This window comes from Pectinatus frisingensis, from assembly GCF_014076555.1.
Taxonomy (GTDB): domain Bacteria; phylum Bacillota; class Negativicutes; order Selenomonadales; family Selenomonadaceae; genus Pectinatus; species Pectinatus frisingensis.
Window position 1 is genome coordinate 1,425,244 of sequence record NZ_CP045424.1, and the last position, 230,686, is coordinate 1,655,929.

Annotated in this window: 234 protein-coding genes, 1 tRNA gene, 1 other RNA gene, 1 pseudogene and 2 riboswitches (2 of these 239 running past the window's edge); of the genes and pseudogenes, 131 read left to right on the top strand and 106 right to left on the bottom strand. The window is 37.2% G+C overall.

Going from position 1 to position 230,686, the window contains the following annotated elements:
- Together anfD and nifH are read right to left on the bottom strand one after the other, a co-directional pair.
- A protein-coding gene (anfD, locus tag F8M42_RS06625) for a nitrogenase iron-iron protein, alpha chain (protein WP_182188542.1) crosses the window boundary here: on the bottom strand, positions 1-752 show its beginning. 811 nt of this gene lie to the left of the window's left edge; the window shows 752 of its 1,563 coding nt (coding positions 1-752); it begins with the start codon at positions 750-752; its stop codon lies beyond the left edge, outside the window.
- A gap of 35 nt (positions 753-787) precedes the next feature.
- A complete protein-coding gene (nifH, locus tag F8M42_RS06630) occupies positions 788-1,612 on the bottom strand; it encodes a nitrogenase iron protein (protein ID WP_182188543.1) in 825 nt (274 codons plus the stop codon).
- A 566-nt stretch (positions 1,613-2,178) separates the two neighbouring features.
- On the opposite strand from nifH, the gene F8M42_RS06635 reads away from it, so the two are divergent.
- The 9 genes from F8M42_RS06635 (at position 2,179) to F8M42_RS06675 (ending at position 9,706) form a co-directional block, all read left to right on the top strand.
- A complete protein-coding gene (locus F8M42_RS06635) occupies positions 2,179-2,859 on the top strand; it encodes a flavodoxin family protein (protein WP_182188544.1) in 681 nt (226 codons plus the stop codon).
- Between the two features lie 349 nt (positions 2,860-3,208).
- Positions 3,209-4,486 (top strand): IS110 family RNA-guided transposase, encoded by a 1,278-nt coding sequence (locus F8M42_RS06640; RefSeq protein WP_182187977.1) that lies wholly within the window; start codon positions 3,209-3,211, stop codon positions 4,484-4,486.
- A gap of 411 nt (positions 4,487-4,897) precedes the next feature.
- Positions 4,898-5,467, top strand: a complete 570-nt coding sequence (locus F8M42_RS06645) for a lipid-binding SYLF domain-containing protein (protein WP_182188545.1) — start codon at positions 4,898-4,900, stop codon at positions 5,465-5,467.
- Positions 5,468-5,562: 95 nt separating this feature from the next.
- On the top strand, positions 5,563-5,901 hold the full coding sequence (locus F8M42_RS06650) for a YbjQ family protein (protein WP_182188546.1): 339 nt from the start codon (positions 5,563-5,565) through the stop codon (positions 5,899-5,901).
- A gap of 109 nt (positions 5,902-6,010) precedes the next feature.
- A complete protein-coding gene (locus F8M42_RS13840; protein ID WP_229711537.1) occupies positions 6,011-6,139 on the top strand; it encodes a YoaP domain-containing protein in 129 nt (42 codons plus the stop codon).
- 400 nt (positions 6,140-6,539) lie between these two features.
- Complete coding sequence (locus F8M42_RS06660; RefSeq protein ID WP_182188547.1) at positions 6,540-7,070, top strand: hypothetical protein; 531 nt, start codon at positions 6,540-6,542, stop codon at positions 7,068-7,070.
- A 560-nt stretch (positions 7,071-7,630) separates the two neighbouring features.
- Positions 7,631-8,557: an MFS transporter gene (locus F8M42_RS06665; RefSeq protein ID WP_182188548.1), complete on the top strand. Its 927-nt coding sequence runs from the start codon at positions 7,631-7,633 to the stop codon at positions 8,555-8,557.
- Between the two features lie 53 nt (positions 8,558-8,610).
- Complete coding sequence (locus F8M42_RS06670) at positions 8,611-8,949, top strand: transposase (RefSeq protein WP_182185465.1); 339 nt, start codon at positions 8,611-8,613, stop codon at positions 8,947-8,949.
- Positions 8,933-9,706: an IS3 family transposase gene (locus F8M42_RS06675; RefSeq protein WP_182188549.1), complete on the top strand. Its 774-nt coding sequence runs from the start codon at positions 8,933-8,935 to the stop codon at positions 9,704-9,706. The genes F8M42_RS06670 and F8M42_RS06675 overlap by 17 nt, the downstream gene beginning before the upstream one ends.
- Before the next feature lie 840 nt (positions 9,707-10,546).
- Here F8M42_RS06675 and F8M42_RS06680 read toward each other — a convergent pair.
- Positions 10,547-11,110 (bottom strand): phosphatase PAP2 family protein, encoded by a 564-nt coding sequence (locus F8M42_RS06680; RefSeq protein ID WP_229711507.1) that lies wholly within the window; start codon positions 11,108-11,110, stop codon positions 10,547-10,549.
- Positions 11,111-11,402: 292 nt separating this feature from the next.
- Here F8M42_RS06680 and F8M42_RS06685 point away from each other — a divergent pair, with 292 nt between their 5' ends.
- The 4 genes from F8M42_RS06685 to F8M42_RS06700 all read left to right on the top strand — a co-directional run bounded on the left by F8M42_RS06685 (position 11,403) and on the right by F8M42_RS06700 (position 13,333).
- Entirely contained in the window at positions 11,403-11,804 is a 402-nt protein-coding gene (locus F8M42_RS06685) for a DJ-1/PfpI family protein (RefSeq protein ID WP_182188551.1), read from the top strand.
- An 81-nt stretch (positions 11,805-11,885) separates the two neighbouring features.
- The gene (locus F8M42_RS06690; protein WP_182185465.1) at positions 11,886-12,224 is read left to right on the top strand and encodes a transposase; all 339 of its coding nucleotides are present in this window, start codon (positions 11,886-11,888) and stop codon (positions 12,222-12,224) included.
- Positions 12,208-13,035 carry an IS3 family transposase gene (locus tag F8M42_RS06695; RefSeq protein ID WP_182185463.1) on the top strand — a complete coding sequence of 276 codons (828 nt, stop codon included), beginning with the start codon at positions 12,208-12,210 and terminating at the stop codon, positions 13,033-13,035. The genes F8M42_RS06690 and F8M42_RS06695 overlap by 17 nt, the downstream gene beginning before the upstream one ends.
- The gene (locus F8M42_RS06700; RefSeq protein WP_182188552.1) at positions 13,004-13,333 is read left to right on the top strand and encodes a type 1 glutamine amidotransferase family protein; all 330 of its coding nucleotides are present in this window, start codon (positions 13,004-13,006) and stop codon (positions 13,331-13,333) included. The genes F8M42_RS06695 and F8M42_RS06700 overlap by 32 nt, the downstream gene beginning before the upstream one ends.
- Positions 13,334-13,604: 271 nt before the next feature.
- Here the strand turns inward: F8M42_RS06700 and F8M42_RS06705 are convergent, their stop codons facing one another.
- Positions 13,605-14,594: a Gfo/Idh/MocA family protein gene (locus F8M42_RS06705; protein WP_182188553.1), complete on the bottom strand. Its 990-nt coding sequence runs from the start codon at positions 14,592-14,594 to the stop codon at positions 13,605-13,607.
- Between the two features lie 412 nt (positions 14,595-15,006).
- Between F8M42_RS06705 and F8M42_RS06710 the strand changes: the two genes are divergently transcribed.
- From F8M42_RS06710 to F8M42_RS06720, 3 genes are all read left to right on the top strand, one after another.
- Entirely contained in the window at positions 15,007-15,603 is a 597-nt protein-coding gene (locus F8M42_RS06710) for a TetR/AcrR family transcriptional regulator (protein ID WP_182188554.1), read from the top strand.
- 67 nt (positions 15,604-15,670) lie between these two features.
- Positions 15,671-16,729 carry an HlyD family secretion protein gene (locus F8M42_RS06715; protein ID WP_182185434.1) on the top strand — a complete coding sequence of 353 codons (1,059 nt, stop codon included), beginning with the start codon at positions 15,671-15,673 and terminating at the stop codon, positions 16,727-16,729.
- Between the two features lie 14 nt (positions 16,730-16,743).
- Positions 16,744-18,279 (top strand): DHA2 family efflux MFS transporter permease subunit, encoded by a 1,536-nt coding sequence (locus F8M42_RS06720; protein ID WP_182185436.1) that lies wholly within the window; start codon positions 16,744-16,746, stop codon positions 18,277-18,279.
- A 171-nt stretch (positions 18,280-18,450) separates the two neighbouring features.
- On the opposite strand, the gene F8M42_RS13735 is transcribed toward F8M42_RS06720, so the two are convergent.
- Positions 18,451-18,579, bottom strand: coding sequence for a transposase (locus tag F8M42_RS13735; protein ID WP_196590514.1), 129 nt, complete (start codon positions 18,577-18,579; stop codon positions 18,451-18,453).
- Positions 18,580-19,055: 476 nt separating this feature from the next.
- On the opposite strand from F8M42_RS13735, the gene F8M42_RS06730 reads away from it, so the two are divergent.
- Complete coding sequence (locus F8M42_RS06730) at positions 19,056-19,448, top strand: MerR family transcriptional regulator (RefSeq protein WP_182185438.1); 393 nt, start codon at positions 19,056-19,058, stop codon at positions 19,446-19,448.
- A 411-nt stretch (positions 19,449-19,859) separates the two neighbouring features.
- Here the strand turns inward: F8M42_RS06730 and F8M42_RS06735 are convergent, their stop codons facing one another.
- From F8M42_RS06735 to F8M42_RS06745, 3 genes are all read right to left on the bottom strand, one after another.
- Complete coding sequence (locus F8M42_RS06735; protein WP_182185439.1) at positions 19,860-20,780, bottom strand: MBL fold metallo-hydrolase; 921 nt, start codon at positions 20,778-20,780, stop codon at positions 19,860-19,862.
- A 121-nt stretch (positions 20,781-20,901) separates the two neighbouring features.
- Positions 20,902-21,306, bottom strand: coding sequence for a cupin domain-containing protein (locus tag F8M42_RS06740; protein ID WP_182185441.1), 405 nt, complete (start codon positions 21,304-21,306; stop codon positions 20,902-20,904).
- 106 nt (positions 21,307-21,412) lie between these two features.
- On the bottom strand, positions 21,413-21,916 hold the full coding sequence (locus tag F8M42_RS06745; RefSeq protein WP_182185443.1) for a flavodoxin family protein: 504 nt from the start codon (positions 21,914-21,916) through the stop codon (positions 21,413-21,415).
- 337 nt (positions 21,917-22,253) lie between these two features.
- Between F8M42_RS06745 and F8M42_RS06750 the strand changes: the two genes are divergently transcribed.
- Both F8M42_RS06750 and F8M42_RS06755 read left to right on the top strand, forming a co-directional pair.
- Positions 22,254-22,487 carry a hypothetical protein gene (locus tag F8M42_RS06750; RefSeq protein WP_182185444.1) on the top strand — a complete coding sequence of 78 codons (234 nt, stop codon included), beginning with the start codon at positions 22,254-22,256 and terminating at the stop codon, positions 22,485-22,487.
- A gap of 280 nt (positions 22,488-22,767) precedes the next feature.
- Positions 22,768-23,301 carry a hypothetical protein gene (locus F8M42_RS06755; protein WP_182185446.1) on the top strand — a complete coding sequence of 178 codons (534 nt, stop codon included), beginning with the start codon at positions 22,768-22,770 and terminating at the stop codon, positions 23,299-23,301.
- Positions 23,302-23,536: 235 nt separating this feature from the next.
- Here the strand turns inward: F8M42_RS06755 and F8M42_RS06760 are convergent, their stop codons facing one another.
- Entirely contained in the window at positions 23,537-24,304 is a 768-nt protein-coding gene (locus tag F8M42_RS06760) for a GNAT family N-acetyltransferase (protein ID WP_182185447.1), read from the bottom strand.
- A gap of 232 nt (positions 24,305-24,536) precedes the next feature.
- Here F8M42_RS06760 and F8M42_RS06765 point away from each other — a divergent pair, with 232 nt between their 5' ends.
- Positions 24,537-25,037, top strand: coding sequence for a hypothetical protein (locus F8M42_RS06765; protein WP_182185449.1), 501 nt, complete (start codon positions 24,537-24,539; stop codon positions 25,035-25,037).
- Between the two features lie 687 nt (positions 25,038-25,724).
- Here F8M42_RS06765 and F8M42_RS06770 read toward each other — a convergent pair.
- On the bottom strand, positions 25,725-26,183 hold the full coding sequence (locus tag F8M42_RS06770) for a hypothetical protein (RefSeq protein ID WP_182185451.1): 459 nt from the start codon (positions 26,181-26,183) through the stop codon (positions 25,725-25,727).
- Between the two features lie 924 nt (positions 26,184-27,107).
- On the opposite strand from F8M42_RS06770, the gene F8M42_RS06775 reads away from it, so the two are divergent.
- A complete protein-coding gene (locus F8M42_RS06775) occupies positions 27,108-27,638 on the top strand; it encodes a hypothetical protein (protein WP_182185452.1) in 531 nt (176 codons plus the stop codon).
- Positions 27,639-27,741: 103 nt separating this feature from the next.
- Here the strand turns inward: F8M42_RS06775 and F8M42_RS06780 are convergent, their stop codons facing one another.
- The 5 genes from F8M42_RS06780 to F8M42_RS06800 all read right to left on the bottom strand — a co-directional run bounded on the left by F8M42_RS06780 (position 27,742) and on the right by F8M42_RS06800 (position 32,314).
- Complete coding sequence (locus tag F8M42_RS06780) at positions 27,742-29,034, bottom strand: purple acid phosphatase family protein (protein WP_182185454.1); 1,293 nt, start codon at positions 29,032-29,034, stop codon at positions 27,742-27,744.
- 390 nt (positions 29,035-29,424) lie between these two features.
- On the bottom strand, positions 29,425-30,171 hold the full coding sequence (gene larB, locus F8M42_RS06785) for a nickel pincer cofactor biosynthesis protein LarB (protein WP_182185460.1): 747 nt from the start codon (positions 30,169-30,171) through the stop codon (positions 29,425-29,427).
- 596 nt (positions 30,172-30,767) lie between these two features.
- A complete protein-coding gene (locus tag F8M42_RS06790; protein WP_182185462.1) occupies positions 30,768-31,196 on the bottom strand; it encodes an MFS transporter in 429 nt (142 codons plus the stop codon).
- Positions 31,165-31,992, bottom strand: coding sequence for an IS3 family transposase (locus F8M42_RS06795; RefSeq protein ID WP_182185463.1), 828 nt, complete (start codon positions 31,990-31,992; stop codon positions 31,165-31,167). The genes F8M42_RS06790 and F8M42_RS06795 overlap by 32 nt, the downstream gene beginning before the upstream one ends.
- The gene (locus F8M42_RS06800; protein WP_182185465.1) at positions 31,976-32,314 is read right to left on the bottom strand and encodes a transposase; all 339 of its coding nucleotides are present in this window, start codon (positions 32,312-32,314) and stop codon (positions 31,976-31,978) included. The genes F8M42_RS06795 and F8M42_RS06800 overlap by 17 nt, the downstream gene beginning before the upstream one ends.
- A 266-nt stretch (positions 32,315-32,580) precedes the next feature.
- On the opposite strand from F8M42_RS06800, the gene F8M42_RS06805 reads away from it, so the two are divergent.
- The 12 genes from F8M42_RS06805 (at position 32,581) to F8M42_RS06860 (ending at position 40,604) form a co-directional block, all read left to right on the top strand.
- Positions 32,581-32,805: a helix-turn-helix domain-containing protein gene (locus F8M42_RS06805; RefSeq protein ID WP_182185467.1), complete on the top strand. Its 225-nt coding sequence runs from the start codon at positions 32,581-32,583 to the stop codon at positions 32,803-32,805.
- A 166-nt stretch (positions 32,806-32,971) separates the two neighbouring features.
- Positions 32,972-33,325 (top strand): hypothetical protein, encoded by a 354-nt coding sequence (locus F8M42_RS06810; protein ID WP_182185469.1) that lies wholly within the window; start codon positions 32,972-32,974, stop codon positions 33,323-33,325.
- 98 nt (positions 33,326-33,423) lie between these two features.
- Complete coding sequence (locus F8M42_RS06815; protein WP_182185471.1) at positions 33,424-34,941, top strand: hypothetical protein; 1,518 nt, start codon at positions 33,424-33,426, stop codon at positions 34,939-34,941.
- A gap of 26 nt (positions 34,942-34,967) precedes the next feature.
- Positions 34,968-35,453: a hypothetical protein gene (locus F8M42_RS06820; protein ID WP_182185472.1), complete on the top strand. Its 486-nt coding sequence runs from the start codon at positions 34,968-34,970 to the stop codon at positions 35,451-35,453.
- Positions 35,454-35,481: 28 nt separating this feature from the next.
- Positions 35,482-35,910: a hypothetical protein gene (locus tag F8M42_RS06825; RefSeq protein ID WP_196601169.1), complete on the top strand. Its 429-nt coding sequence runs from the start codon at positions 35,482-35,484 to the stop codon at positions 35,908-35,910.
- Between the two features lie 98 nt (positions 35,911-36,008).
- Positions 36,009-37,130 (top strand): DUF932 domain-containing protein, encoded by a 1,122-nt coding sequence (locus tag F8M42_RS06830; protein WP_182185474.1) that lies wholly within the window; start codon positions 36,009-36,011, stop codon positions 37,128-37,130.
- 20 nt (positions 37,131-37,150) lie between these two features.
- Complete coding sequence (gene radC, locus F8M42_RS06835; RefSeq protein WP_182185475.1) at positions 37,151-37,765, top strand: RadC family protein; 615 nt, start codon at positions 37,151-37,153, stop codon at positions 37,763-37,765.
- Positions 37,766-37,954: 189 nt separating this feature from the next.
- Entirely contained in the window at positions 37,955-38,191 is a 237-nt protein-coding gene (locus tag F8M42_RS06840) for a hypothetical protein (protein ID WP_182185477.1), read from the top strand.
- A 90-nt stretch (positions 38,192-38,281) separates the two neighbouring features.
- Positions 38,282-38,566 carry a type II toxin-antitoxin system RelB/DinJ family antitoxin gene (locus F8M42_RS06845; RefSeq protein WP_229711287.1) on the top strand — a complete coding sequence of 95 codons (285 nt, stop codon included), beginning with the start codon at positions 38,282-38,284 and terminating at the stop codon, positions 38,564-38,566.
- The gene (locus tag F8M42_RS06850) at positions 38,559-38,822 is read left to right on the top strand and encodes a Txe/YoeB family addiction module toxin (protein WP_182185479.1); all 264 of its coding nucleotides are present in this window, start codon (positions 38,559-38,561) and stop codon (positions 38,820-38,822) included. The genes F8M42_RS06845 and F8M42_RS06850 overlap by 8 nt, the downstream gene beginning before the upstream one ends.
- Before the next feature lie 66 nt (positions 38,823-38,888).
- Positions 38,889-39,782, top strand: a complete 894-nt coding sequence (locus F8M42_RS06855) for a hypothetical protein (RefSeq protein ID WP_182185480.1) — start codon at positions 38,889-38,891, stop codon at positions 39,780-39,782.
- Positions 39,783-40,004: 222 nt separating this feature from the next.
- Entirely contained in the window at positions 40,005-40,604 is a 600-nt protein-coding gene (locus tag F8M42_RS06860) for an ERF family protein (protein ID WP_182185482.1), read from the top strand.
- A 3-nt stretch (positions 40,605-40,607) separates the two neighbouring features.
- On the opposite strand, the gene F8M42_RS06865 is transcribed toward F8M42_RS06860, so the two are convergent.
- Positions 40,608-42,002, bottom strand: a complete 1,395-nt coding sequence (locus F8M42_RS06865) for a hypothetical protein (RefSeq protein WP_182185484.1) — start codon at positions 42,000-42,002, stop codon at positions 40,608-40,610.
- A gap of 237 nt (positions 42,003-42,239) precedes the next feature.
- Here F8M42_RS06865 and F8M42_RS06870 point away from each other — a divergent pair, with 237 nt between their 5' ends.
- The 5 genes from F8M42_RS06870 (at position 42,240) to F8M42_RS06890 (ending at position 46,295) form a co-directional block, all read left to right on the top strand.
- Positions 42,240-44,168, top strand: a complete 1,929-nt coding sequence (locus tag F8M42_RS06870) for a hypothetical protein (RefSeq protein WP_182185485.1) — start codon at positions 42,240-42,242, stop codon at positions 44,166-44,168.
- Between the two features lie 106 nt (positions 44,169-44,274).
- Positions 44,275-44,499, top strand: a complete 225-nt coding sequence (locus tag F8M42_RS06875) for a hypothetical protein (RefSeq protein ID WP_182185487.1) — start codon at positions 44,275-44,277, stop codon at positions 44,497-44,499.
- Positions 44,492-44,773, top strand: a complete 282-nt coding sequence (locus tag F8M42_RS06880; protein ID WP_182185489.1) for a hypothetical protein — start codon at positions 44,492-44,494, stop codon at positions 44,771-44,773. Before F8M42_RS06875 ends, F8M42_RS06880 begins: the two co-directional genes overlap by 8 nt.
- A 29-nt stretch (positions 44,774-44,802) precedes the next feature.
- Positions 44,803-45,057, top strand: a complete 255-nt coding sequence (locus F8M42_RS06885) for a hypothetical protein (protein WP_182185490.1) — start codon at positions 44,803-44,805, stop codon at positions 45,055-45,057.
- Positions 45,058-45,179: 122 nt separating this feature from the next.
- Positions 45,180-46,295 carry a tyrosine-type recombinase/integrase gene (locus F8M42_RS06890; RefSeq protein ID WP_182185492.1) on the top strand — a complete coding sequence of 372 codons (1,116 nt, stop codon included), beginning with the start codon at positions 45,180-45,182 and terminating at the stop codon, positions 46,293-46,295.
- Positions 46,296-46,581: 286 nt separating this feature from the next.
- Here F8M42_RS06890 and F8M42_RS06895 read toward each other — a convergent pair whose 3' ends face one another.
- The 8 genes from F8M42_RS06895 to F8M42_RS06930 form a co-directional block, all read right to left on the bottom strand.
- Positions 46,582-47,697, bottom strand: a complete 1,116-nt coding sequence (locus F8M42_RS06895) for a tyrosine-type recombinase/integrase (protein ID WP_182185494.1) — start codon at positions 47,695-47,697, stop codon at positions 46,582-46,584.
- A 42-nt stretch (positions 47,698-47,739) separates the two neighbouring features.
- Complete coding sequence (dinD, locus tag F8M42_RS06900; protein ID WP_182185495.1) at positions 47,740-48,576, bottom strand: DNA damage-inducible protein D; 837 nt, start codon at positions 48,574-48,576, stop codon at positions 47,740-47,742.
- Between the two features lie 61 nt (positions 48,577-48,637).
- On the bottom strand, positions 48,638-49,045 hold the full coding sequence (locus F8M42_RS06905; protein ID WP_182185497.1) for a very short patch repair endonuclease: 408 nt from the start codon (positions 49,043-49,045) through the stop codon (positions 48,638-48,640).
- Between the two features lie 2 nt (positions 49,046-49,047).
- On the bottom strand, positions 49,048-49,458 hold the full coding sequence (locus tag F8M42_RS06910; protein ID WP_182185499.1) for a hypothetical protein: 411 nt from the start codon (positions 49,456-49,458) through the stop codon (positions 49,048-49,050).
- Between the two features lie 56 nt (positions 49,459-49,514).
- Positions 49,515-51,371: a Z1 domain-containing protein gene (locus F8M42_RS06915; RefSeq protein WP_229711288.1), complete on the bottom strand. Its 1,857-nt coding sequence runs from the start codon at positions 51,369-51,371 to the stop codon at positions 49,515-49,517.
- Positions 51,368-52,522 carry a restriction endonuclease PLD domain-containing protein gene (locus F8M42_RS06920; RefSeq protein WP_182185501.1) on the bottom strand — a complete coding sequence of 385 codons (1,155 nt, stop codon included), beginning with the start codon at positions 52,520-52,522 and terminating at the stop codon, positions 51,368-51,370. The genes F8M42_RS06915 and F8M42_RS06920 overlap by 4 nt, the downstream gene beginning before the upstream one ends.
- Positions 52,523-52,663: 141 nt before the next feature.
- Entirely contained in the window at positions 52,664-53,788 is a 1,125-nt protein-coding gene (locus F8M42_RS06925; protein ID WP_182185503.1) for a DNA cytosine methyltransferase, read from the bottom strand.
- A 215-nt stretch (positions 53,789-54,003) separates the two neighbouring features.
- Entirely contained in the window at positions 54,004-54,417 is a 414-nt protein-coding gene (locus tag F8M42_RS06930; RefSeq protein WP_182185505.1) for a DUF805 domain-containing protein, read from the bottom strand.
- A 656-nt stretch (positions 54,418-55,073) separates the two neighbouring features.
- On the opposite strand from F8M42_RS06930, the gene F8M42_RS06935 reads away from it, so the two are divergent.
- The 3 genes from F8M42_RS06935 (at position 55,074) to F8M42_RS06945 (ending at position 58,398) form a co-directional block, all read left to right on the top strand.
- Positions 55,074-55,721 carry a hypothetical protein gene (locus tag F8M42_RS06935; RefSeq protein ID WP_182185506.1) on the top strand — a complete coding sequence of 216 codons (648 nt, stop codon included), beginning with the start codon at positions 55,074-55,076 and terminating at the stop codon, positions 55,719-55,721.
- A gap of 16 nt (positions 55,722-55,737) precedes the next feature.
- Entirely contained in the window at positions 55,738-56,865 is a 1,128-nt protein-coding gene (locus F8M42_RS06940; protein WP_182185508.1) for a helix-turn-helix domain-containing protein, read from the top strand.
- A gap of 288 nt (positions 56,866-57,153) precedes the next feature.
- Positions 57,154-58,398, top strand: a complete 1,245-nt coding sequence (locus tag F8M42_RS06945) for an IS256 family transposase (protein WP_182185510.1) — start codon at positions 57,154-57,156, stop codon at positions 58,396-58,398.
- Between the two features lie 6 nt (positions 58,399-58,404).
- On the opposite strand, the gene F8M42_RS06950 is transcribed toward F8M42_RS06945, so the two are convergent.
- The 4 genes from F8M42_RS06950 to F8M42_RS06965 form a co-directional block, all read right to left on the bottom strand.
- The gene (locus F8M42_RS06950) at positions 58,405-59,298 is read right to left on the bottom strand and encodes a hypothetical protein (protein ID WP_182185511.1); all 894 of its coding nucleotides are present in this window, start codon (positions 59,296-59,298) and stop codon (positions 58,405-58,407) included.
- Positions 59,299-59,484: 186 nt separating this feature from the next.
- Positions 59,485-59,814, bottom strand: a complete 330-nt coding sequence (locus F8M42_RS06955; protein WP_182185513.1) for a hypothetical protein — start codon at positions 59,812-59,814, stop codon at positions 59,485-59,487.
- A gap of 1,052 nt (positions 59,815-60,866) precedes the next feature.
- Positions 60,867-61,292: an ImmA/IrrE family metallo-endopeptidase gene (locus F8M42_RS06960; protein WP_182185515.1), complete on the bottom strand. Its 426-nt coding sequence runs from the start codon at positions 61,290-61,292 to the stop codon at positions 60,867-60,869.
- Positions 61,293-61,303: 11 nt separating this feature from the next.
- Positions 61,304-61,723 (bottom strand): helix-turn-helix domain-containing protein, encoded by a 420-nt coding sequence (locus tag F8M42_RS06965; RefSeq protein WP_182185517.1) that lies wholly within the window; start codon positions 61,721-61,723, stop codon positions 61,304-61,306.
- A gap of 154 nt (positions 61,724-61,877) precedes the next feature.
- Between F8M42_RS06965 and F8M42_RS06970 the strand changes: the two genes are divergently transcribed.
- The gene (locus F8M42_RS06970) at positions 61,878-62,105 is read left to right on the top strand and encodes a helix-turn-helix transcriptional regulator (RefSeq protein WP_182185519.1); all 228 of its coding nucleotides are present in this window, start codon (positions 61,878-61,880) and stop codon (positions 62,103-62,105) included.
- Between the two features lie 9 nt (positions 62,106-62,114).
- Entirely contained in the window at positions 62,115-62,303 is a 189-nt protein-coding gene (locus F8M42_RS06975) for a hypothetical protein (RefSeq protein ID WP_182185521.1), read from the top strand.
- Positions 62,304-62,308: 5 nt separating this feature from the next.
- Here F8M42_RS06975 and F8M42_RS06980 read toward each other — a convergent pair whose 3' ends face one another.
- Together F8M42_RS06980 and F8M42_RS06985 are read right to left on the bottom strand one after the other, a co-directional pair.
- Entirely contained in the window at positions 62,309-63,193 is an 885-nt protein-coding gene (locus tag F8M42_RS06980; protein ID WP_182185523.1) for a hypothetical protein, read from the bottom strand.
- 4 nt (positions 63,194-63,197) lie between these two features.
- A complete protein-coding gene (locus F8M42_RS06985) occupies positions 63,198-63,374 on the bottom strand; it encodes an Arc family DNA-binding protein (RefSeq protein WP_182185524.1) in 177 nt (58 codons plus the stop codon).
- 126 nt (positions 63,375-63,500) lie between these two features.
- Between F8M42_RS06985 and F8M42_RS06990 the strand changes: the two genes are divergently transcribed.
- The 4 genes from F8M42_RS06990 to F8M42_RS07005 all read left to right on the top strand — a co-directional run bounded on the left by F8M42_RS06990 (position 63,501) and on the right by F8M42_RS07005 (position 64,568).
- Positions 63,501-63,656, top strand: coding sequence for a hypothetical protein (locus tag F8M42_RS06990; RefSeq protein WP_182185525.1), 156 nt, complete (start codon positions 63,501-63,503; stop codon positions 63,654-63,656).
- Positions 63,657-63,697: 41 nt separating this feature from the next.
- Complete coding sequence (locus F8M42_RS13845; protein WP_407672871.1) at positions 63,698-63,874, top strand: helix-turn-helix domain-containing protein; 177 nt, start codon at positions 63,698-63,700, stop codon at positions 63,872-63,874.
- Between the two features lie 21 nt (positions 63,875-63,895).
- Complete coding sequence (locus F8M42_RS07000; protein ID WP_182185527.1) at positions 63,896-64,192, top strand: hypothetical protein; 297 nt, start codon at positions 63,896-63,898, stop codon at positions 64,190-64,192.
- A gap of 220 nt (positions 64,193-64,412) precedes the next feature.
- On the top strand, positions 64,413-64,568 hold the full coding sequence (locus tag F8M42_RS07005) for a hypothetical protein (protein WP_182185528.1): 156 nt from the start codon (positions 64,413-64,415) through the stop codon (positions 64,566-64,568).
- A gap of 2 nt (positions 64,569-64,570) precedes the next feature.
- On the opposite strand, the gene F8M42_RS07010 is transcribed toward F8M42_RS07005, so the two are convergent.
- Positions 64,571-64,888, bottom strand: a complete 318-nt coding sequence (locus F8M42_RS07010) for a YjcQ family protein (RefSeq protein ID WP_182185529.1) — start codon at positions 64,886-64,888, stop codon at positions 64,571-64,573.
- Between the two features lie 61 nt (positions 64,889-64,949).
- Here F8M42_RS07010 and F8M42_RS07015 point away from each other — a divergent pair, with 61 nt between their 5' ends.
- From F8M42_RS07015 to F8M42_RS07195, 38 genes are all read left to right on the top strand, one after another.
- Complete coding sequence (locus F8M42_RS07015; protein ID WP_182185530.1) at positions 64,950-65,114, top strand: hypothetical protein; 165 nt, start codon at positions 64,950-64,952, stop codon at positions 65,112-65,114.
- A 47-nt stretch (positions 65,115-65,161) separates the two neighbouring features.
- A complete protein-coding gene (locus F8M42_RS07020) occupies positions 65,162-65,650 on the top strand; it encodes a helix-turn-helix transcriptional regulator (RefSeq protein WP_182185532.1) in 489 nt (162 codons plus the stop codon).
- 47 nt (positions 65,651-65,697) lie between these two features.
- Entirely contained in the window at positions 65,698-65,973 is a 276-nt protein-coding gene (locus F8M42_RS07025) for a hypothetical protein (protein ID WP_182185534.1), read from the top strand.
- Positions 65,974-66,187: 214 nt separating this feature from the next.
- Positions 66,188-66,319 (top strand): hypothetical protein, encoded by a 132-nt coding sequence (locus tag F8M42_RS13740; protein WP_268233937.1) that lies wholly within the window; start codon positions 66,188-66,190, stop codon positions 66,317-66,319.
- Positions 66,320-66,407: 88 nt separating this feature from the next.
- Complete coding sequence (locus tag F8M42_RS07030) at positions 66,408-67,346, top strand: YqaJ viral recombinase family nuclease (RefSeq protein ID WP_182185535.1); 939 nt, start codon at positions 66,408-66,410, stop codon at positions 67,344-67,346.
- A 14-nt stretch (positions 67,347-67,360) separates the two neighbouring features.
- Positions 67,361-68,221: a recombinase RecT gene (locus F8M42_RS07035; protein WP_182185537.1), complete on the top strand. Its 861-nt coding sequence runs from the start codon at positions 67,361-67,363 to the stop codon at positions 68,219-68,221.
- Between the two features lie 145 nt (positions 68,222-68,366).
- Positions 68,367-69,224, top strand: a complete 858-nt coding sequence (locus F8M42_RS07040; protein ID WP_182185539.1) for a Lin1244/Lin1753 domain-containing protein — start codon at positions 68,367-68,369, stop codon at positions 69,222-69,224.
- Positions 69,157-69,750, top strand: coding sequence for a hypothetical protein (locus F8M42_RS07045; RefSeq protein WP_182185541.1), 594 nt, complete (start codon positions 69,157-69,159; stop codon positions 69,748-69,750). The genes F8M42_RS07040 and F8M42_RS07045 overlap by 68 nt, the downstream gene beginning before the upstream one ends.
- A 130-nt stretch (positions 69,751-69,880) precedes the next feature.
- Positions 69,881-70,363 carry a RusA family crossover junction endodeoxyribonuclease gene (locus tag F8M42_RS07050; protein ID WP_229711289.1) on the top strand — a complete coding sequence of 161 codons (483 nt, stop codon included), beginning with the start codon at positions 69,881-69,883 and terminating at the stop codon, positions 70,361-70,363.
- Positions 70,364-70,625: 262 nt separating this feature from the next.
- Positions 70,626-71,138, top strand: a complete 513-nt coding sequence (locus tag F8M42_RS07055) for a hypothetical protein (RefSeq protein ID WP_182185543.1) — start codon at positions 70,626-70,628, stop codon at positions 71,136-71,138.
- A gap of 484 nt (positions 71,139-71,622) precedes the next feature.
- Positions 71,623-72,396, top strand: coding sequence for a phage terminase small subunit (terS, locus tag F8M42_RS07060; RefSeq protein WP_182185544.1), 774 nt, complete (start codon positions 71,623-71,625; stop codon positions 72,394-72,396).
- A 5-nt stretch (positions 72,397-72,401) separates the two neighbouring features.
- Positions 72,402-73,646, top strand: coding sequence for a PBSX family phage terminase large subunit (locus F8M42_RS07065; RefSeq protein WP_182185546.1), 1,245 nt, complete (start codon positions 72,402-72,404; stop codon positions 73,644-73,646).
- A 12-nt stretch (positions 73,647-73,658) separates the two neighbouring features.
- Positions 73,659-75,053, top strand: a complete 1,395-nt coding sequence (locus F8M42_RS07070; protein WP_182185548.1) for a phage portal protein — start codon at positions 73,659-73,661, stop codon at positions 75,051-75,053.
- Positions 75,040-76,638, top strand: coding sequence for a minor capsid protein (locus tag F8M42_RS07075; protein WP_182185550.1), 1,599 nt, complete (start codon positions 75,040-75,042; stop codon positions 76,636-76,638). The genes F8M42_RS07070 and F8M42_RS07075 overlap by 14 nt, the downstream gene beginning before the upstream one ends.
- On the top strand, positions 76,628-76,768 hold the full coding sequence (locus F8M42_RS07080) for a hypothetical protein (RefSeq protein WP_182185551.1): 141 nt from the start codon (positions 76,628-76,630) through the stop codon (positions 76,766-76,768). The genes F8M42_RS07075 and F8M42_RS07080 overlap by 11 nt, the downstream gene beginning before the upstream one ends.
- Before the next feature lie 68 nt (positions 76,769-76,836).
- Positions 76,837-77,451, top strand: a complete 615-nt coding sequence (locus F8M42_RS07085; protein ID WP_182185553.1) for a phage scaffolding protein — start codon at positions 76,837-76,839, stop codon at positions 77,449-77,451.
- 14 nt (positions 77,452-77,465) lie between these two features.
- Positions 77,466-78,464: a major capsid protein gene (locus F8M42_RS07090; RefSeq protein ID WP_182185554.1), complete on the top strand. Its 999-nt coding sequence runs from the start codon at positions 77,466-77,468 to the stop codon at positions 78,462-78,464.
- Between the two features lie 20 nt (positions 78,465-78,484).
- Positions 78,485-78,829 (top strand): phage head-tail connector protein, encoded by a 345-nt coding sequence (locus tag F8M42_RS07095; RefSeq protein ID WP_182185556.1) that lies wholly within the window; start codon positions 78,485-78,487, stop codon positions 78,827-78,829.
- Complete coding sequence (locus F8M42_RS07100) at positions 78,829-79,209, top strand: hypothetical protein (RefSeq protein WP_229711290.1); 381 nt, start codon at positions 78,829-78,831, stop codon at positions 79,207-79,209. Before F8M42_RS07095 ends, F8M42_RS07100 begins: the two co-directional genes overlap by 1 nt.
- Complete coding sequence (locus F8M42_RS07105) at positions 79,209-79,811, top strand: HK97 gp10 family phage protein (protein ID WP_182185560.1); 603 nt, start codon at positions 79,209-79,211, stop codon at positions 79,809-79,811. The genes F8M42_RS07100 and F8M42_RS07105 overlap by 1 nt, the downstream gene beginning before the upstream one ends.
- Positions 79,801-80,229, top strand: a complete 429-nt coding sequence (locus tag F8M42_RS07110; protein ID WP_182185561.1) for a phage tail terminator family protein — start codon at positions 79,801-79,803, stop codon at positions 80,227-80,229. Before F8M42_RS07105 ends, F8M42_RS07110 begins: the two co-directional genes overlap by 11 nt.
- Before the next feature lie 8 nt (positions 80,230-80,237).
- Positions 80,238-80,459 (top strand): hypothetical protein, encoded by a 222-nt coding sequence (locus tag F8M42_RS07115; protein WP_182185563.1) that lies wholly within the window; start codon positions 80,238-80,240, stop codon positions 80,457-80,459.
- Between the two features lie 6 nt (positions 80,460-80,465).
- Positions 80,466-81,821 (top strand): phage tail sheath family protein, encoded by a 1,356-nt coding sequence (locus F8M42_RS07120; protein WP_182185565.1) that lies wholly within the window; start codon positions 80,466-80,468, stop codon positions 81,819-81,821.
- 27 nt (positions 81,822-81,848) lie between these two features.
- Positions 81,849-82,334 carry a phage tail tube protein gene (locus tag F8M42_RS07125; RefSeq protein WP_182185567.1) on the top strand — a complete coding sequence of 162 codons (486 nt, stop codon included), beginning with the start codon at positions 81,849-81,851 and terminating at the stop codon, positions 82,332-82,334.
- Between the two features lie 17 nt (positions 82,335-82,351).
- Complete coding sequence (locus F8M42_RS07130) at positions 82,352-82,783, top strand: phage tail assembly chaperone (RefSeq protein WP_182185568.1); 432 nt, start codon at positions 82,352-82,354, stop codon at positions 82,781-82,783.
- Positions 82,784-82,959: 176 nt separating this feature from the next.
- Positions 82,960-85,044: a tape measure protein gene (locus tag F8M42_RS07135; protein ID WP_182185570.1), complete on the top strand. Its 2,085-nt coding sequence runs from the start codon at positions 82,960-82,962 to the stop codon at positions 85,042-85,044.
- The gene (locus tag F8M42_RS07140) at positions 85,041-85,748 is read left to right on the top strand and encodes a hypothetical protein (protein WP_182185572.1); all 708 of its coding nucleotides are present in this window, start codon (positions 85,041-85,043) and stop codon (positions 85,746-85,748) included. Before F8M42_RS07135 ends, F8M42_RS07140 begins: the two co-directional genes overlap by 4 nt.
- Position 85,749: 1 nt before the next feature.
- Positions 85,750-86,715 carry an XkdQ/YqbQ family protein gene (locus F8M42_RS07145; protein WP_229711541.1) on the top strand — a complete coding sequence of 322 codons (966 nt, stop codon included), beginning with the start codon at positions 85,750-85,752 and terminating at the stop codon, positions 86,713-86,715.
- Entirely contained in the window at positions 86,712-87,119 is a 408-nt protein-coding gene (locus F8M42_RS07150) for a DUF2577 domain-containing protein (protein WP_182185574.1), read from the top strand. The genes F8M42_RS07145 and F8M42_RS07150 overlap by 4 nt, the downstream gene beginning before the upstream one ends.
- A 5-nt stretch (positions 87,120-87,124) precedes the next feature.
- Positions 87,125-87,544 carry a DUF2634 domain-containing protein gene (locus tag F8M42_RS07155; protein ID WP_182185575.1) on the top strand — a complete coding sequence of 140 codons (420 nt, stop codon included), beginning with the start codon at positions 87,125-87,127 and terminating at the stop codon, positions 87,542-87,544.
- Positions 87,544-88,641 carry a baseplate J/gp47 family protein gene (locus tag F8M42_RS07160; protein ID WP_182185576.1) on the top strand — a complete coding sequence of 366 codons (1,098 nt, stop codon included), beginning with the start codon at positions 87,544-87,546 and terminating at the stop codon, positions 88,639-88,641. Before F8M42_RS07155 ends, F8M42_RS07160 begins: the two co-directional genes overlap by 1 nt.
- Positions 88,631-89,263, top strand: a complete 633-nt coding sequence (locus tag F8M42_RS07165; protein WP_182185577.1) for a putative phage tail protein — start codon at positions 88,631-88,633, stop codon at positions 89,261-89,263. Before F8M42_RS07160 ends, F8M42_RS07165 begins: the two co-directional genes overlap by 11 nt.
- A gap of 2 nt (positions 89,264-89,265) precedes the next feature.
- Complete coding sequence (locus F8M42_RS07170) at positions 89,266-90,300, top strand: phage tail protein (protein ID WP_182185578.1); 1,035 nt, start codon at positions 89,266-89,268, stop codon at positions 90,298-90,300.
- On the top strand, positions 90,301-90,690 hold the full coding sequence (locus F8M42_RS07175; protein WP_182185579.1) for a hypothetical protein: 390 nt from the start codon (positions 90,301-90,303) through the stop codon (positions 90,688-90,690).
- Positions 90,691-90,841: 151 nt separating this feature from the next.
- A complete protein-coding gene (locus F8M42_RS07180; RefSeq protein WP_229711291.1) occupies positions 90,842-91,294 on the top strand; it encodes a phage holin family protein in 453 nt (150 codons plus the stop codon).
- Positions 91,295-91,789 carry a peptidoglycan recognition protein family protein gene (locus F8M42_RS07185; protein ID WP_182185581.1) on the top strand — a complete coding sequence of 165 codons (495 nt, stop codon included), beginning with the start codon at positions 91,295-91,297 and terminating at the stop codon, positions 91,787-91,789.
- Positions 91,790-91,842: 53 nt separating this feature from the next.
- On the top strand, positions 91,843-92,040 hold the full coding sequence (locus F8M42_RS07190; RefSeq protein ID WP_182185583.1) for a hypothetical protein: 198 nt from the start codon (positions 91,843-91,845) through the stop codon (positions 92,038-92,040).
- A gap of 21 nt (positions 92,041-92,061) precedes the next feature.
- Positions 92,062-92,358, top strand: coding sequence for a hypothetical protein (locus tag F8M42_RS07195; RefSeq protein WP_182185585.1), 297 nt, complete (start codon positions 92,062-92,064; stop codon positions 92,356-92,358).
- Between the two features lie 258 nt (positions 92,359-92,616).
- Here the strand turns inward: F8M42_RS07195 and F8M42_RS07200 are convergent.
- From F8M42_RS07200 to clpB, 4 genes are all read right to left on the bottom strand, one after another.
- Positions 92,617-92,693 (bottom strand) — tRNA-Arg (locus F8M42_RS07200).
- A 46-nt stretch (positions 92,694-92,739) separates the two neighbouring features.
- Entirely contained in the window at positions 92,740-94,101 is a 1,362-nt protein-coding gene (locus F8M42_RS07205; RefSeq protein ID WP_182185587.1) for a PFL family protein, read from the bottom strand.
- Positions 94,102-94,130: 29 nt separating this feature from the next.
- Complete coding sequence (locus tag F8M42_RS07210; RefSeq protein ID WP_182185589.1) at positions 94,131-94,400, bottom strand: ACT domain-containing protein; 270 nt, start codon at positions 94,398-94,400, stop codon at positions 94,131-94,133.
- A gap of 153 nt (positions 94,401-94,553) precedes the next feature.
- Positions 94,554-97,130: an ATP-dependent chaperone ClpB gene (gene clpB / locus F8M42_RS07215; RefSeq protein ID WP_182185590.1), complete on the bottom strand. Its 2,577-nt coding sequence runs from the start codon at positions 97,128-97,130 to the stop codon at positions 94,554-94,556.
- 262 nt (positions 97,131-97,392) lie between these two features.
- On the opposite strand from clpB, the gene F8M42_RS07220 reads away from it, so the two are divergent.
- Positions 97,393-99,063, top strand: coding sequence for a 2-oxoacid:acceptor oxidoreductase subunit alpha (locus F8M42_RS07220; protein ID WP_182185592.1), 1,671 nt, complete (start codon positions 97,393-97,395; stop codon positions 99,061-99,063).
- Positions 99,060-99,908, top strand: coding sequence for a thiamine pyrophosphate-dependent enzyme (locus tag F8M42_RS07225; protein ID WP_182185594.1), 849 nt, complete (start codon positions 99,060-99,062; stop codon positions 99,906-99,908). The genes F8M42_RS07220 and F8M42_RS07225 overlap by 4 nt, the downstream gene beginning before the upstream one ends.
- A 297-nt stretch (positions 99,909-100,205) precedes the next feature.
- Here the strand turns inward: F8M42_RS07225 and F8M42_RS07230 are convergent, their stop codons facing one another.
- Positions 100,206-100,631: a hypothetical protein gene (locus F8M42_RS07230; RefSeq protein WP_182185596.1), complete on the bottom strand. Its 426-nt coding sequence runs from the start codon at positions 100,629-100,631 to the stop codon at positions 100,206-100,208.
- A 186-nt stretch (positions 100,632-100,817) separates the two neighbouring features.
- Positions 100,818-102,161: an anaerobic C4-dicarboxylate transporter gene (locus F8M42_RS07235; protein WP_182185598.1), complete on the bottom strand. Its 1,344-nt coding sequence runs from the start codon at positions 102,159-102,161 to the stop codon at positions 100,818-100,820.
- A 327-nt stretch (positions 102,162-102,488) separates the two neighbouring features.
- Between F8M42_RS07235 and typA the strand changes: the two genes are divergently transcribed.
- Positions 102,489-104,303, top strand: a complete 1,815-nt coding sequence (gene typA / locus F8M42_RS07240; protein WP_182185599.1) for a translational GTPase TypA — start codon at positions 102,489-102,491, stop codon at positions 104,301-104,303.
- Between the two features lie 102 nt (positions 104,304-104,405).
- Positions 104,406-104,906: a cell division protein SepF gene (locus F8M42_RS07245; RefSeq protein WP_182185601.1), complete on the top strand. Its 501-nt coding sequence runs from the start codon at positions 104,406-104,408 to the stop codon at positions 104,904-104,906.
- 134 nt (positions 104,907-105,040) lie between these two features.
- Here the strand turns inward: F8M42_RS07245 and F8M42_RS07250 are convergent, their stop codons facing one another.
- The 9 genes from F8M42_RS07250 to F8M42_RS07290 all read right to left on the bottom strand — a co-directional run bounded on the left by F8M42_RS07250 (position 105,041) and on the right by F8M42_RS07290 (position 115,425).
- Complete coding sequence (locus tag F8M42_RS07250; RefSeq protein ID WP_182185603.1) at positions 105,041-105,916, bottom strand: VIT1/CCC1 transporter family protein; 876 nt, start codon at positions 105,914-105,916, stop codon at positions 105,041-105,043.
- A gap of 1 nt (position 105,917) precedes the next feature.
- Positions 105,918-106,382, bottom strand: coding sequence for a thioredoxin-dependent thiol peroxidase (gene bcp / locus F8M42_RS07255; protein ID WP_182185605.1), 465 nt, complete (start codon positions 106,380-106,382; stop codon positions 105,918-105,920).
- Complete coding sequence (gene yaaA, locus F8M42_RS07260; protein ID WP_182185606.1) at positions 106,376-107,134, bottom strand: peroxide stress protein YaaA; 759 nt, start codon at positions 107,132-107,134, stop codon at positions 106,376-106,378. Before yaaA ends, bcp begins: the two co-directional genes overlap by 7 nt.
- A 267-nt stretch (positions 107,135-107,401) precedes the next feature.
- Positions 107,402-109,573, bottom strand: coding sequence for an L-lactate dehydrogenase (quinone) large subunit LdhH (gene ldhH, locus F8M42_RS07265; protein WP_182185608.1), 2,172 nt, complete (start codon positions 109,571-109,573; stop codon positions 107,402-107,404).
- 5 nt (positions 109,574-109,578) lie between these two features.
- Positions 109,579-110,178 carry a LutC/YkgG family protein gene (locus F8M42_RS07270; RefSeq protein ID WP_182185610.1) on the bottom strand — a complete coding sequence of 200 codons (600 nt, stop codon included), beginning with the start codon at positions 110,176-110,178 and terminating at the stop codon, positions 109,579-109,581.
- Positions 110,179-110,230: 52 nt separating this feature from the next.
- Complete coding sequence (locus F8M42_RS07275; RefSeq protein WP_182185611.1) at positions 110,231-111,634, bottom strand: FAD-binding oxidoreductase; 1,404 nt, start codon at positions 111,632-111,634, stop codon at positions 110,231-110,233.
- Positions 111,631-112,827 carry an electron transfer flavoprotein subunit alpha gene (locus tag F8M42_RS07280; protein WP_182185613.1) on the bottom strand — a complete coding sequence of 399 codons (1,197 nt, stop codon included), beginning with the start codon at positions 112,825-112,827 and terminating at the stop codon, positions 111,631-111,633. Before F8M42_RS07280 ends, F8M42_RS07275 begins: the two co-directional genes overlap by 4 nt.
- 16 nt (positions 112,828-112,843) lie before the next feature.
- On the bottom strand, positions 112,844-113,635 hold the full coding sequence (locus tag F8M42_RS07285) for an electron transfer flavoprotein subunit beta/FixA family protein (RefSeq protein WP_182185615.1): 792 nt from the start codon (positions 113,633-113,635) through the stop codon (positions 112,844-112,846).
- A gap of 26 nt (positions 113,636-113,661) precedes the next feature.
- A complete protein-coding gene (locus F8M42_RS07290) occupies positions 113,662-115,425 on the bottom strand; it encodes an L-lactate permease (protein WP_182185616.1) in 1,764 nt (587 codons plus the stop codon).
- Positions 115,426-116,112: 687 nt separating this feature from the next.
- Here F8M42_RS07290 and F8M42_RS07295 point away from each other — a divergent pair.
- Entirely contained in the window at positions 116,113-117,636 is a 1,524-nt protein-coding gene (locus tag F8M42_RS07295; RefSeq protein WP_182185618.1) for a helix-turn-helix domain-containing protein, read from the top strand.
- A 25-nt stretch (positions 117,637-117,661) separates the two neighbouring features.
- Here the strand turns inward: F8M42_RS07295 and F8M42_RS07300 are convergent, their stop codons facing one another.
- The 6 genes from F8M42_RS07300 to F8M42_RS07325 all read right to left on the bottom strand — a co-directional run bounded on the left by F8M42_RS07300 (position 117,662) and on the right by F8M42_RS07325 (position 124,080).
- Positions 117,662-118,246, bottom strand: a complete 585-nt coding sequence (locus tag F8M42_RS07300) for a GerMN domain-containing protein (protein ID WP_182185620.1) — start codon at positions 118,244-118,246, stop codon at positions 117,662-117,664.
- Positions 118,247-118,262: 16 nt separating this feature from the next.
- The gene (locus F8M42_RS07305) at positions 118,263-119,300 is read right to left on the bottom strand and encodes an N-acetylmuramoyl-L-alanine amidase family protein (RefSeq protein WP_229711292.1); all 1,038 of its coding nucleotides are present in this window, start codon (positions 119,298-119,300) and stop codon (positions 118,263-118,265) included.
- 126 nt (positions 119,301-119,426) lie between these two features.
- Positions 119,427-119,804, bottom strand: coding sequence for a type II toxin-antitoxin system PemK/MazF family toxin (locus F8M42_RS07310; RefSeq protein WP_182185622.1), 378 nt, complete (start codon positions 119,802-119,804; stop codon positions 119,427-119,429).
- Positions 119,782-120,036: a CopG family transcriptional regulator gene (locus tag F8M42_RS07315; protein WP_182185624.1), complete on the bottom strand. Its 255-nt coding sequence runs from the start codon at positions 120,034-120,036 to the stop codon at positions 119,782-119,784. Before F8M42_RS07315 ends, F8M42_RS07310 begins: the two co-directional genes overlap by 23 nt.
- 207 nt (positions 120,037-120,243) lie before the next feature.
- Positions 120,244-121,128, bottom strand: coding sequence for a 4-hydroxy-tetrahydrodipicolinate synthase (dapA, locus tag F8M42_RS07320; protein WP_182185626.1), 885 nt, complete (start codon positions 121,126-121,128; stop codon positions 120,244-120,246).
- 24 nt (positions 121,129-121,152) lie between these two features.
- On the bottom strand, positions 121,153-124,080 hold the full coding sequence (locus tag F8M42_RS07325) for an insulinase family protein (protein WP_182185627.1): 2,928 nt from the start codon (positions 124,078-124,080) through the stop codon (positions 121,153-121,155).
- 265 nt (positions 124,081-124,345) lie between these two features.
- Here F8M42_RS07325 and F8M42_RS07330 point away from each other — a divergent pair, with 265 nt between their 5' ends.
- The 6 genes from F8M42_RS07330 (at position 124,346) to F8M42_RS07355 (ending at position 133,293) form a co-directional block, all read left to right on the top strand.
- A complete protein-coding gene (locus F8M42_RS07330) occupies positions 124,346-125,449 on the top strand; it encodes a M48 family metallopeptidase (protein ID WP_182185629.1) in 1,104 nt (367 codons plus the stop codon).
- A gap of 19 nt (positions 125,450-125,468) precedes the next feature.
- Positions 125,469-126,203 carry a hypothetical protein gene (locus F8M42_RS07335; protein ID WP_182185631.1) on the top strand — a complete coding sequence of 245 codons (735 nt, stop codon included), beginning with the start codon at positions 125,469-125,471 and terminating at the stop codon, positions 126,201-126,203.
- 475 nt (positions 126,204-126,678) lie between these two features.
- Positions 126,679-128,007 carry a tRNA (N6-isopentenyl adenosine(37)-C2)-methylthiotransferase MiaB gene (miaB, locus tag F8M42_RS07340; protein ID WP_229711293.1) on the top strand — a complete coding sequence of 443 codons (1,329 nt, stop codon included), beginning with the start codon at positions 126,679-126,681 and terminating at the stop codon, positions 128,005-128,007.
- The gene (mutS, locus tag F8M42_RS07345) at positions 127,997-130,609 is read left to right on the top strand and encodes a DNA mismatch repair protein MutS (RefSeq protein ID WP_229711294.1); all 2,613 of its coding nucleotides are present in this window, start codon (positions 127,997-127,999) and stop codon (positions 130,607-130,609) included. Before miaB ends, mutS begins: the two co-directional genes overlap by 11 nt.
- Positions 130,606-132,489: a DNA mismatch repair endonuclease MutL gene (gene mutL / locus F8M42_RS07350; RefSeq protein WP_182185635.1), complete on the top strand. Its 1,884-nt coding sequence runs from the start codon at positions 130,606-130,608 to the stop codon at positions 132,487-132,489. The genes mutS and mutL overlap by 4 nt, the downstream gene beginning before the upstream one ends.
- Before the next feature lie 24 nt (positions 132,490-132,513).
- Entirely contained in the window at positions 132,514-133,293 is a 780-nt protein-coding gene (locus F8M42_RS07355) for a class I SAM-dependent methyltransferase (RefSeq protein WP_182185637.1), read from the top strand.
- Between the two features lie 130 nt (positions 133,294-133,423).
- Here F8M42_RS07355 and F8M42_RS07360 read toward each other — a convergent pair whose 3' ends face one another.
- From F8M42_RS07360 to F8M42_RS13780, 6 genes are all read right to left on the bottom strand, one after another.
- Positions 133,424-133,690, bottom strand: a complete 267-nt coding sequence (locus F8M42_RS07360) for a pro-sigmaK processing inhibitor BofA family protein (protein WP_182185639.1) — start codon at positions 133,688-133,690, stop codon at positions 133,424-133,426.
- Positions 133,691-133,825: 135 nt separating this feature from the next.
- A complete protein-coding gene (gene recR, locus F8M42_RS07365) occupies positions 133,826-134,422 on the bottom strand; it encodes a recombination mediator RecR (protein WP_182185641.1) in 597 nt (198 codons plus the stop codon).
- Positions 134,422-134,754, bottom strand: a complete 333-nt coding sequence (locus F8M42_RS07370; RefSeq protein WP_182185643.1) for a YbaB/EbfC family nucleoid-associated protein — start codon at positions 134,752-134,754, stop codon at positions 134,422-134,424. The genes recR and F8M42_RS07370 overlap by 1 nt, the downstream gene beginning before the upstream one ends.
- A 208-nt stretch (positions 134,755-134,962) precedes the next feature.
- Positions 134,963-135,358, bottom strand: coding sequence for a bacteriohemerythrin (locus F8M42_RS07375; RefSeq protein WP_182185645.1), 396 nt, complete (start codon positions 135,356-135,358; stop codon positions 134,963-134,965).
- Between the two features lie 129 nt (positions 135,359-135,487).
- Complete coding sequence (locus F8M42_RS07380) at positions 135,488-135,943, bottom strand: CBS domain-containing protein (RefSeq protein ID WP_182185646.1); 456 nt, start codon at positions 135,941-135,943, stop codon at positions 135,488-135,490.
- 495 nt (positions 135,944-136,438) lie between these two features.
- Positions 136,439-137,227 (bottom strand): alpha-galactosidase, encoded by a 789-nt coding sequence (locus tag F8M42_RS13780; protein ID WP_326832808.1) that lies wholly within the window; start codon positions 137,225-137,227, stop codon positions 136,439-136,441.
- Between the two features lie 379 nt (positions 137,228-137,606).
- Here F8M42_RS13780 and F8M42_RS07390 point away from each other — a divergent pair, with 379 nt between their 5' ends.
- Both F8M42_RS07390 and F8M42_RS07395 read left to right on the top strand, forming a co-directional pair.
- A complete protein-coding gene (locus F8M42_RS07390) occupies positions 137,607-138,437 on the top strand; it encodes an alpha/beta fold hydrolase (protein WP_182185648.1) in 831 nt (276 codons plus the stop codon).
- A gap of 233 nt (positions 138,438-138,670) precedes the next feature.
- Positions 138,671-139,651 (top strand): alpha/beta hydrolase, encoded by a 981-nt coding sequence (locus tag F8M42_RS07395; protein ID WP_229711295.1) that lies wholly within the window; start codon positions 138,671-138,673, stop codon positions 139,649-139,651.
- Between the two features lie 239 nt (positions 139,652-139,890).
- Here the strand turns inward: F8M42_RS07395 and F8M42_RS07400 are convergent, their stop codons facing one another.
- Positions 139,891-140,151, bottom strand: coding sequence for a glycine zipper domain-containing protein (locus F8M42_RS07400; protein ID WP_182185650.1), 261 nt, complete (start codon positions 140,149-140,151; stop codon positions 139,891-139,893).
- A gap of 237 nt (positions 140,152-140,388) precedes the next feature.
- On the opposite strand from F8M42_RS07400, the gene F8M42_RS07405 reads away from it, so the two are divergent.
- The 3 genes from F8M42_RS07405 to F8M42_RS07415 all read left to right on the top strand — a co-directional run bounded on the left by F8M42_RS07405 (position 140,389) and on the right by F8M42_RS07415 (position 142,102).
- Entirely contained in the window at positions 140,389-140,790 is a 402-nt protein-coding gene (locus F8M42_RS07405) for a DUF805 domain-containing protein (protein ID WP_182185652.1), read from the top strand.
- 29 nt (positions 140,791-140,819) lie between these two features.
- Positions 140,820-141,836, top strand: a complete 1,017-nt coding sequence (locus F8M42_RS07410) for a DUF1848 domain-containing protein (RefSeq protein ID WP_182185654.1) — start codon at positions 140,820-140,822, stop codon at positions 141,834-141,836.
- Positions 141,837-141,955: 119 nt separating this feature from the next.
- Positions 141,956-142,102 (top strand): sugar phosphate isomerase family, encoded by a 147-nt coding sequence (locus F8M42_RS07415; RefSeq protein ID WP_196595508.1) that lies wholly within the window; start codon positions 141,956-141,958, stop codon positions 142,100-142,102.
- Between the two features lie 112 nt (positions 142,103-142,214).
- Here the strand turns inward: F8M42_RS07415 and F8M42_RS07420 are convergent, their stop codons facing one another.
- Complete coding sequence (locus tag F8M42_RS07420; protein ID WP_182185656.1) at positions 142,215-143,456, bottom strand: IS256 family transposase; 1,242 nt, start codon at positions 143,454-143,456, stop codon at positions 142,215-142,217.
- Positions 143,457-143,521: 65 nt separating this feature from the next.
- Positions 143,522-143,728: a hypothetical protein gene (locus F8M42_RS07425; protein ID WP_182185658.1), complete on the bottom strand. Its 207-nt coding sequence runs from the start codon at positions 143,726-143,728 to the stop codon at positions 143,522-143,524.
- A 360-nt stretch (positions 143,729-144,088) separates the two neighbouring features.
- Here F8M42_RS07425 and F8M42_RS07430 point away from each other — a divergent pair, with 360 nt between their 5' ends.
- A complete protein-coding gene (locus F8M42_RS07430) occupies positions 144,089-144,319 on the top strand; it encodes a hypothetical protein (RefSeq protein ID WP_182185660.1) in 231 nt (76 codons plus the stop codon).
- A 409-nt stretch (positions 144,320-144,728) separates the two neighbouring features.
- Positions 144,729-145,883, top strand: a complete 1,155-nt coding sequence (locus tag F8M42_RS07435; RefSeq protein ID WP_182185662.1) for a DUF362 domain-containing protein — start codon at positions 144,729-144,731, stop codon at positions 145,881-145,883.
- Between the two features lie 389 nt (positions 145,884-146,272).
- Here the strand turns inward: F8M42_RS07435 and F8M42_RS07440 are convergent, their stop codons facing one another.
- The 14 genes from F8M42_RS07440 to fba all read right to left on the bottom strand — a co-directional run bounded on the left by F8M42_RS07440 (position 146,273) and on the right by fba (position 170,284).
- Positions 146,273-148,330: an alpha-glucoside-specific PTS transporter subunit IIBC gene (locus tag F8M42_RS07440; RefSeq protein ID WP_182185664.1), complete on the bottom strand. Its 2,058-nt coding sequence runs from the start codon at positions 148,328-148,330 to the stop codon at positions 146,273-146,275.
- Positions 148,331-148,506: 176 nt separating this feature from the next.
- Positions 148,507-149,841: a 6-phospho-alpha-glucosidase gene (locus tag F8M42_RS07445; protein ID WP_182185666.1), complete on the bottom strand. Its 1,335-nt coding sequence runs from the start codon at positions 149,839-149,841 to the stop codon at positions 148,507-148,509.
- A gap of 227 nt (positions 149,842-150,068) precedes the next feature.
- The gene (locus F8M42_RS07450) at positions 150,069-150,839 is read right to left on the bottom strand and encodes a MurR/RpiR family transcriptional regulator (protein ID WP_182185668.1); all 771 of its coding nucleotides are present in this window, start codon (positions 150,837-150,839) and stop codon (positions 150,069-150,071) included.
- A gap of 509 nt (positions 150,840-151,348) precedes the next feature.
- Positions 151,349-152,938 (bottom strand): type I restriction-modification system subunit M, encoded by a 1,590-nt coding sequence (locus F8M42_RS07455; protein WP_182185669.1) that lies wholly within the window; start codon positions 152,936-152,938, stop codon positions 151,349-151,351.
- Entirely contained in the window at positions 152,931-153,560 is a 630-nt protein-coding gene (fic, locus tag F8M42_RS07460; protein ID WP_182185671.1) for a protein adenylyltransferase Fic, read from the bottom strand. Before fic ends, F8M42_RS07455 begins: the two co-directional genes overlap by 8 nt.
- A gap of 22 nt (positions 153,561-153,582) precedes the next feature.
- Positions 153,583-154,830 carry a restriction endonuclease subunit S gene (locus F8M42_RS07465; RefSeq protein ID WP_182185673.1) on the bottom strand — a complete coding sequence of 416 codons (1,248 nt, stop codon included), beginning with the start codon at positions 154,828-154,830 and terminating at the stop codon, positions 153,583-153,585.
- Positions 154,831-154,858: 28 nt separating this feature from the next.
- On the bottom strand, positions 154,859-158,077 hold the full coding sequence (locus F8M42_RS07470) for a type I restriction endonuclease subunit R, EcoR124 family (RefSeq protein WP_182185674.1): 3,219 nt from the start codon (positions 158,075-158,077) through the stop codon (positions 154,859-154,861).
- Positions 158,077-158,487 carry a restriction endonuclease subunit S domain-containing protein gene (locus F8M42_RS07475; RefSeq protein ID WP_182185676.1) on the bottom strand — a complete coding sequence of 137 codons (411 nt, stop codon included), beginning with the start codon at positions 158,485-158,487 and terminating at the stop codon, positions 158,077-158,079. The genes F8M42_RS07470 and F8M42_RS07475 overlap by 1 nt, the downstream gene beginning before the upstream one ends.
- A gap of 230 nt (positions 158,488-158,717) precedes the next feature.
- Positions 158,718-159,995: a TIGR02679 family protein gene (locus tag F8M42_RS07480; RefSeq protein WP_182185678.1), complete on the bottom strand. Its 1,278-nt coding sequence runs from the start codon at positions 159,993-159,995 to the stop codon at positions 158,718-158,720.
- Positions 159,985-164,163 carry a TIGR02680 family protein gene (locus tag F8M42_RS07485; RefSeq protein ID WP_182185679.1) on the bottom strand — a complete coding sequence of 1,393 codons (4,179 nt, stop codon included), beginning with the start codon at positions 164,161-164,163 and terminating at the stop codon, positions 159,985-159,987. The genes F8M42_RS07480 and F8M42_RS07485 overlap by 11 nt, the downstream gene beginning before the upstream one ends.
- Positions 164,150-165,355, bottom strand: coding sequence for a TIGR02678 family protein (locus tag F8M42_RS07490; RefSeq protein WP_182185681.1), 1,206 nt, complete (start codon positions 165,353-165,355; stop codon positions 164,150-164,152). The genes F8M42_RS07485 and F8M42_RS07490 overlap by 14 nt, the downstream gene beginning before the upstream one ends.
- A gap of 4 nt (positions 165,356-165,359) precedes the next feature.
- Positions 165,360-166,856, bottom strand: a complete 1,497-nt coding sequence (locus F8M42_RS07495; protein ID WP_229711296.1) for a TIGR02677 family protein — start codon at positions 166,854-166,856, stop codon at positions 165,360-165,362.
- 782 nt (positions 166,857-167,638) lie between these two features.
- Entirely contained in the window at positions 167,639-169,180 is a 1,542-nt protein-coding gene (gene guaA, locus F8M42_RS07500; protein ID WP_407672872.1) for a glutamine-hydrolyzing GMP synthase, read from the bottom strand.
- A gap of 138 nt (positions 169,181-169,318) precedes the next feature.
- The gene (gene fba / locus F8M42_RS07505; RefSeq protein ID WP_182185684.1) at positions 169,319-170,284 is read right to left on the bottom strand and encodes a class II fructose-1,6-bisphosphate aldolase; all 966 of its coding nucleotides are present in this window, start codon (positions 170,282-170,284) and stop codon (positions 169,319-169,321) included.
- 312 nt (positions 170,285-170,596) lie between these two features.
- Here fba and F8M42_RS07510 point away from each other — a divergent pair, with 312 nt between their 5' ends.
- Positions 170,597-170,839, top strand: coding sequence for a DUF3781 domain-containing protein (locus tag F8M42_RS07510; RefSeq protein ID WP_182185686.1), 243 nt, complete (start codon positions 170,597-170,599; stop codon positions 170,837-170,839).
- Between the two features lie 86 nt (positions 170,840-170,925).
- Positions 170,926-171,278, top strand: a transfer-messenger RNA (tmRNA) gene (gene ssrA / locus F8M42_RS07515).
- A 614-nt stretch (positions 171,279-171,892) separates the two neighbouring features.
- On the opposite strand, the gene F8M42_RS07520 is transcribed toward ssrA, so the two are convergent.
- Complete coding sequence (locus F8M42_RS07520; protein WP_182185687.1) at positions 171,893-172,048, bottom strand: hypothetical protein; 156 nt, start codon at positions 172,046-172,048, stop codon at positions 171,893-171,895.
- 196 nt (positions 172,049-172,244) lie between these two features.
- Entirely contained in the window at positions 172,245-172,589 is a 345-nt protein-coding gene (locus F8M42_RS07525) for an ArsR/SmtB family transcription factor (RefSeq protein WP_182185689.1), read from the bottom strand.
- A 126-nt stretch (positions 172,590-172,715) separates the two neighbouring features.
- Here F8M42_RS07525 and F8M42_RS13635 point away from each other — a divergent pair, with 126 nt between their 5' ends.
- The 3 genes from F8M42_RS13635 to F8M42_RS13855 all read left to right on the top strand — a co-directional run bounded on the left by F8M42_RS13635 (position 172,716) and on the right by F8M42_RS13855 (position 174,473).
- Complete coding sequence (locus tag F8M42_RS13635; RefSeq protein ID WP_229711297.1) at positions 172,716-173,393, top strand: MFS transporter; 678 nt, start codon at positions 172,716-172,718, stop codon at positions 173,391-173,393.
- 180 nt (positions 173,394-173,573) lie between these two features.
- Complete coding sequence (locus tag F8M42_RS13850) at positions 173,574-173,891, top strand: MFS transporter (RefSeq protein WP_407672873.1); 318 nt, start codon at positions 173,574-173,576, stop codon at positions 173,889-173,891.
- 525 nt (positions 173,892-174,416) lie between these two features.
- The gene (locus tag F8M42_RS13855) at positions 174,417-174,473 is read left to right on the top strand and encodes a hypothetical protein (protein WP_407672874.1); all 57 of its coding nucleotides are present in this window, start codon (positions 174,417-174,419) and stop codon (positions 174,471-174,473) included.
- 276 nt (positions 174,474-174,749) lie between these two features.
- Here the strand turns inward: F8M42_RS13855 and F8M42_RS07535 are convergent, their stop codons facing one another.
- From F8M42_RS07535 to F8M42_RS07550, 4 genes are all read right to left on the bottom strand, one after another.
- Entirely contained in the window at positions 174,750-175,916 is a 1,167-nt protein-coding gene (locus F8M42_RS07535; protein WP_182185690.1) for a hypothetical protein, read from the bottom strand.
- A gap of 54 nt (positions 175,917-175,970) precedes the next feature.
- Positions 175,971-176,522, bottom strand: a complete 552-nt coding sequence (locus tag F8M42_RS07540) for a hypothetical protein (RefSeq protein ID WP_182185691.1) — start codon at positions 176,520-176,522, stop codon at positions 175,971-175,973.
- A gap of 29 nt (positions 176,523-176,551) precedes the next feature.
- Entirely contained in the window at positions 176,552-176,992 is a 441-nt protein-coding gene (locus F8M42_RS07545) for a MarR family winged helix-turn-helix transcriptional regulator (protein WP_182185693.1), read from the bottom strand.
- Positions 176,993-177,125: 133 nt separating this feature from the next.
- The gene (locus tag F8M42_RS07550; protein WP_182185695.1) at positions 177,126-178,349 is read right to left on the bottom strand and encodes a PucR family transcriptional regulator; all 1,224 of its coding nucleotides are present in this window, start codon (positions 178,347-178,349) and stop codon (positions 177,126-177,128) included.
- Between the two features lie 204 nt (positions 178,350-178,553).
- On the opposite strand from F8M42_RS07550, the gene codA reads away from it, so the two are divergent.
- Positions 178,554-179,789, top strand: a complete 1,236-nt coding sequence (codA, locus tag F8M42_RS07555; protein WP_182185697.1) for a cytosine deaminase — start codon at positions 178,554-178,556, stop codon at positions 179,787-179,789.
- Positions 179,790-179,848: 59 nt separating this feature from the next.
- Positions 179,849-181,234 (top strand): purine-cytosine permease family protein, encoded by a 1,386-nt coding sequence (locus tag F8M42_RS07560; protein WP_182185699.1) that lies wholly within the window; start codon positions 179,849-179,851, stop codon positions 181,232-181,234.
- Between the two features lie 418 nt (positions 181,235-181,652).
- On the opposite strand, the gene scpB is transcribed toward F8M42_RS07560, so the two are convergent.
- The 3 genes from scpB to F8M42_RS07575 all read right to left on the bottom strand — a co-directional run bounded on the left by scpB (position 181,653) and on the right by F8M42_RS07575 (position 184,205).
- Positions 181,653-182,432: a methylmalonyl-CoA decarboxylase gene (gene scpB / locus F8M42_RS07565; RefSeq protein WP_182185700.1), complete on the bottom strand. Its 780-nt coding sequence runs from the start codon at positions 182,430-182,432 to the stop codon at positions 181,653-181,655.
- Positions 182,433-183,235: 803 nt separating this feature from the next.
- Positions 183,236-183,589 carry a DDE-type integrase/transposase/recombinase gene (locus tag F8M42_RS13640; protein WP_229711298.1) on the bottom strand — a complete coding sequence of 118 codons (354 nt, stop codon included), beginning with the start codon at positions 183,587-183,589 and terminating at the stop codon, positions 183,236-183,238.
- A gap of 271 nt (positions 183,590-183,860) precedes the next feature.
- Complete coding sequence (locus F8M42_RS07575) at positions 183,861-184,205, bottom strand: transposase (RefSeq protein WP_196595541.1); 345 nt, start codon at positions 184,203-184,205, stop codon at positions 183,861-183,863.
- 121 nt (positions 184,206-184,326) lie between these two features.
- On the opposite strand from F8M42_RS07575, the gene F8M42_RS07580 reads away from it, so the two are divergent.
- The 8 genes and pseudogenes from F8M42_RS07580 (at position 184,327) to srlE (ending at position 191,939) form a co-directional block, all read left to right on the top strand.
- On the top strand, positions 184,327-184,803 hold the full coding sequence (locus tag F8M42_RS07580; RefSeq protein ID WP_182185702.1) for a MarR family winged helix-turn-helix transcriptional regulator: 477 nt from the start codon (positions 184,327-184,329) through the stop codon (positions 184,801-184,803).
- A 69-nt stretch (positions 184,804-184,872) separates the two neighbouring features.
- Positions 184,873-186,279: an FAD-dependent oxidoreductase gene (locus tag F8M42_RS07585; protein WP_229711299.1), complete on the top strand. Its 1,407-nt coding sequence runs from the start codon at positions 184,873-184,875 to the stop codon at positions 186,277-186,279.
- A gap of 232 nt (positions 186,280-186,511) precedes the next feature.
- Positions 186,512-186,897 (top strand): annotated as a pseudogene (locus tag F8M42_RS13885) (transposase); the annotation flags it as partial.
- Positions 186,898-187,077: 180 nt separating this feature from the next.
- Entirely contained in the window at positions 187,078-187,644 is a 567-nt protein-coding gene (locus F8M42_RS07595) for a glycerol-3-phosphate responsive antiterminator (RefSeq protein ID WP_182185704.1), read from the top strand.
- Positions 187,645-187,899: 255 nt separating this feature from the next.
- Positions 187,900-188,760 carry a class II fructose-bisphosphate aldolase gene (locus F8M42_RS07600; protein WP_182185706.1) on the top strand — a complete coding sequence of 287 codons (861 nt, stop codon included), beginning with the start codon at positions 187,900-187,902 and terminating at the stop codon, positions 188,758-188,760.
- 103 nt (positions 188,761-188,863) lie between these two features.
- Positions 188,864-190,132: a zinc-binding dehydrogenase gene (locus F8M42_RS07605; RefSeq protein ID WP_182185708.1), complete on the top strand. Its 1,269-nt coding sequence runs from the start codon at positions 188,864-188,866 to the stop codon at positions 190,130-190,132.
- A gap of 266 nt (positions 190,133-190,398) precedes the next feature.
- Positions 190,399-190,926 (top strand): PTS glucitol/sorbitol transporter subunit IIC, encoded by a 528-nt coding sequence (gene srlA, locus F8M42_RS07610; protein ID WP_182188679.1) that lies wholly within the window; start codon positions 190,399-190,401, stop codon positions 190,924-190,926.
- Positions 190,927-190,952: 26 nt separating this feature from the next.
- Positions 190,953-191,939 (top strand): PTS glucitol/sorbitol transporter subunit IIB, encoded by a 987-nt coding sequence (gene srlE / locus F8M42_RS07615; protein WP_182185709.1) that lies wholly within the window; start codon positions 190,953-190,955, stop codon positions 191,937-191,939.
- A 122-nt stretch (positions 191,940-192,061) separates the two neighbouring features.
- On the opposite strand, the gene F8M42_RS07620 is transcribed toward srlE, so the two are convergent.
- From F8M42_RS07620 to ileS, 14 genes are all read right to left on the bottom strand, one after another.
- Complete coding sequence (locus tag F8M42_RS07620; protein WP_182185711.1) at positions 192,062-192,577, bottom strand: folate family ECF transporter S component; 516 nt, start codon at positions 192,575-192,577, stop codon at positions 192,062-192,064.
- A 57-nt stretch (positions 192,578-192,634) separates the two neighbouring features.
- Positions 192,635-192,735: riboswitch (THF riboswitch) on the bottom strand.
- A 28-nt stretch (positions 192,736-192,763) separates the two neighbouring features.
- A complete protein-coding gene (locus tag F8M42_RS07625; RefSeq protein WP_182185713.1) occupies positions 192,764-193,249 on the bottom strand; it encodes a Mini-ribonuclease 3 in 486 nt (161 codons plus the stop codon).
- Positions 193,249-194,679, bottom strand: coding sequence for a cysteine--tRNA ligase (gene cysS, locus F8M42_RS07630; RefSeq protein WP_182185714.1), 1,431 nt, complete (start codon positions 194,677-194,679; stop codon positions 193,249-193,251). The genes F8M42_RS07625 and cysS overlap by 1 nt, the downstream gene beginning before the upstream one ends.
- Positions 194,663-195,412: a serine O-acetyltransferase gene (gene cysE / locus F8M42_RS07635; protein ID WP_407672845.1), complete on the bottom strand. Its 750-nt coding sequence runs from the start codon at positions 195,410-195,412 to the stop codon at positions 194,663-194,665. Before cysE ends, cysS begins: the two co-directional genes overlap by 17 nt.
- 51 nt (positions 195,413-195,463) lie before the next feature.
- On the bottom strand, positions 195,464-196,936 hold the full coding sequence (gltX, locus tag F8M42_RS07640; protein WP_182185716.1) for a glutamate--tRNA ligase: 1,473 nt from the start codon (positions 196,934-196,936) through the stop codon (positions 195,464-195,466).
- Positions 196,937-196,993: 57 nt separating this feature from the next.
- Positions 196,994-197,482, bottom strand: a complete 489-nt coding sequence (gene ispF, locus F8M42_RS07645; RefSeq protein ID WP_182185717.1) for a 2-C-methyl-D-erythritol 2,4-cyclodiphosphate synthase — start codon at positions 197,480-197,482, stop codon at positions 196,994-196,996.
- A 1-nt stretch (position 197,483) separates the two neighbouring features.
- Positions 197,484-198,251: a 2-C-methyl-D-erythritol 4-phosphate cytidylyltransferase gene (gene ispD, locus F8M42_RS07650; RefSeq protein ID WP_182185719.1), complete on the bottom strand. Its 768-nt coding sequence runs from the start codon at positions 198,249-198,251 to the stop codon at positions 197,484-197,486.
- 94 nt (positions 198,252-198,345) lie between these two features.
- Positions 198,346-199,455 (bottom strand): PIN/TRAM domain-containing protein, encoded by a 1,110-nt coding sequence (locus F8M42_RS07655; RefSeq protein WP_182185721.1) that lies wholly within the window; start codon positions 199,453-199,455, stop codon positions 198,346-198,348.
- A gap of 173 nt (positions 199,456-199,628) precedes the next feature.
- Positions 199,629-200,987 carry a DNA repair protein RadA gene (radA, locus tag F8M42_RS07660; protein ID WP_182185722.1) on the bottom strand — a complete coding sequence of 453 codons (1,359 nt, stop codon included), beginning with the start codon at positions 200,985-200,987 and terminating at the stop codon, positions 199,629-199,631.
- 151 nt (positions 200,988-201,138) lie between these two features.
- Entirely contained in the window at positions 201,139-203,682 is a 2,544-nt protein-coding gene (locus F8M42_RS07665; RefSeq protein ID WP_182185724.1) for an ATP-dependent Clp protease ATP-binding subunit, read from the bottom strand.
- A gap of 4 nt (positions 203,683-203,686) precedes the next feature.
- Complete coding sequence (locus tag F8M42_RS07670) at positions 203,687-204,757, bottom strand: protein arginine kinase (protein ID WP_182185726.1); 1,071 nt, start codon at positions 204,755-204,757, stop codon at positions 203,687-203,689.
- 12 nt (positions 204,758-204,769) lie between these two features.
- Positions 204,770-205,315: a UvrB/UvrC motif-containing protein gene (locus tag F8M42_RS07675; protein WP_182185727.1), complete on the bottom strand. Its 546-nt coding sequence runs from the start codon at positions 205,313-205,315 to the stop codon at positions 204,770-204,772.
- 2 nt (positions 205,316-205,317) lie between these two features.
- Complete coding sequence (locus F8M42_RS07680) at positions 205,318-205,773, bottom strand: CtsR family transcriptional regulator (RefSeq protein WP_182185728.1); 456 nt, start codon at positions 205,771-205,773, stop codon at positions 205,318-205,320.
- Positions 205,774-205,923: 150 nt separating this feature from the next.
- Entirely contained in the window at positions 205,924-209,034 is a 3,111-nt protein-coding gene (gene ileS / locus F8M42_RS07685) for an isoleucine--tRNA ligase (RefSeq protein WP_182185729.1), read from the bottom strand.
- Positions 209,035-209,487: 453 nt separating this feature from the next.
- Positions 209,488-209,617, top strand: a riboswitch (cyclic di-AMP (ydaO/yuaA leader).
- 11 nt (positions 209,618-209,628) lie between these two features.
- On the opposite strand from ileS, the gene F8M42_RS07690 reads away from it, so the two are divergent.
- From F8M42_RS07690 to F8M42_RS07705, 4 genes are all read left to right on the top strand, one after another.
- Positions 209,629-210,291, top strand: a complete 663-nt coding sequence (locus F8M42_RS07690) for a C40 family peptidase (RefSeq protein ID WP_182185730.1) — start codon at positions 209,629-209,631, stop codon at positions 210,289-210,291.
- Positions 210,292-210,639: 348 nt separating this feature from the next.
- Positions 210,640-212,061 carry a histidine kinase N-terminal domain-containing protein gene (locus tag F8M42_RS07695; RefSeq protein ID WP_182185731.1) on the top strand — a complete coding sequence of 474 codons (1,422 nt, stop codon included), beginning with the start codon at positions 210,640-210,642 and terminating at the stop codon, positions 212,059-212,061.
- Positions 212,062-212,066: 5 nt separating this feature from the next.
- A complete protein-coding gene (locus F8M42_RS07700) occupies positions 212,067-212,651 on the top strand; it encodes an ANTAR domain-containing response regulator (protein WP_182185732.1) in 585 nt (194 codons plus the stop codon).
- 231 nt (positions 212,652-212,882) lie between these two features.
- Complete coding sequence (locus F8M42_RS07705) at positions 212,883-214,343, top strand: pyruvate carboxylase subunit B (RefSeq protein ID WP_182185733.1); 1,461 nt, start codon at positions 212,883-212,885, stop codon at positions 214,341-214,343.
- Positions 214,344-214,547: 204 nt separating this feature from the next.
- Here the strand turns inward: F8M42_RS07705 and ftsH are convergent, their stop codons facing one another.
- The 6 genes from ftsH to F8M42_RS07735 form a co-directional block, all read right to left on the bottom strand.
- Positions 214,548-216,527, bottom strand: a complete 1,980-nt coding sequence (gene ftsH / locus F8M42_RS07710) for an ATP-dependent zinc metalloprotease FtsH (protein ID WP_182185735.1) — start codon at positions 216,525-216,527, stop codon at positions 214,548-214,550.
- 92 nt (positions 216,528-216,619) lie between these two features.
- Positions 216,620-217,156 carry a hypoxanthine phosphoribosyltransferase gene (gene hpt / locus F8M42_RS07715; protein ID WP_182185737.1) on the bottom strand — a complete coding sequence of 179 codons (537 nt, stop codon included), beginning with the start codon at positions 217,154-217,156 and terminating at the stop codon, positions 216,620-216,622.
- 54 nt (positions 217,157-217,210) lie between these two features.
- The gene (gene tilS, locus F8M42_RS07720; RefSeq protein WP_182185739.1) at positions 217,211-218,578 is read right to left on the bottom strand and encodes a tRNA lysidine(34) synthetase TilS; all 1,368 of its coding nucleotides are present in this window, start codon (positions 218,576-218,578) and stop codon (positions 217,211-217,213) included.
- Between the two features lie 72 nt (positions 218,579-218,650).
- The gene (locus F8M42_RS07725) at positions 218,651-219,106 is read right to left on the bottom strand and encodes a S1 RNA-binding domain-containing protein (RefSeq protein ID WP_182185741.1); all 456 of its coding nucleotides are present in this window, start codon (positions 219,104-219,106) and stop codon (positions 218,651-218,653) included.
- A 92-nt stretch (positions 219,107-219,198) separates the two neighbouring features.
- Entirely contained in the window at positions 219,199-219,477 is a 279-nt protein-coding gene (gene ftsL, locus F8M42_RS07730) for a cell division protein FtsL (protein ID WP_229711302.1), read from the bottom strand.
- 110 nt (positions 219,478-219,587) lie between these two features.
- Positions 219,588-220,751 carry an MGDG synthase family glycosyltransferase gene (locus tag F8M42_RS07735; protein WP_182185745.1) on the bottom strand — a complete coding sequence of 388 codons (1,164 nt, stop codon included), beginning with the start codon at positions 220,749-220,751 and terminating at the stop codon, positions 219,588-219,590.
- Between the two features lie 433 nt (positions 220,752-221,184).
- Between F8M42_RS07735 and recJ the strand changes: the two genes are divergently transcribed.
- The 8 genes from recJ to F8M42_RS07775 all read left to right on the top strand — a co-directional run bounded on the left by recJ (position 221,185) and on the right by F8M42_RS07775 (position 227,852).
- Complete coding sequence (gene recJ / locus F8M42_RS07740) at positions 221,185-223,155, top strand: single-stranded-DNA-specific exonuclease RecJ (protein WP_182185747.1); 1,971 nt, start codon at positions 221,185-221,187, stop codon at positions 223,153-223,155.
- 158 nt (positions 223,156-223,313) lie between these two features.
- A complete protein-coding gene (locus F8M42_RS07745; protein ID WP_182185748.1) occupies positions 223,314-223,565 on the top strand; it encodes a FeoA family protein in 252 nt (83 codons plus the stop codon).
- A 53-nt stretch (positions 223,566-223,618) separates the two neighbouring features.
- Positions 223,619-225,508, top strand: coding sequence for a ferrous iron transport protein B (gene feoB, locus F8M42_RS07750; RefSeq protein WP_182185750.1), 1,890 nt, complete (start codon positions 223,619-223,621; stop codon positions 225,506-225,508).
- 19 nt (positions 225,509-225,527) lie between these two features.
- The gene (locus tag F8M42_RS07755; RefSeq protein ID WP_182185752.1) at positions 225,528-225,710 is read left to right on the top strand and encodes a hypothetical protein; all 183 of its coding nucleotides are present in this window, start codon (positions 225,528-225,530) and stop codon (positions 225,708-225,710) included.
- Between the two features lie 279 nt (positions 225,711-225,989).
- Positions 225,990-226,370 (top strand): universal stress protein, encoded by a 381-nt coding sequence (locus tag F8M42_RS07760; RefSeq protein ID WP_182185754.1) that lies wholly within the window; start codon positions 225,990-225,992, stop codon positions 226,368-226,370.
- A 17-nt stretch (positions 226,371-226,387) separates the two neighbouring features.
- On the top strand, positions 226,388-226,921 hold the full coding sequence (locus F8M42_RS07765; protein WP_182185756.1) for a gamma carbonic anhydrase family protein: 534 nt from the start codon (positions 226,388-226,390) through the stop codon (positions 226,919-226,921).
- Positions 226,918-227,340: a nucleoside-diphosphate kinase gene (gene ndk, locus F8M42_RS07770; RefSeq protein WP_182185758.1), complete on the top strand. Its 423-nt coding sequence runs from the start codon at positions 226,918-226,920 to the stop codon at positions 227,338-227,340. Before F8M42_RS07765 ends, ndk begins: the two co-directional genes overlap by 4 nt.
- A gap of 14 nt (positions 227,341-227,354) precedes the next feature.
- Entirely contained in the window at positions 227,355-227,852 is a 498-nt protein-coding gene (locus tag F8M42_RS07775) for a cob(I)yrinic acid a,c-diamide adenosyltransferase (protein ID WP_182185759.1), read from the top strand.
- A 71-nt stretch (positions 227,853-227,923) separates the two neighbouring features.
- Here F8M42_RS07775 and F8M42_RS07780 read toward each other — a convergent pair whose 3' ends face one another.
- Together F8M42_RS07780 and F8M42_RS07785 are read right to left on the bottom strand one after the other, a co-directional pair.
- Positions 227,924-228,685, bottom strand: a complete 762-nt coding sequence (locus F8M42_RS07780; RefSeq protein ID WP_182185761.1) for a tRNA threonylcarbamoyladenosine dehydratase — start codon at positions 228,683-228,685, stop codon at positions 227,924-227,926.
- Between the two features lie 62 nt (positions 228,686-228,747).
- Positions 228,748-229,689: an AEC family transporter gene (locus F8M42_RS07785; protein WP_182185763.1), complete on the bottom strand. Its 942-nt coding sequence runs from the start codon at positions 229,687-229,689 to the stop codon at positions 228,748-228,750.
- 378 nt (positions 229,690-230,067) lie between these two features.
- Between F8M42_RS07785 and trhA the strand changes: the two genes are divergently transcribed.
- Positions 230,068-230,686, top strand: partial view of a PAQR family membrane homeostasis protein TrhA gene (trhA, locus tag F8M42_RS07790; RefSeq protein ID WP_407672846.1) — the 5' portion only. It continues 35 nt past the right edge of the window; the window shows 619 of its 654 coding nt (coding positions 1-619); its start codon is at positions 230,068-230,070; the stop codon falls past the right edge of the window.

Consider the following 230,686-nt stretch of genomic DNA (forward strand, 5'->3'; position numbering starts at 1 on the left):
AGCTGTGCCCGATGCATCGCTCTCAAGTCATCATAGGAACCATTTCCCGTAAATGTCGACAATATCTGAATACCCATCCTCTTAAAATAATCCTGCATAACTTCTTGATCGCCTTGAATATTATATTCACCAACATAATTTATCACATAATCACTGGTGATTTTGGGTTCTACCTGACCAACCTTATCGTTTACCCAAGCCAGATTTATCTTATGATGCCCACCCGATTGGCTGGGGCCGGCAAATCCGGGTGAATTGCAGACGAAAATGTCTACATCAGGCATTTCATCCATTATTTCATTAGCAATCGCCTTAATGTCATCACCGATGAGCGCTGATGCACATGTCTGATAAATCGTCATCCGTTTGATTTTAGGAAATGCTTTGAACGCTTCAATGATATTATTTTTTAAGACTTTTTCCGCACCAAAGACAATATGTTTTTCTTTCATATCAGATGCAAAAGTATATTTAATTTGAAAATTATCATTATCACTTATATATCTTTTTGTCTGCCACGTATCATAGGTGCAGCCGATAGGTCCGTGGCTAAGGTGGATAACATCCTTCATCGGTGTGCCGATAACATGCTTGGCACCGCAATATGCACAACCACGCTCAGATAATGTTCCCGGGATAGTATTGAGGTATCCTAGAGGCAATGCTTCGGTCAAGTCATTTTTTGTCTTATCTACAGCATGTTTAATTCTTTCAGGAATGCATTTGCTGCATTCAAATTGATGATAAGGCATTTATTATTCCTCCTCATAACGGACAGTGAATATTTTCAGTCTGCTATTCCGTATTTTACGACCATAGCTTCCAATTCATCCATTTTTAAAGGATGCGGTATGACAAAATCCTTATTGTTTATAATTTTCTGAGCCAAAGTCTTATATTCATTTGCCTGATTGCATTCAGCATCGTATTCAACAACCGTTTTTTTATTAAACTCGGCTTTTTGAACAACGTTGTCACGCGGTACAAAATGTATCATTTTGGTACCGATAGCGGAAGTGAATTCCTCCAGAAATTCTTTTTCCCTGTCGACATTACGGCTGTTGCATATTATTCCACCCAGCCGTACACCGCTCTGCTTGGCATATTTCAGCAAACCTTTGCATATGTTGTTGGCGGCATATATCGCCATCATTTCACCGGAGGCCACTATATATACTTCTTGGGCTTTTCCTTCACGTATCGGCATGGCAAATCCACCGCAGACAACATCACCCAGTACATCAAAAAACACAAAATCAAGATCATCGGTATAAGCACCATTTTTTTCCATTAAATCTATAGCTGTTATAACACCTCTTCCGGCACAGCCGACACCCGGTTCGGGACCACCGGATTCCACACACCTAATACCGCCGTATCCTTCTTTTACGACACGGTCAACCGTAATTTTTTCTTCACCTTCATCGCGCAGCATATCCATCAGTGTCTTCTGGTTCATTCCCCCCAGAATCATGCGTGTGGAATCTGCTTTTGGATCACAGCCATGTATAAACACCTTTTTATTGAAAAAATGGGCCATAGCTCCCGCAGTATTTTGCTGTGTTGTCGATTTACCAATACCGCCTTTTCCGTAAATTGCAATCTTCCTCATTCTTAACTACTCCCTTCAACTTTGCACATACCATCGATATCACCCTGATTTTTCCGCTTATTCCCTTGAAAAGTTTTTACCCTTTTGCTATACTACAAATGGGCATATCAAATAATCCTCATACCAGTGGAATAGGCGAATACCCATGCCCTATGAATATTGCCGTATTCATAGGGCTTTTTTAAATTCATTTTATCTGTCTGATTTTCATGCCTCCTTAAAAACACAAAAAGGCACTTTCATCATTATCTGACGATAATAACGAAAGCGCCTTCGCTCTTAAATTTATAAGCATAATTCACTTTAGCATATCTTTTTTATGAAGTCAATATAAATATATTAAATTTTTTTCTTATCAATATAAATATCAGAATATTAGAAATATATTTTGTAATGGATTAGCTAAACACAATATCAATAATTGTATAAATGAATTCATCTACGGAGCGTTTATTGACCAACAGCTAATATTCCCTATACAATTAATATATAAAAGGAAACATTTCCAAGAGAAACAAATTATATTAATGCAATTTGACTATTATTGTAAAGGAAGATAAAACCAAATGAAATTTATCGCGTTTAATGGAAGTCCCAGCGGAGCAGACAGCAGTACAAATGTAATCACAGAAGCGTTTTTGCGCGGTGCAGCAAAAGCGGGTGCCAATACAGAAAACATTTTTTTAATTGATAAAAAAATTGAATACTGTAAGGGTTGTTTTGCCTGTTGGTTCAAAACACCGGGTAAATGTGTGTTGCAGGATGATATGAAAAAACTTTTGGACAAATACAATGAGGCTGATATAGTCTGCTTTGCCTCGCCTGTTTATACATGGAACATGACGGCAGTTCTTAAAAATTTTGTTGATCGGCTTATTCCTTTGAAAAGTCCCTTGATTATAAACTCAGGGGGGGAATTTGACCTTGTCGACTCAAAACCAAAAACACAACAGTTCGTGGTAATCTCTAACTGCGGTTTTCCGGGCAATAATAACTTTAAAACAATGAAAGCGGTGTTTGCTTCCTGTAACCCTGTTCTTGAGATCTATCGCAGCTGTGGTAAGTTATTAAAAAACAAAGACGCAAAGATTGGAGCAGCTGTAAATCAGTATCTGCACGTTGTCGAGCAGGCGGGATATGAATTGGCAAAACAGAATCATATATCAGAAAAAACAAAATCAAATCTTGACATGCAGTTGATGTCAATACCGGATTATGTTAAATATATTGGTATGCAGCTTGCATAAAACATGGATATCCTACCAATAAAAACAATCTTGTTTTTATTGAATATGAATGCTTAAGTTATTCCTATTATTTTACGATATTGTATGTAGGAAAATTTTTTATTTATTAATAATAGGAGATGCTTTTATGTAAATACGATTTCTTCGCTAAAAACAGATTCAACGGCCTATATATCTGAACGTTATTATATGAACGATAATTTTATCATAATACTCGGGTATTATCTATATAGGAGCATTCCCGTTAAGTAAAAAATAGCGGGTTTGCAAAAAAAGAATACCTCACGTAGAATAAAGATTGTTAACCTGACCAGTTAATAAATCTATATTCAACGGAGGCATCCTTACTATGAATTATACACAGAATGAAAAGATTGAGCAAATCGCAGAAACAACTTTGGTAGTCGGCGTCGACATTGGCAGCAGAATCCATTATGCGCGTGCCTTTGATTGGCGAGGACGGGAACTGAGTAAAGTCCTGAAATTCGCTAATTGCAGAGACGGTTTTGACCGCTTCCACAAATGGATTGTGGAACTGCAGGCAGCACAGAAAAAAGATAAAGCTGTAGTCGGAGCAGAACCTACGGGCCATTACTGGTTCACGCTCAGAGATTATCTGGAGGCAGCTAGCATTCAGCTGGTACTCGTCAACCCGTATCATGTAAGGCAGAGCAAAGAAATGGATGACAACAGCCAGACAAAGAACGATCGTAAGGATCCCAAGGTGATCGCGAAGCTTGTTACGGAGGGCCGTTATGGCGTGCCGTACAGTCCGAAGGGCGCATACGCAGACCTGAGAATCATGTCGCCAATCCGCCAGCGGACGATGGAGCAGCTTATCAGCTGTAAGAATCGTCTAAATCGGTGGTTTAGCATATATTTTCCAGAATATGAGCAAGTCTTTGGCAGCTTTGAAGCCAAGAGCAGTATCATTCTGCTAAAGAAAGCTTGTATGCCAGCAGACATCGTAGAACTGGGAGCAGAGGGAGTCAACCGCATATGGCGAGATGCAAAATTGCGTGCAGTGGGAATGAAACGGGCAACGACCCTGATGAACGCTGCCAAAGTAAGCATAGGCCAGCGGCAAGGCTCCGAAGCGGCCCGGATGGAGATGGAACTCCTGTTGGAAGAATATGAACACCACAAGGTACAGTACGAGAAAGTCATGGAGAAAATCCAGGAACTGTGCAGCAAGATACCAGAAAGCAAGCAAATGCTAGCCATCAAGGGAATAGGGCTCATCACGGTAGCCGGGTTTCTGGCAGAGGTAGGAGACGTGAGGCGTTTCGACTCACCAAAGCAAATACAGAAACTGGCGGGACTCGCATTAAAGGAAAACAGCTCAGGAAGACACAAGGGGCAGACGACCATCAGCAAGCGAGGAAGGGCTAGGCTTCGAGCCATATTATTCAAGGGCGTCATCCCGCTGATCGCGAAGAACGAGGAGTTTCGTAGCATCCATGCGTATTACATTGGTCGCCCAGAGCATCCTTTAAAGAAAAAACAGTCCGTAATAGCCGTAGGATGTAAGCTGATCCGTATCTTTTATGCCATATTGACGAAAAAAGTAGTCTATGACGGACAAAAGATGTTGGAGGATATCCATCGGCCGCTCAAGGCCGCCTGAGCAAGAAAAGAAAATCTTTTGGGAAAACGTCCACCGAAAGGTGCCAGAAGAAAATAGATGCACAACAGCATAAGCAAAGAGCCGGTAGTCAGAAATTATTCCATTAGAGCAGAGACTCAGTCGAGGAGCATCCAGACACCCATATGTGGACAGGCCGAACGAGGGAATTCAGGACACTGGAAACAGAGGATCCCGTTAGACATAGGAGGTTGTGCCGCCGCAGGAAAAGTGGGCAAAGAGACGGCCTTTCAAAAAAAGAAAACAACGACGTTCTCTTTGTTGTACGCAAAAACCTGCGAATCCGAGCAGTAAATGCAGGATGAAGCCACATTGATAGCTCTTTTGTTTATGAAAAAGTGAGAAAAACAGAGATTTAAAGAGAAAAAGCAAGATTATATAAGGAGGATGAATATGCGGCAAACAATGATTAAATCAGTATGGATAATATTTATTTTATTGTTTACATTTGCTGCAACAGCAGCTGCGGCTGATAAGGAATATCAAAAAAATGAATTGCGGCAAAAAACAATAGCAACATTAAATATGCTTTATGAAAAACAGCCTGGTGCAAAACATGCCATTAGTAATGCTGCCGGTTATGCAGTATTTAATAATACCGGTTTTAAACTGGGGATTTTAGGAAGTTCCCATGGCCGTGGGATGGCAATAAATAACCGTACCGGAAAGGAAATATTCATGCGAATGCAGGAATATCAGGCAGGGCTCGGTTTAGGGATTAAAGAATATGCCGTTATTTTTGTTTTTGCAAATGAAGATGCGTGGAACTCATTTGTGGACAAAGGCTGGTCCTTTGGCGCACAGGCAACGGCTGCGGCCAGTGATGGAGTGAATGGTGATTCATTAGAAGGAGCAGTGCAAGTGGCACCGGGTGTATGGATATACCAGATGACTACAAAAGGCTTGGCCGCCGAATTGGCTGTGAAGGGTACTAATTACTATAAAGATAAAGATCTTAATTAGGAAATTGCTGATTATTAACTTAACAGTCGGGCCACGTATAATGGAAATGCTGTATGATAACTTATACATGGCTATTTCTATTAAAAGGAGCACATATGAATAAAAATCTTATTACGACTACATGCGGATTGGAAGGCTATAATATTATTGAATATTATGGATTAGTAAGAGGAATAACAGTACGCTCACGAAGTGTCATAGGAAATTTGGGTGCGGGTTTTCAAAGCATATTCGGCGGAAATATTTCAATATATACAAAGCTTTGTGAAAAGGCCCGGCAAGAAGCTTTTGATAATATGATTCAGCATGCCGCTGATGAAACTCCTGATGCCAATGCTATTCTCGCCATGCGCTATGACGCAAATGAAGTCGCAAGAGGTATAACCGAGGTCATATGCTACGGTACTGCTGTTAGGGTATCCAGTAGGACTTGATTATAATTGCTATAACTATAATAGATTGCAAAGTGACTGTGGGAGGAAAATGTGGGCGAACAGTTTATAAATTTGACAAGTGATAATATTGATAAAGAACATTTGTGCTGTGGATACCTTAGAAAAATCGAAAAATCTTCCCTGCATTTTCAATAATTGGGCGGTCTTTTATAACGGGAAATTTGAAACAAATCACCTTCTGAATGAAACTTTTTTAGAGAAAAAATTCCAGATATAAAAGAACTTTCCGATAGTCGGTATCAGATAGTATATGACAAAATATTTCTATCTATTATGATAATATAAGTGTACCTGATTCTGTATAAATAAGATAATTGATTTTTTATCAATCTATGCTATAATTGAACGCAGAAAAGGATAATTGACGCGTATAAACCGGTTTATTTCATCTTATTCCATGGTCAATATCATAAGCAGCAACTTATTATTGGGAATTTATTCACAGTATTACCTTTTGTTACATTACGAATTATTCGCGTGTAATACTGGAACAATGTCGTTTTGTTTGTATACTCTATCAGTCATTTGGAATTCTGCTTTTGGAGATTCATAATAGCAGATGGTATTTTAAAATTAAATATATAAAGGCAATTTATTTGTGAAAAGGAGTTCATCAAATGAAAAGGATTTTATTGCTTACTTTATTACTATGTATAATTTCGGGTACAGTGTTTGCACAGGTCTATACTAATCCACAAAATGTTTCAATAACAGTTCCTGATAATTGGCAGGTGCGTAAAGATTATTATTCAGCTGAAAAAAATTCCTATACCACGCTTTTAGGTGATGGTAAAATTCAAATTTGTGAGATAATATCAGTTATTAACCACAATATACCTGAAGATGCCACTTTGGATATCATTTCTGACGAAAAAATAATAAATATTATTTCTTCTATGTTTGGTAAATTTGCTATCAGCAGTGATATTGAAACAAAATCTAATTTTAAAAGAATTACAATTAACGGATATCCGGCAATAATAAGTGATTTTACAATTGTAAAAAATAATATTTCACTTTCAGGGAGAATATATTTAACTTTAAAAAATAGCAAAATTATAGGAGTGTATTATGTAACGACAACTGATAATATGGCAGATTTTATGCCTATTATAGAAAAATCTATAAATACACTAACAGTCAATTAAATTATTGCTTTAAAAATAAGATTTTATTATAATAAGTAAAAATTTGGGGCATTAAAAAGGCAGCTAAAGGGGTATCTGATGAAGTTTTAAAGTGCTATTCATTATGGCACGATGGGTTTATTTAACAAAAAAACTATCATCAAAGATGATATGCAAAAACTTAATACTCCTGTATAGGGTATATAAATAATACAATCAGCTTAACAATAAATTTTAGCGATCATTGGTAAAGTAAATATTATGGGGTTATCGCATGCTGAAAGTGCGATGGCTTCTTTTTTTGTGAAAAATATTTTCGGATTTTAAAGATTTGGTAATACCTATAAAATTTAATTATAGTGTTAGTTGAATTTATGCAAAGAAAATGGACGTAAACATTTTCTTTACCATTTATCTAAGAAATTAATTTGTTGTTTTTTCGGTGCCAATAATTTATTAAAGGTAATTCGCACACTTTCTCATCACCTTTGTTCACTGTTTATTATTTACTGATTTTAACTGGTAAAGTTGAACAATATAAAAATGGAGGGGTAATTATTTTTAAAAATAAAATAATTAATTTGATAAAGTCAACATTTTCTGCATTACAATATAGAAATTTTTGCTTCTTCTGGTCTGGACAATGTGTATCATTAATGGGGACATGGATGCAGCGTACAGCATTGATCTGGATGGCATATTCAATGACGAATTCACCTTTTTTAGTGGGACTGATAGGTGTGTGCCAATTTGTGCCTATGTTTTTATTCACTTTGTTTGCCGGGGTGATAGTAGAAAGACATAATAAAAGAAAAATTATATTGATAACGCAGTTTTTATCTATGATTCAATCAATAATATTAACATTATTGACATATTTTGGTGCAGTTAATTATGTACATATTTTAATTTTAAGTACTTTTCTAGGCATTATCCAAACATTTGATATGCCGGCCAGACAGTCATTTTTACATGAAATGGTGCCAAAAGACAGTATAATGAATGCTGTATCGCTTAATTCGGCAGTAGTGAATCTTGCTAAGATAGTCGGCCCAGCAGTTTCCGGCATCGTAATGGTCAGTATGGGCCTGGTATATTGTTTTTTATTAAACAGTCTAAGCTTTTTTGCAGTATTAATAGGACTTTTGCTTATAAATGTTAAATCAAATAATATAAAAAATATAAAAGATAAAAATTTAATACAAGAAATAAAAGAGGGTATAGTTTATATAAAAAATGATGAATATTTAAGATTCGATACAATTTTTATGGCAATAATATGTACTTTTGCCATGAATATGCAAGTTATCGTGCCTGTTTTTACTAAAGAGGTATTGCACATGGGAGGAGATGTATACACTCATTTAATGAGTGCTACTGGCGTGGGTGCATTGTTCGGGGCTGTTTTTATGTCGGTACGGTCAAAAAATGGCATAAAAAAGTCATTATTTGTATTCAGCATGTTTATGACATCATATAATGGACCCAAGGATTCAGACCAGTACTGAAAATTTTAAGAGCACATGATATAGTATAGGTAACAAAATAGGAGGTTGTTATCATGCCAAGAAAAAAGTACACTGCTGAGTTCAAAACAAAGATGGTTTTGTCGATTCTTCAAGGCGATAAGGAATTCAATGTTATCTGTTCTGAGAACGACTTGAATCCGAGCATGGTCCGAAAATGGAAGCAGGATTTTCTAAAAAATGCCCATCTCGCCTTTGGTATAGATTCTGAACGTAAGGCCGTTCAGAGAAAGGAGGATGACCTGAAGAAAAAGAACGACCAGATGCTTAAGACCATCGGTCAGTTGACGCTGGAACGCGACTTTCTTCAGGACTGCTTTTGCCAAGCTGGAGAAGCCATCCCACAAATCCCAGAATATGATTCAAAGGGATAATGAGCTCTCCATACGTCGTCAGTGCGAGCTGTTGAGGCTGAATCGCTCCGGCCTGTATTACAATGCCATCCTGCCGGATGCAACAGCTGTTGAATTCGAAGAGTCTTTAATGGCGCGTATCGACCATTGGCATACCAGATGTCCTTATCTTGGATCTCGTAAAATTATCATCAAGCTGCTGGAAGACGGCTTTCCCGTATGTCGTAAGACTGTGCGCCGGTTAATGCTGAAAATGGGGATCTATGCCGTTTATCCTAAGTCCAATCTATCCAAAAGAAATTTCAAGGAGGCTATCGTGCCATATCTGCTACGCGATTATACGGCATCATATCCTAATCAGGTCTGGTCTATCGATATCACCTATATTCCAATGCCGCATGGTCATATGTACCTGACAGCAATCATTGACTGGTATAGCCGACGGCTGGTTGGACACTATCTCTCTGACACATTAGATGCGACTTCTGTCATTTATACAGTAAAGGAAACCGTAAAAAAGTGTGGAATTCCCGCCATTATCAATTCAGATCAAGGAAGTCAGTTTACCAGCGATGACTATAAGGCATTGCTTCACAGTCTTAATATCCGACAAAGCATGGATGGTAGAAGCCGCTGGGCTGACAACATCATGATTGAGCGATGGTTTCGTAGTCTCAAGACAGAACAGCTCTATCCCAACGAATACCATTCACCAAGAGAGTTGCGTCAGCTGATTAACACGTATGTAGATGACTATAACAACATACGCCCCCACTAAGCCTTAGGTTATAAGGTCCCAAATGATTTCTACTTCGGCAGTTTTGCTGCGTAGACTTACTTTGTTTGATGACACGCTTAAAAATTTACGAAGTGGTCTTGACAAGGGGCCCATTATACTATTATGCATAAGCGATTTCCTTGTAATATTAATTTTTTTAATTAATATTACTTTCTTATCAATTCTGTTTTACTTTAAAGTACATATATTTTTTATCACTTCCCTGCAAAGTTAGTGGTTTTCACTTTGAATAGTTCACGGGGTTCTTGAAAAGCTGGATATGAATATCGAGTAGCCCATACGAATTTCATCTGTAAGCTATCATAACCATATGTGAATCTCTCATTCATACGGTTCCTATCTTTAATCACTAGTTAAACGAATCCGAGGGGCTTATCGCATGAAGATAATTTAAACTTCACTGGCAGCCTTATTTTTAAGCTTTAAACATATTTTAAAATAAATAATATTTGGCTAAATAATTATTCACCCCCATAAGTTAGACCTGGAATTAATCTAACTTATGGGGGTATTTTTGACTGTTCGAAATAAAAACCGCAGTAGCAATAAATCCTACTGCGGTTTGGTCTAACTTTATGGGGTCACTATAGTTTCATTTTTAAGTCTTTTAGTGATACGGATAATTGTAATGGCATTTTTCCCAACGATAGGTTAGAATGGGAGTAGGTCATCGGTTTTCAACTTCTTTTGGGTTTGCTTGGTTACTTGCTCGTTTCGGAGTTATCGATGGTTTTTCCTATTCTCTTTTGTGAACTTTATTATGTGACATGAAAATCGAAGCAATTACCTTACAGATATTTTATTATTCAGAAACCCCAATTAATTAACTTTTTTATGGCACAGAAATAATTTTCCTGACAGATACCACGCAGCCACTCCCGATGCGATTCCCAAAAAGGCTCCAGCTAACACATCACTTGGATAATGCATAAAAAGATATACCCGTGAAAATGCTATCCCACTTGCCAGTACAATCGTCAGTAAAACCCAGCGGCTTCTTATTCCTTTTATCATAGCGGATGCAGCTGCAAAAGATGAAAATGCATGTGCGGAAGGAAATGAATAGTTATTAGTTGCGGGCATGTGTAAATGTAAAGATACCCATGGATAATCAATGCAAGGCCTTGACCGCATAACGGTATGTTTCAATAAATCATCACCTATAATCAAGCTAAAAAGCAGGGCAATGAAAACAGCTATTCCCGTACGCCGATATTTTCTTATACATAACAAGATGACACCTAACAAGATCCATATTCTTCCTGTATTTCCCAACCAAGATAAATTTTTCATAAAAGGGGTAATCATGCTGTTGACTAGATTATTTTGCACCCAAAATACTGTATTATGATCTAAAGCTATGAGCCATCCCACTATTATCACTTGCCCTCTTGTCATTAAATTTTATATATTATAACACATAGCGCATAAATTTAGAAATTTGATTCAGTAGAGAAAGTATTAGATAATTGAGAAATATTATATTTTTAATAATAAAGCATGGTGAAAAATGGGCAGAATTCAATAAACTGGTATAATAGATAGCTATTATAATACCAGGGGGATTTTGTTGTAAAAAATTGTGCGAGCTTTTCGATATTGTTAAATACAGAAAAAGAAATGTTCAGCCAAAAAACTTGACTATATTACTATTATGCTATGAAAGGATTCTATAATGAATAATATTTTGTTTTTTATACTAGATGGTTATGCAGATTGGGAAAGTGGTTTTGCAAGTGCAAAACTAAATAAACCGGATGAGGGATACGCTGTACACACAATTTCAGTAAGTAAGGCACCTGTTATTTCGCAAGGCAATTTTTTCACTAACATAGATTATTCTATTGATACTTTTGAAGATTTTGGTAGCTGTGCAGCCTTGCTATTAATAGGCGGTACAGGCTGGGGGACAGAACATTTAATAAAAGGATATGATTTGTCATTATATAATTCATCGCTTAGTAAAAAAATAACAACATTTATCAATTATTTTTTAGAAAATAAAATACTTGTCGGTGCAATTTGTGATGGTGCAACATTCATGGCAGATAATGGCTATCTTGATAATATTTTATAATGGACCCAAGGATTCAGACCAGTACTGAAAATTTTAAGAGCACATGATATAGTATAGGTAACAAAATAGGAGGTTGTTATCATGCCAAGAAAAAAGTACACTGCTGAGTTCAAAACAAAGATGGTTTTGTCGATTCTTCAAGGCGATAAGGAATTCAATGTTATCTGTTCTGAGAACGACTTGAATCCGAGCATGGTCCGAAAATGGAAGCAGGATTTTCTAAAAAATGCCCATCTCGCCTTTGGTATAGATTCTGAACGTAAGGCCGTTCAGAGAAAGGAGGATGACCTGAAGAAAAAGAACGACCAGATGCTTAAGACCATCGGTCAGTTGACGCTGGAACGCGACTTTCTTCAGGACTGCTTTTGCCAAGCTGGAGAAGCCATCCCACAAATCCCAGAATATGATTCAAAGGGATAATGAGCTCTCCATACGTCGTCAGTGCGAGCTGTTGAGGCTGAATCGCTCCGGCCTGTATTACAATGCCATCCTGCCGGATGCAACAGCTGTTGAATTCGAAGAGTCTTTAATGGCGCGTATCGACCATTGGCATACCAGATGTCCTTATCTTGGATCTCGTAAAATTATCATCAAGCTGCTGGAAGACGGCTTTCCCGTATGTCGTAAGACTGTGCGCCGGTTAATGCTGAAAATGGGGATCTATGCCGTTTATCCTAAGTCCAATCTATCCAAAAGAAATTTCAAGGAGGCTATCGTGCCATATCTGCTACGCGATTATACGGCATCATATCCTAATCAGGTCTGGTCTATCGATATCACCTATATTCCAATGCCGCATGGTCATATGTACCTGACAGCAATCATTGACTGGTATAGCCGACGGCTGGTTGGACACTATCTCTCTGACACATTAGATGCGACTTCTGTCATTTATACAGTAAAGGAAACCGTAAAAAAGTGTGGAATTCCCGCCATTATCAATTCAGATCAAGGAAGTCAGTTTACCAGCGATGACTATAAGGCATTGCTTCACAGTCTTAATATCCGACAAAGCATGGATGGTAGAAGCCGCTGGGCTGACAACATCATGATTGAGCGATGGTTTCGTAGTCTCAAGACAGAACAGCTCTATCCCAACGAATACCATTCACCAAGAGAGTTGCGTCAGCTGATTAACACGTATGTAGATGACTATAACAACATACGCCCCCACCAAGCCTTAGGTTATAAGGTCCCAAATGATTTCTACTTCGGCAGTTTTGCTGCGTAGACTTACTTTGTTTGATGACACGCTTAAAAATTTACGAAGTGGTCTTGACAAGGGGCCCATTATAATTTCACATACTGGCAATTCCCTTTCACACTTAAAAGAAAAAGCTCCAAAATATAATGGTGAATGGTTATTTAAAGAAAAGCAGGCTATTTATGATAATAATATAATTACAGCTAATGGGACTGCTCCGCTAGAATTCGTCCGGGAAATTTTACTTGCTTTAAATATGTTTGGTGGAAAAAATAAAGTTGATGAATGGTATAATTTATATAAACAAGGTACTTTTCAATCTTGAAACTGGTACTATACTGCTAAAAAACTATTAATATAAAAGGGAAAAAGAATTTGAGAACTTATTAAAAAACTAAACATGAAAACTACCATAGCTGCCGTTCATTTGCTTGGATTTATAAACATTACGGGCATTTTCGCTGTCGGAGTGTTCTGTTTTGCCATGATAAAAAGGCCTCCTATGATTAAATTGTACCATAGAAGACCTTATGACTTCGAGTGGAAGTTTGTTTACAGAGATTTTTCATGTCCGAATCGTCACAAAAATTCTGCGGTCATACTATTTCCCCGTCTGTTTCTTCCGGATAATACAGCTGCCATTCATTGCGTATTTCTGACATCATTGCCATCACATCGACAGTATCATTGAGTCGCATGATTTGCCTGTTCCCTCTTATCGCCGTTTCCATATCCTCCATCTCATATTGCAGGGCGCACTGCCTGTCGCCCTCCTCAATAATGGTTTTCTTTCCCGATGCCGCGTCAACAAGCACAGCTTCGCAGGCCCGCGGATATTCCATTATTTCTATATAGCATTTCTCACAGGAAATAACCGCCCGCTTTGGCAGTTTGGAATGCAGGGACAATGATACCACCGTCATTTCTCCCTGTTTGTTCGTCATAAGTATGCCTGCCTTCTCATCCACTCCCGTCGGTGCATAACTAACCTGAGTCAGGATATTGTCCGGTTTAGATGATAAAAATAGTCTCGCTAGTGAAAGAGCATATACTCCGATATCCAGCATCGCACCACCAGCCAGATTTTTGTTGAAGAACCTATTTTTCATATTATATTCCTTAAAGCTGCCGAAATTTAGCTGAATGAGATTTACCTTGCCGAAGTGCCCCTCGCCGTACATTCGGCTCAGTTTTTTATATAGAGGCATATGATAAATCGTCATAGCCTCCCCTAGTACAGACTTGTTTTTTTCAGCTAGTGCCACCGCTTCACGCAGTTCCGCAGAGTTCAGTGTAATCGATTTTTCGCACAAAACATGCTTTCCCGCAGCAAGCGCTTCGCGCAGGAAATCTATATGCGTGTTATGTGGCGTTGTTATATAAATAACATCCACATTTCCATCATGGAACATTTCATGATAATCGCCATAGACTTTCTCTATGCCGTACTTTTCCGCGAAGGCAACCGCTTTCTCATGTGTGCGATTCCCTACAGCATAAACTTTCTTTCCTGAATTTTTCAAAGCGGCTGCCATTTCGTTGGCCACTACCCCTGTTCCCAAAATAGCCCAGTTTATATCTTTCACTGCAAGTTGTTCCTCCCCAATAAAAATTATTCCGATGGCTTTAATATATCATTTTTATACAACAACATCAATGGTACAGCTCAATTGATCTGCTTTTGTATTCTTTCACCTTCATCGGTATCAGCCACAGTGATCTGATAGTTCCGCACCTCCGTAGATATGGAAATCAATTCAATATACGTGTTGTCCATTATAGGAGTTTTTAAATTTGTAAAGTCACGATATCAATCAGGTGCAGTTTCCGTAAATTCAATACCAGCTAGAATTAGTATGGTGCTGTTTTGTTGTGATGGTACGGTAAATCTTTAATAACGATAGCTTTATAAATATGTAATATTTGACAAATACCTTACTTTATATTATATTGAACGTATGTTCAATATAATATAAATATTTTGAGGATGGCAGAAATATGGCACAGGTATTAAAAGAAGAAATAAAAAACAAAATATACCAGATGGCAATTGAGGAATTTTATAATAACGATTATAAGACTGCTACTTTAAGAAATATTGCAAAGAATTCAGGTATTCCCGTGGGGCTTATTTATACTTATTATAAAAGCAAAGAGGCTCTGTTCAATATTATCGTTAATCCTATATATTTATCTGTCCAAGAATTACTATTATCAGAGCCAGGCGTATCAGGTAGCAGTCAGGACCATGATACTTCTTTTCATTTTCAAAAGGAACTGCCGGCTGTCCTTAACATGCTCAAAAACAATCGCAGACAATTTGTTATTCTGATCGATAAAAGCAAAGGGACCTCATATGAAAACACTAAGGAAGAATTTATCCAATTCGCTAAAATACATATACAAACGCAGCTGCAGGCTAAAATACATAAAAGCCAAAAAATAGATGAGTTATTTTATCACATATTAGCCAATAATTTTATGGAAGGTGTTTTTGAAGTCGCCAGACATTATAAAAATGAAGAATGGGCTGCCAATATTATGCAGCTTTACACGCAGCAATATTTTTATGGTGTAAATTCTTTGATCAAATAATTTTTTTTGCTCAATATTGAACGTACGTTTAATATTGAGCAACTTTTTAAAGGAGTACAAACTATTTATGATTACCTGGATAAAAAATGTTAATAAAAAAACTTTGTGTTTAACGATTGCCATAGTTATTTTAATCATAAGTGCTGCAACAGCATATATACATTATAGCAGGCAGTCAATCTCTACGGATGATGCCGCAATAGACGGGCAGACTGTAGTACTATCGCCTAAAGTAGCAGGATATATAAAAACCATATACGTTAATGACAATCAGACTGTTAAAGCCGGTGATATCATTATGCAGATCGATCCTAAGGATTACCAACTTCAGGTAAATAATGCCAAAGCTGCATTATCAGCGGCCAAAGCCGCTTTAGCTGCTGCCCAGGATAACGCCGCAGCGACATCGATTACTGCTCCGGCGAAGATAAGGTCAGCCCAGGAAAAGATTAATTCTGCGCAGGCTTCTTGGGAAAAGGCAGCCGCCGATAAGCAGCGCATGCAAATGCTGATAAACAGCGATGCCTGTTCGCAGGAACAATATGATCAATCTGTTGCCGCTGAAAAATCAACACGGGCATCATTGCAGCAGGCTCAAGCTGATTTAAGTTCAGCAAGCTCTGCTTCGCATGTAATTGCAAATGCTGAAGATACAGCAAAGCAGCTTGAAGCTCAGGTTGAAAAAGCACAGGTAGAGCTTAACCAGGCAGAAACTAATTTACAGAATACAAAAATAATTGCCCCTACAGATGGCCGCATAACGAAAAAGAGCGTCAATGAAGGAGCTTATGTAGAAGCCGGCACACAGTTATGCTCATTAGTTAGCTTTGATCTATGGGTTACAGCAAATTTCAAGGAAAGTCAGCTAAAAGGAATGAAACCCGGTGATAAAGTGGATATTTCGATAGATGCATACCCTAATCTCAAGCTTACCGGTAAAGTCGACAGTTTTCAGGCAGGTACCGGTTCTTATTTCTCATTGTTTCCAGCAGAAAATGCTACTGGAAACTTTGTAAAAACCACACAGCGTATTCCTGTAAAAATATTACTTGACCAGTTTTCTGATTCTACTGCGGTATTATTAGGTCCTGGTATGTCGGTTGAACCTACTGTCCACATAAATTAAAGGATGAAAAATATATGAAATCTAAATCTTTGGTTATTTCTTTTGTCGTCAGTATAGCCGCCTTTATGGAAATTCTGGATACAACAGTAACCAATGTAGCGCTTACGCATATTGCAGGTGATTTAGGTGCCGGTATGGAAGAAAGTACATGGATACTGACATCTTATTTGGTAACTAACGCTATTATTCTGCCGGTTTCTGGCTGGTGCTCCGAGAAATTTGGCCGGAAAAGATATTTTATAGTCTGCATAGTTGGATTCACCATTGCTTCTTTTTTATGCGGAATAGCCACTTCATTACCGGTATTGGTTTTTTTTCGATTGATTCAAGGTTTGGCAGGCGGAGGCCTGCAGCCAAGCCAGCAAGCTATTATAAAAGACAGCTTTCCACCGCAAAAGCTTGGCAGCGCCTTTGCCATTGTTGGCATCGTGAATGTATGTGCGCCTATTTTAGGGCCGGCTTTGGGTGGGTATATAACTGACAATCTCAGTTGGCGGTGGATATTTTTTATCAATGTGCCTATTGGTATATTAACAGCTATTTTAGTAAAAAAGCTGGTTCCTGATTTTCAGCATGAAACAGCCAATTCTTCTATTGACTATATCGGTTTTATCATGCTTGCAGTTGGGCTTGGTACGTTGCAAGTTGCTCTGGATAACGCCCAACAGTATGATTGGTTTGCAAGCTCGGGAATCACGGCATTATTTATTATTTCGTTTATCAGTATAATTGCAACAATTATATGGTTGTCACGCCAGAAGAATCCAATCGTAAATATACGGCTTTTCAAGATACCGCGCTTTGCCATAGGTTGTATAATGATGTTTTTTATCGGAACACTTGTAAATGTCAGTGTAATGCTGCTGCCTATGCTGGTACAAAACTATTTTGGCTATGATGCAACGACAGCTGGACTTATTTTAGTTCCTGGTGGAATCGTTATATTGCTGCTGATGCCTGTGGCCGGTAAGTCATTAAAAATTTTCAAGCTCAAATATTTAATAGCTTTTGGTATGTTTATCAGTGCTGGCAGTATGTTATTTTCTCAAGGCATCAGCCTGCAAAGCGATAAAACATATTTCATATTGGTAAGAGTCATGCAGATTCTTGGCACCCCCTTCCTTTTTGTTCCGACATTGTCCGTAGCATTCTGTGATATTTCCACTAAGGAAAGCAATAATGCTTCTGCCATTGTTTCGTTAATGAAAAATCTTGGCGGCAGCTTTGGCATTTCCCTTATAATCAGTTACATGGACCATCGGCAGCAGATAGAACAAGCATATCTGGCTTCACATCTTACTCTTGATCATATAGGATACACATTAGGATTAAATCAATACACTGCTATAATTCAAAATATCCACCTTCCTTCTTTATTAAACAGCAATACAGTCATATATGGAACAATGATGAAATTGTATCAGAGTCTCCAGTTGCAGGCTGATATTTTAGCCTATATTGACACTTTCCGTCTGCTTGGCTGTCTTTTTCTGGCACTCGCCTTCGTAGCTTTGGCACTGCCTACAGGGAAAAAGCAACCGGTAAAATAGTGTGTATACAGCTTTGACGTTAATAATGACGATTTTGCTAAAAGCCAATATAACTCAATAGTGATATATTTAAGGGTATTGCTGTGAAAGTGCTACCCTTTAAATATCTCTTTCTAAAAGGTATTCTTCAAAATAGATATCTAGCTGCGCTCTTATTTGATATCAGTCTTGTTACCATTCAGTCCATTTTTTACTAATGTCCATTATAGTTAAATACAACATTTTTAAGAGACTATCATCTGAAGGGAAAATCGTCCTGAACTTGGTGACCCTTCCAAGTTGTCTGTTAGATTTTTCTATATGTTATAATTTTTTCTAGTTATCTCAATTAGCGGGAACTATATCAATGGCAGTTTAAAAGGATTTAGAAGATTATGATTTTTTCCGGAAAACTATTTTACTGTTCTGTATACATGAATGTAATAATTTAGGACATAGTGAAAGGAACATAATGAAAATTTTGCTTCAGTCTATTGTTTAAACATGAAACAGCTATTTATGGCAGTAATATAAAAAATTAAAAAAATTGATATTAATCTCTGAATCAATAAATAAAATGAATAATAGGAATATTTACGATAAAAAATATTGACTTTGAGTTAACACAAAGTAGTAAACTTTATGTATATAAAAATTTTTTTGTATTGCGAAAAAGGTCGACTTTATGAAAAAACACTGATTGTGATCAATGTCAGTGTTCTGGTCAAAATAATGAATGATGGCCGTAGAAATTAGACTTATTGCGAGAAAATATTTTTAGACGAGGAGAATTAAAAATGACGATATCAGAAGTAAGCGAAAAATATGGGATGACACAAGATACGTTGCGTTATTATGAACGTGTGGGACTGATCCCAATAGTACCGCGTAAACCAAGTGGAGTCCGAGACTATGATGAAAGCAGCTGTGGTTGGGTAGAATTCATTCGATGTATGAGAAATGCCGGGCTCCCAATCGAAACGTTGATAGAATATGTACATCTTTGCCAGGAAGGACCTAAAACCAATGAAGCACGTAAACATTTACTTATAGAGGAAAGGCAACGACTGGTTGAACGTATTGCTGCGATGCAAGCGACACTGGTGCGTCTAAATTGCAAAATTGAACATTATGAAAGTATGAATAAAGTTGCGGATAAATTGAAAAAATCCGCATCTATGATTTCATAAAAAGATCAGTATATTATTTAGAAATACCCATGGACTTTATAAAATAAAAATGAAAGATCGAGAAACGAAAACAGCTAATTACTTAAAGCAACGAGTAAAAGCTTGAGATCGGCACAAGCTGCCAGGATCAGGCTTTTAAGAGCAGAATGGGGCAAACAAAATTGTAAAAGAAGAGAAAAACTGCGATAAGATTACTAGCGTAATTGGAAGAAGGAAATTCTCATTTGGTCTTATACTAAACCCTGAATTGTTAGCTGTTAGTTAAATTCTACCAGTCTGTTGTGATATTATCGGCATTTTTACATCCATGATAACCTGAGTAAAATGGTATTTCCCTGCCACTTCATTTGCTCCCAATACTATGTGTAATAGTTATCTTATTGGCATCTCAAAATAATGAGCGTTCATACTTTAAAGATTCCACCATAGTGTCTGCGGATAATTATTACTACCAATTGTAACCAATTCACCTATCTTAGGAGTAGTAACTTTTACCGGCATAAGCTGTGCCTGTTTTAGCAGCCGTTCAATCTGCTGAGTCCAGTCAGTATTTGATTGACTGAATATTCCCCAATGAATGGGAAGCATAATCTTCCCTTGTAAATCAATATTTGCCTGTACTGCTTTTTCAGGGATCATGTGAACATTCATTGAAAATTCATGTTCCTGCCCACATTCCATAAATACCAAATCAAACGGTCCATACTGACTGCCTATCTCTTTAAAATGTGATCCATAAGCACCATCTCCGCTAAAAAAGATTTTGATTTTACCACTGTCAATAACCCAGGAACACCATAGCGTTTTATTATGGTCAAATAAGCTTCTTCCCGAAAAATGCTGATTGGGTGTACAAGTAAAATTTATTCCGAATTCCGAAAAAGTATTACCATAGGACAGTTCCACAATTTTTTGTTTTTTGATTCCCCATTTCCGCAGCCGTGCTCCTACACCGCGTGGAACACAGAATTTTTGAACATGATACTGAATGTCCTTGATAGAACGATAATCCATATGGTCATAATGATCATGTGACAAAAGCAGAATATCTATCTGGGGAAATTCCTTTATGGATAAAGGTAATTCTTCGGTAAAACGCCTTCCTGTAAAAATTGAAAATAACCAAAAAAGATTATAGAAAACCGGATCACATAAAATTGTTTTCCCATTTATTTGTATAAAAACCGTAGAATGACCGAACCAAACGCATCGGGGCGTTCTCGCATTCATAATATCTGCCAAATTTATTTTTTCTATCGGAATATGCCGATGTGGTCGACTGTTAGGATAGCGGCAGACTAATCTTTTAAATAAAAAATATGGAAGCTTCATTTTTTTAGTAACTCCCCAGTTTATTTATTTTGAAAAATAATATTGATGTTTGAATTAAAGCCATGGAATGTTATCTTATTCGGCAGATTTTCGTGGCTTTATCAGATTGAGCAATCATAAGTTATTTTAATCTCTTATATTCACTATCAATGACAGGCTCGCACCATTCATTTGAAGTTTCTTCACCGGGAACCTCAATGGCTAAATGAGCAAACCAGCTGTCTGGTGCAGCACCATGCCAATGTTTTACACCAGCCGGAATATGTACTACATCACCGGGATGCAATTCCTGCACTTCTTTTCCCCATTCTTGATAATAGCCTCTGCCTGTCGTAACGAGAAGCATCTGCCCACCTCCTGTTTTGGCATGATGTATATGCCACCAATTACGGCAGCCAGGTTCAAAAGTTACATTTCCCACAATGATTTGCTCCAATGATAGCATGTTTAAATAACTTTGGCCTGTAAAATATTTTGTATATAAATCATTTTTTTCTCCTATTGAAAATACGCTTAATTCTTTCATCGTCAACACCCTTCCGACTTGGTATATATTTATTTTGATAAAACAAAAATTACTTATATTAAGGTAATATTAATATTGTTAGCTAATTATGGGAAAACACAATATTTTATTTTAAAAAAGTGTGTTTTATCTTCATGATCCATTCTTCAATTTTAGATTCTGCTGTTTCCATATGGTTGCCACCATTAGAATCAAAACGAATTTCCATTTCTTGAGCAAATTCAGCACCCTGACAGGTTTTCTTTATATCGTCAATAACATGTCCAGGCCAGCCGGCATCAGTAATGAACGGAATGATAATTTTACCATACCAGTTCTGATTATTAAGAAATGATAAAACAGCCGGAGCCATTGTGTACCACCAGGTTGGAGTTCCAATTGCAATAACATCATAATTTTCAAAATCAACTAACAATGGTTTAATTTCAGGTTTAAACCTACTTTCTACTTCCCTTTTTCCTTGTTCTACTACTTCTTTATAGTTTCCAGTATAAGGTTTTAACGTTTCTATATGTACAATATCAGAAGCCGTAATTTTTTGTATTAATTTAGCTATTTTTTCTGTATTTCCATTCGACCATGAATAATATACTACAATCATCTTGTTCATATTTTTATGTCCTTTTCATATTTAATATTTTACCAATTATTGCTGACAAGAATAGTCTACTATTTGGAGTTAACTCCATGTCAATACTTTTTATGAAAATTGTTTATTTGATTACATACTCAATTCGAAAAATATGAAGGCATTAGCATAGTAACTTGATGAAGCGGTTAAGACTGTTATGATCAACAAATATTGATGCATCTTGAGACTCGTATTATTTTTACGATTGAAATTTATCCTCAAAATGTCACATTATTGTCACATATTTTATTGGAAGTGTGCTATATTATCTGTATAAGAAGTAAATAAATCTTTACAATAGGAAAGAGTGATTGATATGTTTAAATTAAAAGCAAAAAAATTAGCAGCATTGCTTTTTTCGTCTTTTATGGCGATAGCCATTATGGGAACAGCGATGGTTTCAGCGGCGCACAAAGATGTTCCACCACCACCGCCGCAACAACAGCAAGAAGAATCTCCACAGGATCAACAACCACCACAAGATCAACAGCCACCACAACAACCGGACCAAACACCCGATCAGCCGCAACCTGCTCCCCCAATGCCATAACAATTATAAAAAAGTCTGCTTTTTCCCCGATAAGATAAAGCAGGCTTTATTTTATCGGGAACAAATGCAACATAATTTATCCCTGATTTTGGATTTGGACTGTTTATTTTTTTAGATCTATAGCAGCCAGACAGAGCATTTTCTGCAAGAACGGCACAGGGCATATGTACAACTCCGCTTGGCATTATGACATTATTAATTTTAACGCAGCTATTTTTGCTATTTCTCTATTTTATTGTTAAAATAACAAGTGTAAATAGATGATCAAGAGGTGATAGCTTTGATTAAGAGATTTGTTTGTAAAATAGCATTCTTAGGAGCATTATGGTCTGGTATAATGGGAACAAATACTTTGGCTGCTGCACCATCGCTGGATACGAGCACAGGCATGCCAAATCCTATCGTAGTTTATAAAACATATGATGAAGCAGCAAATGCTGCTGGGTTCAATCCACTGTATTTGCCTAAATTATCAGGATATACTTGTAACTATATATCTCTTATTGGAAAAAAGACAATAGATCTCGGTTTTCAAAAGCAAGGGGATGTAAATAAGAACCTGCGTATTCGCACTGCTTTGAAAGATGATTTTACAGATGATGATATTAGTGGTGCTTATAGTGTGGCATGGGAACCGCAAATAATAGATAATGTAAAAGTTTATGTTGGAAAAATCAATAGAAATACATATGCTGCACATTGGAAACAAGGAAAATATCTCTTTTCTGCGAATGCAAAAGGTGTTTCACAATTAGAATTTAAATTATTGCTTTCGGATGGATTAGTTGATTTGTCAAATCATTACTTTGATTAATGCGCCAACGAATCTCAAAGTACCTTGTATTGCTCTACCATTATTGTTAATAATTTTCGATAGTATTCCCAAAAACATTTAAAAATGCAGATTTATCCCGTCAACATAAGAATTTTTTCCATGTATAATTTCCTATTCATAGTTTGGTGACTACCTCCGGGTTAATTCAGAGATATTGATAACCCCATTCCACACCGCGGGATAAAAGTATATTTGTCAGGTTGTTAATTAAAAATCATCGGTTTATCTCAGAAACGAAATCTATACTTTCAGAGGTCATTTCGATCCATGCAGGTCTAAATCCGCTTTTTATCGCATTTCGGACAGATCGGATATTCGACCATGCCGCGCAGTAAAAGGGTATTTTATCATAATGGATTGCTTCTATAGCTAAACGACTTGTGAGAGTGGAAGCAATTCCTTTCCTGCGATATTCAGGCAGAACATCCACACCAATTTGCCACATCACTTTACAGTCGGCAGAACAACCTGCTAACCCTATAAGTCTATCTTTATCATAAGCTGCTACAGCTAAAACATCCAAGTGTTTTCGCTTTTGACATAACGCGTTGGCCCATTCAGTGGTATACAAATTTGCAAAATCTTCGGGAAATAAGACTCTTGTCTCATAATCACAGGACTTTGCTATAAGGACATTCATATCTGGTAGAAAATACTCAGCCATAAAGCAGATCAGCATATCCTTTTTTTGCAGCTCGTTGTTCAGCATATGTATGTTCGGTGTTTCAAAGCAATGCTCAACAGGATATTTATTGATATACTCCTTTACTACATCAGCAATTTCTTCATTCACGGATGCAACAATGTTGTTGCCGTAAGAAATTAAATTGCAATAAAAAGGCAATGTTAAATATTTTCTGGCATCAGGATTACTAGTTGATAAGACAATCCTGTTTTCATTTTGACAAAAATCCTCTGTACAACAGTTCGCGTCTATTGCTGACTGCCGCATTGCAATTCTCAAAAGTTCCTGATTCGTCAAGTTAACACCCTCCTTATAATTTATAAGTTACAGTACGGATTATCGGATTTGACTGGAAAGCTGCCTTAAATTAATATGCATTCTTATGGAAAGAATCGAAATTTCCAGCCTGTTTGAACCATTTATCAAATAGACTGTGCCAAGATAATATTCTCAACAGATATCGCATCTACTTTTCCTGCATAATATATTTTAATTAGCTGTTTTTTCTTATTACTGGGGATGATAATTTATGAATATAAAACAACTTAACCGTACAGCATTATTGCTGGCACTTATAATTGTTTTTCAGTCACTACGCCTTTTTTTGCCGATACCGTTTTTCGTGTCGGTTTATATAATTGGCAGCTTAGTGAATGCGTGTTTCCTGTTGGCTGCAGCAACAATCGGCTGTAGATTTGCATTGATACTTGCTGTTATTGCACCAATAGTGGCCTATATGCAAAAGGCGCTGCCGCTGCCTATTTTGATTTTACCAATAGCTGCCGCCAATCTTTCTTATATTGCAGGATATCTGATGTTTTTTGCTAAAAGCCGCATACTGGCAATAAGTATGGCATCAATTGCTAAATTCGTCATTATCTACTTGACAGTTATTGGGATTATACAATATCTTGGAGTAACTGGGAAAACTTCAGTGATGCTGACAATGATGTTAGGATGGCCGCAGCTGATTACCGGTTTTACCGGTGGAGGAATTTTTCTAGCAGTCTGCAAAAAACTATCGATCTAAGTTGTGCATAATTTCCCATTACATTTATTACTGATTATTTCAGTAATATTTTTTTGTCTTATGAACTACAGGATTATTGCCTGTTTGTGAATAATGAAAACATTTGGCCATTTTGTATACCGAATGTTATAAGTAATGCAGAGCATAAAAATGATACCAAATCTGTCTGTTAGTAATATTTCAGCCACTTACATAAAAGTGTAAAACCATCATCTTCAATTGTTAACATGATAAAAACAGATTTATTAGATAAAGGATTATATGAAATCTTTAGTGGACATGCAAACTTTGGAAGTTTCAATTGAAGAACCATGAAATCAAAATTGAATGTTTAAAATGAATAAATGTTCGAAAAAATCAACCCTTGATATATAATATAAAAAGTTAATTTCTATAAAACTGTTAAAATTTTACAAAAAAAAGGCTATCAAATCTAATTATCTTCAATTAAAAATGTGCAACTATATCCCCATGCCTCCATGAAATGGCAGGAATCATAAACTTGATAGTTGGCGCATCTTTATAATGCTGATAACATCCGTATGATAGCCTTTATTATCTTATCCGTATAAATAAACATACTCAATAATGAACGAAGGGTGGTGTGATCCACAACTGTCCGTATCGGTAAATACCAAAACAAATATTTAAATTATAGTACAATTACCTCAAAATATAGTATCAATATTAATAAAAATTATTAATACTATTGGTTTGTGAGTTTGTTAAAGCATTGTATCCTTCAGCAGAGATTTCAGTAGTGTAAGCATCACCTATTTTTTTTTGTAAATCATTATCTGTATCAGCAGTCGCTTGTGTATTTTGCCTGATACTACTATTTTGAGAAGTATGCGAAGTTTTCTCGGTCCCTTCGCTTTTCAATTTAATGATTTCTTCATTTACTTTTTCAATACTTTTTTCGAGACTGGCAATCTGAGTTTGTTTTGAGTTTTTTACTGATGAAGCTGTTGGTGAAGTAGTAGTTGAAGAATTGGAAGAATCACCTTCCAATGATAAGAGTTCCTGCTGATACTGATTCTTTTCAATTTCTAACTGTGCTATAGAAGCTGATGAAGATGCCGAGACGTTGTCTGTATTTGATGCTGTGGAGAGAGTTGATGAACCAGAGACAGATGATATTTGCATATAAATTCCTCCCTATTCATTGACTAAACTATTTATAAATACCATTCACTTATTATTCAAAAATCAGGACAACAGCTATGCTATTGTTGAGTATTAATGTGCAAAAAAATATATAAAACATAATACTATTTATATTATAGTCCAGCATTGAGCGGCATGCAATAATTTCAATTGTTATAATTTACACTTTTACATCAATATTAATGTTATAAAAATTTACCAGCAGTTATGGCAGACTCTATGATGATTCTTAAAGCTAAAAGTATAGAGAATCTTATCAGGGAATATATCTATACAGTCTGTCAGATATTTAAATCATGTAGATGACATTAAAAAACAGGATAAAGTTTTGCAGGAGGCGAAAATCATATAAAACAGGAATTACTCGGCAATAGAATTAAAGAAAATGTGGCCGATGCTTATAATAGTGTCTGTAAAATAGCGTGCATTCTCCCAAAAATATAATTATCATGGCAGTATATTGATTGATTTTTGATTGAGCTATGTTATAATTAAATATAGAAAAAGGACAGTTGATGCGTAGTGGCTCGGCTTTCCTCGTATACTAGCATGATTGAAAGAAAGCCGGCTTGCTATAACGTGAGTCGGTTTATTTTGTTTTAGTGCATGAAATAATGGCTGCTATAAGCAAGCCAAAATAAGACTTGAAATGTACCCACAGCACCATCTTCTCCTGAAAGGAAAAATTAAAACATCAACTGTTCCATGCAAATCGTTATAACATATATCAAATATTAAATCTAAGGATAGTATTGAAAAAATTAATATTACTAATTTCCATTCAGGGAACTTGGACAATCATTTAAAGAGAAAATAAGTATCTAAAAAACTGTCAGATTAACAAAAGTTGAAAATATGAGTAAGATCTATATGGGCAAATTATTTGCGAAAAGGAGTTTATCAATGAAAAGGATTTTATTGTTTGCTTTATTACTATGTATGATTTCCGGTACTGTATTTGCACAAGTTTATACCAATCCACAAAATATTTCAGTAACAGTTCCGGATGATTGGCAAGTACTAAAAAATTACTATTCAGCCGAAAAAAATTCTTATGATACACTTTTTGGTGATGGTAAAATTCAAATTTGTGAATTGATATCAACCGTTAATTATGATATACCTGAAAATACCACTTTAGACATTCTTCCTGACGAAAAAATAATAAATGTTATTTCTTCTATGTTTGGTAAATTTACTATTGGCAGCGATATTGAAACAAAACCTAACTACAAAAGAATTGTGGTTAACGGATATCCGGCTATAGTGAGTGATTTTACTATTGTGAAAGACAATATTTCACTTTCAGGAAGAATATATATAACATTGAAAAATAGCAAACTTATAGGTGTATATTATATGACTATGACTGACAATATGATAAATTTTATACCCGTCATAGAAAAATCTATAAATACATTGACAGTCAATTAAAAATCACAGATGATTTTTGTCTTTCATCCGGGCATAATAGCTCGATACAGCAATGCCTGCGATTTTTAAGAACAATGGCTGCAACGTATACTATAATGGATAATTATGATTTATTAACTGACACCCTATCAATAAGCTCTCCATTAGGTAGAAATGATGAAAAAGTCAGAACATTATTACTAGCATCCATAGTCATATAATTATCTGTTTCAGGTTGTGGCGCTAGCGTTTGATCCAGTGAGTGCTGTTTCCAAAGCCCGGGATAGCGTACGTCACCCGCAACACCGGTAATGATATATAAAGGTCCTGATTCATCCCGTACGAAATTGCGTATATGTCCACGATTGCGGTATGTATGCAGATGCCCGGTAAGAACTACATCAACATTATATTTATCAAAAAGCGGCATAAACCTGCGTCCTTCATCAGTGAATCCCTCTTCACGCGGTTCAGGACGGTTCTGGAAACCATACTGAAGAACGTCTTTATGCATCAGTACAATTTTCCATTTCTTTTGGGTATTTTCTATGTCATTTTCGACCCATGTAAGTTCATCTGACAGCATATCAGGCTGAAATTGTTCCATTTCTCCTATTTGTGTATTAATTACTATAAAATGAACTGCACCATAATCAAAGGAATAATATTGATTTTGATACTTTTTCGGCATAATTTCCGGAAGAGCGAATAAGTGCAGATACGCTTCAGGCATGCGTACTTTCCAATTTCTGGTGTATGTTTCATGGTTTCCCAAGAGCGGTACTGCCGGTATAGTCTGAATCATATTTTCAATAGCATCAAACCAAGCGTTCCATTGATTATGGTCTTCACCATTATCGACTAAGTCACCAATATTAATAAAAAATTGTGCATCCGGATTTGAATTCCAGGCAGCTTGAGCAGTATCACGCCAAACATTGTAATCGTTTGATTGAGAATCGGGGAATATAATAACTTTAAAATTACTATTATCGTTTGTAGAAAGATCGTGCCAATTACTTCGTTTATTACCATATCCGACACGATACTCATATGCTGTAAGCGAATGTAAATCTGTGATAGCTGCGAAATGTATATAGCTTGTGGTATTGTCATCAGTAAATTCTTCGTCAGTTGCCTTTGCAGCGTGTATATTTGTTGTATCTTTTATGCGATATTCAACGATTGCATCCGGTTCATTAGACTTTGACTGCCACATAATAGTGCGAGACTTTGTAATGTCTGATGTAATGACTTGGTGCAAGTTAAAAACAGCGGCATTATTTGTCATTTGATAACGAGAAGCGATTGTTTTTGTGATTTGTATTATTTGTTTAACCTGAGGAATAAATATAATGCCGCATCCTGATAAAATAGCGCCAATTCCAGTTAATTTTAGAAAATCACGACGCTTCATATTTCACTGACTCCCTTACCATGAACATTTTCTAAAGGACATACTTCATTTTCCATAAGACAATAAATGCTTATTTTTCTGATATATCTACAATACCACTTTTGGATATTCAAAGTAAAAATTCACTATTATCTGATGAAATTTTTCCTTCGACAGTACTTTAAATAATCAATTGTAAATCCTAATGATGTACCTTTGGCAATTCAAATACTTTCTGTATGAATCTGATTGAAATCACTTATTAGTATTAAGTTTTTTTATAAAAGATCCACCAGATAGTGTTAGATAAAATCTACGTTTTATTTTTAGTTTTGATATTAATGTTTAATTAATAAATATGACTATGTTTTAATCATATAAACGCTGATTCTGCGCAAAATAAAAAACAGTTTACAGTTTATTGATCATGCTGGCTGCGTAAGCAGCACCAAACCCATTATCAATATTGACAACACTGACACCACTGGCACAACTGTTCAGCATACAAAGCAGCGCTGATAATCCACCAAAATTTGCTCCATATCCGATGCTCGTTGGTACAGCTATCACTGGTTTATCAACCAATCCACCCACCACACTGGCTAATGCACCTTCCATTCCGGCAACTACAATAATCACTTTTGCCTTGCGGATAATATCCATCTTGGCAAATAACCGATGAATACCCGCTACTCCGACATCTATTACCCGTTCCACCCTATTTCCGAACAGGCTGGCTGTTTCAGCAGCTTCTTCGACTACCGGCAGATCTGATGTCCCTGCTGCAACAATGGCTATATAGCTTTCGGTAAGCTGCATCTTGTGCCTGCGAATAGTAATTATCCGGCCTAATTCATTATATTCAGCATCCGGACAAACTTTCTTGACGGCAGTATACATTTCTATATTGGCGCGCGTGGCCAATATATTATTTTCTTTTTTTAACATAGATTCAACTATTTTCTGCACCTGTAAAACCGTTTTACCCTTGCAATAAATCGTTTCAGGATAACCGACTCTAAGCTCTCTTTCGTAATCAATAGCAGCAAAACCCATATCTTCAAATGGTTTTTCACAAATTGAATTTACAGTTTCGTTTATATCTAATTTACCATCCTGAAACTCTTTTAAAATCTGTTGTAAGTCATTTTTATCCATTAAATTTCTTCCTCATTATATATTTTGAGTATCTATATAATTATATCCCTTTGTATAAAAATAACCTAATATAATTTTACCGGTGCATTTCTTAAAAAATACTGATGTCTGTACTAGAAAAGGTTATGACAACTTTTCACTGTATAAACTGCAGTATGATTTGATCTCAAACTTATTTTATACATAATTTTTAGAAAATTATGACATAAATTATAATAATCGTAATTTATAACACATCTTTTAATAATGCGTTATTTAGGCAATCGGAAATTAAGAATTATGACGACTTTATATGCTTTACCTATAAATATAAAAAACTGTATTAGCAACAGATAATACAGCATTTTTAAAGAATAAACAAAAAAATTAGTTTCTCTGGAAAAATCGTAGGACTTTTCATAAGGACAAAAAGTATCAAATTAAACAAGGCTGCAATATGTACCCATTTTCATTCATAAATTGCAATATCCTGCACGCCACGGTTCTTAAGACCGTTCAGAACACCCAGCCAATATTTACTGTTTTCATTTCGAGTGGAAGTTTGTTTACAGCGATTTTTTCATAGGCTCGGTTTTATTCATGATAATAAGAAAAGCTCAATCATACAACCATTTATTTATTGTTTCTTTGTTAAAAATAAATAGTAATAGCAACAGTACAATTGATATTAAACCACAACTTGGAAATCCCCATATTCCTCCAAATCGTTCCATGACTGAGCCAGCATAAAAATTACCTATAGGGGTAGAGCCTTGGTTTAAAAAAGCATAGACGCTCATCACGCGTCCTTTATATTCTTTCTTTGATTTTAATTGGAATATGGAATTGCCCATATTCATAAAAGCAAGATTATAAAAGCTGATAATTGCCACACATAAAAGTGCTATATAATAATTACTTACAAACCACATTACCGCCTGAACAAATGATATAATGGGCCCCTTGTCAAGACCACTTCGTAAATTTTTAAGCGTGTCATCAAACAAAGTAAGTCTACGCAGCAAAACTGCCGAAGTAGAAATCATTTGGGACCTTATAACCTAAGGCTTGGTGGGGGCGTATGTTGTTATAGTCATCTACATACGTGTTAATCAGCTGACGCAACTCTCTTGGTGAATGGTATTCGTTGGGATAGAGCTGTTCTGTCTTGAGACTACGAAACCATCGCTCAATCATGATGTTGTCAGCCCAGCGGCTTCTACCATCCATGCTTTGTCGGATATTAAGACTGTGAAGCAATGCCTTATAGTCATCGCTGGTAAACTGACTTCCTTGATCTGAATTGATAATGGCGGGAATTCCACACTTTTTTACGGTTTCCTTTACTGTATAAATGACAGAAGTCGCATCTAATGTGTCAGAGAGATAGTGTCCAACCAGCCGTCGGCTATACCAGTCAATGATTGCTGTCAGGTACATATGACCATGCGGCATTGGAATATAGGTGATATCGATAGACCAGACCTGATTAGGATATGATGCCGTATAATCGCGTAGCAGATATGGCACGATAGCCTCCTTGAAATTTCTTTTGGATAGATTGGACTTAGGATAAACGGCATAGATCCCCATTTTCAGCATTAACCGGCGCACAGTCTTACGACATACGGGAAAGCCGTCTTCCAGCAGCTTGATGATAATTTTACGAGATCCAAGATAAGGACATCTGGTATGCCAATGGTCGATACGCGCCATTAAAGACTCTTCGAATTCAACAGCTGTTGCATCCGGCAGGATGGCATTGTAATACAGGCCGGAGCGATTCAGCCTCAACAGCTCGCACTGACGACGTATGGAGAGCTCATTATCCCTTTGAATCATATTCTGGGATTTGTGGGATGGCTTCTCCAGCTTGGCAAAAGCAGTCCTGAAGAAAGTCGCGTTCCAGCGTCAACTGACCGATGGTCTTAAGCATCTGGTCGTTCTTTTTCTTCAGGTCATCCTCCTTTCTCTGAACGGCCTTACGTTCAGAATCTATACCAAAGGCGAGATGGGCATTTTTTAGAAAATCCTGCTTCCATTTTCGGACCATGCTCGGATTCAAGTCGTTCTCAGAACAGATAACATTGAATTCCTTATCGCCTTGAAGAATCGACAAAACCATCTTTGTTTTGAACTCAGCAGTGTACTTTTTTCTTGGCATGATAACAACCTCCTATTTTGTTACCTATACTATATCATGTGCTCTTAAAATTTTCAGTACTGGTCTGAATCCTTGGGTCCATTATATATTATAAGAATGAAACCTGCATTATGGTATTAAACTGATGCAGGTTTTATTGTTTTGTACTGTCAATAAAATAGCTGATACTATCTTATAATTCACTATTACTGAAATAATATTCAGTTATGGTCAATTTTAATTTACTTAAAAACCGTCATAATTATAAGAGAAAGGAGAATTGTGCTATGGCAAGGCCTATTGATAATAAACTTTTAGGGATAAAAATATCTTACTACAGAAAACGCAAAGGGTATACGCAGGCTCAATTAGCTGAACAGGTCAATATAAGCCAAAGCTATATGGCAAAAATCGAATGCGGTTTTTTATCCAATTGTGTTTCACTGGCGGTATTAAATAATATTTCCAGTGAACTTAATGTCAGTATAGATGAATTAATAAGTCCTAATTAAAACTGGGGGGGATAATCATGTCCAATAATGACGGTGAGATAATAGGTCCATTAAAAAAAACGGTTGACTTATTTTTCCGTCTGTTCAAAGGAATGCTGAGATATTATACCAATAAGTTAAAAGAAAAGTTTTAACTATCAATCGCAAATTCAAGGAGGATACTTAAATGATCAATTTACCTGATACTGTTGTCAACCTGATATATTTTATTACTGTACCGATATTGGCAATTATCGGTACATATTGTTATATGAATTCGCACTCAATTATATCTACCGGTCCTGAGGGAGAAGCAAAAGGCTGTTTCAGTGTCTTTTTAAGCTTTCTTATCGGGGCCGGTATTTTAGTGACAATCATCATGGCGGTATTTGCATGGATAATCGGTTTTATAGTAGCGCACTGGATATGGTTTGCTGTTGGTGCGGCAGTAATCGTTGCACTTGTAATTGCCGGTTCAAGAGTACCTGACAAGGAAAAAGGACCGGACAAATCAGATGACTCAAACAACCATAATGGCTAATTCAAGAAAGACGATAAATTTTCCGGACCACAGGCGCATCAAATCATATATTACTGTTTTCTAAGGACAGAATACTTTTATGAAAGGAATATTTCAATATGATAAAGAAACTGCGGCCATTAATTAATTTTTGTGTACTGGTTGCAGCCTGCCTTGTTATCAGCGGCTGTGTGAATGTGCAGGCAGATTTTATTTTTAACAAGGATGGCAGCATCACCGGGCAGCATACCATAGAGTTCTCTTCAATGGTTGATAAAAATAAGCTGGAAGACCAGAAAGAAAATGATCGTAAAGACGGCTATGAAATCAAAGATATTTCCAACGGGTACACGGCTACTAAAACCACGGAGTCAATATATCCGTTAGTCGGTGGTACGCAGATGTTCAATCCTGATGAATATTTCAACGGGGTACAGGTTCATAAAGGCCTGCTTTATGATTATTATTCCTTTGACCTGTTTAAAAAAGGTGAAGAAAATAAAATGCCCAAAGCTAATTATCAGGCTAATATACCGGGATTTTTCTCTCCGAATGTTAATATGAATATATGGCAGTATATGGACTATCGTCAGCAGGCGGAAGAACAAGCCCGGCAAATGAACCAGATGGCCGATCAGGCGACAAAAGCAGCCATCGATTCAGCTAAAATGAATGTTACATTTAATCTGCCATATTCCGCTGACGATTCAAATGCCGATATAAAAACTAATGATAATAAAACACTTACATGGGATATAAAACCAGCTTTTTTGAATAATCAGGACACATCGATACAGGCAAAATTTAAGATCTATCATGAACATACAATTATCGCATTAATAATTATCGGCATCATAATATTAATAATTGCCATAGTTTTGCTTGTATTAGGCATAATAAAAAGACATGACAGACGAAATAGGAATTTGTTTTTGAGTTTCAGTGCTGTTTTATTTATTATAGTTGCAGGTTCGGCTTACATGGCTAAACATTCCATTGACCATCCGCCGCAGCTGACAATGGCTGACCGCATTGTATCGGATAACGCTAAAGATTCAAATAATAAATCACTTCTGACAAAATTAAAAGCGGCGTCCGAAGTTCCATTAAATCCCATTGACACTGCCAGTAAAACAATATCCGGCAAATACCCCGCTATTCAGATAACCGCAGTTTCAAGCATTGATGAGGATGGATTTTTAGCTCTGGGAACAGAAGATTCAAAATTGTATTTAATAATCTATGATGCTAGAGGCAAAAGTGTGGCATTGGTGCCTTATGACTCCAAATTACTTAATTACCGGGAGCACGGCACTTCCACTGGCAAAGATAAAAAATTGTATGATCCGATGCGGTTTCTTTTACAGGTAAACGAAAAAAAGGATAATAAGGATGAAAATTTGGGTACATGGAAGGGAATCACGCATACTATTCCTATCTATATAGATTTTAAAATTGATGCCAATGATAAGATCATACCGGGCATGATAACTTCCGGACAGGGAGCAAAACCAATGCACTATCAGGATGCGCTGCAGGAACCAAAGAATGTTGAACTGGCCAATATAGTTGTCACCCATATTGACAGCCTGCGTGCGGATATTAAGGAAAGAAATATAATTTTGCCCAGTAAGTAATAAATTATGAAAGAAGATAACAAATAATGGTTAAATGCCTAAAAAATCTTATCCCAGGTTTTATACTTATATCAGTGTTGCTGTCATTTCCGGTAACAGCAAGGGCAGAATCCGTGGGCGGAATCGGTCTTGGTATGAGTTATCAGGAGGTGGTTGACTTATATGGAAAACCTCAATGGTGCTTAAATGAAAATCAGTCCCATCAATACCTGGGTGAATATGTTGACAATATGTATGTATGGAAAAACGGCATGACCGTGCACTTCGATGACAGCGGTTTGTCGAGCCGTGTCGGCATTGTGAAAATGAATACACCGACTGACCGTAAGCTGGACTGGTCCGGGCTTGGGCTTGGTGACGGTGATCATAACTGGTGGCAGACCTATGGCAGGGTCTGGCGAATGTATGGCGATTTAGTGATGCATTCCAATGCTGCTAAAGAATATATATGGGTAAAATACTCACAGGGCTACCATATCAGCTATATAGAAATCAACCGATTTGCTGAATAATAAACATAATAGAAGGGAATCTTAAATAATGAAAAGACACATCATATCATTAATCATGTCCATGCTGGTTATATTCACAGCCTCAACGGCACTTGCTTATCAGCCTTATGCCCAATATCTGAACGGAGATCCCAATTTCAAATTATGCGACGGACATATGGGAACCGCATGGTATGTCGATCTCAGCTCACTGAATGTTAATTTATATGACCCGCCGACATATATCATAGGTGTAAATGTTCTGGCGGCTGATGCGGATAATAATTATGCCGTGTCAAATATAACTACCTACAGATTCCAATACAATTACACCCAACAGACGCTATATGTGGAAAACCCTAATACCGGCAGCTGGCGCTATATTGATCCCAATGATTGCTGGGCAGAAACCGGTATTGTCCTTCCTGCCGCTAAAATAGCATTTTATCAGGCTTATGGCATTCCGTTTTATAACTGATAAGTAAAATATGTTCCATGAAGGCCGCAGGATAATATTCTCCTGCGGTCATTTTATATCCAAACCAATACAATATTATAATCAAGGGAGTTATTATTATGAAAACAGGCAGAAATATTGAAGAATTAGGTAAGGAATTATTACGGCAACGACAAATACGAAAAGACTTTGTGGCTGACACCCGCTGCATAGATATTGATACTGACGAATACGGCACATCCACAATGCATCTGGCACTGAATGATGATGTCATGGATTTTAAATTAGATGATCTTGCCCACAGTCAGATAGCCGGCAGGCTTCAGATACCATTCAAGTATTATAACCGCATGAGGATGACAAATCCTGATCTTTTGGATACCAATATAAATAACTGGTTCAAAAAAACACCGGAAAAAAGGATGGTCCGTACCTTGGATAACAGGGTACGGGCTTTTTTGTCTGACCGCTACAGACGCCTTGATAATCTTGAACTTGCCGCAACAGTCCTGCCTATAATCCAACAGATGAAGGGAGCACAGGTAATTTCCTGTGAAGTAACAGATACCCATATGTATCTGAAAGTTATCAATAAACGGTTAAAAACTGAAGTTGCTGTCAATGATATCGTACAGGCCGGATTTGTCATATCCAACAGTGAAGTCGGTCTCGGCAGCTTAAAAGTAGAACCGTTAGTATACCGGCTGGTGTGTAAAAATGGTCTTATCGTAAAAGATTATACCCAGAAAAAATATCATGTGGGCCGGCAGATCGAAAATGATGATACAGCCTATGAGATATATTCCGATGAAACCTTAAAAGCTGATGATAAAGCATTCTTCATGAAAGTAGAAGATACCGTAAGGACGGCGATCGATGAGACAAAATTCAATCTTACCGTGGAAAAACTCATGGCCGCTAAAGGACAGACTACCGGCAGTGATCCGATAAAAACCGTGGAACTGCTAGCCGATAAGTATATCCTGAACAAAAATGAAGAAGCCGGCATCCTGCGCCATTTCATCATGGCCAATGACAACTCGGCTTTCGGACTTATAAATGCCGTTACCAAAGCCAGCCAGGATATAGATGATTATAACCGGGCCACTGAACTTGAAAGATTAGGCGGGGAAATTTTGGCAGATACGGTGCCATGCATATTACTGGACACAAAAAGATCTGTTATGAAAGATATCACTCCGCCGCAGAATAAACTGGCTGTGGACGGAGCAGCTTATTAATAATCTGTGGGAGAAAGAAAATGAAAAAAGACTTAAATCTGGCAAATTGGTCGGAAGAAGAACTGCTGCAGGCATTCCTGCCGGCCAAAACCGCAGCTGATCTGCTGCGGGAATATACAAGCGTTTATGATATTATGCTCCATGTCTCTAAAACGCAATTAGCGACAGCATCGGGAATCGGTGCCACCAGAATGAAACAACTATTGACCATTCGGGAAATCATCCGCCGTCTGCAGATAAAAAAACAAAAGAACATAAAAAGGATTCGTGGACCGGAAGACGTAATGGAATATTTCAAATTTCTGGAGGATAAACAACAGGAGGAATTATGGGTCCTGCTGCTTAATACCAAAAACAATATTATAAAAGGAAAATGCATAACCATAGGAACTCTGGACGCCTCCCTGGTCGGACCGAGAGAAGTGTTTCATGTGGCAGTCCGATATATGGCGGCAGCAATTATTATTGTCCATAACCATCCATCAGGTGACAGCTCACCCAGTGAAGAAGACAAAGCAGTTACAAAACGTCTGGACGCCGCTAGTGAAATAATTGGTATTCCCCTGCTGGACCATATAATCATCGGTAAATATGGTTCATTCAGTATGAAGCGGCAAAAAGAAAGCACTGGTTAAGAAAAAACCTCAACCCTTCCTGCTTTATGTCCGGCATGTCCTGTCCGTCAGGTTAAAAAAAAGTGTATATACAGCACTTTCAAGTACTATATATACACCAAAAATTCTTGGACAGCCGTGACATACCGGACAAAATATCGAAATATCCTATTACGGATGCTTATACTATAAAAAAAGGAATAATTTTTTATGAATATAAAAACAATTGATCTTACTCATAGTGATTTGCTGCTCACTCTGGAAAACAACAGTGATAATCTCAACATAAAGCTTCTGGGCAGAAATATTATACTGAACTTTATTTTAAATCCGATGCAGGCTAAAGAATTTAGCAAAAATATAACCAGTGCCGCCGGATACCTGAAGATATATAATACTGACACCATTGTAAACGGTATACTGGAAACTACTTTTAAAAATATATAATATAAGATATATCTGATTGTATATTGCATATATAATGTATTTACAATGTAATTTAATAATGCTAATATTAAATAAAAGGAGGGGATAATTATGCCGATAATAACAAAGAAAAAGGCAGTCACAATGACAATACGAGTTGATGCTGATTTAAAAAAACAGGCTGAAATACTCTGCAATGAAATGGGGCTCACTATGAGTGCTGCTTATAACGTATTTTTAAAAGCACTTATCCGGGAACGTGCTATTCCATTCAAAATATCAGCAGGTGATTCTTTCTACAGTGAAAAAAATATGCAGCATCTAAAAGCTGCTATATCCCGCCTTGATAATAAAGAAGGCGAAAAGCACGAAATCATTGGAGAAAGCAATGATTAAGATATGGGATGACGAAGCGTGGGATGATTATATAAACTGGCAGGCAGAAGATAAGAAAACACTAAAACGGATCAATGCCTTGATAAAGGATATCGATCGTAATGGCTGTCTTATGGGAATAGGTAAACCGGAAAGTCTTAAATATGAATTAAAAGGCTGGTACAGCAGACGCATCGATGATAAAAACAGATTAGTTTATCGGATAAAAGACAACTGTATTGAAATAGCACAATGTAAAAACCATTATAATGACTGATTTTATTAGACGGACAGGAAAATTTTTCTGCCCGTTTTTTATGTCTAAAAGAAGGGAAGAATGTATATGCCAATAGCTTATTTTATCTGTCCTGATGGTAAAAAGGCCAAAATCTTGTCCTGCCTTAATAAATGTCATATGCGTGAAAGATGTATGTTCCTGCCGACATTAAGAGCAATAGCATCTTCATCAGACCGGAAGCTTTTTAAACCAAGCGTAACTGAGCTTATTACCGGGACCCGTGAAATATACCTGAAACGGACAAACGAATATGCCATAGATCCATTTAAGACATTATTTGCTCTGCATGGACAAGCTGTCCATTATATGAATTATAAAAAGCATGGTGATACTATTTTAGCTGAGGTCAGGCTGGAAGACAGCATAACCTCCGGTCAGTTTGATATGTTCGGCTGCGTTTTAAATAATGAGGACAGCATCCTTGGTGACCTTAAAGTAACATCCAGCTATAAATTAATGCGGGCTCTGGGAATTTATAAAAAAGATGTATCTACCGGTGAAATTTATAAGTCAGGATTAAAAAAAGGACAGCCTAAATTAAAAAAACAGACCTGTTTTAATGGTGTCCGTCATGTCATGGACTGGGCATTGCAGCTTAATTATTACCGAATGCTGCTGGAACAGAACAAATATGAAGTAAAGGAAATGGTAATACAGGCTTTATGCCGGGATTTCAGTACCAGAACCGCTGCTGAAAGAGAAATAACGCGTCCACTGTACCTGATAAAAATAAACAGAATTAGCGATATCTGGCTCAAAAGGTACTTTCAGTATAAAGCCAATAAATTGCAGCAGGCTTTAAAAAATAAACAACTGCCACCGGTATGTACCGCTAAAGAACGCTGGTATGACCGGAAATGTCTTGGCTTTTGTGATGTGTCAGCGATGTGTCCCTATGCAGACGTTTTAGAAAAACAGCAGGAGCAACCTGCCATATAGGAGGCCGGTATATGAATAAGAAATTATGGGTAATATTTATCGCTATAGCTGAAGCAGTGATAAATGTATTAAAAACTGATAAAAAATAACCGCTTGTCTGCATGTCATGTCTGTCAGCGAATAACATGCTTACCGATTACACTTAATTTCACTGTATATACCTATAAATTACAGCTGACAGACATGACAATATGACCAAAACATAAAGGAGACGACCTATTTATGCAAAAAATAGCTAAAAAACTCATTGAAATAATGAAAGACTGTGCCTACGTCACTAAAAATGGAATTAATAACTTTCATAACTATAAATATGCCACCAGTGCCGATGTGCTGGAAAAAATAAACACCGCTATGGTAAAGCAGGGAATCTGCTCCATAGCGGTACCGGAAATAATCAGCATTGACGAAGTAACCACAGCCAAAGGAAATACGGAAAAACTGGCTACGGTGAAAATAAGTATTACTCTTATGGATAAAGACTCTGACGAAAATATTACCATAACCGGATTGGGATCAGGGCAGGATGCGAGTGACAAGGCCATCATGAAAGCCCAGACAGCGGCAATAAAATATGCTTATATGCTGTCTTTTGCCATTGCTACTGGTGATGATCCAGAAGCTGACAATAAAACTGATGAAAATATGGTAGTACGGGTAAAACCGATACAAAAAAAGAAGAGTACTGTTATTAAGCCGGTAAAGGCTGCCTGTGTAAACTGCGGAGTAGTAATTTCAGATAAGGTGAAAACCTATTCGATGGAAAAATACGGCAGACCGCTTTGCCTTGATTGTCAGAAAGGTGCTAAGGTAGTTGCTTAATGTTTATCGTATAATACCATCTGGTTTTAATGATTCAATATTATATTTATCAATAATATATGAATAAAAATCAAAAGACATTGACCTTTTATAGTAATATAAATCACTAGTAATATTGATTTTTGAGGTGATATTAAAGAAATAGCTGACCCATGCGTAAATACAATTTACATTTTCAAAATAGTTTTTAGACATATTGCTAGGATAAAGGTGGCATATTGTTATTTCATTTGGTTTAAATTCGAAAAATGTGTTATGTTCCTTTATTAAAATATCTAATGCCGGTTGATTTTCTAACGTAATAGAGAATTTCTGATTGTTATTTGCAGCCCTTTGGCTAATATAAACAAGCATATGAAATATAACATTCATTAATGGTAATGTAAAAAAAATATGGTTTTCGAGAATTTCTTGTATATCTGTTTCTGAATGAAGTATTTTTCTATCATTGTTTAATTTATTCAATAACATTAGCCTGAAATCCAGCAATGGATAAACAGATAATAGCCTGATAATATAATAATTATTAATGCTTGAAATGGTATTAAGTTTGTTGAGAAAGTTTATGTTTAATATTCTTTCCATAAAATAAGTATGAAAATGCCAGCCTGCCTTGTCAAGAATGTTTCTTGAACTTAACTTGTAAAAAAGAGGATTGAAGTTTTCAATAAAGTCTTTAAAACTTTTAATAGTAAACTTACGTCCGCTACACTTGCCATCGAAATCCGACTGCCATAAAAATGGATTTTGGATATTAGAAACAGAACGAAATAGTCCAACAATAATGGATAAATCATATTTGTTGGGAATGTTTATCTTTTTATCTAATGTAGTTCCGGATAAAGGCTCATATATATATGGTACGTAATCACTGGAAGAAGTATTACGGGTTTCAATTCTAGATAATATATCGTGCTTATTCACACTAATAGAAGACGGAATACCTTTTATGGTGTTTATTGGAATACTTCCTTTAGAATTAATTACGGCATGATTTGTGTACAAATACGATAATATTAAAAAACTATTTACAGAACTTTTAAAGTCTTCATTATCAAGCATTTTTACACAGTATTGTTTTAAATTATTTAAATTGCTAGTGTTTGGATTAATATGCCAGCTGCTGGGGAAAAGATAAATGCTGCATAAGTCATACGTTAATTTGGCAATTTCTTCAAGACTTTTACAGCCATTAACACGTTCGGACAATACGTTTTCTATATTCTCTAATAAACCGGTTTTATTGGAAGTATCTCCTGATAGCTTAATATTTAATGGAATCGATAGCAATATGTCTCTGAAATATGGGGGCAATTTGCTATCGACCTTTTTCTTTTTTGCGATACTAATATATGTACTTGACAATGGTTTTGACCAAATAGCAAAAATATTTTCCAAAAAATTTTCCCCCTATTATGTTTACTACAACGGTAAATTATACCAATTTTTGAGTGTATTTTAAGTAAACTATAACAAACTTTATGTATAAAAATTAATATAAATAGGTAATTTTAAAATTTTATACTTTAATCTTAAGAAAGTCACTATAAATTGTCAAGCACTTTGTTAATGCGGATTTTCACTGATATACTAAAAATGTTTCATAAAACGAAAAAATTTTAGGAGGAAAATTCAGTGAGTTTAAAAGATCTATTTCCAAATGGACTCCAAGGTGGTGTTAAAAAAAAAGTTTATACTGATGTATCGTGCCAACTGCCAGATGACGATCCGGCGTTTGGCGATAAAAGATATGATTTATCCGAAAAGATTATCGGCAGAACAACAATGCATCAATTTGTAAATAATTTAGTTGATACATCTGTAAGAATGCAAAATGATGCTGTTACCAAGGTGATCTCAACGTGTAAAGCAGCATTGCCTATTGGACCTAACATTGTTGAGGATAATAGCCAGAATGATACTTATGTCGTTACTGAAAGCAACGGTGGGATTGTTTTAATTAGGAATAAGAACAAAATAAAACCCCTTTTCGATGGAATAATAAAAATTTTAAGAAAGGAAGTATGTCACAAAAGGCTTGAAGATACCAAAACTTATTATGTAGTCAAAATAACGAATAAAAAAGGACAGGATAGACTTGTCCGAATAGCTTATGAAAACTACGCGGAAAAAGGCTTCAGGCAAATTAATATGCAATGTCCAGATGTGGTTTTTTATTCAACGGAGCCTAACGCTGTACAATTGATGAATGAATATCTTGCAAAAATATTGAGCATGATTCCGACTATAGAGATGCAGCATGTTTTTATGTACTCCGGCTGGGAACAACTGGATGGCACATGGCAATACTTAAACGGTGCGATGCCGAATGTCAAATCGGCAAGGACTTTAGTCGCCAGGGATAATATGAATACAGATTATATTGAGAAATTTTTCCAATTGTCAAAGAACATTTTATGTACTGGACAAGAAAAAGAATCGCTTATAATTTTTCTATGTTCTCACCTTGGATATTTATCTAAATTACTGGAAGAAGGAGGTTTATCAGCACATTTTGTAATGTTTTTGAAAGGTAAGTCCAACACCGGCAAAACTAGCCTTATATCGGAACTTGGTGGCGAAATTTTTTATCCGAAAAAAAATATTATCAGACTGGAAGATACGCCAGCCTATATCGAACGAGTCATAGCCGAAATGCAAGATACGAATCTCTTAATTGATGACGCACATCCGGCCCCGACAAAGGTTTTGGAAAAAATAATAAACGAAAACGTGGAGCGAATTACAAGGGCATATGGAGATATGCAGTTACGCGGTAAGTGCCGGACAGATATGGACACGTATGACAAAAAAATTTCCGGTGCAGCATGGCTTACCGGTGAGTATCTCAATTTATCCTCATTCAGTTCTGCATTAAGGGTTTTAGAAGTTGAGCTGGCTGACATTGGGGTCAACAAGGAAATTTTATCGAGTCTTCAACAGGATCACCTTATCGCGAAGACATATTACAGCGCATACATTTATTATTTGGAAGCTAACTTCGAGCAACTCGTTAAATATTTTAAAAATAATGGGGCCGAAAAGCGGCAGAAATGGAGGACTACATTAAATGGGGCTATGGATCGGACAGTCGACATTGGTGTCACGTTGGAATTTGTCATAGAAACTGTTGCTGCTTATGCTAACACGATTGGCATTGATTCTTCGATATGGCAGGCTGAAAGTGAAAATAAGCTAGCCAGCTTTTTATTGAAACAGGTTGAAAAAAATAAAAAGGCTGACCCAATCGAGCTGTTTAAAAGCGCGATAAAGGAGCTTTACGATGCAGGAAGCTTGAAATTAGCCGCAAGCAAGCAAATTTTCAAAGATGATCTCGAAAATATCGGCTATGTTGACGATAATAGAATTGTCGTCATAAGAACGTTGATTGAAGAAGACATTGACAACTTGCTACGTAAAAAGGGTATCGCCTATTTAAAACCAACATTAAAGGAACTCTACCAAAAAGGTCTTGTTACAGCATTGCATCCGATACGTTTTTCAACATCTCGCACTGATAATTCTAGACCAACCATGATCGAAATAATTTTTGATATAAAATAATTTTTTAAGGAGAATTTATGTGGAAACGATAAATAATATTTATGCTATATACACAACTGATGGAAAATTTTTATGCGTTGACTCGCTCAAGGAGGTTGCTGGTATAATGCCGGATTTGGTTAAGGCATACAAAGTCCGTGTTAAAAAATTTGATAATGTCGATGACGCCAGCACATTTCTCCGCATTAATAATGCTCGCAGGCAGATCATGATGGGCAAATGTGATGGTGATGAACCGCTTGTAGATTTACCTCAAATTAACTCTTTGCCTTATGGGGTAGAAGTTTATTCAAATAAAAAAGCATTATCGGGAGGCAGAAATAATGAATAAAGGGACAATGATAGAAAATGCCAATGGAACAATAGTATATACTGAAAACGCTGAAGAACTTCAAGATATAATTTCTTCTATGAATGATCCGATAGACCTTTTAATTATCAATACCAAAAGCCGCGCAGAAGCCAACAGATTAATACAGCGTGAATATATATCGGCAGAAATTGCATATTCAAATGATTCAAACATAACTATGCCGCCTAAAATTAACGGACCAAAGTACGGCATAAAAATCAATCTTCCGGATGGTCATAAACTACTTGAATAAAATCAATAATATAAGTCGAGGCGTTAATCATGCAACAGGCATTAAGTGCTATAAAATATGCTACACATGCAGGCTACCAGCCGTATATCATAAAAGATCTGTGCAATAAGGGGATTATCCCACATATTAAGCGCGGAAAAAATTACTATATCCGGCCAGACATTGCGGATAAAGCTTTGCTGGCTTATGAGGGGAACTACCAACCAGAACAAACAATTAAAAAAGCTCAACCCTTAAAGCAGGAAACAGGCTTTAATTTTCTTAATGCACTAAAAAAAGTATAACAATAATGAACAACAAAGACCGCCCAGTGCGTCAACACTGGACGGTCTGGCTGATTGCTCAACCTATTCAAGCACAATTATATCAGTAATCAGCCTCCAATACAATTAGCAGGAGGTTATTTATGTCCAAAAAAATTAATGGCAATGGAGCTGGCTCCATTTATTATGATGCCAGTAAAAAGCACTATTACGCTGCTGTGACAACACCGGCAGGCCAGCGTATAAAGAAAAGCTTCCTAAATAAAACGGAGGCAGCAGCTTGGAAGAATGCGCAACTTACTGACATAAGTCGTGGTATATTTGTCGAACCTACCAATATTACAGTCGGAGCTTGGGCTATTACATGGCTTTCAACATACAAGAAAGGAGCTGTAAAGCAGAGAACATACGAAAGGTACAAGCAACTGGTTGCGCACTTAGATCAAATTGCAGATATAAAGCTGCAGGAACTACAACCAATACAGGTACAGCAGCTATATAAGGGACTGCCTTTATCAAACTGCACAATAAATAAGGTTCATAAAATTTTGAAGGAATTGTATACAAAAGCCTATAATCTGGATATGATACCGAAAAACATAATGGTTGCAGTAGTCCCTCCAAGATTCGAAAAACCAGAGATAAGAATATTTTCTCCTAAGGAAATAGAAATAATTCTGCGAACATGCCATGATACAACATGGTTAAAAAGGTATTACCCTATTATTTTGTTAGGAGCAACAACCGGTATGCGGATTGGGGAAATCCTAGGTTTAAGATGGTGTGACATATTATTTCCGACATCTGAAGTCTATATAAAAAGGTCATTGCAACAATCGCTAGAAATCGGACTATTCTTAGAGACACCAAAAACCAAGGCTGGTATCAGAAAAATCAGTGTTACTGAAGATGTAATTAAAGAACTAAAAAAATTTAAAAAAGACGCTCCTACCATGGATATTAAGCAAGAACAGCTATGCTTTATAACCAAAAATAATACACCTATAGCACCTCACAATTTTGAACGTGTGTGGCATCAAATTTTAGCAAAAGCAAATGTACCATATAGAAATTTCCATGTATTGCGGCACACTCATGCAACTGAATTGTTAGCGCAAGGAGTTCCGATAATTGAAGTATCACGCAGACTTGGACATGCAAGAGTAAGCCATACATTAGACCTGTATGGGCATGCAATTCCTAATTATGATGACAAAATTGCTGATAATGTAAGATCCCTTTATATTATTCCAAAATAAAAAAAGAAACAATAGGTTCTATTGCTCCCCTATTGCTCCCTATGATATACGGTTTGTATTGCCCCCAAACCGCGACCCCTTATCAAATCTGGTGCGCCAAGCAGGATTCGAACCAGCGACACACGGCTTAGAAGAATCGCAGTACAATGCCTCCTAGCACTAGTGTTCATGCGGCTTAAAGCCAATAATTACAGATGGTAAGCCGTTTTACTAATCCCTTTTATATCAACATATTCGCAGCTTATAACTTTCACTTTGTGCCCACTTTGTGCCCACTTGTGTCCATTCATTTTGGAATGGAATATATATTACTTATTTTATCTGCAATACCTTTATCATATCCTTTTATGGCATGTCCATAAAGTTCGAGCGTATGAGATATTTTGCTGTGTCCGAGGCGGCGGCTTACTTCTATGATTGGTACGCCTGCGGCAAGTAATTCAGTTGCATGAGTATGTCGTAATGCGTGAAACTTTCTATATGGTACATTCGCACATCTTAGTAAATCCCGCCAAGCTCTATCGGTATTTCTGGGATACAGCGGAGTGCCATTTTTGGTTCTAAAGCATAAAGTAGACTGATCTATATTCATATCAACTACTTCTGATTTTAAGCGTTTCAATTCTGCGACAGTTTCTATCGGAATGGATATTTTCCTAATAGCGGCTTTTGTCTTTGGCGATGTCAGCTGTATACCTCTACCGGCTAAATAAGACAATGTATATTTTATAGATACTTCCATATGCTTAAAATCAACGTCGCACCATCTAAGTCCTAAAACTTCGCCTAATCTCATTCCGGTCGTTACTGCTAATAAAAACATCGGATATCGCTTATTTAATACTAAGTGATTTTTACATATCTCCAATATGGTTTCTATTTCTTCCCGTGTAAAAATTTCTATTTCCTTTTTTTCATATTTTGGGGCTGGAATAGTTGTCATTATATTTTTCTTTATTAATTCTGTTTCATAGGCCTTCTTAAATATAGATGATAAAAATTTATGCGTTTTATGAATTGTATGAAGTGATAATTTATCCTGTAGGTTCACATATAATCGATTTACCTGTCTGGCCGTAACATCCTGCAGTAAAATATCAGCTATTTCAGATAAATGACGTGCCTGATCTAAGTAATGTGCATAAGTTGTTGCCTTAACACTATTTCTTTTATATGTTTCAAGATATTCAATTGACCATTCTCCAACAGTTAATTTACTTGGAGCAATAAAACTACCCTTATTAACGTCATTAATTTGTTCTATTAAGTACTCTCTGGCAGATTTCTCATCATCAAACCGTTTATAATGGCGTTTATCATCTGCATCATAAAAGGCTGCGCGCCACTTTTTTCGGGTATTATCAAATGACACTGAGCCTTCTCCGTGCTTACGATTTTTCATTTTATCACCTCTAATTTATATACCAATTAAAGATTGCATTATTTATTTAATTTCATGGTGTTTATTAGGCTGTAATTTTTTAATTTTACTGATACTCGTTTTTGGCGTGGGTAAATCTTCGGGCATTGTACCGCCGAGATTTTTAATGGTTGTTCTAACGGCCTTACCCACATCATAGTGGGTTTTATTAGCGGCTGTCTTTGAATGTATGTTATCACGGCGAAGCTTTTCATCTGTCTGGGTTGCTCTAAATAAATTAGCAGCTAATTCGGTACTCCCCATATGATCTAAAATCTTCTGGGATTTTTTGAGCTTTTTTTTCTCATGTATTTCTTTTTGCCCAAGGCCGCCGTATAGTCCTTGATAACCATTGTTTTGAAATATGGCGAAATCCTTAGGTGTTTGCACTCCTGATTCCTGTGCTGCCTCCACTAATGATTTGTTATGCTCAACTAAGTCTCCACGAATTGCTAATCGTTTTTGATCTTCTGTCATTTGGTTAAATTCATTGGATACTTCTTGCTGACGAGTTTTTACAGCAAAATAAGTTTGGGCTAAAGCAATAGCTTTTTTCCGGGAATCGCCATTCATAGCAATAAGATAGCATGCATATCTAGATAAATGATAGTCTTCTAATTCTCTATAGGCGCCACTACCGAGTTGAACCATTTTGGCGGCACCGACAAAATGGTCAGACTTAGTATTGCCACTAGATTCGCAAGCTGCAATTGCCCGTTTAATAGAAGCTTTGAATTTTCTCCATTCGGTATATTCTAAAACTGATTGTAGCTCTCTTGCGGTCCAATATTCCTGCGCATATTTATTGATATGCTTAATTGATTCAAATAATGTTTCATTAATATGCTCTATATTTGCCATATTTTCACCTTCTAAACTTACATTAGTATATATTACTGTTTTTTTAACTAATCGAAATTAACTACGGAATATACTCCAATATTTTATTTACACAAATATCAGTATTATTCTTTATGTCACTTTCCCAAAACCGAAGAACCAACCAGCCTTCGCGTAAGAGCTCATCATTAACTTCTTTATCACGTTCTATGTTACGCTGTATTTTAGGAAGCCAGTATGCTCGGTTTGATTTTATCTGTTGTTTAATTTTAGAAAAATTTTTACCATGCCAGAAATCGCCATCAACGAATATAACAATTTTATATTTGGTTAGAGCAATGTCGGGTTTACCATATAATCTGCCATAATTTTTTCTATAATGAATGCCATTTTTCCAAAGAGCTTTTCTTAATATAATTTCTGGTCTTGTATTAGTTGATTTTATATTAATCATGTTTTTGTGGCGTTGTGATTCAGTTAAATTATCCATATTTAATTATGTCTAGAAATAAATGTGAGCCTTATAGTAGTATTTGTTTCCCAATAAAGTTCTACTTGATCACCTACTTGAGCAGCATTTGCTTGAAACCAATTATATAGGCCTGTTAAATTCCCCTCTACTGAAATGTTTTTTGCTTTTATATCACCTGCTTTAGAGCATCCTTGCATTTTTAACACGTCTCTAAACATACCATCAATAGAATATGCATTAAATATATTATTTCCTAATCCTTCAGCAACATTAGCGTTATACAATTCAAATCTTCTTGCAAATTCTGCTCTGATAGGAATGTAACATTCATTAGGTCTCCGTTCCCTCGTATGTGTCTTGCGATATTCCCCCCAACCCAATTGACTTGGTGTAGTAAAAGTTGCAACAAAACAATCTCCAGCCTTAGCCATAATAACCCCTCCATTGTTAAATGCAAAACATATTTTACATAATTATGCACCTATTTTTAGTTATTTTCATCTACAACGTCATAATAAACTACATTATCTGGAAGCTTAATATTCGGTACCCAAATTTTTTTGCCTTCCCAACCTTTATCTCCTGTCATTTTGTACATAGTCAGCACCAGCTTATTTTCCACTGAACCACCAATATTCCAATCTGTAGGTGATAACAGCGCTCTTGAACCTTTACTTATATTCCTTTCTCGCCGTACAATCAGAACGCCTTGTGCCGTTGGTAATTTAGATAAAATCATATCAATAAATGCCTGAAATGAAGACATCGAAAATCCATTTTCCGTAGTAATATGCAATAAAATCTTTCGTATTAGCTGTAGGCTGACTTGATACTTATCTTTCTTTTCATTGAAAGGTGAAAGTAATTTATCCAGTTCATCAATGTTATCATTTTTAGGATATAATGGAAAATAGTTTGTCCCTCCGGAAAGAGCAAAAACTTTTTTCTTATCTAATACATTTTTACGAGTCGGATTAAGTTCTGGTGGATAATATATCTTGATATTATCTAAGCCTCTTTCTATTTGGGCAATGATTGCATTATTAGTTGCATTAATATCTGCAAACAGTTTATACAAATGCTCATCAATATATACTTTCATTAATCCACGGTCTCTGTCATATCCAAACATACGGCTATGCTGCCACATAGTATCAGCTTGCGGCTTTTTCGCAGTACGTACATAATAAATAGTCTGTAATCCACCAAATGTTACTCCACGTCCCAGCGTATTGCCACCAATAATAATATTAGAACCATTTGCATATTCCGAACTGTCTACTTCATTTTTGCCATTCATTACAATAACATTGACTTTATCTTTTATAAGTAACTCTTTCACAAATAAGCGAATCTCTTGTAATGGCTGCAATTCTGCTTGTTCTGGATGAAGACTATCATAAATACGAGCGAATACTGTATTAAAGTTATCTGTATCAAAATTTTCTTGATACTCCTTCAACACCTGCTGCACTTCTTTTTGAAATTTTGTATGAACATTAGTTCTAACGCTTGGATGGATCATAAAGTTACAGACTTTTTTCCCCGATAACAAAAGTTGCGCAGAAACTATTAAATGATGCATCACTGCTTCATTTAATGGTTTCCTCATTTCATCAATCAAGGATATACAATTTGGTTGTTCTTCCGGAAAGAAAAAATCTCCACCAAGATATGCTTTTCCTGGTCTAAAGTAATGTGCGAACAATGGCTTCCAGCCTGTTTCTTTTGCCTGCAGTAAAAGGGCCTGTGGTGTTCCGGTAACCTGAAGATAAATACTACTTGATGTCCCTGCCTTAATAGAATTAAGATATTTATTTATTGAAGATTGTCGATTTTGGCTTATCATCGTATTCAAAGATGCTGCATCTGCCTCATCATCTACTATGAAAAGCGGATTTCCTACCATAAATTCTGTTGAATTGATTACAGAGTCCCAGAGTTTTAAGATTCGTACATTTTTTTTCAATACAATAATTGTTGGTTTAATTAATCTATTCTTGGTAAAAAGAGCTGTATCATTTTCACCACAGACACAAAAATCTTTTAAATCATCTTGAACTCGTTCTAATGTTTGCTGCTGTAATAGTACATTATCTGTTGTTAAAAGCATAAAAACCGGAAAACCGAGATCTGCTGCCTTACTGATAATACCAAACATTTGCGCTGTTTTACCTGACTGCACATTACCAAAAAGCAATCCAATTTGATTACTTACAAAGTCAAATGATTCCAGGTATTCTTTACCTATCTCTTCTGCCGTTACAGCAATAGACTGCGCTAATGCTTCATTACCTCTATCTTTAATTGTTGCCAAATATGTTTCTAAATATTGTATACTCATTCACTTTTATCCTCATTTGACTCAAAAGCAAGTACCCATACATCAAGTTCTATATTATCTTCATCAATAGCTTTTTGGTCTGTTTTTGAAAGTACGAGTCGATCACATCCGTAAGCTTTCAGCATTTCTTTTGTGATCATACCAAGACGGTCAGTGTCTTTCTGAGTATCATTAACCGGATTAACTAATCCTGCAGCTACTAAACGTCCTTTTAACCATCTTCCCAATAGCAACTCATTTCCAACAGCACTCAGTTGCTTGTTGTTATCACTAGTAGTGTGTGCTTTGAACCAATATCCGTCATCTGTAACAATAAAAAATGGATGATTTTTTTCCGGATATCCTGGCATACGTCTGATATTTACACCGACAGTCATCTGAGTTTCATACCAGTCGCGGGATTTTCGAGCGTTTCTTGGTGCAGCATAACATACATTGATATTTGATTTTGTAAAGTGTTTATTGTCATCTATATGCCTATAAAAAAAAGCCGGTACTTTAATTGGTAATTCAAAAGACAAACCTTTAATGTGTCTTTTAAAAAGCTCTACACTGGTAGGGGGTAACTGAGATACTTCCTGTACACCATCTAGGGAAGCATTTTTTTCTCTAATTAATTTCATGTCTTTGATATCGGCAATATTACTAGAACATTTAGGTTGTTGAAGGTCCCGAATGAAATCTGCTATAGCTTGTGTTTCTTCTGAAACTTCAGTCATTGCTGAAATCTCATATTGACGAATATTTGATGCTTCTAATTTAATTGCACCTAAATTATGAGATCCCACAAAGGCCTTGAACGGTTTATTTCCCTTATAAAAAGCATAAAGCTTGCCATGATATTTAAAAGGCCGTACCATTCGGATTTCTCCACGACAAGCAGTTTGCCATTTTTCATTTATATTCATAGCAGTATGATAAGTTCCTTCTGGTATACCTTCTATACAGTACATACCAATTGTTAAAACTATCGTTTTGACTTTTAAATTTTCAGCCAGAAGATCCAATTCTTCCAGTGATGCTTTTGAAACATACCCTGTAGCAATTTCTACTCGATCTGCAGCCGCCATTCCAGTATGAAAAGCATTAATAAATTTTTCTTGTCCTGCCTTAACTTTAAGTGGCAGCATATCTGAGTACAACAACTTCATGAACAGGACCTCCAAATTTGAAAAAACATATTATTTTTTAATATAGTATAGCATAGCTTAATAATTTCATAAACCGGAAAGTATATGTGTTAATATATAAAAAAGCTCCTGTATTATAAACAGGAGCTGTAAAAATTATTTTCAACCTATTAGCCGTTCTTGTGTTACATCTTTTATATTAATGGCATTTTGTTGTATTTCAATAGTATTATCAAAAGAAATATTGCATGGAACACTGGCATATTCTATTCCAGCAAAGGTTCTCATAATAGCCTCAAAAATAAGTTGTGCCCCATGGCAGGGAACAGCCATACCAATTTGTCGACGTACATTTTCCTTTGTGCCAACAAACTTATAATCATCAGGAAAAGTTTGCAATCTTGCCCGCTCACGATTTGTTAATGCTCTAGGTTCAGAATAATGATAAATATGCGTACCGCCACCACCTGAACCAGTAACTGTATAAGAAGGTTTATGCGGATCTAAACGGCGATATATTTGGCTGATTTTAGCACCTTTGACATTCAATTGTAATTCTTTTGGCAATCTAGAATTAAATGCATTATGACCTGGCAGAATATGATTAAGCCTGTCTATAACTTTTTGCGTCATGCGGGGCATTTCATTATTTGATACATCAGCCGGCATTGGACGATTGAATACCTTTTCTACCGTGACATAGTCTTTCGGATCCGGTGTTGTTGGTGCAGGCGGTCTGAATTCAAATTCCAAATCATCGCGTATTCCTATAATAATAATTCTATGTCTGGACTGTGGAACACCATATTCTTCGAATTTATATTTGTGAGGATAAATTCGATATCCTGCAGCACGTAAATCTGCTAAAATTTTAGGAAATGCATTTCCACCGTTTGCACTTGATAGTCCACTGACATTTTCAGCAAGAAACCATTGAGGATTAAAGGCTGTTAACGCCCGCACTCCATAAGTATATAAAGGACCATAAGTCCCGTCAAAACCTCTTTGTTCGCCAACTGTAGAGAAATCATTGCAAGGAAATCCAAAAGCTAAGGCATCAATATCGGCCAAATTATCAGGACTTATCTTGAGCTGACGAACGTCACCACAAATAACGCTGCCTGGATTATTTCGGCAAATATTATTACGATATGTTTCACAAGTGGATTCATCATAATCGTTTGCCCATGCATGCACGATGCGAAAATTATCATTCCCAATATCAGCATTTATTGCACCACGTGCCAATCCTCCTGGTCCGGAGAATAATTCACCTAAACGAAACATGCTATTCCTCCATCTAATTATCTATGCTGTGTGTTAGAAAAAATATTATATCACAATTTTATCCTAATTGCAGCTTAGCAGCATTGAATGATTTTGTCAAGTCCTTATTTGAATTTATTTTATTAAATAAATTATTGGCCGATATTTAGTTATTATTGAGTATGGTTTTTCTTGATTTAATAACTCCAAAATTAAATATTGCACCAAATATTGAGTCACCCGATGCCATTAGTCACTTTTTGTTCACGTTCTTGACGATGTTCCTCCAAAGGATCATTGCCATAGTCATTTGCACCGTTAGTACCTGAGAAAAATAGCATATAAACGTTGATAATTAGACTTAGTATTGGAATTACCATAAATACTGTGAACCATCCGCTGTGATTCAAGTCATGGAGTCTTCTGATAGAAAGCATGAACGTTGAAACAAATAATAGCATTATCAAAATTAAAAAGAGTGTCTCAAATATTTCATATAATATATTGATTTTTGATACATTTGCTATTATACTCAACAAAACAACGGGGCCAATAAACAACTTCAATCTTCGAATAAGATACGGTTTCCTATTTAATCTTCCGTGCGTAGAAAAATACAATTTGGATATATCACTAATATTAATTTCCATATCATCTATCTCCTTCTAAATAAGTCACACGATACTATCATTTGATTATTTGAACGTTACTTCTATTACATGTGGAGCATTGAGATTCATGTCATCAGCTAACTTGCTTAACAGAACATTTATAAGTCTGGCATTCCTATCTACGATTTATTACTCTGCTCCATATCTCTTTCTTGAAGATAATAGCTGCTGCCAATAGGCATATGAACAATCAATGTTAGTAAAAATGTCGACCCAAAGTCTCCCAGACTATTAAATAATGCATCCTTTATTACTACAATTGCCTCTACAATGATGGAAATAATCCATATGATAAGAAGCAACCCACATCCTAATTTTTTTGTGTCTACATCCTTGTTTAATAAATTCCTTGCTATGACCAAAATGAGTTGGCAATCATTGCCAATTGATTCTCCTATTTAAATCACAATATTTGTCTGCGTATTCTATTTGTGATTCTATAGTGCCCCGATCTGCCTGTTCTTCTGTAGAGACGCGAACGTATATTGCTGCTGTGATAATTTGATTATTGAAATTCAAAATTATATCTCTCCCTAAGTATTACTTTACTTTTATTAAAAAAATACACAACTACTTGACTTTAAAAGTAAAGTTATGTATTATAATTATAAAAAAAGTAAAGCGGTGTTGATTTAATGTTTTATACTCGTGAACAAGAAAAAGCTGAAGAAATCTATAATAAAGCCATTTCTACACCAACACGGATAATGATTGCAAACTCTATTTTTTCTGGATGCAAAATTGCTTTAGATATATTTCAGGATAAATCGAATTTACTGATTCCAGGTTCAGCTTATTATGATTCAGCTTTTCGTTTGGGCTTTATTATTAATAAGATTTTGGTGCATCAAATTAATGATAATGAGTTTTGTGAAATATCATATTTTGAGCCAGATCGTGGACATGGGCGACGGACAATTGAATATAAAACGAATAATGTAACTATACAATTGAAGAAAACAAATAAAAGAAATAAGTTACCAGAACCAGCAAAGTATCGCTTAAAAAAAGCTGCTGATAATCAAATGATATTAGATTTTGGAAAAAATTATAATATCGCTGATATGTATATGCTTGTTACATATACACATCGTAGACTAGTTTTAGATTATATTCAAATAGGTATGCCAAATGAGGATTATACAGGTTGGTTAAATTCGTGGGATTTATTGCAATATATACAAAAAGAACAGACAGAAAGAATTGTTCAAAATTATGGGACACAAGTACAAGAGGAATACCAAGAAGCCATTGAAAAAAAATATAAAATTTCATTAAAGTGAAGGATGTTAGGTTACTGTGAAAAAAGTATTGCAGCCAAGAAGAATAAAAGAAGGCAGGCTTTTTAGAAATTTATCACAAGAAAATTTGGCTGATGAATTGGGTGTTACTAAACAGGCAATTTCACAATATGAAAATGGAGTAGTAACGCCTAAATCGGAAATTATTTATAAATTAGCTGATGTTTTAGAATTTCCGTTGAACTATTTTTCAAAGGGATATTCAGAAAAAATTATTACACCAATATTTTTTAGAAAACGTAAAACATCAAGGAAGAAATATACTATAATATTTAAGACTTACATAAATTGGATGGTAGATATTTATTCATATATTGAAGAATATTTAAAATTGCCTTCCTTAAATCTAATTAGAAAAACGCATGTTTATTATTCTGACGATGAAATACGAGAAGCCGCTATCGAATTGCGAAGAGCATGGGGGTTAGGTAACGGTCCTATAAGTAATGTAACTTTGTTATTAGAAAATAATGGATTTATAATTTCAAAAACAAATTTAACTCCGGAGAAAGTAGATGCGTGTTCTTTATTCTTTACATCAGTAACCCATGAAAAGAGACCGATGATTTTCCTTACGTCAAGTACATCGTCGGTACGTTCAAGACGAGACATTGCACATGAACTTGGACATCAAGTCCTTCATTCATGGATGAGTGTTGAAGACTTTGAAGAAAATGAAGAAATTATCGAACATGAGGCAGACTCTTTTGCAAATTATTTTTTAATGCCTGCTGATGCAATGGAAAGAGAATGTTTTGCCATTGATTCAATAAATTCGCTATTATTAATGAAAAAACGCTGGGGAGCCTCTGCCCAATCAATATTATATTATTTGCACAATTTAGGCTTAATAAGTAATGATGAGTTTGAAAATTTAAAGAATCAAATTTATCGTAAAGGTTGGAGAAAAAAAGAACCGTTCGACGATGAAATAGCACAGGAAAAACCGAATCTTATCCATGATGCAATTACTATGCTAATTGATAATGGGTTAAAAACAGCTAAAAATATATTAGATGATTTAAGTTTACCAGCTAATGATGTAGTGGCCTTGTGCGGAATAAGCAAATCATTTTTTAATGATAATTTAATACAAAAGCCAAAACTATATTTAATAAAAAAATAATGATTTTGGCACATTAGCGATGTGACTAGTTGTTGGCCTTAACGTTGTTGGTTAGGGTCATTACTTTATCTCCGAATATTCTCCAATGGTAAATTTAATTCTTTTATAAAGGTCATCTACGAAAGTATTTTCATCAGACCATTTTATTGTATTTATTTGCTTAGTATCAAAATGTATATTATCAAAATCATTTTCATGACGGGAGTGTAAAATAGTTTGTGTAAATAGAAGTTGCGCAAAACTATTTTCTCCCGCATAATGGGGAATATTATCTTTAAGGACGGTAACATGATGACTCGAAGAAAACAAACCCCAGGATCAGATATAGCAAATGCTATTATCGAAAAATATCAGCCTAAAACGGTCGAAGATATGCAAGATGCTCTCAAAGAAATTTTTGGACCGATGTTTCAAGCGATGCTCAACAGTGAAATGGAACATCACCTTGGTTATGAACATAACGAACGCGTTGAAAAAGAATCTTTGAATCGCCGCAACGGCTACTCTAAAAAGACACTAAAGACTTCTTTTGGCTCGGTTCCTGTAGATGTCCCAAGGGATCGTGAGGCAACGTTTGAACCGCAGATTATTCCAAAACATAAAACGGATGTTTCTGCCATTGAAAATAAAGTGCTTGCAATGTACGCGCGCGGTATGAGCCAGCGGGATATTTCGGCAACGATTGAGGATATCTACGGATTTTCTATATCGCATGAACAAATTTCAAGCATTACCGACCGTGTTTTAGATGAACTCGATCGTTGGCAGAATCGGCCATTGGCGCCCTTTTATCCGTTCTTATTTGTAGATTGCATGTATGTGTCCTTGCATAAAGACTACGAAGTAATCAATGCTGCGGTATATACAATTCTTGGCTACAATGCGAATGGTGAAAAAGACATTCTTGGCTTATGGATTGGCGATACGGAAAGCAAACATAGCTGGATGCAGATCTTTGACGAGCTAAAGGCCCGTGGAGTACAGGATATAGGATTTATATCCATGGATGGCGTGAGTGGCCTTGAAGAAGGCGCAAAAGCCATTTTTAAAGAGGTCGTCGTGCAGCGCTGTATCGTGCATTTGGTGAGAAACTCCATTAAATATGTGCCGAATAAGGACTATAAGCCGTTTACGGCACAGTTAAAGAAGATATATGGCGCACCAAGTTTAAAAGCAGCACACACGGAATTTGAGCGGTTCAAGCAAACGTGGTCAAATTATCCAGGCGCAGTTGGCGTATGGGAACGAAATTTCAAGCATGTAGAGCAACTTTTTAACTATGGCAGTGCCGTTCGCAAAATCATGTACACCACAAATGCCATAGAAAGCGTAAATTCAAGTTTTCGCAAAGTAACGAAAAAGGGATCTTTCCCGAATGAAAATGCTGTGATGAAATTGCTGTATTTGCGAATCCAGGAACTATACAAAAAGTGGAACAAACGTACGATTTCCGGCTGGGCTATGGTCAGAAATCAATTGCTTTTGGACAAACGAATGCAGCCATTGTTTGAAAAATATGACAGATCGTTTTGATCGTATTTACACAAAATACTTGACAACCCCTTCATGACATGTAAAAATAACTTCTTTGCCTAGTCCCTTAGCAACTCCGGCTTCATAGTAAGCACCTTTATTTTGTGTAGTTAAATCTGTAATGACAAAAGAGGCTTTTTTTATTTCGTTTTCAATCTCTTGTGGTATGGATTTATTATGCTGATGCTCACTTATTATACATGGTTCATAACCAGCTTTAATAACGGCTTTTTTTATCAAATCTTTACATTCTTTTATAGGAAATTTTTTATTTTCCCAGTCAAATGACATTGCTATGAAAGCAGTTTTGCTTTTTTTGTAACGCTGCAGTGAATCAATTTTTTCCCATCCTTTAGGAGTAAATGTGAAATATTTTTGTTCGCCATCTAAAAAAACCATCTTTTTTAGAATATTAAACATCCCATCAATTTGCTCTTTTTTTTCATAATTTTGAGCCAATACAAAATTATAGTTTATATTGCTATAATCTAATAAACTGAAATGATCGCCTATGTTTTCTATTTTTGTATTTATTAATTCCATAACCATATCTATTTTTCTTGAAAATGTTTTAGGATATAAATTGTAAATATTGCTGATAGTATCAGGGCTTTGAATAGAAAAATTTTGGGAGATATCGATAGAAGAATGTATTCCAAAAGAAGGTTTATAATTATGCCTAATTACTCTTAGATAGTAAAATAATGCCATCTTTAATTTTTCATTTGCATTTATATCTTTATAATGAGTGTTTATAGATTCGTTATGCTGTAAAACATTTTTTAAATCGCTATTACATGAATATAACCCACAATTATAACAACAGAAATATGATAGCCCATCTTCTAAAATTAAATCTTTTTTTAATTCACTGCCACAAATAGGACATTGCTCTGCCATAAAACACATCTTCTTTCTATAAGCTAAAATATATAAACGTTTTCATATATATAATTACAATTATTCGTTACTTTATACACATAACTTGAAATATTTTCACATATCAATCAACTGGTACAATATCCGATGCACTTCATGCAAAATAAACCATTGCCTCGCCCCAACATAAATTGCTTGATATGAAAATTATTTAACTAACCATTGCCCTGCCAAGTCATTCTTTACTACTGGTTTTCCATAATTAATATTGTTCAGCCATTCACTTAGCAAGCTATTTGATATTGTATAATCAGTATTACCACCAGCTTTTTGAATTCTTATTTGAGCAACTGGGGTATTCAATAAATCGTTAATTGCCTCAATTGGTATAATAAAATGACCATAAGATCTATAAATATCACCAGTATCACCAATCATAAAGTAATTTTCATCAGGTGAATATGTCATATATACTTTATCAGCAACCTTTAATAAAACAGGACCGTTAAGTACATCTCCTATATTACCTATAGTCACAATATAGAAACAATATAAAGAAGTATTATTTTAAACAGTTTTTATAAAATCAAATTCATGGATACCCTTTAGTGTACAATTTGTCGTAATAGTCACATCACCAGTGAAATTATCCTTTGACACAGTGGTATTTGCATAGGAGATAGACACATTCAAAAGCATTATAAATAATATTAGTGTAAAAATTTTTTTACTGTTAATTTTGCTCACCTTTATTTTTAATATATTTATAGATTACGCAGTAGGCGTAAAATTTGCCATGTTATTAGTCCTTATTATAATTCCGCATACTAAAATGTCTTCTATATACTATATTACGGCAACGGCTTATAGTATTCAGTATATCAGCGTGTTTTTTTTCGAAATTATCAAGGCCTCTGACTATGATGTAAATTCCAGATAAAATAGGAATGATATCTTTGAATATAATTGTATTTGTGTCAGTTGATGGAAATAAATATATATACATAATGCCGGCACCAAATATCATTTCTATAATAGAATAAAATGTTCGCCAGTTACTGCGGATCCAAAAAACAGTAACACCACTTCCAACTAATAGATATAATATAACAACTTTTATAAAGTATGTTTTTATAACGATTATCCCAATTACTATAACAAGTAGTTGAATTAAAAACTGTTTAAAAAATTTTTTAGAAATATTTTTGACAATAAGTGAAACAAACATTATAGAGCCTAAAAAAGTCACATAAATTATATTGGTGCCATATGATAAATCACAGACGTAATTAAAAAAAAGCCAAAACACGCACATAATATAGACATGTACGGCAAATATTTCTGATATTCCTATAGCATATATTTTTAACATTTTGCTCCTTCAGTTATTATATGAAGCACATCAATTTATACCTAAATTTATATTGCATAGTATCATTTACCAGACTATAAACTGTTTTATGGGTCGCTATTTTTCAGATATCACCTTATGAATAAGTTTCCCATCAATATCATATCTGTAGAATAGCATGTACTTAACATGCTATTCTATTCAATCTTATGCTTATTCTTCTAAAAATAGATTTCTTTTATAACTTTTTAAGTCTTACAACATCTTCTGGTACAGAGTATATTCTTGAAAGATTCTTGACGGTACAGGAACCTATGTTTTTTATTTCACTATCAGGGATGATAATTTCTACTCCAAATATGTTAGCTTCCCTTTCTATCCGGTCAATTGATAAAAATGTATTATTTATTAAAAAGGGCGTGTTTACATGCGGGTGCATGATGGCATGCCCTAATTCGTGTGCACACACAAATTTAGATAATTCATAGTTAATACTATTATTTATGTGTATAATTTTTATTCTAAACTTATTGCTAAAATAGCCTAACGTTTTTGGCAGTAATTTTTCATAATTTACTAATATTCCGACATGTTCAGCAAGTAAAAAGGGATTATTAGTATTGTATTTGTTCATTAGCTTAACTGCTATCTTTTTTGCCTCCATGCCGTAGCCTCCTACTCATCTTTACGATACTTTTTAGGAGTAAATTTCTTTTTCGCCAATTGCTTTGATAATCGAAGCGTATTCTCCAATGAAGTACGCAGTATTTCCTTGTTATCATTATCAAGAGGTTCACCATAAAAAGATAATCCACTATCACTATCTAAATCAGACATCATTTTTTCTAGTTCTTTGGCAATATCTTTTTCATCTTTTTTATTTAATTCTGGCAGACTATTGTTTTCATTTCCTAATAGGTAATCAGTAGAAATATCAAAAAAAGTGGCTATTTTTTTTAACATTTCAGGATCGGGGGATGTTCTTCCAACTTCCCAGCTACCTATAGTTTGTTGTGAAACACCAAGAATAGTGGATAAGGTAGCTTGTGACAATCCTTTTCTGTTGCGTTCTTTTTTTAGTATTTTTGATAACATGTTAAATCCTCCTAGCTATAATATTACATCAAATTGTTGTTATTTAAAATATTTAACTACAAAATGAATATAAAAACATTGACAACTTCAAAATGTAGTAATATTATATACATATGGAGTAACTACAAAACGAAGTTAAACGGGAGGGGAAAAAATGAAAAAAAATTTATTACAAATTTTACGAGGTAATAAATCACAGAGCGAAATAGCTTCAAGTTATGGAGTTAGTCAGCAAGCGTGGTGTTCATGGGAAAGTGGGCGTACTGTCCCTAATAACGAAATCATGTTAAAAATGGAAAAAGAATTTTTAATACCTATGGAAGTAATTTTTTTTGATTCTTTTAACTACAAAAATGAGTTAAACAATGAGAAATCAGCGTGAGGTGATTGAATGAAATTTGTTATTGAAGGGACAATAGAATTTAGTTTTCGTCATGAAATTACTGCAAATAGTTTAAATGAAGCAGACGAAATAGCTGCCACTATGCCAGTCTCGGAAGTAAAACGAAAAGAATATCTTATAGATGATCTTCTAAATAAACCACAGATGGAAATCTTATATATAAAATGCAAAGATTAGATTTATTAGGTGCCATCATTGGGAGCCAAATATAGTTTGGTTATTTTACTATTATCCAAACCTGATGTATCATACTCAATTCTGACTGAAACTTGTATTGAGTAACCTTTTAATGAATCAATAAAAAAAGCGTCATTTTTTTGATACATTTTTTCTATAGTAAAAGAATATTGCCTCTCAGGTATAATCATTCCACGCGGAACAGCAAAATGTCCAGAAAAAGTAAGATGATTGTAAGACGTTACTATGCCTGTTATGAGAACAGGCTTCTCAGAAATTATTTTCTGACCTTGGAATAAATTAGCATTTTCATTTGATATATTTATACATTTTTGAGGTATATCTTTGGACGTTACTGATATTTCCCCTTTGTTATTAGACATAAAGGTAGAAGATAAGTTTTTTAACGGCTGACGAATATTTGATGCAACCTCATATACTGCGGGTGATACACAAACGATATTATTATCTCCGTTAATGTTAAACAGTATCGGATTAGTAGATGACTCAACCTTTATTTCCGGTGGATTATTTTCTTTAGTCTTAACTAAAACTTCCAATAAAAATTTAAAAGCAGTAAAGGTAGTGTCAATAAGCAATTTTGGATCAATAGTAACCTCACCTGACAATGCCAATACCTGTTGAACAGCAAATAATGATAAACCAGCATCAAATATAATTGAACCTTTGCGAATATTAGTGGCCATTATTTTATAATATTGCCGATCGCCTGTTCTTATTCTTTCATGACCTGTGTAATGCAGATATGTGCGATCAAATAAATTTTGAATATTAACTAACGTATTTCCAAGTATATAAAGATCAATTCCTTTTGAATTGGCCATCGTTCCATGTAATGAAATTGTTATAGCAGCTTTTTCCTCAGTCATGATTTCATTCCTTTGTAAGCTGGATTTTCCCATTTTCTTTTTCAAATTTGGCAATGTACTGTTCGATGATAAATTCAATTTCCATAGCTATAGAGCGACGTTCTTTTTCAGCTATTCTTTTTACTTTTTGGAAATTTTCATCTTGCAGTCTTAATGTAAATTGACGCTTATCAGTAGCCAATGTAAATTACTCCTTTTTGAAGTCTTTATGAATTCATTATACAAGCATAATATTTTTTATTCAAAGATTTTTATTGACTTCTTAGTGAATTCACTATAAAATAATTTTAAAGGTGGTGAATTCTAAATGATATCACTTGACAAAAAAGAATTAGTATCCATCAGAATCCCTGTAGATATGAATAGACGATTAAGTGCACATGTAAAGCAGCTTGGAATTTCAAAAAATGCTTTTGTACTGGGCTTATTAAACAAGGAATTGCGTAAACAAAAATCAACGTGAAAAGGAATTATGCCATGATCCACAATAAATTTTCTACTCTAATGGGTGCAAGAAGAGAAAAAATTACAGCTGTTGCAAAAGCAACTGGACTTTCTAGGACGACGCTCACTAACTTGTACTACGATCGGACAGCAAGTGTAGCAACGATTACTATTGATAAGCTGTGTACCTATTTTGGCTGTAATGTAGGTGATTTGTTCGAATGTGAGCATAAGTAATTAGCATAGGGAGGCGAGATAATGGAAAAAGAAAAGGCAAAAAGGCTTGAAAATGCTATTGATACAGTTCTTGCTATTTTACCAACATTGACAGAATTTGAATGGAAAAAAATAGTGTCGGTTATTGACCATACGTATTCATCAAAAGCCGCCAAGGTGCAACTTGACGGCAGTGACATTAATCTTCTTAAACGTAACTTTGATACTGAATTCTTTGGAAAACAGTCACAATGTCAAGAACCAATCGAGGCTAAACAAATTGCTCAAGCTTTACAGAGCGCTTTAGAAAGCACCTTAAAGAGGAAATCATTGTTATAGATTACCATTTCACTTATGAGGGCTGCGGCAAGTTTACCAGTGGATACATCGCCATTCTCATTAGTACAGTTTTTGGCAATGTGTGAACTGATTCTTTGTGGTAAATCTTCTGCAAGCATTTCAGCGTTCACAGACTGAAAAATTTTATTAAGTTCTTCATTTGTCATTAATAATCACCACTCTTTCTGACGTGATTATAACACAGAAAGAAGGTGAGAAAGTGGAAGAGACCAAGACAAGATATGAATACTTAAAAACCATGTCATCATTCGTGACAGATAAACTTGAGGAAGAGAAATTCGCAGTTAGCAAAAAGGAATTAGATGTTTTTTTTGAATTGCTGAAACTGGAACTCCAGTACAAGTACAATTTTTAATATCATGGAATCCATTCTTTAGCTTCTTTTAGAGCAGCATATATTTGTTTCATTGTTGAGTTATTTTCCAGATATAACATGCCATCAACTGTTAGATGACATCCCATTAATTTATAATCGGGGATTTCATCACCCATAACATTTATAAAGGTTATACCATCAATATAACCGTCATTATAAAGGCTTTTTAAAATGATGCGCAGCCGTCTATCAGAAATACCAAGTTTATTTAAATCAAAAATATTACTGCCTCGTTGACCGTTTTCAAATGCCACATCTATAGTTTTGAGGATTCTAAAAATTGCTTTTGAATAATTCATATAATCACCACTCTTTCTAGAGTGATTATATCATAAGAATTTGTTGCAGGAGGTGAGAATAATGTTCTGCTGGCGTTGTGGTAAACCGCTTCATAAAAACTATCATGTAATGATTTTGATGGATGGAACTCCGGTACCTGTTTGCAGAGATGACTACATGTGTCCTGAGTCAATAAGAGGCAGCCGTGTGAAACTCAATCTTAAAAGGAAAAAGACTACTAAATAATCTTTTCATCCTTATGTTAATTATCAACCAAAAGGAGGCACTAAACCATGAATGAATCTTTCGGACAAACAGCAGCTATTGCCAGAACCACTTCCGGTTTATCCCAGGAAGCAGCAAGTCAATTGCTTCATGTATCAACTAGAACCCTTAGTAATTATGAAAATAATATAACTAAAGTTCCTGACGAAATCGTTTATCAAATGATGAATATCTACCATTCCCAATCACTTGGTTGGAATTACCTTATCAACACATCTAAAGTAGCTAAAACCCTGATATCTGGTATCCGTTTTTCTTGCGGCATATCTTCTGGTGCACTTGGATTAGAAGTAAGTACAAACGAATTTCTTTCCATCAGAAATGATTTCAATCGTATATGTCTTGATGATGTCATTACGCCTGATGAACAGTCAACTTATGATAAATGCCGCAAAACAATACAAATGCTAATTGGTACTGGTATCAGCGCTTTAATTGCAATAAAAAAAGAGCCACAAACGCGGGAACGTTTAATGGCTCGAGTAAAAATTCTATAACTTTTATTATATCCTTTATCTAAAAATAAGGCAAGGAGGGTAATTATATGCGAATGACAGCAAAAGAATTTGCTAAAAAGAATAATATACCTTTATATACAGTGAAACGATACTGCAAAAAAGGAATATTTCGTTGCCATATGATTGGCAGGAAGTACAGCATTGATGTTGATTATGCATTAAAAGCTTTAACCCAGCTTGACGAACAACAGGCAGTATTAAATAAACCTATAAAACCTGCACCTTATGTTCGCAAACGAAAGATAAATACACAAAGTGACTTTTTGAAGGCATTGGACGATTTGAGACGAGGTATAGCATGATTGATGAATATATTATTCCCTGCATAGCAAGCTTTTTCTTGGGCGTTGGAATCACTTTAGTGTTTCTGAGTGCCAAGTTCAAAGAACCTGCCAATAAAGAGAACGGAAATATCGTAAATGAAAGAAGGTAACACTAGATGAAAAAGACATATATTTCAAAATTACTCACAGTAAAAAATCTGAAAAAAATATTAAAAACAGGAGGTATTGAAGCATGGTTAATAGAGATAAAAGTGAAAGGATAAACATTCTTCTTGCGAGGCTGCCTCTTTTTACACCGTATGGCTGGAAATGCCTTGGAATAATTGGACTGACGATAATCGTTACAGGTGTGATAGTATCATGAAATTTTATTTTACAATCGGAAATGGATTGCCTAAAAATTCAAGAAGATACAAATATTTATATACATTATTGTGATAAGGAGAATACTAATGAATGCTAAATTAATCATGACTGTTGCACAAATGCAGGATAGAGATAAATGGTTACAATCACGTATGGCAGGTATCGGTGGCAGTGATGCTGCGGTAGTTGTTGGATTAAACAGATGGAAATCATCTTTTCAATTGTGGATGGAAAAAGTTGGCCAAGTGGAACCGGAAGACCTAAGTGAAAATGAATACGTTTATTGGGGAACGGTTCTTGAAGAAGTGGTCGCAAAACGCTTTTGTGAACTGACTGATAAAAAAGTACAGCGCAGAGGACTTTTACAGCATGAAGACTATCCGTTTATTTTGGCCAGCGTTGACCGGATGGTAGTTGGTGAAAACGCAGGTCTTGAATGTAAGACCTGCAACGGATTTGCAGGTAAAGAATGGGAAGATGATAACCTTCCGGACTCATATTATGTACAATGCCAGCATTATATGCTCGTAACCGGCTGCGAAAAATGGTACATTGCCGTACTGATTGGCGGTAACCACTTCATCTGGAAGACAGTTGAGCGTAATGAGGAGGATATAAAACTGCTATTAGATGCAGAAATTAAATTTTGGGATATGGTCCAATCCAAAACAATGCCAAGTGTTGATTCTACAGATAATTGCAGTAAAGCATTAGCAAGCCATTTCAGCGGCGGTATGACAGAACCTGTCAGCTTGCCTTCTGATGCAGTATCGATTATAGAAAATATAAAAAATCTTGAGGATGCCAAAAAGGAAACAGAAAACAGTATCACTTACCGTAAAAATCAACTGCGTGAAATGATGGGCGATAATGAAATCGGTTATGCCAGTGATTATAAGGTTTCATGGAAAACACAAAACGGACGGACCACACTTGATAGCAAAAATCTTAAAAAAAATTATCCAGATATTTATGCACAATATTCAAAGGTTGGTAATCCGACACGTGTATTGAGAATTAGCTAAGGGGGAAGACAAATATGGCAACAACAAGAGGCGGAATTATAAAGACTGCTCATGATAACAATGTATCAGCAATAAATGGCGTTAAATCAATTAAAGATTTAGTAATATCAATGAAGTCGCAAATAGAAAAAGCACTTCCTTCAGTTATGACAGGAGAACGTTTCAGTAGGATGGTTTTAACTGCCATGAGTGCTAACCCACAATTACAGCAATGTTCTCCAAAAAGTTTTCTCGGGGCAATGATGCAGGCTGCACAATTAGGTGTTGAACCAAATACACCACTTGGGCAAGCATATTTAATACCATATAGAAACAAAGGCAATCTTGAGTGTCAATTTCAGCTTGGTTATAAAGGATTATTAGACCTTGCATATCGTTCTGGAGAAGTAACAATTATCCAGGCACATGAAGTTTGTGAGCATGATGTATTTGAATATGAATTCGGACTTGAACCAAAGCTTAAACATATACCGGCATTAAGGGACAAAGGGGCTGTTACACATTATTATGCAATGTTTAAAACAAAATCAGGTGGCTATGGTTTCCATGTAATGTCAGCTGATGAAGTCAGAGAACACGCTAAACAGTATAGCAAATCAGCAAATAGTTCTTATTCCCCTTGGACTACTAATTTTGATGAAATGGCTAAAAAGACAGTATTAAAGGCATGTTTAAAGTACGCTCCTGTTAAGACTGAATTTGTACGTGGTATTTCAGCTGACGAAACTATCAAAAGCAATATTTCAGATAGTATGGTGGCTGAAAATGATGAAACGACCTATGACGATATTAATGTAGATATTGAGACAGGTGAAATCAAAGAAGATCATACCGAGGATGACAGAATTTTAGAAGAATCTATAAAAGATGTGTAATAAATAGCAGGAGTGCAAAAATGACGAAAGACGAAATAATTGGTCAGCTTGAAAGTTTGAAGGCAAACGGCCTATATTTTGCTAAAAAAGCTAAGGCAGACGGGCAATGAAAAATGCATCACATTTATAAAAAGGAGTGATGCTGATGGCAAGACCGATAAAACAGGGGCTTGACTACTTTCCCTTAGATGTCGGTTTTTTGCAGGACGTTAAAGTGCGGCGAACAATGAGAGCTTGCGGAATTCAATCCATCCCGGTGCTAATCAGCCTACTGGCTAATATCTATCGTAATGAGGGGTATTTCCTTCGGTGGGACAATGATATGCCTTTCCTAATTGCTGACGAAATTGGGGTTAGTGAGGGCGCAGTTACCGCGACTGTCGATAAGGCGGTGCAGGTGGATTTCTTCAATGCCGATATGTACGAAAAATATAACGTATTGACTTCTTCCGGTATCCAGAGTCGTTTTTTTGACGCTGCATGCCGAAGAAGTGCAGTCCGTTACGACGCAAGATTTATGCTTATAAACGTTTCTGCATACAAAAACCTCGTTTATGTAGACAATAACTCAAAAAATGTAGACGATAATACACAAAGTAAAGTAAAGGAAAGTAAAGAAAATAAAAGTAAAGAAGTAGTAGTATGTCCTGCCAACGACGGCTTAAACAATTTAATTGATATTTATCAGGACAATATACGGCCTATTGCCACGCAGATAGAAAAAGACAGGCTTTTATCGCTGCTTGATGATTATAGTGTTGACGTTGTCATTAAGGCTATTGAAAGGGCTGTAATAAGAGGTAAACGCAATATTGGCTATATATCAGGGATATTAGATAAATGGCAGCAAAACGGTTACGATGACGGGCAGGTAAGTCAAACTGTTGTGAATAAAAAATCTGATGATAAAAAGCGCAGGGAGATGTTAAAAATATATGCAAGCAGAAAACGCAGCAACAATAATAAACCTTTTACAGGCTTCTTATCCAGCGGAAGCTTATAAATTAAATAATACTGTAGATGATCCTAAAGGTGATAAATTCAGCCTGATTTTACTTGAGATATTTGAGGCCGTACCTGACGAGATTATGGCTAAAGCTGTAAAGCTTGCAATAAAATCGTGCCAAAGATTACCATCAATTGGTGATATAGCAAAATGCGTTGATCAATGCAGACCTACGCCGAAATATCCAGGACTCCCTCAACCAAGGCATAAAATTGATATGGTCCTTATAAACGAAGCTTTCCGGTTAGCTATTGACCATAAATCCAATATTAATATTAGTGATAAACTAAGAACTTTCACTAAAAAATATTTTCCAGATATCACAGATGACTTGATACGCAAGAATTACCCTGAATTGTCAAATAACATGCGTACTGGTATGAAAATTGGTGGTCATCCGGTTGTTATGAAAATGAATAAATCGGGATATATTTGCACCTCAATTTATATACCTGAGTTTACTTGGCACAAAACCAACGGGATACCGGATGCATTTACTCAGGTGTTTGGAGAAGAGGCATAAAAATGACAGCAAAAGCTAAAAATGCATTATGTCGATATTGTTGTGCAAGTTGCAAGGATAACTACAAATTTGGCCAAAAATTTGTGCATAAATATTGCTATTTTTTTAGAGGGGAATGTGATCCGTCACCGTGGACACCGCAAAAAACACCGGAATCAGCACTAAGAAAAAGAATTTAAAAATTATACTTTTCGGCAGACCAGCAACCAAAAAGAATGGCAGTCGGATTATGCGCAGAGGAAAAGCAACGAGATTGCTTCCTTCAGAAGCTTTCGTAAAATATGAAAACGAATGTCTTTGGCAGCTAAAACGCTATCAAAAATATAAATTCGAACTGCCAATAAGAATACAATGCATATACTACCTGCCAAATAAAGCTAACTATCCTGACCTTGTTGGGCTTATGCAAGCTACTGCCGACATTCTTGAAAAAGCGCAGGTTATTGAAAATGACCGCCTGATAGTCAGCTGGGACGGCACATATATTTCCCCAACTCTTGATAAATTAAACCCAAGGGTTGAGGTAATTATTACAGATATGAATGATGTAGATACGCCAGATCCATATGTAATAAAAAAAAGAGCTGCTAAAATGCAATTGGGATTATTCTGATAAACGAACTTAAACAAGGATATGTAAAATGAAACCGGGACTTGTAATAAAAAAACATAGGACGCAGCATAGACAGTAACCCTTATCGTCAGGCAGCGGCTACGCGCAAAAAGTTGACATATGATGAGTTTAAAAGGAAAATGCTGCCAAGATTACCTGTAGTATACAAAAGCTTTATACAGGCTAAATTTGAAAGTACCATAAATCTCATACACAGTTTAAGATATAAGCTTTTAATTAAAAAATAATTGGGAGGTAGGATATGCTGATAACGACCGATGAAGCACAAAAAATAGCCGAATGTTTTAATGAGGACAGAAAAACGGCAGAACGATATTTACTGCATTTTAAAAAAATTGAAGCTGATTATGAAGAACAAAAAGAAGCATATGTGAACTACAAAGAAAATGATGACAATGTCGGCGGCGGTCGGTCTGGTGTCGGCAATCCTACGGAACAGAAAGCCTTAAAAAATATTGAATATGATAATTTAAGCCAGTCTGCACGATGGCTTAAAGCTGTTACTATATGCCGGGCTGGGTTGGGAGAAAGAAAAAATATATTTATAACTTGCCGTATAGAAGCAGAGACACGAGCGTTCAGAAATGGAGATCGGGGGCGCAAGGCGTGGATTATATATACTCAGCAACGATATAACCAAGAAATAGAAAAAAGGTTTCTAAGTAATGAAAGTATCGCAGAAATTACTGTTCGCAGATGGTGGCAAAGTATAATAGACAGGGTCGTGTATATTGCAAATAAAATATATAAATAAAAAAAGATGAGCGTTTATTAGTTATATTACATAGTAAAATAGTATCGTCGATAGGCTAGACAAACGCCTTCTAAGCTTAAACATAAACACTCGCAGCAAGTGACACAATACGGTCTAACCTAAGGATGGTATTATCTAAGTATTATGGAACTATAGCAAATCATTAAGCTGTTATCTTAAACGATAGCGGCTATTTTAATAGGTGAAATAAAATGACAGTATATTGCGATAATAAAGGTTGCATATATCATAAAAATAAAACATGTACATCGGGCAACATATATTATATAAAACGTAAATGTCAATCATATTGCAATGCAGCTGATATAAACAGTCTGTGCAGGTCTGGTATTCCGAGAGTAAGGCGTGAACATGGTCGAATAAAGGCAGTTAACGGAGACGTGCTTAAATAGCTGCGCATGAACGTGTGCGGTTCCTAATGCTCAATTTCAAAATAAATAAAGGATGGTGGTGACTATGTAAATTGGCAAGAGCAAGAAGTCCTGAACGAAATAGAGCATTTGAACTATGGAAAGAATCTGGCGGTAAAATGCTGCTTAAAGATATTGCTGAAAAGCTTGGGGTATCTGATAGCCAAATCCGCAAATGGAAAAACATAGACAAATGGGACGAAAAATTAAAATGTAATGTTACTATTGGCAAAGGTAACGTTACCAGTAAACTCAATAGTAACGTTACCATTCATAAAAAGAAACATGGACCTCCAACCGGCAATAAAAATGCTACTGGTCACGGTGCGCCAAAGGGTAATAAAAATGCTATTGGCAATCGTGGTGGACATGCACCACCTAAAAATCAGAATGCAGTCAGACATGGCCTTTATGCAAAGTATCTGCCGCAAGAAACTTTAGAGATAGCAGAAAATATTTCAATGATATCACCTATTGACCTTTTATGGGATAATATATGCATCAAGTACGCATCAATTCTCAGGGCACAGAAACTGATGTATGTCGATAATAGTGAAGATTTTACAAAAAGGACAGTAACTGATGGTGTCGAAATAACAGGATATTCATATCAGGAAGCATGGGATAAACATGCTTCCTTTTTGCGTGCACAGGCTGCGGCAATGAAAACCTTGACATCGATGATTAAAGAATATGAAGAACTTTGTAAATCCGACCTTTCAACCCAGGAACAACAGCTGCGCATAGATAAGCTCAAAGCAGAAGTCGTGGCAATGAACTCCGGAGCCGACAATGAAAAGGTGACAATTGTAGATGATATAGGATAAAACTAATGTCTAAAATAAAATTGAGCAATATCATTGCACCGACTTTTAAAAATGTACACAAAGACATAAAACATCATAAATACACCCATTACTGGGAAAAAGGCGGTCGTGGCAGTACCAAATCGTCATTCATAAGTATTGAAATACCATTGCTTATCTTGAAAAATTCCAACTGTCATGCGGTTGTGCTGCGTAAGGTCGCCAATACTCTGCGTCACAGCGTATATTCACAGGTTAAATGGGGAATCGATCAACTAGGTCTAAACGGTCAATTTACCGATCGGGTAAGCCCGCTGGAATTCGAATACAAAAAAACTGGCCAAAAAATATTGTTTTTTGGTGTTGATGATAAAACAAAAATTAAATCTATCAAGCTGCCATTTGGTTATATTGGCATCGTCTGGTATGAAGAACTTGACCAATTCACTGGTATGGAAGAAATCCGCAGCCTCAATCAATCGCTCATGCGTGGCGGTGACAAGTTCTGGTGTTTTGCCTCTTTTAACCCACCTAAAAGTCGCGATAATTGGGTAAATACTGAACAACTTACCGACGATAATGACCGCCTGATACATCATTCCACCTATTTAGAAGTACCGCGGCAATGGTTGGGCGAGCAGTTTTTTCTTGAAGCTGAAAAACTTAAAACCAAAAACGAAATTTTATATGACCACGAGTATAAAGGCGAAGTAACCGGCACTGGCGGTGATGTATTCGAAAATGTTGAAGATATGCGCATGAGTGATGAAATTATCGCCAATTTTGATCGCCTGCATTATGGACTCGACTTTGGTTTCAGCATGGACCCACTTGCATTTTTATCAATGCATTACGATAAAAAACGTGAAATACTTTATATCTTCGATGAGATATATCAACAGAAACTAAAGAATAAACGTGCTGCCCTGCTTATAAAGCCCAAGACAGGCCGCCGAATAATAACAGCTGACAGCGCCGAACCAAAGTCAATAAGTGACATGATAGAGTTCGGCCTGAATATTTATGGTGCCAGAAAAGGACCTGATAGCGTTGAGCACGGCATCAAATGGCTGCAGGACAGGGCGAAGATTTATATAGATAAGCATCGCTGCCCTAATACTTACCGCGAATTCATCAATTATGAATATGAACAGAATAAAGATGGGCAGTTTATATCTTCTTATCCGGATAAAAACAATCATACAATTGATGCTGCGCGGTATGGCCTGGAAAATGAAATGCGTGGAAGCGGCATGGAAGTTTTAAAGTGAGGTGACTTATTTTTGGATATATTGACTGCAAAAAAATTGATAATGAAACATACGCAAGGCCATGCAGCAGTCATAACAAAAGCAGTAACAGCCGAACGATATTATCGCAATAAAAATGATATTTTATATAAAAAAAATGCAGACGAAGAAAATGCGGAAAATCCTCTGCGCAGTGCTGACAACCGGGTACCGCGCAATTTTTATGGGCTGTTGGTCAATCAGAAAGCGTCATATATGTTTACCGCGCCGCCGCTGTTTGACGTAGGCAGTCAAGAGAGTAATCAGGTTATTTCTGACACCCTCGGAGATATTTATGCGAAAAACTGCAAAGATCTTTGTGTTAAGGCTTCGAATACAGGTATGGCATGGGTTCACTATTGGGTAGATGATAAACAGGTTTTTGACTACGGGATAATTGATGCAAAAGAAATTATACCTATATGGGACAGTCACCTGAATAAAAAGCTTTTGGCGGTCCTGCGTGTTTATAAAAATATTGATGATGAAGGCAAAACATGGAACATATATGAATATTGGACAGATACAGAATGTTGGTCATTTCAAAAGCTTGATGATGACACAATAGATTGTGAGCTGATACCATATTCAATGTTTATGAATTTTGCAGATGCAGGTTCTGGAACGGCGCCGAATCAGTTAAAGCATGACTTTGGCAAGATACCATTTATTCCCTTCCCAAATAATAATATTTGTACAGGAGATTTAGATAATATCAAAGCACTTGTTGATACTTATGATAAAGTCTATAGTGGTTTTGCCAACGATCTTGAGGATATCCAAGAAATAATATTTTTACTGACGAACTATAATGGTGCGAATTTAAATGAATTTTTAGCTGATATAAAAAAATATAAAACAGTGAAACTACAGTCGATCGGTGCAGATGATCATTCCGGACTTGAAACATTAACAATAGATATCCCGGTTGAAGCAAGAGAAAAGCTGCTCGATATGACAAGAAAAGCAATTTTCGAACAGGGACAGGGCGTTGATCCGCAGCCGCAGGATTTCGGTAATGCTTCCGGAGTTGCTTTAAAATATCTCTACTCATTATTGGAACTAAAAGCGGGGCTCATGGAAACTGAATTCAGACTGGGTTTTGGTATGCTGATACGCGCTATATGCGATCTTAAGGGTATCAAGATAAAAACTCTTACGCAGACCTGGACAAGGACCGCTATAGCAAATGATTTGGAATTAGCAACAATCTGTAAGGACTCCGTGGGTATTATCAGTAATAAAACCATATTAAAAAATCATCCGTTTGTAGAGAATGCTGATGAAGAAGAAAAACGGCTGGCAAAGGAAAAAGAACAATTAGCTGCGGAATCAGATAGCTACAAAGCGGCTTTTAATAAAGAAGGTGCAGCCAATGGGAACAGCTAATTACTGGCAGCAGCGTTTTGAGCAGTTGGAAGAGTTACTGCTGAATCTTGGTGACGTACAATATGTCGATATTGAAAAGCAGTTTAATCTTGCTATGCAGTCGATAGAAAAGGATATAACGCTCTGGTATAAGCGCCTTGCCGTAAATAATAATATTTCTTATGTCGATGCCAAGAAGTTTCTAACGTCTAAGGAATTAGAGGAATTCCACTGGACTGTTGAGGATTATATAAAAAAAGGCAAAGAAAACGCTGTTGCACAGCAATGGGTAAAGCAGCTGGAAAATGCTTCAGCCATGGTGCATATTTCAAGACTCGATGCATTAAAGCTGCAGCTGCAGCAGGAACTTGAAATATTATACGGCAACCAGGTTGATGATATTGACAAAACAATGCAGGATATCTATTCTAAAGGATTTTATAACACAGCCTTTGAAATAGATAAAGGCATTGGCGTTGGAACACAACTTAACCGCCTTGACAGCGACAAGGTAAAAATATTTATAGCAAAACCCTGGGCGGCAGACGGAAAGAATTTTTCCGACAGATTATGGCAGGATAAAGATAAACTGATAAATACGCTGCATACAGAAATCACCCAGGCAACTATCCGCGGCGATCCACTTGATAAGGCAGTAAATAATCTGGCACGTAAAATGAACAGTGCAAAGTCAGCAGCCGGGCGCATTGTCATGACTGAAACGGCTTTTTTTGCATCTGCTGCTCAAAAAGATGCTTTTAAAAATCTTGGGGTGGAAAAATACCAATTCGTGGCAACTCTGGACAGGAGAACATCGGCAATATGCCGGTCCATGGACAATAAGGTATTTAAACTAAGTGATTACCAGCCGGGAGTAACAGCTCCGCCGCTGCATTGCTGGTGCCGATCCTGCATTGTCCCTTATTTTGAAGACGATACTAAATCCATGCGGGCCGCGCGCACCGATAACGGCAAAACCTACAATGTACCCGCAGATATGTCCTATGATAAGTGGGAAAAAGAATTTATTAAAGAGGATAAAGCCAATCCTACTGAATCTGTTGCGAACGTCTCCACCAGCGGTTATAATAAAGGCATAGAAGCAACATACAAAAAAGCTCTGGCATTTGGTAAACGTACCGGCAATGAAGGTTTATACTGGATTGATAATAACGGTGATAGCGCTTATCCTGATCTGACGGGTACGCAAAATGCAGTCAGCTTTACGCCCAACCTGATAAAATTTTTACGGGATGCGGCATCCGGCAGTTTGACTTGTGTGCATAATCATCCGGGCAGCTCGTCGTTTTCACCAGAGGATTTAAATGTCATGTGCGCTTTTAACAGCATTGACTGCATGCGCGTCATTGCCCACGACGGAACGAGATACTTTGCCGAAGTAGGTAACGGTCAGCGGGTTTCACTGCCGACAATAAAAAAGTTGTATGATAAGATAATGTATGATTTGATAGGGGAATTTCGCAAAAGAATTAATTCGGGGGAACTGGATAATTCCCAGGCATGGAAAGAGCATTCGCATAAAATTATCGAGAAGGTCGCTGAAAAATATGGATGGACATACAGGAGGGAACTCAATGAAGAATGATGGAAAAATACTCATTCCTGATGAGTATTTGCCTGATTATTTTCTTTCGATTGATGATGAGAAAAAAAAGCGAGAGGAATGGAATAAAAAATCCGAAGATGCTTTTGAAAAACTAAATATTTCAAAATAACCACTTGGCACTTTTGCTGAGTGGTTATTTTATGCCCTAAATTAAATGGATAAAAGGAGTAATGGCCAATGACAAAAGAAGAATTAAAGGCACTGGGCCTTGACGATGCCGCAGCGGATAAGGTTGCGGCATCAAGTGCGACAGAGCTTAAAAACTATGTTGTTAAAACAAAGTTTGATGAAATAAGCGAATCAAAGAAAAATCTTGAGTCCCAGCTGTCGGACAGAGATAAACAACTTGAGACGCTGAAAAAATCATCGGGAGATACGGAAGAACTAAAAAAACAGATTGAAGCCCTGCAGACAGCAAATAAAACGGCAAAAAATGAATATGAAGGCAAATTAAAGGATTTGCAGTTCACAAATGCTATAAAGCTTGCTGTTGCAGATAAGGCACAGGATGTTGATCTTGTTGCCGGTCTGTTTGATAAGTCAAAAATGCTTCTCGGTGATGACGGGAAAATTACCGGACTGGATGAACAAGTGAAGGAATTGCAAAAAAATAAAGCATTTTTATTTAAAACGGCTGCCAATCCGGCATATAACCCGGCGGGGGGTGCAGGGAATCAGAGTAAAAATCCCTTCGCTGATAAAACTTTTAACCTCACCGAACAAGGTAAATTACTAAGAGAAAATCCCGAACAGGCGAAAATTTTAGCTGCTGAAGCAGGAAAAACACTTTAAGGAGGAATTGATTTATGCCAGTAACAAAATTATCTGATGTTATCGTACCTGAAATTTTTAATCCGTATGTAATTAAACGGACCGCAGAACTTTCCGCTCTTGTGCAATGCGGTATTATTACTACAGATGCAGAGTTTGACCGCTTAGCAAGTCAGGCTGCCCCGACTGTTAATATGCCTTTTTTTGCCGATCTGACCGGCGAATCCGAACAGATTATTGAAGATGCTGATCTCGAAGCAAACAAAATTGAATCAAAAAAGGACGTAGCGGCAATTATACGCCGTGCGAAAATGTGGGCAGGAACTGATTTAGCTGCGGCACTTGCAGGTTCTGATCCAATGGCTGCCATTGCGACGCTTGTCGCAAATTTCTGGGCACGCGATATGCAAAAAGAGCTCATTGCTATTTTAAGCGGTATTTTCGGTACTTATACGCCGGCTGCCGAAGGGAGCACCGCTGTAACTTCTTTGTCGTCAAATCTTTTAGATATCAGTTCTGGTTCGGGCAATGCGGCCAAATGGTCAGCAAGTGCCTTTATTGATGCACAGCAGCTTTTAGGTGACGCACAGGCGCAGCTTACGGCTATCGCAATGCACAGCGCAACATGGTCAGCGCTCAAAAAACAGAATCTGATAACAACAGAACATCCCAGTGTTGATGTGTCCTTTGATAGTTATCAGGGAAAGCGTGTCGTAATTGATGATGGCTGCCCTGTCGCTAACGGCATCTATACGTCGTATCTGTTCGGACAGGGAGCAATTGCTCTTGGTAATGGTTCACCGGTTGGATTTATTGCGACAGAAATTGACCGCGACAAGAAAAAAGGATCTGGCGTTGATTATCTTATCAATCGTAAAACGATGATCATGCATCCGCGTGGAGTCAAATTTACAAATGAACGTGTTGCAAAGGTTGAAGGTCCGAGCCGCGCAGAACTGCAAAATGCCCAGAACTGGAAACCGGTGTATGAAGCAAAACAGATTCGTATTGTCGCCTTTAAGCATAAAATTTAATTAAATAATGGGGCGATATTATGCTGACAACTGACAAATTGAAAAGTTTACTTGGCATAGAACTGGCTGATACATCAAGGGATAATATTTTAGAGTTTATTATTGATGATGTTATTGAAAATGTCATAAATTACTGCAACATCGAAGAATTGCCATCCGGATTGGAGCATACAGCTTACCGGATGGCTATTGACTTATATCGCAATGAAAATGTCGGCAACGAGGAATCGGCTGCTGCAGTGTCATCAATAGAAGAAGGAGATACTACGGTACAGTTCAGGAAATCCGTAGACGAAGATTTTAAAAATACACTTTTGAAAAACTACATTCCACAACTCAATCGATATAGGAGAATAGCATGGTAATGGATGCAATCACAAAAGCCCGGGCACTTGCCCGAAAAGCACAGCAATTGCTGTATGATGGCAAATGTACAGTTTATGAATACAAAAAAACGAGGAACACTGTTACCCATGAAACAACCAGCGAAGAAATCCCTGTCCACATAAATATTCCATGCCGGTTATCATTTAATAGTTCACCTGCAACCGATAAAACCCAAACAGTAGATACTTTGTCCCAAAATATAAAGCTTTTCATTTCACCAGATATTATCATCAAGGCAGGCAGCAAAATAGATGTTAAGCAAAATAATAATACTACTGTGTATAAAAACAGCGGACAGCCTGCCATATATGCAACCCATCAGGAAATAAACCTTGAACTTTATAAGGAGCATCCGTAATGGCAGTAAAAAAAGATTTCAGCCAGCTGGAGGGACTCAAAAAACAATTTGAGCAGGCTGTCGCTCTGAAAGAAAGCAGATTTTTTTATGAAGAGTGTATTCGTGAGCTGGCCGCAAGATTTTTGGCCAAGGTCATAAGAAGGACACCGGTCGGTCCAGGAGTATTTGAGGTTATCCGGGATAAAGAAAATAATCCGGTAAAATATAAGCGCGGTAAGAATAAAGGGAAAATAAGACTGCGGCAGCTTACCAATGGTGGTGTTTTAAGACGTGCCTGGACCGCTCAGACACAAAGCCAGGCCGAATCCGGCAATACACCAGATGCATTAAGTTATGTGAAAATGGTTAATGTAAGAAAAGTAGGCAGTAATTATCAGATAATAATCACTAACCCGATGCAATATGCGTCATATGTTGAATATGGGCACAGGCAGACACCCGGAAAATTTGTTCCTGCACTGGGCAAACGCCTAAAAAAAAACTGGGTAAACGGCAAATTTATGATGACTATTTCCCAAAAAGAATTACAGATTGAAGCACCAAATATCCTAAAGAAAAAAATTAACCAATATCTTCGGGAGGTGCTGAAAAATGGTAAATGATCTTCTACAAGGTATCAATAACAAACTTTTTGAGATATTTGGCGATAAATATAGCATATACAATAATGAAGTAAAGCAGGACTTTGAGGAGCCCTGCTTTTTCATACTGGAATTAAGGGGCAGCAACGACCTTGTCATAAGTAATCGCTACCGGCGTGTGCATAGCTTTGATGTCCAGTATCACCCTGAATTTAATAACCAATCTGCACAAGAAATAAACAATACAGCTGATATTCTCATGGAACAAATGGAGTATATTACAGTTGCCGGAAATCTTATCCGTGGTACCAACATGAACTATGAAAAAGTTGATAATGTTCTGCATTTTTTTATAGACTATGATGTGTTTATTATAAAACCAAGAGACAAACTGCCATTTATGGTAACTCTTAAGCAGGCACAGCATACGAAAGGATAGTGTATATTATGGCTGATGAAAATGCTTCAACTGCCAATCTGGTGGATAATCCAAATGGAGCAACTTACACCAAGGAAGTCTTGGCTGCATCAAAAAAATATCGTACACAATGCGATCTTATTATGTGTGTATTAAAACCCGATAAAAAATATACTGAAAAAGAAGTAGAAAAAGAATTGAATTCTTTTTTAAAAAATGAAATAAAAGAAAAAGTTAACGGAAAGGAGTAATTTTACATGGCTTTAGGAGGCGGGGGCTGGTTATTCCAGAATAAAAAATTACCAGGGACCTATATCAATTTTATCAGTAAAGTTCGCGCTGTCACCGATATTGCCGACCGTGGCTATGGTACGATGCCGCTTATTCTTGACTGGGGGCCGGAAGATGAAGTATTCACTATAACAGCTAAAGACTTTCAGGAATCAAGCATGAAATATTTTGGTTACGATTACACCTCGGACAAATTAAAAGGATTGCGCGACTTATTCAAAAATCTCAAAACTGGTTATTTTTACAGACTGTCCAATGATGCTGAAAAAGCAAAGTGTGCGGTGGCCACAGCTAAATATACCGGTATTCGCGGCAACGATATAACAATTGCTATAACAGCCAATGTCGACGAGGCAGGTAAATTTGATGTAGTGACTTATATAGACATTGATGGTATAAAAACAGTCACAGACAAGCAGCAGGCAGTGAGTTCATGGGATGACGTAATTGATAATAATTATGTTAGTTTTACCCGTAATAAAGATATCGCCGCGACTGCGGGAATGCCACTCGTGGGAGGAACTAATGGCAGTGCTGTTACAGGATTGCAGTACCAAAAATATATTGATGCTATTGAACCTTATTATTTTAACTGCATGGGCTATGCTGGCACAGATACCACCGTGCAAGACCTTCTTATACAATTCGTCAAGCGCATGCGCGACAATGTCGGGGCAAAATACCAGCTTGTCATTTATAATAAGGAAAATGTTGATTATGAAGGCGTTATTTCTGTAAAGAATGCTATCACTGATAATGGGGAATCTCCGGCAGCAGTCGTTTACTGGCTTACAGGAGCTGAAGCATCATGTACAGTCAATGCCAGTTGTACAAATAAAACCTACGATGGTGATTTCACTATCAATACCAAATACAGCCAGTCAGAGCTTGAAAAAGCTATAGATACCGGGATGATAATATTTCATAATGTGACAGACTCAGTATCAGGAAATATTGTCGGAACGGTAAATATCTTGACAGATATCAATACATTCACTTCTTTTACCAAAAAGAAAAATGAAGATTTTTCACTTAATCAAGTTATCCGTGTACTTGATCAAATTGCGATTGATGTTTCAAGACTGTTCAATAAAACGTATAACGGTAAAGAACAAAATGATGCTGACGGACGCATTGCTCTTTGGGGTGATATTGTTGCCTTGCATAAGGAATATCAGAGAGTACGGGCAATACAAAACTTTAAAGCTGATGATGTCCCGGTACCGACGCAAGGTGAATCCAAAACCTCGGTTTTATCTGAATACGCCGTACAGCCTACCTGCTGTATGGAAAAATTATATTTGACGGTACTTGTCGCTTAAAAAATTCAGGAAGGGAAAAATAAAAAAATGGCAGATATCAATTCAATCCGCACAATGCTGGCAAAAGATGTTGTCGCAGCAAAGCTGGCAACGGCTTTTATAACCATTAACGGCAACAGATATTTATTGTTTCAAGCCAAAAAACTGTCGGCCAAGTTTGAAAAAACAAAGAAAGAAGTAAATATTCTTGGCCGTACTGCTGCCGGACATAAGGCAAACGGTGGTAATGGTACAGGTAGCATGACTATTTATTATAATACATCAATGTTTGCTAAAATGATGAAAGATTATAAGGATACCGGACAGGATCTTTATTTTGATATGCAGGTAACCAATAATGATCCTACCTCGGCTGCTGGCAGACAAACAACTATTTTGAAAGATTGCAATCTCGACAATGCAGTAATAGCTTTATTCGATGCCGATGGTGATTGGCTTGAACAGGATGTTGACTTTACTTTCGAAGATTTCGAGATTCCGGAAACATTTACACAACTTGATGGTATGCAATAAGGAAGGTGGAAAATAGTATGGAAGAAAAAAATTTGCAGGCTTTCTTAGCAGAGAATGCTGTTAAGGCTGAAAATATAAAATATATAGCATCAAAACGTTTTATAAATGCTGATAGAAACCCGATAGAATGGGAAATACAGACTATTACCAGTGATGAAGATGAAACATTAAGGAATTCATGTAAGAAAAAAGAATTTGTTCCTGGTACCAGGCAGACCAGTACAACATTGGATCAGGAAAAATATGCAACTGCTTTAATCTGCAAATGTGTCGTTTATCCAAATTTAAATGATGCTGGGCTGCAAGATTCTTATGGTGTTGTTGGAGCCGAGGAAGTTGTAAAGAAAATGCTTACACCAGGTGAATATACAGATTTGTTTATGGCAGTACAGCAGGCTAATGGGTTTCAAACTGGTATGGATGAAAAAATTAAAACGGCAAAAAACTAATTGAGGGGGGCGAATTTTATGCTAATATGGCATATTATGCCCTCCATAAATTTCATTGGACACCGCATTTTTTGCTTAGCATGAATGAAAATGAACGAGCATTTATATTTGCGGCTATATCATTAAAAATTAAAGCTGATAAAAAAGCTGCTAAGAAAAAGTAATGAGGTGAGAAAATGGCTACAATACAACAGTCTATAGCACTTACGGATGGAGTTTCACCTGTGTTTAATCGTATGGCACAGGCCGCAGAAAAAACTATCGGACGTTTTGCAAAGGCAGCTGATGCCGCTGACCGTGTAAACAAAACGATAGCAGATACATCAATTAGCAGACATGTAGAGAATATAGGGACAGCAGCTAATTCAACTTTGCCTGGGTTTAATGCAATAAGTAATAAAATAAGTGAAATAAAAAATAAGATGGCAGATATTGGTTCAGGTGGTTTTGATAAGATAAAAGGCGCTCTATCAGGCATAGCTGGGCAGTTTGCTATAGGCAGTTTGGTAGCTGGAGGTATTGCTTCGATTGCGGCATTATTATCAGAACTCCCAGGTAAGCTTGCTGCGCTCAGTGATGAATACAGCGGTATTCAGGCACGTTTAAAACTTATTACTAATTCACAAAGCGAAGCTGCAGCTTTAAATGATCAGATTTATTATTCAGCATTGCGGGCACGTGGCAGTTATTCTGGTATGGCTGATGCAATATCTAAGATAGGATTGACAGCGAAAAGTGTCTTTCCTAATCCACAGGAAATAGTACCATTTGTAGAAGGCATACAAAAACTTTTTACTATTGGCGGCACAGGTATTGAGCAACAAAAAGATGCTATGCTGCAGCTCACTCAGGCATTAGGAAGCGGCAAATTACAAGGCGATGAGTTCCGTTCAATTGCTGAAGCTGCTCCAATGATTGAACAAATGGTATCAAAGTATATGGGAGTTACGCAGGGAGAGCTTAAACAATTGTCATCTGATGGGGCCATTACAGCAGATATTATTAAGAATGCAATTCTTGGTAACATTGATGAGATAAATGAAAAATTTAAAACTATGCCACTTACTTGGGGACAAATATGGCAGAATATGAAGACAGAGGCTTTCCATGCGTTTACACCTGTATTCGAACAAATATCTGCTCTTGCAAATAGTCCGGCTATAGCTGCACTTGGTAATGGTTTTTCAGTAGTGATAAATATAGCAGCAATAGCTTTGGCTGGCATAATAAATAACTTATTCTGGCTTGGTTCTGTTGCTGAAGAAGTCGGTTCATATATAAGCGGCTGGCTCATGGCAGGCTTCATTATTTTGGTTGATGCTGCTGAGTGGGCTGTATCACTTGCAACAGCTTACCTCTATATGTATGCGATGGGGTGGTTGGCAGTAAATGGGCAGATGCTCATATCTGCAGGAATACAGGCACTTGTAACAGCGTATACATGGATGCAGAATGCGGCTATGATTGCACTTAATGCACAGTTGGTATTTGCATATATCCGCATAGGAATTATAACTGCTGCCACATTTTTATGGACAACCGTTACGCAGGGATTGACTGCTGCTATGCGTATGTTAAATCTAACAATGCTTATGAATCCGATAGGCTTGATAATTGGACTTGTATTGATTGTAATTGGTGTATTTATTGCATGGGCCATACATACTCAGGGACTTAGAAATGTAATAGCCGGTGCTTTTAGTTCAATGGCGGGAATAGCAGCTGAAGCCATAAATTTCATGATAGATCGCATCAATAATCTGATTGGGCTTTTAAATAAAGCAGCCAGTGCCATAAATAGCGTTTTTGGTACAAATATAGGTACCGTGGGAGAAATTACCTGGCGTGCAGATAAAGCAAATTGGCAAAAAAGCGCCGGAGATTTTATACAGAATTTCAATATATCAGACTTAATAGGGGGTATTCCCAAGCCGAATATCCCGCAGCCTTCCCCGGTAGATTTATCGGGCTATGGTGCAGGAATGGATCCAGGGGATATCGCTAAAAATACAAAAGATACTGCTGATAATACCGGAAAAATGAAGGATGCCTTAGATATTACTGAAGAAGATTTAAAATATTTAAAAGATATCGCTGAACAGGAAACCATAAATAAATACACTACAGCCGAAATTAAAATTGATATGGGTGGAATACAAAACACTGTCAATAACGATACTGACCTTGACGGAATGATGCGTTACGTAAATGATAGTCTGTTTGAAGCAATGAATGCGGGAGCGGAGGCGGTACATCCATGAGTTATTACTTTTTTATAGATACTATGATGCTGCCCGTTCCTCCTCCCAAAATGAGTATAAAAGTTAATAACAAAAATAAAACCATAAACCTCATAAATGAAGGTGAAGTAAACATAATAAAAGAGGCCGGGCTCACTGAAATAAGTTTTGATGCCAGGCTGCCAAACTCGAAATATCCATTTGCCAATTATGATACATCCCTTGCTAATTCTCTTACCAATTCACTTTTAGGCAGTAATTTCACTTTTAAAAAGGCTGATTATTTTCTTGATAATTTTAAAACTGCAAAAAAATCAAAAAATCCGGTACGCCTTATAATTTCACGTATGTCACCATCATATATAATGCTCTTTGATACCAACATGCTGGTTACGCTTGAAAATTACACAATAAATGAAGACGCAAAAGAAGGCTTTGATATAATAGTCCCACTGAAATTTAAACAGTATAAACCTTATGGGACAAAAGAATGTGAAGTAACTACTGATGAAAATGGTGTACAGCATCTAACGGTAAAGGAAAACCGTGCGGCAACAGATATGGTAACTCCAACGGTTTATAAAATTCGCAATGAGCAGTCGATATGGGAAGTATGTAAAAGCATTTCCGGAGGGAATCTTGATTGGCGGACAGTCATGGTAAAAAATGCAATAACTAATCCTGTAGAACAGATGGTCAAAGGGACGGTGCTGAATCTTGTCTGAGATGCAGATTGTGATCCACAATAAAGAAAACAATAAATATTATATGCCTGCGGTTCAGGATGATGTAATATGGGAGCTTAATCGTAAGGGGACACCCGGTAAATTTACTTTTAAGCTCTTAAAAGATACGTTGCTGGAATTTACCGAGGGTGATACGGTCCAAGCTAATTACGACGGTACTAATTTTTTCTACGGTTATATTTTTTCAAAGAAACGGGATAAGAATTCATTGGTTGATGTTACTGCTTATGACCAGCTTAGGTATCTTAAAAATAAGGACATATATATTTTCCTTAACATAAAGGCCGGTGATGCTATAAAACGAATTGCCGATGATTTCCAGCTACAGACAGGTACCATTGCCGACACTGAATATGTTATTCCTAAATATCGCGGTTCAAATGATACCCTTATCGATATTATCCAAAACTTATTGGACATGACCACGCAAAATGTTGGTAAAATATATGTTCTATATGATGATTTTGGTAAACTGACTTTATCTGATATTGAAGATTTAAAGGTAAATCTTTTGCTGGATAACGAGACTGCAGAAGATTATTCCTATGAGTCGAGTATTGATAAAGATACGTATAACAGGATCAAACTTTATTATGACAATAAGGATGAAGGTAAGCGTGATGTCTGGTTGTCCGTTGACAGTGCAAATATTAAACGCTGGGGTGTTTTGCAAATGACAAAGTCCGTCAATCCAAAAAAAGCGATAAACTTTGCTGAAATGGCTGATACGTTACTTAAATCGCATAACAGGGTAAAACGGACACTGTCAATACAAAATGCTTTCGGTAATCTGAAAATAAGGGCCGGCAGCATGTTTTATATAAATCTTGATTTTGGAGATGTGAAGCTCACAAAACCCATCATTGTTGAATCCGTAAAACATAAATTTTCAAATAACCTTCATCTTATGGACCTTACTGTGAGAGGGGATGTGATCACAGGATGAGTACACAGCTTTTGCAGACAATGCAGCAACTTATACAGCAAAGTATCATTGCTGGTAATTTAGCCGATTATGTTATAGGTATAGTGGAAACATTATCACCGATATCAATCAGGATTGAACAAAAAGATATAATCACTGAAGAATTTTTAATGCTTACAGATTCGGTCAGAGATTATGATGTTGATATAGAAGTTTTGCATACAACGGAGAATGCAGCCGGCGGCTCTGGAGATGCCCAGTATGAAAGCCATAATCACGGTTATAAAGGCAGAAAAAAGGTAAGGTTTTATAATGGACTAAAAGTTGGAGAGTCTGTAATCATGCTTCGACAGGCTGGTGGACAGGAATTTTGTGTATTAAGCCGTGTATTTAATCATACAGGCTTGACAGGGCAATGGGGGTGATATTTATGGCACTATTGCCAGACATTGGGACAAGCAAAGCAAATAATGTATCTGACACAAGTACCCAACCAAACAAAACTTATAAAATGCTTATTGATGATAATAAAATTATGGGGCATACAACAAATGATATTGAAGCCGTTGAACAGGCCTGTTATAAAGTGCTTAATACAGAGCGGTATAAACATGTCATATACAGCTGGAACTATGGTGTTGAACTTAACAGTCTTTTTGGCAAGCCAATGCCATATGTGTTATCGGAAATTCCGCGCCGGATATCTGAAGCACTCCTGCAGGATGATCGAATAAATGACATAACAGATTTTGATTTATCTTATGATAAAAAGGGTAATGTTCTGGCGAAATTTACCGTAAAGACCAACTATGGTGATATTTCAATAAGCAAGGAAGTGAATGTATCGTAATGTATGAAGATCAGACTGAAAGTAAAATATTCTCACGAATGATGGGAAGTGTTCCCGACACTGTCGATAAAAGGGAAGGCAGTATAATTTATGATGCATGTTATCCGACAGCTATTGAAATTATGCTGCTTTACGCCATGTGTGATTATTTTTTTAAGAATACCTTTGGCGACACTGCTGAGAGAAAATTTCTTATCGAGCGGGCTAAAGAACGTGGTATTACCGCCTATTCGGCAACATATGCAAAAGTAAATTTATCCTTTACCCCCGAAAATATCAATATTCCAATTGGCAGCCGTTTCTCCTATGATGATGTTAATTATACCGTTACTGAAAAAAGTGACGGTTTTTATTATGCTATTTGTGAAACAGCTGGAACTTCTGGTAATAAACCTGTCGGAAATCTTGTAGCGATTGATTATATTGCCGATTTACAGTCCGCTTTACTCACAGAAGTGACAGTTCCGGGCGAAGATGAAGAGGAAACTGAAGCTTTCCGAAAAAGATATCTGGATAGTTTTAACAGCCAGGCATACGGTGGTAATATTGCTGATTATCGTGAAAAAGTTAATGCCATAAATGGTGTCGGTGGTGTGAAAGTATATCCCGCATGGAATGGTGGTGGCACTGTTAAAATTGTGTTCATGACTTCTGAATTTGAACCTCCGGCAGCCGAATTTGTTTCCGAAGTGCAGACAAAAATAGATCCTGTTCCTAATCATGGTGAGGGGATTGGTATTGCTCCAATAGGTCATTGTGTAACCATCGAAGGGGCAAAAAATTCAGCTATAACAATATCACTTAACTTGTCTTTTGATAATAATGGTAATTTCGACAATCATAAAAACAACATTTATACGGCTATTGATATTTATTTCAAGGAACTCAATAAAGGGTGGCAGCATACACAAAAAGCCGAAATAGGCAATTTTAGTAATAACGGAATTATAGTACGTATTTCACAAATTGAAAGTCGACTTCTTGATATTCCAGGTATTACCGACGTACAACATACACGATTAAATAGTGTCGAAGAAAATCTCATTTTAAGTGTTGATGAACTTGCAGTGAGAGGTGAAGTAATAAATGGAAGCTGAAATACGTGATGTAAGAATTGAACGATATTACCCTGACGTGCTTATAAACAGCAAGGAATTCAGCGTTTTATCCAAAGCTGTTGATCCAGAGTTAGCCAATGTATGGAAAGCGTTGTGGAAGCAGTTTTTAAATACTTTTATTTACTTGCTTGATAAAGGCGGTGCCACCCGCTGGGAATCAATGCTTAATCTTCATCCCGCTGTAACTGATTCTCTTGACACAAGAAGAAAAGTAATTCTTGCCAAAATAAATTCTTCATTGCCATATACACATAGAAGCTTTCAGATAACCCTTAATGGAATTTACGGTGAAAATAACGTAAAAGTTTCTCTTCAATATAATAAATATGAATGTTGGCTTGATATTACGGCAAGTTTGCTATATAGAAGCAGCGCTATAAAAAATCTTGCAAGTGTGGTTATCCCGGCGAATCTTTCCATCCTAGTTAGTAATACGAAATACGTAGTATTTGAAATTTATTCAGGTTTGTCCATGAGAATGTTTAAACATATTTATATTCATCCAGGAGTTACTTTTAATATACAAAATGGTTCAAAGATTGCTTGTTTTTATTCTCTTACAATAAGAAAAATGCGTCACATTAAAATAAGGAGTCGATAAAATTGGCACAATATCCAGGAATTACCCTTACTAATGCCGGTATCAATATGATTGCCGAATCCCAGGCATCAAAAACAGCCCTGATTTTCACAAATCTGAAAATGGGTGATGGAAATTTAGGTGACGGAGAAGATATAAAAAAATTATTGGCGTTAAAAAATCCACTTCTTACACTTGCCCCCAATTTGTTTAAAAATAAGAGTAATGGGCTTGTTACTCTTAGATTTGCTGTTTCAAACGAAAACCTAGAAACTGGATTTTTTGCACGCGAAATTGGAGTCTATGCAAAAATTGGCGATGACGGCACTGAACAATTGTATGCTTATACAAATGCCGGTAATCTTACTGACTATATGCCGGATAAAAACACTCCTATTGACGAACAGATTATTGATATCGACATCATTACCGGTAATGCGTCTGAAGTAAAAATATACCTCGATGGCAAGATTATGTATATAACAAAACCTGATTTTGATGAACATATTAACGACAAACTTGCCCACAAAGCAGCTTTTGGTGAACATAATAACGATGGTTCTGCCCATAAAGATATTCGCCAGCTGATAAACGATACCATAAAAAACATAGATTTATCACCTTATGCCAAATTACTAAGTCCTGAATTTTCAGGAATACCGACGGCTCCGACTGCACCGAAAAATGTTGATAATACACAAATTGCCACAACGGCTTTTGTCAAATCACTAATAACTGATATACCGGTACCAGCAGCTGACGGCATTATTGCACAATCGCTTGATACTTGGGGCTGGATAAAGTTTGCTAACAGATTTACCATACAGTGGGGACAATCCTCACATCCTGCTTCTGGTGATGCGACTACATTTACTTATCCTTTATCAATGACAACTGTACTTTCTGCATCACTACAAAGATACAGCACAAGCGCATTAGCTGAACATAATCCTGTTCTACTTTCCTTGGGAACATCAAGTTTAACGTGGATTAATAAAGGAATAAATGGAAATAACGCTGCAACAACATCACTAATAATTGTAATAGGAGTGGTATAAATGTCAAAAAAATATATAGTTATAAATACAGACGGCACTAATGCTTTTTATAATTCTGATGTTCATGACAATATACCGAACGGAGCACTCGAAATATCTAATACGGACTATCAAACATTCTTTTCTAATAGCGGAAAATACTATTTTATAAATATTAATAATACAGCCATTTTATCTAAAATAACTTATAGCGCTGACGAAATCAGACAACAAAAAATCGATACACTAAATGCCGAATATCAACCACAGTTTAATGATTTAGCACAATCTTTAGGACTTGCAATGCTATCTAATGATACAGCAGCGCAAGATAGTATAAAAACAGATTATACAGCTTTAAAAACCGAATATACCAATAAGAAGGGGATTATAGAAAATGGCAATAGCTAAAAGGTGTTTTATATGTGCGCACAAAGAAAACATCGATAAAACCTGCACCAACCCAGATTGCCCGCGTTATTCCGAGTCTAAGAAAGTAGATAAAAAAACAGATAGTACAAATCACTAGATAATTATTTTATATTAAAGGGGAAGTAAAAAGTTGCAGATAATAACAGAGTTTTTTAAAAGCATACTGCCTGTCAGAACAGAGCTCGAGACAGGAACAGCCGTATCCATACTGGGTACGGTTTTTGTATATATGACCGGAACCTTTGACAAGCTGATTGAGGCTTTACTGGTACTCATGGTTGTCGATTATATAAGCGGCATAATAGCAGCTTGTGAGAACCCTAATAAAAGCTTGGACAGCCGACGTGGGCTTAAAGGTATTGGTAAAAAGATTATGATTTTGCTTTTAGTGGCCACAGCACATTTTGTTGATTATGTGACCGGTCAGGAAATTGTCCGCACTGCAATAATCTTTTTCTTTATCGGCAACGAAGGCTTATCAATATTAGAAAACGCTGCCAATGCCGGTGTTCCTATACCTGACCGGTTGAAGTCCAGCCTTGAGCAATTTACTAAAGAAAAAAACGAGAAAAGGGGCAATTAGATGGAAAGAGTAAAACTTATTGATACCGGACTAAACTACGATTACAACAAACTAGAAACCAGAAGAAAAACAGATATGGTTGTTATCCACCACACCGGCAATCCCACCGATGATGATTTATCCGCACAGGCAATAAATACCAGCCACCAGGCACAGGGCTGGACCTGTATAGGTTATCATTATGTAATCCGCAAAGATGGCACCGTTGAACTTGGTAGACCGCATTGGACTGTTGGTGCTCATGCCTATGGCGAAAATTCCCATACAATCGGTATACATGTTTGCGGTAACTTTGAACAGGCAAAGCCGACAGCGGCACAGATAGAATCATTGGCGATGCTGCTGTCCAATATATGTACCGATTATGGATTACCGATTGACTCTGATCATATTGCCGGACACAGAGATTTGATGTCCACAGCCTGTCCCGGTAAAAATCTTTATGAAATGCTGCAGAAGATAATCGGCAAAAGTATCTTTTACCAACAGCAATAAACCGCTTGCATGGTACAGGCGGTATTTTTATGCCCCGAAGGGAGGTGAGATAATTGAATTTATTTAAAGCATTAGCCGGATTATTTATAAAATCCAAGCTTGATGAACAGAAAAACCGATTGGCTGACAAGCTCAACACCCAGATTGCCACAACCAACTCGGACTATGTGAAAGGCAGGAATGCCGCATATCTTGATTTACTCGATGCAGCGGACAAGGCCGTTACCAACAAAATAGCAGAAAAATTATAATTTATGAGGAGTGTATTTATTATGGATTTAAAAACAATTGACTGGAAAGAAACTGCAAAAGAAGCTTTTACCGAAGTGCTCAATGACATGAAAGGTGATGCTGCTGAGCTAATAAAAAACCAGATATTGCCGGGCATCAAGGCGGCCAAAGATGATTTAGTGGATGACCTGAAGGCCGAGGCTGGCAACAGCTCGTCGGCATGGGTTAAAATCCGCAATGCGGGTATTGTGATCGTTGTAAATATCGTCTGTGCCGTAAGCAGCAAAGTTATTGATAAATTTGCTACTAACGATGCCACTGCAACGCCCGTACAGTAATAAAATTATATTGCAAAATAAATAGTCCGAGTTTATAATGAGCTTGAACTTATATTATCTTACTCAGTCCTGCATCTATATGGTGCAGGATTTTTTCTTTTATATATAGATTAAAATCAAAAATAAATATTTATTCGCAACAAAAAACCGGCAGAAAAATTCTACCGGCTATCGTTTCAATTTACAAGTTTGTGCCCAATTTGTGCCCATTGACCAACGGACTAGATTGTGACCATTATCGTAAACCATTGATTTCATTGGTGCGCCAAGCAGGATTCGAACCAGCGACACACGGCTTAGAAGGCCGTTGCTCTATCCAACTGAGCTATTGGCGCAATAAAGTTGCCCATTGACAACGAAAAATATTATATTATAAAAATATTAGTTTGTCAAGCTCCTGATTGGTGCCGGAATTCTGCCGCCCCGGGCAATAAAAGCTGTGGAATTGTATTTGTTTCTCACCGGTACTATTGGACAACGACCAAGTAGCCCGCCAAAATTAACAGAATCACCGACTTTTTTACCTGGAACCGGAATTATACGTACAGCGGTAGTTTTATTGTTTATCATACCAATAGCAGCCTCATCGGCAATTATTGCAGATATAGTTGACGCGGATACATTACCTTCAACAGCAATCATATCAAGACCAACAGAACATACACATGTCATAGCTTCAAGCTTTTCGAGTGATAAACTACCCCGTTCGACAGCGTTTATCATGCCGGCATCCTCACTTACAGGAATAAAAGCACCGCTTAATCCTCCAACGTGTGATGAAGCCATCAGACCGCCTTTTTTTACTGCATCGTTCAGCAGCGCCAGCGCTGCTGTGGTCCCGGGTGCGCCACAGCTTTCAATACCCATTTCTTCTATTATATGTGCAACACTATCACCCACTGCCGGTGTAGGTGCTAATGATAAATCAATTATTCCAAAGGGAACACCCAACCGTTTAGAAGCTTCTTTAGCAACCAATTGTCCGACGCGGGTGATTTTAAAAGCAGTTCTTTTTATAGTTTCGGCAACTTCTGTAAAATCAGCACTTTTCAATCCTTCCAACGCATGTTTTACAACACCAGGACCGCTTACACCGACACTGACAACTTTTTCAGCTTCACTGACACCGTGAAACGCACCAGCCATAAAAGGATTATCTCCTGGAGCATTAGAGAACACCACAAGCTTGGCACATCCTATAGCTTCATTATCGCGAGTCAGTTCAGCAGTCCTTTTGATAATTTCGCCCATTTCACGTACACAGTCCATATTGATACCAGCTTTTGTTGAACCAAGATTCACTGATGAACAAACAATATCGGTTGTTGCCAATGCCTGCGGAATAGATTTTATAAGTATTCTGTCACCATTAGTGTAGCCTTTTTCCACCAATGCCGAGAACCCACCAATGAAATTAATGCCTACTTCATGAGCTGCCTTGTCCAATGCTTCAGCCACAGGTACATATGTATCAGTTTTACAGGCTTCAGCAGCAATGGCAATAGGTGTAACCGATACTCGTTTATGTATTATAGGAATACCATATTCGCTTTCAATATCTTCTCCTGTTTTAACCAAAAATTCGGCCGATTTAGTTATTTTATCATAAATATTACGGCAAAATTGGTCTATATTAGGATGAGCACAATCACGTAAACTGATCCCCATAGTGATGGTTCTCACATCTAATTTATTTTCTGTGATCATGCGGTTTGTTTCCATTATATCATTAATGGTAATCACTATTTTCCCTCCAAGTTTAGGCAGTAAAATTAAACATCATGCATTACATTAAAAATATCCTGATGCTGTACTTTAATGTCGAGACTGATTTCATTGCCCTTTTCTTTTAAAATATTCTGCAGTTCTTGCAATTTAATCTTGCTGTCAGTCATCTCGACAATCATAACCATATTAAAAAAACCTTCCATGATGTTTTGATTGATATTTAAGATGTTAACGTTATTTTCAGCGAGAATATTGCTGACCATAGCAATTATACCCACACGATCTTTCCCTACAATAGTCACGACAAGTTTCATTGAGATTACTCCTATTCATTAAGATATACTTGTTAAGTATATCATATAATACCGATGTTTACACTGAATTTATCTTAAAAATATTAACTAATACGACTATTTAAAACAAAAAAATTCCACCCATCAATTTGATGAATGGAATTTTGTAAGCTATTATTTAGTCACTGAAAAAGTAAATTTATCATCAACGAGGCCAATCTGCACAGTATTACCTTCTTTTACTGTACCCTTGATAATTTCCTTGCTCAACTCAGTTTCGACTGTATGTGTGAGCAGACGGCGCAATGGCCGGGCGCCAAAATGAGGATCAAATCCTTTTTCAGAAAGTTTTTCAAGAACTTCGTCTGTCCATTTCAAAGAAATTTTTACTTGTTTTTGCAGACGTTTGTTCAAATTTTCCAAAAGGATAGCCGCAATTTTCTTGACTTGATCTTTTGCCAAACCTTTAAATACTATTATATCATCAACCCGGTTCAAAAATTCCGGACGAAAATAATTTTTCAACAGTTCCAAGACACTGGCCTTAGCCTTGTCAAAATCATTTTCTTCTAATATTTCGTGAGATCCCAGGTTAGATGTCATTATAATTACGGTATTCTTGAAGTTTACCACTCTTCCCTTACCATCAGTCAAACGGCCGTCATCAAGAATTTGTAATAAAACATTAAATATATCTGTGTGTGCTTTTTCAATTTCATCAAGTAGTATCACACTATATGGATGGCGCCGTACAGCTTCTGTCAGCTGGCCGCCTTCATCATAGCCAACATATCCGGGAGGTGCTCCGATAAGACGTGATACTGTATGCTTTTCCATGTATTCCGACATATCAATACGAATCATTGAACGTTCATCATCGAATAAAGCTTCAGCCAGAGTCTTTGCCAGTTCTGTCTTACCTACACCGGTAGGGCCAAGGAATATAAACGAACCTATTGGTCTGTTGGGATCTTTAATACCGGCACGAGCACGTATAATAGCTTCACTAACAGCTTTTACAGCTTCATTCTGTCCAACGACACGTTTATGAAGTTCATCCGACAAATGGATAAGTTTTTCTCTTTCTCCTGTCATCATTTTAGTGACTGGTATACCGGTCCAACGGCTGACTACATTGGCAATATCTTCTTCACCAACTTCTTCTTTCAAAAGTCTGGAATCCTTATTTTCTGTCATTGATTTTTCTTGTGCGACCAGTTCTTTCTGTAAAGAAGGTAATCTGCCATATCTCAATTCCGAAGCCTTAGTCAAATCCCCATCATGTTCAGCCTTGGTCATTTCATGTTTTACGTTGTCAATTTCCTGTTTTATGCCACGAGTACGGGTAATGAGTTGTTTTTCATGTTCCCACTGTTTCTGCAGTTTTGTTTCTTCGGCCTCAGCCGTTTTAATTTCTTCAGCAAGTTTTTGTAAACGCTCTTTCGATGCGTCATCAGTTTCTTTATTGAGGGCTTGTTCTTCAATTTTCATCTGCAAAATCTTCCGACGTACCTCATCAAGCGGTGCCGGCATCGATTCGATTTCCGTACGAAGCTTTGCGGCTGCCTCATCAACTAAGTCAATTGCCTTGTCCGGTAAAAATCTGTCGGAAATATATCTATCAGATAATACTGCTGCAGAAATAAGTGCATTATCACGGATTCTTACACCATGATGAACTTCATAACGTTCTTTTAATCCTCTTAAAATAGAGATTGTATCTTCGACAGTCGGTTCACCAACCATCACTGGTTGAAACCGCCGTTCCAATGCTGTATCTTTTTCAATATATTTACGATATTCGTTTAGAGTAGTAGCCCCAATGCAACGCAATTCACCACGTGCCAGCATAGGTTTTAAAATATTGCTGGCATCCATCGCGCCCTCAGCGGCACCAGCACCAACAACCGTGTGGACTTCATCGATAAACAGCAAAATCTGACCATCAGATTTTGCGATTTCATTTAAAACAGCCTTTAGACGTTCTTCAAACTCACCACGGAATTTAGCACCGGCCACCATCGATCCCAAGTCAAGCGCATAAAGAGTTTTATTCTTTAACGATTCAGGAACATCACCGGCAACAATCCGCCGCGCCAGTCCCTCAACTATTGCAGTTTTACCGACACCTGGTTCCCCAATCAATACTGGATTGTTTTTCGTACGGCGTGACAAGATCTCGATTGTCCGACGAATTTCTTCGTCACGGCCGATGACAGGATCAAGCTTTCCCTTCCGCGCTGCTAAAGTCAAATCACGGCCATACTTTTCCAAACTTTTGTATTCACCCTCAGGATTATCAGAATTGACGTTGTTTTTTCTATTATTTTTGATAACTGATTGTATTTTAGTTTTATTCAAGCCAAATTCCCTGCAAATTTTCTGAACAGAATCGTCAGCATCATCGACTATAGCCAATAAGAGATGTTCTGTGCTTATATAATCATCCTTCATACTATCAGCAATTTGACGAGCCCGTCCCAGCACACGGGCCAGTTCCACACTCATCGACAGACGGTCTTGTCCCTTTACTGCCGGTATCTTATTTAACTCTTGTTCAAGACGTACTTTGAGCATCGGTAAATCTGTTTTGCATTCATCAAAAATCGTAGAAAGCAACCCTTCCGGTTCTTTGACAAGTGCAAGTAAAACATGTGCTGTAGTTATCTCCTGATGATAATGCATAGCCGCATTTTGCTGGGCACTTTGTAATGCGGTTAAAACTTTTTGTGTATATTTTTCTTCTGCCATAATATAAAACCTCCTGATCAATTAAGATCAAAATTCTGTTTGCATTTTTATGTTTAATTTGATTACAAGCTCATTATAATCAATAAAAGTCAAAAAGTCAAATATTATTTTGACTTTTATTGATTATAGACATTAGTCATTTATGATACAGAGATAGACAAATATCGAAAAATTAAAAGGTATAATAATAATTTCACAGAAATAATTATCAAGAGAATTTTTATTACACAGCTGTTTAAATAAAGTGCAAAGGAGAATGAGAATGTATAATTTATTGATTGGTGGTGCAGCGGGACAAGGTGTTGATACAACTGCGGCGATTTTGGAAAAATCTTTCAAAGCATCAGGGTATAATGTTTTTAGCGTTAAAGATTTCATGTCACGTGTTCGCGGTGGTCATAATTTTTCCTTAATAAGATTCGGTACAACCGAAATAGTTTCGCATAGCACTATTATAGATGGAATAATCGCACTCGATGATGATACTGTCAGACTTCATAAGGATAGACTGAAAGCATCCGGTTTTATTCTTTGTGATATAAAATTGCAAACAACTGATAAACGAGCCATAAAGATAAATATGACACAAATGGCTAAAGAAATTGGTAATCCCCGTGTAGCTGGCAGTATATTAGTAGGCGCAATATTAAAACTATTTGATGAATCCCTTGCTCATATCGAAAAGGTATTAAAGACCTCAGTTAAGATAGATTATCTTCCAATGAATAATGCAGCCGTCAAAGCCGGGTATAATGCAGTCAAAAAACATTTCTCCCATATAAATGGAAACTATGCCGGACATATGTTGATATCAGGAACGGAAGCAGTGGCAATGGGTGCTGTTGCAGCAGGTTTAAAATTTTATTCAGCATATCCAATGTCTCCTTCAACAGGTATAATGGAAGCATTAGCTGCAAAAAGCAATAAAGCTGAAATCGTCGTTGAACAGGCAGAGGATGAAATTGCTGCTGTAAATATGGCCATAGGTGCTTCCTATGCAGGAGCATGTTCCATGACGGGGACGTCGGGCGGTGGCTTTTCCCTGATGGTAGAAGCTTTAGGACTTTCCGGTATAGCTGAAATTCCTTTGGTAGTTATCGATGTCCAACGCCCCGGGCCAGCCACTGGCCTACCTACCAGAACAGAGCAAAGCGATTTATTATTTGTTAAATCAGCTTCACAAGGAGAATTTCCACGCATGGTCATTGCGCTGCGTAATGCCCAAGATGCCTTTTACCAAACTATGCGGGCTTTCGATATAGCTGAGCGATATCAAATGCCGGTCATCTTGCTTAGTGATCAATATCTTGGGGACGCCTTATCTACAGTTGAACTTTTTGACCCCCAGCGTATCAAACCGGCAAAACCTCTATTTTCATACACGGGTAAAAATGAATATTTACGCTATGCTTACACAAAAAGCGGCATATCACCGCGGCTTATACCAGGAAAAAGTGATCAAGTCGTAATTATTGACAGTGACGAACATGATGAACAAGGGCATATCACCGAATCAACCGAAGTCAGAACGCAAATGGTCAATAAACGTATGAAAAAACTTACCGGATTATATCATGAATTAATAGAACCCGATTTTATCGGCAATAATGATTTTTCAATATTACTATTAGGATGGGGGTCCATCTGGGGGCCATTAAAAGAGGCTGTAGACCTGCTAAACCAAAATACGTCAAAAAAATATGCTGCATTGATATTTGGCGATATATATCCACTGCCGACTAAACTTTTAAAGGAAAAAGCCAATCAAGCCGACTCTATTATAAATGTCGAACAAAATGCCACAGGCCAGCTGGCTAAATTGATACGGGAAGAAACCAGTATCACTATTGATAACAGCATATTAAAATACGACGGCAGACAATTATCCGGTGAAGAGATAGCCCGGCAGATAATGGGGAGGGACGTATTATGAATAACAAATTTTGCACGTATGAAACAGCTTGGTGCCCGGGCTGTGGAAATTTTGCTATTATTGACTGCTTAAAAACAGCCTTGACAGAACTGGGGAAAAAACCATCGGAAGTTTTAGTGGCGGCAGGAATAGGACAAGCTGCCAAAACACCTCAATATATAAATGCCAATGCTTTTTGCGGACTGCATGGCAGATCCCTGCCGGCGGCGGCTGCTGCTAAGATTGCCAATGAAAATCTGACCGTCATCGTCAATACCGGTGACGGTGATTCCTACGGTGAAGGTGGTAATCATTTTTTGCATAATATCCGCCGCAACATAGATATTACTCATTTTGTCCATGACAACCAAATCTATGGACTGACTAAAGGCCAGGCTTCGCCTACTTCGATGCTGGGAATAGTGACAGGCGTCCAAGTAGACGGTAATTTCAACGAACCACTGAATCCGGTTTTACTCGCCATCGCAGCTGGTGCCGGATTCGTTGCCAGAACTTTTTCCGGTCGCAAGGAACACCTTACTAAGATTATGAAAGCAGCTATAAACTATAAAGGATATGCTCTGGTAGATATTTTACAGCCTTGTGTCAGTTTCAATAAAATAAATACCTTTGGCTGGTACAATAAAAGAGTTTACGAGCTACCGTCAGATTATGACAGCGGCAATAAAACTACCGCTATAACAACAGCCATGGAATTTGGTGATAAAATCCCTATCGGTATACTTTATAACAAAGAAAAAACGGTTTATCATAGAAAAAATAAAGTATTATCAGATGGTATACCATTATTGGATAAACCAACATCCCAGTCAGTAGTTCAAGAGTTGCTGCAAAATTATATATAACAGTATTTCTAGTTATAATTGTTTTCTTTTAAAATATGGACTTATAGGCAATAAAAATAAACAAATTTTTTTAGCCTTTTAGCCTTATTAATATTACGTGCCTAAATATTAATAAAATAAAATCAAACAAAATAATTTCTAATATCTTTTGTTGTTCATCGCAACATGAAATTAATAATAAGAACAAACTTGAATAAACCGGCTTTCATATACGAAAGCCGGTTTATTCAAGTAAAATATAGTAGTTTAATATCTTAGTAAAAATATTAGAACACCTGCCTTAATATTAACTAAATCTTATAATTGGGTAATGCCCCGGCCAAATACATAACACCCCGTAGAATTATATATATCATCATACGACGCCAATTGACCTGCTAATCGCTGCGGATTTAAACCATGGACAATTGTCTGAACATTGACCATTTTCATATACCATACCAGAACAAATATTGATATTTTCATATCACTAAAATTTCTAAACACAGCACCACGTTTTACCGCCAGACAATAAGCTATTCCGCCCTTATAAGAAGGAATACGTTCATCTTCGCGGATTTCTAATATATCATCAATATTTCCAGCAAACGCTCCATCTGAAATTTGACAATATTTGCCAATATTGGGAATATCAATGCTTTTATTATTAATACACCACCTCGAACCGCATACAAGATACGTATTACTTTTAGTAACCTTTTTTGTTTTTAATTCATAGCACATTCGATGGCCTCCTTTTCATAACTTTCTTTTATTATAACATAATAATACAGTAATTGGTAAAATTGGTATTATTTTTTTAAAAATTTTCGAAAGGATAAAATCTTGCTACTATTAAAAACCCTGAAAAATTTTGCAATAAAAAAAAGCTTCTCAATAATGAAGAAGCTTTTTTGTTGCGTTTTATTCTCAATATAATATATGGGCTATAACATAACCTACACAACAACCTGTTGCTACACCGATCAATCCAGGTAATATAAAACTATGATTTATTACGTATTTACCAATACGTGTCGTACCCGAACGATCAAATCCAATACAAGCCAAATCGGAAGGATAAGTAGGAAGAACAAAATAACCATAGCAAGCAGAAATAAACGAAATAATAATCAACGGATTGACACCAACGCTCAAAGCCATGGGAACAACAATTGCCAATGCCGCTGCTTGTGAATTAACCAATTTTGATATTAAAAACAGTACTACTGCATAAGTCCAGGGATATTGAGTAACTATCTGGCCCAAAGTCTTTTTAAATCCGGGTAAATAAGCTCCAAAATAGGTTTCAGCCATCCACGCTACACCATAAACTGAAACAACTGCTACCATACCTGATTTAAATACTGAACCATTTGTTACATCATTGACCTTTACTTTACAAACAAGTAAAATAATTGCCGCTATGACAAGCATACATAACTGGATAGTCGGAGTCATAGACAGGGGTTCCCATATTCCCTTGGCATTCGGAACAAGTGGTAATAATTCTTTCGGGAAACTGCCAAACAAAGCAATAACAACAATTCCTGCCAAAAAAATAAATGTAGCTTTATAAGCAGTAGCAGGTAATTTCATACTGGCAACAGATTCTTGCTGTTCTTCATAAATATAAGCCTGTTGTTCAGGATCAGCCAGCTTAGCCTGAAATACCGGATCTTTGTCCAAATCCTTACCACGTTTCAGACTCCATAGACCAGCTACAACCACCCCACAAAAAGTAGCCGGAATGGACACTATTAAAATCTGAACAACACCTAAAGGATGTGATGTATTCGCCAGCATAGCAACCATAGAAACTACAGCGACAGAAGCAGGCGAAGCACAAATCCCCATTTGTGAAGCTACTGAAGCGACTGCCATTGGACGTTCCGGACGAATGTTCTGCTTAATGGCAATATCATAAATAATAGGAAACATCGTGTAAACGACATGTCCTGTACCGCATAAAACAGTAAGAAACCATGTTGTAATTGGAGCCAATACAGTTATTTTCTGTGGATTTTTTCGCAACAGTTTTTCTGCATATTTCAGCATTACATCAAGTCCCTTTGAAGCTTGCAAAAATCCTGAACAAGTGACAACAGCCATAATTGTCAGCATAACATCAATAGGCGGTTTTCCGGGAACCAGTCCGACAACAAAAACGAAGAAAGTTAAACCAATACCTGAAACTGCTGCTAAGCCTAATCCACCAAATCTGACACCAACGACCAAGCAGCCAATTAATACGATAAACCCTAATAATACCATGTGCCCCTCCTAAATAAATAATAATGTTTATTATTAAATCTATATTATTCTATCAATCTGCCTGATTCTAGTCAAATTAAGAAAAACCATGAAAATAAACTTTTAAAATCTCAGTCAGACGGGGATTTACTATAAGGCAAAGATATTATTTCCATTTGATATTGATCATAAGCATCATATAAAATAAATTTAATTAATCATATAATTATTTTATAGCTGATAATAAATAAACCATATAATTGACAGCGCTTGTATTTTATACTATCATTATGAAGATATACAATTAATTAATATTGATACTATTTCCTGGAGGAATGTACGTAAATTATGACCACAAATGAAAAACTTAGAAATATTGCTATAATAGCCCATGTCGATCATGGCAAAACAACATTAGTTGACGCTATGTTAAAACAAAGTCATGTATTCCGTGCCAATGAACAAGTTGCTGAACGTGTTATGGATTCAAATGACTTAGAACGAGAACGCGGCATCACCATATTGTCAAAAAATACGGCTGTCATGTACAAAGGTATAAAGATAAACATCGTTGACACCCCCGGTCATGCTGATTTTGGTGGTGAAGTTGAACGTGTATTAAACATGGTTGACGGAGTGTTATTACTGGTAGATGCTTTTGAAGGTCCGATGCCACAGACTAAATATGTACTGCGTAAGGCATTGGAACAAAAATTAAAACCAATTGTTGTAATAAATAAAATTGACCGTCCTGATCAACGTGTCGATGATGTTTATGATGAAGTACTGGAATTATTTATGGAACTAGGCGCTGATGATGATCAACTGGATTTTCCGGTTGTTTATGCAGCAGCCCGTGACGGTATTGCTAAGCTTTCAATGGACGATGACAGCAAGGATTTAGGGCCTTTAATGGATCTGCTGATCAAAGAAATCCCAGCTCCCCGCGGTGATGCTGACGGACCCTTACAAATGATGGTTACTACACTCGATGCCGATGAATATGTCGGTCGTGTAGCTATAGGCCGGATTATTCGCGGCAGCGCCAGAGAAGGTCAAAATATTATCGTCATAAGCGGTGATGACCAAAGGAAAGCCAAAATCGGCCAGTTATTTGTTTACCAAGGTCTTAAACGTGTACTGGTTCCTAACGCTGAAATGGGTGAAATTGTAGCTGTTACAGGCTTAGGTGATATCAGTATTGGAGAAACCATCGCCGATGCCGAACAACCCGAAGCTTTACCAACTATCAATATTGACGAACCTACACTTTCAATGACGTTTGGTGTAAACACTAGTCCTTTTGCCGGTAAAGAAGGTAAGTTTGTAACATCCCGTCATCTGCGTGACAGACTATTTAAAGAAACTGAAACAAATGTAAGTTTGAAAGTGGAAGAAACAGATTCCGCAGATACCTTCAAGGTATCCGGTCGTGGTGAACTGCATTTGTCTATATTAATAGAAACAATGCGCCGTGAAGGATTCGAACTGCAAATAGGCAAACCGGAAGTTATTTATAAAACTATTAATGAAAAATTATGTGAACCTATTGAAAATCTATCAATAGAAGTCCCTCAAGATTTCATGGGAACTGTCATGGAGTCTTTGGGAACACGTAAGGCTGAGCTATCTAATATGGTTGAATTGTCTGGTTATATCAGAATGGAATTCACCATACCGGCACGTGGCCTTATCGGCTTTAGGTCGGAGTTTTTAACTAATACCAAGGGAAATGGTATCATGAACCATGTTTTCCATGGTTATGCTCCATATAAAGGAGATATTCCCGGACGTGTCCGGGGTTCATTAGTAGCATTTGAACATGGTGAAACTACTGCATATGGTATTTATACACTACAGGATCGTGGTACAATGTTCGTAGCACCTAATCAACAGGTTTATGAAGGCATGATCGTAGGAGAAAACAGTCGTGATATTGATATAGATATTAATCCTTGTAAGAAAAAAAATGTATCCAATATGCGTTCAAGCTCTGCTGATGAAGCAATCAGATTAACACCACCACGCATTCTAAGCCTGGAACAAGCTTTGGAATATATCAATAAAGATGAATTAGTCGAAGTAACACCAGAAAGCATTCGTTTGAGAAAGGCAGTACTCAATCGTCAGCAGCGTGGACGTATGAGAAAAAATACAAAATAATTTATAAAAAAATAAAATCTTTAGAAGGATTTTATTTCTTTATGTAGAATTGCAAATATAACAATCCTATTTCGACAGAAATTAAAACAGGGGGTGAATCTATTGAAGCTGATAAACAAAATAGCAAACATATTAATGCCAATTGAGGAAGAAATCGAGGAATCAGCAGAAAATACCACTTTTACGTCAGACGAAGCGGCAGACAATTTCGCAGGAGAACAGACACAGCCTGGCAGACCGGAATCCTCAGCAGTAAAAATGAACACAGCACCAATATCATCTGCACGTTCCCGTTTATCTGTACGTAAAAATAAATCCACTGACATGCAAATTCTTGTATTCAAGTTAAATTCTTTTGATGAGGTTAAATCCGTGGCCGATGAATTAAAACAAAAGCGCGCCACCCTTGTTAATTATGAAAAAGTCGATGTTGAAACACAAAAAAGAATCTGTGATTTTATCAATGGTGTTTGTTATGTACTGAATGGCGAAGTTAAACGTATATCCAGTACAATGGTATTATATGTCCCGGAAAACATCACTATTGGCAACGGTATTGTCAGAGGGGCCGACGGTATTTTCAGAAATGACCTTGCCAGTTAATTTTTGCTATTATAGCTAGTATGTTTGCAATTTAAAATCGTTTTATTTTTAATAGTTATCTTATAAAAGCCCTGAGAAAATCAGTATTTATTAACCGATTTTCTCAGGGCTTTTATTCATTGATTAATTTTTTATTAAATCTCAATACCGAGTAAATATTTGGCACCTATACCAAGTGCATAGGAAAGTGCTGCTACCCCAAGACTAATAACAGCCATTTCAACAAATTTAGGCCAAAACGCAGCCGTCTGTACAACTGCAATATAAAAATTGAAAAGATATATTATTAATACAACTAACAATAACATAATGACAAATGCTGTCACATAATATTCATCCGGCAGCAATAAATATGGCATAATTAATATTATAACTGTTATAAGATATGCCATACCAGTATATACGCTTGATTTAACAGCATCTTCACTTTGATTTGCTCTTTGTGCCAAATAATTAGATGCTGCCATAGATAACGTAGCAGCCCCACCGGTTATAATAGCTGCCAATGCCACTAATTTAGTATTAGTCAGTGCAAACGTTACACCGGCTATAGTACCCGTTAACTCAACCAATGCATCATTAAGCCCCAATACCATTGAACCTACATATTTTAAACGCTCTTCATTTATCATACTAATAAGCTGATTTTCATGTTTTTCTTCCTGGTCACTGATTTCACGGGCAATTGGAATTTCTGCAGCAATATCATCTAATTCTTTCTTATCAAATTCCTCATTGCGTTCCAATGACTTAATTATGAAAGTTTCTCCCAAAATAAAGAATAAAAATCTATAAAGAAAAATTTTTAAGTAATCTGGTTTTATATCACGATTAGTAAAACTTCTCCAACGTTTATAATGTTCATTTTCAACCTGTGATATTTCCAGTAACACATCTTTATTTTTGCTTTCATGCATTAAAACAGCAATTTTTTTATATAAAATACTTGCCGTTATTTCTGATTTTTGAAATTTTAATATGCGTTTATAATTTTTTTGCGATAATGTCATTTTATCTGCTTTCTTCTAAATATTTTAAAATATCAGCGGCATTGGTATCCGGTTTTACTTTAGGCATAACTTTTTCAATCAATCCCTGCTCATCAATAATATAAGTAGTACGAACCACGCCCATACTAACTTTTCCATAGGCCTTTTTTTCCTGCCAGACATCGTAAGCCTTAATAGCTTGCAAATCCGGATCAGACAACAAAACAAATGGCAGGTTATATTTTTGAACAAATTTTTGATGTGAAGCTTCGCTATCCTTGCTAATGCCAATAACCACTGTCTTTTGTGCCATAAATTCATTATATGTATTAGCAAAAGCGCAAGCCTGTCTGGTACATCCAGGTGTATTATCACGCGGATAAAAATACAATACCACTTTTTGTCCGAGAAAATCAGTTAAATTAAATATTTTACCATTTTTATCAGGCAGTTTAAAATCAGGAGCTCTATCGCCAACCTTTAACATTTTTCATTTCTCCTTTGTAAAAATACCAGATCATACTCTGTTGAAAACTGAGCACAATACACGTATGATAAACAATCAAATTCTTTTAGCTCTGCAATACTGTTCACATTATTTTCCGCAAGCCAGCGAACCATTGCACCTCGCACCATTTTACATTTTATTCCTTTTTCAACAAGATGTCCTTCACATAATTCGGCAAAAATACAATTAAACATTGAAATTTTTGATGGTAAATTGCTGATAAGCATCTTGCTGTACTCTCGTGATGCCAGATTCAAAAGCAAATCATCATTTATCGGACAGTCGTAATTTAATTGCTCTTTCCAATATGCATAAAGGTCCTTAAATCTATCAGTCGGTACTTTAGACTGCATCTCCAGACGATATGGCACAACGCCATCCAAAGGGCGCAGCAAACCATAAAGGCCCGACATTATAAATAAATGCTTATTGATATATTGTAACTGATTTATTTCAAATACACCAGGAGCCATATATTTATACTGAATTCCATCATAAGCCATAATGGCTGGTGTCAAATTATGATATAAATCCATTGTTTTGATTCGTTCATAATTTAATTGAGCAATAGCATCATTACATTTCCACATTTTCTGCAAGTCAGTATAATCAACCTGTTGCAATATAGCTAACAATTCTTTTGCAGCGTTGATAAATAAAGGATAACTGCGTACCGGCAGACTGTCAGTATCAACTACCATTTTTTTAGCCGGAGAAATTATTATCTGCACACTCGCACCATCCATTCGATTAAAATAGTGTAATCATTACTATTACACCTGTATTATAACAAAATAATACTAATACATAAACCTCTTTATAAAAAGGCTGCATGACAAATTAATATTACTTGCCATGCAGCCATGTAAGGGGATATTCCTTATTTTCAGATGAGCTGGGAGGATCAGCTGAAAAATAAGGCTATATTATCCGGCATAAATACATTCTTTAGGGGGGAAAACGTATTTACGCCGGGGAAATATGCAACTGTTACAAAATTAATTATCTCCAAGATTTTCAGCCAGAATATCAGCAATGTGCTTAATTTTTATATTAGGTGCCATCTTATCTATACCTCCACCGATCTGCATCATACAGGCCGGACAAGCCACTGCCACAGTGGTGGCACCACTTTCCTTGATATTCTTTAATTTTCTATTTAAAAGCTGTATTGATAAATCAGCATACTTCATGCCAAAAGAGCCTGCCATACCGCAGCATTGATCGGCACCGGTCATTTCCACAAATTCATAACCTGGAGCAGACTTCAATAATTCACGCGGTTCTTTATAAATTCCCAAACTGCGCCGCATGTGACATGAATCATGATAAGTAATTTTTTCCTTGCCTGCAGTATTTTTCAGCCGGCCATTATCAGCATAAATCTGTTCAACAAAAGAACTAAATTCTTTTAATTTTTTACTCAGCTTTTCAGCCCGTTCCAGCCAGACTTTATCATCTTTAAATAGTTCTTTATATGTTTGTTCCAGTGTTTCAGCACAAGTAGGACAGGCCGCAATTACATAATCAGCATTAGTTGCTTCTAATGCTGCTATATTTTGTTTTGCCAGTCTACGAGCCGTATCCAAATCTCCGGCACCGATTATCGGCTTACCACAGCAGTTCTGTTCCTGTGGATAAATTACTTCAGCCCCAATATCTTGTAATACTTTCACCACTGATTCACCGGTCTCTGGAAATACGAAATCAAGATTACAGCCACTAAAAAATGCTATCCGCATTTTAGAATTGGCAGGATTATTCTGCAATAATTTTTCTGCTCTATCTCGAAATGGTTTATCAGCTATTGCAGGTAAACTACGGCCTTCCGTCATCTTAGCGAAAAACAATGGCAGATTACGGATAAATTTACCTGATTTTACAGGTTTTTGTCCAAGTGAAGCTGCTCGCAGCAATGAATGAAAAACTTTACGATTAGTCATTATTTTTTGGAATATCATTTTTTCAGGGAAGGATAAGCCTTTTTTGGCTACTTGACGATTACGCAGTTCTTGAATTAAATCAGGTATATTTATCTTACCGGGGCAAACCGTAGTACAGCGACGGCAGCCTATACATAAATCACTAAACTGGGAAAATTCATCCAATCCATTTAATAATCCGGTCAATATTGCACCTATCCCGCCGGAATAAATATGCCCGTAAACATTACCGCCTACTGTTGACCATATAGGGCAGACATTAAGACATGATGCGCAACGCACACACTGATAAACTTCTTTCATTACCGGATCATGAGCAGCTTTTAGACGGCCATTATCCAGCAATATAGCATAGACTTTCTTATTTTCTTCAACCATTTCACCATTTTTTTCACGAATTATCGGTGTAGGTCCGTCAACTAAAGTTAAATAGCTTACCATTCGCTGACCTGTACCATTACGTGGTAAAAGTCGCATTATCTTTGATGCATCGCTGGTTTTTGGTATAAGTTTTTCATACCCCATTATAATTACATGAATTGGTGGTATAGTGGTAACGATGCGGCCATTGCCTTCATTAGTTACGAGACCGATTGCCCCATTTTCTGCAATGCCGAAATTAGCTCCTGATATACCCATATCTGCATTCAAAAATTCTTTACGTAATACCCGTCTGGCAGTTTGTACCATAAAGGGAATATCACTGGGAATATCTTCTTTAAGTTCATCAGAAAAGAATTTGGCACACTGATTTCGATTTAGATGAATAGCCGGCATTACCATATGTGAAGGATGCTGACCGGCAACCGACAACATCCATTCACCCAAGTCAGTTTCTTTTACACGCAGTCCCTGCTCTTCCAAATAATCATTAAGCCTTATTTCTTCCGTTGCCATTGATTTAGATTTAACAATATTATGGACATCATTTTCCTGGCATATTTTTAACAATATTTTCTTTAACTCATCGCCGTCTTTAGCCCGAAAAACTTTACCGCCTCTTTGTTCCAATGAAGTTTGAAATTCATCGGCCAATTCCTCAACATGAGCAACTGAATATTGTTTCATGTCGCGCAAATCATCGCGTAATTCGTCTATATCTGCAACATTGGCATAAGCTTTGGCTCTTGCGGCAGGATATTGTTGGGAAAAATTCTCCAGATTACTGCGCAGGATTGGATCATGTATCTTTGATTCTATTTCTGCCTTGATATTACGTGTTTCCATTTTTATCACTCCGTTTTATCTACTGCCATTAGTATCAGACGACTCGGGCCATGTACACCCAGAGTTAAAACTCTTTCTATATCAGAAGTACGACTTGGACCCGTTACAAAACCCGTATAACCTCTGTCAAAAACCTGTTCCAATATTTCAAAAGCCTCTGTCATTGTATCAACAATATTATTTTTATTCATAAAGACAATATTGATTGCCGGCAGCATACTTACCAATCTTGCTTCATATGCATAATTATCAACACAAACGCTGCCAGTTTCTCCCACACCAAATTCTGCTGTTGATATTCCTATATCAATAGACGGAGCATTTTTAGCAATAGTAAACTTATCTGTATATACTTGATACTGTTGTCCCAGATTATTATACACAGCCTGCAGTTCAGGATAGTCTTCACCATTAACGGCACCAATTTTTTCGGCATCAGCAGCTGCGATAACTTTATTTATTATTGGCAGTGCCTCATCATATGTTTTTATTTCATGCAATTCCACGGCTGCCGCCAATGCATTTTCTTTAAACGCCGGCCAATAATTTTTGTCGATAAAACCTTTATCCAAATATTTCTGCCATTCATGACATATTTTTTTCACCTTGTTCCACTCCCTGGTAAGTTCTATAATTTTTTGAATATGAACCGGTAAATCAATCCTGACAAACTTTATGAGGATTTAATATATTAAGCGGATCAAAAACCTGCTTAATTCCCTGCATGATAGCAATAGCTTTATCCGGCATAGATTCTTTTAAATATTCTTTTTTTGCGTAACCTATACCATGTTCACCGGACACGTTTCCTTTTAAACTGCGTGCCTTTGTATACATTTTTTCCATTGTTGCTTTAAGAACTTTTTGCCACTGTTCGTCATTCAATTGGTCTTTCAAGATATAAGCATGAAGATTCCCGTCACCTGCATGTCCAAAGCATTTTATCCGTACACCAATTTCCTTTTGCAAGTCATGAATATATTCAACAAAATCATTCACCATACTGCGTGGTACTACCACATCCACTTCATCCATCATCGTTGTGGAACTTTTTATTGCTTCAAGGAATGCTCCTCTGGCCTTCCAAATAGCTTCCGCACGTTCTTCAGTATCAGCAATAAGAATATCTGCAGCACCTTGTTCTAAGCATATCTGAGCCACCCCATCATAATAAGAGGCAATTTCTTCCAGTGTATTACCATCAAACTTTAGTAATAAATACGCATCAGCCTGATTGTCCGGAAATTTTCTCCCCAGATATTCTTCAGCATCTATAATTACTTCTCGTTCCATAAACTCTATTGCAGTTGGAATTGCCTTTGATTTTATTATCGGTGGCACCGCCCCTATCGCCTGAGCCAAAGTTGGAAACGGCACGAGCAGACTAACCGTTTTTTGCGGCAGCGGCAGCAGCTTCAATATTGCCTTAGTTATCACTGCCAACGTCCCCTCTGAGCCGATAATAACATCCTTTAGATCATAACCAGAACTATTTTTTACAGCTTTTCCACCTACAGTCATCACTGTACCGTCTGCCAGTACAATTTCAAGACCACGTATATAATCACGGGTAACACCAAATTTTACAGCTCTCATTCCACCAGCATTAGTACTGATGTTACCGCCTATTGTAGCTGATTTTTCACCAGGATCAGGTGGATAAAAATAACCTCTTTTTTCTACATAATCAGCCAGTTCCATCAATAGCACACCTGGTTCCAATGTAAGTGTGAGATTTTGTTCATCCAATTCCAAAAAATGATTCATTAATGTAGTATCAAGCATTATACCATGTTCTATGGCAACTGAAGCCCCAACCAAACCAGTACCAGCGCCACGCGGAGTTATAGCAATGTTATTCTGACTGGCATAACGCATAAGCTTTGCCACTTCCTCAGTTGACACCACTCTTGCAACAATATCTGGATAATACTGTCCTGCGCTTAATTCATCATGACTGTATTCTTCATTGACTTCTTTAGCCCACAGAAGGCGATCCCGGTCAATAAATTCTGCAATATTATTAAGGTCCTTTTCATCAACTTGTTTATAGGGTTTCATAATATAGTTCCCCCTGTTTTAATTTTCTGGATAAGTTCTGGTATTATATCATAAATATCCGCAGTTATAGCATAATTTGCCGTTTTGAATATGGCCGCTTTAGGATCGCTATTTATAGCAATAATCGTTTCAGCATGATTCATGCCCGCAACAAACTGCACGGAACCTGATACTCCGCAGGTTATTATTAATTTAGGCCTTACAGTACGGCCGCTCAGACCGATCTGCCTTTTGGGATCAACCCAGCCGGCTTCCACTAACGGCCTTGTTGAGGCAAGTTCCCCACCCAGACTTTTTGCCAGATCTTCTATCAATTTCAAATCCTGCCGTTTCTTGACTCCCCGGCCGGCTACAACAATGACATCAGCTGCATCTATTGTTTTTTCCTTTGGTTTTTGAGTTATACCCAACACTTCTATATTGGCTTTAAGTTTTTCTTCGGCTATTTCCAGTTTTTCTATCTGTCCAGATACGCTGTCGATCCATTTAGGTGCATCCATAACCTTATAACGTACTGTAGCCATTTGCGGACGATTATTAGGTGTCAGTATTTCTGCCATGATATTACCGCCAAAAGCCGGACGTATCTGAACAAGATCAGTATTTTCTTTAATATCGAGAATAGTACAATCTGCCGTAAGACCGGTATTAAATCGTGCTGCCGTACGCGGCGCCAATTGTCTGCCGACTGATGTTGCTCCCACCAAAATAGCACTGGGTTTTACTTTATTGATAAATTCTTCAAAAACACTAGTATAAGCTTCAATTTTAAAATATTCTAACTCTGGTTTGTCACATACATATACTTTATCAGCACCATAATGCAGTAATTCTTCTGCAGCATGCTCTATATTACTGCCAATAAATAATGCATATACTGGTTGATGAATTTTTGCTGCTAACTCCTTAGCTTTGCCTAAAAGTTCATATGTCACAGGATGTACTGCTCCATCCACATGATCTACATATACGGCGATACCCCGCCATTTAGTCTTATCAATTGCTGGTACTTTTTTATCTTCAACATACTCGACAGCACCTTTAGGTCCTTTTTTTACACAGATTCGGCACATACGGCAGCCGGCAGTAATCGTTATTTTACCATCCTTTTCCTGCATGGCGCCAAATGGACATAAAGCTGCCAATGCTTTTGCATCAGTAATTTTTTCTTGGTGTACAACGAGTTTGGCCATTTTTTTCTCCTCTTTATTATGCGATAAATTTCTTTTCTTTTAGTGTTTCGTAAATTTTTACTGCCAATTCTTCAGTTGTTCCCTGCCAATGCTGCTGCACCTTATCACTGACCGGTGGAAAAATTCTCTGCACATGCGTCGGTGAACCATTCAAACCATATTTATTCTCATCTTGATCTTCCATATCGCTGAAAGTAAAAACATCAATATCCTTTTTGCTGGTTTCTTTTTGCTTTAGATACGATGGCAAACGCGGTTGGTAAATATCTTTTTGTACCGTCAACAAACAGGGAAAATAAATTTTAATTCGTTCAATATCCTGTGGCATATCCATGTCGACAATGATATTATCTTTTTCTACTTTTTCAATTCTTTGTACATTACAGACACTGGGAATTTTAAGCTGCTCAGCGACTTCCGGTCCCACCTGCGCCGTGTCTCCATCAGTGGTCTGTAAACCACATAATATTATGTCAAAATCGCCAAATCTTTTTATACCTTGTGACAATGTCCGGCTCGTCGCCAATACATCTGCCCCGCCAAATTTTCTATCTGTTATCAATGCTCCTTCGTCAGCTCCCATTGAAAAAGCCTCGTAGAGTACTGCTTTTGCCTGCGGTGGTCCCATAGTAATAACACTTACTGTCCCACCGTATTCTTCTTTCAGCCTTACACCTGTTTCCAAAGCATACAAATCATATGGATTCATCTTGCTATCGGCGCCATTTCTTTTCAAGACACCGGTTTTTTCGTCAACTTCTACCTTATTAGTACCGGGAACTTGTTTTATACACACCAATATTTTCATTTTACTTCTCCCCTAAACATGTATTATCACTGCAGTTTATATTGCTGCATATTTCTATTTGATGGAACCGCTAACAGTTTCCTCGCTAAAAACACCAAACAAAATGACACTAATAGAATTAGTATGCTGCTGGTTGAAATCACTGTATTTCCAGCAGTTTGTGCCACTGATGAACCTGCTTCGGTCCCCAACAGGGCCACAAATAAATCTTTATAGAAATAAATGATACAACAAATAATCGCCAATAAAATCATGGAATGTTTCATACTGAATTTATATATTTCGCCTTCCTTGCCGGTTAAACCAGTGGTACCTGCTGCAATAGCAATGGACTGCGGTGAAATCATTTTACCAACTGCACCACCGGCTAAATTGGCACCTATCCCCATTACAGGCATTATTCCTACAGCAGAAAAAGCTGTTGTCTGCAACTTACCAAAAAGTGCATTTGCCGATGTATCAGACCCGGTGACAAAAACACCCAACCAGCCGACAATTGGAGCAAATAAGGGGAACAAATTACCGGTTTTTGAAACCAGCAACCCCATTGTCGTTGTCATGCCGCTGTTATTAGCAACATACGCATAAGCTAAAACACCACTTATAGTCAATAAAGCAATTTTTAATTCATTTAAAGTCGAACCAAAAATACTGAACGATTTACTTAAAGGGACTCGTAAAATAATACATGACATAAATGCTGCGATAATTATTCCGGTGCCTGCCGCCGAAAGCCAGTTGAAATTAAATATTGCCGGTGATACTTTATCAGTAGTGCCATTTATTATAGCATTGTGCAAAAAAGGCAGTGGAAAAGCAATGCTGACCATATCCAGTAATTTTGCTATACTCTTCATTCCCCAGTCAGCAATAAACACAATTAGCACAATGAACGGGCTCCATGCTCTTATAATAGCTTTTTTACTAAGCACGGTATTGTTTTGAACAGATTCGCTTTCACCTTCAAACCGATATATGTGCTTTGGTTGCCATACTTTAAGAAATAAAACCAATGCAATCATTGAAGCCAGCGATGCTGTTATATCAGGTAAAATTGGTCCTACAAAATATGATGTCAGGCACATCGGTATTGAAAAGGTCACAGACGTTACCAGTACTGCCGGCCATACTTCTTTTATACCTTTCAGTCCGCTCATGACTATGATAAGATAAAAGGGAACAATAAAACCGATTATTGGACAGATGAACGCTAACAATTTAGCCAGATAATCTCCTGAAAACCCAGTTACCTGAGCTGCTACCAATACCGGTATGCCTAACCCGCCAAAGGCAACCGGAGCGGTATTAGCCAACAAACTTAAGCATGCTGCTTTTTTTGCTTTAAAACCCATACCTATCAACATTGCTGAAGTTATTGCCACCGGAGTTCCAAAACCGGCGGCACCTTCTAAAAATGCTCCGAAGGAAAAAGCAATCAGTAAAACTTGAAGCCGGCGATCATCAGTGATTGATACAATAGATTTTTTTATTATTTCAAATTGACCTGTTTTTACACTTATGTTATAAAGGAATACTGCTCCTATTACGATCCAGCCAATCGGAAATAAACCATATAAAGCTCCATGAACCGCCGACATGGCCGACAGTACAATGGGCATCTTATACACCCACCCAGCTATTATTATGGCCAAAACAGTAGTAGATAATGCAGCCAGATGGCCTTTAATTTTAAATACTATCAATACCACGAAGAAATAGACAATCGGTAAAAATGCTAATATTGCTGATAAAACCATATTATTGACCGGGTCAAAATTCTGTATATACATCTTATCGCTCCCCATGCAGTAAATTTTGTCGATATTTTCAAGCCGCAATACTATTACTAATATATTTTGTTATATTGCCATTGTTCACCTACATTTCCTATTTTTCAAATTTTTCGCTCAATTATCATCTTTTCCAAAACTGAAAAGCCTCTAAATCTTTTTGTATTCTTTTCAGTAAAATAATAATTAATAATAATTTTCTCAGTACCGATTTGTATTATGCCTTTATAATACGAAGAAAACAGCTATAAAGTCAATGCAGTCAATGGTTACAATAAATTGTCTTGAATAAAAAATCAATTCATTATTTTCTTTATTTAACAGGGATAAAAATAGCTTGGAAATTACCTTGAATATCAGTGAAAATGTTTATTCAAAAATTCATTTCATGATAACAGACATGAATAATGTATACATATTTTTTATTGATTTTTATTGAATTTTTAAATTCAATAACATTATTAGTAAAAATAGTTTATAATAATACTATTATAAACTATCTATATCAATTAATTATTGTCCATAATAACGGACATAAAAAAATAGAACCATATTATAAATAAAACCAATTCTAAGACATTTTTAAAATAAATCAAATTCCTTGGCTGCGTGAATAATTTTAGGTTATGTTATATAATGTTTATATAAGTGTAAGATATCTTATATATTTCGGAGGTAGTTTTTGCTATGGTAAATAATTTTTCAATGGCATTAAAACATTTAATCAAGTTTTCCGGTATCAAAATAAGCAGTCTGGCTGATTTTATAAGCTATGATGTTTCCTATATCAGTAAATGGTGCAACGGCAACAATCAACCATCACCTAAGCATGTTAACCGCATTAATCAACTTATCGCATCATTTATTGCAAAAGAATTGATGCGGCAAAATCGTGCTTATCCCTTTTTCAACGAATTCAATATATCAATAGAGACAACATTATCTGCAGAGGATATGAAAATACGTTTACTTGATGAATTAGAAAATTTTCTAAATAATGCTTATTACCAAAGCAGTCCGAGTGACCCCAGCAATAAACTCTGCAGAGAATCTGCCAATCTGTCTGCCCAAACTATTATTGGCAGAACTAATGTGAAAAAGTTCTTCAATAATGAATTGGCTCCTTTGCTAAGCAGCATAAAGGGAAAAATTGTCATATACGTGACCGGTGACGTCACTATGGCATTACATAATAACAGCATGGCTGATTTTCTTGCTCATTGCCAATTTTCTACTACTGATATCGACATACATATCGGCTGTAATTTAAACAAACTTCAACAAAAATCTGATGACTTTATTGATTCATTCTATGAATTATTAAATAAACACTTGCAAATAAATTTTCATGTTTACGACAATAAGGATTATACTAATTCAAATATAATATTGTTAAAAGATTATTTTGCTATGCAATACTCAATACATTCCGATGATTCTATTGACATATGCACTTATATAACCGATAAAAAAATAATAAAAGACATTTTTGAACGTACCCGTGACAAATTCAATCGCAGCAATTATGTATTAGAGCCTAAAAGTGATATAGAATTAATTCGTTTTCGTTCCTTTTTTTATCTCAACAGCCAGCTTCTGCTATTTTGTGCCAAGGGATTTGAGTTTTTCCTGCCACCGCAGGCATTTAACCGTCTACTGCGTTCTTCTGCCAATTATCGCTATTCTTCCGATTTGCAAGAAACAATAAAAAACGTGCAAATAACATGGGAGGAACAATTTGATGAAGCCCATATAGATTTTTTTATGCCTGAGGCAAATATTGTAAATTATATAGAAACAGGATCACTCACTTATGGTGAAATCGATTATGTAACTTCCCCTGAAGAACGTGAACTGCAGCTGCAGCAATTGATAAAATCCATGAAAAAAAATCCTAATATAATCATTCATGTATTGACTGCATCACGCCCGCAAAATGATCAGGATTATGCCAAACTATCTTATTACAGCAATAACAGTACCGCTTATCTCAAAAAGAATCGTAGTTTTCTGCAAAAAAAAGATAAGACAATTTATATGATCAAATCACCACTATTAATTGACAAATTTAATCATTTTTTCCGCAGTTTGAACAGCAAAGCCAATTGTCATATATTTTCTGCAGAGGATATTGAAAAAACATACAAAAAAAATAGTGCCTTATTGCACCGGATTTGGGAAAAAAATACACCGGATATACAATCAAAATAATTGTATATCCGGTGTTAATCAGCCATCATAAAATATTTTTTATTCTTGTAACCGGAGCCGTCAAGTCCATGTGTCCGCTCAGTGCATCCAATGGCTTACCTTCGACATAGAATCGAACCGCTTTTACCTCTTGAAAATTAGTCAATGTATCAACTATGGAACCAATCAACATAAGTTCACCAGTTGAACCGCCGGTAAAATTTTTTACAAAAGCATTATTAAAATTAACAGTGACAATACCTGCATTATCAATACCCGTATTTAATAATTGTGTGTTTTTAGGAATAACATTAGTGCCTTCACCCTTTTTGGGTCCTTGCAGCAGTTCATTTACTGCCGCACTGTATTTATCGGTTCCTGCCAAATTCACTGTTCTGTCAGCAGCAAGTAATTTTTCACCGTTTTCATTAGGAAAATAAATAATCAATTTAACTTTTTTTAGTTGCTGGCCGCTAGCAGATGATTTACTTTTTGTATCAGCCAGCCCGTTAGCTGTTATTTGATTGTTTTGTTGTTCACTTTGTGAATTTTCCTGACCAGTACCACATCCAGCCGTTATTAATAACCCTATAACTAACAATGCTGCTAAAACTGCCCTTAATTGATTCAAATCAGTTGCCCCCTATTCATTCCGCCTGAAAATATTTATTAATTCCCCGGCAAATTGCCTGAGCCATTAGTGTTTGGAATGTATCGCTGTTTAATAAAGATTCTTCATTGTAATTGGAAATAAAAGCCAATTCTATAAGAATAGAAGGCATCGAAGTATGTTTCAAAACATAAAAATTGGCTTCTGATGTACCACGATCAGCCAAGCCATTAGCTTGTATCATTTCTGACTGAACAAACGAAGCCAGCTGCTGCCCTTGATACGATGGTCCATAATAAAAAGTTTCTGTTCCATTCGCAGTTGGATTAGTAAAAGAATTAGCATGTATACTGATAAAAATATCTGTGTTCTTCAAAAACTCCGCCACATTTACCCGCGCCTGCAGCTCTTCGGCCGCGCTATCATTTGGTGCATACACATCTTTATCCGTCGTACGGGTCATAACTACCGCAGCACCATTACTAACCAGTATATTATAAACTTTTTGTGCAACAGCCAGAGTAATTGTTTTTTCCATTATTCCATCAGGCCCCACAGCACCTGAATCACTGCCACCATGACCAGGGTCAAGTACAATTGTATGTCCGGCTACAGCCGATAACGACATATTATTAGGTTTATTAGGCATTTTCTTGACATCTATTGTCAAGACCGAACCTGATAAATGCCGCTCTTGTGAAAGCAAATGACTTTTATAATCCGCCAATCCTGCATTATACGGCAGCGAAATAACAGCCTGGATATCATTACCCTTTTGTTGAAAACTTATTTGCTGAGCAATGGTACCATCTAAATCAATTTGTTTTAAATTATCATTTTTCAACCTGGTATTAAAAATTGTTAATAAAAGCTGCTTATTATTATCAGGATTAACTTGCAAATTATACTTTTGATTTACACTGTCTAATTTTATTTCCATATGCAGATAATTTTCATCAGCTGATGCTTTTAAGATACTATAACGAAAATCTCTTACTGTAGGTACCGAAGCTGAACAAACTGCCTGCACGAGAAACATCAAAGACAAAAATAAAAAAATTATTTTTTTTGACAAAGCCAATCTCACTTTCTTTTAATCTTGTTATTCCATGTTTAATATTCACTGTTGCGAAATTCTCTAATTGCTCTAATAATCAGATTTATATGTCTGTATGTAACTAATACTTAACAGTGTGCAGTTTTAAAGTTGCAATAAACCTACACTTAGTTTTATTGCTTCATCTACACTCTTCATTATGTGTTTATCCAATGTAGTAATTTTATTGCCGAGCCTTTTTTTATCTATTGTTCGCAATTGTTCCAATAAAACGACAGAATCGCGTTCTAATTTACACTTATTTGCCTTTAACTCGACATGTGTGGGAAGCTTCCCCTTAGTTATTTGTGCAGTTATAGCCGCAACAATAATAGTAGGACTATATTTATTGCCAATATTATTTTGCAATATCAACACGGGACGCGATCCGCCCTGCTCCGAACCAATCACCGGACTGAGATTCGCATAGAAAATATCTCCGCGTTTTATTCCACTGCGACTATTTTTTTGATGTTCCTCCATATAGACCTTCTTCCGCTAATGTTATATTTATTGACCCCATTTCCTCATAGCCTTTCTTCATCTGTTCACATAATTTTCCCATAACATTTCTATGTTTGCAATACACGACATACGCTTGTGCTGCCCTGCATAACAGTTCTTCATGACTGGTTTGTTCAGTTTTAGCCAATTTTTCCAACTCGCCCGCTAAATCACCAGGCAAATCGATTACCACACGTTTGCATACGGACAATAAAATCCCCTCCATACAGCAATATAACAGGATACAATAATAAATAGTATAGAATTTTTACTTCAAATTGTCAATTTTCTCTGCTGGAAAAATATTACCCGATACCCCGGAAACAACACTACAAATTAAAATACAGCATAAAATCAAACATACCACAAATAAAATGAGTTTGATTTTATGCTGTATTTAAAATTTATTCTCAATCTGTCAAATAAGATGATGCTCACTCATAAGTACTTTAAGACAATCGTAGTTTGCCGATTCCATATCAGTCAGCGGCATACGTAGATTTCCCATGTTATAACCCATTATTTTTAATGCTGTTTTCACCGGAATAGGATTAACTTCACTAAATAATGCCGTAATAAGCCTTGCCCAGTCAATCTGCAGCTGAGCAGCTCCGGTAACATCTCCGGCAAAATATAACTGACACATATCATGCGTAATGTTAGGTGCAATATTGGAAAGCACAGAAATTACCCCTTTGCCCCCTAACGAAAGAATTGGGATAATCTGATCATCATTACCTGAATAGATATTGAGTTCATCACCGCAAAGTGCCCTTGTTTTTAATACAGCTGAAATATCACCATTGGCTTCTTTCACAGCGACAATACGGGGATGTTTAGCAAGCTGTGCATAGGTCTCTGGTTTTATGTTTACACCAGTGCGCGAAGGAACATTATATAAAATAACCGGAATATTTATACTATCGGCAATCTGAGTAAAATGTTTTACTAATCCTTTTTGTGTACACTTATTGTAATAAGGCGTCACTGATAAAATGGCATCAGCCCCAGCTTCCTCAGCAAAACGCGATAATTGTACCGCATATGCAGTATCATTTGAACCTGTGCCGGCAATAACCGGTATACGTCCATGTACTTCATCTACTGTAAATTTTATAATTTCCTTATGTTCCTCATCACTCATGGTCGAGGCTTCACCAGAAGTTCCGGCAATGACCACAGCATCGGTATGATTGGCAATCTGAAATTCGAGCATTTTTTTTAATTCAGGATAATTAATCCCCGTTGTTGTAAATGGAGTAGCAATAGCAACAGCCGCACCCTTGAATATTAGCTTTTTCATACAAAACACCTCTGATATTTAATTTCAGGCCTCAAAAATATTACTTAAAGATTTAAATATATCTTTATGCTTTGCTAATTTGGCTTCATTGCCCACCACGCAAATAGCACTATCAGTCAGGCAATCATTAATTAATTCTGCCAAATTCTGTATATCCGCCTGTTTAATTCCCAAAACTTCATTTCGCACATTTTGAATATCAGCATCGCAAATATTACGGATATAAGCAACATCCGCAGCTCTTGCCTTACCGGCAGGTGTAAGTGGTGTATCTAAGGTACTTATTGTCCCAATTATATATTTGGTCATTTCACGCTTGCTGACATTAAATTCCTTTAAAAATTTGACCATATCTTTATAAACCTGCAATGTCTCGGTAAGGTTAGGATCGCGATATGATCCAAAATATAAATCACCATCGGAACCAAATTTAACAAACGCACCATACGCTCCGCCTAGTACCCGTATTCTATTCCAGAAATAAGTACAGCGCAATATAGTAGATAATACCAATAATGAACCGTTATATGCATAACCTTTCCTGACAAAATTGGCACCACAGCCCACATACTGTACTAAACTGGAAGATTGAAACCCCTCGTTACGTTTGTTTATCTTAAAGGGAAACGTCTCAGCCGGATACTCAGCGGTATCCAGATTACTTACAAATTCAGTAAATTTACTTTCAAATATATTGTATTGTGTATCCCTCATCGTTACACTGACTAACAAGTTGCTGCGAGTAAAAACACGTTTCAGTATTTCTGTAAAGTCAGCACATATTTCTTCATATTTTTCATCAAAATGGTCTGACAAATTTTTGATAAAGCCATAAAAAGCCAATCCGCCTTGTTCATTATACGCACCCGATGGTGTAAAATAAGAAGAAAGCCTTGAAGCAACGATCTGCTGGGCTGAATTAAGCATCTCCAGCTCCATATTAGTCTTTGATTGTATTATCAATTCTTTTAAACGTTTTTTATCGCTAAATTTGCTGGTAAAGATAATTTGATACAGCAACTCAAATAATTCCGGCAGTTTATTGACAAGTGCCTTACTTTTAACAGTAAGTTTAGGCAGAAGCGAATCCGGTTCACCTTTACGACTGTATGCTGATAAATCAAAAGTTATACCGCCGGTGTTAAGATTTACAGCGTTAGCCAATTCTTCATAAGAATATTTTGCAGTAGCAACATTACGCAGAATATCAACTAATAAAAATGCCTGAGGTAATTTATCAACTGGTATTACAGAAGCATCAAAATAAAAATCAACATATGCTATACCATTAGTATTTATGTTATGCTTCAATATTTTTACATCGGCAATATTGTCATGTTCAATAATAAACTTCCTTGCCTGTTTATTAATATCATTTAAACTCAGCATAGGTATTGTCAATAATGCTTCTGGTGAATCAGGTGTCTGTTGACGCATCTTTAGTTTTTTTGTGTCAGCAATTATTTTCGTAATTTCCTGTGAGGACATTGCTGCCTTTTTAACCGCCATATCAGTTACTGTCTTTTGCTCGGCTGCCGCTGCTATTTTATCATCAGGGATAAAAGTGAAGAGTAATTTATGGGGATTATCAATAATAACTCTTTTTAATAATTTTTCAAAGTAATCGGTAGATATATTGGCCTTCATATCGGCCAAGAGATTTTCATACTGCAAATAGATTATTGGATCACCGTCATATAGCCAGCTTTTCATCAACTGGATATTATAAATGAGTCCCTTCGGTGCTTGTCCAAAATCTGCTTCACGCAATTTAAATTCAGTTATATTAAAAGCTGCCTGCAATAATGTTTTATCAATGCCATTATCTATAATATCATTGATCGTATCAACAAATATCTTCTGAAACTTATCTATATTCTCCGGTTCCGCACCAGTCACAGTGACATTCCACCAAGGCTGCATAAGCCCGTAATCAAAAGATGATGAGACATCTGCGCCAATACCGGCTTTTATAAGAGCATTTCGTAGCGGTGCCGATTGTGATTTAAATAATACATAATCCAATAAATCCAATGCAAAACATTCGGTTGCATCGACTGATGTTCCATGACTAAAATTATAACTAAGAAAAGTTTTGTTCTTTTTATCCTCGTTTGAAGAAACGGGATAAACATCACACAATTTTTTTTCAGCTGCAAAAGGCTGCTGTTTATCTATATGTGATACAATATCAATTCTGGTAAAATTACTAAGATAGGCATCATTGAAAAACTGCAGTTTTTGCAATATATCCATTTTCCCGTACAAGTAAATATAACTATTGGCAGGATGATAATATTTTTTATGAAAATCAATAAAATCTTTTTGTGTGAGAGTCGGAATACTCACCGGATCACCGCCTGATTCAAAGGCATAGGTATTATCAGGGAACATATTATTTAAAAGTTTCCTTTCCAATAATTCTTCCGGTGAAGATAAGGCCCCTTTCATTTCATTGTACACAACACCGCTGTATTTAAGGGGAGCATCAACATCATTGATTTCATAATGCCACCCCTCTTGCATAAGGATCTCCGGTACTTGTGTCATCAAAGGATAAAAAACAGCATCAAGATAAACATCAATGAGATTTTGAAAATCTTTATCATTTTGACTGGCAACCGGATACATTGTTTTATCAGGAAAAGTCATGGCATTTAGAAAAGTATTCAAAGATCCCTTTAATAATTCCACGAAAGGTTCCTTTATAGGAAATTTTCTTGAGCCGCATAATGTTGAATGTTCAATTATATGAGCCACACCGGTGTCATCAGTCGGCGTAGTACGGAAAGTTATTGAAAACACCTTATTGTCATCATCATTGGACAGATATAAAAGACGTGCCCCACTTTTTTCATGAACAAATTGATATGCTATACTATCCAGTTCCCCTATCGGGGTTATACGGTTTAATTTAAAACCGTGATATATCTTATTATTTTCAAGTTCCAAGTTATTACTCCTCTATATAATACTAATTTCAACAAATTAAACAGTGAGTTAAATAATTATATGCTTGAATTATATCAGAAAATTCATATTCTATAAAGAGAAAAATTTTGCAGATAGGTCAAAACCATTTTTGTATTACAGCTATTTTAGCATAAAACAAAATATGTTGAACTGAAAATTATAGGGTTGTATAATAAAAGCATTAAAAATATAACTATGAATAGGATAAATGTAAGCAATAACATTTAGTATAGGGAGAATAACCATGACAAGGAAGCACCCATATAAAGCTGTAATGCTGTGTGCAGCATGTGCTGCGGCATTTACTTTGTCCACTTTTTTAATAATACCAAATGCGGCTGCATTCAGCCTTGATAACTTAGGAGGCAGTTTAATAGGTGTAGCAGCTTATTATGCCAGACTCGATTCCTCCGTTAACTATTGTGATAATGACGGTCGCGGTGAATATTTCAACAAAATGAAGGAACAATATGGTGTTGATGCTGATCCCACTAAAAATGCAATATTAGATGATATCATGGCACGTTTATCATCATCAATAGCGCAAAACGATCCGAAAATAAGAGAAAAGCCCTATAATTACTTTGTCAATCCCGATAAATCTTTTAACGCATTCTGTTCATTAGGACATAATTTAAGCGTCAATTCTGGTTTGTTTGACTTATTAAATAACAATGAAGACGAAATTGCTTTTGTTGTTGGGCATGAAATGGCACATGGACAGCAGGAACATGTAAAAAAAGGAATAAAAAAATCATTGCCGATAAATATCATTGCCAGTGTTTGGGGATCACAGGCAGGCAGCAGCCTGGAAATCATAGGTATAGATGTACTTGCCAAACAGGCTGATGCCAATATTATTACCAAACCACAAGAATGGCAGGCAGATAATATTGGTTATGATTATGCGGTCGGTGCCGGTTATAATCCGGGTGCAGGTGCCGCCGTATGGCAGCGATTTATTGAAAAAATGGGAAAAGACCGATCCAATTTTGTTGGCGAAATATTTTCTCCTTCGGACCATCCTAAGGAAGCTGACCGACGTGACAACTATTCCCAAAAAATCACTCAGTACAGCAATAATCATGTCACGGTAAAAGATGGTATAGTTAAAATCAATGGTAAAGAATTTTTACATGCCGCCAATACTGAAATAATGAGTGGTGATGAACGGGCTTTTCTGATTGGTGGTGCATTGGCTGCTGTCTATCACAATAACACTACCATACCTCAAGCATATATAGGTTCAAATAATTATCTCTATTTGGGCAATCAGGACATTTTTATCCCGACAGTAAATGATGGAGATCCACAATTTCTGGTAAATAAATTAAATATGATAAAATAAATGAATGTGAGGTTAAAAATTGCTTAACAAGAAACGTAAAGTATTAATCGCCGCATTATCCACTGCTATAATTGTTATCTGCGGCCTAATTGCTATTTATTCTATGCGGGGACTTTCCCTGTTAAACACCAGTGTTGATGATTCCTTAAAAATCTTCACACAAATAACTTTACAAAATGATTTCACAGATGCTTCTAAAGTAGGTCTTGGCAGCCCGGCAACTATAAAACAATGGCAGGATAATAACTTACAAATAAATAAAGATTACTTTAAAAATGAATTTAAAAATACTTTGTCAGACGAAAAGCTTAACCAACTGGCAGCTGCTGAACTGGACATGAATAAAAAACGTATTATCAAAATAAGTGATGTAAAAATAACCGGCGATACCGCTACTGCTACCGTAAACATCAGCAAAGTAAATTACAGTGCCATTGTCGATACAGCTGTAAAAAATCTCACCGCGCGAAAAGAGCAGGAAAACCTCTCTTCACCGGAAAAATTATCAGCCGCACTGGCCGATGAACTGATCAGCGGCTACGAAAACGCCAAGCCATCCGATGAAATGACAAGTTTTTCTGTCACTTGTCAAAAGGGCCTTATTAATAATGATGTAAAACATTCCGGTAATGATTTAGCTAAAGCATCCGATACGTTGGCAAAATATATTTTGCCATATATAGCAGGACATTATTGGTACCCACAAAATTTTGATGATTACTTTGCTAATGTTACCAGAGCCGTTGAATCGTAAAATAAAGAGTTGGGCTAAAATGATTTCTCTCATTTTCCCAGCTCTTTACTTTACAGTTAAAAAACCGGCATTAACCACTATAAAATTGCATAATTATGGACAGGTTCATTTGTACCACCAGATATCCTGCACTGTATTCATCATCAATATTGTCTACCGTCACTCGTCACATCCACTTGCACATGAGTTTATCATTATCAGCAAAACCAGAACACAGCTTTCTAAAAGTGTTCGATTTAGTGGTATAACAATTTTTTAAAAGACTGACAATATAATATTTGTTCAGCATCTTTTATCGATAATTTACCTTTTTTACTTTTATTAAAAGTTCATGTGTATCCATATCATATTCCTAGCTTATTTATTTTTATTATACAATATTTACCGCTTTTTAAAATATTGCACATTATATAATATTTGGGCTATAATAATTAATGACGACGATTTATAAATAGTTTTTATGGGAGCATTTTTAATGAAATATAATGACACATACAAGATCTTAACTTATGGATGTCAAATGAACGAAAGCGATTCGGCCCGCATGAGTATGCAGCTTGAGAGCATTGGTTATAAAGCTGTTGATTCGTTGACGGATGCCGCAATAATTTTAATAAATACCTGCTGTGTACGGGAAAGCGCTGAAAATAAAATTTATGGTAAGATCGGCGAAATAAAGCACCTGAAACAACAAAACCCATCTTTAATTTTCGGTGTTGTCGGCTGCATGGCGCAAAAAAATGGTGAACAATTATTCCACAGGGCACCGCATATTGACTTTGTCCTCGGTACCAATAAAATACACGAACTAAATAATGTAATCAATGAAATAAAACACTCTGGGCATCACTTGACTGACCTTGCACCGGCTGACGGTGGTGTACCTCAGGAAGTTTTGCCACCAAGCAACAACAATTTTTCAGTATGGGTACCAATTATGTACGGCTGTAATAACTTCTGTACTTATTGTATTGTTCCTTATGTCCGCGGCAGAGAACACAGCAGATCTTTACAATCCATCCTTACTGAAGTAACAAATTACGCCAAAAATGGTGTCAGGGAAATAACCCTGCTGGGACAAAATGTCAACTCTTATGGCAAAGACCTGCCGGATACGAATTTTGCCAAACTATTATACGAATTAGATAAAATCACCGGCATTGAACGTATTCGCTACATGACTTCACATCCACGTGATCTTAACGATGAAGTTATCAATGTAATAAAAAACGGCCGTCATATATGCACACATTTCCATTTACCCGTCCAGCATGGTAGTGACCGCATTCTTAAAGCAATGAATCGCGGCTATACCACAACAGAATATAAGACTCTTATAAAGAAAGTCCGCTCTGCTGTTCCTGGCTGTAGTTTGACCACAGATATCATAGTAGGATTCCCTGGTGAAACAGATGAAGACTTTATGTCAATGCTTAACTTTCTTCGGGAAATCCGCTATGATGCCGCCTATACTTTTTTGTATTCTCAACGGTCAGGTACCCCGGCAGCCGCAATGGCTGAACAAGTACCGGAAAATATAAAAAAGAAACGTTTAAAGCAATTAATGGATTTACAAAATTCCATCAGCCTTGACATTAATAAAACATTTTTGGGAAAAACCGTTGATGTTATGGTAGAAGGTCCCAGCCGGACTGACGTGCAGGTATATACCGGTCGTACATCGAATAATAAAATTATTTTGTGGAAAAAATCAGGCAATGAAAAACCCGGTGATATCGTAACTATAAAAATTACTCATCCACAAACCTGGGTGCTAAAAGGTGATGCACAATATGCCAAATAATGATGCAGATCTTAAAACTGCCGTACCGACAGAAATAACCCCAATGATGCAGCAGTATTATGCCATGAAAGAACAATCCGGTGACTCTATTTTATTCTTTCGTCTGGGTGATTTTTATGAAATGTTTAATGATGATGCCAAAACTGCTTCGAAAGAGTTGGAACTGACACTCACTTCCCGAAGTAAAATGCCGATGTGCGGCATTCCCTATCATGCAGCTGAAAACTACATAAACCGCTTGATAAACAAGGGATACAAAGTAGCCATCTGTGAACAGATTGGTGACCCCAAAGCTAAAGGTCTTACCAAAAGAGAAATAATCAAAATCGTAACGCCTGGTACTGTGATGAATGAATCAGCTTTACCCGGTGTTCAAAATAATTATATATCCCTTATTTACGAACATGATGGACAATTAGTTTTAACCGGTGCCGATATTTCAACCGGTGAATGTTTCTATGGAATATACGAGGGAGCTGACCGGTGTCAACTACTGTGCGATGAACTTTACCGTCTGATGATGGCAGAGCTGCTGCTTGTAGGACAATTTCCCTATGAGAGTATTCTGCAGGAATTTTTAAATTTGCGAATTCCTAAATGTGTCATTACTAAAATGACCTCTGTTTCAGAAAATATCAGTGATCGTATCACTGAACATTTTGACGCAGCCAACCGACCGTCAAATAAAAATGCTCAAGCCGCCATTGCAACATTACTTGACTATCTGCATGAAACGGTAAAAACTGATTTAAGTCATTTAAATCGTCTGACATATATTGACACTTCCTCCAGTCTGATCATTGACACATATACATTACGTAATTTAGAAATAACCCATAACCTGCATGACGGCAGTAAAAAAGGAACTCTATTTTCCGTTCTTGATTTCACATCTACGGCTATGGGCAGTCGCAAACTGGCCAAATGGCTGGAGTATCCTTTACTGGACCGCTATAAAATTGAACAGCGGCTTGACGCTGTTCAAGAACTGGTCAACGACTTTTCCCGTCGTACACAATTACGGGAACTATTGAAAAATGTATACGATTTTGAACGTCTCTTAACCAGAGTAGAAGTTGGTACAGCCAATGCCCGTGACATGCTGGCATTAAAAAACTCTTTGTATGCTCTGCCACAAATAAAGACCAGTTTAAGCAACATAAAAACACAGTTATTACAAAATGTTTCTGCAAACATAAGTGTTTATACAAGACTTGCTGATTTATTAGAAAAATCAATTGCTGAAAACCCAGGGTTATTACTCAGGGACGGTGGTATAATAAAGGACGGTTTCAACGAAGAACTTGATGAATATCGACGGTTGGCATCCGACAGCCAGTCACTCTTGCAGCAGATGGAAGAACAACAACGCCAGATAACCGGTATAAAATCACTGAAAGTCGGTTACAATAAAGTATTTGGTTATTTTATTGAAATACGCAAAAGCAATATTGATCAAGTTCCGCTCAATTATATTCGCAAACAGACATTAGTAAACACTGAACGATATATAACACCTGATTTAAAAGAATTTGAAACTAAAATATTAGGGGCCAAAGAAAAAATTCTTCAGATAGAATATCAATTATTCACACAGGTACGGGAGGAAGTAAAAAAATATATTCCCAGCATTCAAGTAACAGCACGTAATATTGCAACACTTGATGTCATCACCGCTTACGCAGAGGCTGCATCTGAATATAATTACATTCGACCGGCAATAAGCAATGATGGTAATATAATTATTCGTGACGGCCGTCATCCGCTTATCGAACGCATTCTCACCCGGGAAATATTTGTACCCAATGATACAGTACTTGATAATCAGGAAAATGAAATTCTGATCATAACCGGACCCAATATGGCTGGGAAATCAACATATATGCGTCAAAGCGCTCTTTTGACACTTATGGCCCAAGCAGGCAGTTTTATTCCGGCGCGCGAGGCAATAATCTCCCCAGTTGACAGAATATTTACCCGGATAGGAGCCAGTGATGATCTTGCCAGTGGACAGAGTACTTTTATGGTTGAAATGAATGAAGTAGCACACATACTAAAATATGCCACTAAAAATAGTTTGATCATTCTCGATGAAATAGGTCGTGGTACAAGTACTTTCGATGGTATGAGCATTGCCCGAGCGGTAATTGAATACATTCGTGATAAAATCAGTGCTAAAACTTTGTTTGCTACCCATTATCATGAACTCACCGATTTGGCTGATAATCAACATATTAAAAATTGTTGCGTTGCCGTCAAAGAAAAAGGAAGTAAAGTTGTATTCCTGCGCCGCATTATCAGTGGAAGCGCTGATAAATCATATGGTATCCATGTAGCCAGGCTTGCCGGCTTGCCAAAGCCAGTAACAGACCGTGCTGAAAAAATACTGACTGATTTAGAAAATAATGAACCGGCTAAAACTTCTGCGGTTAAAACCGATACTGATAAATCGATCTCAGCACCGGCAATGGATACATTGTTCACTGCAATGCTGCCGGCTGAACTGCTAAAGCTTGATGTCATGACTATGACGCCATTGGAAGCAATAAACACTCTATATAAATTACAACAACAGGCCCGGCAGGAGGCGGGAAAATTATGAACAAAGTTCATGTACTCGATGAAAATACAATAAATAAAATAGCCGCCGGTGAAGTAGTCGAACGTCCTTCATCTGTTGTTAAGGAACTTATGGAAAATTCCATCGACGCCGGAGCCACTAAAATTGAAGTAGAAACAATGGCCGGCGGTACTAGTTTTATCCGTATCAGCGATAATGGACATGGCATGAACAGAGATGATGTACAAATAGCTATACTGCGTCATGCAACAAGCAAGATAACAGCTGTCGATGATTTGCAGCATATTTCCACATTGGGATTTCGCGGCGAAGCTTTACCATCCATTGCAGCCGTATCACGCTTTTCTATTCTAACACGGCAACCGCAGGATGAGCTGGGAACCAGTGTGAAAATAACGGGAGGTCATCTTGAAGACATTGGTGCGGCAGGTTGTAATATCGGTACCACAATCAAAGTGGAGGATCTTTTCTTTAATACACCTGCCAGAAAAAAATTTCTTAAAACCAATAATACCGAATCTAACAAAATCAATGATTTTGTAATAAAATTGGCTTTCTCCAATCCCCAAATAGCTGTAAAACTGATTAATAATAATAAACTTACTATAACCACACCGGGGAATGGCTCACTGCGTGATGCCATTCAAAGTGTTTACGGTCGAACCGTAGGACAAGAACTTTTGCCACTCACGCTCAATGATGAGACAATAACCATAAATGGTTTTATTACTAAACCTGCTGTAATTAGAAGCAGTCGTGCCTGGCAGACTTTTATTGTTAACGGCAGAATAATTTCCAACAGCATGATCAGTCGTTCCATCGATAACGCATATCATTCCCTATTGCCTAAATCCGGTTATCCACTGGCAGTGTTAAATATTACCGTTCCAAAGAATAGTGTTGATATAAATGTTCATCCACAAAAAATTGAAATGAAATTTGCCGAAGATAGCTTACTATTTAAAGCCGTATATAAGTCAGTACTTGATGCTGTGCGTCCTGATAAAACAGATAATGATAATTCATTAGGATCATTTGCCGCACCGGCAGACTATATAAAACCCCATTATGAAGAAAACAGCCTGCTTATTCCTAAAAAAATAGCTTCGGCTCCAATGACAACATTTACAGCTAAAGCATCTGTTCCACAGCAAAGTCATAACTATTCTCCTGTCAATGGTATAGATCAACCGATCCTGAGAGAAAATACAGCCGATTTCGATATAGCCAGAGAAAAAATATATGCCATCAAAAATACTGCTATCTTAACACAAAACATGAATGATTCCAATATTCTCGACGACCCTCAGTCGGCAGAATCTATTGCCGCGGGCAATCTGATGCCTCTGGGACAAATCGACTTATGCTATATCATCGCCCAAGGTGAAGATGGTATGTATATCATCGACCAGCATGCGGCACACGAAAGAATATTATATGACAAATTTGGCTTGGCTAAAGATCGAATCGTATCACAGCAGCTTTTAATTCATTTGATACTTAATTTATCACCCGCTGAATATGATTTATTGGAAAATAACCAAGAAACCCTCTATAATCTGGGATTTCGTATAGAAGCCGCTGGTCCGCAGCAGTTTCGTCTTTGTGAGCTGCCTGCCGATATACCGCAGGATGCTGCCGAAAATACTATCAGAGATATTTTAGCATCATTAGAAGAGATGCATACGCCCACACCGCAGGAAATACGGCATGCCTGTCTGGCTACAGCAGCTTGCAGGGCAGCAATAAAAGCCGGTGATAAATTGACCATTCAACAAATGAAAATTATTTTAGACGAATTGGCCAATACTAAATTGCCATATACCTGTCCACATGGCCGACCGACTATAATTAAATTTGAACACCATGATTTAGCAAAAATGTTCAAACGAATACCATAAATTAATGTAATACTATAGGGAAAAATGGACAAATTTTTTATAACTACCGGACGAAATACCAACGCATCATGTATAAAGAAAGCCGAGCTATTGGCTGCACAGCATAATGTTCCCTTTATTTTTCGTTCCGACAAATCATTGCAGCAGCTAAAGGCCGAACAAACTTACGCTGTTGCCTTATTAGTGAAAAAAACCGGACTATACATTGATACACCGAACGGCACAATTTTTTTTCATCCTAATATGGCTCAATTGCGCATTAAAAAACTATTGGAAAATAAACCTGATAATATGATCACAGCTATGGATCTGCGAAGGGGAATGTCAGTGCTTGACTGTACCCTTGGATTTGCATCAGACGCACTAGTCAGTGCTTTCATTTGCAAAACCCCTGTGATAGGCCTTGAGAGCAGTTCTCTTTTGTATGCGGTAATTACTGATGGTCTGCAGAATTTTTCTTCAAATATTCCGAATATAAATGAAGCAGCCCGGTTAATCAAACCTGCCAATCTCAATCATATTGACTATCTGAAAAAACTGCCTAATAAAAGTATAGATATAGTATACTTTGATCCAATGTTTCGCCATCCTTTAATGAACAGTACGAACCTACAGCCATTGCGCTGTCTTGCCGACACTGCACCAGTAACATCAAAAAGCATTCATGAAGCCTGCCGTATTGCCCGACATCGAGTGGTATTAAAAGAAAACAGCAAGAGTCACGAATTTCTCCGGCTGGGATTTAAAGAGCGTATAGGAAGCCGCTACAGTTCAGTGCATTATGGTATCATCAAGATTGAATAATATAAAGCAAATCAACAAACATTTGAATAATCACATGCTAAAAAGCAGCTAAAATCGTCTCACACGATAATAGCTGCTTTTATTTTACAATTAGTTCTACTGAAATAACTTTAATATTGATTGACCAAAATCATTTCAATAAATAATATACCGTTACCAACAAAACACCAGGAATACCAAAGATACCAGCAATTAAAGCTGTAACAAACTTTATTGGGATCGCTGCCAAACCCAGGATTCCCAAAAGTATATTGACACCCCAAAGACATATGGCACCAATAATACTATTATAAATCATTTTACACAACAGTCTCACTGGTAATGATAAAATTTTGGTCACCAAACACAAAATTAACAATCCAATAAAAAATGCTGCAATTAAAGTAAAATCTAACATATTTGATCCTTTACAAAATTTTATTATTACACTTGTCATTGCAATAGAAAAAATTACACTGCATCTCCAGCTTTCGAACCTGAATAATAAATTCAATTGAATTTTAGTTATACAGCATAAATAAAACTATATTAATCAGATTTCACGGCGATTTTCCAACGCCTTGGCCAATGTAATTTCATCAGCATATTCTAAATCACCACCGACAGGCAAACCATGCGCTATACGAGTAACTTTTATTCCGGCTGGTTTTACCAATTTTGCAATATACATTGCCGTCGCTTCACCCTCAACGTTGGGATTAGTAGCCATAATCAACTCTCTTACCGAGGTTGTCTGCAGACGTACTAAAAGTTCCTTTATTCTTATATTATCCGGTCCAATTCCATCAAGCGGAGATAGTGCACCATGCAGCACATGATAAACCCCCTTATAATCACGCATGCGTTCCATAGCCGCCACATCACGTGGCTGTTCAACCACACAGATAATTGAATGATCCCGGCTGGGTGAAGAACAAATGCTGCACGGATTTACATCACTTAGATTAAAACAGGTATTACAAAAACCAATCTTTTCTTTTGCTTCTATTATTGATTGAGCCAACGCCTTAGCCTGTGATGGTTCCATATCAAGAATGTGATAAGCAAGACGCGCTGCCGTCTTGGAACCTATTCCCGGCAGCGCGCGCAAATGCTCAATTAATTTGGCCAAGGGTTCAATATACGGCATTAAAACATCCCTGGTGGTATATTAAGTCCATTGGTAAGTTTGCCCATTTCCGAAGCCATCATGTCATCAACTTTTTTAATAGATTCATTTATTGCCGCCGAGATCAGATCTTGCAGCATTTCCACATCCTGTGGGTCCACCGCCGCCGGATCTATTATTAATGATTCTACCTGCTTTTCACCATTCATGACAACTTTTATTACACCGCCACCGCTGGAAACTTCAACTGTTTGTTTCTTTAAGTCATCCTGCATCTTAGCCATTTGCTGCTGCAGTTTCTGTACTTTTTTCATCATGCCGGCCATATTGCCGCCACCCATAGGATTGAACATTAATTATGCCTCCTGTGAATTTAATTAACTTCCTTCATCAGGACAAAAATCTAGCCTGACAATTAATATGTATATTATTCAGCTTGCACCACTTTCAATATTATACATTTAATAAGTATATAATATCAGTGAAATACTTGCAAGTATACCTCATAATATGCAGCATAATAACCGGAAGTTACAAATCGGTATGAAATTGGCTATATACTTATTTATCGGCAAAAAAATCACTATATTGTTTATCATCATGGCAAATATGATTAAGCAGCCAATTTCTTAAAGTGTTGAGCAGCTGTATAGGTGACAATAAATGTCTTTCATGCAGCTTAATATCCCTTTTTACTTTGTCAACAAAATCATCATGTATTTTCTTATGCCATGCGTATTTAGAATAATTGTATTTTTTCATTAACTCTTCCTCATGGGAAAAATGCGTGTTGACATAGTCAACCAATCCATCAAGAAGCGGCGCTATCATTTCATCACCACGCCCCGCCTCAATGGCATCATGTAATTGATTTATCATCCTGAGCAATTTCTTATGTTCAGCATCAAATTTCGCAACTCCAACAGAATAACTTTGATCCCAGTCAATGTAAGACATACGATTACCCCCTTGACAAATAAAAATTAATATTCAATAGTAATTATGCAAAATTAAACTATTTTTAACTTAATTACTATTGACTTATTCTCCATTAATAAAGAAAATCCTATTAAATAAGCATATTTTTTAATTTGCAATTGCAGGAGTTATTTGTTTTATTTGTGAAGCAATATTATTACTATAATAATATTGCTGAGCAAAATAACCGATGATTTCCCGCCGTCTTATTATACCTATAAATATATTTCGATCGTCAATCACCGGAACAAAATTTTGGTTCATTGTCAAAACAAGCAAATCTTCAATTTCAGCATCTATATGAACTACTTTATTATTAATATGTTTATTAATCATTTGCAGATTTATATGTTCCAAATTTTTACTATTAATATTACCTTTATCAGTCAGTGCCCATAATAAATCGCCCTCCGTAAGTGTACCGGCATACTTTCCTGCATCATCTATTAATGGAATTGCAGTATAGCGATGATACTTCATTTTTTCCATTGCCTGTCTTATTGTTGATGTTGCATTAAGATATACTACCTTATCCTTAGGAGTTAAGAAAAAAGTTATTTTCATTACCTTGCCACCTTCCAGCGTCAATCCTAAATATTATTTTCATAATTTTCTCATAAGCTTATTACTCTTCAATTCTATACTAAAGACAATCGGCAATTCAAGATAATAATTACGGCAAACTAGCTGTCGACGACCGGTTTATTGTCATATAAGCATTTTGTGTGCGATATCCGCAGCTTATCTCGTAAATTCATACAATATACCCACTTGCAATAGAAAGAAAACAATGAGTTATAAGGTAGTATAAAACAGTTTATGTTTTTAGGAAAAACCTATAAAATGAAGATATTGAGATTGAAAACATAGGCCCATTAACAAAGGCGCAAATCAGATAATTCATTAAAGAACAAAACATAAAAATAACCAATGCCATTTCAACAATGCTTAAGGATTTATTCAGTAAAACGATATTGAGCAGTAAATATTCTTTGAAAGACTGATATTACTATAAATTGATGTGTGACCAAAATTTATTTTAGAAGTTTTAGCGAATTTTTAATTTACCGCCTCAAGTACAAATAATATCGCTTGAAAATCATTTGATACTTTTATATCTTTACGTAACTTTGTCAATTGATGGATAAACAAACCGGCATTCATTAGTTCGTCACCATAACTGGTCCAAGCTTGTGGAGCATAATACATCATTCCCAAATCAAACCTACCTCCCCCTGACGAACATGATTCAAAAAGGATCTTGGGATAAGCTTTAGTCAATCGTTCATAGAGCCTGTACACCCCTAAAATATAGCGATGCGGCATTTCTAATTGTGTTTCAGCCGATAATTCAATACTGAACATTTCAGTAATATGACGATTCATATCCCATTTAACATAGTCTAATTTTGTTTCTTCAATAATTTTACTAATTGCTGTAAAAAGAGTTTCCGAATCATCACTAACATCATCAAAAGTTGACGGCAAATCCGGCAAACGTTTTTTCCCATTAAATTTTTCATAGCTATTATAAACAAATTCTGAAATACGACTGCCATCTTTCATAATTAATTGGTATGCAGGATACCTAAAATCACCCTTGCCAAAACTACTATACTCCTGTTTTAACACATCGGGCTGAATATCTGGTCTATCCTGTCGCCACGCGACTGTCGCTGTTTTTTGTTCGCGAATAATCAAATTAGGATATTGCGAACGGGCATGTACTTTTTTCCCATAATACAATTGTTCCAATTCACCATTTTCCATTACTTGAAATATATAACTACTATTATCCATTTGTAAATGAAAAGTTTTACTTTTTTCCTCTACTATAATCGCCAACATACACACTCCCATCCATTTTTACAATAAAAATTATCATGTAAAATACATTATTAAGGAATTTTTTAAATATTGCTTTAATATAGTGAGTAAACGTTTACTCAAATAAAAATATAAGTTATACAGAGCAAAAAGTAAATATCTGATCTTTCATTTGTTACTATATCTAAAAAAACGTTGAACACTTTAATAATTTTTTAAATTTAATTCAGTAAAAACATAAATCAAAACTATTTATATAGACAATGTTATGTTAATTGACATAACATTTTTTTAAGTGTACACTGAGGCCAGGATAAGAATCCAATAGATACTTTTTCCGCATTTTTTACATTAGTAACACTCAGAATATTTGTTACTGAGTGATAGGAGGTATAACATCATGAACAGACAAAGTCATTATTTTACCACCAAAGATGGGGCCAAAATATACTATGAAGATATTGGAAATGGACATCCTATTTTTTTTCTGCATGGCTGGCTTTGTTCTTCTAAATTCTGGCAGCGCAATATAAACAATCTGGCTAAAAACTTTCGTGTCATAGCAATGGACTTACGGGGACACGGCAATTCTTCCAAAACTCTCAGCGGGCATACAGTTGATCAATATGCCAATGATGTGCAAGAATTAATTGAATATTTGGATTTACATGATTTAACCTTAATTGGATGGTCGTTGGGTGGACCGACTGTCCTTTCATATTGGAAGCACTATAGTTTTGAACACCGTCTAAAGGGATTGGGGCTCGTTGACATGACTCCTTATCCCTTCAGCCCTGAAGATTGGAATGGACATGCTCTTAGAAATTATAATGCCGACGCCATGAATATGAGTTTTTTGGCATATCAAAAAAATCCCCGCCAATATATAGAAACATTCGTACATAAAATGTTTAAGGATGGACAAGTAGCTTCTGCCGACATGGAGTGGATCACTGCAGAAATGTTAAAAACCCCAACAGCAATTGGAATGGCCGCCTATTCTGATTATCTGATGAGTGACTACACTTCGGTTCTCCCAAATATTTCTATTCCTGTTACTGTTTTTTCAGGTGAAATCGGAATTTATTTAAACGGATATAAGCAAGGTCAGTATATTGCCTCCTGTATTCCGCAGGGAACTTTTATCGGATTTCATAATGCCGGACATATGCTTTTTTATGAGCAGCCAGAAAAGTTTGATCAGTCCGTTGCTAAATTGGCTGGACAGTAACGTAACTGATAGGCAATATATTAATTATTTAATAATAAGCAGGAGTTAATATTTTCCTGCTTATTATTTTATATTTTTGATACTAATGATAATGTTACCCTGTTTAACAAAAATCAACTATTATTAAAATATTTATCATCACAACCATTTACTACCGCTATAATTGCAATGTATAATTATTGTCGAAACCATCATATTATCCGAATTCTACTATTTATAAGGGAGCAGATATTTTGTTAAAGCATAATTTGAATTTGATTATAATCATATTATTTTTTATGTCTTCAGCCTCAGCTGCCAGCATATGCTCTGCCACTTCTATAGAAGAAATGCCACTGCAGCTGCCAGTTTCGTCAGGCAGCCTGACAGGTACTTTGGAAATGCCGTCTACGGTTTCCCCTCCCCCCGTGGCACTGATCATTGCCGGATCAGGTCCCACAGACAAGAATGGTAACAATCCGTATGCCGGAAAAAACAATTGTTTAAAAATGCTGTCTGATGGACTGGCCCAAGCCGGTATCGCATCACTGCGTTATGACAAACGGGGAATCGGTGAAAATAATTTTGATCTGTCCGAGCAGCAACTGACTATTGAAAACTATATTGACGATGCTGATGCATGGATAAAAGCTTTACAGTCAGACGGCCGTTTTTCTAAAGTCATTGTTATCGGACACAGCGAAGGATCTCTTATTGGTGCAATATCCGCCAGACAAGCAAATGCAGCAGGATTTATTTCTCTGGAAGGTCCCGGTTTCCCATTATCAAAAATATTATTATGGCAGATATCACAACGAGCTCCTCAATACTATGACGAAAGCAGTAAAATTCTGGCACAGTTAGAACAGGGGAAAACCGTCAAACCTATCAATTCTGCTCTGCAACCGCTTTTTCGTCCCAGTGTCCAGCCATATTTGATATCTGAACTACGTTACGATCCGGCCAAAGAAGTAGGTAAATTAAAAATACCAGTGCTCTTAATCCAAGGAACGCACGATTTACAAGTACAGGTTGATGATGCAAAGGCATTGCAAAATGCTGCCCCTGCAGCAAAAATGGTAATAATAAAAAATATGAATCATATTCTAAAAACTGTACCTGATGATCCAAAATCAAATATCAAATCTTACGGCATTCCTGATCTTCCATTAAGCAAACCATTACTCCCTGCTATAGAAAAATTTATTTTCAGCATACCTGCCGCAGACAAATAGTTTCATCATTAAAATACCTTTTATACAATAATTGCATAAAAATAAGGTTGTAGCACAAATGACATTGACTTCATAAAATACGGTTTACCATCACTATGAGGCTCCCCATCCTTTTAAAAATGGACAGAGAAAATGAAACACTGCGTATTATAAAGAAAATGTTTACATGCGACAGCCCTTTTAAAATAAACTTATTTCCCACCCGATATCATGACTATAATCAAATTTTAGGTATTATGTTAGGTATTATGTGCTATAGCTCCTCCAACGACAGCCCCGATGGCTGCATCAGCGATAGCATGTGCAGTATGTCCTTTTTTGCTGTTATGTCCGATGAGCGCACCAGCTATGCCGCCGGCTATAGCCCCGGTAGTTGTTTTGCTGTAAGTGGGTGCTGTTGAACTTCCTTCAAAAGCAGAAGCATTGGTTGTACTTATTCCAAGTGTTCCCAACACAAACAAACAAGAAAATGTAAGTGACAGAATTTTATTCAATTTCATTTTTATCACATCCTTATGCAAATTCAAGTATATCAGGTGGATTTATTTTTTAGTGTAGCACTTCATATCATAATTGGCAAACTAAACTTTTTCAATCATAAAGACTTCAAGTCTAATTGATAAACTGAAAATCACTAAATATATTTTCAAACCGTATAGCAGCTGTATCCGCTAAAAAATCATATGAGTCCGTAATTTTATAACGATTTATAAAAAAATTCGCAAGGGAGTATTATAATGAATTTTATCAGTGACATAAAACGATATTTGGAGAATTTGGGGTACTCACTTTTTTGTCCTGGCGGTATGAGTATAACCGATAAGATAAAGTTATTTTTTAGAGAACGCCTTGGTAGAAAAGAATTTGCTATAAGGCTTTTTATTTATATCATTATATATATCATACTAAAAAATATAGATATATCACCTTCGTTGGTATTTCCTGTTACAATGATTTTTTTTGCTTATTTTATTTCCATTGTCATACGCCGCTGCAATGATATTGAATTATCTCGTATGAAGACTATTTTGATTATAATATTAAATATCATTCCTGTGGCATCTGTTCTCAGCGTAATTTATCTAATGCTTGCTAAAGGGAAAAATGCGTCTTCTGAAATAATTGTCAAAAACAATTAAATAATAAATCACAAAGCAGGAATCCATCTATGAAATTCAAAGGCTGGGAGAAAATATTTATAAAAACCGATTTTGGAGAAAAAGTTGAGGCCATAGCTCCTGTAATATTATCTGCCAGCAGGGCTACAGATATTCCGGCATTTCATTCTGACTGGTTTATAAACCGCTTAAACAAAGGTTACATCAAATGGATAAATCCGTTTAATAAACGACCTCAATATGTGTCATTCCAAAATACCAGAGTCATAGTGTTTTGGAGTAAAAATCCGAAAAATATGATTAAGTATTTAAATATTATTGATGCCAAAAATATAAATTACTATTTTACATATACAATAAATGATTATGAAAGTGAGAAATTGGAACCTAATATTCCTCCCTTAGAAGAAAGAATAAATACTTTTATTAAATTATCAAATCTAATTGGCAAAGAACAGGTTATATGGCGGTTTGACCCTTTAATATTAACTGATACTATCACCCTTGATAAATTGCTGGAGAAAATAAAAAATATTGGCAATGCCTTATATAAATATACCAACAAACTTGTTATAAGTTTCGCCGATATCAATATTTACAAAAAAGTTCAACATAACTTGCAAAGGGCAAATGTTAAATATAAAGGATTTGATAAAAATGATATGATTTATATTGCTGAAAATTTACAAGAATTAAATAAAAACTGGCATTTATCAATAACCACATGCGCAGAAGACATTAATTTAAATAAATATAGCATTGAAAAAAATAAATGTATTGATGATAATCTAATGGTTAAATGTTTTTCTTCTGATAAAATACTAATGAAATTTCTGGGAAAGGAAAATACAGAAATAAATTTATTTACCAATAACGATTATAATAAAAAAATAGATTTGAAAGATCCCGGGCAAAGGGATTTTTGTGGATGTATAGTAAGTAAAGATATTGGGCAGTATAATACTTGTATGCATTTATGTGCATACTGCTATGCTAACACTTCGCAAAATCTTGTAAGAAGAAATTTTGAAAAACTAAGTAAAACAGGAGAATCCATTTATATATAGTTTATTTTAAGGTAGAACCAGTATTTAATTTATTGACTATTAACGGTTCTTTTATCATTTTGGTGAATTCCAATAATTTAAACAGCTATTATGAAATCTTAATATTCCAGGAGGCAAATATGAAACATTCAGAACAAAAAAAATGGGCCGGACAAAAAGCAGCGGAGTATATAAAAAATGGCATGATATTGGGACTAGGAACCGGCTCTACAGCCTACTATATGATTAAAAGGGTCGGAGAACTGGTTAAAAATAATTTCATTTAATTGACTTAAAATGTCATGGAATTTTCTCAATCATTATTCTTTAACTTTTAAAATATAAATCTTTCAAGATAATAAATATTCTGGGATTGTCAAGTAAAGTGTGTAAATGATTTTAAGTTGAAGCCTGATATTTTTGTACCATGGTGCCGATCCGTTCGTCAATAACCAGCTGATTCATCACCATGGCCCAATTGCGAATGGAGTGACCGCGCCATTTTTGGTAAAGTTCCTTAATCCGTAAATAAAACACTTTAAAAATAGCTGTTTCATTGCTGAAAGCGCCCTGTTTCGTAACCTTGCGGAAGCTCGAGTTAACGCTTTCTATGGCATTGGTCGTGTACATAACCCGACGCACATCACTACCATAGTTAAAAAGCTGTTCCACGTGCCGAAAATTATCCTTCCACACGCGGATGGCACCAGGATATTTGCTCCACGCGTCACAGAACTGTTCAAATGCAGCTTGTGCTCCTTTCAGGTTGATGGCACCATAGATTTTCCTTAGCTGCGCTGTAAAGGCTTTGTAATCCTTACTGGGTACGTATTTCAGAGAGTTGCGGATGAGGTGTACAATGCAGCGCTGCACCACAACATTTTTGAAGATCGCTTTAGCGCCATCTTCAAGACCACTTACACCGTCCATAGAAATAAAGCCTATGTCCTGAACACCCCGGGATTTTATTTCATCGAACACCTGCATCCAGCGATGCTTGCTTTCTGTATCGCCCGTCCATAAGCCCAGTACATCTTTCCCGCCGTTTAGATCATACCCCAGAATAACGTAGACAGCCTGGTCAGAAACGCCCTGCTCCGTACGCATAGAAACGTATATGCAATCCACAAAGATAAAGGGATAAAAAGCTTTCAGCGGTCGATTCTGCCACTCATTCAATTCATCTAAGACACAATCTGTGATGTTGGAAATTTGTCCAGCTGATAGCTTGAATCCATAGATGTCGTCGATCGTCGATGAAATGTCACGCTGGCTCATGCCACGAGCATACATAGCAAGCACCTTGCCCTCAATCGAGGAAACATCGGTCTGCCGCTTCTGCACAACCTGCGGCTCAAAAGAACCGTCACGATCACGAGGGACATTAATCGGGACTTCACCTGCGGATGTTTTGAGAGTTTTATGGTTGTAGCCGTTGCGGCGATTGGCGGTTTCCTTTTCACCACGTTCATTGTTGTCATAGCCGAGATGATTTTCCATTTCACCATGCAGCATGGCCTCGAACATAGGCCCAAAAACATCTTTAAGCGCATTTTGCATATCTTCGACGTTTTTTGGCTTATATTCACTGATAATCGCTTTAGCCAGGGATTCGCCACGTGTGGGTTGTTTCTTTGACATAAATTTATTACCTCCGCATGTGTTTGACTTCCCCAACTGGGGTGTATATCTAAACTGTTTCTTTCCTATTTACACAGTTTATTATACACTCCCTTTCTTTTGACTTCAGATTTAGACAAAAGCCCACTATATTCTTGCTCTATTGCCCATGTATTTCCTGAAGAAATCGCATTTTCAATAAATTCACAGTCGAAATCACTTTTTATTTTTTGTTTTTTTGCCAGATCGCATAATATTAATAATAAAAGTTTTTCTACAACACTAATTTCCATATGGATATCACCCTCATCAAATTTGTAACAGCCGCTGATATATGATAAAAATAATCCCTGCAATCTGTTAAAAAATTATTTATGCATAAGAAAAACCGTTTGCCTTTCGGCTACGGCTGTCATTAAATCTCTACGTGATTAGTATATCACAGATTTCAACGAAAAACAGGACAAAAAACATCTTATCCTAAAAAGATCGCATTTTGCTGTAAATGAGAATTTGGGCAGTTTAGGGGCAATCTATTCATCAACAAATACTTCAAATATTATTAATAAATGTGATGATTTATAATATAAAAACTTCAAGAAGATCCATTGACAGATGGAATAAGAATGCTATACTAAGCGAGTATTAAAGGGGTGATTAAAATAAAAGATTTAGCGATATTGTCTATCGTAACTGCTTTTATCGGTGGTATAGTACTTTCTTTGATAGCTGATACGTGGCTTATGTTAGCAGCATCATTGATTTTTATAGGATGCAGCATAGTAATAAGTTATTTGGGTGGTGTATTGGCCACTGCGGAAAATACATCTGGTCGTGAAGATAAAAAAAATATATATCATCAGCATGTATATGCTGATAAATGATACACTTTGAATTAATCAGCAGTCTGATCATGTATTTTCGTGTTAGCAGCGCGAAACGGCTGAATTGTCGTATTTTTATAGTGGCATATAGATAATACAATATAATCTAATTTATTGAATTTAAGAGGCTGCCTATTCTGGGCAGCCTCTTTCTTTGGTGCATTTAGTGCACCCGGAATGGGCGCAGTCTAACGGGTGAAAGTCTAGAGCGCAAGTTAATAGTGCCAAGCGCATGGCTTAAGGCAGGAATGTCCAGCATGAGATAGAATCTGAAGGAAACCGGCGGCAAATCTTTGGTCTGACGATAAAGCGGTAAACTAAAACTGGACATGGAGGGGTGGATTTAGCACATTTTCTTTTGCGGGAACATGCTATACTTAGAAAAATGGAAATGTTAATGGAGGATAGAATGGAAAAGGTCATTATTAAAAAGTGCAGCTCTTATAATTATCAAGAAGTAGAAAGAGCCGTTTTCTCCAGTATGGAATATTGTCCGGCCTTAAAAGAAAAGGAAAAGAAGACGGGAAAAGCATTGCTTAAGGTAAATTTGTTAAAAAAAAATGTACCGGAAGATGCGGTAACAACACATCCTGCGGTAGTCGAGGCAGCAGTCCGGTATCTGCAGAACCAAGGATGGAAGGTTATCATCGGAGACAGTCCCGGAGGTCCCTTTTATAAAAAACGTCTGTATGAGATTTACAGAGCAAGCGGGATGGTAAAAGTTGCTGAAGCTACAGGCTGTGAACTCAATTATGATGTAAGCTCTGTGGAAGTGAAGAACGAAAAAGCGGCAAAGCTCAAAACAATGGAGATTATCCGCGTAGTGACTAAGGTAGATTTGATTGTTTCCATTGCTAAGTTTAAAACACATTGTATGATGCTGTACACTGGTGGCGTCAAGAATTTATTTGGTGTCATTCCAGGATTGACGAAGGCAAAATATCACTTTAAAATGCATACGACAGAAAATTTTGCAGATCATTTGATTGATATTTGCGAATACGTTCGTCCAGATTTTTCCCTGATTGATGCGATTGAAGGCATGGAAGGGAATGGGCCCTCTTCCGGCACAAAACGGCATGTTGGGTTGCTGCTGGCAGCTGAAAACCCGTATGCGCTTGATACAGTCGGGACCTATATTATGGGTATGGACCCTCTTAGCGTGCCTACAGTCCAAGCTGCCAGAAGACGTGGCTTATTCAATGGTGAGCTGCATAGTGTAAAAATAGTTGGGAATGATGTTGAAACTGTTCCGGTCATTCCATTTAAGCAACCGGGTTCCATCAAAAAAAGTCTGATCAGTGGGATCGTTCCGCGTAAGGTGGAAAGTTTTTTTATCAAATCTTTACGTCCAAAACCAATTTTCTATCATGAAAAATGTATTTCCTGTGGCGATTGCCTGCGGGGCTGTCCAGCCCGAATCATTGCAATGAAAAATGAAAAGCCCGTTGCTGATTTGGATAATTGTATCAGTTGTTTTTGTTGTCATGAATTGTGTCCTGCTAAAGCCATCGACATAAAAGTTCATTGGCTCTATAAAATATTGTTTGGCCGTAAACGATAAAATTTATAGTTTTCGATTAAATACAGCGTGCTAGTGTCCCGACTTCACGAAGGACACTGGAATATATTAATTTGGGTATTATTAAGTTTCAAATGAAAAAATGGCATGATTTATCATAGCTCAACTCATGGGGTAAGGTTTTCTGTGTATTTCACAAAACGATTCCGGAAACATTAGTTTCGGTATTGATAACGGCAAAGAAAGAATTTTATTAGTACGGCACTTCGGGCAGCCTGACCCGAAGTGCGTTAGGATTGAGGAGCTTATGAAGTCTTTTCATTTCACCTGCACTACCAATATGAGATTAATAGAATCTCCACAATAAGCCTCAGTTACCTACTCACATTAAAAATCTGAGTATAATGCAAGGATAATTTGGATAACAAATTCTAATAAGTAGCTATTATAGAAATACCGGCTTTTGCTTTTTGCAGTGATTTAAATTCCAAGGCAGTATACTGGTCAAAATTTGTTATAACCATAATTGTAATTGGATTTAAACCAGCTTGTTTTATTTTTTCAAGATCAAATTCGATTAATTTGTCGCCGGTGGTTATATTGTCGTTGGGGTTAACCAATGTTTTAAAACCTGTTCCGTCTAATGTAACGGTATCAATACCGATGTGAATAAGTATTTCCATTCCGGTAGTCAGCTTTATACCAAGTGCATGACCGGTTTTATCGGCAGTCATTATTATGGTGCCATCAGCAGGTGCAGTGATAATTCCTTTTTCAGGGATTATAGCAATACCATCTCCCATGGTTTTTTCTGAGAAAGCTTTATCTGGAACATCATCAATTGATACTACTTTGCCGGTTGCAAAGGCTAATAATGAAGGAGATATGGCATTACTTTCATTGTTAGATATATCATTTTGCAGCAAATTTTCAAACCGTTCGCGAATTTGAGGAACAGATAATCCGACAATAACCTGAACGGCATTTTTATTATGAACTAATCCGTGTGCACCGGCGGCTATAAATGTCTTCGCATTAGCTACTAATGTGCCATCTTTTACATTTACGCGTAGACGTGTAGCACAGTTGGTTACATCAACAATATTTGTTTTTCCACCAAGTCCGTCTAAAAATGCTTCTGCTTTGCTGTCATACTCATCATTGGCTTTCTTAGCCTTATAATCGGCTTTGGTATATAGTTTGTCTTCTTCATCATCACCGCGTCCCGGTGTCTTGAAATCAAAGTGCAGTATCAGCCAACGAAATACAACGAAATAGATTGCCGTAAAAGCAAATCCAACTATGAATTGAAGAATATAGGTCATAGGATGATATTTGAACAAGGGAATCCAGTTTTCTACGGCACATTCAATTATCCCGCCGTCAAAAACACCTACTACACCGAAAGCATATGCTGTCATAGCCATTAAACCGGCTAATACGGCATGCACTAAAAATAAGACCGGTGCTACAAACAGAAACGTAAATTCAAGCGGTTCGGTAACGCCACAAAGAATTGCAGTGAACGTAGCCGGAATCAATAGGCCGGCAATAATTTTCTTTTTCTTTTTTTGGGCTGTAGCATAAATTGCCAGGGCAATACCGGGGCAGCCAAACATCTTTGACATTGAAGTTAAATCAAATCCGCCTTGTGGAAACATTTCCTTTAAGGTATGGGCTGATGTCGAAAATTCAGGCAGATGTTGAATGAAATATTGTTTGGTACCACCGTCAACGACGGCAGGGCCATATATGAAGGGCATATATATAAAATGATGCAGGCCGGTAGGAATAAGAATGCGTTCGAGAAAGGTATACAGCCATACGCCCAGTAACCCGCTGGCTTTCATAAAACCTTGAAGTGAAACAATAGCCAGCTGTACCTTAGGCCAGAATAGGCATAAAATGAATGCGACAGGCAACATTATGAAAAAACCGGCAACTATTACCAAAACTGAGCCTCGGAAAATTCCAACTATTTCAGGCAGATTTACATCATACAATTTATTATGAAGATAAACACTTACCGCAGCTATAAAAATAGCACCAAGCATACCCATATCGAGAGTTTTAATATTGGCGACCATTGCTAAGCCGGATCCCGGTACAGCATCTTGAGCAAAATCTACATTGAACATTGGCCCCCATAATTCCAAAAAACCCGATATAAAATAATTTACTACAAGATAAATGACTAAAGATTCCATTGCGGCCCGTCCAGAATTTTTTTTTGCCAATCCGATAGGCAGGGCAACTACAAATAAAAGTGGTAATTGTGAAAATACAGTCCAGGCACCTTTTTCGATAATAAACCAAATATCATACCATATGGTTCCTTTATCAGCGATGCTTCCCATTATAGCTGTATTTTTGAATAATATTGATAAGGCAGCCATTATACCAAAAAATGTAAATAATAAAACAGGCGTAAACATTGCTCCGCCGAAACGCTGCACTTTTTGCATAACAATATCTTTGTTTATGAGCATTAATAGAGCTCCTTTCTATATAAGACAATATTGTATACAAGCCATTGTTAGATTTTTCAAAAAATAACAGACGTACTTTTACAAAGCTATATAGTCAGATTAATATACAGCTTTGTTTAAAATAGTTTTGAATTCCGGTAAATATAATAAACAGCCGGAATTCAAAACTGTCAAATTTATTTCAAGGTTGGCCAGTAATCTTTATTGGCTGTTATTAAATCATCCAATATTTTTTTAGCTATTGAAACACTTGGAACAGTTTTTGATAGACTTATTGCCTGCCAAAGTTTTTGATAACTGTTGCTTATCCAAGCATCGACAACTAATTTTTCCACGGAAACTTGTTGTTCCATCAAGCCTTTTTGAAATTGAGGAATTTTACCGACGCAAACACGTTCATAGCCATTAGCACCAACAATACAAGGAATTTCTACCATTGCGGTAGGATCGAAATTAGAAATAGCACCGTTATTTTCTACAATTAGCAGCATACGGGCTTTTTTGTTAAATGTTATTGCTTCAGCCAAATCGACAATGTAACTGGCATGCTCATCACTATGGAAGTCACAGCCGTTGGAAGTATTTTTATCTACAATTTGTTTAGCAGCAGCAAATACGTTTTTTTCACGATGCTCCATGACTTCATTGGCACGAGTATGCTCAGGATGCTGATTGTCATGAGCAAATACATAATCCGGAAATAAATAATATTTAAGATAAGTATTTGGCAGTGTATCAGGATCTATAGCATAAACATCTTTGGCTTTAGCATAGGTGTCATTCCAACTGGCTTCCGTTTCGCCATGTTGTTGAGGATTGACTATGTAGCCATATTTAGCAACATGTTCTTTGATTTTTGGCATTAGATCATTGCCCTGCTTATCACGGATATCTGTCCACCAGCCAAAATGATTCAGACCGTAATAACGAATATCCATGTCTTTACGACCGTTAGGCAAGTTTAAAATTTCGGCCATACGGTCTTCAATGCCAACTGGCATATCACATATATTTATGATTTTGGTATTGGGACGGATACGTCTGGTAGCTTCGGCTACAATAGCAGCTGGATTGGAATAATTTAGCATCCAGGCATTTGGCGAATATTTTTCCATGAAATCAATTATTTCAATTATGGCACCTATGGAACGCATCCCGTAAGCTATGCCACCGGGGCCACAGGTTTCCTGCCCGAATACGCCATATTTCATAGGAATTTTTTCATCCTTTTCACGCATGGCATATTTGCCTACACGAATATGTGCCATTACAAAATCTATATTGGTGAAAGCTTCTTTAGGATCAATCGTATAAGAAAATTGAATTTCAGGAGCACGTTCCTTTAAGAGAATAGCACAGGCTTTGGCAATTTTTTCCTGTCGGCTGGCATCATTGTCATAAAATTTTATTTCTCTGATAGGAAATCTGTTCAAGTGTTCTAATAACATCATTACAATGCCGGGGGTAAAAGTACTGCCGCCACCGGCAATTACAATCGATGATTTTTTCATTACAATCCTTCCCTTCTAAAATGGAGCATTTGTATACTTATCAATTGCTGTCAAAGATATACAGCGGATAGTATTTAATTCCGGATGAAAAATTTATCCGGGACGATTTCTTATGTCCATAATAAATATAAAACAGCCCATAATCAATAGACATGGGCTGTTACGGGAACTTTCACACTATAATGTAATTCGTCACGTTCTATGTGATAAATTACATTACAACAATTTTAACAATTGTCTTGAAGCTGTTCTGTCAGATAGCGGCTATAGCTTATATACCATACTTCAACCACCAGAAAAAACATCAGCATTGATTCATAGGCAGTATCCACGGCAGTCGGCATTGCTATAGGGGTAATATAGATATGTTCCGTACTTAGACTGGCCAGTGTATTGCTTTTCAATCTGGTTAAAGATATAAAGGGAATCCCGTTCATATGTAACTGATTACCAAAATCAACCACATGTAATGACTCACCACTAAGGGATATTATGATAAATAAATCAGTTTGGTCAATGTTTTTGAGTATCCGCTGGAACTCATCAATGCCTTTAATTTCATAAATTAGAATATTGCAGCTGATAAACAAACGTTTCATTTCATTAGCAACATTTTCCTGTACATATCCCGATGAATAAATAAAAACTCTGGTGGCTTTATATATAAGTTTATTAGCCCTGTTAAAATCTTGTTTTGCAACTTCTTCACCAACCTTTTTGCATAAATCAACGGCAGCCTCAGCTATATCAATCGATGGTGAAATATCATCCTGTCCCGATTCCATTTTGAGTATCATTTTAAGGTCAGAAAAACCATCTAATGATATTTTTTTAGCAAATCTGAGTATAGTTGTCCTTGAAACATTACACTCTCGGGCAATATCATAAATAGATATGTGACAGCATTTTTTTTTATTGTTATAAATATAACGCCATATTATTAAGTCTGTTGGGTTTAGTTTTCTTAGATTATGGCTTACCAGCTCATCTAATTTCATACAGCAGCCTCCTATGAGTTTATGATACATATAGGTATATAGGTAAATGTTTAATAATATTGTAGCATACTATAAAATGAGCATAAAACTAAGGCAGTTTCAGCAAAATAGCCAAAACTGCCCGCGAACAATTGAATAAATCACATAAAAAACATTTTGTTCGACAGCATTTAATGCATTTAATATTTTTGTATCATGCTGATCATCTCAGCAGACTGTACAAAAAATACAGCAATACAAACACTGCATCTTTTCCAATTTAAAAAACAAAGATTACAATTTCAGTATATCAGCTCAGTTATAAGTGAACACTAATTCTTTACTTTCAATTTCAAATTTGATTCATTAAGAAATTTAATTTTTAGAATCTCGACAAGCATGCCACTATATGCAGCTGTTTGTAAATATAATTATAATTATATTTATCATATCTGTTACTCATATTAGATTCGTTTTGCAATCACGAAGTTCCTGTTCAAAATATTGGGGAATACCCTGTTTACATTACCTCAGGGATTTACTCCCAGCAGCTTCAACTGTTCCTTGATTTCCGCTTCCAGTACGGCAATTTCTTTATTATCCTGTTCCAGTTGGCGGTTGACTTCGGTCAGGTCGATTTCGACTTCTTCCTCAAAGGTGTCTACATAGCGAGGAATGTTGAGATTGTAGTCATTTTTTTTAATTTCACTCAGAGATGCCAGATGAGCATATTTATCGACCTCATGGCGATTGAGATAGGTCTGAATAATTTTTTTGATGGCATCTTCACTGAGATTATTTTGATTTTTGCCCTTGATGAAGTCCCGACTGGCATCAATAAAGAGGATATCCTTGGTCGGACGTCTCTTTTTGAGTACCAGAATAATAGTCGGAATGCTGGTTCCATAGAAAAGGTTGGCCGGTAGACCAATAATTGTATCTATGCGGTTTTTTTCGATAAGTGTCTGGCGAATCTTCCCTTCGGCTGCGCCGCGAAAAAGCACGCCATGCGGCAAGACAATGGCCATGGTTCCCGTTTCATTCAAATGATACAGGCTGTGCAGTACGAAGGCATAGTCCGCTTTGGATGCCGGTGCCAGTTTACCGTAATCACTGAACCGCGGGTCTTTGAGTTTGGAAACGTGATTATCCCATTTCGCGGAATAAGGTGGATTGGCTACGACGGCATCAAAGCTGCGCGGCCGGTCGACACCCTTGCTGTCCGGACCATCCGGCCAGTCGTTTTCGAGGGTATTGGCATTACTCAGCGTCATGTTGGTATAGGAAACATTATGCATCATAAGATTCATGCGCGCGAGGTTGTAGGTCGTCGTATTCAATTCCTGCCCATAATATTTAACAGGTGTACCTGCTGGCAGCTCCTGTCCTACGGTTAGCAGCAAAGAACCAGAACCCATCGCCGGGTCATAAAGCTGGAAAAACGCGTCCTTTTTCACTGCCCCCTGCGTAACGATCTTGGCCAGTATCTGACTGACCTGATGCGGCGTATAGAATTCGCCGCCCTTCTTGCCGGCGCTGGCAGCAAACTGGCCGATGAGATATTCATAGATTTCCCCGAGAATATCCTTGCCATCCTCACGCTTGTACTCCATTCCATTCACAAGCTTCACAATATTATTCAGCGATTTTGCCCGTTCATTCGTCGAGCTTCCGAGACGAGTATCGCCCAGATTAATGTCATTAAAAACGCCTTTAAAATCCTTTTCCGCCGCAGCATTGCGTTCGGCATTCGCATTGAAATGATCAAATAAATCCTGATAGTCGCTGGGAATAACCTGTCCTTCGTTGATTTTCTGCAGCAGGGATTCCCATGTATCCGCTGGAGCAATAGCATATCCAAGACTTGAAGAAATATCCTCCAGATAGTCAGCTAAGTCCTCTTTGCCAGCCTGCCGGGCATAGACATCATTGATGGATTCACCCTCATTCACGTCAATGGCATTACTATTGACAAGATACTGCTCCTGATGCTCGGAAAGATAACGGTAAAACATAAATGCCAGGATATAGTTCTTATACTCTGAGGCGTCCATCGTTCCCCGCAGTTCGTTGGCCATAGCCCAAAGCTTACCGGTAATCGTCTGTATTGTATCACTCATGAATCTTATTCTCCTTCTGTAAATCACTTGTCTTATACACAATATACCCCTCGTAAAAATAGCTCATATCGATACCTTTCATATAGACCTCACGATCATGTATCTTATCCGTTAATGCTGCCCGCAACACATGTTTGATCTCGATATCCTTGACCGGACTGCGTTCCATAGCCAGCAGATAATCGGTCTTGTCTACCAGACTCCAATCCACCACCTGCTTAAGTTCTTTTCGAAACAATACATCCAGCCATATCCGCATGCTTCGGCCATTGCCCTCACGAAACGGATGTGCGATATTCATTTCCACATATTTTTCAACAATCTCATCGAAAGTTGACTGTGGCAGCTGCTCAATATTCCGCAGCGCCGCCTCTAAATACATGAGCGGCGCAAAGCGAAAATTTCCCTTGGCAAGGTTCACAGTACGCAAGACACCGGCAAAATCGTAGATATCCTCAAACAAGGCGCGGTGAATCTGTACTAATGCCGAAAAAGTCCCCGGCTGTAAATGCTCCAGTTCACCGCTTTCCCACAAATGAATTGCCTGCTGCTTGCTGATTTTCTCTTCGACACGAGCCAATTCGGCCGCATCAGTGATATGAAATTTATTTTCCAAAGTCATAGTGGCTGACTCCTTTCGATTATCAAACAAACATTTGCTGCAATAGAGCTTTTTTCTGCGTTTTCAGATGAGTTAGTTTACGCTGATGAAGGGTGATAAGGTTATCGACTTCTTTAAAAAACGCCCCAATATGTTGTTGTTCTCCAATACATGGCATAGGTAAAATAAATTTTCTTACATTCTCCATACTCAACGCTGGTTGTGATGATGTAGCAATCAGGGGGAAAATGACTCTATCATAAAATACTTTACTTCCCATTACTTGGACAGCATATTGAGAATCACATGACTGATCCACTCTTATTCTTGCAACATTTGGAGCCAAATAATACCTATCATTCTCTGGAATAATCGCTAATTCACCAACAGTACCAACATATGTTAGCAAAATATCATTTTTATATAGCTTACTTCGATTCAATTTTGAAAAGTCACTACCATCTATATACTTCACATCATCTAAAACAAGATTCCCTTTTTTTACATTCAACCCACGTAAAGCAATAATATTACCATCGTCAGCATATGTTACATACTTTGTAAATTCAAAACCTGCTAATTTAGTAACATCAGCTATATCTCCCAGCTTACGCTGTTCCCAAGCATCCGTAAATCCCGGAAAACGCAGTTCTGGGAAACACTCGCCTTTTTTCGGAAACATTTTTTGCAGCAGACTTTTCTTTTTTGCTTGCAGATGTGTCAACTTACGCTGATGAAGGGTGATAAGATTATCGAATTGTTCTAGGAACTCACCTATTTTCTGTTGTTCCGCTAGCGACGGATAAGGTACTGGCATTTCACGGAGTACTGCATCCTTAATTGCAAATCGGTCAGACCTTGCCCCTGAGTCACCATTCAAGTACATAAAACCATGCCAGCCTATCGTACTGAAATACGTTTCTAAAAAAGTATTATCAATATCATGGGTTTTAAAAACATAATACAATGGTGACATTACGCCAGTTCTGCCTAATTTATTACGTTTAATCGGACCAACTGGAGCACTCGTTGAAATACGTGGATTATAAACAAAATCATCATTTTGTACAACGTAATACCCACCTAAATTTGCATCATTAGAAATATCTTTATCAAAAAAATCACGTTGACTAATCACACCATACTCTGCCGAATTCGTAAATGTTTCCATATATTCAAGGTTGCTATTCTTTGTTGTGATTTTTTCACTAATCTCCCCCAACTTACGCTGTTCCCAAGCATCCGTAAATCCGGGAAATCTTAGCTTTGGTACTTTTGCTTTCTTTTCCATGCCCTCTATCTCCATTTCCATCTATTTGTCAGCATTCAGCCAGTTCATCGGCCAACTTATAGATGGCTTCTCTCAGGCTATTACGATATTTTATCTTCGACAACTGTTGCACTTTGGCATCATGAGCAAGGCTCTTGTAGTCGACACTAGCCTGCGTGATGATATCGCGAAGCTGATTGGTGTCATCGAGATCCTGCTGTCCAAAGTGGTGGCTGCTAAACCATTCGCGCATCTGAGCGCTGGTGATGATATCGGCAATGCCCCATTGGATGCGGAAATCCAGAAACTGACGATCCAGACTGACCACATTCGCGGCCTGAATTATCGAATCACTATCCTTCAACTGCGCCGGATAGCGGAACTTCTGCCCTTGCGGCGGATAATGACCATGCAAGATAGCTGCGGCGGCATTGCGAATCTTGCCCGCATAGATTTGGTCTTCCAGACCATTCGCAAACTGGCGAATTTTATCATGTGTTTCTTCAGCTTTCTGCCGTTTGCCCTCATGCACTTCATTGAGCAGATTTTCCAACAGCTCGGTCAAATAGTCATAATCAATTTTTACATCTTTTACATGGGTCATCTTGAGCTCAATCTGATAGACGGAAGTCTTCTTTTCCTTAGCAATTTGCTGCTTGAGCTCATTTGTGAGCACGGTAGTGAGCATCGCTTCCTGATCACTCGTCATACCAAGCTTTTCAATGAGCTCATCCGGACGGTCATAGTCAAAACCCGCAATCTCTCCTGAGACATCTTCTGGATTGTACTGCTTGAGTTTAGCCATGCCGGCATTGTAGGCACGCAGCAATTCCAGCATATGCTCATGCTGCTTCTCCGAGGGTGGCAGCTGTTGGAACGCACTTGTAAGCGCCGCCAACTTGTCCACGATCTCTTTGACTTCCTCGAACACATCTGGAAAGGACTTAGCAACAATGCCGTCCTTCAGATTCTGCGCCTGCTGCTCTTCCTCGGAAAGAATGGCCGAATCCTTGTTGGCATAGATAGCCAGCGCCTGATTCATGAGCTTTTCATTCTGTGCCGGCCAGCGATAGTTCACAATACGTCCCCAAGGTTTCTCCTGCATATCCGCAACACGGTTCGTCCGGGAGTAGGCTTGTATCAGCCCGGCTTTTTGCAGGGTGCGGTCTACATACAGCGTATTCAGCTCCGGCGCATCGAAACCGGTCAACAGCTGATCGACGACAATGACCAGATCCAGAAATTTCTTATCCGTAGCCGATTTATTCAGGCGGTTGGTAACATCTTGTGTATAACCAGCCGCATCATCAAGACCAAAACTCGTACCAAATTCTTTGTTATAGACTATCATCGCTTCATGCAGGCCCTCATTCGTTGCCAGCATGCTGTCATTATTAGCGGTATTCACACTGAAGGTCACGGCAACTTTCAATGTCTGCTCGCCTTTTTGCCGATGGGCTTCATTGACGCGCCGAAATTCCCGAAAATACATCATGGCCATCGGCGTGCTTGCCTTGCCGCCGCCCACATGGGTTGTGAGCAGCGCATTATATTTCCCCTCATTCGAACGATTTCGCCAATTTTTGAAAATATCCTTCACGACCAGTTCCACATGCTGCGCGTTCTCATCATAGAAACTCGGCTCCACCGCATCATCCATATCCTCCAAGCTCAAGTGCTGCACCTTTTCTTGTATTTGCTTTTCCGTCCATTTTGGATACCGCTCCTGATAAAAGGCCGGCAAGTATTCCGTCCGCATCTGTTCTTCGTCGATAGTCGTTTCAAAATCTACCTTGAATCCCAATACGTTGCGATCCGCGATGGCCTCCCGTATGGTATAGGCATGCAGCAGCGGACCAAAGATATCCTCCGTGCGCAGGCCTGTAGTTGTTTCATCGAACATCGGTGTTCCGGTATAGCCAATCCAGGCCGCGTGGCGAAAGGCTTTCTGAATTGCCGCAAAGCTATCACCACCCGTGGAGCGATGCGCTTCATCCACGATAAATACCAAATGCTTATCCGGTGCTTTGAAAGATTTCCGTTTGATGAGCGTATCAATCTTCTGCACCGAAGTCACGATGATATTATTATCCCTGCTTTTCAACTTCCGACTCAAATCCGTCGTATTCTTCGTATCCTGCACACTGCCAGTTTTCTTCTGCGTCATTGTTTCTTCCTTGGCATCCGGATCATAGGCACGATATTTTTCGTTGGTCTGCGTTGTGAGCGCAATTCGGTCGACAACGAAAATCACCTTATCTACTTTTGGCATACGGCTCGCCAGCCATGCGGTCTTAAAACTGGTAATGGTCTTGCCAGAGCCGGTTGTATGCCAGATATAACCGACCTTACTTGTTCCCATATCAAAGTCCACTTTTTTGAGCTGTTCCAGCACCTTCTGTGTCGCATAGACCTGATAAGGGCGCATGACCTTCAGCATCTGGTGGTTCTTCGTTCCGTCGAGGATCATGTAGTTTGTCGCCATCTGATGTGCCATAGGAATACTCAGCATGGAATCCGCGAATTCCTTCCAATTCCGCACGATTGTATTGTCCTTTTTGCGCTGCCAGTGGAACGCAAAATCTTTATTGAAGGTTTCTGAAGTAGTATTAGCCATATATTTTACATTATTCGGCGTAATCGCCACCAAAATCTGCAGCGTAGAATAAATATCCCGGTACTGGCCCTCACCGGCATACTGCTGCATCTGATTAAGTGCTTCATCAATATCATGCGTATCACGCTTTTCCTCGATCTGCAGGATAGGCAGCCCGTTAATCAAAAGTGTCGTATCAAAGCGACGATTTTGCTTGCCAATGATTTTAGCCGGACGCTCAATCTGGTTTACAATCTGATATATCGTATCGCCGGCACCAATCTGTCGCTGGTCAAACACCGTCAGATAGACATGACGACCATCGTCCAAATCAATTTCCAGCTGTGATACGCCATTCAGACCATACAGGAATTGTCCTGCTTCATAGGGCGTCGCGATATCCGAAATCTGCCGTTTCACTTGGCCGAACTCCACTACGCTCAACGGATGATCCAGCGTACTTTGATTGTGGCATTCGAGGATTTCTTTGAAATTCTGCCAAAGTTGTTCTGTCGTCTTTATGTCCGGTTCATACCGCCAAAGCTTCGTCTTAACACAATATTCGTTTGCCGTCTCTTTGGATACGAATCCCTCTCCTGCTCTTTCTTTCATTGGTATTATCCCGGATGTCAGATACTGAATCAACTCCGTTTCAAATTGTGTTTCGTTCATCACTTGCCCGCCTCCGCTAATTTTGCCAGACATATTATTTTTTCCAATTCTGCCGCCCGATTTTTCAATGCCGTCAAATGCAGCTGCTGCAAATAAAGCTCCCCTATTTGTCTTTGTCTACCCAATAACGGCAGCCTCTCTATTCGGATTTCTTTTAGTTGCTGTAAAGTATATTTTAATACCTGCGATCCCTGCAGACTAATAAAAAATTGTTTGCGTATGGATTGATCCTCATTTAGTAAATAGACTAAAAAACCCGCATCAATAGTTGAAACCGGCAACAGCTTGATATAGTTTTGCGTATAAAGATATCCATCATGAGCCAGTTGAACAATAGCCGCTTTACCCGTAATCAGACTGAACACAATATCGCCACAGGAAAGGATATGAACCTCATCCCTGGTATGCACTTCTTGGTATGCACTTCTTTGCTGGCTGTCTGAGCTGAGCACACTCTCATTTAATGCAGGGTCTTTTTATCTGTCGGTGAGTTAGCCATTTGTCACTTCTCATAATAAATGGCAGTGCGCCGTAACATAGTATTTTCGACCTTGTTACACCAACTATAGACACCATGTTTCTAGCGTAAAAAAGAGAAGAACAACCTTTCGCTGTACCCCTTATAATTTATTTGCAAAGTTCAATAGGACGACATGACGTCCTTTAACAGTATATTGATCAAGCTCTCTTGGTAAAAGGCACATTTCCATTCCTGCATGAGTTTCACAATGGGCTGTAGTTCAATATCACAAATTCCCTGCAAGCGTTTCAATCGTCCTTCCGTCAAATAATTTTTTGTTTTTTGATACTCATCTGCAGAAAAATGCCAAAGTCTCACTTGCTTATACCTCTGCCGCAATTTTTGGGCAATAATCAATCCCTCCGGATCAAAATCACCGGAATACAAAAGAACTGCTCCACTTGCCGCCAAGCGGTCCAAAAGTGCCCATGATGCCGTTTTCATTTGACCGTGTAAACAAAGCAGAGGAACAACTTTGTTGCTCTTTTGCAATGCATCCAAGAGCATAGAAAAGACTCCGGAATTTTCAACAATATAAACCAGAAAATCCGTCCCGGCACTCTCTCCAAAAGGCAGAATCTGCTCTGCCCGCACAATTTCACGAAATGGAAGATTCAGTGGGGACAACGATTGTGCTGCTGTCTGCCAATATAACAGCAGCGTCTCTTTAGCCAAGGCTTGCAATCCAAATACCGTAGCAAAATTCAAGATATCATCCCGTAATAAATGAAACATATAGAATAAATTATTTTTGTCCTCGACAGTACCATAGACTGCGCCATTTGCCAAGAAAGAAAGCGCCTGCAAAAACACCTTTCCAGCATCGGTGTTCCAATCCAAGGTATGCGGGTTTCCACTTACCCTATTGGCGAAAAAAGGCAAGCGTTCATAACCATCCGGCAACATTGAAAGAGCTTTTGCAACGAGCCCCAGTAATTGTTTACGTTCATAAAATTCAAGATGTGATAGTCTCAATTTCTGCGTTTGCAAAGCTCGTAACCAATTAGTTGCTTTTTCACAAGAGTATTGTTGTAAAAGCTCCGTAAAAATCTGTTGTCTTCGTGCTTCAATCTCTGCAGCAGTTTCTTGCTTACTCAATAACTGCCCGGGATAAAGTTGTGCAAGAAAATTTTCCAAAGGTATTGCCGCAAATCTCGTTTTTTTCCACGCTGTAGAAAAAGCCGCATAACTTATACGAAATTGTTCTTTTTTTATCATATCCCTACGAAAAAACGACGACAAATCAACTTTCTCTTCTGTAGACAGCTTTTCCATTTTCACAACTCCGCCCCAATGATCCAAGCTGCGATATTTTTCACAAAAAACCATACCTAGTTGATAAAGCCCAGCTTTTTGTAAAAAATAGCTACGCGCTTCCTCATATAAATCAGCTGTCATCTTTATCGTTTGCCTCCTGTATCACAACCTGACGAACATGTCCATTCCAATGATACGGAACAACCGTCACATAGGGAGCATTTGCCGGTCGCAAAAGTTCATAAATATTAAGAGCTGGCACTACATCATAATCCCCCCAAAGCGACTGTGAATTCATGATATAGTTAAAATGCAATTGCTCCACGAGCTTAAACATATCACGGATATTTCGTTCATCGACACCCGCAAAGGCCTCATCAAGCGTGATAATATAAGGGGCATCCGGGCCAGCTTCCAAATAACGAGAATACGCTGCTGAAAACAGCGGAATATACATTGCCATGGCTTTCTCGCCACCACTGAACTTGAAAAAGACCTTATCCGTGAGCTCACGCCTTTTAATTTGTTCGCCTTGGTCATAATAAAGGCGAAACTGGAACCATTGCCGATAATCCAACAAATTGCGCACCGCTGTTTGAAAGGACTCGATATCGCGTTCTTGTGCGTTAGCCTCATTACGAGCCCGATCAATACGTGCCTGAAAATGATGTACCATTTTCTCCATGTCATCATCTTTGAGCACCGTCGGATCCGCATGCAAGAGTTCGACGAGCTCAGCTGTATCCAGCTCATTCTCTTTTTCCGCACGGATTGGTTTCCACTCCAGAATAAAACGCAGAGCACTTGATGTATCACTTTGTTGCATAAGCATATTCATCTTTTTAATCCAGGCCTCAGCTGCATAGATCTTCTCACTGATGATCTTGCCAATGTTATTCATAATGATTTCTTTGTAAATCTTCTTATCTTGTTCAGAAAGCAGATTTTTCTGCTCATCCAAGTGTTCATTCAGCCAGTTTCTTTGCTGATAAGGACTTTGTATCTGTCCATCCGCTTCCACAAGAGCTACCTGTCGCCGTGCCTTTTCTCGCAATTCCTGCCATGCCTTGAAAAAAATCTCTTCATCTTCTGTTTCCAGTTCAGGTAATGCACTCACTTCCGTCACTTGTTCACGAAATGATACCCTATACTCGGTAAGAATTCCCTGATCGCGCATATACTGTGATGTGACCTTGCCCATCAACATATTTTCCGCAGGTTTTTCCTGCATCCACTCTTGTTCTAGTTCTTTAAGCTCATTTTTTTCAGGCGGATCATTAAATACAAGACCACGCGAAAGCTCTTCTTTTAGCAGTTTATGCCAACTTTCTTGCAGAATTTCATAAAGTTTTACCCGGCGCTGTAAACGGATGTATTCTGTCTCTTTCTGCGCGGCCACATTGGCAGCTCTCGTCTGTTGCGCTACCATGGCATCCCGCTCTGTTGGTATAACTTGCAAACGATTTACGATTTCAGCAATACGCTTTTCCACCGCAACAGCATCCATTTTCTGGAGTATCTGGTCGAGAACTGCTAAGCGTTTCTTCATTTTTTCCAATTCCATTTCACCTGAAAGAATTTCTCCGCGTAAATCATCCACTTCCGACTGAATCGTTTCCACATCCTGACGGATACGTTCCACCAGTTGGGCTGCATGCAAAAAATCATGCTGGTCAACTTCCACCCTAGAAAGATATTCCCGATATTTGCCCATAGACTCTATCGCCAACTCATAAACGGATACGGACAGCTTTAATCTCGACGTACCACGAAGTTCTATCACTTCTTGATGCAGTTTCCGCAATTTCATCGATAATGTCTTTTTTTGTGCGTCTTTTTCACTTACACGCTGTTCCTGCATCTCAATCTGTTTTGTTTTAGCCATTTCCTCCATATAAACATCCGTAATTGCTGTAGTCTGAGGAAAATCATTTTTAGCCTGATGTAAGATTGTCATCTTTTTTGCTAATTTCGTTAGAATCGCTGCTTGCGAAAACCTTTGTTCGCTAAGAAGCTGCAATTCCTTCTGTTTTTCCTCAATCTGCTGGTGCCGATAAGCCTCACGTGCCTGTCGGCCAATGTAAACGGCCCGTTCTCTCTGCTCAGCCCGGCCTGCAACCACCCCGTGATGATAGCTACCATGTATAATGTTGATGCACGTGCCCGCTCTCAGTTCTGCTTCATAGAACTTGTCATCTATTACAATACTGCCCAAAACATCTGCGATACGTTCTACTGTGATACCATTGCCCAGAGCTACCGGTTCCAAATAATTAAACAAGGTATTTGCTAAAAGAGGCACCTCCCCACTGAATAACACATTTCCGTACATCGTTTCCGGTAAGTTCTGTGCAGCTTTATTATCAGCCAAAATCAACGCATCCATGATGCCCGCCTCAATCAGCACCGATTCAATGCGTTCCCTCAACCCCGCTGAAACTTCCGGGCGAAACTCCGTCGCCTCATAAAATGACATAAACGGTTGTTGTTTTGCCGTAAGTTGTGCGCGTGCAACAACGTAGGCCGCAGCACGCGGTGGTTCCACCTCCTTCGTTTCTTTCAGTTTTTGCAGTTCTAGCCAAAGCTCATTTTCCTTTTGTTCCAGACTTTGCCCAATCGCTTGTTGTGATGCAATTTCCGTATTTAAAAGTTGCTGCTTTTCGCTATAAACACGATCCAACACGCTTACTGCCGATTTCCACATTGTGTCCCGGAACAAATTTTGCAACACATTCACCAGCGCAGATTCATCCTCATGAGAAAAAGGAAGGCTGTCTTTATACTTCTTCTGCCATTCGTAGTAGGATTTAACCAAATCATCCTGCTCCTGCTCTAACTTTTGCAAACACTCTGTTTTCTCCTGACAGTAAATGTCCAGCTGTCGATTTTCTTGTCCAAGCTCTTGTTCAAGCTGTCGGTTCTGTATTAACTTCTGCTCATATTCGGTCAACAATTGCCGCACTTGTTGTAAATTATGTACATAATTTTGGCAGTCCTTTCGCCAAAGCTGAAAATGCTCTTTTGCCTCCTGTTCTGGCACGAAACCAGCATACAGAATCCTATGTGACTCGAAATCCGCATCCGTTGCTGTATACTCCATTTCCTCCAGATTTTCTTGCATATCCATCTGCAACTCTGCCATTTTTGCCTCTTGTTCTTGTTTAACCCCCATCTGTGCCAATTCCCGCTGACGCTTTTTTTCCAAACTTTGTGTATGGGCTCTATATGTATTTTGCTCTTTTTCCAGCGCATCGATGAGCCCTTTCTTTTCCTCCACCGCCTTATACGCTTCGTTTTCCTTCAATGTTTCCTGTTCCTGCTGCAACATCTCATACTCAAGAATCAGTGTTCGTTGGCGTGACTCCGCCTCCTGTTCCGACTGCTTAGCGGCTTCAATTTCCGCTACAGTTTTTGCAATTTTTCCCTGCACAGATACAACCTGATGGTCATATTCTTTGGCAATTACACTGCGCTGGGCAAGGGCTGCACGATTACAGTCATCATAGACATTGCAAAGGCGATCAAAGGCTGCTTTTTCACGACTCAATTGTTCGATGGAAAGCTTTGTTCTTTCCATATTTTCCAGCGTTTCAGCCAAAGGACGCAGATCCTCATCTGAAAAAGATGGCAACGATTCATTGAGTATCTCATAGATAACGCTTGGTTTAAAATCCCGCGAAAGTTTCGGACTTCTAAGCTGAATCAAAAGCTGCATAAGCTCTTGATACTTCTCAGTAGTTTCAAAACCAAAAATATGTTGATTGACCATCGTCATATATTCACGTTGATCTGTTACCACTCGGCCATTCTGTCCTATCCGATTTTCAAGTTCCCTACGGGAAAGCGGCACACGCACTTTCTTCCCGGTCAAAGGATCTTTATCCGCTTTATATAAAAACAAATCCTTATTGACACGTTGACCATTTTGCAGAATGAACCCCCAAAAATCCACTTTTGAAGTTCCACGCCGTGCATGAAGACCGATACCTGTCGTTAAATATTGGTCACTGTGTTCTCGTTTGTATTCTAAATATAGATAACCCGTGCGGTCTTCATAATTGCTGATCTCTTTTTCCCCCAGCAGATAATCTTCGATTCGACGAGCCCTTGAACCAAAGCTATCCAAACGATTTGCCCGCTTTACTCCATCGAGCAAAATCGTGATGAGGCTCTGCATGGTCACAGATTTTCCGGAACCATTACTGCCTCGCAAAAGCAGTCGTCCTCCTACAAACTCAAATTCAGCCTCATCATAATACCAATAGTTTAAAATCCCGGCCCGATTCATCTGCCATTTATTTGTCGCCACTCTTTTTTTCTCCTGTGCTATAGTCTTTTGGATACGTACCACTTATTCGAAACAATGCCGGCAAAAGTTCGATGAGTTCCATCTCTCCTTCAAAACTTGCCATACCCCAAGAAATCATTTCGTCTAAAACCGTATGTGTAAGCCGCTTCCCACCCATTTCACGAAATTCTTTTGTCCATCCGCTGCTGACTTGCTCTGCAAGGTTCTCTAAAAAATGACGAAATTCATGCAGACTCAGAAGCTTTCGTTTCTGCCAATCCGCCTGTTCCCGATATACACTGGAAAACTGCAAGATAATATCATGTACCCCTCGCATACGATAGGGGAAAATATCTTTAAACCAAGTGTTTCTCTCATAACTCACAGCCATTGCTGTATCTTGATAAAGTTCTAACTCCAAATCAAAAAAATCATTAATTTCATCATTGATCCTCGAAACCATATTTCGTAAATAGATAAAATCTTCCTCACTTTCTGCCTTCCGATAATAAACCGGTTGCAAAAGCAAACTGCGATAGACGCGATTACGTTTTCTGCGCAACATATCTGCCGACTCAATAGACTCTTCCATAAAATCTCCTGCACAAAGCTCTTCTGCACAATGATATTCCTTAATATTCTTTGGATAACTACGTAAAAAGCAACGCGACAAAACGCTTACTTCATATAATGCCTCGCCAGCCAAGACACCATCACTCGTCCCTTCATGCAAAAAGATATCACTCTCATCTTCAACTACACGCAGCACTTGAATATCCAATAAATAATTGATAATGCGAATAAGTACTTTCCGCCAGTTATATGATTCCCAGTTTAATTCGTCTATAGTATCTTCCTGCGGATAATAACTCAGCAACGCTTCACAAAGGTCACTAAGTAAAAATTGTCCATCAATCTCCTGTTCCTCCAAAAAAGCCATCGTACAACAAAGCAAGACATAATCTTCCGGAGTCTGCATATCTTCAATCCCCAAGACAGCTTGTGGTTTTGCCGGTATTTTTTCCAATTTATAAAAACGCGCATTTACTAAAAGTGGCCAACCACATTTTTCCCGAAAATATTCCCGCAGTCGTTTCTCATAACGGCGAATCATGAAGTACTCATCCGGCATATCGCGACGCAAAATCCACTGTTTTTCTAAAAGGAGTTCCGCCGCCTGTCGAAGTTCCTCTTTTTCTAATTCTTTCTCCATGGACTCAAAACGCCTCTCCTTTTTTCACCATAAGTTTCATCGCCGGTAATAGAAAATCTCCATCATCACATCTAAGGCAAATTTTTCTTTTCTCCTTAGAATTCCAAACCAATTTCACAATACGTCCCGTCTCTGTTTGGATTTCACCTGTAGATTGCTGCATACAACGTGCAACCCATCCCAGCAAAGTCTTACGTACCTCCATCGATATTTGGGGCAGCTTTTCCAAAGTAATTGCACCATCAACAACAAGTGCATCCAATAAAGCGTCATGTTTCGCACGCTCTGCTAAATAATCACGAAGCAGCTCCATCTTCTTTTCCCGCTGGTCTTTGATTGCTATTTGACGAGTACGCTCACGATACGTATTGACCCGCGGCCTAATCTCTACCAAAGCTGGTTTTTCATCTTCGATATGTGCATCTATATTATCACTTTCCCGGGTCTGTACAAAAAAGTGCCGTACACAAGACGCCCCAAAGAGTACTGAACTAAGCTCAGCCGCTTCCCTGTTATCCCGGCAGCCTGCGAACCATTTCGCCAAATAAAGATAATCATTCTTGCGGCTACGAACAGCTTGGTGCTGTTCAGCCAGACGCTGCGCAAAGCGCGTAATACGCCGGATGGTATCCATTGTCTCTGTATAAAGGACCTGCAGCTCACTCGTACGATAACCTGTACCCACGAACCAATCCTGCATCACCATATAACTCTCCCGAAAATCCTCAATATACGCTTCCCGACTCTGCTGTTCACCCAGACGTGGAATTTGCAACTGATAATCCGCCAGTCGCACAAAATTCTTTTCAATATGAGATTCTTTTCCTTCGTTAAAAAGTTTTTCAATTTTTAACGAAGATCTCTGCAGCCCTAGTACAAAACTTTGTAAATACTGACTAAATTTATCCTTATAAAGAATAAATTCACTTGTTTGCATACATTCCTCAACTTTTGCACTATTTAAATGTGCTAAATAATCGGATGAATTTTGTACAAGTGAACTAAAAAAATGCTGCAAATCCAGCCAAGTTTGATTAAGCTCCGCCAACGTAAAAGTATCCGCATGCTCAATTAATTCTCGCAATGCATGCAGTATACGATCAAATTGCGTCGTTTCCAACGACCCTCCAAATTCTTCTCCAATAGATTGTAAATGTCCAATCATGCGTTCAATTTCTACCGTATACGGCGTACATTGATAACGAAATTTGCGTCGTTTAAAATCCAGTATACTGCGTGCCCGTCCGGTTTCCTGATGTGGTTTAAGGTTATTCCAAGCTACAAGCTGGGCGAGATCCTGTTCAAGCTGCTCAAAGCTATATTCTTGAAAATGTACATCTTTCCGCAGTTTATGATAAATATCCTCCGGATAAACATACGTCTGCATGTGCTCATGCTTTTTGTAGCAATAATGCACGATAGCCCGATATCGCCATGTATTTTCCTGATTCAGATAAGCAGTCTCTGTGATTCTACAAAAATCATTTTCATTCATGCTCATCACCTCCTCGTTTGATACTTCCAGTAAACCTTATATAAAATACATTTTCATTCAGGGTTGATTATTTACCTTGTGAAGTTTAAGCTTTTCCCGCTCCTGTAATATTTAATTAATGGCTTCTTAGGCTGAACCTGTGGTTGAATCCTTTTACCCATTTATTGAGGAACGGATACGCCATATTCATCTAGAATATTTGATTGGTACTTTCCGTTGTTATATAGCTAAATCAATTTATTTTTAAACTCTATGAATACTTCCATTTTGTTGCCTCTATCATGTAAAACACCAGCTCATATTTATGTCTTTATCTTACACGACCATAACTTTTCTGTCTAGTTTGGCATAACCCATCTAGTGGTTACAGTACCTTTAACTTTACAAAATTCACTAGGCAAAACAGTTTTTTAGATGAAGATTTTCTTTAGCTTGGGGGATAGTTTGGTATCCATTGCGAAATAGCGGCTTTTGAAACTTTATATTCTTTTTGGAGATTGAGCAGAGTGCGTCCTTCTTATAAATGGAGCCCCTTACCATTTTTCTTTGAATTCCGGCTCATAATAACATGTCATCTTACATTCCTCTTTCCCTAATAAGATTATATCCAATTATGCTAAGATGTTACAATATTACTTTATCATGACAACCCAAATAAAGCTGACGAAGTAACAAAAAAATTAGATGCTTTAGAAAAATAGTTTTAGTATCATAGCAAAATAGAAGGATCTATAAACACAGTATTTACTTGTATTTATAGATCCTTCTATTGTTGCGTGACACTATTCTTATTCCCACTCAATAGTAGCAGGTGGTTTAGATGTCACATCATAAACCACCCTATTTACACCCGGAACTTCATTTACTATACGGCGAGACACTTTATCAATGACTTCATAAGGAATACGGGCCCATTCCGAAGTCATGGCATCAGAACTGGTAACAGCCCGCAGCGCTACAGTATGGCAATAAGTCCGCATATCACCCATTACGCCAACTGATTTTATATTAGGCAGACAGGCGAAGTACTGCCAGATTTTTTCAGAAAGACCGGCTTTGGCAATTTCATCACGAAAAATTGCATCTGCTTCCCGCGTTACCGCTAATTTTTCCTCAGTTACTTCACCAAGGACACGTATGGCAAGCCCAGGCCCTGGAAATGGCTGACGCCATACCAAATCATGCGGTATACCGAGTTTTTCTCCCACTGAGCGAACTTCATCTTTAAATAACTCACGCAATGGTTCAACAAGAGAAAACTGCATATCCTTTGGCAATCCACCGACATTATGATGACTTTTGATAGTAGCTGATGTTTTTGTGCCGCTTTCAACTACATCAGGATAAATAGTTCCCTGCACCAAAAAATCTATCTGTCCAAGTTTATTGGCTTCTTCTTCAAAAACACGAATAAATTCTTCCCCGATAATCTTACGTTTTCTTTCCGGATCGGAAACACCCTTTAATTTACCGAGAAATCTTGCCTGGGCATTGACACAAATGAAATTCATATCAAATTTATCTTTGAATACCTTTTCAACCTGGTCTCCCTCATCTTTACGGAGCAGCCCATGGTCAACAAAGATGCAGACCAACTGCCTACCGACTGCTTTATGTGTGATAACAGCAGCAACAGAGGAATCAACACCACCAGACAAAGCACACAAAACCTTTTTATCTCCGACAATTCTTTTTATCTGATTTATCTTACTTTCGGCAAATGCTGCCATATTCCAGTTTCCCTTTACCTGACAAACATCAAATAAAAAATTTTCCAGCATTTTTTTACCAAAAGGTGTATGTTCTACTTCCGGATGGAACTGTACACCGTATATCCTGCGTTGATCATTTGCCATTGCAGTGACTGGTCCTGTATGTGTCTGTGCAATAACAGTAAAATCTTTCGGTGCTTTTGCCACATAATCGCGATGACTCATCCAACAAGTATTTTCTTTTTCAATATCCTTAAATAATTTTGCTGTATTATCAAGTGTTAATACCGTCTTACCATATTCACCTGTTTCAGCATGTGTAACAGTTCCACCTAATTCGTTGGCAATAATCTGATGCCCATAACAGATACCAAGAACCGGTACATTTATATCAAATAAGCCATCTACAGCCTGCGGTGTGTCTTTTGCATATACGCTGGCAGGCCCTCCGGTGAGAATTATTCCCTTAGGATTTTTGGCCTTTATTTTTTCAAGTGAATAATCATATGGCACTATTTCACAGTACACGCCGCATTCTCTGACTCGGCGGGCAATTAGTTGATTATACTGGCCGCCAAAATCAATTACAAGTACAAGTTCATTGGTATCAGTCAAAATAAGTCCTCCTATAATTATAAGTTTTTACAACATAATCAATAATGAAAAAAGGTAAAAAGATGCTCTCCCTACAGCAACAGTTTACTATGTAATGCTGTCCGCTGTAAAGAGAGCAGAAATATTTTCTATAAATAAAACTTAAGCTTTGCCTTCGCATCCAAGGACATCGGTTATTTTGTGTTTAACAAGTTCCTTTATATATGCTCTAGCCGGTGATAAGTACTGGCGTGGATCAAAATGATCCGGATGTGCTACCATATATTCACGAATACCCGCTGTCAATGCCAACCGCAGATCAGAATCAATATTTATTTTACATACAGCTGATTTAGCTGCTTTTCTCAGTTGTCCTTCTGGAATGCCAACAGCATCAGCCAATTTACCGCCGTTGTCATTAATTATTTTTACATATTTAGGAATAACTGACGATGCCCCATGCAATACGATTGGGAAATTTGGCAGGCGTTTTTCAACTTCTTCTAAAATATCAAAACGAAGTGGTGGCGGTACTAGAACACCGTCAGCATTTTTAGTGCACTGTTCCGGTGTGAATTTAAAAGCCCCATGGCTCGTCCCAATAGCAATAGCCAAAGAGTCAACTCCAGTAGATTTTACAAATTCTTCAACTTCTTCAGGCTGTGTATAAGAAGAATCTTCTGCAGTTACATGGACATCGTCTTCTATACCAGCCAGTCTGCCTAATTCACCTTCAACAACAACGCCTTTTCCATGAGCATAATCAACAACGCGCTTAGTAAGTTCAACATTATCCTTAAAACTATGTTTTGAACCATCAATCATTACGGAGGTAAAACCACCGTCGATGCAAGCTTTACAAATATCGAAGTCAGCGCCATGATCAAGATGCAATGCAATTGGCAGATCTGTATCTTCGATTGCTGCTTCAACCAGTTTAGTCAGGTAGACATGTTTTGCATATTTGCGCGCACCAGCGGATACCTGAAGAATCAAAGGTGCATTTTCTTCTTTGGCTGCTTCAGTGATTCCCTGGATGATTTCCATGTTATTTACGTTAAATGCGCCAATAGCATAGCCGCCTTCATAAGCTTTTTGAAACATTTCTGTAGTGGTTACTTTTGCCATTACTAATACCTCCAACTTATAATGTAAGTGTCTTATAAAATTATATCACAATTACACGCCTTTTGTATAATTTGGCAAAAATAATTGTAAATTTTATAATTATTTTACCATTATGCTCTATACTTACACTTTTAACAGACAGATAAGGGTAATAGTCTACTTACGTTCAGCAAAAAATACGCAATATTAACACTCGCACAAGTTCAAATAAAATCATTAGTATTATATCTTATATTTTGTTATCAAAAAATTAATATAACTTTGATATTATCATATGTCATATGTTATAATAAAATTCAAAAGGAGATACTAATGAATGGATTATTAACTAACCTCGACAAAATACATACCACCGAATTGGGTATCAAACGTATAACCAAAAATCTAAACCTTGATACACCTGATGTCATTGCATGGTGCAAATTACAAATAAAGGATGCACGTAGTATAGTCAAAACAGGGAAAAATTGGTATGTTTATAGCGAGGATATAGTACTAACTATCAATAGTTATAGTTTCACGATAATTACGGCACACAAAGGAAAAAGAAAATAAATCAAACTTTTCTATTACAGATATACTGCCATAATTTGACATAATATCTTATTACTGTTATGCTTATACAGATACAGGTACACCATGGGGACGTAAAGGTTTCGACGGGGGCAGCTGTCGCATAAGAAGCGAGTCGGGGGGTCATCAACCCGTCAGCAAGGTGAAAAACTTTTATTTAAATATAAAAGCTAACGAAGATTACGCTTTAGCAGCTTAATGCTAACCTCTTTTATTTCTTTTCCCGCGTGAAGTAAAAAGAGGCAAACAGCGGGATACTTAATATTCAATTCTCGGAGGATATTGAGGAATTTTATCGAGATAGGATGATAAGAGTTTGTTTGTGTAGTCTTATTATCTAAAACACGAACACAAAATGCACTCGGAGAAACTTATGCGGCAATGTTTTCGGACAGGAGTTCGATTCTCCTCGTCTCCACCAGTCAAATCAATATGCGAACTCATATAAAGTGCGTCAATATCGGCTTTAGTGATATCTTTGCTAGAATCAATGAGATTGTATATTACACATATAGATTTATCATATACGTAAACTTTATGAATAAACCCGTCAATAATTTTATCATAAAAATTAGTATCAGCGCGGTGCTTATAAAAATAAGTCAGCATATATATGATATGTTCTTCGGATAATTCCGGCAGATTATTATTGATCTGCCGGTTTTTCATTTCTCTTATATTTCTTGCTGCCTAGTTTTTACAGCAAAATATGCTTGCGCTAATGCAATAGCTTTTTTTCTAGAATCACCATTTTGTGCGGCATAGCGGGATAGCTGTATATCTCTAATAAGGTTACTCTCGTATATAGAAGACTTACCGGACAACTGCAAAAAGCAGGTGGACATACCGCACGTGCAGCCCGCATGGATGCAATACTTTTTACCCGCCATGCTGACATAGTGGCAAAAATAATGTCCGGAAAAATGGGCAGGGTCCATAAGGAAGCAAGTTAAAAAAATGTAATTGCTTTAAGAGACGGCTAACAGACAGGAATGTATAATCGTAAATCTTAAAATTTGGAACGTCCAATGTATCCTATAGTTTATCTTTTGGCAGAGATATTCTAAAGCTGTTTTCAAAAAAGTCATATCCATGCTCCGTTAATTTAACAGAACGATGCACACTGCCACGAGTTATAAGATTGAGCTCAAATAAGCGATTTGTAAGGCCGACAGCGATTGGCCCGGCCATATGATGAACCCGCTGTGTCCAATCAATATGCCACGGAATTACACGATGATTCTTTTTGGCGTTTATATTAACTCCGAAATTATTTAGCCATGCCTCGCCCTGGTCAGTAAGTAAATAACCATCGCTATTTTCAATAATAAAATTTTGGTCTATGAAGGCTTGTGTAATACTTACGCCCAGTTCTCCCGCGATATGGTCATAGCAAGTGCGCGCAAATTTTAACGTCTTTAAATTGCTCAGACTGTCTTAGAGAGCTTACAGGGGCCGGAGAGGCGATACCTGCAAGCGATTCCAACACCTTCGCCACTTCTGGACTTGCTAAGCGGTAATAGCGATAACGTCCCCATGTTTCAACACTAATAAGACCTCCCGCCATTAGTTTGGCTAAATGTGAGCTTGCAGTCTGTGGAGATACTTTTGCTATTTTTGCCAATTCTCCCGCAGGCAACGCCCGTAAATCTGCCAAAGCCAAAAGAATCGCGGCCCGTGTTGGATCGCCTATTAAGGCGGCTACTGAGGTTATATTCAAATGAATCTCCATGATTTCCCTCCGTTGTGCTTGTTGATTTTATTAATGATATCATAGCACAGGAATATTTCGATGCCACGTTAAATGTTATCATGCTATACTCTGTACAAACAAATTCCTATGATAGCGAGGTGTCATATGTCAAGTAAAAAAATACAAATGGGAACTCAGGAAAAATGGATTGTGGTTGTTGCCGGCATAGGGCTGCTACTATCCACATTGGATACTGGTATCATCAACGTAGCTCTACCCACATTGGCAACGGATTTTCATGTTAACGCCGCATCAATCGCATGGACTGTTACCCTTTACACACTTTCCATCGTTGGTACAATTATCATATTCGGAAGACTTAGTGACAAATTTGGCCACCTGAAAATTTATTCTCTGGGCCTTATCGTATTTACTGTTTTCTCGGTTCTATGTGGATTTTCACAAAACATCTTAGAGATCGTCGGGTTCCGCATATTGCAAGGAATTGGAGCGTCCATGTTACAGGCAACGGCAGTTGCGATTATCTCAACGACTGTTTCTGAAAAGCATCGGGACTCAGCATTCGGGACGCTCAGTGCGCTAATGGGATTAGACCCTGTTTTGGGGCCCAGTGTTGGTGGCGCAATTATTTCACTTTGCGGGTGGAGATGGATTTTTTGGATTAATGTGCCCATATCAATAATTGGTTTAATCGGTTGCAGATATTTTCTAATGAGGAACAAAGAAGTGCATAACAGCAATTCGATTGATCTATCAGGGAATTTGTTGCTGACAGGAGCAATTTCTTGCCTTATTAGTAAGTGTATCTACTTGGAATTCTAACGGCGGCTATCATTTATTAACAGTGGTGTTATTAGGTGCATGTGCTATTTTGTTGTTTGCTTTTACAAAGAATGAAGCACGTATTGAACAACCAATCATTCGATTATCGCTTTTAAGAAATAAAATATTTTCGGCTTCTCTATTGGCTATTTTTGTATTTGGAGGCTCCACTTCATTGGGATTTATTGTCCGCCATATTTTTTAGAGCAAATTTCACATCTTGCTCCTTGGCAGGTAGGTATTGTAAACCTATCCTCCCCCCTTGGGATAGCCCTGCTTTCCAAAGTGTCCGGGCATCTGATGAAACGTTTCAAACCTATACGCTTAATGACATTTGGCTTGATAGTCATGTTTATATCGTATGCAGTTTTAGGACAAATGCAGAATAATTGGAGCCCACTATTGATGGCGCTTTTACTATTCCTTTATGGGATGGGCAGCGGTTTGTTCCTTCCGGGCCAATATCTCAGCATTGATGGAAACTGCCGACAAGGATAGCCACGGTACAATCGGTGCAACTCACGCATGGTCCAGAACCTTGGTATAATCATATATACAGCACTCGCCTCAAATTTTATACACACTACGAGCGAATCGCAATCTGTTCTGATGGGAGGACTTAGAAATTCGTGGATATTTGCAGCGCTTACTTTTATTGTTGTAATCATAATATTTGTTATAATCCTAACATCCAAAAAGAAGGTGAGAGTTTCTAATTGAGATAATAAAGTTTTATCATAATGCTATCGGCCGATAATATAAAGTAATTTTACTGCCAATCTCTAAAATAGGATTGGTAGGTATTAAATGCGCGCTTTTAAGAGCTTTCCAATAGCAGCGGTCCAATATAGCGGAAACCTTATCTTGCAAAATTTGTTTTATTTTGGCAAGAAAAACGCCTACCCAAATGGATAGACGTTAAAAAGGCATTATGCTATAATAATCCGCATGGGATAGTTGATGTTTCGGTTTTTCCTCTCCGGAGGAGGTGGTGCTGTGAGTACATTCCAAGCTTTATCTTTGATGATAAGCTTCGGGCTGCTTATAGTAGCCATTATTTCATGCATTAAAATGAAATAAACCGACTCACGCGTATAAGCCGGCTTTTTTTCAAACATACAATTATGTGAGGAAAGTCGAGCAACCACGCATCAACTATCCTTTTTCTATGCTCAATTATAACATAGATTGATAAAAAATCAATCATTTTGCCTGTATCAGATATACTACCGCAGTAAAGACGATTTCCCACATCTGCGGGAATCACACGAGATGCGTCAACACTATAAACACCACCGAAAGAATTATTTGTATTCACCGGTTCATGTCTAAAGCCATATAGCTAAAAATATGCATCTATTTTTCTATCAACTCCATAACGTCTCTTCTCATGCTTCGCGGAAATTCCTGAACTGGTCTTCCTATGCGGAAAAACATCTGGATTGTATCTCCGTTCTGTGCATAATCCCTGTGGATCTTATCATGTTGTTCTTTCATTTCGGGATATTCCTCAATAACCTGACTCATCGGTTGCACCGCCAATCCCAATGCGTGCGCTTCCAATACCAGCCGGCTGTAAAGCATGCCGCTTTTTACCTGTTCCGTACGGCTATTATCTGTAGTGATGATCAAACCATAAGCCGGTGTGTTATTTACTTCTTCCTGTACAGTTTTCATATACATATCTGCGGAAATTTTTTCACTGTTTATAAACGGAAACAATGTAAGCATTCCTTGTACAAAATACTTTTTTAACCCACTTATTCCTTGCCCTTCCACAGAAAAACCATATCTGTATTTATTCTTTTCATATTCATTTTTTCTAAAGATGTCTGCCGATTCTTTACTAATACGATGAATCCCGGATTCGATCTCCGCTCCTTTAAGTACGTAATTGTCTAAAATTCTTTTATTTTTCCTATCTTGAAATATATCCAATTTCTCAGTCCCGCTAGAATTTATAGCAAAAAACTGCTGCAGTTCCTCAGGTGTCAGTTCCTGATTTTCATATGCGCCTCTGTTAGTATCAGGCTGGAACATATATTCATAAGGTGTACATGTTCCAGAACCAAATAATGATAAAGTTATTTTGGCAACTGGCTTATCCTGCATACTTTTAGTAAGGTTCCCTTCATCGTATTCTCCGTCTGGAAAAAGAATGATATTCGTTTTATATCCCATAAAATTACCGCCAACACGAACATATTCCAAGAAAGTGCCTTGCGTAATCATTACCTGCTGTGCGCTGGTATCTACCTCTTGGGATAAACGCTGGTTATCCGCAAATAAATAAAAAACATTTTTGTTTTTATCAAGACTAACCTTCCATGGTTGCATATTATGACCGTTAGCTGCTAACAGTCCACATGCTGCCAATTTAATCCTAGGATCAGTGAATTGATCACTATATGACTTTTGCCACGGTTTTAAATAGTTTTGGTCAAGAAAAAAACCATCTGCTATAGATAGTGCTGTTGCTACAACCAGTAATATACTTATTCCCAAGATAGTAAATCGTATCACTTTTTATAACTCTCTTCCGTTATTGTCAACATAACATACATTTGGATTATTAACTTACTGTTTTGTTGCTTGGATACCTTCAGTTGTATTTTCTTTTGTCTTTAAAGAACTAACATCATCTGCTACTTTTAAATCAACTGTAGTTCCTTTTTCTACAGTAACATTCCTACCAGCAATTAATACGCCTAATAATGAATATCTGACAAAAAAATTAGGTTTTTTCCCTTTTACGTCCAGCTTGCCATCTATTGGAACAGATTGCCCGTTTTTAGCTTTAATTTCGGAAAAAACTAAATCAACTTCACCAGAACTGTCCCACGGTCCTGTCCTTTTGACTTTTATTACTGTTGCCTCCACTAGCGTATTTGCAGGAATAATAATTTCCCCTTCTGATTTTACGTCACTTTTTAACTTGAAAAATACTTTCTGACCTTTTCTACAATTTTTTGAACTAACGGATTCAATAGCTTCTACAGGAATAACAGTTCCCTTGGTAAGAGTCCATGCCGTTTGTTTGTCAGGTGACTGTCCTCCTTCTGCTGCAAATACCATACCTGAAAACAAGAACAAAGACAATAGTCCCCCTGCTATTGCTTTTAACTTCATAAATATTCCTCCTCGATCTATATATGTATTTATTTTCTAAGATTATCTGTAATAGTTTTTAAAATTTCTGTGAATTTTTCTTTCTGATCTTTATCTAGACATTGCGTCATTTTTTTTGCAAATCCAAAATAACCCATGTTTTCAATAGATAACAGATTATTGCCTTTAGGGGTCAGGTATACATGGTATACTCGCAGGTCTTTTTTGGACTGCTGCCTCGACACAATATTCTTTTGTATAAGTCTTTTAATATTTTCTGTAACCGTTGATTTTTGTACAGAAAATTTCTCTGCCAGCTGTTTGAATGTAGGACCGTCCATTTCCTGTATAGCATGCAGGTAATGAAGATGAGTAATTGATAAATTGAAAAGTGCTGAATACTCCGTTTGCTCATAATACTCTCTTGTAGTCTGTCGCATATATTCAGACAATATGTTTATATATCTCACAATCAAAGCTTCTGTTTCCATAATTTTTCTTCCCTCCATATATAGGAGATCATTCATGCTGTCAATATGGAAAAACTATTTTTTACAAATTTTTCTTAATCGTCGATAATTCAATCGACTCAATAGTAGCGAAATTTGGGTTGGAATATTTTACTTATTCATTAATACTATTATGGTTTACTGATATTAAAAATTTTTCTACCCATAATGCCTGGCGGTATTTTTCACATACATTTTCGTTATCTAATGATTCTTTAGTTATTTCTTCTATTTTCTTTATCCTATATATTAATGAATTTCTATGAATATATAATTTTTTAGCTGTTTTTACCAGATTACAATTTTCGTACAGATATATCATTAATGTATGCATCAATACAGTATGGTTTTCTTTATCATATCTTTTAAGTGATAAAAGCACTTCATCTGAAAAATTAGTCATTATCTGTTGATTATTAATCTCATATAACACTTTATAAAAACCAAGATCTTCATAAAAAATTATATGTTTATTTTCTCCAGTAGTAAAACTATTAGCACGTTTAGCCTCTAAATGGCTGCGGCGCATTTGTGATAAAGATGAATATTCTTTTCCTATACTGATGAATATGCGCGGATTATCAAGATTTTCCTCGATGCATCCGTATATTTCCATAAGCATTTTTTCTATTTCTGCACGTGCTGTTGCTGGCAATAAAAGGACAAGCATGTTTCCGTTTATAAATCCAGGGACATTCCAATTTCTCTTTTTGCATATTGCATCAACTATTCCCTGCAATGATTCCATATATATCAGTGATTTTTTTACTAGCAAAAAATTATTTTCTTGGAATATTGATTGAAGATTATTTATAGAAATTATCGCTATACGGTGAGCACCGCTAATATCGTAGTGATAAAGCATTGCTTTTGATATTAAAGACTGTTGATCGTTCTTTTGTGCAGAAAAAATGTCTATCATAAGTTCATTGGTAAACTGTAAACGCAGTTTATCTTGAATGATAAAACTGCTGATTTCCTCTGTAATCTCTACCAATGGCAATTCATATGGCATTTGAAATAAAGGCAGGCAAAAACAATCAGCAGCGGTTATCAGATCATCTAAAAACAGATTTTTTACTGTTTCTACTAATAACACAACTCCTGATAAATTTTTTTGGTACCCCTCGTTAAAAAGCTGTAATAATTGAGCAGCATTGCATGATAAATCTTTTACAGAAACAAACATTAATTCACCGCCATGCACCCATTGGGCAATTGTTTTTGTCAAGGTGACATATGGGCAGCGTACTATCCTGTCAAGGCCATCTTTACCACCGAGCAGTTTTAGGTGACAAAATATTTCCAATTTCAGCAAATCTGTACATCTCACAGCCATTAGGCATTTTATCCTCCATTACTAATTAATAATTATATTATGCAAAGTATAACATAAGTGTGTAAGTTTGTAATATAAAATTTAGGCATTTTGGTTATTTCGTACAAAACTAGTTAATTTTGTTGTATGTTTCGTATGATGATGCAGATGGAAGATGATATTATAATTAAAAAGGTAGTTTAGAAATGGAAAGAGGGTGATTTTGTGTTGATAAAAAATTCTCGCTTGCGTCGTAAAGAAGGGCTTTGGAATATCAGCATAAAAAATGGTAAAATTCATAAGATAACTCAAGAGGCGTTGTTTGATGACAATGATTGTATAGATGCTGCAGGTCATCTTACAACAGCTCCTTATGTAGAACCGCATATACATCTGGATGCTGTGTTTACGGCGGGTGAACCGCATTGGAACGAAAGCGGTACATTATTCGAAGGTATCGAGCTATGGGCTGAGCGAAAAAAGCAGATAACTATTGATGATGTAAAAAATAGGGCAAAAAAGGCCATTCGACTGCAGATTTCCCAAGGGATACAATTTGTTCGCAGTCATGTTGATACTACTGATCCCCAGCTGACTGCATTAAAAGCTTTACTTGAAGTAAAAGAAGAAGTTAAAGATATTATTAACCTTCAGTTGGTTGCGTTTCCACAAGAAGGTATTTGCTCTTATCCCGATGGTGATAAGCTGTTGGAAGAAGCGGTAAAACTTGGAGCTGATGCTGTAGGCGCTATACCTCATTATGAATTTACCAGAGAATATGGGATAAAGTCACTTAATAAGGCATTTGAACTTGCACAAAAATATGACAGGCTTATTGATATACATTGTGATGAAATAGATGATCCCCAGTCACATTTTTTAGAGACAGTTGCTGCGATGGCTTATAAACTTGAGATGGGAGATAAGGTATCTGCCAGCCATACAACTGCGATGCATTCCTACAATAATCCTTATGCGTATAAATTATTTAGGCTGCTTCACTTAGCGGGAATAAATATCATATCATGTCCTACGGAAAACATTCATCTGCAGGGTCGTTTTGACACATTCCCTAAAAGGCGCGGTATAACACGTGTAAAGGAACTACTTGAGGCAGGGATAAATACTTCTGTGGCTCAGGATTCAATAATGGATCCATGGTATCCGCTTGGCACGGATAATCCTCTGCGAGAAGTTGATATGTGTATACATGCCTGCCAGATGATGGGATATCAAGAAATTATAAATTCATTTGATCTTGTTACTGATAATGCAGCTAAAGCATTGCACATAACAAATGATTACGGTATTGATAAAGGCAAGCCGGCTAATATAATCATTATTGATGCTGATAATGAATTTGATGCTATACGGAATTTATCGCCGGTGCTATACTCAATAAGACGAGGAAAAGTTATTTTAGAACGGGAACCACAAAAAGTAAAAATGAAGCAAATTTAATTTTTTGACAATGGGGTCATGAATTTTTATTCATGGCTCTTTTTTTAGGAGGAAAAATAATGAATGATACATTTGAAAGTGCGATTAATTTTGAAGAGAGAAAAGAATATAATGCCATTGAGCCTGTACCAATAAGGGAACGCAGCATCAACGCACTAGATATGTTTGCGACATGGGTGGGAGCTAACGCCAATAATGGAACATGGTATGTCGGTGGTGTTATTGCTGCTCTGTGCTTTATACCATCATTATATGTGACACTGATAGCTAACCCTATAGCTTATATAATTATGGCTTTAGTCGGATATATAGGATATAAGATTGGCATATCAACTATGGCACTTACAAGGATTACTTTTGGCGTTAAAGGGAGTATAATACCATCATTGCTTAATACTACACAGTTTATTGGCTGGACAGCAGTAAATACATTTATTGCTTCTATTTCTGTGAGCTTTCTTCTAAAAGATTTATTTGGTATGCCGGTGTTTGGTGAACCGGGAGGAAATACAACAATGCTCATTGGTATATGTATAATGAGCGTGCTGCATCTTTTATCGATCGCCTCTGGACACCGTTCAGTAAAAATAGTTGAACGTATAGGTGTTGGCCTTATAATTTTACTTGTTATATGGGAAACAGTAGTAGTTTTTCAACAGGTATCATTAGATCAAATAATCAATTGGCGCCCACCAGCAGATAAAGCACTGCCATTTGGTTCTGCAATAGATATAATGGCAGCATTCAGCCTTGGATGGACTCCGGCTATTGCAGAATTTACCCGCTACTGTAAAACTAAAACCGCTGCTACTTGGGTCCCGATGCTTGGAGCCAATATTGGATTGTTTTGGTTTACACTTATTGGCAGTATCGTAACTATTGGTGTTGCAATCTCTACTGGAGCATATGATCCAAATAATTCTGATCCAAGCGGTATTGTCAGCAAACTGGGACTTGGCGTACTAGCTTTTCTTGTTATTATTATTACAAGTACAACGGCGAATGCGATAAATCTTATGGCATCAGGTATATCATTGACTAATGTAATTCCAAAACTAAAAGCCCTTCCTGCTTTGTGGATAGTGACGGCTATTGCTGCTTTTATTACGTTGATTCCTCTTTATATAGGATCGTTTCTAGAATCATTTACAATGTTCCTTGATTATATCGGCATGGTATTTGGTCCTATATTTGCTATTGTAATAACTGATTATTATTTGCTGCATAATAAAAAACAATCTACAGATGATCTTAATAAAAAAAATGGCAGATATTGGTTTTCCGGTGGGTTTAATATAAGAGCAGTTGTCATTTGGGCTGCCGGCGTTATATTGTTCTTATTACTAAGAAATACTGAATTTGTAACGGCTTATACTGGAGCAACATATCCAGCTATGATCATTACAGGCATTCTGTATTTCTTTTTTACCAGAAAAGCTGCATGATGTAAGCGCAATGGCAGCACCGTTAAAGGATTTACCGCACAAGGTTAAATATTGATCTATCTGCTATAAGCCGCGCTTTGAAGTCCTTAAAAATCAAAAATTAGTTCAACGCAGTCCAGATAAAGACCGAAGAGTTTATCATATAATAACAAATAAAAAAATGAACTTTTGTTAGCTTTGTCAAATCGAGAGCAAATATAGCGCCAAACGTTACTCGGCTGAATTTTTTTACCGTATCTATATCTAACACTGCCCTTGATATAATTTTCTTTTATCTGATTAATAAATTAAAATTGTCAGTTTTTGCATTTGCCTGATGGCTATTATTTATCGAATTTGTTTCTAAAAATTTTTAATGCCAAAACACTTCATTTGCTGAATGAAGTGTTTTGGCATACTTAACAGATGAGACTAATTATTATTTACCATTAAATTTAGGCGGTCGTTTTTCTAAGAAAGCAGTAATCGCTTCTTCATAGTCATGACTATCATATACTTTGCGTCTAAGTCCCTGCACACGTTCAAAATCAGCCGGACTGATTGGAAAAGCTTTAGATAAAATACGAAATTGTTCTTTAATAACTTCAACTGACAATTGAGAACGCGACATTATCGTTTTTGCTATATTCAGTGCAAAATCGAAAAGTTCTGTCTCTGGTACCAAATGGTTAATAATGCCAATTTCTAAAGCTCTTTTAGCAGGTAATGGTGATGCCGTAAAAAACATCTCCTTAGCAATGTTAAGCGGCAGTCTGTTCATAAAATGCAGAACACCAGTAAGATTGTAAGGAACACCCATTTTAGCAGGAGTCATTGCAAAGCTGGCAGTATCATCAGCAATAACCATATCACAGGTCATAGTCAAATCACATGCACCACCCCACACACTGCCATGTACAACAGCTATTACAGGGCCGAGATATTTTTCTATGGCTCTGAGCAGCCTTTCTAACGAGTCATAATAGCTTAAAGGATCACGCATTTTGCGCGGTAATTCTTTAACATCATGCCCCGCCGACCAGACTTTTGCTCCTACCGCAGCTTTTAAAATCACGACAGGTAATTTCTGCGCACTAAAATCATCAAGCGCCTCAATTATATCACTTACCATTTCCGAACTGAGAGCGTTCAGCTTTTTAGGATTATCCAAAGTAATAATACCTATATTATTCTGGATTTCTTTTTGAACTAATGCCATATGTTTCATCCTCCATAGATTTATACGCGTTACCTTTTCTATATTTGTAACGTCACTATTTATATATTGGCTAAACATCAGTCAATATGTTTTACTTCCACTCAAATAAAAATTAATTTTATTGAGTGCCTCATAGTATACACCTAAAAAGAGGCAATAAACCAATATAGCGTATGCGCTTATTGAATGAAATCAGCGTATTATATGCATTGTTAATTTCTAATTATAAACAGTTTATTTACTCAAAACCTTTAATATCTTAATTCTATTGACAAACATAATTCGTTTATTTTAAATTTGTCAATAACTATAACATATGAATCATACACAAAAGTAATAGAATATTCTTTACTAAAACTGATATTGTCAATATCTCTTTACACTTTTTCCTCGAGGATATTGGATCTACGCTGCATCCTTCAATGAGCGGTAATACTGTTGTCTCTTAATCATTGGAGGTAATCCTCCATTGGTGAGCAGATTCTTCGGTTATTCCAGTAACTAATGAAATATCTCCATATAATTGTTTTCATATGTTCAACAGTTGTTTTTGAAGCATTATATCGATTATAGATTAATTCTTCCTTTAATCTTGCCCACATGCTTTCGCAACGGGCATTTGGTGCTAGTATATAAATAGAGCAAAATAAAATTACAGTAGCTTTCTTACCCTAGCAGTTGCCCCAGTTTTAGGCTACTCGAACTTCCACATTGTCTTGTAAGCTTTCTAACCCAAATGTTACCATTCACGCTAGTCACAATAGGGTTACCCCGAATGGATGGGGCAGCCTTTCGGCAATATATTACGCGACTTCTTGTCGCACCTGTGTTCCCCTATCACTATGCAGGATACAGCCCCGAATTTCTGGATATGCTTTATATGTATTAATTATTGTTTGTTCACATAACGTGGCTTTCATATTTGTATCCATTGCTAATCCCAGTACTGCAGAATCGAAGCAGTCAAAAACTGCGGATACATACAGTTTTCCATCCAGACACTTTATTTCAGTCATATCTGTTACGCACTTGCTTAACGGTTTATCAGAATAGAAATCACGTTTAATTAAGTCATCAGATTTTCTGGCTTCTTTATCAGCTTTTGTGATTCCATTAGGTCTTCTTTTTGGTCTATGGCTAATACCGATTTCTTCCATAACACGGTATACAGTCCGTTCACTCGGAATCTCAATACCAGCAGGTTTTTTAGCTCTAAAGCTTGATGCATTCTGATTCGTCCGTAAGTATCATTGCATTCATCTTCAGTACAGATATCTAACATAGCATCTGCAAGAGACTGATATTTCCAAGGCTTATCTTTATATTTAAGATAATTGTGAAATCCCTGTCTGGTTACGCATAGGCTTTTACAATAGAATGAAATTTTACCTTTAATAGTGCCGTCTTCAGTTTTTACTGCAATAAATATCAATCTCTGTTTTTTGTTGACTTCCGACGGCTGGCGGCGAAAAAAGCGCTTGCTTCCTCAAGAAATTCATTCACTTCTTTAAGATGGTGATTCTCTTTGTCCAGTTCTTTAACACGCTTTTTAAGTTCAATAAGTTCCTCGTTAAGAGATAAGGCATTGGAAGGAGTATGAACAGCGTCTTTTGCCTCCAACCTACCTTCTTTGAAGGCTTTAACCCATGTATAGATAGTACTATCAGGAAGCCCCAGTTCCGTTGCGGCTTTGTGTCCACCAATCTCCTGAGCTAATTTTACAGCCTGTGATTTAAATTCTTGGTCATAAGTTTTTATAATTCGTTTTGCCATCTTATTTCTCCTATTCTCTATCAATTATATATCACAATCCTTGAGAATAAGGTGCCAATTTTTATTGTACAACATCAAAACTATGTTGACAAAAACGTAAACATACTTTACAATGTGAAATATGATGAATTTAAATGATGCAAAAAATACGGAAATAAGTTATTTGCTTTTTAAAATTATTAAGAAGTTTTCTGAAATTGATAAAAAAACTCGTTATTATGGAACGGATCGACCATTATTTTATTCAGAGATTCATATGATTAAAGCAATAAAAGAAAATGAAGGGATTCATATAACAGGATTAGCTGAAATTTTAGGAGTGTCTAAAGCAGCGGTATCTCAGATAATAATTAGGCTTGAGAAAAAAGGGTTAATTATAAAAGAAAAGGATGTAACTAATCAGACTAAATTTTTATCAAAATTAACGCCTTTAGGTGAAATTGCATATATAAACCATTTTAAATTTCATGAAAGTTTTGATCAGATGTTGGCCGGAATATTGGATGGTGAATCCGGAGAAAAGATTGATTTTTTAAAAAGATTCCTAACAACTTTAAAAAATGAACTCGATATTTTTAGTGATAAGGTTGGTGGTTAGTTTTTTTTGATTTATATGTAAAGTACCTTTACGTCTTGCTTTGAAGATTTTCTCGGAATTGAAAATTTGTTGATAAAAAGTTTCGAATTTGGTTTTGATAATTTCTTATTGGAAATTGATATAAGTTTTGTAGGTGAACATGAATTTGACACTGGAGGTTTAAAAATGAAATTAAACGAAAGCATACCAAGAGAAGAAAAAAAGGCGAAAGTCGTAATTGTTGGCGGTGGATGGGCAGGAATCAGTGCAGCTGTGGCTGCTTCTCAGGCTGGAGCTGAAGTGATTATCATAGAAAGAACCGATATGCTTTTGGGGACAGGTTTAGTTGGTGGGGTCGTAATTACCAATGGACGTTGGACTGCGGTAAAAGAGGCTATCGCTATGGGGTTGGGCGATATTTTTAGTGCAATCAATCAGGCTGCTACACATAAGAATATTAATTTCCCGGGCCATGAGCGTGTGACCCTTTATAGCGGAATCAAAATCGAGCCAATAATTAAAACGATGCTGGAAAACAAGGGAATACAGGTCCAACTCCAGAGTCGTGTCAAAGATGTGGAAATGGATGGAGGCAAAATCGTTGCAGTAGTCACAGATAAAGGCAATCGAATTATAGGGGATGTATTCATAGATGCCACCGGTAGCACAGGACCGTATGGCAACTGCCATAAATACGGCAACGGTTGTGCTATGTGTGTTCTGCGGTGTCACAGCTTTGGAGTGCGGATCAGCCTGGCTGCCAAGGCCGGAGTTCAGGAGTATTGCGTTAAGCATGATAGTCAGGTCGGTACTATGAGTGGCTCCTGCAAGATATTCAAGGAATCGCTTAGTAAAGAGATACGCAATAAGCTGAATGAAATTGGTGTGGTCATGATTCCGATTCCTGAGAAATTAAGGCAGAACCATCAAAATTTTGTCAAGCAAGGGTTGTTGCACCTTGCATCGGGATTTGCTGATAATATCATTTTACTAGATACCGATCAGGCTAAATTGACAATGCCATACTACCCGCTGAGCATGCTGAGGCAGATTCCCGGTATGGAAAATGCCCGCTTTGAAGATCCCTATGCTGGTGGCATTGGAAATTCCATTCGTTATTTGGCTATGTCGCCGCGAGATAATACCTTGCATGTCGAAGGAGTGGATAACCTTTTTTGTGCTGGGGAAAAGGTAGGCCCAATGGTAGGTCATGTAGAAGCAATCGTTACCGGTGGTTTAGCGGGAACCAATGCTGTCCGTAAGGTATTAGGTATGAAACTAGTGATAATTCCTGAATCATTAGCCATCGGAGATATCATTGCTTACGTGAATGAACAGGTTAAAACTCCTGACGGGAGGGGAAAGGTCTATACTTTCGCGGTCTCTGTCTACTTTGATCGTATGAAGGAAAAGGGTCTATACCTTACTGATGTAGATGCTATTAATGCTAGAGTGGAACAAGCTGAAATGCAGAATATATTTGCTACAAGGTTATGAAAAAATGTCCAGTATGATATGTTTGTTTAAGTTATCTAGAAAAATGTTTAATAAAATATAAGATTCAACTACCCTGGACTGAAGTCCAGGGTAGTTGAATTTCATCATGATGAATCGGGACAAAGACAATTGCGGCAAAAAAGAGCCTATGAAAAAATCTCTGTAAACAAACTTCCACTCGAAGTCATAAGGTCTTCTATGGTACAATCTAATCATAGGAGGCCTTTTTATCATGGCAAAACATCGGAAAGAGATTCACAAGGTTGAAATGACCGATGGGAAGCGGGCTATTATCCAGCGGCTCTTCCAAGAGTATAACATCGAGAAACCAAATGACATCGAAGATGCCCTGAAGGATCTGCTGGCGGCACCATCAAGGAGATGATGGAGTCTGAAATGGATGAACACCTGGGCTATAGCAAATCGGAACGCTCCGACAGCGAGAACGCCCGCAACGGTTATAAACCAAAGCAAATGAACAGCAGTTATGGCAGCTTTCAGATTGACGTTCCTCAGGATCGGCAATCCTCATTCAAGCCACAGGTTGTCAAGAAGCGTCAGAAGGACATCTCTGCCATTGACCAGAAAATAATTTTCATGTATGCCAAAGGGATGACGATGATAATTTAATAAAACACAACACATAAAACATCAGGGCTAAACGTCTTGATGCTTTTTTAATTTTGATTCTGTAATTGACAATTATACTTATGATTATATATAATACAAATGATTTTTACCAATGTGAAAACATATTAAACAGCAATTATTATATATCAAGTGAAAGGATTGTATTAAATGAAAAGAACTTTTTCTATCATTCCTTCCGTACGTAACATGAAAGATCTCAAAAAGGCCCTGTCAATTTCTGAAAACACCATTCTTTTAAGTACTATTACACACATCGGCAATCTAAAAGAGCTCACTGTGCTGTGTCACGGTGCCGGCAAACATGTAATTGTCAATCATGAATTGGTCGGCGGCCTTGGTAATGATACTATTGCTTTTGAGATGTTAAAAAACATGTATAAAGTAGATGCCGTCATTGAAAGTAATCAAATTTATGCAGGAAAAGCCAAGGCTGCAGGAATAGAAACAATTCTTAAAGTACCCTTAATAGATTCATTGGCGTTGGAATCCACACTCAAACTAATAGCTAATATTAAACCAAATATGATTGAAGTGAAACCCGCAGTTTGTGCACTCAGTAATATAGAAAAAATTAAAAAACAATATTCAGGGAAAATTATTGCCAGCGGCTTTATTACCGATGTGGAACTAATACACAAATTATATGATAATGGATTTGACGGTATCATGACAAGCCGGCAAAATTTATGGAACAATCCTTTTAACAAACTGTAATTTAATCTATATTAATATAGTATTATAATAATTTATTTATTCAGTATTTTCATATTTATTATTGACAAATGAAAAAATAACTTTTATACTGTAACAGAAATAAGAAGTTACCCGGGTGACTTTTCATTTCCATAACAAAATATTTTTATATTGAATTGTGTATTGAATTCGGTATCATAGTGCAGAAGTTTTTCTGTGCTTTGGTACCTTTTTTTATTACTATTCTACTACTGCCCTAATGAGGAGGTACCATCTATGTTGGTAAATATGAATAAAATTTTAAAAAAAGCCGCCAAAGATAAATATGCTGTTGCGGCATTTGATTGTGTATCAGATATTTTTGTTAAAACCATTTTAGATTCAGCTGTTAATATGGACTCACCGATAATACTAATGGCGCTTGAATATGATCTTAAAGAGCGTGGCATGGATTATATAGCCGGTCTCATAAAGGCCGTTGCCCCCACTTATAATGTTCCTATTGTACTGCATCTTGACCATGCAACAAATTTTGCAATAATTGAGCGTGCCTTGAAAAATGGTTTTACCTCTGTTATGTACGATGGTTCAGCATTACCATTCGACCAAAACGTCAAAAACACTCAACAAGTAGTTAAAATGGCTCAAAAATATAACGCTACAGTAGAAGCTGAATTGGGTCACGTAGCAGGAAAAGAATTGTCAGGCTGCGATGATGATCATGCTGTACAACTCACTGAACCTCAGGAAGTGGAAACATTTGTCAATGAAACAAATATTGATGCATTAGCGGTTTCAATAGGTACAGCACATGGTATATATGTTTCAGAACCTAAACTAAATATTGAACGGTTAAAAGAAATATCTGCAATCAGCAAAGTACCATTGGTTTTACATGGTGGCTCAGGTACACCAGAAGCAGAATTAAAAGAAGCTATAAACAATGGTATAACCAAAATAAATATTTATTCAGATTTACGAATTGCTTTAAAAAAGGGAATCACTATTGCATCAGCTGACAATCAAAGACCTGATCCTCTTCCAGATAAGATGTTTGCCCCAATGACTGCCGCAATAAGCAAAATTGTCCAAGACCGTATAAATTTATTCGGTTCAAAAGGGAAAGCAGCCATTTGAAACATTTTACAGATATTAGTTTTTTAGAAAAACACATAACATAATAAGTTTTGCAAGTCAATGATACATATCTGCAAAGCTTTGTATATGAGGAGAAATTAAAATGATTACTACTGCGGTAAGAATGTATGGAAAAAATGATTTAAGATTAGAAAAATTTTCCCTGCCGGAAATAAAAGACGATGAGATTCTTGTAAAAGTTATCTCTGACAGTATCTGCATGTCAACATACAAGGAATCAAAACAAGGTTCAGAGCACAAGCGTGTTCCTGAAGGAATTGACAAGCATCCCGTTATAGTAGGACACGAAACAGCTGGAGACATTGTTGAAGTAGGTAGTAAATGGCAGCATAAATACTGCGTAGGAGATAAATTTTCTTTACAACCGGCCCTTACGTATAAAGGACAAAATTACACTGTAGGTTACTGTTATGAAAATTGCGGCGGAGCCTGCACATATGCAGTCATACCATCTGAGGTTATATATGCGAATAGTCTCCTATCATATAAAGGGACGGCTTATTATGAAGCATCTTTATCAGAGCCAATGAGTTGTATTATAGGTGCTTTCCATGCAGCTTATCATAACACTGCAGGAGAATATAAACATGTAATGGGCACAAAAAAGAATGGTACTTTGGCAATTCTGGCAGGAGCCGGTCCCATGGGTATGGGTGCCATAGACTACGCCCTACACAGCGATGTATGTCCCAAAATACTTGTTGTCACAGATATAAATGCTCAAAGATTAGAACGCGCTTCACAAATATTTCCGATAAAATCAGCTGCAAAAAAAGGTATTAAATTATATTTTATCAATACAGCAGCCCATAATGACCCCATCACTTTTTTGCGTTCGCTGACTGATGGTCATGGATTTGATGATATATTTGTGCTGGCACCGATAGCTGAAATCATCGAACAGGCAGATAAACTTTTAAGTTACGACGGTTGTCTGAATTTTTTCTCCGGCCCTATTAATACAAATCTGAGTGCAAACATAAATTTCTATAATATTCATTATAACTCAGCTCATATGATGGGAACTTCTGGCGGATATACTTCAGATATGCTTGAATCCCTGTCCCTTTCTGAACAAAAACGCATCAATCCGGCAGTTATGGTAACTCATATCTGTGGTATAAACGATATTATAGATACAACAATAAACCTGCCTCACCTTCCCGGTGGAAAAAAATTATCCTATCCACAGATAAAAATGGAACTAACCGCAATAGATAGTTTCGCTGAAAAGGGAAAAGATAATCCTTTTTTCGCAAAACTCGCAGAAATTTGTCAAAAATATAATAATCTTTGGAATGCGGAAGCAGAAGATTATCTATTGAAGAACTGGCCTATAAAAACTTATTAATATTGATATGGGGTTGCCACACTTATGCATTTTCATTTATAAACATGCGAAATAGAAAATCATATAGCCTAACAGGTTGCACATTTATAAAGTCAATGCTATTCGTGCGGTAACTCTATATAAATAAATTAAAATTGCAAAAAATTCAAATAATTTATATCTTTTGTACTATAAATATTAGCAGAATTTAATCCAGGAAATCTTACAAACTTCAGTTATTTATAAAATATTATTTATTATATTAAGGAGGAAATAAGATGGGAATTATGCAGGAGCTGGGAGTTCTGGCAGCAGGATTTATCGGTTTATTTCAAGAGGGAGGTAAAAGTTTTGTCGGTATGGTAACAGGAATGTTGCCGACATTGATAGCATTAATTACTGCCATCAATGCATTTATTCATATTATGGGACAGGAAAGAATCAGTAAGTTGGCACAGCTGACAAGCAAAAATGTAATTTTGCGTTATACCGTATTTAATGTAATTTCAATGTTCTTTTTAGGAAATCCTATGGCATATACAATGGGACGCTTCCTGCCGGAAAAATACAAACCGGCATTTATGGATTCATGTATTTCCTTCGCCCATCCAATAACCGGACTGTTTCCTAATGCTAATCCAGCTGAACTATTTGTGTGGCTTGGTATTGCTAATGGTATCGCTCAACTGGGACTGCCTACCAGTGAAATGGCCGTACGTTATTTTCTGGCTGGTGTGCTCGTAATGTTGATTCGTGGTATCATCACGGAGAAAATTACGCTTTACATGATGAAGAAAAAAGGCATCGAACTTTAAAATTGAGCGATAAAGGAGAATAAAACATGGCTGATGCAGTTAGAATAGAAAAAGGACCTAATGGGTTTGGCGGACCGCTGACAATTAAATTGTCAGGAAAACGCAATAAAGTAGTTTATATAACCGGCGGTGAGAAACCGGAAGTTGCGGAAAAGATAGCCCAATTACTCGGCGCTGAATTGGTAGATGGGTTTAGCCACGGTGTTTCGGATGAAGAAATAGCTGTCGCAATTGTCGACTGCGGTGGAACGCTGCGCTGTGGTATCTATCCTAAGAAAGGTATTCCGACGGTGAACCTCACACCGGTTGGTAAATCCGGTCCGCTGGCATCATTTATTAATGAATCAATATATGTTTCTGATGTAAAAGTCAATGGTATAAGTGCAGCTTCAGCCGACGGCGCAGCAAGCATAAATACAGCTGTACCGGCAGCAGAGACCGTACAACCGGCAGCTAAAAGCGCACCCGCCGGCAAAAGAGAAAAGGGAAATATTTTAATGCGGTTCGGCAAAGCCGCCGGAGGAGTTATCCAGATATTCTTCCAAGCCGGCCGTGATACCATAGACATGGTTGTAAAAACTATTTTACCGTTTATGGCTTTCGTAAGTATGATCGTAGGTTTAATAATGGGTTCTGGGTTAGGTGATTTTATTGCCGTGCATTTATCACCATATGCCGGTTCACTGCCTGGATTGTTTATCATATCCGTTATTTGTTCGCTGCCGTTCCTGTCACCAGTTTTAGGCCCGGGCGCTGTTATTGCTCAGGTAATTGGTGTTTTAATTGGTACACAGATTGGTGCCGGAGCTATTTCACCAGAGTTTGCCCTGCCGGCACTATTTGCAATAGATTCACAAGTAGGCTGCGACTTTATGCCGGTTGGTTTAAGTCTGATGGAAGCAAAACCGGAAACTGTTGATATCGGGGTGCCAGCAATATTGATGTCACGTCAATTGGGCGGACCGATCGGTGTTATTGTGGCTTATTTCGTAGGCATAGGATTGTTTTCGTAAATTTAATATCATAAATAATCATCTTAAACCTTATTGAAAAATATTATTCAAAATACCGCAATATGATAATTGAACTTCCCCATAATCCAGACTCCAAATCCAGCTTATGGGGATTGATAATATCAATTTAAATTACGGTATTTTTTTATTGTCTTATCTAATGTTTTATAAATAGTATAAAATAGAAAAATATTGATCGGCATAAAAATAATTCCCTTTATGAAGCGACTGAATGCAAAGGCAAATACGGCTTTTTGATATAAAATACTAAGCCAGATAGTATTAAGCAACATATCTACAATAACAAAGCTTACTGTAAATGCAACAGCAGCTCGTTTAATAGTAATTGATTTATTATAAAAACAAAAACCATAAATCGCCCCACTGCAAAAGCTACTAATAGTAAATCCAGGAAAATAAAGTCCTGGTGTAAAAAGTATACAACCTAAAATATCTGACACTGCTCCCAGAATGCTGCCCGCTAAAGGGCCATAAGCAGCTGCATAGATGGCTAATGGTAAAAATCCGAAACCAATCCTGATAAATGGCGTCTGTATCGCAAGTACATGCGTAAAAATAATTATTAGAGCCAAAAAAATACCACTTAAAATAATTGTGCGTACTGAAAAATGGTACAAAAAAACACCTCCACATGTTTAGCGCGTTGCTACATATCAAGATGTTTCTTTTTATGCAGCAGCGGGATGCAGTGACTGTACCGCAAGCTATATCACTTTTCGTCCAAATGACAACTCCCCGTTCATCTGGCACTTTACGCACAGTCACTTACTCTGCTAAATAACTATTTAATTATATTATTTCTATCAATTATCAGTATGTTCGTTATGAATAGTTTTAATTATCGTTTGAAACGATTTTTCACATATTTCCTGCAAGCGTATTTTATTGCCAGTCAGATATAAATATCCCAAGACTGCCTCAAAACCTGTACTGGTATGATAATCAGCTACACTGGCTGCACGCGGCGCATGTGATTTTGCACTATAAGCCCGGTGAAATAATTTTTTTTCACTTTCAGTCAATTGTTTTTCAATTTGCCGATACGCTTCAGCCTGATACACTGCCGACACAATTTTGGCACTAAAATCATTGAGAACCCGAACTTTATTTTGTTCAAAAAAAAGCATCCGGGTACGTACAAACAGATGAAAATAAGCATCTCCGATATATGCTAGTATTAATGGTGATAATTTTTCAACTTCAATTTTACCATAATGCTGTTTTACAACACCTGCTGTATTTAGCTCAAACATATGTTCACATAAATATCGATAATGAGCGAACTGCATTACCGCTTCCACCTGGCTCCCGTTGGGGAATCTTCAATAATTATACCTATTGTTTTCAAATCATCACGTATCTTATCCGATGTTGCCCAATCTTTATTATGGCGAGCATCTTCCCTAACCGCAATAATCAAATCCATCAATGCATTGACAATTTTATCATCATTCTTTTCTTGTTTATCCGCCTGCAAAATACCAAGAATATCTGTCATCTCCCGATATACTGCAACAACCTTTTCAATATCGTCTTTATCAGCAGCAGTATCACCGGCAGTAATAGTTTGATAATAGATATTTATTTTTTTAGCTAAATCAAACATATTTGCTAAAGCAAGTGCTGTATTAAAATCATCTTCCATTGCATCATAAAATCCCTTTTTCGCATCTTGGGCAAATTGAACTAATTGTACAGTGCTGCCATCACCATCTTTTGCCGTGTTACATAAATCATTAAGATTATCCTGTGCATTTTTTAAGCGGGCTAACCCGGCTTCAGCCTCTTTTAAACGTTCATCACTAAAATCCAGAGGACTGCGATAATGTGTAGCTACAAGAAAATATCGTAATACTTCAGCAGGATATTTTGCCAAAATATCTTTTACTGTAAAAAAGTTATTCAGCGATTTGCTCATCTTTTCCTGATTTATAGTAATAAATCCATTATGCAGCCAATAACGGGCAAAAGAATGATCATCACAGCAATAGGCCTGCGATTGAGCAATTTCATTTTCATGATGCGGAAATATAAGATCACTGCCACCACCATGAAAATCAAAGGTTTTCCCCAGATATTTCAGTGACATAGTAGAACATTCTATATGCCAGCCAGGACGCCCTTTTCCCCACGGACTTTCCCAGTATGGTTCACCAGCTTTGGCACTTTTCCACAAGGCAAAATCCATTGGATGATGTTTACGATCATCTACCTCAATACGCGCACCGGCCTGCATATCATCAAGTTTACGCCCGCTTAACTTACCATATCCATGAAATTTTTCCACACTGAAATAGACATCACCATCAAGTTCATAGGCAAACCCTTCCTTGATAAGCCCTGATACCATTTTTATAATATCCGCCATGTTTTCCGATACCCGCGGATATATGTCAGCACGCCCCACACCTAATTTATCCATGACGGCAAAGTATGCTGCTATATACTTATCAGAAATATCTTTCCATCCGACACGCTGCTCATTGGCGGTACGAATTATTTTATCATCAATATCCGTGAAATTCTGGACGTGTTTCACTTTATAACCCAGTTTACGTAAAAAGCGTTTTATCACATCCCAGGTGACAAAAGGCCGCGCATTGCCAATATGTGGTTCGTTATAAGGAGTAACGCCGCATACATAAATACTGACATGCCCAGGTACTACTGGTTTAAATTCTTCTTTTGTTCTTGTTAAGGTATTATATACTTTTAACATTTTTTTTCGCATCCAGTTCCTTTTCTAAATTTGTTACTTTAGTTTCAAGTCCATCAACTTTTTTTACAAGTTCCTTCATCATATCAAGTATAGGATCAGGTAATTTATCATGTGCCAAATCAACATCAAGTTCTTCCGTTAGTTCTTTTTTAAATGCATCAGATATATTAGGATTCTTTATCTTTCCATCGGCAGTAGAGCTGACACGTTTTCCCTTCATCATTACCACACGGCCTGGAATTCCCACGACAGTGGCATAAGCCGGCACTTCTTTAAGAACTACTGAGCCGGAACCAATTTTAGCATGATCTCCTACAGAAAAAGACCCTAATATTTTTGCTCCAGAGGAGACCACCACATTATTACCGATAGTAGGATGACGTTTCCCCTTTTCTTTGCCGGTCCCGCCCAACGTGACTCCTTGATATAAAGTCACATTACGACCTATTTCAGCGGTTTCGCCTATTACAGTGCCACTGCCATGATCAATAAATAAGCCCGGACCGATTTTAGCTCCAGGATGAATTTCAATACCAGTAAGAAAACGGGCAAAGTTCGATATAGCACGCGGCAGTACAACAAAGCCGCGTACAAAAAACCAATGGGCAATACGGTACATCCAAATAGCGTGTAATCCCTGATAGCAAAGCAAAACCTCCAACACACTTTTAGCAGCCGGATCCCGCTCAAAAATTACACGAATATCTTTTTTTAACATATGTAGCAATTTCATAATAATCTCCCAAGAAAAAGGCCGTTTATGCTTATCGTTTTTTTATCATCATTATAATGTCTTTATCACAGACATTGCTTTTTCCAGACGTTTCATTATCCGGTCATAACCGACGACTTCAATAATACCTGCCAAATCCGGTCCATGCATTTGTCCTGTGAGTGCCACTCGTACCGGCATGTACACTTTTTTCCCACTAACTTTAAGTTCCTTGGTTATTTGTTTAAATATCGGCTGAATATGAGCAGCATCAAAGATGTCAACAGCAGACAGTTTTTGTTTAAACAAGTCAAGTACCGGTAATGCCGTTTCATCAGTCACAACCACTTTTGCATCAGAATTATCAATAGTGATTTCATCATTAAAATATAAATCGGCAAAATCCAGATATTGTGCCCCATAGCTTAAATGATCGCGAATAATTTCTGTAAAACGAACTAATCTCGCCATTTCTTCAGTTGCCAGTGCCCCAGTGAGATAACCTTTCTCCACAAGATGCGGTATTGCCATCATGGTTATCTTTTCTGATGAAAGTTTTTTCATATACTGAGCATTAAGCCAATTTAATTTATCAATATCAAACACTGCCGGATTTTTTGCAACATGTTCCATAGAAAATTCTTTAACTAATTCATCAATAGAGAATATTTCTTGTTCACTTTGTGGTGCCCACCCCAGCAATGCCAAAAAATTAACAATCGCTTCAGGCAAATATCCCAATTTTTTATATTGTTCCACCGACGTTGCGCCATGACGTTTACTCATTTTAGAATGATCCTTTCCCAAAATAAGTGAGATATGGGCAAACATTGGTACCTTAAACCCCAAAGCATGATAAAGGACAACTTGCCGTGGTGTATTGGAAAGATGTTCTTCAGCCCGTACTACATGAGAAATTTTCATCAAAGCATCATCAACAACCACAGCAAAATTATATACCGGTATGCCATCTGCTTTCATTATTACAAAATCACCAACACCATTGGAATCAAACTGCATATGACCGCGTACCATATCATCAAATTCAACTGTTTTATTTTCCGGTGTACGGAAACGAATGGTCGGCTTGCGCCCTTCAGCTTTATATTTTTCTATTTGTTCATCTGTAAGATTACGGCAATGTCCTTGATATATCGGCATTTTATTAGCTTTCATCAAAGTTTCACGTTCTTTGGCAATTTCAGCCTCCGTACAGTAACAATAATATGCTTTACCTTCATCAAGCAATTTTTGTGCATATTGTCTATAAATATCAAGCCGTTCCATTTGATGATAAGGGCCATAGTCACCGCCGGCGTCAACACCTTCATCCCAAGTAAGACCGAGCCATTTCAGAGATTCTTTAATATTTTCTTCCGACTCCTTACTGGACCTCACTCTATCAGTATCCTCAATACGCAGTACGAATTTACCTTCAGGATATTTTCTGGCAAGCAGCCAATTAAAAAGTGCACTGCGTGCACCACCGATATGAAATGGACCTGTTGGACTCGGAGCGAAACGAACTCTGATTTGTTCAGACATGTATTTACTACCTCCAAATAATACTTATACGGTATATTTTAACAGAAATATGCTTATTTAACAATGATTTTCACATTTCTCAATAAGGGTAATGGCATTTGCTGCTATTCCCTGACCGGCTCCTGTAAAACCCAAACCTTCTTCTGTAGTCGCTTTAATATTTATATATTCTTTATCCAATGATAAAACTTTTGCAACATTACTGCGCATTATTTCGATATAAGGTGCCATTTTAGGCATCTGTGCAATAATTGTAGCATCAATATTAATTACAGTATAATTTTTGTTTCTCAATAAATCTCTCGTCTTTTGTAACAGTATCATACTGGAAATATTTTTATATTGAACATCATTATCAGGGAAATGGCGTCCTATATCCCCCAATCCTGCTGCCCCCAATAAAGCATCAGCAATGGCATGCAGCAGTACATCGGCATCAGAATGTCCCAAAAGTCCCTTCGTAAAGGGAATATCAACCCCGCCGATTATAAGCTTACGATTTTCTGTCAATAAATGTACATCATACCCCATGCCTATACGCATCAATTCACAACCTTTTTCCTAATATTTTCGTTTTCATGAGTTCAACTGCATTCGTCACCGTAATTGAAAGATCTGCTTTAACCCTATCAACCGCCTTTTTGCCCAGCATAGCCTCAGCGTATACCAGATCACCCGGTGACGTTATTTTTATATTCTTATAATCACCCATTACTATTTTTACAGGGTGACCAATATGTTCAATCAAACTTGCATCATCCGTACCGAGAAAATTATCCTGCCGTGCCTGTTCATAAGCCCTTAAAAGCAATTCTTTTTTAAATCCCTGCGGTGTCTGCATCATCCATAAATTACTGCGATCCGGTGTCCGTACCACTAAATTATTTTCATCAATTACCTTTATTGTATTAGTAACCGGTACAGCAGCGACAGCGGCTTCCGATTGTTTTACCTCATCAATGACAGCATTTATAACCTTTACACTAATAAGCGGCCGTGCAGCATCATGGATAAGCACCATATCCGAATCCTTTGATACAGCCATAAGACCATTGTACACGGAATATTGTCTTTCAATGCCTCCGGCCACTACTTTACATGGTTTAATTTCAGGAATGGTATTTAACAGTTTACTCACCATAGTTACCTCCTGCGGTGCAACGACTACGACAAAATCATCTATAAATGCACAGCGTGAAAAGCTCAACAATGTATGCAATAAGACTGGTTTATCGGATAAAGACGCAAAAACCTTATTAAATGGGGTTCCCATTCGCCTGCCTTTACCGGCAGCCGGGAAAATAGCTGTAATCACTGATATCACCCTTCTTGATATTTTAAAAAAAGCTGCGGCATCACCCGCAGCCTATTACTTCAAAATATAAAACAAAAGTCCACCCTAATAAATATTATTTGGGTTTAGCAAAAATCATTCGCCCTGCTGCTGTCTGCAAAACAGATGTAACCGTCACTGGCAGCGTCGTATTCAAAAACTTTCTGCCTCCCTCAACGACAATCATTGTTCCATCATCAAGATAAGCCACACCCTGGCCTTGTTCCTTACCATCCTTCACTACAGTCACTGTCATCGCTTCACCGGGGATTACAACCGGTTTTAAAGCATTTGCCAATTCATTTATGTTTAGCACTGCTACTCCCTGCAAATCAGCCACTTTATTCAAATTATAATCATTGGTAATAATCTTTCCCCCAACCACCTGGGCAAGTTTTATTAATTTTGAGTCAACTTCATTTATATCATCAAAATCACGTTCATCAATTTGCACAAACATGCCAAAATCGGTTTGGATACGTTTTAATATATCCAGACCGCGGCGGCCACGCGTGCGTTTCAGTAAATCTGCCGAATCAGCTATATGCTGCAATTCTTCCAGAACAAAAACCGGTATCAATAACGTGCCCTCGATAAATCCACTCTGACATATATCAGCGATGCGCCCGTCAATTATAACACTTGTATCAAGCAGCTTATAGGCTTCTTTTGCTGGTTGTAATTCTTTGACGACACTTTTTTTATCCTTACCCGGTTCACCAAAAAGACGTGGAAAAAGTGCTACAATTTCATCACGTTTTTTTATCGTTATATGTATGCCCAAATACCCAAGGACAATGCTGAAAACAATTGGTAAATAACTACCTACCAAGGGTACACCGGAAAACGCCGCTCCAAGAAGATTAGCTATAATCAGACCAATGGCCAAACCACATACACCGGCTAACACATCATGTATTTTCATCTTATTAAGTTGATTTTCTACCCACGTCGAAAATCTCTTCAATAAAATAATAAGATAAGGAGAAACTATATAGCCCAATATTCCCCCAAAAATTATTCCCAGAAAACCGATTACCAGCCGAGCCAATGTAATACCGAAAATATTGAGATTAATATCAAGATATTCCGCACTGATAATCAACGGTATAATAAGCTGCATAATTGCCAATCCAAATATAGCTGCGAGAACCACTATAAAAAATCGCAATACTTTTTCTAACACGAACTCATCTCCAAATAAAATAATATATTATAATTGCAAAATACCATTCTACACAAAATAAATGAAAGCTATATAAATCACACAATACTTATGTACATACAAATTTATTCAGGCAGATAAATTTATAATACTAAATGAAACTGTTTTTGTCAAAAAATGTCTTATATCCAGCTTTACAGTGCTGCCTTTAATGCCTCACGCACATTATTTACACCAAATATTTTTGCTTTTTGCATCTTGCCAACTACTTTAACATTTTTTTGCGGAATTACAATATTTGTAAAACCAAGCTTACACGCTTCCTTAACTCTGATGTCAGCCCCGTTTACAGCACGGACTTCACCTGATAAACCCACTTCACCGAATATAACTGTTTTTTCTTTTACTGCTTTATTCATAAAACTTGATGCCAGCGCCACGCAAAGTGCCAAATCACACGCCGGTTCATCAATTTTTATACCTCCGGCGATTTTTACATATACATCACAAGCACCTATACTCAAATTCAATCTTTTTTCCAAAACAGCCAGTAATAATTGTATCCGTTTTATATCAACACAATCAGATGTACGACGCGGTGGTATATAGGGCGTAGATGCTACTAATGCCTGTATTTCAACCAGCAGCGGTCGTGTTCCTTCCACTGTAGGTGCTATAGTTATTCCCGAATCAATTACCGTTTCTGATAAAAATAACTTTGAAGCATCAGGTACATCGACTAATCCGACATCCCGCATCTCAAACAATCCAATCTCATTGGTACTGCCAAAACGATTTTTTATTGCCCGCAAAATACGAAACTGTGCATTACGTTCGCCCTCAAAATAAAGTACCGTATCAACAATATGTTCCAAGACACGTGGTCCGGCTAAAGTCCCATCTTTAGTAACATGCCCGATTATAAAAACAGCAATTGCCATACTTTTGGCTATTCGTAAAAGTTCAACCGCACATTCCCGCACCTGACTGACACTGCCTGGAGCACTTTGAATATCAGGTCGAAAAATTGTCTGAATAGAATCAATTACTAACAAGTCTGGTTTTTCCCGTTCAATCTGCATATTTATCCGTTCCATATCAGTTTCACTAAATACCTTCATCGTATCGGAAAGCGCATTTATTCGTTCAGCACGCATACGAATCTGCTGCAAACTTTCTTCTCCTGTCACATAAAGAACTTTCCGATCTCTTGCCGCATAAGCACATACCCGCAGGTTTAAGCTGGATTTTCCTACACCGGGATCACCAACCATCAAAACCAGACTGCCCGGTATCACCCCGCCGCCCAATACACGGTCAAGCTCTGGTGATCCTGTACTGAAACGTGGCGTCTTTGTCAATGATATTTCCGATAATAGTTGAGGTGTGTGGTTTTCTCCCTTTAGTTCCAATGATAATCCATGTCGTATATCAGACTTAATGATTTCTTCGACCATCGTATTCCAAGCACCGCAGCCCGGACATTTTCCAACCCACTTAGGTGAATCGTAGCCACATTCCTGGCAAACAAAAACACTTTTCTTTTTTGCCACCGATTTTTACCTCTTCTTATTTTTACGTAACAGACACAGAATGATTCTGCCACAAGAACGAACCAACCAAAATATTGCCCAAAAAAAATTGATTAAAAAATTGATTAGCCGTCTTGCAACAGAATCATTTTGGCCTAAGACATTTTTTTGTTTATTCATCTTTTGTCGAGGCAGTATCAACTGTATCATCTGAAAGTGCATTCACACCAACAGGAGCTTTTCCTGCCGCAGTCTGTCTCAAAACAGGCTGCTGAGAAAATATCAGTTTATCATTTTCTTTATCGAAAGAAACATTTATTTTGTCACCGGCTGTAAATTGTTTGTTTAAAAGATTTTCAGCCAATTCATCCTCAAGATGCTTTTGAATAGCTCGTTTCAATGGACGCGCACCAAACTTGACATCTGTCCCCTTATTGAGTAAATATTCTTTTGCCTTTGCATCTACAGTTATTGACATACCAAGATCTTCTAAACGCTTGGTCACATCCAGCAAAAGAATATCGATTATCTGCAGCAAATCTTTTTTATTAAGAGGTTTAAATACTATCAACTCATCAATGCGGTTTAAAAATTCCGGTTTAAGCAGCCTTTTTACTTCTTCCATAATACGTTTGGAACCGGCTTCAAAATCACTATTTTCATTCTTGTCGGTATTAAATCCCATTGGTCCGGTACTTTTCCGCAAAAATTGAGCTCCAATATTAGAAGTCATGATAACCACAGTATTCTTAAAATCAACTGTACGACCCTGTCCATCGGTTAACCGTCCATCTTCCAAAATCTGCAGCAACAAATTAAAAACATCAGGATGGGCTTTTTCAATTTCATCGAGCAAAATTACTGAATACGGTTTTCTTCTCACAATGTCCGTTAACTGACCGCCTTCTTCATATCCCACATAGCCGGGAGGAGCCCCTACCATGCGTGATACCGTATGTTTTTCCATGTATTCAGACATATCAAAACGAACCATAGCATTCTCATCCCCAAACAGCACTTCTGCCAAAGAACGAGCCAGTTCTGTTTTACCAACACCAGTCGGACCTAGAAACATAAACGAACCAATAGGCCTTTTTTCATCTTTAAGACCCGCCCGGGCACGACGAATCGCCCTGGCTACAGCAGTAACAGCGTCATTTTGTCCGACAATACGTTTATGAATTATATCTTCCATGTGCAGCAAGCGCTGTGCTTCTTTGTCAGCAATGCGTTGTGCCGGTATACCTGTCCATGAGGCCACTACATCGGCAATATCATCCTCAGTAACAAGTATCTGCTTTTCTTCCTCTCTTTTCAATTCACTATTGGCTTTTTGCAGCGAATCCCGTATTTTACTTTCTTCATCGCGAATAGTCGCTGCATGCTCAAAGTTTTGTTCATTGATAGCTGCCTTTTTTGCATCATCAAGTTTATCCAATTTATCTTTGAGCTGCTTCAATTCCGTCGGATATGATATTGTTGCCAGCCGTACTTTGGAAGCGGCCTCGTCCATAAGATCTATAGCCTTATCCGGTAAATAACGGTCATTCACATAACGTACTGATAATTTTACTGCCGCTTTGACCGCTTCATCAGTTATTTTTGCCTGATGAAATTCTTCATATTTACCGCGAATTCCCAATAAAATATTTATAGCGTCCGCCTCACTTGGTTCATCAAGCAATATAGGTTGAAAGCGCCTTTCAAGTGCCGAATCTTTTTCAATATATTTTTTATATTCATTTAGTGTCGTAGCACCAATCACCTGAATCTCACCACGTGATAAAGCCGGTTTTAAGATATTAGCAGCATCGATAGATCCTTCCGCCGCTCCGGCACCAATAAGCGTATGAAGTTCATCAATGAATAAAATTATATTACCGGCCTGAGTTATTTCGTCGATAATATTTTTTAGACGTTCTTCAAATTCGCCACGGTATTTTGCCCCGGCTACCAGTGAAGTCATACTAAGACTCATCACTCGCTTGTCAGCAAGAAGTTTAGGCATTACACCTTCTGCCATCCTAATTGCCAATCCCTCAGCAACCGCAGTTTTGCCGACTCCCGGTTCACCTATAAGTACCGGGTTATTTTTGGTGCGGCGCAATAATATCTGAATTACACGTTCAATTTCCTTTTTCCTTCCAATTACCGGATCTATTTTATTTTTTAGGGCAAGTTTTTTTAAATCGCGGCAATAGCGATCAAGAAAGGGGGTTCGCTGCGCTGACCCATCAGAATTGTCCTGACTGTCTTCCTGTGCACCAGTATCATGCTGCCCACTGTTTATCATATCCATTATTGTCGAGTGAACCACGTCAAGGTCTACTCCCAGGGAAACCAATATTTTTGAAGCAATTGCGTCATCCTGGCGAATTAATCCCAGCAGAATATGCTCAGTTCCAATGTAATCATGTCCCAGTGCCTGCGCCTCATCTTCAGCTAAATTCATTACCATTTTGGCTAAAGGTGTATATGATAACGTATTTCCCGCCATTATCGGCGGAATAATGATTATATTATTTAAACGGCTTCTAACCATATCACGGGTTACCCCTAAAGAAGCTAAAGCCTTTGCTGCCAGTCCCTTTTTCTCCCTGATAAGCCCTAATAAAATATGCTCTGTGCCAATATAACCGCATCTTTGTTTACTTGCCTCATAATTAGCAAGCTCTAATACTCTTTCAGCGCTAAAAGTTAATTTATTGTTGTTCATACAATCACTTCCCTATTGAGCTGTCACAAATTATTTTACGGGAAATGTCAGCTCTTTTTTTATCCAGTTCCCGCTGTGAAATACTTTCTTTTTCCTGTAAATTGGTAAGATAATTAGCCCGTCCCGCAACTATCAGCCTATTAAACACCGTAGGATCAATCCCATCAATTATTTTTTCATCTATACCTATACGGACATTGCTCGACAATGACAACAGCTCTCTTATAGACAAGCTGCGGGCATATTTCAAAACACCCAATGCACGCCATGATCTATCATGCATCTTATCTTCATTATACGATAAAATCGCCTTTCGTGCTTCATGTTCATGTGCTGCAATTTCCTGCACCGTACGTGTCAGATTTTCCACCAGTTCTTTTTCATTAAATCCCAATGATAACTGATTAGAAATATAAAACAAATTACCCGGCGCATTAGTGCCAAACATTCCCCGTACAGCAAGACCAAGCTGCGGTGAAATATTGACTATCTTAGCAATTTGATTAGTCATAACCAAACCCGGCAAATGAAGCAATACCGACACTCTGAGACCGGTTCCCAAATTAGTAGGACAAGACGTTAGATATCCCATGCTGTCATCAAAAGCAATATCATATTTCTTTTCAATAGCATCATCGATCAAAAATGCTGTCTTGAGTAAAGTATTGATATCCAGTCCACTACCCATGCATTGTATACGCATATGGTCTTCCTCATTGATCATAATGCCAATATTACTATCTGTGCTCAATATGAGTGACCGGCATTCGATATGCTTAACAAACTTGTTACTAATAAAATGTTTTTCGATAAGGACCCGCCTTTGTATATCAGTAAGCTTTTCCATATCGATACAAATATAATTATTATTGGTTAATGTAGCAATATCATCCAGTATGTCTATTATCCTTGTTTTTACTTCAGTTAATTGTGCAGCAGAAGCCCGATTAGGAAAGGGAATATCCTGAAAATTACGAGCCAGGCGAATGCGGCTGGCCAGGACGATATCACTATCTGGTCCATTTCCATCCATCCATGCTACGTTATCATCGGTAAAAATGTTCTGTAACAACATTATTATTCCCCCTCATTCGCCCTTAATTTCTTTTTCTAATCTGCGAATACAATCACGCAGTTGCGCAGCCTTTTCATATTCTTCATTATCAACGCATTGTTGGATCTGTTTGCGCAAAACATCCAGTTCTTGCTGCATATTCAATGTTTTTCCCGCACGACGCGGAATTTTTCCGGTATGTTTGCTGGATCCATGCAAACGGCGCAGCAATGGTTCCAATTTGTTACGAAAAGTCTTATAACATACACTGCAGCCAATTTTCCCGGAATTGGCAAAATCCATATATGTCATTCCACAAGATGGACAGGCATATTCTTCATCACCAGGCATTTTCCCTGTTTCTTCAGCTGACTTAGCACCCGCAGTATTATGAAAAAGCCCCGACAAAAAGTCATTGACTGAAAAAACTTCCGGCTGTACTTCCGCCTGGGGATGTGTTAAAAATTCGCCATACTGGGCAGCACATTCTTCACAAAGATATTTATCGATTTTGTTGTTGCCACTTATCTGGGTAATATGAATACAAGCTTCATTTTTTTTGCAATTATCACATAGCATTGTTATTCCTCCTCTGAAAAGTCAGCCAGAGTTATCAGCAAAGATCTTAAAAAATCAGCTCTGTCTGTTGACGAAAGCTTATCATATACATCATTAAATGCCTGATACAATAATGCCGCCTCTCTATTTTTTATCAAGCCATGCCGCAGCATGTATTCTATCATATGGTGCAAGTCTTTTAGTGTAGTATCAGCATTTACTTTACTGATCAGGTCACTATAAACCAAATCTTGCAGCGGAGCACGTGTTATGCGGATAAATCCTCCAAGTCCACGACGGGATTCTACAACAAAACCTTTATCTGAAGTGAACCGTGTATTTAAAACATAACTAATTTGCGATGGAGCACATTCTATGGCATCGGCAATATCGGCACGGCGCAATATCACATTACGATTTTGCTGGGCAGCGAGCCGCTGCAATATATAGTGTTCTATTAGGTCTGCTATATTACTCATAATTTCACCTTCATATCCTACTTTTCTTATATTATATTTGACTTTTTGACTTTTTGCAAGTATTTATTCTTTTTATTTTCTATTGTCAGCTGCCAAAAAATCCGCGGCAACTATTCTGCACCGCGGATTTTTCTCGTAGATCATATATATTTATTTTACACCCAATGTTACCGTTTCACCGTTTATATTCCATTCTTTACTAAAACCATCCATTTTATCAGTGTCAATCGTATTAGCCAAGACAATTTTTTGTATTTCGGCACCGTTGTTTGTAACAATAGCAGTAATTTTTTTACTGCCTCTGACATATACCGCTATACGGTCAGTCACTTCAAAGCCATTTTCCTTGCGCATAGTTTGAATCTTGCTAATTATTTCGCGCACAAAGCCTTCTTCAAGCAGTTTTGCCGATAAAGTCGTCGCAATAGCTACTGTTACTTTATTATAAGATTCGGTAGCAAAACCTTCTGTCTGTGTAACTGATATTTCCAAGTCTTCACGCATCAAAACAAATTCACCGGAAGCTAATTTTATTTTTAGACAACCATTTTTATCCAGTTCTTCTTTAGCTGCATGGCCATTAAGTCCTGCGAGGACACTCTTTATTTCATTAATCTGCCTACCGGCCTTGGGTCCAAGAACTTTAAACTGCGGCTTAAAACTATAGGATAAATATTCTTCCATATCATCTTTAAATTCAACGGCTTTAATATTAAGTTCATCGGCAACAATTGCTTTATAAAAATCATTCAATATAAATGGTGCCTTGACAAACATCTGTCCCACCGGCTGACGATTTTTTATGTTAGCCGTATTACGTGCGGCACGCCCCAATGTCACTATTTCTAATACCAGCTCCATATTTTTTTCCAGTTCCCTATCAATATAGGTTTCATCAACGACAGGAAAATCACATAAATGTACGCTTTCTTTAGCATCGGTATAAGAATTTCTGACGAGATTTTGATAAATTACATCCGTGACAAACGGAATCATCGGTGCAGCAAGTTTAATAAATGTAGACAAGGCTGTATACAGTGTCATATAGGCATTGATTTTATCCTGTGTCATATCCTTGCCCCAGAAACGTTCACGACTGCGGCGAACATACCAATTAGACAATTCGTCAACAAATTCCTGCAATGCCTTAGCTGTTTCTGTTATACGATATGATGAAAGATCATCATCAACGATTTTTATTAATGTATTGAGACGCGATAATAACCATCTATCCATTATTGATAATTTATCATATTCCAATTTATAATCAGCCGGCGTAAATTTATCAATGTTTGCATACAACACAAAAAATGCATATGTGTTCCATAATGTCCCCAGAAACTTCCGCTGCCCTTCCTGAACCGCATCATCATGGAAACGATTTGGCAGCCACGGTGCACTATTTTCATAAAAATACCAGCGGATAGCATCAGCACCGTGTTTTTGCAATGCGTCCATCGGTTCCACGGCATTTCCCTTGGACTTACTCATTTTCTGTCCGTTTTTATCCTGTACATGCCCTAGAACAATCACGTTCTTATATGCCGGCTTATCAAATAACAGTGTTGATATAGCTATCAAAGAATAAAACCAGCCACGCGTTTGATCAACCGCTTCAGATATAAAATCAGCAGGAAAAGTTTTTTCAAATAAAGCTTTATTTTCAAACGGATAATGCCATTGAGCAAAAGGCATTGCTCCAGAATCAAACCAGCAATCAATTACTTCCGGAACACGATGCATTTGTCTGCCGCAGTGTGGACATTTTATAGTTACCGCATCGAGAAACGGTCTGTGTAATTCAATATTATCAGGACAATTACTTGACATTTGTTTCAATTCTTCTATTGAACCAATAGAATGCTGATGACCACATTCACATTCCCAGATATTTAATGGTGTCCCCCAGTAACGGTTGCGACTTATACCCCAATCCTGTACGTGCTCGATCCAATCTCCAAAACGTCCCTTTCCAATTGTTGGCGGAATCCAATTCACCATATTATTATTTTTTATAAGCTGTTCACGTACCGCTGTCATTTTTATAAACCATGATTCACGGGCGTAATAAATAAGCGGTGTATCACAACGCCAGCAATGCGGATAACTGTGTTCAAAATTAGGGGCAGCGAACAACAGTCCTTTTTCCTTCAAATCTTTCAATATAAGAGGATCAGCTTTTTTCACAAATACACCTGGCCAATCTGTTTCAGCAGTCATGCAGCCTTTTGAATCGACAAATTGGACAAATCCAATATCATACCGGTGGCATACGCGGGCATCATCCTCACCAAATGCCGGCGCCATATGGACTATTCCTGTCCCATCAGCCGTTGTTACATAATCATCGCAAGTGATATAAAAAGACTTTTTCTTGATTTTTCCTATAGCATACGAATATAAGGGCTCATATTCACGATATTCCAGATCTTTCCCCGTAAGTCTTTCTAAAATGACCGCATCTTCGCCCAATACTTTTTCGACAAGCTGTTCAGCCATATAATAAATGTAATCATTGTGTTTTACCTTGACATATACGACTTTGGGATTAACGCACAATGCCAGATTAGATGGCAGCGTCCATGGTGTTGTTGTCCATGCAAGAAAGTAAGCATCTTCATCCTTGGCCTTAAATCTGACTATTGCAGAGCGTTCTTTTACATCCTTATACCCTTGTGCTACTTCATGTGAAGAAAGCGGCGTACCACAACGCGGACAGTAAGGAACAATTTTATGACCTTCATATAATAAGCCTTTTTCCCAAATAGTTTTTAAAGCCCACCATACTGACTCAATATATTTATTATCATAAGTAACATAAGGATTGTCCATATCAGCCCAGTAACCGACTGTTCGGGAAAATTCTTCCCACATTTCTTTATATTTCCATACACTTTCTTTACATTTTTCAACAAATGGCCCTATGCCATAATTTTCTATCTGGTCTTTACCATTGAGACCCAGTGATTTTTCTACTTCCAGCTCTACCGGAAGACCATGGGTATCCCAGCCGGCCTTACGTACTGTCTTATATCCCTTCATTGCCTGGAAGCGAGGAATCATATCTTTTATAACCCGCGTCAGTACATGTCCGATATGCGGTTTCCCGTTAGCTGTCGGCGGTCCGTCATAAAACGTAAAAATATCACTGCCGTCACGCTGATCAATACTTTTTTGAAATATATCATTATCATTCCAAAATTTTTCGATATTTTTTTCATGTTGGGTAAAGTTCAAACTGGTCTCTACTTTTTTATACATAAAATAATTCCTCCATTTGAAATTGAATCAATACCATATGATTCAGCAAATAAAAAAGCTTTCACCCAAAAACAGGATGAAAGCTATGCTCATCATTGTACCACCTATTTCACATACTGACATATGCAGCCCATTTAACGGTGAGAACCGGTCTAAACTTACTAAAACATATAAAAATATGCCATTCAGCTGACAGCTCAGGAGTGATCTCTTAAAATATTCATCAGCACCGGTCTTTCACTATCACCAGTTCGCTATAGCTTTTTATAAATTAAGCCGTCTCCATCAATGCTTTTATTATTATGGTAGATATGATATCACAAAACATTTATAAATTCAAATAGGATATTACATCTTTACTATCTATTTTTATGTTAAAGTAAATTATCAGATAAATTAATAAATTTAGACTTGATTTTTTTTGCTATTTCGGTTAAAATAAATGCTATGAGTACTTTATAAACCGAATCCAACTCAGGAGCGGGGGAACCAATTTTGGGGTGAATGTTGTTTTTTACAAGGGCCGGTTTCTTCTTCTGTCCCTAATCCGACAGCTAACCTCGCAGGAAAAAAAACAAAGAGAGGAGTGACCTTTTGAGTAAGATATTACGCTTAACTGCGTTATCAATGTTATTTATGTGTTGGTTTGCCGTTGCCAGTGCAGATGCTTTTCGTGCTGGAGACCAGGGAACACAGGTAGCAGAGATTCAGGGGGAACTTGCAAACTTAGGTTATGATGTTGTCGCTGACGGCGACTTCGGACCAGCTACACAGGAAGCTGTTAGAGAATTTCAGGCGTCTGCCGGTATAGCTGCAGACGGATTGGTTGGACCACAAACGTATCAAGCATTAATGGGACGGGCAATGCCTCAGGTAAGCCGCGGATCAAATTACTATGCACGTCGGATTATTCAATCATCCTTCCAGTACATAGGTGTTCCATACGTGTTCGGCGGTACTACACCAAATGGTTTTGATTGTTCAGGATTTACTCGTTATGTATTTGCCAATGCCGGTATTTCATTGCCGCGTACAGCTGATGCACAATATGAAATGGGAACACCGGTATCCTATGATGATTTAGCACCTGGTGATTTAGTGTTTTTTTCAACTTACACTTATGGAGCTTCTCATGTAGGAATATATATTGGTGACAGTAAATTCATTGATGCTTCCACCAGTCGTGGTGTAGTTGTTGATTCGTTGAACAATGGATACTGGAGCTCTACTTATATAGGTGCCCGTAGAGTCATATGATGTGATTAGATTAATTGGAGAGGAAACAGCGTTTCCTCTTTTTTTATTCGGCATCTTTTTTATTAAAATTAAAGCATAAAATATTAAACTGTGCTCTTGCAACAGATTTTTATTTTATGCTTTTGTTATTTCAAATAAACTTTTCAATGTATTTTATACCTATTTCGCATTTGCTATAATGGTGTTATTTTTGCTATAATATGTAAAATAATATTTTATAGTATTACTATATTTTCTAAAAATGATAAAAAATAATACTATCAACAATATTAAACTTATTTTATTATGTTAAACAGTTTATGTCTGCTGTTTAACATAATATTAGTTTGGAGCTGATGTTGGATAATCATGACTAATAATAACTTACTTGAACTTTGTCGCAATACTACCAATCTCAGTGCCACACAAATAAATCTTCTGCAGCGTATCGAGCGAATTCTACCTTTTACCGCTGATTTGACCATGGCCAATATAGGATTATTTGTATACGCTAAAAGCAGTGATAAATTTCTCATAGCAGACTATATTAAACCACATACAGCATACACCCCTTTTCATCATAGCCGGATTGGTTGTTTTCGTAAAGTTCAAGAAGAACCGTTAATAAAATACACTATGGAAACCGGTAAAAGCATGCAGGGGAAAAGAGAATGGAGCTGGGGCAAATTCATCGAAATGCACACAGAAGCTATTTTTGACTCTTTTGGCGTAGTAGCCGTTGTAAGTTTTGAAATGCAGCCCACTGTTGCTAAAGTAGATGGTTATTCTTATTTATACAAAACAGCCTGTTCCTTACTGTCATATTCACATAAAACACTTGATATTTCCATGTTTCATCCACTTGCATCAAGTGATGGTATTATAATAGCTGATAAAAATAACCGTATTGTATTTGCCAATTCGGCCGCCATAAAAATTTACAACATCTTAGGTGTAAACAATCTGATTGGCTATCATCTATTTGACCATCAACTATCGCACCGAATAATAAAAGAAACTATATCAAGTGACCGGCCATATGAAAGAGAACTGACTGCCGACAGCATAACCATTGTAAAACGGGATATCCCGATACAATCCGGCGGCAGTCTCATCTGTCGGATTGTGATTGTTTCAGATGTTACCGAAGTAAGGAAAAAAGATAAAGAACTTCTAATAAAATCTGCCGTCATTCAGGAAATACATCACCGTGTAAAAAACAACTTACAGACTATTGCCAGTTTGCTGCGTCTGCAGGCGCGCCGCACACAATCACAAGAAGTAAAAGATGCCCTTAAGGAAAGTGTCAATCGAATACTCAGTATATCAGTAGTACACGAATTCCTGTCACAACAACAAGATGAGGTTATTGATGTCACTCAGGTAACTAAAAATATTTTAACTCTTATTTCCCAAAACATGCTGCGTCCCGACTTTAATCTCACTACAAAATTTTCTGGTGGAACAATAATGCTACCATCCCAGCAGGCGAGCAATTTAGCGCTTATTGTAAATGAATTGATCCTAAATTCATTAGAACATGCTTTCTCACACGTTCATGAAGGAACCATCGGTTTAACTATAACACGTACTACTGATAAATATATTCTCGATTTATACGATGACGGACCCGGTCTGCCGGAAGGATTTGAAAAAAAGCAATCAAAATCACTCGGACTTCAGATAGTAAAAACACTTATTGAAGATGATATGAATGGCAAATTTGAGCTTTATAACAGCAATGGAACTCATGCTAAAATAACAATTCCGCAAAATATTAGGAGTGATTAATTCCAATGAATAAATTAAAAATCGTCATTGCAGATAATGAATCCATTATCAGGATGGATCTGAAAGAACTATTAGAGGAAGCTGGGCATAACGTTGTTGGTGAAGCCTCTAACGGGAAAAAAGCTGTAGAATTAACAAAAAAATATCTACCTGACCTGGTGATAATGGATATAAAAATGCCAGAAATGGATGGCATAACTGCCGCTAAGATAATTGGCGATGAAAAATTTGCCCCGGTTCTCTTACTTACCGCTTTCAGCCAGGCCGACATCGTGGAAAAAGCTAAACATTCCGGTGTACTGGCCTATCTAGTAAAGCCTGTAAGAGAGGACAATCTTTTCCCGGCTATGGAAATTGCCCTGACTCGTTTTAAGGAAATACAACAATTGGAACTGGAACTTTCCGATGTTAAAAATTCTTTAGAAATGCGCAAGACCCTGGACAGAGCAAAAGGCATACTAATGGATGCTTATAATCTCAGTGAATCAGAAGCATATCGCCGTATTCAGCAGTACAGTATGGCAAAGCGCAAAACAATAAAAGAAATTGCCGAGGCAATAGTTCGTTCAACAATAAAAAACCGACCTTAAATATTGTTTACAATTATCTAATAACTCAGTACAATAAATTATATTTATTGTTTAGATAAATATTGTTAAAAAAATCACATTAACGATTGACAACGCAAATAATAATATCTATACTGTATTTAGGCTGTTTAGTAAAAATATTCATGGAAGAATTATACTATTTTTACTTACAATAACAATGCGCATTACAATTCAATTGTATACTAATAAAAGGAGTTGTTTTTTTTAATTATGGCAAAAGTTAAGATTACTGAAACAGTACTACGTGATGGTCATCAATCTCTTTTAGCCACTCGTATGAGCCTCGCTCAAATGCTTCCTCAACTGAGCGCGCTTGACGCGATTGGTTATAAATCTCTTGAAGCATGGGGCGGTGCAACATTTGACAGTTGTCTGCGTTTTCTAGATGAAGATCCTTGGGAACGTCTCGATACTTTAAAAGCTAATCTGAAAACTCCTATTCAGATGCTGCTGCGTGGCCAAAATCTTTTGGGTTACAATCATTATCCTGATGATGTTGTCCGTGCTTTTGTAAAAAAAGCTGCCCAGCATGGTATTGGTGTATTTCGTATTTTCGATGCCCTTAATGACACTCGTAATTTAAAAACAGCCATTGATGCCGCTAAAGAAGCAAAAAAAGAAGTAGAACATTCCGTTGAAGTACAAGGTTGCCTGGTTTATACTATTGGTGGTCCACATACTACAAAGGAATTTGCCAAATTAGCTAAAGAACTTGATCATATGGGTGTAGATTCTATCTGCATTAAAGATATGTCCGGTCTATTAAAACCATATACGGCTTCTGAACTTGTCAAAGAACTTAAAGCTGCTACTAAATTACCGATTCAACTCCATACTCACTGCACCAGCGGCTTTGGCTTTATGACTTATTTAAAGGCCATTGAAGCAGGTGTTGATGTAGTTGACTGTGCATTATCACCATTCTCTATGGATACTTCCCAGCCTTGTACAGAAACTATGGTAGCTACACTCGAAGGAACTGAGTACGATACTGGTCTTGATCGTAAGGCTATGACTCCTATCGCTAAGTATTTCCTTGGTGTGAAACAGGATATTATTAAGAAATTCCATCTCAAAGGCTACTTTGATGTTAATCCTAATGTTCTTGATTTCCAGATACCGGGCGGTATGCTTTCTAATCTTGTAAATCAACTGAAAGAACAAGGCATGGAAGACAAATACCAGGATCTGCTTGATGAAATGCCACGTGTCCGTGCTGATGTCGGCTATCCTCCTCTCGTTACTCCTTCAAGCCAGATCGTTGGTACAATGGCTACAATGAATGTAATGACAGGAGAACGTTACAAGATGGTGCCAAAAGAATTTAAAGACTTAGCTCGTGGTAAATTTGGTCATACTCCTGCGCCAGTCAGTCAGGAATTGCTTGACAAAATCGGTATAAAGAAAGAAGATCTTATCACTTGCCGTCCTGCTGATTTACTTGAACCGGGTATGGCCAAATTCAAGACTGAATTGGCTGGCAAAGGTTATCCACATGCCAGTGAAGAAGATATATTATCTTACGCGCTCTTCCCTCAGGTTGCTGAAGAATTCTTTAAAAAACGCACTGTTAAGAAGCTTGCCGGACTTGGCCGTGCCAACGCCAGCGATGAAGATGTATTGCTTTATAATCTTGACCCTAAAGTGGCTGAAAATTTCTTTAAAGCTTGATTTAAAATTTGATAAGTATTATTTTTCTATATAAAAGAGCCCTGCCATCACGGCAGGGTTCTTTTTTGTCTATATATACTGTGTCTTTATTGAACTTTACTAATCAAATCTGGTCAGCAGTCTATAAAAGTCTTTATAAAAAAAGCGTTGTAATATTATACTGCCATATTACAACGCCAACTTACTGTACAAATTTTTATTTTCTTACTTGTTATTTGCCGTTACATTATAATCGAACTTAGGTGTACTATCTACCGCTTTCCCATCAGATTTAGCTGGTTGAGCAACTTCATCAGTATCAGTTGCTGAAATTGGTTCATCATTCCCGTTTAAATTTGTCGTATTATTATCATCGTTATTTTCATTATCTTCATCTTCACTCAACTTACCTGTTTCCATGAGTTCCTTTAATTGAGCAGCAGATAATGTTTCATGTTCAATAAGCTTTTTAGCCAATAAATGAAGCTTATCAATATTTTCCACAATTAAAGTGCGACATTCTTCATAAGCCTCTTCAATATACCGGCGCACTTCCTTATCAATTTCACAGGCGACTTCTTCACTATAATTTCGTTGATTATTAAAATCACGTCCCAGGAATACCTGATGATCATTACCCTCACCAAATGATATTGGTCCTAATACGTCACTCATACCATACTGCATAATCATATCTCTGACTATACGTGAAGCCTGTTTAATGTCATTTTGAGCTCCTGTGCTGATTTCCTTGAGAATAACTTCTTCTGCAACACGACCACCCAGCGTAACCTTTAATTGATCAACTAACTCGCTGCGTGTACGATAAGAGCGATCTTCCTTTGGTAAACTCAACGTATAACCACCAGCACGACCACGCGGAATAATAGTAACCTTATGAACCGGATCAGCATTCTTCAGCAACAATCCGACTAATGCATGCCCTCCTTCATGATAAGCAGTGAGTCGTTTATCTTTGTCACTTATAACTTTTGATTTTCTTTCCGGGCCGACCATCACTCGCTCAATTGATTCTTCCAACTCACTCATGCCAATTGTTTTCTTATCACGACGAGCCGATAATAGTGCTCCTTCATTTATTAAGTTGCTTAAATCAGCCCCTGTAAATCCAGGTGTCTGTCGAGCCAAAATTCCCAAATCGACATTCTTATCCAAAGGTTTATTTCTGGAATGTACCTTCAAAATAGCCGTACGTCCCTTTATATCAGGACGGTCAACTACAATCTGTCTGTCAAAACGACCTGGACGTAAAAGAGCCGGATCCAATATATCAGGACGATTAGTAGCAGCTATAATAATTATTCCCTCATTGGCTGCAAATCCGTCCATTTCCACTAACAGCTGATTCAGCGTCTGTTCACGTTCATCGTGCCCGCCGCCGAGGCCGGCGCCACGTTGTCGTCCTACTGCATCAATTTCATCGATAAACACAATACATGGAGCGTTCTTCTTAGCCTGATCAAATAAATCTCGTACACGTGAAGCCCCTACACCGACGAACATTTCCACGAAATCAGAACCGCTTATGGTAAAGAACGGCACTCCTGCTTCACCTGCAACAGCCTTAGCTAAAAGTGTTTTCCCTGTACCTGGAGGGCCAAACAACAACACTCCTTTAGGAATACGCGCCCCTAAATCATTAAATTTTTTCGGATGTTTAAGAAACTCCACCACTTCTTCTAATTCTTGTTTAGCCTCATCAGCACCAGCCACATCATTAAAAGTAACTTTTACCTTATTATTATTCATCTTTGCCCGGCTTTTACCAAAAGACATTACTCGGTTACCGCCGCCTTGTGTCTGTTGCATAATGAAGAACCAGACACCAATTAGAAGAAGAATTGGCAAAATAGACGTAAATATAGTAGTCCACCAAGGTGTATCAGGTGGATTTTCCGCCTTTATATCCACACCATTTGCCGCAAGTTTTGTCAACAATGAATTGTCACTATTAGGATACGTCGGAACGATAGTAGTAAATTCCGTTCCATCGGACAATGTTCCTGTTATAGTATTATCGAGAATAGTCACTTTTGTGATATTTTTCGCATCTACCTGCTGTAAAAACGCAGTGTAATTTATTTCCGGTTTTTTTGTAGTATTATTATGAAAATAATCTATTATTGAAAATGCTATCAATATGATTAACACATAGAAGCCAGCATTCCGCAGAAACTTATTCAATATTTAATCCTCCTTATTATAGTACCTTATTTGTATAAAGCCTATGGAACAACATTATATCATCAAATATTGTTTTTCTCAATTCCCTAGCACTAAGCGTAAACTGATTTTTTTAAGACGCCAATGTAAGGCAGATTACGATATCGACTCGCATAATCAAGCCCATATCCAACAATAAACTCATCTGGAACATCAAAACCTATATAATCTCCCGTAAGATCAGTTCTTCGTCCTTCAGGTTTATTAAGCATAGCGCAAAGCTTCACACTAGCAGCTTTTCTATGTTCAAAATTATTTTTTAAATATTTTAAAGTCAATCCTGAATCTATAATATCTTCCACTATTATCACATGTTTATTCTCTATATCAGTATCAATATCCTTCAAAATCCTTACAGTTCCACTTGTTTTTGTGGTAATACCATAACTCGATGCTGCCATAAAGTCAAATTTTACGGGAATCTTTATCTCTCTTATCAGATCAGCAAAAAAAACAATAGCCCCTTTTAAAATTCCAACTGTAACTATTTCCTTACCAGCATAATCAGCACTTATTTTTTCACCTAATTCGTGAACACGTGCCTGTATCTGTTCTGGAGTAAACAAAATTTTTTCTAAATCACTGTGCATTAAAATCCGCCTTTCATTTATGGGGTTTTATAGAGCTATTATTTATAAAGCTTATTATATTATAGTGAGTTTTACGAGATCAACAGTTGCCGCTGTAGGAATATAACGATTGTCCTGCTGAATCCCTGCAACCCAGACAATTCCTCCCGCATCACAAACCAATGGTATTTTATCTCTTTTTTCGCGAGGTATTTTATTATCAATAAACAAATCTTTTAACTTTTTACGTCCATTCATTCCCTTAGGATAAAAAAAATCACCATTTTTTCTAAATCGTACAAACAGCGGTACTTGTAATTTACCGATATCGACATAGCACTCATTTCTACCGACTGCCACTTTATTAAAAGATGTTTTTTCAGCAATTATACGGTTTTCACCACCGGCCAGATTTAATTCTCCTGGTATTGACAATTTTAATGGACTAGTTTCTTGAACATTTATTACAACGACTGATGTAACTATTAATTTATCATATTCTACTTTAATTATTACACCATGTGGTAAATTAATCTGTGAACCTGTTCTTGCTTGTTCTATTAAAGACAGCGCGGCTTCTATATGTACACTTTCTATATCTTTCAATCCGGTATGCAGTCTTGTGACTGCCATTCGAACTATTTCCCGCTGTATTGCAATATGCTGCTGCTTCAGCGTTGTTATATTTATACTTATCCGGTCGGTTTGATTTATTGTACATTGCTCATACACTTTTGTTGCATATTCCACAACAAAATCATTCATATCCCTGATTAAAGCCGCTGAGCGAACAACAGACATCTCTATATTAGGATTATATTCATGCAGCAGCGGCAATAATTTCAAACGGACATTATTGCGAGTATATACCAATTCTTCATTCGTAATATCATGCCGTGGCAACAATTCGTGATTTTGGCAATATCTTTCTATTGCAGTGCGTGAACAATTCAAAAGCGGCCTTATTATTCCGTTAGACTTAGGCTGCATACCTGACAATCCCGGTGCCCCTGCACCTCTTACAAAATGCATTAAAACAGTTTCTACCTGATCCCGGCGGTTATGCGCCACAGCAATAGAATCACAATTAAGTTTTTTGCTCATATTATACAAAAATCTATACCTCAGTTCACGTGCCGCAAGTTCTAAAGAAATTTTACGTTGTTGAGCATACCCGCATGCATCAACATTACATAAATAAAATGGAACGTTATGATTATGACAAAAATCTTTCACAAAATCAGCATCATCAATTGATGATGCCCCTCTAATACCATGCTCAACATGTGCCACAAATAATTTTAAATCAAACTTTACTGCCAGCCGAAGAAATATATGTACCATACACAATGAATCAGGTCCGCCAGAGCAAGCCAGCAAGATACGATTTCCCATGGAAAAAAGATTATATTTTTTGTTAAATCTCAATACTTGTTTTAACATTTTTCTCCTGAACTATCCATCTACATATAAAAAGCACCCCATAAAATAAGAGTGCTTTAGGAAAATCAAAAATTATTCATAATGGCGTGAACCGCGTCCACCGCGCTTCGAATCAGTTTTTTTCCGCAAATCCGTAAGCTTCTCATCACTATCCTTCAAAAATCTGGATAATTTATCTTCAAAAGAGACCGGTCCTAAACTGCTCTGCCGGCGAAAATCATTATTGTTTTTGCGCGGTACAAATTTTGTTGAAGCCATATGAGGCTTAGATACAGCAGCCTGTTGGAGAGGTTTTTTTTCTTGAAGTTGCTTTATAGATAGTCCAATCTTATTGCCGTCTATTGTCAGCACTTTAACTTTTACTTTATCATGTTCTTTAAGAAAGTCATGCACATCTTTAACGTATACATCGGCAACTTCTGATATATGAACCAAACCTACTTTGCCTCCGGGTAATTCAACAAACGCACCAAAGTTTGTTATCCCCGTTACCGTACCTTCAAGTACATTGCCAACTTCAATTGACATAAAATTATTGAATCCTCCTTAAATTTAAGCCATATTACTCGTATTATACCCTTAGAATATTAACAGTGTCAAGATAATAAACACTTTATCCCCTATTTTTTATTAGAAGAAACATAAGGAATTTCATCTTTTTTAGTCATGCCTAATTCTTCCCGGGCAATTTTTTCTATATACTGGGGATCTTCCAAGGCCTCTTTTTCCTGTTTAAGTTCTGCATTTTCCTTTTTTGCCTTTGCCAATTGTTCATCAACAGCAATACGCTCTTGTGTTATATTATTTATGTATATCTGTTGTTCAACAGCAACATATATAAAGTAACCGATAACTGCGACAGTAATAACGATAAAAATATTAAAGCGCCGTTTTTTCACTGTAGTCACTTCCTGATTCAGACGCTCCTGTTGCCTGATTGTATATTAATCGACTGCTACAATAACATTATATAGATTTTTTGGCAACAGGTAAATAGCTATTGCCAAAATCAATGACCATATTTGCTTAAACAATTCGAATTATCGTCATGTCCGTCCATATATCCAGTTATTATATCCACTATTTTTTTAGCTGCATAGGGTTGTTTAAGAACTTTCGCTTTCTGTTTCATCCATGCCAACCGTTCTTTATCTGTCAAAAGCTCCTTTACTGTCTCTCCGATAGCTTCTTTTTTTTGCACCCACACAGCCACACCATGTTCTGCTAAATAAGCCGCATTTTCCGATTCCGGCCCGGGAATAGGTGCATGAAGAAGCATCGGCAGTTCTTTTGCCATAGCCTCACTTATCGTGAGAGCACCAGGTTTACTTATCAACAGTGAAGATACTGTCATCAACTCATTAATATTATGTGAATATCCCCACACTTTTATCAAATGGCGTGAATGGGTTATATAACAATTAACTTCCGACCATAAAGAAAGATTAGCCCCTGCTACCACCAAAATCTGCATCGGTAATGATAATTTTTCCAGCTCTTCCAGCGCGTACTTAATACCGCCTAACCCAAGTCCGCCTCCCATAATGAGAATTATGGGCATATTCGCAGAAAGATCAAACTTCTTCAATAGTATTTCTCTGTCATATGTATCACTAAAAACACGATGTATCGGAATTCCTGTTACCTGAATGCGTTTCTCATTTATACCTCGCTCAATGAGCTGGCGTTTCATACCATTATGAGCAACAAAATACATATCCACATTCTTATAGATCCAAATTTGATGCAGGCAAAAATCAGTTATTACCGTAAAAAGACTCACATCAAATCGTTTTTCCCTTTTCAAGTAAGCTGCAGCCGCACAAGGAAAAGGATGCGTACAAATTATAATATCAGCGTTATATTTTTTAATAAGAGACACCATATTGTGTTTCATAAAGTATGCCAGCAGCATCTGAACCGAAGATCCCTTCAGCCGTCCTGATGTAAATTTATATAAGAACTCATAAAGATTTGGAACAAGCTCCAGCATTTTAAAATATATTTCCTTCATCAAGTCATTTATATAAGCTGTTTCTAGTGACATAAAATCCACTACATTAATATTGTCAGCAGGATAGCGTCGTTTTAACTCATTACCAACCGCAGATGCTGCTTTATTATGTCCTGATCCTATAGATGCTGTAACAATAAGGATATTTTTTTGTGTCATGTCTGACTCTTCCTCCAACCTGCCGATACGGAAGGCAGAATTGACGTATTTATGTGCAAATTAATAATTATAAACACCTCTAAAAATATACAGCAATATTTATTGCCCGCCAGGTGCATATACTACTCAACTATAAATATAAATAAACTTTTACAAATCTGCATCAGCTTAATGTATTGACTCTGATCTTTATTTTAAGGCAATTGCATATGAAATCTTTTCTCACCTATATTGCCTAAATCCCGGCATTCCAAAAACTTACTTCATGTATTTTATCATATAGTTTTGCCCGTGTACAGCTTTCATGCGTAATCAGCTAATATTAATGGGTCCCAATGGTATTTAATCCCCCGGGTACATCTTTATAATTAACAATTATTACACAAATTTATTTGTGTTATACTATATTCAATATTACTAAGGGAGAATCTCAATGAAAAAACGGTGGATTATATCGCCAATCGATCAAAAAGCCCAACTGAGTTTGGCTGCCAGTCTAAATATATCCCCTGTTACTGCGGGAGTATTATTAAAAAAAGGAGTTAATGAAAAAACAGCTGCATCTTTTCTAAATAAAACAGGAACCTCATTTTATGACCCATTATTATTACCCAATATGCAGGCAGCTGTTGCCCGCATCAAAGCTGCAATCTACAAAAAAGAATTAATAACTATATTTGGTGACTATGATGTCGATGGCATAACCTCAACAGTGGTACTATACAAGACATTACAGGAATTAGGCGCCAGTGTGCAATATTATCTGCCCGACCGCCAGCTGGAAGGATACGGTGTCCACAAAGCATCAATTGATAAATTCATCAATAAAACTAAGCTTTTAATAACTGTTGACTGCGGCATAAGATCAATAAGTGAACTGGAGTACGCCAGTGATTATATGGATGTGATCGTAACAGATCATCATTTGCCCGGCGATGAATTACCAGAAGCAATTGCAGTTATTGATCCTAAACGTGCTGACTGTGAATATCCGGATAAAAATTTAGCGGGTGTAGGTGTGGCTTTTAAATTATGTCAGGCACTATGGCAGAATATCAAAAATGAAGAATTCACTCGCTATCTCGATGTTGTAGCATTAGGAACAGTAGCCGACATTGTGCCACTGACAAACGAAAACCGTACTATTGTAAAAAGAGGGTTGGCAAATATAACCAATTTGGGGATTTTGGAACTCATCAATATTTGCAAACTTGATAAAAATACTATCACAGCAGGTCATATCGGTTTCGTATTAGGGCCACGCCTTAATGCAGCCGGCCGTTTAAAACATGCAGACATGGGTGTAGAATTACTTTTAAGCTGTGATTCTTCTTCTGCACACAAACTGGCTGAAGCCTTGGACAAAGAAAACTCTTTCAGACAGCAATTAGTAGAAACTGTTTTCAAAGAAGCTATGATATTAGTACATAAAAACAACTACACAAACAATAAGCTTATTGTTGTTTGCGGTAAAAACTGGCATCCCGGAATAATTGGTATCGTAGCATCGCGTCTGGTTGATGAGTTCTATCTGCCAACAGTAGTTATAAGTATTGATAATAATGGTGTTGGTAAGGGTTCTTGCCGCAGTATAAAAAACTTTAATATTGTCGGAGCTTTATCAGCCTGCAATGACAATTTGACCACTTTTGGCGGTCACGCTATGGCTGCAGGCCTCACAATAGAAAGTTCTCAAATAAACTTTTTCCGTGATAATATGATAAAATACGCTGCGGCTAATATACCAAATAGTGATTTAATACCCTCAATTGAAGTTGATCAGGTTTTATCGCCGCAAGCCGTAAACAAAGCCATGATTGCAGAACTTACTTTACTGGAACCGTTTGGTGTGGACAATCCGGCGCCACTGTTTTTGTGCGGCGGCATACAACCCTGCAATATAAAAAAGATTGGTCAAAAAGGCGTCCATTTAAAATTCACTTTTCTCGACAATAATTATTCCTATACCGCATTAGGATGGAATATGGGAAAATATGCTGATATTATTGAGAATAATAAAATTGATTTTATCTTTCAACCAGAAATAAACAACTGGAATGACAAAAAATACATTCAATTTATCCTAAAAGACATTAAACTCAGCCAAAGTGATAAACTATACCCATCACGTGAATTTATCGGTATAGTCTACCTCACATTAAAACACATATATCCCGCCGGACAAAAACCAATAAAAATTGATTTATCACAAATAATCACACATTTAAAAACACACCTTGTTGGTATAGATGAAAAAACAATAACTTATTGTCTTAATGTTCTGGCGGAAATCCAGATTATCTCCATAAATTGGGAAAAAAAGCTGCTAAAATTTTTACCAATACCAAAAATGAAAAAAGATCTTAACACCTCCAACATTTTTTTAAAAAGATATCAGCAGTAAATTTACATTGATTTACATGCAATCACCGACTATAAAAAATAACCAGACTGAAAATTAAATTCAGTCTGGTTATTTTGCTATTGACAATCATTATCATTATCTGTATTATATTAATGTAATGATAATAAATATCAATAGTATATGGAAGTGATACAAAAATGGCAATTGTTGTTGACAAAAACAGGTTGACTTTAAATCGTGTTCATCCTGGCAGTTCTGTAAAAATTGAATACTTGGAACAATCTCCACTAAAAGAACGTCTCATGAGTATGGGCCTGGTTCCCGGGACAGTCATAAAAGTCCTGCGCAGCGCACCTTTAGGTGATCCAATGGCTATAAGTGTTCGTTCTTATAATCTTTCCTTGCGGCTTAATGACGCTGAAAAAATCATTGTTGCACCTAAAGTTTAATTACCAGTATAATGCTCACCCAAAAATTAATTTATTTTAATGGAGGAAAAGTGATGGCAACATTATCCATAGCCCTTACAGGAAACCCTAATACGGGCAAGTCTACCATATTCAACGAATTAACCGGCATACGTCAAAAAATTGGTAATTGGCCAGGCGTTACCGTAGACAAGAAAATGGGTTATGTCAACCACAAAGACAGAGCTATTTCTATCGTTGATCTACCTGGAACTTATAGTATAAACGCCCGCTCACCGGAAGAACAAATCGTTATCGATTATCTGCTTAATGAACGTCCCGACATTGTCGTCGATGTTGTTGATTCTTCTAATATTGAACGCAATTTGTTTTTAACACTACAGCTTTTGGAACATCGCATACCGGTTCTCATTGATCTCAATATGATGGATGAAGCCACGAAACGCGGCCTAAAAATTTCCTCAAAAAAATTATCTGAATTAATTGGTATGCCTGTAGTTGAAACTGTCGGTAGAAGCAATAAAAGCACCAGGAAGCTTCTTGATATTTTTACTTCAACCGTAATGAATTCTTACCAAAACAGCGAACTTATCGAAAAACATATAAACGCTGTCGAAACCATTCGTGCCGGCGCAGGAGAACATGATATCAAAGAAGAAAAAATCATATCTTTGCGCTATGACCTGATAGATAAAATCATCGCTGTCATTGTCGATAAAAACGGAGTTGCCAGCACTACAACCACAGAAAAAATTGACCGTTTTCTGGCTAATGGATTTATCGCATTACCAATATTACTATTATTACTTTACGGTGTTTTTGAAATTACTTTCACTTGGATTGGTCAGCCCATAGCTGACTTTCTTAATTTTGCCATAAACACTTGGTTTTCTGGTATAGTTGATGACGCACTGAGTACCATAGGCGTTGCTGCGTGGTTACAATCGCTGGTCGTTAACGGTGTCATTGCCGGTGTTGGCAGTGTTCTTACATTTGTACCGCTTATTTTCACTTTATTTTTCTGTTTAAGTTTTCTTGATGGTACCGGTTATATGGCTCGCGTGGCTTTTATTATGGATCCGATAATGCGTCGCGCCGGATTAACCGGCAAAGGTGTCATGCCTCTTATCATGGGATTTGGCTGCGGTGTTCCGGCTATCATGGGGGCTCGTGCTCTTGATTCGGAAAAGGATCGAATGATTTCCATACTGGTAACGCCGTTTCTTACATGCGGTGCAAAATTACCCGTAATGGCTTTATTTGCAGCTGTTTTCTTTCCCAAAAATGCCTCTAACGTAGTATTTGTCATGTATATAATAGGAATTGTAATGGCTATTATAATGGCAAAAGTACTTACTGTCACTACTTTTAAAGATAAGCAATCGTCCTTTTTACTCGAATTACCCCCTTATCGTATTCCTGATATGAAAACCGTTTTGTTAGAAACCTGGGATAAGGGAAAAGGGTATCTCGTCAAAGCCGGTACTATAATTTTTGCTATGTCGGTTTTAATATGGTTCCTAAGTAATTATAATTTAAGTGGCCCTACTGATGAAATGACGGAAAGCTTTTTAGCATATCTGGGAGCTACAATTTCCCATTTGTTCACTTTCCAGGGTTTTGACACATGGCAGGCCGGAGCTGCAGTAATCACCGGTGTTGTTGCCAAAGAAGCAGTTATCTCGACAATGGGAATTCTATACAATGTTGGTGACGTCGCCGATGACACAGTTGATGCTGCCAATCAAATGATGACTGCTCTGGGCGGTTCTTTTACAGCTCTTTCCGCATTTGCTTTCATGGTATTCACACAGCTCTATTCTCCCTGCGTAACAGCATTGGGAACTATAAAAAAAGAAACCGGCAGATGGAAATGGTTGTTTTTTGCTTTTGCTTACACAACAGCTGTTGCCTGGGTAGTATCATTACTCGTTTATCAAATAGGCAGATTGATTGGCTTTTAATTGTTAGGAGGAGTTTATTATGACATTCACAGGTACTATTGCAACATATATTATTGCAGCTATATTACTGGCAGCTTTCTTATATGGAATATACCATATTTACCGTAATTTTTTCAAAGGCGAAAGTTCTTGCTGCAGTGAAGGCAGATCAGCAGCTTGCGGCAGTTGCTGCGCTTGTCATCAAGTAAAACAAAAAAAGTAATATCTAAATTCTTATTTTAAAAAAAGGCTGTCATACAAACAGCATTGACCTCATAAAAATACATTTCACTCTCATTATTCCTCTTTCTTTTAAAAACAGGAAATAATAACGAGAAAGTGCATCTTTATGAATGAAAATGTTTATGTACGACAGCCTTTCTTTTATATCATTCTTATTTTTAATTATAAAAAATATATTCAATATTTATCAGATAAAAAGGATTTTGGCAAATTTTAACGAAAATAAGAACTATACAATAATCATAGGAGGGACCCCAGCATGGAAAAAATAAAAAAAATAATAGTTGCGGTTGATGGCTCCGTAGATGGGTGCAAGGCAGTAGACAGAGCTATTGATCTCGCAGGAAAAAGCGGCGCACAGCTTGATTTTGTATATGTATCAAGCCATATCAACAAGGATATCCCCAGTGATTTAATTTTTGACAAAATTTGGGATAAATTACCCAAAACCATGAAAGCAGAAAAACATGTAGAAAACGGGTCCGTTCATAAAGCAATCATTGAAGTTGCTAAAAAGGAAAATGCTGATTTGATTATAATGGGCAGCAGGGGATTGGGATTATTCAAAGGTGCTCTGATAGGCAGTAAAAGTCAAAAAGTAGTTGAATACTCAACTGTTCCGGTCATGGTAGTCAAGTAATACGAGGAGGGATAATAATGCCCATCATATCCTATAAGGGAAAGACTCCACATATTGGCAAAAATGTATTCATTGCGCCGAACGCCACAATAATTGGCGATGTCACAATCGGTAATAATTCAAGTGTATGGTATAACACAGTAATCCGTGGTGACATGAACTCCATTGTTATAGGTAACTATACCAACATACAAGATAATACTACCATCCACGTCATGGGCTGCAGCTCTACTACAATCGGTGATTATGTGACAATTGGGCACAATGTGGTCATGCATTGCGACAATGTCGGTGACAATTGCCTGATTGGTATGGGCTCGATATTACTTGGAATGTGCAGTATTGGTGAAAATAGCTTAATAGGTGCGGGTACTTTAGTTCCTCATAAAACACATCTGCCAACTAATTCAATGATTTTAGGTTCACCTTGTAAGATAAGACGAAAACTTTTTGAAGATGAACTCGATGCAATGCATCAATCTGCACTTAATTACGCGACATTAGCCAAAAACTACTTAGAAGAAAATATGGGAGATACTTTACACAAATGAAGGAAAAAACACTTATTCTAATTAAGCCTGATGCAATAGATGCCAATAATATCGGCAAAATTATTTCCTTATATGAAGCCAATGGACTAAAAATCGTCGCACTAAAAATGATGAAAATGACAGAACAATTAGCAGCTAAACATTATTATGAGCATATTGGTAAACCTTTTTATGCGAACCTAATTGCTTTTATGACCTCAGGTCCGTTAGTTGCAGCCGTTTTGGAGGGTAATGATGCTATAGGCAAAGTTCGTACTCTAAATGGCGCTACAGACCCGGCAAAAGCCGATAAAGGCACACTGCGTCAATTATACGCAACCGATACAACTCATAATGCCGTACATTCTTCAGATAGTCAGGAAAGCGCCGTACGAGAAATTCATATATTCTTCGCGGAAGCAGAGATTTTTGATAACTAAGGAGGGTTTCCTTCATGTCTATTTGCACGAAAACCGGTGATAAAGGTTCCACTAGTCTATACACCGGTCAAAGAGTCGCTAAAAATTCACTGCGTGTTGATAGTTATGGCAGTGTCGATGAAATAAACTCAGCTTTAGCTGCAGCTAAAGCCGCTTCACAAAAAGAAACCATCAAACAGCATATAACTGCTCTGCAAAAACTAAACATGTCTCTAATGGCTGATTTAGCTAGTATTGCTGTTCCTGCACATATAACGGTTGAGGAAGTTGGCCGGCTGGAACAACTAATTACTCAAATTGAAGGAAAATTACCACCGCTTAAAGCCTTTATTGTTCCTGGAGACAGTTTGTGCGGTGCCTTTTTAGATATGGCCAGAACAACCGCGAGAAGAGCTGAAAGACGGGTTCTGGCACTGGCCCAAACAGAAGCTGTTGATGAACAAGATCGCCTTTATCTGAACCGTTTATCAGATCTTTGTTTTTTATTAATGCGCCTGGAAGAAAGTAAATAAATAAAAAGATTCTGATGTAATATAAGCTGCCCCCCTAAAATTAATTTTAGGGGGGCAGCTTATATTATTTGTTAAAAATTTTTATTTACCAGCTCATTTATTATTTCTCCGGCAATAATAAATCCTACAATAGGTGGAATAAATGAATTACTGGATGGGATCTGTCTTTTTTGCGTACATTTTCTAATTGTTCCGGGCGGACAAATACAATGCATCTTACAGCTATTATCTGTATTTTCAATCGGGACAACCGGTTTTTCCTTAGAATATACCACTTTTAATTTTTTTACCTGCCGTTTCTTTAATTCCTTACGCATCACCTTAGCAAGTGGACATACTGAAGTATCATATATATCAGATACTTCGAATAGTAACGGATTTTTTTTGTTTCCTGCCCCCATGGCACTGATTATTGGAGTATTATTAATTTGAGCCTGTACTGCTAAGTCAATTTTAGCAGTTACAGTATCAATCGCATCTACAATATAATCATATTGAGAAAAATCAAACTCAGATGCTGTCTGCGGTGTATAAAAAATTTTTTTAGCATTGACCTTACAATCCGGATTTATTTGTGCTATCCGCTCTTTAGCAACATCAACTTTATATCGTCCAATGGTTGTTCGCAGCGCATAAATCTGTCTGTTAATATTAGTGAGACAGACTTTATCATCATCTATGATATCCAGTCTTCCTATTCCCGCCCTAGCCAGGGCTTCTACTGTATAGCCACCAACCCCGCCTAATCCAAAAACGGCTATTTTCATTGTTGCCAAATTTTCTAATGCAGCTTTACCATATAATAATTCTGTTCTGGAAAATTGATTTAACATTAATTTAATCCTTCCTTATGATACTCGATAATACTCGGCATTTAAACTATTTTATAATTCTTTTAAAACATTCCTAATTCCTTGAATAATAGTATCCAAAAAAATATTGTAAAACATGATAATAATGATGTAAAAACAACACAGTTTCCTGCTAAATCGGCATCACTATCCATTTGCTGCGCCATTGCAAAGGATGCAACTGCACATGGAGTACAAAATATACTTATTAACGTTACTAACTCAATACCACGAAATCCCAGTAAAACAGCAGCTGTCAAAACTACTGCCGGAACAATGAGCAATCGTGATATTACACAAATTCCCAATTGCAGTTTATTCTTTCTTGAACTGCCAAATTCAAATGATGCCCCAAGTATTATAAGTGCCAATGGCGATGTTGCTGCTGTTATCTGCCCTAATGGTTTCAATATTGGCTTTGGTATAGGAAGCCCAATAAGTAAGCATGCTGCTCCTAATAAAGCTCCGACAATCATTGGATTCTTCAGTACCTGTATAAAGATTGGCCAAAAGGCAAATTTTCTGCCGCGGAAAGTTTCCAGTGTAAACACCCCTAAAATATTATACAGCGGTACTATTATTGCTATCATCATCGTGGGTACAGCAATAGCATCATCACCGAAAATATTTGAAACCAGAGGAATTCCCATAAGTACAAAATTACTACGAAATATAGCCTGTATCATAGCACCGCGTCGTCGGTTATCTTTTTCAAAAAAGCAGACCAGAGAAAATGCAGCAATATATATGACAAACAAGGCTGCTGCACCAAAAATCATCAGTTTGGGCCGTAAAGTAGAAGCCAAATCTGTTGTGTATATATTATAAAACATCATTATTGAAAAAAATACTTCAAAAACCATCTTATTCAAATGAACAAGTTCGATAGATGACAACAGATGATATTTTTTTACCATTATACCGATAAACATCAAGCAAAAAAGCGGTATAACCGCTTCAACAGCGATAACAAAATTACTATTCATTAAAAATTACCCTCACCGTACTTATTTTCGTCCATTCATACTGACCTTAATTTTTATATAATTACAACATTATTATATAATATACCATTTTATCCTGCATTACTATAAACTGGTATAAACTAAACTTTGATATACACCATATCAACTGCATTGACAATTATCAATAATTAATATCAATACTGATAATAAATTCACAAAAACTATCAAAAATGATAATTAATATCAATAAATGACTGATTATCTATGAAATACAAATTTATACGCAAATATCCATTATAAATTTATTGACCAAAATGTGATATAATCACTTTCAGAGACAGCACAATCACTGACTGTCACAAATAATATTACTAATATGCAAGAAAGGTGATGCATAATATGACCAAAAGCACGATAAACACTGTTCTAGAAGAAAAAATAAATGCCATTACGCATGGAATAGGTACATTTTTTGCTGTAATTGCTTTGGTGCTCTTGATTTTACAGGCTTATTTCAGCGGCGGCAGATGGCAGATGATTGCTGCTATCGTATATGGTGTATCATTGGTGCTTTTGTATCTGGCATCAACGCTTTACCACAGTTTCTCACGTCAACACGTAAAATCCGTACTGAAATTTTTTGACCATGCTGCAATTTACATACTAATAGCAGGCAACTACACTCCCTTTACTCTCATTCCCCTACACGGCAAGTTCGGTTGGAGTATTTTTGCTTTGGTGTGGGGATTGGCATTAGTTGGGATAATTTTTAAAATATTTTTCGTCAAACGATTTAAATATTTTTCCACTATATGTTATCTTTTAATGGGATGGATGGCCGTTTTAATGGTCAAACCACTGTTGGCTGTATTACCCGCAGCTGCGATATACTGGTTGGTAGCCGGTGGTATTTTATATACAATCGGTACTGTTTTCTATTTGGATAAACAAATTCCATATAATCATGCTGTATGGCATTTATTCGTCATTGGCGGCAGTGTTTCCCACTTTATATCTA

Coding starts and splice junctions, on each gene's coding strand:
- nifH (WP_182188543.1), bottom strand. CDS start 1,612: ATGAGGAAGATTGCAATTTACGGAAAAGGCGGTATTGGTAAATCGACA.
- F8M42_RS06635 (WP_182188544.1), top strand. CDS start 2,179: ATGAAATTTATCGCGTTTAATGGAAGTCCCAGCGGAGCAGACAGCAGT.
- F8M42_RS06640 (WP_182187977.1), top strand. CDS start 3,209: ATGAATTATACACAGAATGAAAAGATTGAGCAAATCGCAGAAACAACT.
- F8M42_RS06645 (WP_182188545.1), top strand. CDS start 4,898: ATGCGGCAAACAATGATTAAATCAGTATGGATAATATTTATTTTATTG.
- F8M42_RS06650 (WP_182188546.1), top strand. CDS start 5,563: ATGAATAAAAATCTTATTACGACTACATGCGGATTGGAAGGCTATAAT.
- F8M42_RS06660 (WP_182188547.1), top strand. CDS start 6,540: ATGAAAAGGATTTTATTGCTTACTTTATTACTATGTATAATTTCGGGT.
- F8M42_RS06670 (WP_182185465.1), top strand. CDS start 8,611: ATGCCAAGAAAAAAGTACACTGCTGAGTTCAAAACAAAGATGGTTTTG.
- F8M42_RS06675 (WP_182188549.1), top strand. CDS start 8,933: ATGATTCAAAGGGATAATGAGCTCTCCATACGTCGTCAGTGCGAGCTG.
- F8M42_RS06685 (WP_182188551.1), top strand. CDS start 11,403: ATGAATAATATTTTGTTTTTTATACTAGATGGTTATGCAGATTGGGAA.
- F8M42_RS06690 (WP_182185465.1), top strand. CDS start 11,886: ATGCCAAGAAAAAAGTACACTGCTGAGTTCAAAACAAAGATGGTTTTG.
- F8M42_RS06695 (WP_182185463.1), top strand. CDS start 12,208: ATGATTCAAAGGGATAATGAGCTCTCCATACGTCGTCAGTGCGAGCTG.
- F8M42_RS06700 (WP_182188552.1), top strand. CDS start 13,004: ATGATTTCTACTTCGGCAGTTTTGCTGCGTAGACTTACTTTGTTTGAT.
- F8M42_RS06710 (WP_182188554.1), top strand. CDS start 15,007: ATGGCACAGGTATTAAAAGAAGAAATAAAAAACAAAATATACCAGATG.
- F8M42_RS06715 (WP_182185434.1), top strand. CDS start 15,671: ATGATTACCTGGATAAAAAATGTTAATAAAAAAACTTTGTGTTTAACG.
- F8M42_RS06720 (WP_182185436.1), top strand. CDS start 16,744: ATGAAATCTAAATCTTTGGTTATTTCTTTTGTCGTCAGTATAGCCGCC.
- F8M42_RS06730 (WP_182185438.1), top strand. CDS start 19,056: ATGACGATATCAGAAGTAAGCGAAAAATATGGGATGACACAAGATACG.
- F8M42_RS06735 (WP_182185439.1), bottom strand. CDS start 20,780: ATGAAGCTTCCATATTTTTTATTTAAAAGATTAGTCTGCCGCTATCCT.
- F8M42_RS06740 (WP_182185441.1), bottom strand. CDS start 21,306: ATGAAAGAATTAAGCGTATTTTCAATAGGAGAAAAAAATGATTTATAT.
- F8M42_RS06745 (WP_182185443.1), bottom strand. CDS start 21,916: ATGAACAAGATGATTGTAGTATATTATTCATGGTCGAATGGAAATACA.
- F8M42_RS06750 (WP_182185444.1), top strand. CDS start 22,254: ATGTTTAAATTAAAAGCAAAAAAATTAGCAGCATTGCTTTTTTCGTCT.
- F8M42_RS06765 (WP_182185449.1), top strand. CDS start 24,537: ATGAATATAAAACAACTTAACCGTACAGCATTATTGCTGGCACTTATA.
- F8M42_RS06770 (WP_182185451.1), bottom strand. CDS start 26,183: ATGCAAATATCATCTGTCTCTGGTTCATCAACTCTCTCCACAGCATCA.
- F8M42_RS06775 (WP_182185452.1), top strand. CDS start 27,108: ATGAAAAGGATTTTATTGTTTGCTTTATTACTATGTATGATTTCCGGT.
- F8M42_RS06780 (WP_182185454.1), bottom strand. CDS start 29,034: ATGAAGCGTCGTGATTTTCTAAAATTAACTGGAATTGGCGCTATTTTA.
- larB (WP_182185460.1), bottom strand. CDS start 30,171: ATGGATAAAAATGACTTACAACAGATTTTAAAAGAGTTTCAGGATGGT.
- F8M42_RS06790 (WP_182185462.1), bottom strand. CDS start 31,196: ATGATTTCTACTTCGGCAGTTTTGCTGCGTAGACTTACTTTGTTTGAT.
- F8M42_RS06795 (WP_182185463.1), bottom strand. CDS start 31,992: ATGATTCAAAGGGATAATGAGCTCTCCATACGTCGTCAGTGCGAGCTG.
- F8M42_RS06800 (WP_182185465.1), bottom strand. CDS start 32,314: ATGCCAAGAAAAAAGTACACTGCTGAGTTCAAAACAAAGATGGTTTTG.
- F8M42_RS06805 (WP_182185467.1), top strand. CDS start 32,581: ATGGCAAGGCCTATTGATAATAAACTTTTAGGGATAAAAATATCTTAC.
- F8M42_RS06810 (WP_182185469.1), top strand. CDS start 32,972: ATGATCAATTTACCTGATACTGTTGTCAACCTGATATATTTTATTACT.
- F8M42_RS06815 (WP_182185471.1), top strand. CDS start 33,424: ATGATAAAGAAACTGCGGCCATTAATTAATTTTTGTGTACTGGTTGCA.
- F8M42_RS06820 (WP_182185472.1), top strand. CDS start 34,968: ATGGTTAAATGCCTAAAAAATCTTATCCCAGGTTTTATACTTATATCA.
- F8M42_RS06825 (WP_196601169.1), top strand. CDS start 35,482: ATGAAAAGACACATCATATCATTAATCATGTCCATGCTGGTTATATTC.
- F8M42_RS06830 (WP_182185474.1), top strand. CDS start 36,009: ATGAAAACAGGCAGAAATATTGAAGAATTAGGTAAGGAATTATTACGG.
- radC (WP_182185475.1), top strand. CDS start 37,151: ATGAAAAAAGACTTAAATCTGGCAAATTGGTCGGAAGAAGAACTGCTG.
- F8M42_RS06840 (WP_182185477.1), top strand. CDS start 37,955: ATGAATATAAAAACAATTGATCTTACTCATAGTGATTTGCTGCTCACT.
- F8M42_RS06845 (WP_229711287.1), top strand. CDS start 38,282: ATGCCGATAATAACAAAGAAAAAGGCAGTCACAATGACAATACGAGTT.
- F8M42_RS06850 (WP_182185479.1), top strand. CDS start 38,559: ATGATTAAGATATGGGATGACGAAGCGTGGGATGATTATATAAACTGG.
- F8M42_RS06855 (WP_182185480.1), top strand. CDS start 38,889: ATGCCAATAGCTTATTTTATCTGTCCTGATGGTAAAAAGGCCAAAATC.
- F8M42_RS06860 (WP_182185482.1), top strand. CDS start 40,005: ATGCAAAAAATAGCTAAAAAACTCATTGAAATAATGAAAGACTGTGCC.
- F8M42_RS06875 (WP_182185487.1), top strand. CDS start 44,275: ATGCCGGATTTGGTTAAGGCATACAAAGTCCGTGTTAAAAAATTTGAT.
- F8M42_RS06880 (WP_182185489.1), top strand. CDS start 44,492: ATGAATAAAGGGACAATGATAGAAAATGCCAATGGAACAATAGTATAT.
- F8M42_RS06885 (WP_182185490.1), top strand. CDS start 44,803: ATGCAACAGGCATTAAGTGCTATAAAATATGCTACACATGCAGGCTAC.
- F8M42_RS06890 (WP_182185492.1), top strand. CDS start 45,180: ATGTCCAAAAAAATTAATGGCAATGGAGCTGGCTCCATTTATTATGAT.
- F8M42_RS06895 (WP_182185494.1), bottom strand. CDS start 47,697: ATGAAAAATCGTAAGCACGGAGAAGGCTCAGTGTCATTTGATAATACC.
- dinD (WP_182185495.1), bottom strand. CDS start 48,576: ATGGCAAATATAGAGCATATTAATGAAACATTATTTGAATCAATTAAG.
- F8M42_RS06905 (WP_182185497.1), bottom strand. CDS start 49,045: ATGGATAATTTAACTGAATCACAACGCCACAAAAACATGATTAATATA.
- F8M42_RS06910 (WP_182185499.1), bottom strand. CDS start 49,458: ATGGCTAAGGCTGGAGATTGTTTTGTTGCAACTTTTACTACACCAAGT.
- F8M42_RS06915 (WP_229711288.1), bottom strand. CDS start 51,371: ATGAGTATACAATATTTAGAAACATATTTGGCAACAATTAAAGATAGA.
- F8M42_RS06920 (WP_182185501.1), bottom strand. CDS start 52,522: ATGAAGTTGTTGTACTCAGATATGCTGCCACTTAAAGTTAAGGCAGGA.
- F8M42_RS06925 (WP_182185503.1), bottom strand. CDS start 53,788: ATGTTTCGTTTAGGTGAATTATTCTCCGGACCAGGAGGATTGGCACGT.
- F8M42_RS06930 (WP_182185505.1), bottom strand. CDS start 54,417: ATGGAAATTAATATTAGTGATATATCCAAATTGTATTTTTCTACGCAC.
- F8M42_RS06935 (WP_182185506.1), top strand. CDS start 55,074: ATGTTTTATACTCGTGAACAAGAAAAAGCTGAAGAAATCTATAATAAA.
- F8M42_RS06945 (WP_182185510.1), top strand. CDS start 57,154: ATGATGACTCGAAGAAAACAAACCCCAGGATCAGATATAGCAAATGCT.
- F8M42_RS06950 (WP_182185511.1), bottom strand. CDS start 59,298: ATGGCAGAGCAATGTCCTATTTGTGGCAGTGAATTAAAAAAAGATTTA.
- F8M42_RS06960 (WP_182185515.1), bottom strand. CDS start 61,292: ATGGAGGCAAAAAAGATAGCAGTTAAGCTAATGAACAAATACAATACT.
- F8M42_RS06965 (WP_182185517.1), bottom strand. CDS start 61,723: ATGTTATCAAAAATACTAAAAAAAGAACGCAACAGAAAAGGATTGTCA.
- F8M42_RS06970 (WP_182185519.1), top strand. CDS start 61,878: ATGAAAAAAAATTTATTACAAATTTTACGAGGTAATAAATCACAGAGC.
- F8M42_RS06975 (WP_182185521.1), top strand. CDS start 62,115: ATGAAATTTGTTATTGAAGGGACAATAGAATTTAGTTTTCGTCATGAA.
- F8M42_RS06980 (WP_182185523.1), bottom strand. CDS start 63,193: ATGACTGAGGAAAAAGCTGCTATAACAATTTCATTACATGGAACGATG.
- F8M42_RS06990 (WP_182185525.1), top strand. CDS start 63,501: ATGATATCACTTGACAAAAAAGAATTAGTATCCATCAGAATCCCTGTA.
- F8M42_RS13845 (WP_407672871.1), top strand. CDS start 63,698: ATGGGTGCAAGAAGAGAAAAAATTACAGCTGTTGCAAAAGCAACTGGA.
- F8M42_RS07000 (WP_182185527.1), top strand. CDS start 63,896: ATGGAAAAAGAAAAGGCAAAAAGGCTTGAAAATGCTATTGATACAGTT.
- F8M42_RS07010 (WP_182185529.1), bottom strand. CDS start 64,888: ATGAATTATTCAAAAGCAATTTTTAGAATCCTCAAAACTATAGATGTG.
- F8M42_RS07015 (WP_182185530.1), top strand. CDS start 64,950: ATGTTCTGCTGGCGTTGTGGTAAACCGCTTCATAAAAACTATCATGTA.
- F8M42_RS07020 (WP_182185532.1), top strand. CDS start 65,162: ATGAATGAATCTTTCGGACAAACAGCAGCTATTGCCAGAACCACTTCC.
- F8M42_RS07025 (WP_182185534.1), top strand. CDS start 65,698: ATGCGAATGACAGCAAAAGAATTTGCTAAAAAGAATAATATACCTTTA.
- F8M42_RS13740 (WP_268233937.1), top strand. CDS start 66,188: ATGGTTAATAGAGATAAAAGTGAAAGGATAAACATTCTTCTTGCGAGG.
- F8M42_RS07030 (WP_182185535.1), top strand. CDS start 66,408: ATGAATGCTAAATTAATCATGACTGTTGCACAAATGCAGGATAGAGAT.
- F8M42_RS07035 (WP_182185537.1), top strand. CDS start 67,361: ATGGCAACAACAAGAGGCGGAATTATAAAGACTGCTCATGATAACAAT.
- F8M42_RS07040 (WP_182185539.1), top strand. CDS start 68,367: ATGGCAAGACCGATAAAACAGGGGCTTGACTACTTTCCCTTAGATGTC.
- F8M42_RS07045 (WP_182185541.1), top strand. CDS start 69,157: ATGCAAGCAGAAAACGCAGCAACAATAATAAACCTTTTACAGGCTTCT.
- F8M42_RS07055 (WP_182185543.1), top strand. CDS start 70,626: ATGCTGATAACGACCGATGAAGCACAAAAAATAGCCGAATGTTTTAAT.
- F8M42_RS07065 (WP_182185546.1), top strand. CDS start 72,402: ATGTCTAAAATAAAATTGAGCAATATCATTGCACCGACTTTTAAAAAT.
- F8M42_RS07075 (WP_182185550.1), top strand. CDS start 75,040: ATGGGAACAGCTAATTACTGGCAGCAGCGTTTTGAGCAGTTGGAAGAG.
- F8M42_RS07080 (WP_182185551.1), top strand. CDS start 76,628: ATGAAGAATGATGGAAAAATACTCATTCCTGATGAGTATTTGCCTGAT.
- F8M42_RS07085 (WP_182185553.1), top strand. CDS start 76,837: ATGACAAAAGAAGAATTAAAGGCACTGGGCCTTGACGATGCCGCAGCG.
- F8M42_RS07090 (WP_182185554.1), top strand. CDS start 77,466: ATGCCAGTAACAAAATTATCTGATGTTATCGTACCTGAAATTTTTAAT.
- F8M42_RS07095 (WP_182185556.1), top strand. CDS start 78,485: ATGCTGACAACTGACAAATTGAAAAGTTTACTTGGCATAGAACTGGCT.
- F8M42_RS07100 (WP_229711290.1), top strand. CDS start 78,829: ATGGATGCAATCACAAAAGCCCGGGCACTTGCCCGAAAAGCACAGCAA.
- F8M42_RS07105 (WP_182185560.1), top strand. CDS start 79,209: ATGGCAGTAAAAAAAGATTTCAGCCAGCTGGAGGGACTCAAAAAACAA.
- F8M42_RS07110 (WP_182185561.1), top strand. CDS start 79,801: ATGGTAAATGATCTTCTACAAGGTATCAATAACAAACTTTTTGAGATA.
- F8M42_RS07115 (WP_182185563.1), top strand. CDS start 80,238: ATGGCTGATGAAAATGCTTCAACTGCCAATCTGGTGGATAATCCAAAT.
- F8M42_RS07120 (WP_182185565.1), top strand. CDS start 80,466: ATGGCTTTAGGAGGCGGGGGCTGGTTATTCCAGAATAAAAAATTACCA.
- F8M42_RS07125 (WP_182185567.1), top strand. CDS start 81,849: ATGGCAGATATCAATTCAATCCGCACAATGCTGGCAAAAGATGTTGTC.
- F8M42_RS07130 (WP_182185568.1), top strand. CDS start 82,352: ATGGAAGAAAAAAATTTGCAGGCTTTCTTAGCAGAGAATGCTGTTAAG.
- F8M42_RS07135 (WP_182185570.1), top strand. CDS start 82,960: ATGGCTACAATACAACAGTCTATAGCACTTACGGATGGAGTTTCACCT.
- F8M42_RS07140 (WP_182185572.1), top strand. CDS start 85,041: ATGAGTTATTACTTTTTTATAGATACTATGATGCTGCCCGTTCCTCCT.
- F8M42_RS07145 (WP_229711541.1), top strand. CDS start 85,750: ATGCAGATTGTGATCCACAATAAAGAAAACAATAAATATTATATGCCT.
- F8M42_RS07150 (WP_182185574.1), top strand. CDS start 86,712: ATGAGTACACAGCTTTTGCAGACAATGCAGCAACTTATACAGCAAAGT.
- F8M42_RS07155 (WP_182185575.1), top strand. CDS start 87,125: ATGGCACTATTGCCAGACATTGGGACAAGCAAAGCAAATAATGTATCT.
- F8M42_RS07160 (WP_182185576.1), top strand. CDS start 87,544: ATGTATGAAGATCAGACTGAAAGTAAAATATTCTCACGAATGATGGGA.
- F8M42_RS07165 (WP_182185577.1), top strand. CDS start 88,631: ATGGAAGCTGAAATACGTGATGTAAGAATTGAACGATATTACCCTGAC.
- F8M42_RS07175 (WP_182185579.1), top strand. CDS start 90,301: ATGTCAAAAAAATATATAGTTATAAATACAGACGGCACTAATGCTTTT.
- F8M42_RS07185 (WP_182185581.1), top strand. CDS start 91,295: ATGGAAAGAGTAAAACTTATTGATACCGGACTAAACTACGATTACAAC.
- F8M42_RS07195 (WP_182185585.1), top strand. CDS start 92,062: ATGGATTTAAAAACAATTGACTGGAAAGAAACTGCAAAAGAAGCTTTT.
- F8M42_RS07210 (WP_182185589.1), bottom strand. CDS start 94,400: ATGAAACTTGTCGTGACTATTGTAGGGAAAGATCGTGTGGGTATAATT.
- clpB (WP_182185590.1), bottom strand. CDS start 97,130: ATGGCAGAAGAAAAATATACACAAAAAGTTTTAACCGCATTACAAAGT.
- F8M42_RS07220 (WP_182185592.1), top strand. CDS start 97,393: ATGTATAATTTATTGATTGGTGGTGCAGCGGGACAAGGTGTTGATACA.
- F8M42_RS07225 (WP_182185594.1), top strand. CDS start 99,060: ATGAATAACAAATTTTGCACGTATGAAACAGCTTGGTGCCCGGGCTGT.
- F8M42_RS07230 (WP_182185596.1), bottom strand. CDS start 100,631: ATGTGCTATGAATTAAAAACAAAAAAGGTTACTAAAAGTAATACGTAT.
- F8M42_RS07235 (WP_182185598.1), bottom strand. CDS start 102,161: ATGGTATTATTAGGGTTTATCGTATTAATTGGCTGCTTGGTCGTTGGT.
- typA (WP_182185599.1), top strand. CDS start 102,489: ATGACCACAAATGAAAAACTTAGAAATATTGCTATAATAGCCCATGTC.
- F8M42_RS07250 (WP_182185603.1), bottom strand. CDS start 105,916: ATGACATTATCGCAAAAAAATTATAAACGCATATTAAAATTTCAAAAA.
- bcp (WP_182185605.1), bottom strand. CDS start 106,382: ATGTTAAAGGTTGGCGATAGAGCTCCTGATTTTAAACTGCCTGATAAA.
- ldhH (WP_182185608.1), bottom strand. CDS start 109,573: ATGGAAACACGTAATATCAAGGCAGAAATAGAATCAAAGATACATGAT.
- F8M42_RS07275 (WP_182185611.1), bottom strand. CDS start 111,634: ATGAAACCCTATAAACAAGTTGATGAAAAGGACCTTAATAATATTGCA.
- F8M42_RS07280 (WP_182185613.1), bottom strand. CDS start 112,827: ATGGCCAAACTCGTTGTACACCAAGAAAAAATTACTGATGCAAAAGCA.
- F8M42_RS07285 (WP_182185615.1), bottom strand. CDS start 113,635: ATGAAAATATTGGTGTGTATAAAACAAGTTCCCGGTACTAATAAGGTA.
- F8M42_RS07290 (WP_182185616.1), bottom strand. CDS start 115,425: ATGTATATACAGAATTTTGACCCGGTCAATAATATGGTTTTATCAGCA.
- F8M42_RS07295 (WP_182185618.1), top strand. CDS start 116,113: ATGGTAAATAATTTTTCAATGGCATTAAAACATTTAATCAAGTTTTCC.
- F8M42_RS07310 (WP_182185622.1), bottom strand. CDS start 119,804: ATGGAGGAACATCAAAAAAATAGTCGCAGTGGAATAAAACGCGGAGAT.
- dapA (WP_182185626.1), bottom strand. CDS start 121,128: ATGAAAAAGCTAATATTCAAGGGTGCGGCTGTTGCTATTGCTACTCCA.
- F8M42_RS07330 (WP_182185629.1), top strand. CDS start 124,346: ATGACAAGGAAGCACCCATATAAAGCTGTAATGCTGTGTGCAGCATGT.
- miaB (WP_229711293.1), top strand. CDS start 126,679: ATGAAATATAATGACACATACAAGATCTTAACTTATGGATGTCAAATG.
- mutS (WP_229711294.1), top strand. CDS start 127,997: ATGCCAAATAATGATGCAGATCTTAAAACTGCCGTACCGACAGAAATA.
- mutL (WP_182185635.1), top strand. CDS start 130,606: ATGAACAAAGTTCATGTACTCGATGAAAATACAATAAATAAAATAGCC.
- F8M42_RS07355 (WP_182185637.1), top strand. CDS start 132,514: ATGGACAAATTTTTTATAACTACCGGACGAAATACCAACGCATCATGT.
- F8M42_RS07360 (WP_182185639.1), bottom strand. CDS start 133,690: ATGTTAGATTTTACTTTAATTGCAGCATTTTTTATTGGATTGTTAATT.
- recR (WP_182185641.1), bottom strand. CDS start 134,422: ATGCCGTATATTGAACCCTTGGCCAAATTAATTGAGCATTTGCGCGCG.
- F8M42_RS07370 (WP_182185643.1), bottom strand. CDS start 134,754: ATGTTCAATCCTATGGGTGGCGGCAATATGGCCGGCATGATGAAAAAA.
- F8M42_RS07375 (WP_182185645.1), bottom strand. CDS start 135,358: ATGTCTTACATTGACTGGGATCAAAGTTATTCTGTTGGAGTTGCGAAA.
- F8M42_RS07380 (WP_182185646.1), bottom strand. CDS start 135,943: ATGAAAATAACTTTTTTCTTAACTCCTAAGGATAAGGTAGTATATCTT.
- F8M42_RS13780 (WP_326832808.1), bottom strand. CDS start 137,227: ATGTTGGCGATTATAGTAGAGGAAAAAAGTAAAACTTTTCATTTACAA.
- F8M42_RS07390 (WP_182185648.1), top strand. CDS start 137,607: ATGAACAGACAAAGTCATTATTTTACCACCAAAGATGGGGCCAAAATA.
- F8M42_RS07400 (WP_182185650.1), bottom strand. CDS start 140,151: ATGAAATTGAATAAAATTCTGTCACTTACATTTTCTTGTTTGTTTGTG.
- F8M42_RS07405 (WP_182185652.1), top strand. CDS start 140,389: ATGAATTTTATCAGTGACATAAAACGATATTTGGAGAATTTGGGGTAC.
- F8M42_RS07410 (WP_182185654.1), top strand. CDS start 140,820: ATGAAATTCAAAGGCTGGGAGAAAATATTTATAAAAACCGATTTTGGA.
- F8M42_RS07415 (WP_196595508.1), top strand. CDS start 141,956: ATGAAACATTCAGAACAAAAAAAATGGGCCGGACAAAAAGCAGCGGAG.
- F8M42_RS07420 (WP_182185656.1), bottom strand. CDS start 143,456: ATGTCAAAGAAACAACCCACACGTGGCGAATCCCTGGCTAAAGCGATT.
- F8M42_RS07425 (WP_182185658.1), bottom strand. CDS start 143,728: ATGGAAATTAGTGTTGTAGAAAAACTTTTATTATTAATATTATGCGAT.
- F8M42_RS07435 (WP_182185662.1), top strand. CDS start 144,729: ATGGAAAAGGTCATTATTAAAAAGTGCAGCTCTTATAATTATCAAGAA.
- F8M42_RS07440 (WP_182185664.1), bottom strand. CDS start 148,330: ATGCTCATAAACAAAGATATTGTTATGCAAAAAGTGCAGCGTTTCGGC.
- F8M42_RS07445 (WP_182185666.1), bottom strand. CDS start 149,841: ATGAAAAAATCATCGATTGTAATTGCCGGTGGCGGCAGTACTTTTACC.
- F8M42_RS07450 (WP_182185668.1), bottom strand. CDS start 150,839: ATGAAATTAGATGAGCTGGTAAGCCATAATCTAAGAAAACTAAACCCA.
- F8M42_RS07455 (WP_182185669.1), bottom strand. CDS start 152,938: ATGAGTGATACAATACAGACGATTACCGGTAAGCTTTGGGCTATGGCC.
- fic (WP_182185671.1), bottom strand. CDS start 153,560: ATGACTTTGGAAAATAAATTTCATATCACTGATGCGGCCGAATTGGCT.
- F8M42_RS07465 (WP_182185673.1), bottom strand. CDS start 154,830: ATGGAAAAGAAAGCAAAAGTACCAAAGCTAAGATTTCCCGGATTTACG.
- F8M42_RS07470 (WP_182185674.1), bottom strand. CDS start 158,077: ATGAACGAAACACAATTTGAAACGGAGTTGATTCAGTATCTGACATCC.
- F8M42_RS07480 (WP_182185678.1), bottom strand. CDS start 159,995: ATGACAGCTGATTTATATGAGGAAGCGCGTAGCTATTTTTTACAAAAA.
- F8M42_RS07490 (WP_182185681.1), bottom strand. CDS start 165,355: ATGGAGAAAGAATTAGAAAAAGAGGAACTTCGACAGGCGGCGGAACTC.
- F8M42_RS07495 (WP_229711296.1), bottom strand. CDS start 166,856: ATGAGCATGAATGAAAATGATTTTTGTAGAATCACAGAGACTGCTTAT.
- fba (WP_182185684.1), bottom strand. CDS start 170,284: ATGGCAAAAGTAACCACTACAGAAATGTTTCAAAAAGCTTATGAAGGC.
- F8M42_RS07510 (WP_182185686.1), top strand. CDS start 170,597: ATGAATGGATTATTAACTAACCTCGACAAAATACATACCACCGAATTG.
- F8M42_RS07520 (WP_182185687.1), bottom strand. CDS start 172,048: ATGGCCGGGCCAATCGCTGTCGGCCTTACAAATCGCTTATTTGAGCTC.
- F8M42_RS07525 (WP_182185689.1), bottom strand. CDS start 172,589: ATGGAGATTCATTTGAATATAACCTCAGTAGCCGCCTTAATAGGCGAT.
- F8M42_RS13635 (WP_229711297.1), top strand. CDS start 172,716: ATGTCAAGTAAAAAAATACAAATGGGAACTCAGGAAAAATGGATTGTG.
- F8M42_RS07540 (WP_182185691.1), bottom strand. CDS start 176,522: ATGAAGTTAAAAGCAATAGCAGGGGGACTATTGTCTTTGTTCTTGTTT.
- F8M42_RS07545 (WP_182185693.1), bottom strand. CDS start 176,992: ATGGAAACAGAAGCTTTGATTGTGAGATATATAAACATATTGTCTGAA.
- F8M42_RS07550 (WP_182185695.1), bottom strand. CDS start 178,349: ATGGCTGTGAGATGTACAGATTTGCTGAAATTGGAAATATTTTGTCAC.
- F8M42_RS07560 (WP_182185699.1), top strand. CDS start 179,849: ATGAATGATACATTTGAAAGTGCGATTAATTTTGAAGAGAGAAAAGAA.
- scpB (WP_182185700.1), bottom strand. CDS start 182,432: ATGGCATTAGTTCAAAAAGAAATCCAGAATAATATAGGTATTATTACT.
- F8M42_RS13640 (WP_229711298.1), bottom strand. CDS start 183,589: ATGGAAGAAATCGGTATTAGCCATAGACCAAAAAGAAGACCTAATGGA.
- F8M42_RS07575 (WP_196595541.1), bottom strand. CDS start 184,205: ATGGCAAAACGAATTATAAAAACTTATGACCAAGAATTTAAATCACAG.
- F8M42_RS07580 (WP_182185702.1), top strand. CDS start 184,327: ATGATGAATTTAAATGATGCAAAAAATACGGAAATAAGTTATTTGCTT.
- F8M42_RS07595 (WP_182185704.1), top strand. CDS start 187,078: ATGAAAAGAACTTTTTCTATCATTCCTTCCGTACGTAACATGAAAGAT.
- F8M42_RS07600 (WP_182185706.1), top strand. CDS start 187,900: ATGTTGGTAAATATGAATAAAATTTTAAAAAAAGCCGCCAAAGATAAA.
- F8M42_RS07605 (WP_182185708.1), top strand. CDS start 188,864: ATGATTACTACTGCGGTAAGAATGTATGGAAAAAATGATTTAAGATTA.
- srlA (WP_182188679.1), top strand. CDS start 190,399: ATGCAGGAGCTGGGAGTTCTGGCAGCAGGATTTATCGGTTTATTTCAA.
- srlE (WP_182185709.1), top strand. CDS start 190,953: ATGGCTGATGCAGTTAGAATAGAAAAAGGACCTAATGGGTTTGGCGGA.
- F8M42_RS07625 (WP_182185713.1), bottom strand. CDS start 193,249: ATGCAGTTCGCTCATTATCGATATTTATGTGAACATATGTTTGAGCTA.
- cysS (WP_182185714.1), bottom strand. CDS start 194,679: ATGTTAAAAGTATATAATACCTTAACAAGAACAAAAGAAGAATTTAAA.
- cysE (WP_407672845.1), bottom strand. CDS start 195,412: ATGAAATTGCTACATATGTTAAAAAAAGATATTCGTGTAATTTTTGAG.
- gltX (WP_182185716.1), bottom strand. CDS start 196,936: ATGTCTGAACAAATCAGAGTTCGTTTCGCTCCGAGTCCAACAGGTCCA.
- F8M42_RS07665 (WP_182185724.1), bottom strand. CDS start 203,682: ATGAACAACAATAAATTAACTTTTAGCGCTGAAAGAGTATTAGAGCTT.
- F8M42_RS07670 (WP_182185726.1), bottom strand. CDS start 204,757: ATGTTGTTACAGAACATTTTTACCGATGATAACGTAGCATGGATGGAT.
- F8M42_RS07675 (WP_182185727.1), bottom strand. CDS start 205,315: ATGCTATGTGATAATTGCAAAAAAAATGAAGCTTGTATTCATATTACC.
- F8M42_RS07680 (WP_182185728.1), bottom strand. CDS start 205,773: ATGAGTAATATAGCAGACCTAATAGAACACTATATATTGCAGCGGCTC.
- ileS (WP_182185729.1), bottom strand. CDS start 209,034: ATGTATAAAAAAGTAGAGACCAGTTTGAACTTTACCCAACATGAAAAA.
- F8M42_RS07695 (WP_182185731.1), top strand. CDS start 210,640: ATGACTAATAATAACTTACTTGAACTTTGTCGCAATACTACCAATCTC.
- F8M42_RS07700 (WP_182185732.1), top strand. CDS start 212,067: ATGAATAAATTAAAAATCGTCATTGCAGATAATGAATCCATTATCAGG.
- F8M42_RS07705 (WP_182185733.1), top strand. CDS start 212,883: ATGGCAAAAGTTAAGATTACTGAAACAGTACTACGTGATGGTCATCAA.
- hpt (WP_182185737.1), bottom strand. CDS start 217,156: ATGCACAGTGATTTAGAAAAAATTTTGTTTACTCCAGAACAGATACAG.
- tilS (WP_182185739.1), bottom strand. CDS start 218,578: ATGTTAAAACAAGTATTGAGATTTAACAAAAAATATAATCTTTTTTCC.
- F8M42_RS07725 (WP_182185741.1), bottom strand. CDS start 219,106: ATGTCAATTGAAGTTGGCAATGTACTTGAAGGTACGGTAACGGGGATA.
- F8M42_RS07735 (WP_182185745.1), bottom strand. CDS start 220,751: ATGACACAAAAAAATATCCTTATTGTTACAGCATCTATAGGATCAGGA.
- recJ (WP_182185747.1), top strand. CDS start 221,185: ATGAAAAAACGGTGGATTATATCGCCAATCGATCAAAAAGCCCAACTG.
- F8M42_RS07745 (WP_182185748.1), top strand. CDS start 223,314: ATGGCAATTGTTGTTGACAAAAACAGGTTGACTTTAAATCGTGTTCAT.
- feoB (WP_182185750.1), top strand. CDS start 223,619: ATGGCAACATTATCCATAGCCCTTACAGGAAACCCTAATACGGGCAAG.
- F8M42_RS07755 (WP_182185752.1), top strand. CDS start 225,528: ATGACATTCACAGGTACTATTGCAACATATATTATTGCAGCTATATTA.
- F8M42_RS07760 (WP_182185754.1), top strand. CDS start 225,990: ATGGAAAAAATAAAAAAAATAATAGTTGCGGTTGATGGCTCCGTAGAT.
- F8M42_RS07765 (WP_182185756.1), top strand. CDS start 226,388: ATGCCCATCATATCCTATAAGGGAAAGACTCCACATATTGGCAAAAAT.
- ndk (WP_182185758.1), top strand. CDS start 226,918: ATGAAGGAAAAAACACTTATTCTAATTAAGCCTGATGCAATAGATGCC.
- F8M42_RS07775 (WP_182185759.1), top strand. CDS start 227,355: ATGTCTATTTGCACGAAAACCGGTGATAAAGGTTCCACTAGTCTATAC.
- F8M42_RS07780 (WP_182185761.1), bottom strand. CDS start 228,685: ATGTTAAATCAATTTTCCAGAACAGAATTATTATATGGTAAAGCTGCA.
- F8M42_RS07785 (WP_182185763.1), bottom strand. CDS start 229,689: ATGAATAGTAATTTTGTTATCGCTGTTGAAGCGGTTATACCGCTTTTT.